The organism is Phyllobacterium zundukense (genome assembly GCF_002764115.1).
GTDB classification, from domain to species: domain Bacteria; phylum Pseudomonadota; class Alphaproteobacteria; order Rhizobiales; family Rhizobiaceae; genus Phyllobacterium; species Phyllobacterium zundukense.
The window spans coordinates 705,009-935,694 of the sequence record NZ_CP017940.1 but is presented as its reverse complement, the minus strand read 5'-3'; the positions used below and the strand labels follow the sequence as shown (position 1 = coordinate 935,694).

The following is a 230,686-nucleotide window of genomic DNA, read 5'->3' as shown; positions in this document are numbered from 1 at the left end:
TGATACCGCCCGGCGCCACCAACCTTGTCGGCGCAGTGATCAAGACCCAGGCACTACCGGATTTGTACCTCTACACGATCCGCGCGGTTGATTCTTCGGCGCTGGATAACATGCGCGTCATGAACGACAACAACATCGAGTATCAATCGCTGGCAAGCAACAGGTCCAACACGCAAATTGCCTATGCTCTGCTTTATATCGAACTGACGCTGCTGCTTTTGCTGACAGCCGTGTGGACAGGTATAGCCGTCGCCAATCGCGTCGTTCAGCCCATTCGCCTGTTGATTGGCGCAGCGGAAGACGTTGCCACCGGCAATTTTGACGTTTCGGTGCCTGTGCGCGGGTCGGATGGCGACATTGGCTCGCTGTCTCTCACGTTCAACAATATGGTCGAGCAGTTGAAAACCCAGCACAGCGACCTGATTTCTGCAAAGGACGAGATCGACGAGCGCAGGCGGTTTACCGAAGCAGTCTTGTCGGGCGTGACGGCAGGTGTGATCAGCGTCAATGCGCAAGGTCACATTGCCGGCCTCAACCGGCCGGCTGAATCCATGTTATCGATCGACAGCCAGCAAGCGATCGGCAAGGGTCTGACCCAGCTCCTGCCGGAAATCGGCGCGGTCTTCGAAGCCGCGCGGGAAAATGGCCGGTCTTCCAGTCGCAAACAGATCAACATCACGCGCGGTGGTGTTGCGCGCTCCTTCAATGTCCAGATCACGCGCGAAGACGCCGACACAAAAAACACATCCTATGTGGTAACCGTCGACGACATTACTGACCTGGTGGCCGCTCACCGCTCATCCGCATGGGCCGACGTCGCCAGACGCATCGCGCATGAGATCAAGAACCCGCTGACGCCGATCCAGCTTTCCGCCGAACGTATCCGCCGCCGTTACGGCAAGGTCATTGTCGAGGATCGCGAGGTCTTCGACCAGTGTACCGAAACCATTATCCGGCAAGTCGGTGACATTGGCCGCATGGTGGATGAATTCTCCGAGTTCGCCCGCATGCCCAAGCCGCAACTGGCAGCAACCGATATTCGCGATGTGCTGCGCGACGCGTCCTTCCTGGTCGAGATCAGCAATAGTCAAATCCAGTTCGAACATGACTTTGCCAACGAACCGCTTATCGGCAACTTCGACAACCGCATGCTTGGCCAGGCCTTTGGCAACATCATCAAGAACGCCTCGGAATCCATTGATGCAGTGCTTCAGACCGGTGTGATCGACAAGGGGTATATCCTTGTTCGCGCGGCGAGTGCCGATTCATCCGTAATTGTCGAAGTTCTCGACAACGGCAAGGGACTACCCGCTGAAAACCGGCATCAACTACTCGAACCCTATGTGACAACGCGCGAAAAGGGCACTGGCCTTGGCCTCGCAATCGTCAAGAAAATCGTCGAGGATCATGGCGGGCATATCGAGATGCTGGACGCTCCGGTGAGCTTTCACGGCGGTCGCGGCGCCACGGTTCGAATGATTTTTCCGAAACTCGTCGATCCGGTTCCGAGCTAGGCTCAAAACCACTTCTTTCCTTTCACTCAATATCAAAATGTGATGAGCGGAACGTTGCAGATAATTGAGGGACTAACCTGAAAGTGCTATAGTCCCCTCAGCTGAAATCGGGATGGCGGGACTAAGCCTTCCGCGCGTTCCGGCGGCAGACCATGATCACCACAATTTGAAAGATCGCTGGCGACTAAGTCAACGACGGGTGTTCGTGATTTTGAGAACGCACCGGTCCCCATCCGGTTACGCTCAGGAGGATACAGGCGATGATGCGGCATACGAAAGAAAACGGCGATATCTCCAATTGGATGACATGCTCAATGATTTTGTTTGGCGCGCTGGCGGTTGCAGCTGTCGTCTTTGCGGTTTGATTGTCGGGCTTGAGCTCGATCTATGAGTAGACCTTAAAGGATCTCGGCGCATTCGGAACAATGCGCAGCGAAATGTTGCGGGCTGGTTTCATTGCGAAATCAGCCCGCACTCATGTTCGCAATGCGGCTAGCTGGTGAAATATGCAATTACCTCGCCCCTTGGGTAGCTCTTTGTCAAAAAAATAGTCTCACTGGCGCCATCGATGGAACCAAGTTTCTCGTAAGCAGTTTAATCACGACGAGAAACCGGAATCTTGTTGTAAACAACTGCTCTTGATTCTAGAATTCAACCCGAAAGAATTGCACCTGAACCAGGAAAAATTGTGGAAATTCCGCAAAGCAACTTCGCCTCTTCACTTGCAGCCTTACATGACATGGATAGTTTGAGCCGTGACTCGATACTAATGTTACTGCCGGCTGCAGTTTATACAACAGATACATCCGGCATCATTACTTTCTATAACAAGGCAGCAGCTGAGCTTTGGGGCAGAGAGCCTCAGATTGGCAAGGATGAATGGTGCGGGTCGTGGAAATTATACTGGCCTGACGGAACGCACATGGAGCATGATGAATGCCCCATGGCTGTTACACTGCGCGAAAAGCAGGAGGTGCGTGGCGCGGAAGCGATTGCCGAAAGGCCCGATGGCAGCCGCGTGACATTCATGCCCTTCCCTGTCTTGCTGCGTGATAGTGCTGGAGAGGTTGTCGGCGCACTGAATATGCTTCTAGATGTGAGCGACCGGAATAAGGAAGAAGAATCGTCGCAACGCCTTGCGGCAATCGTTGAATCATCGGACGACGCGATCATAAGCAAGGATCTTACCGGCACGATCAGAAGCTGGAACAAGGGCGCTGAGCGAATTTTCGGTTACGAGGCGGAAGAAATGATCGGTCGCTCGATCACGGTTCTGATCCCATTCGACAGGGCGAATGAAGAACCGAGCATCGTCGACCGAATCCGCAAGGGCGAACGGATCGACCACTACGAAACCGTACGGCTGCGCAAGGATGGTTCTCGTATTCACGTCTCGCTGACTGTTTCCCCGGTTAAAAATTCCAGCGGCCGCGTCATCGGCGCATCGAAGATCGCCCGTGACATCACTGAAAAGAAGGAAAACGAAGATCGGATATTGATGCTCATGCGCGAGGTAAACCACCGCGTAAAGAATCAGTATGCGGTGATCCTGTCCATGATCCGCGAAACCAGCAATCGCACCGGCGACACGGCTGAATTCGAACAACGGGTTCGCGAAAGGATCATGGCTTTGGCCAGGTCGCATGATCTCCTCGTCCATGCCGAGTGGCGCGGGGCAACAGTTTCCGATCTGATCATGGCACAAGTCAGACCGTTCGGCACCGAAGACAGTATTACGATGTCAGGGCCGTTGATCGTCCTTCAACCCAACGCCGTTCAGTATCTAGGAATAGCGTTCCATGAATTGGCGACGAATTCCGCCAAATATGGGGTTTTTTCCGCGGAACGCGGCAACATTACCGTCGATTGGCATGTTGGCGAAGAGGGACAGAGTTTTTATCTTGCCTGGACCGAATCCGGCGGCCCACCGGTAAAGCTTGGCCGCAAGCAAGGCTTTGGCAAGACAGTCCTGGAGCGCGTCACGCCACTGTCTTTGGGTGGGGAAGGCATTCTTGGAACCAGCTCCAATCGCATCGTCTGGACCGTACGCGCACCGATGGAAAATATCGCGGCGACGATCATCTGACGCTTGCGCTAACAAGGCTCAAAACTCGCTATTTCTGCTTAGGCTCCGTCGCTGGAAAGACTGCGCGCACGCGTGTATTGTTCACGGCATACAAAATCGCTGTTCGGAGGGGAACCGCAATGCCACAGATTTCTCAGCTGTTTTTTAAAACGGCAGTCATATGGCTGATCATTGGCCTGGGGATAGGCCTGCAAATGGGAATGTCGGGAAACCACAACACGATCGCGACCCATGCGCATGTGAATCTGCTGGGATGGGTTACAAGTGCCATATTCGGCGGTTATTATGCCCTCAATCCTGCAAAGGCACAGAAGCGGCTGGCGATGGTTCACTACGCCATCTACACGTTTGGCCTCATTATCATGCTGCCTGCACTTTATTTCATGGAACTCGGTAATCCCCAGTTGGAACCGCTGCTCGGCATCGCATCGCTCATAACCTTTGCCGGTGTTCTGGTCTTCGCGGTGGTGATCTTCTCCAGGGAATCCGTGGGCGTTCATGAAGCCAGGCGAGCGTGAAATCCAGGCTGTAAGTGCCCTTCGACGCGGAACAATCCGCCGCTGCCCGTGTTTATCCAGTACTCTTGAGGAACACGGAGCGAGATCATGCAGGGACGGACGACAATTCTGGTAACGGCAATAATCGCGGTACTGGCCATTGCTGCCGTCTTCATGACGAGTAACCGGACGAATGATGCCGGCAGCCCCGGACAGCCTTCGCCTCACGCGCTGGACCAATCCAACTAATGCAGACACCCATTGTAGCGGTGCTTCTTATACAGAAATGTAATCAGGCGACGTAACGAAACGATTGCGATAGACTGATCGTTCAATCAATAGTTGTGTTTCGTGGGGGCTGCTTGGAACGTCGACTGACCACCATTCTTGTTGCCGATGTTGCGGGTTACAGCAGACTTATGAGCACGGACGAGACCGGCACGCTGGCCGCGCTCAATGGGCACAGGGCCGAGCTGATCGATCTGCGGATCGCGGAAAACCAGGGCCGGATCGTCAAGATGACGGGCGATGGCTTGCTGGTCGAATTCTCCAGCGTCGTCAACGCGGTTGGCTGTGCTGCTGAAATCCAGCGTGGCATGCGCGAGCGCAACGAGAACGTGCCGCCCGACCGTCGCATCGAGTTTCGCATCGGCGTCAATCTGGGCGACGTCATCGTCCAGAATGGCGACATCTTTGGCGACGGCGTCAATGTCGCCGCGCGGCTCGAAGGCATTGCGGCCCCGGGCAGCATTGCGGTTTCAGGTTCGGTACGGGAACATGTCGGCAGCCGGCTCGATCTCGCCTTCGAAGATCTGGGCGAGCACAGGCTCAAGAATATCGAGCGCGTCATCCATGTCTACAACATCGTGCTCAATCCCGCCTCGGCGACCCAGCCACGCCCTCCGGCGGCTGTCGCTGCCAGGGATATGCTGGACCTGTCGATCGCCGTCCTGCCATTCACCAATATGAGCGGCGATCCCGAGCAGGAATATTTTTCCGACGGCATTACCGAGGATCTCATCACGGACCTGTCAAAAGTCTCCGGCCTGTATGTGGTCGCTCGCAACACCGTGTTCACCTACAAGGGCAAGTCAGTCAAGGTGAAGCAGGTAGCGCAGGAACTTGGCGTCCGTTTCGTTCTGGAAGGCAGCATTCGCAAGGCCGGCCAGCGTATCCGCATCACGGGCCAGCTCATCGATGCCAAGAATGGCGGACATCTCTGGGCTGATCGCTACGATCGTAGCATGACCGATATTTTCGCCATCCAGGACGAGATTACGCGCGCTATTGTCGAACAGTTGAAGATCAAGCTGCTGCCAGAAGAAAAAGCAGCTGTAGCGCGGGCGCCCACCGAAAACGTGGAAGCCTACACCTACTACCTTCGGGGCCGGCAATTCTCGCATGAATGGACCAAGGCTTATTTGCTGCTGGCACGCCGCATGTTCAAGAAGGCAGTCGAACTCGACCCGCACTATGCCCGCGCCTATGCCGGCATTGCCAATTGCGACTCGGCTCTGCATGGATGGCACTCCGAAGAAGTCGCGCTCGACGATATCCTGGAGATGAGCGCGAGGGCACTGGCGCTTGACCCGGAACTGGCCGAAGCCCATGCGGCGAGAGGCCTTGCGCTGCATAGCAACGAGCGCCGGGTGGAAGCGATCACCGAATTCGAACGGGCCCTCGAGCTCGAGCCCGATCTCTACGAGGCCAATTATTTCTATGCGCGACTGCTCTATACGCAGGGCGAAATGGAAGCGTCCGCCAGGTATTTTGTCAAGGCCGCTGAAATTCGGCCCGACGACTACGTCTCACCGATCCTTCTCACCTCCGTCTACAGAACACTTGGTCAGACGACTGAGACTGAAAACTGGGCACAGCGCGGCATCGAGCGGGCCGAGCGTGCACTTCTCCTGCATCCGGAAAATTCAAGTCCCGCCCACCGGGGCGCGCTGGCTCTCGCTCATCTTGGCGAGCGGGAAAGGGCCAGGGATTGGGCGGCTCGTGCCCTCGCGATCGCTCCAGATGATATTTATGCCTTTTACAACATCGCCTGTGCCTACTCGATCCTCGGCGATATTGAACCGGCGCTTGATCTTCTTGAACGTGTGGTTACGCGTAACACACGCGAGCAGATGTTGTGGTTCGATAATGATTCCGACCTTGATCCGCTGCGCGATCACCCGCGGTTTCAGCGGATGTACGCGGCAAGGCTGAAAGAGCTGGACCTGGAATCGGAGATGGACCGCTAACGAACCGGAAGCCAGTCGATCAGCATTGTGAACAGACTGGCGAGATCAGCTTAGGCCGACCGGAATCCCGGCCTGGCTATACCGCTGTGATTCTTACGATGTATCGCCCGACCTTCGGGGACATACCGATAATGTGCAGTTCGCCATCTTCGAACTTTATCGCAGTGTTTGTGGGCCTGAATTCCGTATGCACGAATACGGGATTCAATTCACCTTTCTCGGCAAACCGCACGGGTGAAACAGCACCGGCATGAAAATCGATGTAGACATGCGTGCGTTGATCAACATCCCTTTCACTTCGGAAAGAAACATCAGCTTCGAAGCGATATAATTGCTGGTGTTCCCTCCGGCCCCAAAAATACTCGACGTACTTGGTCAAGGCCTCCCAATTTTGAGCGATATCGGGTGTGTCCATATTAAGCCTCCCGCCTGATTTGCGTCGGCGTTCCCTTTATCATAAGCCGCTTTCATTTCAGCTGCTATTTTCATTTTTCGGGACGCAGAAGAATTGTCGGCAGGCCGGAATTCATTAATCGGCGATCATCCCGGCACTCGCGTCGTGGACCGCATAACAACGTTCATGATTGCATAGAACCCAAGAAAAATGCAGCATACCGTACCCTTGGTGCGGCGGCAGGCCAAGGCCGGACTATCTCGCGGGTTTGCCCCCGTTGCCGTTAGGCTTCCGGCACAAAGGGTCCGATACTGCAGTCATGACACGCGCGCAGCAAGTTGGCGTAATTATCGGCCTGGCGATTGTGGCGGTGCTCACGATCCTGCGGGCAAGTGACCCGCAGCTGCTCAAACAGGCCCGCGAAGTGACCTTCGACGAATATCAGCGCGTGGCGCCCCGCCCATTCGAGAATCTGCCCGTCCGGGTCATCGACATCGACGAAGCGTCGCTACGCGAGTTCGGTCAGTGGCCATGGCCGAGAGATCGAATTGCGACCCTTGTGGACAGACTCTCCGAGATGGGAGCATCAGCAATCGCATTCGATATTCTCTTCGCTGAACCCGATCGCCTGTCGCCGCGCACGGTTGTTCGCGACGTTCCCGGAATTGATCCCTCGCTGCTTGGCCAATTGCCGGATAATGACGAGATCTTCGCCCGTTCTATTGCTGGAAAACCGGTCGTCCTCGGTTTTGGTCTGTCCAACGAAGGAAATTATCGCCCGCCTGTGAAAGCCGGCTTTGCCTTCACAGGCGAAAGCCCGCTCGGTGCACCTCCCCGAATCAAGGCCGCGACACCATTGCGGCCGCAACTTGAGGCCAATGCCGCCGGCATAGGGCATATCAGCCTCAATCCCGGCAGCGCTTCGAATGTAGTGCGCGCGGTCCCGCTTTTCCTGAGCGATGGAGAGCAACTTTACCCCAACCTAGCACTCGAAGCGCTGCGTGTGGCGCAGGGCGCCTCCACCTACGTGATTGCGGGTGCTGCCAATGTGCCGGACACAATGACCCTGGTCAAAATCGGTGAATTCGTGGTTCCCGTGACGGCGGCGGGCGAATTGTGGCTCTATATCAGTCGCGACACGGCCGAGAGATATATTTCCGCCAGACAGGTGCTCACAGCTGGCGACATTTCGCCTGATGTAAAGGCGGCAGTTGATGGCAGCATCGTGTTTGTCGGCACATCGGCTGCGGGGCTGCAAGACATTCGAACGACGGCTCTTGGGCAGAACGTGCCTGGCGTCTCGCTGCACGCGCAAACCGTCGAGCAGATACTGTCTGGCCACTTTCTCTCGCGGCCGGATTGGGCAGACGGCCTCGAGATCCTGTCCATTGCCGTCGCCGGCAGCTTTCTTGTGATCGTGACCACCTTCGTCAGTCCAGCCGTCGCCCTCGCCTGCGGTCTCCTGATCACTGTGTTCGCGCTTCTCGCCTCCTGGCTCGCCTTCTTCTACACGGGGCTACTCTTCGATCCACTGGCTCCAATCGTCAGCGGGTCGATCACGCATTTCGGTGCCACGGCGTTCCGCTTTCTGGTGATCGACCGGGAGCGCCGCGAAGTCCGGCGGGCTTTTGGCAAGTATCTCTCGCCGTCGCTGTTATATCGCATCGAGCATACGCCAAATGCATTGCGCCTTGGTGGGGATGACCGCGAGTTGACGGTGATGTTCGTCGATGTGCGAAATTTCACCCAGATCAGCGAGCAGTTGGCGCCCGCCGCCGTCGTCGGTTTTCTGAACACGCTTCTTGACGCGCTTAGCCATCATGTCGTTGCAAACGAAGGGACACTGGACAAGTTCATCGGAGACTCGATCATGGCCTTCTGGAACGCTCCAGTCGATGTCGCCAACCATGGCAGCAAGGCTGTTCACGCCGCGTTGGCCATGCGCGAGACACTTGCGCGTCTCAATGCCGGTGACGCGTTTGGCTTCGGCGGCGAGCAGAAAGTCGGCATCGGGATTGGCATACACACGGGACTTGCCTGCGTTGGAAACATGGGCGCCGAGACGCGTTTCAATTATTCGGCGGTGGGCGATGCCGTCAATATCGCTGCGCGGATCGAGTCTTCCTGCAAAGAAGTCAACTTCGACATTCTCGTGTCGGAGACCACGGCAAAGATGCTGCCGGACTGTGCCTTGCTCGAGGCGGGGGCGCTCGGCCTCAAAGGCAAGAGCACACGAACCAAACTCTTCGCCGTCATTGGCGATCAGCGTCTTGCAGCATCTGCTGAGTTTGCTGAACTGCGGTCGATCCACCAGCAGCTTGTCGAGGCGTTGAGTTCGCGGTCGCCGTCCAGCCGCAAGCTCGTTAGCACCGCAAAACTCAAGAGTGCAGGAATGGCGGAAGGGTTGCCGGAATTCTATCGCCGGATTTCCCGCAGGTCCGAACATTTTCTCCGTGAGGCGGCAGAAAAAGAGGCCGGCGCCGCCGAGTAATGACCCGGAAGCCTTTGCTCGCCATGCTCCAAAGAGAGATTCTTGCTATTAATGGTGTCCGCCTTTGTCGTGGTGCCCCCTGTCATGGCGGTCGGTGTCATGACGACCGTGATCCGTGTCGCGGTGCCCCCGATGGTGCCGGCTATTGTCCTTGTGGGGTTTGTCGGGCTTATCCACCTTGTGCGGTTTTTCCGGCGGAGCAGGTTTTTCCGGCGGAGCAGGCTTCTCCGGTGGCGCAGGCGGATCTGGTGGCGCAGGCGGATCTGGTGGCGCAGGCGGGGCCGGTCGGTCCGGTGGCGCCGGCCGCTCCGGGGCGTTTTGCGGGGTAGCTCGTTGAGGGGTGCGATCCTTTGGGTTTTCGACCGACGCGAGGCCACACCCTCCGACACCTACGCTCCCCATTCCTCCGGATAATTGTTGACTGCCGGAAAGGAATGGCAAGGCTTTCTGGCTGCCAAGCGTATTGAGAACGTCGCGATTGACCCGGCGGGGATCGGTCACGCTGCCATTGCGCTTGGCCACCACGCAATCGCAGCGCCGCGTCAATTGCTTGCAGCCACCTGCGCCACAGAACTCGGCCCGGCCGCTCAACAGGACGACGGCAGTCGTCCCATCGGCGCCAATGGTGAAGTCGAAGGCAGTCCCACGCACCCCAATGGTTCCGGCAGGTGTCAGGATCTCATAGGCTGAGGATTTCGAGTTTCCGCTGATCCAGCGAAAAGTTCCCTTTGCCGCCTTGATGGTGAGCCGCTTTACCGATTTTGTGTCGTCGTAAACGAATTTGTCGATGACCACGGACGAGCCCCATCCCACAGCCAGCTTGGTTCCGTCCTGGAAAATAAACTGACCGAGCCCGGATTGGGAGGTCTTGATCCGTTCATCCCGGTGAACCTGGTCTCTGACCGTCAGTGGACCACTGTTACCTCTCACTTCGGTCTTGATCAGCACGGCTTCGCCGACTGACTCGGCCGCCATTGCCGGCAACGGACTGCAAAGCGTGACACAAAGCGCCGCGATTGCGGCGCCACGCAAATACCACATGGCACCCCTCCTAAACCGCGCACTTTACCATGCAAGGGGTTCTGGGTCCCGTCATCCTTATTGGTTAGGACCAGCGCTACGAAAGTTTAGGGTCAAAACCCTGCCGGCCGCTTAGATAGCTGCAAGTGGGAAGAGCACAAGGTGATGGCTACGCTTCTGCAGTTTGGCAATGACGTCATCGTTGCCGGGATCGAGAAAATCGAGAAATCCCAATCTGCCTGATGATGCGTTGTTGCCCCAAATGTTGCCCCTGAATTTTCTAAAATCAAAAAGGGCTCAGCGATTTCTCGCTAAGCCTTTGAAATTAATGGTGGGCCCGGAGGGACTCGAACCCCCAACCAAGCGGTTATGAGCCGCCGGCTCTAACCAATTGAGCTACAGGCCCCACCTGAAATCCGACGTACCGGCAGCTGCCGGCGCGTCGCCCCGCGATCAATAACGGGAAAAATGGCGAATGCAATCCCCGACTTGGTTTACCCTGCCCCCTTGTTTTGATTTCCCACGGAAAATGCAGCACGAGGGTGATCAGCCCTTCTCCTGTTCGGCCAGCACGAGCAAGCGCCGGGCACTTTCCTCGTCGGTAATGAACACGGTCGGGCGAACCAGCGTCATCGCGCCGTAAAGCGCCCTGATCTTTTCCTTGCCGCCCGAGGTCAGCACCCGCGCCGGCACACGCTGCACCGTGTCGATGCCGACGGACATGACGAGATCATGGATCGGGTGATCGACGAGACGGCCCGCTTTGTCGTAGAAATGGAACAGCAGATCGCCCACGGCCCCGCGTGCCGCCAGGGACGACTGATGACCCTCGTTGAGAAAGCCGATGTGATAAGGCGTGCTCGACGCCGTTTCGATCGCACCGACGCTGAGGAGAACGAGATCGAGGTCCTCGGCCATCTCGAACACGCTTTTCAGGCCACAACGCTCGATCAGCGCCGTCTTGGTCTCGATACTGTCCACCATGGCCGGGGCGGGAATGAGATAGCCATCGCCCTGGAACAGCTGGGCAAACTGCCAGGCGAATTCCGCCGGATTGAACCGGCGCGGCTGGCTGATGCCGCCCAGCAGCGAAATGACGGTGAAATCCTCCAGCGCCTTGGCCTCGATATAGGACAATGTGTTAAGCAGCGTCCTCCCCCAGCCAACACCAACACGCATGCCGTTGCTGACGACGCTCGAAAGATAATCGCCCGTTGCAGCGGCGATCGCCGGGATTGGATCATTGTCCGGATGGGACAGAGGCGCGATGATCACCTTTTCGAGGCCAAATTGCTTTTCGACCTGTCTTTCGAGCGCGACGAGGTCAGAAAGATAGCCCTGAATGCCGATCTTGACCTCGTTGCGTGCCCGCGCTTCGGCCAGCATACGCACGATCGTCACACGCCCGACGCCGAGGATCTCGGCAATCTCGTTCTGCGTCATTTGCTCGATATAGTACATCCAGGCAGCGCGCATGCGCATGCGGCTGATCTTCGTGTCAGGCTGCCCCGCATCCGAAGGAGTCTTTTGGGAGCTGTGCGCCGTACCATTCGTTCGCTTGCGTCGATCGGCCAATCGTCCCCCCTTTGATTGTTTTCGTTTCCCCGGCAGCGGCGACGCTGCATCGAAGCAACGCATTATCCACAGTACACTCCACCAGAATGTTGTTTAGCAAGCCATGAAAAACAGATACAAAGTCTTATCCACTTGCGAGCAAAGGTTTGCCACCATGATCAGGGACATTTCGAACGAGATCGTCGTCAGTCTGAAGGACCGGTTGCGCGACGTTCGCCATCTGATCAGGGCGAGCCGCCAGGGCGCAGAGCCGGTGCCGCAGAATTTGCCGGATATCCTGTTCGGCAAGGCCGCACGCGCGGTGGACAAGGCTCTGACTGCGGCCGAGACCATTTCGATTTCCCTCGTATCGCAAGACCCCGCCGCGCACTCGACGACAATCGAGGCCCGCGGTCTCGCCGCCTATTTCCCGGCGGATGCCGGCACGGGCGAGGCGCTTTTCCGCCGCGATATCTATTATCTGACAAAACGCGTGTTGAGCGTTCTCGGATCGAACAATGCCCTGATTCATGAAGCAACCTTCTCCGCTGTCCACGCCACAATGATTCGCCGTCACGCCGTATTCTTGCGGGCGGCAAAGGAAGATGGCGGGCTGCACGATATCGCGACGGCCTGCGCCACCTTGGCGATCGAACTTCAGTCGCACTACCACTGCGAACCTTTGACACTGCCCGCGCATCAAGACGCTCAGCCGGGCAAGGACGTTGAATATCTGTGCTTCTCGTCGATCGCCCTTGCCATCGGACTTGCAACCTATGCGGACAATGAACCGGGCGACGAGAAACTGGTCGAAAGCGCTCTCCTGGCCCTGCAGGCCCGGCAGGACAAGTTCGATCAAGCCATCGCAGCAGCGGAGCCGGCCGGAGCGTTGTCCGGTCTATTTGCCTTCCTGATCCCCCATTTGCCCTAGGGCAAGAACGCATTTCTTCGCGCGCTGGATCGATGACGGGCTCATGCTGAGCTCTGTCAGGCCCATCCCGACAAATGCCGGGATCAGATCCGGACGGCCAGCCGCCTCACCGCACATACCGACCATGATGCCCGCTTCAACGCCAGCCTTCGCCGTCAGTTCAATGGCGGCCATCACTGCCGGGTGGGTCACATCGTTCAGCTTGGCGACGGTCGGGTTAAGACGGTCGGCGGCCATGATATACTGTGTCAAATCATTGGTGCCGATTGAGAAAAACGCGACTTCCTTGGCAAGTATTGGCGCAATCATCACCGCCGCCGGCGTTTCGACCATGATACCAAGATCGAACATGGCGTAAGCCTTGTGCTCTGCCTTCAGTTCTACCGCGCACTCCTCGATCAGTGCGCGTGTTGCACGGACTTCATCGAGACCTGAAACCATTGGCAGCATCACCTTGATATTGCCATGCACTGCCGCCCGCAGAAGCGCGCGCAGCTGCGGTTTGAACACGTCCGGCCGGTCCAGGCACATGCGGATACCGCGCCAGCCGAGAAAGGGATTTTCCTCGTCGGGGAAATCGATGCCGGAGATCGGCTTGTCACCGCCAATATCCAGCGTGCGGACAATCACCGGATAGGGTGCAAAAGCCTTGGCGAGCGTTGCATAGGTCTCTGCCTGCAGATCTTCCGAAGGCAAATGGATGTGCCGCATGAACAGAAGCTCGGTGCGGAACAATCCAACTCCCATCGCGCCTGCCTCCTGGGCAGCTTCGATCTCTTCCAGCGATCCCAGATTGGCGGCGATCTCAATGATCGTCCCGTCGGCCCGCTTCGGTATCGCGTCCTTGTAAGCCCGCAGCGCCAGCTTTTCGGTTTCCGCCTTGCCGATTTGCTCGCGGAAGCGATCGGCTGTCGCCTGATCGGGATCGGCAAAGACATCGCCATTGTTGCCATCCAGCGCGACAGTCTTGATATGTTGCAGTTCGTGCACGGAGCGGCCAAGCCCGAGGACTGCCGGAATGCCGTGCGCACGCGCGATGATCGCCACATGCGAGGTTGCGCCGCCGTGCCCGCAAATAACGCCGGCAATGCGTTTCAGCGGGGCGCGGGCCAGGTCCCAGGCACCGATATCCTCGGCGATCAGGATGGCACCTGCCGGAATCGCATCGAGATTGGCGTCGTCCTGGCCCAGAAGGGCAAGGCATATCTGCCGCCCGACGGCATTCACATCATCGGCGCGGGCAACGAGGTAAGGATCATCCATCGACGCGAAATCGGCGGCGATCCTCGATGTCGCGCCGATGACCGCCGACACCGCATCGATACCGCCATGGACAAGTGCCGTGGCCGCACCGGTCAGTTCATCGTCGCAGGCAATGTCCTTGAGTGCAGCGATGATACCGCGATCGCTTTCGGCCAGATTCTTCGTCGCCAGCGATTTATCCATCCGCTGTTGTACAGTGGCGAAACCTTGCTTCAGCCGTGCGATTTCATTCGAGATTTCTTCCGCGCTGAGCAGCCGGTTTTCATGTTTGATTTCTGCAGGAAAAAACCCGAATGCGGGTCCGATTGCAACGCCTTCGCTTGCCGCGACCCCGCGCAAATTACCTGCGGCGTTCGTTTCGTCCGAAGAGAGAACCACCTGCGCCTTGGAGGGACCCGGTTCCACCGGTTTTGTCTCGCCTGCGGGAGCACCGTCTTCTGCCGTGCCGGAATGAGGATTTTCGAGATAACCGATCAGCGCCTCGATAGCTTCAATCGCGTCGGCGCCGGTTGCCCGAACAGTGACTTCCTCATTCTCCTTGACGCCGAGCAGCATCAACTTGACCGAGCTTTTGGCACTGACCGATTTGTCCGCCTTGATCAGCTCGATATCCGATTCGAAACTCTTGGCGAGTTTGACAAATCGGGTGGCTGGCCGCGCATGCAATCCGTCATGCACCCGCACAATAGTCGAGCGTTCCATTCAGTTCTCTCTTCGGCAGTTCATTCTGTTACTGGTTCAGATAATCACCCGATGGTAATTGTCGTTCCAACCTTCAACGCTGACACCAATTTTTCGGTATCGATTTCCGAGGCGCAAATCTCGCCCGGCCGTTCAACCTGGTCGGAACCGTTGAACGTGATGACCACGTGGCCAATGTCTTTTACCTTCTGCCAGGCATAATCGCCAATACCGGTGATTTTTGCAGATACATCGCCGATCTGGATTGCCGATCCCACGGGCGGCGTCGTGTCGGAAGGCTTGCCTTCCACGCTATGCAGGATCGAAACTTCCGCAAGTTCAGGCGGCGCGCCATCTGCAAACAGGATGACAACGCCCCCCTCTGCAAGATCCGCCACCTCAGGTCCGACGGCTGTTACCCGTGTTTTCAATAGGACTGACATGATGGCGAACCTCATTTTCTTGTTGGTTGAAGATCAGAATACGATCAGGCTGACAACCCAGGCGATCAACACCGAAATCGGTCCCATGATCTGGCGGCTGATCAACACCGCCGGAACACCGATTTCGATGGTCTTGGGCTTGGCTTCACCAAGTGCCAGGCCGACCGGGACGAAGTCGCAGCCCACCTGCGTATTATAGGCAAACAGCGCGGGCAGAGCCATTGCCGGCGAGATCGTGCCATTGGCAATCTGCGGACCGATGATCGCAACACCGATGACCTGCGCAATGACCGCACCCGGTCCCAATATGGGCGACAGGAAGGGCAGACCGCAAATGGCGGAAATGATCAGCAAGCCGACAATATTGTTGGCAAGCGGTCCCAGGGGCTGGGCCAGAACATCGCCGATCCCCGTATAGAGGATGAAGCCGATGAGCATGGTGACGAACGCCATGAACGGCAGAACGTTACGGACAACCTGGTCGATGGTACGGCGACCGGCATTGAAGAAAATGCCAACCACGCGACCCATGGCACGGCCAATGGTACTGATGAAGCCAATCAGTCCGCCTTCACCTGCGTCGGATCCAGCCTGTGTGCGGCTGGCCATCGAGGCTGCCAGTTCTGCCGGCGTCGGGTCTGACCTTGCTCCGGCAACAGCTGCGGGCTGCGATCCGTCGGCGAGCTCGATATTGCCTTCCTTCACGCCGGAGACATAGATGTCCTCGGTGATGAACTGGGCGAGCGGGCCTGCCTGACCGACCGGTGTCAGGTTGACGGTCGGAATACGCTTGCGCGGATAGACACCGCAGCGCGCCGTGCCGCCGCAATCGACGACCACAACGCCCATTTCACCTTCAACGGGCGGCGCCTTGAAGCCGTCAACGGCTTCGCCGCCGGTGAGTTCGGCAATACGGCGTGCGACCGGATGGATGCCACCACCGGTGACGGACACAACCTTGTTGCGCTGAGGCGTCAACTGGATGACGAGCGGGCCGCCCCAACCATTGGAGCCCCTGGATATTTTGACTGCTGTATAAGTCTTTGACATTTTACTGTTCCCCGCCCCGGATTAAAGCTCGATGCCCTGACGGCGCGCCATGATCGCAGTAATGCGTTCGGTCAGCATGCCTTTGAGCAGGATGACCACCAGACCAACGAGCGCATACCAGATGGCGACGTTGATGTGATAGCCGGTGGGAACAGCGCCCTTCTTCTCCAGTTCGAGAAGCGCGACGAGGATACCGCCCCAGACGAAATATTCGCCGGGATTGATGTGCGGAAACAGGCCGAGTGGCGGATGCACATAGGAAACAGCCGCATCGTAGAAGGCTGGCTTGTGCTTTTCTTCAAGAAACGATCCGAACGTATAGGCCATTGGATTGGTCAGGAAGAACACGGAAAGCACTGGCAGGACCGTGTAGCGCGTCAGGGCGATACGGCCTGCGCCGCGGGCGATGCCATGCACGCGCTCTTCACCGACAAGCTCTGTCAGTGCGTAGAATGCCGTCATCAGCACAACGAGGGTTGGGATGATGCCCGTAACGAAGCCGGCAAAGACCTCGCCGCCCTTCTGGAAAATACCGATGAAGTATTTACCAGCGCTGGTGAGCCAGCCAAGCTGCTCTTCCTGCTGGACGTTCTTCAGCTTGTCCTTGAATTCCTCGACGGTAATGTCGCCAGTCGACTGCGCCAGCACCACAAGGTCATTGCCTGCATGGTCAATGGCCTGTTTGCCGTGAAGCGCAGCATCCGAAACCATCGCTCCCGCCACCGAAATATGGTGCGCGGCGATGTCAGCATGTTGCGCCAACATTGTTAGAATTGACATGTTCCCTCCTCCTAATCGACCGCCCTTCCGAAACGGCCGTCCCTATGCGTTGACTGCCTTAATCCCAATTAGACCCGGCCGCGTCGGTTCTGCCCTTGCCTTGTCTATTTGTTCAATCGCCCGTTCTGCCGCCTTGGCCATAGCGGGCTCCTCCACACCGGCCATGACCGGATCTGTCCGCAGTGCATCGAGCGAGATACCCTCGAACTCCGTGCGCCGCTTGAATTTCGCAAAAACCGACCGGCCGCTCATAACCAAAAAACGCTGGATGGTGAGATCAGGCGTGACGAGAATGAGAACGATCACCCCTTTGCCAAACCGCCCGCGAACATTGCCCGCGCCGACAAATCCATCATTATATTTGGAAGTGATGCCCTTCATCACATCGCTGTAGTGGCGCATCTGGTACCAGACGCCCAGTGACTGCAACGCCCACAAGAAACCAAGGGCCAGCAATCCCCATTGCCACATCGCCATGTCTTCAACCTCCCAATGCCCGACCGCCAACATATGCTATGATCGAACGAAAAAATATAGAACATTTGTTTTTTGCAATGTCAATATGTATGATTTCCTGAGCCGCTGAAAACTTGGCTTGTGCTGCATGAAAGCGTATGACGTGCTACACTGAAATTGAAAGTGAGAAGGCATGGATTTTCTGTTTAGAGACGAATTGGTCCACATGCCGGATTTACGGCATCGCCTGCGCCAACTGCGCTGGTTCCGCATGGCTTTTCGCAAGAATGCCGCGGTCATTGCCGATCATTATGGCTATCACTTTGCCATTGATGAAACCAAGCTGACACGGGCGTTTCTCAACTGGATCGAAACGGTCGAACAGCAGAAATCCTACGCCCGGCTCGACCGGAAGGATTTCATTATTTTCGCCGCCGGTCTCGTTCTCAAGGAGCTCATCACCGAAGCTCCGGCAAAGGTACGCGGCCAGCCCAAGCACGGCGATTCTCAAGCCTCCGAGAAGCAGGATATCATCGCATTCTGGCCTGAAGGCTTCCTTTATACGAACTACTGCGTCGGGGCGATTGCGGCCATATGCGAGCAGGAATTCGGTACGGCGCCGCAGATCGATAAATGCGCCGATGATCTGCGTACTTGGTGGTCCTACCGCGAAAACGTTCAGGAAATGCCGGGCTATGCCATTGCATTTCTTGACAAGTTTCTTGGCGCCGAACCCAATTGGGTCATGCCCAACCTGGCTTCCGCCCGCAGCGCCATTCAGCGGGCGATGGTCCCGTCAAAGTCCGGCAACACTACCCTGCCGACTGGCTGACCTCGCGCAGGATCCGCATGATTTTCTCGCGCTGCTCGAGCTGGGGCATATGGCCCGTCCCGGCAAAGACGTGCACCGCAATCTCGCCTGGCAGGCCGGTCGCATGCACCGCAGGAATGACACGGTCCGCCGCGCCGAAGATGACGCGGACGGGAATTGTCAGCTTGCCGAGGCTTTGCCTTATACCGAAAACCTGAGTCCCGTCGGCAAAGAACCGGTCGGCAACGAGCTGCTGCGCATCGCGCAACGCCACATCTTGTGATTGCGCCAGCGTCGCGTTGATGAATGGCTTGGTCAGCAGGCTTTCATCCGGCACCAGCTGCTTCATCCAGGCGACGAGGCTTGCCTCCGTGCGGGCGCGGACAAATCCTGAAAGGAATGCACCATTGATTTCCGGACCGAGCCCAGCCGGCGCGATCAGCGTCAAAGCACGGATATCGAGATTGCTGCGCGCAGCAATTTCCGTTGCTATCGCGCCGCCAAAGGAGTGTCCGACCAGGATGATCGGGCCCGAATAATGGGCAGCAATGGTTTGCTCGACTTGGGTGGCGATCCCGTCGAGCTCGTCCGGAATAGTGTGCGTCGAACCGCCATGACCCGGCAGATCGATAGCAAGGATGGGATTGTCCAGTGTTCCGCCGCCCAGCATCGGACGCCAGCTGTTGAGATCGGACCCGAAGCCATGGATAAGGACCAGCGGCGCCCGGCCTGAACCATTGCCCTGGCGCAGCCAGACCGCGTGCAGGGGAGCATCGCTGTCTTGAACCACCGGCGATCGTGCGGGCGCTGATGGCCTGGCAACAACAGGCGCCGTTACGGCAAAACCACCCTCGACGTCTTTTTTCTGGATACGGCCTTTCGGGCCGGAGCCCTTGAGGGAGCTTAGATCGATCCCGGCTTCCCTGGCGATCCGCCGTGCCAGAGGCGTGGCCCGGACCCCATTGGTCTCGGGAGCGACTGGAGCAGGTTTCACGGGCGCAGTTTCAGCCGGTTGAACGGCAGACTTTGCTTCTTCGGCCACGACAGGTTTCTCGGCCTGCTCCTTGGCTGGTGCCGCCGCGTTATAGACTTCGCCCTCGCCGTAGATCCACGCCACAGCCTGTCCCACAGGTACGACTGCGCCCTGCGGCTTCACATCGCGCAAGATACCCGAGGACGGCGCATCCACTTCCATGGCCGCCTTGTCGGTTTCGATTTCGAACAGCAGCTGGCCCTTGGATACGCTGTCGCCATCCTTGGCGTACCAGCGCGAGATCTGGCCGCTCTCCATATCCATATCGACCTTGGGCAGGATCACTTCGACGGGCATGGCCTAACGAACCCCTTTAACCAGATCACGGGCGCTCTTCAGAATGCCTGGTACTTGCGGCACGGTCGCCTTTTCCAGCTCAGGATTGTAGGGAATTGGTGTTTCGGCACCGCCAAGGCGCACGATCGGCGCATCGAGATAGTCGAAGGCCTCGCTCTCGGCGATCATCGCGCTGACTTCCGCGCCGACGCCCAGCGTCTTGACGCCTTCATAGACGCACATCAGCTTCGACGTCTTCTTGACGCTGGCGATGATCGTCTCCTTGTCCATCGGCCGCACGGTACGCAGATCGACGACCTCAACGTTGATGCCTTCCTTTGCGAGCTCCTGCGCCGCTTCGAGCGCCTTGTGCACCATGATGGCAGAGGCAACGATGGTCAGGTCCGTGCCTTCACGAACGACCGCGGCCTTGCCGATCGGCACGGTGTAATGGCCCTCGGGCACTGGACCTTTCATCTTGTAGAGAAGCTTGTGTTCGAAGATCATCACAGGATCCGGGTCTTCGATAGCCGCCAGCAGCATACCCTTGGCATCGTAAGGCGTCGAAGGCTGGATCACCTTGAGCCCCGGCACATGGCCGAACCACGCTTCCAGGCTCTGGCTGTGCTGTGCCGCCGCGCCGGTGCCGGAACCCGCTGGAAATCGCATCACCAGCGGCACCGAGACTGCGCCGCCAAGCATGTAGCGGATCTTGGCCGCCTGGTTGACGATCTGCTCCATCGCCAGCGCGGCAAAATCCGAGAACTGGAATTCGAAGATCGGCCGCATGCCAGTTAATGCCGCACCGACGGCGACACCCGCACCGCCAAGTTCTGAGATCGGCGTATCCATTACCCGGTCTTCGCCGAAACGCTGCACCAGATCGCCGGTCACCTGAAAGGCACCGCCATAGACGCCGATATCCTCACCCATCAGGAACACGCGGTCATCGGCCTCCATGGCAATCGCCATGGCTTCCTGGATCGCTTGCGAGTAGCTCAGTTCGCGGATTATCTCATTCATCTAATTTCAGTCCGTGTAAACGTCGCGTGTCAGATTATCGAGGGTTGGCGATGGGCTGTTCTTGGCGAACTCGATCGCTTCGGCGATTTCCTTCTCGGCATCCGCACGGATTGCTTTGATATCGGCGTCGTTGACGAAACCGAATTCCTTCAGCTGATCTTCGAACAGATGGATAGGATCGCGATTTGTGATCCAGTCCTCGATTTCTTCCTTGGTGCGATATCGGTTGCGATCGCTCTTGGAATGGCCGCGGTGGCGATAGGTCTTGCACTCGATCAGCGTCGGCCCCTCGCCCCGGCGTGCTCGCTCGACCGCCCCATGCGAGGCCTCGGCGACATCCGACAGATTGTTGCCGTCGACGATCACGCCCGGCATGTTATAGGCAACGGCGCGGTCGGCGACATTGGCGACGGCGGTGGAACGCTTGGTCGAAGTCGACATGCCATAGCCATTGTTTTCGCAGACGAAAACGACCGGAAGCTTCCAGACCGAAGCCATGTTGAGCGCCTCGTGAAAGGCACCCTCATTGTTGGCGCCATCGCCGAAATAGGAGATGACGACCTTGCCGTTCTTCTGTTTCTTGGCCGAAAGCGCTGCACCGACGGCAATCGGGATGCCGCCGCCGACAATACCGTTGGCGCCGAGATTGCCCTTCGAGACATCGGCAATATGCATCGAGCCGCCGCGGCCCTTGCAATATCCGGTCTCCTTGCCGAAGAACTCTGCGAACATCTTCGACACTTCCGCACCCTTGGCGATGCAATGACCATGACCGCGATGGGTCGAGGTGATCATGTCATCCTCGCTGAGCGGCAGGGAAATGCCGACTGCGCTGGCTTCCTGACCGATGGAAAGATGCATCGTGCCGTGAATGAGGCCACGCGTATAGGATTCCTCCGCACCCTCTTCGAACCGGCGGATAAGATACATCTTGCGCAGGGCTTCCTTCAGCTGTTCCGGGGGATAATGCCGGAACGCGAAGGGAAGATTGCTCCCGTCATCTTGTCGCTTGGCACTTGAACTTCTGGCGGATGCCATGTCGGCACTCCTTGTCTGGTTGCCTTGAACTTTTCTCTGCGTCGATGAGTCTGCGTCGCTCACGCGCCGTAGACGAGCCTGTCCTGCCGTGCCCGCAATTCGACGATCTTGGAGCCGGCGGCCGGGGCGGCATTGACGCTGGTGATCAGCTCGCCCTTGGCGATCGGGGCGGTGACGCTGCCGCCCTGCAACAGGCCGCAGGGGATGGCGCCGGCACTGCGCGCTTCGCCCGCCGTCATGATCCAGGCGCGGTAGCAATATTCGCCGATGGCATCGAGGGTGTCGCCGGGCTTCAGATCCTTCTTCGCCACCGCACAGACCTCTGCGACCGGCTTGGCCAGCGGCACCATGTCGGCCTTGCCGTAGAGCACGACGCGGGCGCAGGTCAGCGGCACCTCGAGCGAGGTCAGATGATACGGCCGGTGGAAGGTGAAATACGGGCCCTTGCCCATCTTCAAATCTTCCATGCGTTCGCAAATGCGCGGATGCGACATGTCGGCGACGACGAAGACGCCGGGCGCCACGCCCTTGCCGATCGAATAGTCGACGACACCGACCTTCGACAGCACGCCCCCATCCTTTTCCGGCACCAGCACCTTCGACAGTTGATCCAGCGTGGCCGCCGGGCCATGCATGCCCGGCCGGTCCGGCACCAGCCCGGTGGCATTGGCGATCGCCGCCATCTCCACCATGGTTTTCGAGCCGTCGACGAACTCGACCAGCATGCGCACATTCATGTGGCGGCGGGCGGCTTCTTCCTCGTAATCGTCGGGAATGGCATCGATGTTGAGCGGGTTGTTCTTGCCCTTGCCGGCGGCAACGATCGGATGGCCCATGGCCGAGACGAACTCGATCAGCTCCATGCAGGACGATGGCTCATCGCCCGCCCCCAGCGAATAGGTGACGCCGAGCCGGTCGGCCTCGCTCTTCAGATAGGCGCCGATGGTCACGTCCGCCTCGACATTCATCATCACCAGATGCTTGCCGTGTTCCATCGCCCGCAGGCCGATCTCCGCCCCGACCGCCGGCACGCCGGTCGCATCGATGACCACGTCGATCAGATCGTTCTCGAGGATGAGATTGGCATCACTGGTGACGGCGATCTTGCCGGCCTCCATCGCCGCGCTCAAGCTGGAGGCAGTGGCGACTTCGCGCGAATGGCCCTGTTCCTGATAGGCGATATCGACCGCCTTCAGGGCGTTCGGCAGGTTCAGTTCGGAAATCGCCCCGATCTCGATGCCGGGCATATGCGCCACCCGGGTAACGATGTCCGTGCCCATCTCGCCCGAACCGATCAGGCCGATGCGGATCGGTCGGCCCGTCTCCGCCCGGGCCTGCATGTCTCGCGCCAATCCCGTCAATGCAACATTCGTAGCCATAATGTCTCCTCCGCGGCCTCTGTTCGGTGTCCGAAGCCGTTCAAATTACAATCATCGAATATTGAACATTTGTATTTTAGTCAAGACCTATGTGCATTATAAGAACGGTAAGGACGGGCGGGTAAAAGCCCGTGAAGCGCGTGATAAAGAGGACGAAAATGCCGCAGAACCGATTTGATCTGGTGATATTTGATTGCGATGGCGTGCTTGTTGACAGCGAGCCCCTGGCAGCTCTTGCCTATCACAATGTCTATGCCAATCAGGGAATGCCGCTCCCGGAAGGCACGATCGCGCAATGCGTTGGCATGAAGCAGTCCGACATCATCAAGCGAATCGCCGAACTGACCGGCCACCAGCTCCCGGATACAGCGGAAACCGGACTGTGGCCGGAAACCAGACGTGTGTTCAGCCAGTCACTACAGCCGACACCCGGCATCAAGGCACTGCTTGAAAAGCTGGAGACACGGCGATGCGTCGCCTCGTCCTCATCACTGGAACGCATTCATTTCAGCCTTGAGACGACAGGCCTTGCTGCCTGTTTTGGCAATGCGATCTACAGTTCATCCATGGTCAAGCGCGGCAAGCCCGCACCGGACCTCTTTTTGCATGCCGCCAGCGAGATGAAGGCCGATCCAAAGGGCTGCGTGGTGATCGAGGACTCACCCTTCGGTGTTGAAGGCGCGGTCGCCGCCGGCATGACCGCCATCGGCTATACCGGCGGTGCGCACACCTACGGGTCACATGCGCAAGCCCTCCTCGACAAGGGCGCGGTGGCGGTGTTCGCCGACTGGAAGGACATCGCCTATTGGATGCGCGCGCCCAATGACTGAGCAATTGCGGGAGGGGCTAGTCGCCGAAGCGGTGCCCTTCCCGCTCCGGGTCGCGGGTAATTTCGTCCTCCTCTTCATCGTCGGGCAAGGCGTCATCGCTGTTCTGATAGGGGTTGTCATCATCGTCTTCTGACAGGTCACCCGCATCCTCCGATGCTATGTGCCGCTCGCCGCGAATTGCCAACTCGTCATCGATCGGCATTTCCTGCGAATTGACGTCACTCCAATCCTGCGGCTTTATCGATACTTCTGCCGGACCTTCGCGCCCCTTGGTCTTTTCAGGGCTGTTCTTGTTTTTTTCGCTTGTCATAATTCTCTTCCTTCTTCCTGAAAGAGAAACGCGCATAAAGGCATTTGGATGCACGAAGCATAACGCCGCCAAAAGTTTTGCCTTTTGCCCTAATCCACCCATAATCACCTGCGACGCAGCAGCGTCACTTCATCTGGGGAGATATCCATGACACCAAAACTTCTGACGCTGGCTTTCGCAGCAACTGCAATGATGGCTGTACCTTTCGCTGCTGTAGCAGACGAAGCACCGCATCCGCGTATTACGGTTACGGGAGAAGGCGAAGCTGCTGCCGCTCCGGACATGGCGGTACTTTCGCTGGTCGTTCTGCAGGAAAAGCCAACGGCACGCGAGGCCCTGACGGCCAATAACGAAGCCATGGCCAAGGTGCTGGATGCAATGAAGAAAGCGGGTATTGCCGATCGCGACCTGCAGACGTCGGGTTTCAGCATCGACCCGCGCTATGTCTATCCGGAAAACAAGGACAATACGCAGCCGCCGCAGGCACCGAAGATCGTTGGTTATGCGGTCTCCAATTCGCTGACGGTGCGCGTGCGCGATCTGAAGAAGGTGGGCGAGATCCTCGATCAGTCAGTAACGCTTGGCGTCAACCAGGGCGGTAATCTTTTCTTCACCAATGACAAGCCCGAAGCGATCCTCGAAGAGGCGCGCAAGAAGGCCGTCACCAATGCCGTGGCCAAGGCAAAGACCTTGACGGAGGCGGCAGGTGTCAGCCTTGGTAAGGTCATCGAGATCAGCGAGCAGTCGTTCAATCCGCGCCCCATGCCGATGAGGGAGTCCAAGATGATGGCCGCGGCACCCGCCGATTCCGTTCCGGTCGCCGCAGGTGAAAACACCTATAATGTGAATGTGAACGTGACGTTCGAATTGAAAAACTAGCCGCACAGATCGGACCAAATTATGGAGGCGCCGGCCGTGAAGGCAGGCTCCAAAAAAAGGGGGAGGAGCACAAAGACGCGGTTGGGGAACCGTACTTTGTTTGCTCCTCCCTAATGGCCAAGCCCGAAGACGGGGCGCTGTGTGTAAGGTGTCTTCGCGGTAAGCCGAGGGGCAGACTACACCCGTGGGGAGTTTGGGTCTGTCCCATAAATGGACTTACCCGCAGCGGGTTAAATCGGACTTTTGGGCTTAAGCTCTTCGGAGCCCTAAAAGTTCAATAAACTTGAGCAATTACTCAGCTGTAGAAATTGTCACGATCCAGTTCATCACAACAAACGAAAGGGTGCCCTGCGGCACCCTTTTTATTGCTGTCGAAGCCCTTAGCGAATGAAAGGGCAGCCCGGCGCACGGGCAAAGACAACCGAGGTGCGCAGGCCGCGCTTCCAGCCGGCAACACGGACGACGTTCCGGTTTACGATCACGCGCGCATTGCGAATGCCCATGCGGTTCGCCTTACTGGCGGCTTGACCCGGCGTGCAGGCAGCAATGGGGCGATATGGCGGGCGATAATAACCGCGGCGATACTCAACCTGCACGAGAGGGGCAGCGGCAGCGCCAAGCTCGACAACTGTCGGGGCAGCAGCAACCGGCGCGGCGTAAGATGTGTTTGCACCAAGAATTGCACCGATGCTGATCGCAGCACCGACTGCCAGCAACTTCAATGAAAGACTAGCCATGGGGTGTTCTCCTGTTGTCCGGGACTGGGGGATATGAAATCCGGACAGGCGCCCTTTCTTTCACAGATGAGCTGAACAAACCCTCAACGCGTCGTTCACGCGCCATTCAGCTCGATCAGGCTCGGGATGGCAATTCAGCCTGCATCATGTGCTCGAAATAGTCTTCATCGCTTGAAAGATCATGGTCATAGGCAGTGACTTTGCCCCGGACCGAAATACCGGCCTCATGTACGGTTTCTGCACTGCCCGATACGAGGGGGTGCCACCAGTAAAGATCCTTGCCCTCATCGATCAGCCTGTAGCCGCAGGTCTCCGGCAGCCAATCGACACTGCGCACGATCTCTGGCGTCAGGAAGACGCAGTCGGGCACCTTCTTCTTGCGGTTGACATAGTCCGAACACTGGCACGTGCCCGCATCCAGCAAGGTGCAAGCCACTGTTGTGAAATAGATTTCTTCCGTGTCCTCGTCTTCCAGCTTGTGCAGGCAGCAACGGCCACAGCCGTCGCACAGGCTCTCCCACTCCGAGCGGTTCATCTCGTCGAGAGTTTTGGTTTTCCAGAATGGTTCCGTAGGCATGCGCTCCAATACATCGCATGTAGTTGCGCGTCCATAACTTAAGAGCGTCGGACGGCAAATAGGACGCGTTCTGCCGGAGGGAATTCGGGACAAGGTCGAGGGGTTTGGCGAGGCCGATGTGTGTGCATCGGACGAAGCCGAAGCCCGATGGATTTGGCCTTCGGGTTTCCGGCTGGCGGCCAACCACTTTGTCAGGCTGCTTCGTCCGATGGAAAGACATCGGCCTCGCCACCTTCCGCGTGGGATTGTCTCGCCATCCGAGAAACAGAACTGCGTCTTATTTACCGCCCGACGCTCTAACATGAACGCAAGATGAACGGCCTCTTCACATGACATACAGGCTGGCATTGCAAAACTGACTGCATTCGGACTCGGCCATTGTCGAGGTCCGACACATTGCCACCGGCAATAAAACTGCAATGAAGATCGCAACGGACAATTCGTTGCCACAAAGCGGAACCAGGTTGCGATCACAAACATTTGACGTGTTTCAACAAGAAGGAACGCGAGACAGGGATGAAAATGAAACGAACAGCGCTCTTTTTTGCCTCAACTGCAATCCTCTTTTCCTCGCCATCGGCGATGGCTGATCAGGCCCCTCTCAACCGGCCTTTCATCTCCTCCAATTCCAATATGCCGCTGATGCTGGCGCAGGCTGAAGAAGCAGCGCCGCAGGCCGACCCAGAGGCTGAGGTGTTGAAAAAGAAGGCTGGACAGCAGGCCGAGGAAGCCCAACAGCGCGCCGCGGAAGAGGCCGATGCTGCAGCAAAGGCGCAGCAACAGGCCGAAAAGCAGGCGAAGCAACAGGCTGACCAGGCTGCCAAAGCCGCCGAAGCGGAAGCTGCCCAGAAGGCTGACGAAGCCCAGCGCGCCGCGCAGGCTGAAGCCGATAAGGCAGCAGAACAGCAGAAGGCCGTCGAAGAAGAAGTAAAACGGAAAGCTGCTGCGGAAGCGAAGGCGGCAAAGGCCGCCGAAAAGGAAGCTGCTCAGGAAGCCGAGAAAGCCAAGCGGGCTACCGAGGCTGAATCCAACAAGGCGGCTGAACAGCAGAAGGCTGTCGAGGAAGAAGCACGCAAGAAGGCAGCATCCGGGGCTGAAGCCGCGAAGGCAGCCGAACAGGAAACTGCAAAGGAAGCAGAAAAAGCCAAGAAGGCCGCGGAACAGGAAGCAGCCAAGGCTGCCGAAGCTCAAAAGGCGACCGAAGAAGAAGCGCGCAAGAAAGCTGACGGCGCCCAGAAGGCAGCTGACAAGCAAACCGAAAAAGCTGCTGAAGACGCAAAGAAAGCGGCGGACAAAGCTGCCCCGAAGGCGCCCGCCCAGGCTGCTACACCTGAAACCCCGGCGACCGCAGAAAAACCTGCTGGCGAACAGCCCGCGACCACTCCGGACCAAACAACAGGCGAAAAGCCGGCAGTACCCGTCGACGAAGCCAAGCCTGCAAAACCTGCAGATCCGGCGACCGGACAACCTGTTCCCGAAGGCAATGCAACTGCTCCCGCGACGGCGCCCGCCGATGCCACCCAGCCTGCACAACAGGAGGCATCGCCCCTGCCGGAGAACGCAGCGCCGGTTCTCGACAGCGACAAGCCAGCAGCTGTTCGTGAAGGCAAGGATCGGGGTAAGGGCAAGGGCGACAAGGGACTGGCCACAGAAGCACCCGCTGCAGCAAAGCCGGTCGCTCAGGAGCCCGCAACGCCACCCACGACCGACGCCGAGGTCCAGCAGCAACTCACTCCCGTCAAGATCGAGCCGGTCCTGACCGAAAAGGGTACGCGTACCAGGGACCGCCGGCCCGACGAGCGTCCAGCTGATGTTCAGGTGATCAAGCAGTTCGACAACCGCACCATCGTCGAAGTCAACAACAACGTCTTCGTTGAGAGTTCTGATCGCCCCCGCATGTCGCGCAATGCGCAGGAGGTCTATTACGAAGACCTGCCGCGCCGCCGTACACGCGAAACCATCGTCCGCGACAATGGCGTACAGATCATCACGATCCGCAACCGCTATGGCGATGTGATCCAGCGTTCCCGCGTCACGCCCGATGGACGTGAGGTGTTGCTCACCTATACGCCTGACTACGACCGCGAGGATCGTCTTGAATGGCGTGATCCGGGCGATGACTTGCCGCCGCTTCGCCTGACTATTCCCGTCCGCGATTACATTATGGATGCCGAAGAAGCGCCTGAAGAGGATGTCTACGAGTTCTTTGCGCAGCCGCCGGTCGAACGGGTGGAACGCATCTATTCGGTGGACGAAGTCAAACGCTCGGCCCGTATCCGCGACAAGGTTCGCCGCGTCGATCTCGACACGATCACCTTCCAGTTCGGTTCAGCCGAAATTGGCGAGGACCAGATTGTTCGCATCGAAAGCGTCGCAAAGGCCATGGCACAAATCCTCAAGAAGAACCCGGCCGAGACGTTCCTGATCGAGGGCCATACGGATGCTGTCGGTTCGGATCAGGCCAACCTTGTCCTTTCGGACAAGCGTGCCGAGTCGGTTGCCCAAGCCCTGACCAACGTGTTCGACATTCCGCCGGAAAACATGGCAACCCAGGGCTATGGCGAGCGTTATCTGAAAATTAAAGCCGACGGTCCGGAACAGCAGAACCGCCGTGTTGCCATCCGTCGCATCACCCCTCTGGTCGCCCCTATGGCCAGCAATAACTGACGGCTGCAACACATCGGCAGGCAAAAACCCGGGCTTCGGTCCGGGTTTTTTGTGATTATCGCTTGAGTTCATGACCTTCATCGCTATGTGATGGCATAAGCCCAGCTTCCCGCAACCGGACCCCACCTTATGAAACGTATCGAAATCTTCATCGAAAACATCATCCTCGCCTCGCGCTGGCTTCTGGTGGTTTTCTACCTTGGCCTTGCCCTCGCGCTCGCCATCTATGCCTTTTCCTTTGCAGGCAAGCTCGTCGACTTCGTCTCCAAGGTTACCATTCTGAACGAGACCGACACGATCCTGAAAATGTTGAGCCTGATCGATGCGGCGCTGGTTGCCAGCCTCGTCGTGATGGTGATCATTTCCGGCTATGAAAACTTCGTCAGCCGCTTCGATGAAGCCGAAGAGGTGCATTGGCTGGGGACCATCGACGCGGGATCACTCAAGATCAAGGTCGCATCGACCATCGTCGCCATTTCCTCGATCCATCTGCTGCAGGTGTTTTTGAACCTGACCCAATTCAGCACCGAGCAATTGACGTGGTTCACGCTGATCCACCTTGCCTTCGTCTTCTCGGCGCTGTTCCTTGCCTATATCGACAAGCTGATGGTCAAGGAAAAGGCCGGAAAGAAATCAAACGAACCATCGCTCTGAGAGCGAGCAATGACAAGCAAAAGCCCGGCCATCACTGCCGGGCTTTTTTGTTGCCAGAACATTTGCGCAATTGTATAGGACCACCGTGAGCTGAAATTCAGTTCCACCGTAAGCGTCTTACGTCAGGCAACGCATCCACTCCGGTCTCGTTCACCGGCATTGGCCGTTCATCCGGCTCAGGATCGTTGCATATGGGACCGCTATCTTACGGAAAAACCATGAACTCCAATCAATCGTTGCCCCCACGCCGGAAGCTTCCAGCGCGGTACATTGCCATCGTGACCCCGCTCATTCTGTCGGTGCTCATGACCTTCATCGTGTCCTTCATCTCGACGGTCAAGAATCTCGGCATTCGTCCCGAGCTTCCGCACAATTGGATGATGGCCTGGGGCCTTTCATGGCTTGTCGCCTTCCCTACCTTGCTGCTCGTTCTGCCGGCGGTGCGGCGGATCGTGGGCTGGCTCTGTGAACCGCCCTCCCGTTGATGCGCAAATGCAAAACGGGATGGGTTCACACCCATCCCGTTTCATATTCATGGCTCTGCAAGCCGCAGGAAATCAGCTGTCGAGGAACGAACGCAGTTTGCGCGACCGGCTCGGATGCTTGAGCTTGCGCAGCGCCTTCGCCTCGATCTGACGAATGCGTTCACGTGTTACCGAGAACTGCTGACCGACTTCTTCCAGCGTGTGGTCGGTGTTCATGCCAATGCCGAAGCGCATGCGCAACACGCGCTCTTCACGCGGTGTCAGCGAAGCCAGCACCCGTGTCGTCGTATCGCGCAAATTGGCCTGGATTGCAGCATCGATCGGCAGGAGCGCGTTCTTGTCCTCGATGAAATCGCCCAGATGCGAATCTTCCTCGTCGCCGACCGGCGTTTCGAGCGAAATAGGCTCCTTGGCAATCTTCAGGACCTTGCGCACCTTTTCCAGCGGCATCGCGAGCTTTTCAGCCAGTTCTTCCGGTGTCGGCTCGCGACCGATCTCGTGCAGCATCTGGCGCGAGGTACGGACGATCTTGTTGATCGTTTCGATCATGTGCACCGGAATACGGATGGTACGTGCCTGATCGGCGATCGAACGGGTGATCGCCTGACGAATCCACCAGGTTGCATAGGTCGAGAACTTGTAACCACGGCGGTATTCGAACTTGTCGACCGCCTTCATCAGGCCGATATTGCCTTCCTGGATGAGATCGAGGAACTGCAGGCCGCGATTGGTGTATTTCTTGGCAATGGAAATAACGAGACGCAGATTGGCCTCGACCATTTCCTTCTTGGCCAGCGCAGCTTCGCGCTCGCCCTTCTGCACCTGATTGACGATGCGGCGGAATTCCGAAATCGAAATGGCGGTTTCCTGCGCCATGTTCTGGATTTCCGTACGCAGGTTCTTGATCGTGTCTTTTTCGTTCTTGGTGAACTCTTTCCAGCCACGCGTCGTCAGGTTCGAAACGGCCTTCAGCCAGTTCGGGTCAAGCTCGTTGCCCTGATATTCCTTCAGGAAATCCTCGCGGCGCACGCCATAGGATTCGGCAAGACGCAACAGGCGGCCTTCGTTCTGAACGAGACGCTTGTTGATGTCATAGAGCTGCGCGACCAGCGCTTCGATACGGTTCTGGTTCAGCGAGAGCGACTTGACCGCCTTGATCAGCTGATCCTTGAGTTCCTTGTAGCGGCGCTCCTGGCTGGGCGACAGCGAACCGGAGGCAGCGAGGCGGTTTTCCACCTGCTGGTCCTGCAACTTGCGCAGCTTCTTGTAGGTATCGGCGATAACGTCGAGCGTTTCCATGACCTGCGGACGCAGTTCGGCTTCCATCGCGGCAAGCGACAGATTGGCCTCATCATCCTCGTCGTCATCTTCCTCGATCGGCGTATCTCCGCCAACATTGGTGATATCGTCATCGTCACGCCGGCTACGCGACCGGTCATTGGCAGCGGCAGGTTTTTCTTCCTCGACGCGCTCGATCACCGGAGCCTGCTTGGCTTCGGGACCCGCATAAGTGGTTTCGAGGTCGATGATTTCGCGCAGGAGGATCTTCGACTCGTTCAGATCCTCACGCCAGATGATGATCGCCTGGAAGGTCAGCGGGCTTTCGCACAGGCCCGAGATCATGGTCTCGCGGCCTGCCTCGATACGCTTGGCAATGGCGATTTCGCCTTCGCGCGACAACAGCTCCACCGTCCCCATCTCACGCAGATACATGCGGACGGGATCGTCGGTGCGGTCGGTCGGTTCTTTCTTGGTGGTTGTGGGCGCTACAGCGGTGCCAGTTGATTCAGCCAACTCGCGTGCGTCGCTCTCCTCGTCGCCGCTATTATCGGCTTCTTCGGCGTCTGCGTCCTGCTCGTCGTCTTCGACAACATTGATGCCCATGTCACTGAGCATGGCCATGGTATCTTCGATCTGCTCGGAAGTGACCTCTTCCGACGGAAGAACTGCATTGAGTTCATCCATCGTGACATAGCCGCGCTTTTTCGCGAGCTTGATCATCTTCTTGACAGCGTCATCGGAAAGGTCGAGAAGCGGACCGTCTGGCGCGCCTTCGCGCTCGACTTCTACTTCTTCGTTTTCCTTTGCCTTTGTTGCCATATTCTATATCTCCAAGCGACGTTCGCTTTGTTCATGCATGGAAACAACGAGTGCGGCGCCGCACCGGTTCCCCTACACCATAAAGGTAATAAATGATCGACTAGCCGAAATCCCGTTAATAGCGGATTAACCTTGTTATCCCGGTGGCGAGCACGCTACTTATCTGCTGAATTTGCCGGCTTTTCTGCTAGACCTGCAAATATCTTCAATTCCGCGCAATCTGATTCCGTCATTATTGACCCACGTCAACCCCGACTCAACTGATTCGTGGTAAAAAAGCGAATCAATTCGGTCAAAAACCCTTACCCGACCGTCCCGAAGGTATTCCGAACCCTTCGATCAGCGCTTCTGTTGCCTGCGCGTTGCGAATATCGTTCTGAATATCGAGCAGCCGGTTGAGGTTTTCGTCGGTGGCTTCCGTGGCCAAGGCGGTTTCAGCGACTTTCAGCTCTTTATGTAGTGTACTTGCGCGCTGATGCAAGTGAACCGCCTGCCTTAACGCCTCCAAAGCGTCCTCTTCCGCTGCTTCCGCTGTCGCTGTCCACATGCGGGCACGCCGTGTCAGCGCTTCGAGCGCTTCGATCAGCGCACCGTGGCTGGTTTCCACCATCGCCTTGCGCATCTCGGCGCCATTCGCGACATGATGTTCCGCCATGGCATTGAGCATGGCCGCATGAAAGCGCTTCAGGTCAGGATGGCTGAATTCAAGCCGGACAACCGTTTCGAAATCTTCCTCGATCAGACGCGGATGATTGAACAAGGTCATCAGGATAGCGGTCTCGCGGAGCGGCGGCGCTGCCGATGTCGTCTTCACCAGAACCGAACGCGCCAGGCTGTCCGAAACGGCAAGGCGGCCGGCTGCTGCGCCCCTACCCCGCTGCCCATAGCCGTTCTGCTCGCCAAAGCCGTTCTGGTTGCTGCCGCGCTGACCATTGTTGCGCCGGTCATTGCCACGCTGGCCGGAGTTGAAGAACTGCTGGATGCGGTCGCGGACATCCTGCGCATAGTGACGGCGCACATTCTCGTCACCGATCAGCGCCGTCATCTGCTTGAGCCGCGCTTCGAGTTCCGCACGCCGCTCGGGCGTATCGAAGACGCCGCCGCTCGTCTCGCGTGCCCAGAGCATGTCGGCCAGGGGTCGCGCGTCGTCGAGCACTGCCTGAAAGGCCTGCGGTCCGGAGGACTTTACCAGATCATCGGGATCCTTGCCCTCCGGCAGCACCGCAAACCGCAGCGAGCGCCCAGGCTTCAATGCCGGCAATGCCAGATCGATCGCACGATGCGCCGCCTTGATGCCGGCATTGTCGCCGTCGAAACACAGCACAGGCTCCGGTGACATGCGCCAGAGCAGATCGAGCTGATCTTCCGTCAGCGCGGTGCCCAGCGGCGCGACTGCTTGCGCGAAGCCAGCCTGTGCCAGGGCAATGACATCCATATAACCTTCGACGGCAATCACTGCCTTTGCCGGCTGCCCGCCCTGCGGCTGGGCCGCTTTCCTGGCGCGCAAAGCATTGAAGAGGATCTTGCCCTTGTGAAAAAGCTCCGTCTCGTTGGAATTCATGTATTTTGCAATGGCATTGGGCGCGAGCGCCCGGCCGCCAAAGGCAATGATTCGGCCGCGCAAGTCCTCGATCGGGAACATGATACGGTCGCGGAAACGGTCAAAGGAAACCGGCTTGTCGTCGCCATAGACCACAAGCCCGCAGGCTTCGATCTGTTCCTTGGTGGCACCTTTCAATGCCAGATGTTCTTTCAGCGCATTGCGGCTCTCGGGAGCATAACCCAGACGGTATGAATGCTGTGTCGCGGCAGTAAGGCCCCGATCACGCAGATAGGCACGCGCCTTCGCACCGCCCGCGGCCTGCAACTGCTCCTCGAAGAACTTGGTCGCCATTTCCATGACGTCGTAGAGGGTGGCGCGTTTTGCTTCGCGTATTTCCATTTCGGCATCGCGCGCCGGCATGGGCACGCCCGCCATATCGGCGACACGCTGCACCGCCTCGGGGAAGCTCAGCCCTTCGAGTTCCGTCAGGAAGCGGAAATGGTCGCCAGTGACACCGCAACCGAAGCAATGATAACGGCCCTTGCGGTCCTCGCAGTGAAAACTAGGCGATTTCTCGCCATGAAACGGGCAGCAGGCCCAGAAGTCTCCCTTGGGCGCGTTTGTCTTTTTCCGGTCGAACGAAACACGCGTCCCGATCACGCTGGAGATCGGTACACGCTCCCTGATCTCATCGAGAAAGGACGGAGGAAATCGCATGCTGCTCTTCGTTCGTTAAATTTGACGGTTCTGAAAGCCGGTTTTTGACAGCTTGGAGCCCTGTCACTCAAGCCGGGAACATACTGCATCAAATAAGATCGGGACGGAAGGGCTGCAACCCCGTCATCCCCTGCTCATCGCGTTGATACTGTCGCATGGGCATGGTGTTTTTTTACAAAGCCGGCAAATGATAAAATTGTCCACAAAAAACTGTCATAGAACTGTTACATTATGCCAAAAGCGACACATTTCTTCTTAGCCGGAACATATTTTTTTCGCTTTCTGAACGATATGTTATCTTAAGAAAGTGCGACTAGAATCGTCTGGTTGCTTTACCGTGTTCTTTAACTCACCAGGATTTGTCATCAAGTGAACGGTTCCGCAATTTTGTTGCATTTGGCAGGCGCAGTAGCGCTTCTGCTGTGGGCAACGCGCATGGTGCGAACCGGCGTTGAGCGCGCCTATGGCGAACGTATGCGCCAGAGTCTGCGCGGCGTTCTGCACAATCCGGTTCTCGCCGTCCTGTGGGGTTTGATGCTTTCCATCGCCCTGCAAAGCTCGACTGCCGTCAGCCTTCTCGTCGGTTCTTTTGTCGGATCGGGCATTGTCAGTGGTATTGCCGGACTCATGGCAGTGCGCGGCGCAGAAGTTGGATCGGCACTTGTCGTCAAGATCCTGAGCTTCGATCTCACATTGCTTGTGCCTCTCTGCCTTGTTGCCGGCACGGTAATTTTCATGTCGACTGAGCGCAGCAACTGGCGCCAGATGGGCCGTATCCTCGTTGGCATCGGCCTTCTGATCCTCTCGCTCGAAATGACCGGTCAGGCAACCGAACCGCTGCGCAACAGCGAATTGCTGCCAGTGATCGTCGGTTATCTCAACACCGACCCGGTCACCGCTTTTCTCATCGCGGCCGTGATGACCTGGCTGTTCCATTCCAGCATCGCCGCGGTGCTGCTTCTGGTCACCTTTGCTTCGCGTGGCCTCATCCAGCCGGAGCTCGGCATCGTGATGATCTTCGGCGTCAATCTCGGCTCCTCCTTCATTGCGCCGCTTCTGACCCGCAATGCCGCCCCGCAAACGCGCATCGTACCGATGGGCAATCTCCTGATGCGTGGTGCAGGCTCAGTGGTGATCCTCATCCTGTACCTGACGTTCAAGCCATCGATAGCCTTCCTCGGTTCCGCGCCCGCCGACCAGGTGATCAATGGACATATCCTGTTCAACATCATCATCCTGCTTGCCGGCGTTCCGCTCTCCGGTCTGGTCCTCAAGGTTACCAAGGCCGTCGTTTCACTCAATGTGCCAATCGAACAGCCGCAATCCCTGGATCGTGAAGAACTCAGCGCTTTGGATGAGAGTGTTCTGGATACTCCAAGCCTGGCGCTTGCCAATGCGACGCGCGAGACCGTGAGTGTCTGCGAAACAGTCGAGATCATGCTAAGGCGGATTATCGATCTCTACGAGAACCCGGAGCAGGATCGTATCGACGAATTGTCGGCTCTGGATGACAAGGTTGACCGCAAGCACGCAGCCATCAAACTTTACCTTGCCAAGCTGACGACCAAATCACTCAACGACTTTGAAGTCGCTCGCGCCAGGGAATTGCTTGGCGCCTGTGTCAAGCTGGAACAGGTCGGCGACATCATCGTGCGCAACATGCTGGCACTCGTCCAAAAGAAGATGGACCGTAAGCTCAAATTCACCGATGAGGGCTGGCTTGAACTCAGCAATTTCCACGCGAAGGTCCTGACCAATGCCCGCATGGCCTTCAATGTGCTTGTTTCACGCGATCGCGAAACAGCGCATCAGCTTGTCCTCGAGAAAGATCATTTGCGGGATATGGAAAAGCAAAGCAGCGAGCGGCATTTCGGCCGCCTGCGGGAAGGCACGACCCGCAGCCTGGAAACAAGTTCGATCCATCTCGACACGATCCGGGATCTGAAGCAGATCAATTCGCTGCTCGCCGCCATGGCTTATCCCGTGCTCGAAGAACAGGGTCTTCTGAACACCACGCGTTTACGTGCATTGCACAGCTGACCGTTTTGGGATTTTCGCGACGCAAGACACAAGCTTAACGGCGCAGCAGGGCACCGCACATCAACTTGTCTGCTTGCATCGGCAGCAGGCAACTATTCAATAATCGCGATGAATGTGGGTATTTGATCCGATAAACGCTCCCATGGCCGAGCCAATCAGCAACCCCAGGAGTATATTTCCCATCATCGCGCTACCGATCCCCGCACCGACGGACAATCCGGCCAGTATTCCAATAATGGTAGACCAACGTTGTTCTTTCATTTTTCGCCTCCATTCTTATCAACAATAAACGAGAAAATGCCCATCAAGTTCCATGCCCCGGTACCATGCCACTTATATTTGCTCTACCGGTGTTCAGCTCGTGCAACCAAAACAGGAATCCAGTCCGATGATCTCGTTCAGACCGATGCGTGCCGACGAATACTCCGCCTATCTGGATTATTTCATCCCTGACTATGCGTCCGAGATTGCAGCCAATTATGGCCTTTCAGACGCCGAAGCCCGCGCGCGGGCGATAAGCGAAACAGACGAGGATCTGCCGCAGGGCGTGGCAACAGCGGGACACGTGCTGCTTTGCATCATCTCAGGCGGTGATACGTTGGTCGGCTACCTCTGGTACCGGCCCGATCTGGCGGCACGCTCTGCACATATCAGTGATTTTCACATCTTTGCCGGGCAACAAGGAAAAGGCTACGGCAAACAGGCCTTGGTGCTCCTGGAGGCCGAGCTTGCCGGCAGCGGTTTCACCCAGATCAGGTTGCGCGTGGCCGGTAACAACAATCGGGCCAAACACGTTTATGATGTTTCGGGATTCCGCGTTACCGGCATTAATATGAGCAAATCAATCGGACAATAGCGACAGGAAACAGGTCCATGCCAAATGTCGAGGAAGTAAAAAAGGGCTTGTGGGATGCCGAACGCAAGCTGCTGCACCATCTGCGGGAAGTTCGTCGGCAGGAACGCCACAAGAAGCCCGCCGATCGCGAACAACTGACGCCGGGGCAGAGAATTGCAGATCGGGTTGCCGCGACAATGGGATCGTGGTCCTTCATCATTATCCAGACGACGATTTTGTTCGTCTGGATCGTGCTGAACGTCACTGCCTATGTGCGGGAATGGGACCCCTACCCCTTCATTCTCCTCAATCTTGCCCTGTCATTCCAGGCCGCCTATGCCGCTCCATTCATCATGATGAGCCAGAACCGCCAGCAAGACATTGATCGCAAGGAGGCTGAGAACGACTACCGCATCAATATCAAGGCGGAGCTGGAGATTGAACTTCTGCATGAGAAGATCGAGCTTCTGCACCATAAGTTCGATCAGCTTCGCGAGAAGGAAGTCGAATCGCTTGCTGAGACTGTCCAGGAACTGGCTGACACGAAACGGCCGCCTGAAAAGCCCGACTGAATCTCCTGAAACGAAAAAGGACCGCTGCGGGAGGAGGTGCAGCGGTCCTGATTGCAAATGTACCGCGGGAGGAGGTGCAGTACATTCCAGGTTGGGGTTTCTGGGAGGAGAAGAACCCAACGACCTCAGAATAGCCCAGCACAAAAATATGGCAACTTGCAAAAATGCATAATAGCTATGCAAATTGTCGCATTGACCGTTGCGATGCTGGTATGGAGCCGATTCCCTCATGGCACGCATCGGAGCAATTTCGCCGGACAAGGCCGATAATAGCCCGTTGTCAGAAGGCTCGACCGGGATGTGTCAGCCGAGCGATCTTTTTCATATGGTTCACCGCCGCGCTGCCGCCGGTCGTCTTGGTGAAAAGGTCGAGTTTCTCATCGCCGTCGGCGCCGACAGGCATCAAGGCCTGATCCATATACTTCCTTGATGCCGGGTTCCGCGCAATCACCAGGGCCGCCGTGGCCAGCCGGGCAATCGAGCCTGCGAGGACGGCGTGCTTGCTGAGGGTTTCCCAGACAAAACGAGGCCAGAAGAAAAAGGGATTTTCTCTTGGCAGCTCGGGGCGCCGTTCCGACGGACGCTTCATGCGCAGGATACCGCTCTGCAATGGATGCACGTGTTCGAGGTGGACCATTGTCGCGAAGGCCACGAGCACCTTGACGAGACTGCCTATCGGAACGCCCGTTGCAATCGCCCGGCACAACAGTGTCTTCATGTGTTTCGGCGTGTAGTAGAGCGACCATGCTTCGCGATAGATGGCCTCCCACTCGCGCTTGCTCATCTTCGGGTGGGCCGTGCAGACATGCTCCACGTCGTAGATATTCAGATCAGCGTCCATCTCGACACCGTTTTTCCAGAGCGTCTGATGGTCCTCGGAACCCGGCAGCGGCGTCAGGCAGAAGAACTCGATAATATCGAGCGGAAGCTCCTCCTGAATGATCGCGATATCGCGCCTGATTGTTTCCGGCGTGTCCGCGGGAAAGCCGAGGATGTAGCCGGCCAGCGTCATGATCCCCTGCCCCTTCCACGCCAGCAGCATCTTGCGGTACTCGGTGATCTTGTTCTGGCCCTTCTTGGCTGCAGCGAGATTATCTGGATTGACGTTCTCCAGCCCGATGAAAACGCGCGTGACACCGGCCCGCTTCGCCTTTTCCACGAAGTTGTCGATCCTGTGGCACAGCGTATCGACCTGGATCATCAGGCCAAGCGGGATTCCATCCCGCTCCTTCAGCGCGATAAGGCGATCGAAGATCGCTTCCCATTCCTTGTTTCGCGCGAAATTGTCGTCGGTTATGAAGAACTTGTGGACGCCATGCGCCCAATTCAGGCGGACCAGTTTTTCCACGTCATCGGCGGAACGAAAACGCGATTTGCGTCCCTGCACATTGATGATGGTGCAAAACGAGCATTGATAGGGGCAGCCGCGTCCGGCATCGAAGCTCGCGCTAAGACCCAGCGTGTGCTCGACATAGCGCTTCGGCAAGAATGGAACGGGCGCGCCTTCAATACTCGGCAGATCATTCATGAAGTTGTACAGCGGCTGCAGCTGGCCCGACGCCGCGTCGCGCAACACGGTCTCCAGCCGGCCTTCGGCCTCACCGGCAAACATCGAAATGCCCATCTCGCGACATGCATCGAGGTCGACGGCATGCCCGTCAAGCATGGCCAAACAGCCCGAGACATGAAAGCCGCCCATGGCGACGGGCAGCCCGGCATCGCGGAACGGCCGGGCGATGTCGAGGGCACGCGGATACTGGTTGGACTGGACACCGACCAGGGCGACCATTCCGAAATTGTTGTGACGCCGCAGTTTGGCAAGAAGCGCGGGAAAGTTCACGTGCGTATTGGTCTCGTCAATCACCGTGATATCGACGGCGGTATTGGGTCCGAGCACTTCGCGATCCGCACAGTCAACGGCAATGCCGTAGAGAGCGGCGAGCGAATTTGAGGGAATCATGGCTCGCCACCAACGGATCACATATCCATCGTCGTCGTAATGCGACGGTTTGATCAGAATCAGCTGGAAGCGTCGATCTTCAGCCTCTGAAAAATGTGACAAATCAATCTTTCGGGTTGGAGGCAATTAACCCCAACGTAGCAGAGTTACACCCCCGCACCAAACCCGGATCGTTCCATACGCTTTTAAGGATGCACCAATGCGTGAGCAGCGTTGTCACCCCTCGCATCTCCCTCTCCGCATACCGCGTCGGCGAACAAAGACTGCATCGTTAATCCGGTAGGAGACCAACTACGCGATAACTAGCGATCAACTTGTCGTATAGGGAAATATCCGAACGGCTCCTTGCCATGAGCTGAGCGCCCGCGATGGCGGCATAGATTGCGCGAGCCCGCGCTTCGCTTTCCTCGGAACTGACAACGCCCGCCGCAGAAAGCACCTTGCTCAGCCACGCGACATTGACGTCGGCAAAATTTTGGACCTCTTTTTTCACTGGCTCCGGTAGGTCGTCATACTCGGCAGCCATGAAGCTGCAGAGGCAAATCCGGTTATCATTCTCCAAAGCCCATCGAAACGTCTCGGGATATTGGCGAAGGCAACGGGCTGGATCGGAAGTTTCCGTCAACAGCGCCTCCAGATAAGCCGCTGAATCCTCCCAATAGCGCTTGGCTACCGCAGCCGCGAGATCCGCCTTGCTTGGGAAGTGATGGTAGATGCTCGCAGCCCTGATGCCAACTTCTTCGGCGAGATCACGAAAATTCAATCCGCTATAGCCATGCGCCTGTGCGATCGTCCTCGCCGCCGCCAGAATCGCCTCCTTCGAATTTGAGCTCATAGCACTGCCTCATCATTTCGCCATTACTAGCCTACCAAGTGATAGATAGGCGTTGACGAGGGAAATGAAAAGTTCTAAATGACTCCCCTACCAAGCGTTAGGTAGGCAAATAAAAGGAAATCAGGATGGAGATCTACGATTGGCATACCGGACCATATCCGGCTCGCGTCCGTATCGCGCTGGCCGAGAAGAACCTGCAATCGCGCGTCCAGTTCGTGTCGGTCGATCTCTGGAAAGGCGAGCATAAGAAGCCGGAATTCCTCGCCAAGAACTATTCCGGCACATTGCCCTTACTGGAACTCGATGACGGGACTTTAATCGCTGAGTGCACGGCCATTACCGAATACCTGGACGCGCTGGATGGCACTCCCCTTCTGACCGGCAGGACACCGCTCGAAAAGGGCGTGATCCACATGATGAGCAGGCGCGCCGAATTGGAACTGCTCGACGCCGTCAGTGTTTATTTCCACCACGCCACGCCGGGGCTTGGGCCAGACGTCGAGATTTATCAGAACCGCGAGTGGGGTTTCCGTCAGCGCGACAAGGCCTTGAGAGGTATGCACTATTTCAATGACGTTCTGAAAAAGCAGCCGTTCATCGCTGGCGAGGCCTTCTCGATGGCCGACATCACAGTCATAGGCGACTTGATCTTCGCGGCGCTGGTTGACCTGGAGGTGCCTGCCGCGTGCGAGGCGCTTCGAGCTTGGCACCCGAGGATGCAGGAGCGTCACAGCGTACGGAACCGGGTGACGATGTCAGACCCGACCCTAAAAGCATAGCGTCACGCCGCGATCCAGTGCCGCGATCATGCTGTGCAAGTCAAGGCCAACGGGCGCTTTTCCGCAAGGATCAAGCGCTCGTTGTGTTTCAAGCCGACCATAATCCGCCAGCCGGAACAGTTGCGTCCCTTCCTGCTATTGCAGGATTGCTTTCACAATGCTGCTCGCCTTGCTGAAATCCATCTGGCCGGCATAACGTTCCTTGAGCACATTCATGCTTTTGCCCATGTCGCGCAGGCCGCTTGCACCGATTTCCTCGATAACCTGCTTGGCCGCGTGGCGTATCTCCGCATCGCTCAGCTGTTTCGGCATGAAGTCGCGAATGATCTCGATTTCCGCCCGCTCCTGCGCGGCGAGCTCAAGGCGATTGCCCTCTTCATAAAGCCTTGCCGACTCCTCGCGCTGCTTGATCATCTTGGCAAGAATGGAGCTGATTTCGTCATTCGTCGCCGGGTCCTTGCCCGTGCCACGGTTGAGGATATCCCGATCCTTGATAGCGGACATGATCAGGCGCAGCGTCGGAACCCGGCGCTTGTCCTGTGCCTTGATTGCTGTGTTCAGTGCCCCGGCGATCGTATCGCGCATGACTGTATTCTCCTGTGTCCCGCGCACACTAACGGTGGCCCCACGCGAAATCAAACACCGTGGAGATCATCGCCAGGCGTGAATTCCACGACGAGTTTTCGTGTTGCAATTGACCGGAGGCGCGGCTTTGTTTATGGACTGGGTCTTAGCCAGACATTTTTTGTTGTTGCTGCGGTGGGGGAGTTTATCGACCACCGCGTTCAGCCATGCCATATGGAATACTGGACGGCATTTTTCAATGCCCAGCACGGACAACAGCCAACGACGCAAGCCCACGCTTAAGGAAACCGCATGACCGCCACGACAACGACAGACGCAGGTGTCCAAGCAGCAGGTCCGAAGACCGCAGGCTGGACCGAATTCAAGCCAACGGCCGTGCTGGTTCTCGCTGATGGAACGGTCATCGAAGGCAAGGGCCTTGGCGCGACGGGCATCTGCGAAGCGGAGGTCTGTTTCAACACCGCCCTCACCGGCTATGAGGAAATCCTCACCGACCCCTCCTATGCTGGCCAGATCGTCACCTTCACCTTCCCGCATATCGGCAATGTCGGCACCAACAAGGAAGACATCGAGGACCTGACCCCGGCCAATCGTGCCGGCGCTGTCGGCGCGATCTTCAAGGCGGATATCACGGCACCTTCGAGCTACCGTGCCGCCGATCATTTGGATGGTTGGCTGAAGGCGCGCGGCGTCATTGCGCTCGCTGGTGTCGATACACGTGCCCTGACGGTTCTCATCCGCGAGAAGGGCATGCCGAATGCGGTGATCGCCCACGATCCTGATGGCAAGTTCGACATTCCGGCGCTTAAAGCTCGCGCCGCTGCCTGGCATGGCCTGCTTGATCTTGATCTCGCCAAGGACGTCACATCCGGGCAAAGCTCCGTCTGGACGGAAAAGCCGTGGATTTGGAACGAAGGCTTCGCCGAGCAATCGGCGCCGGAATTCCACGTCGTCGCCATCGACTACGGCATCAAGCGCAATATCCTGCGGCTCATCGCCGGTCTTGGCGCCAAGGTCACCATTCTCCCTGCCTCCGCAACGGCTGAAGACGTTCTGGCCTACAAGCCGGATGGCATCTTCCTGTCCAATGGTCCCGGCGATCCGGCGGCAACCGGCAAATATGCTGTTCCGGCCATCAAGGAACTGATCAAGACCGATATTCCGGTTTTTGGTATCTGCCTTGGCCACCAGATGCTGGCGCTGGCGCTTGGCAGCGACACCAAGAAGATGCACCAGGGCCACCACGGCGCCAATCATCCGGTTCGTGACGATACCACCGGCAAGGTCGAAATCGTTTCGATGAACCATGGCTTTGCCGTCGACGCCGAATCCTTCCCGGACGGCGTTGAGGAAACCCATGTCTCGCTGTTCGACGGCAGCAATTGCGGCCTTCGCGTTGTCGGACGTCCGGTGTTTTCGGTCCAGCATCACCCGGAAGCGTCACCCGGCCCGCAGGACTCGCACTATCTGTTCCGCCGGTTCTTCAATCTGATCCGCGAAAGGAAGGGGCTGGAGCCCCTGCCCGAACGCGATCACGCTGCCTGATGCTCACGGGACATCCTGGCCGGTACTTGCTTTTAGAATCTCGAACCATTGCTGGCGCTCGAGCTTGATATCGAGCGCTGCTGCCATCGCGGCAAGGCGTTCACGCTTGAGACTGCCGAGTACGGGGATCGGCCGCGCCGGATGCCGCAGCAGCCAGGCAATGGCAATCGCCGAGATGTCGACGCCGCCTGCTTGATCCGCAATCATCGTCAACGTTTCGCGTACGCGCTTCTCCTGCGCGCCATCGCCGGTAAAGAGGCTACCGCCGCCGAGCGGTGACCAGATCATCGGCGCATAACGCAGGCGCTGCGCATGGTCGAGACTGCCATCGAATAGCGAAGCCGTATGGACGACAGACACCTCGATCTGGTTGGTCACCAGCGGGAAAGGCAGTCGCGAAGCCAGCAGGTCGAATTGTGAGGGCGAGAAATTGGAGACGCCTACAGCCCGCACCTTGCCCGCCTTCACGACACTCTCCAGCCCTGCCGCTGTCTCGTCCGCATCCATCAGCGGATCAGGACGATGGATCAGCAGCACGTCGATGTAATCCGTGTGCAAATTCTTGAGCGAGCGGTCCACCGACGCTTTGATGTGGGCGGCGCTGGTGTCGTAGTGCTTGATGCGATTGTCCGGGCGCGCGTCCGATGTCAGCATGATGTCGCATTTGGTGATCAGCTCGATCGCCTCGCGCTGGCCACCCCAGTACTTGAGCCCTGTACCGAAGACTTCTTCAACGCCGTAATCTCCATAAATGTCGGCGTGATCGAAGCTGGTCATTCCCAGATCGACCGCCTCGCTGATCAGCCGCGCCACGCTGGTGGCGTCGGGCCTTTCCGGCCCGCTCAACAACCGCCATGCACCAAGGACCAGGCGGGACAGGGTCAGGCCTTCGGCATTGAGCGCGATACGTTTTTCATAGGACATCTGGATTTCACCTCAGCTGGAACAGCGATCCCGCCTGCTTAAACCAACGGGGCAGCCGAGAAAATAGCGTGCACAGCACGGCAGGTAAAAGATTCATCCGCGTGCCCGTTGACACGTTCGAAATCTTACTTTACCGATTAGTACAGACTTTACTTATAAGTACACTGCAAGGAGATTGAAATGTCAGAACAACGCCCGCCACTGCCACCATTCACACGTGAAACCGCCATCCGGAAGGTCCGCGGTGCAGAAGACGGCTGGAACAGCCGCGATCCGCAACGCGTGTCTCTTGCCTATACGGTTGACAGCTATTGGCGTAATCGCTCGACATTCGTGCAGGGGCGCGAGGCCATTGTCGCTTTCCTGGCTGGCAAGTGGGAACGGGAGCTCGACTATCGCCTGATAAAGGAGCTTTGGGCTTTCACCGACAATCGCATCGCCGTCCGTTTCGCCTATGAATATCATGACGATTCCGGTAACTGGTTCCGTGCCTATGGCAATGAAAACTGGGAATTTGATGAGAACGGACTGATGCAAAAGCGTTTTGCCTGTATCAATGATTTGCCCATCAAGGAATCAGAACGCAAATTCTTCTGGGACCGCTCGGTTCCACGCCCGGCCGATCATCCTGGCCTGTCAGATCTAGGGTTATAGTTGATGGCAAAAACCGTTGCCGAACGTTCGGACGTCATTCCAGTCCTTGCCGAGATCTTCCGCGAACATGGTTTCGAGGGCGCGAGCCTGTCGATCATCGGCGAAAAGACCGGGCTTGGCAAAGGCAGCCTCTATCACTTCTTTCCCGGCGGGAAGGAAGAGATGGCGGCAGCGGTCCTGAACGAGATCGACACATGGTTCGAGGACAACGTGTATCGACCATTGCGCGAGGCCGAAAACCCGCGCGTGGCGATCAGCGAAATGTGCAGCGCGGTTATCGACTATTTTCATTCCGGACGGCGTATCTGCCTTGTCGGCGCCTTCGCCCTCGATAATGTCCGGGATCGCTTTACCGATCAGATCAAGGACTACTTTGCCAATTGGAAAACGGCCCTCGCTGCGGCGTTGCAACGCGCCGGGCACGATGAAGCCAAGGCTTCCGAGCTCGCCGAAGAGGCTGTCATCAGCATTCAGGGCGGGCTCGTCCTTGCTCGCGCGCTTGGCGATCCATCATTGTTCGAGCGTGCCATGACGAGAGCTGAGGAACGACTCTTGACCTGAAAGCCGAGCGCTGAGCTTGCTTTTCATCCTGCCTCGTTTGGAGCCAATGCACCCGGAGCGAGAACCTCATCCTTGGCTAGCACTGGCTTTTCAACGCGCAGGATAAACACAATCAGGCCCATCAGCACGAAAATGCCACCGAGCACGTAGGGTGCTCCACTGAATGCTATCGACGCATCCGGTGCCGTGAAGATCGCGAAAATCTGGGTGAAAATCAGCGGCCCGATAATATTGGTGATGCTGAAGAGGCTGGTCATCGCTCCCTGCAACTCGCCCTGCTCCGAGGCGGGCACCTTGGCGGAGGCAATACTGCGCATGGCTGGATCTGCCACGCCTTCCAGGCAGGTAGCAATAATCACGACATAGACCAGCCATCCCTGCCACGCGCTGGCATAGCCGAAGAAACCGAGCGCGGCGAAAGCGAGGCCAATGACGGCTGTGCGCCATTCGCCAAATCTTGAAACGATACGCGGCAAGATCAGCCCCATCACGATGGCACTGCACAGACCATAGATACCGAGCGACATGCCGATATCGCTTTCGCTCCAGCCATAGCGGTAGCTACCGACATAGGCCCATACGGCCGGATAGGACATATGACCGAGTGTCAGCATGAAGAAGACCAATCCGATCCATAAAATGCCCTTGTGGTTGCGCATCTGTTTCAACGCGCCGAGCGGATTGGAGCGCTTCCACTCGAATGTCCGGCGATCCTTCGCGCCGAGCGTTTCAGGCAGGAGGAAATAGGCTGCGACAAAGTTCAAAAATGAAATCAGTGCAGCCCCGAAAAACGGCACACGTGGGCCAAACTCGCCAAGGAAGCCGCCAATGATCGGTCCAACAATAAAACCAAAGCCGAATGCAATGCCAAGCAGGCCGAAATTCTTCGCCCGGTTTTCGTCTGTGCTGACATCGGCAATGTAGGCGGAGGCTGTCGAGTAGCTGCCGCCGCTGATGCCGGCAAGTATCCGGCCAACCAGCAGGATTGCGAAGTTTGGCGCAAGCGCGCAAATCAGATTGTCGAGAGCAAAGGTCACGACCGACACAAGCAACACCGGGCGGCGGCCAAAACGATCGCTGAGATTGCCGATCAGCGGCGCGAACACGAACTGCATTCCGGCATAGGCAAGAAGCAGCCAGCCACCGTAGATCGCCGCGTGCCCTACATCCGAACCGGTCAATTCTTCAAGATATGCGGGCAAAACCGGAACGATGATTCCGATGCCGATAATATCCAGCAGCAGGATCATGAAGACGAGTGTCAGGCCGCGTTTGGCCAGGATCGGGTCAATCATCGGAAAACTCGCAAAGGGCGTTTACGTCCGCAATTGACGCGGAAAATCGTTATAATTGCTTCGCTCTAGCGAAACAATACGTGAACATGATCAGGAAATCGGCAAATACGCCACTGAAAAGTGACTTTAGGGCAAAATCCTCCTGACAAATCCTGCCAAACCGTACCGAACCTGGAAGCGTAGAAAGACGCGACTTGCAGGCCGGCATCACCTGAATCTATCGCACGTAATGGGTCGGCAACGCCGTCGTTGCCTTCAATGTTTCCATGGAAACGGACGCCGATATATCGAAGAATTCGACCTTTTCGACCAGCGTCTTGTAGATTTCATCATAGGCTTCGACGCGCGGCAGCACCAGTTTCAGAATGTAGTCTATGGTGCCGGTCATGCGATGCACCTCGACGATTTCCGGAATGTCGCTGATCGCCTTGCGAAACTGTTCGAGCCAGTCGGCGGAATGGCGCGCCGTGCGCACGATCACGAACATCGTCGTCGGTAGCCCCATGAGCGGGCGATCAAGGAGAACGACGCGCCGGGCGATATAGCCGTCTTCCTCGAGCCGCTGGATGCGGCGCGAACAGGCGGAGATCGAAAGGCTGACGCGGTCAGCCAGATCGGAGACGGCGAGCGCTGCATTTTCCTGCAGCAGATCCAGAATCTTGCGGTCACGATCGTCGAGCATGTCGCTTCCCTAGCAAATTTCCCGCGCATTCTATAAATCATTCGCTGATTTTTTGCACGATTAAAAGTATTTCTCACAAACTTTGCGAACCTTTCGCGTCCAATCCAACTTATTATTCCGATCGTGAACCAAAAGGGAATTTGTGATGCGCACTATTGGACTGATCGGCGGCATGAGCTGGGAGAGCACTGCGGTCTATTACCGCCAGATCAATGAAATCGTCCGGACGCGTCTCGGCGGCCTGGCCTCAGCCAGGATTGCCATGCAGTCGCTGGATTTTGCCGAAGTCGTGGCCTTGCAAAAAAGCGACCGTTGGGATGATGCAGCTGCCCTCTTGTCCGATGCGGCCAAGCGCCTCGAAGGCGCTGGTGCGGATTGCATCCTGATTTGCACGAACACGATGCATCTCGTCGCTGATGCCGTGGCTGCCTCGGTCAGTGTTCCCCTCATCGATATCCGCCAGGAAACGGGCCGCACCCTCGCCGCGGCAGGAAAGAAACGCCCGCTCCTTCTCGCGACGCGCTACACGATGGAACATGGCTTCTATGCCGACTATATGCGCGCCGAGTTCGGCATCGAGGTCGTTGTTCCCAACGAGATCGATCGCGCCAAGGTTCATTCGGTGATTTTCGATGAACTCTGCTGCGGAATCGTCAAGGAAGAGTCCCGGCAGGCGCTGGAAAAGATCATTCAGCGCGGCAAGGATGCCGGCGCCGATTGCGTCATTCTCGGCTGCACGGAGATCTGCCTCTCCCTGACCGACGACAACGTCGCGCTGCCGGTCTTCGACTCGACAACCATCCATTCACGCGCGGCTGTCGCCCATGCCCTGGGCATGGATTTCACAAGCGAGCAGAGCGCCGTTTAGGTTGGCGGCGGTTGTAATAGTGAAAGACCCCTCCCTGCTGCCTCCCCACAAGGGAGAGGGCAAGGAGGGAAGGTTGCTATCGCTCGCCGGCTACAATTTGCTTCAGAATTTAACGCCCACCCTCCCCCTTGTGGGGAGGGACGGAGCGAAGCGATGGGGAGGGGTTTGATTCCTAAATGTTGCCGCTAAACGTATCACAGCTCTCCAGCTTGCCGCTGTCAAAGCCGCGCTTGAACCACGTAGCGCGCTGCGCCGACGTTCCGTGGTTGAAGCTTTCCGGCACGACATAGCCCTGCATCTTGCGCTGCAGGTTATCGTCGCCGATCTGTTGCGCAGCGTTCAGCGCTTCTTCCAGATCACCCGCTTCCAGAATCCCCTTCTGCTTGGTGAAATGACCCCAGATACCAGCGAAGCAATCGGCCTGGAGCTCGACCCGAACCGACATGGCGTTTGCTTCCGCTTCGCCCATGTTCTGGCGCATCGCGTTGAATTTGGGCAGAACACCAATCAGGTTCTGGATGTGATGGCCGACTTCATGCGCAAGTACATAGGCCTGGGCAAAATCGCCGGAAGCGCCGAACTTCTTGTCGAGTTCGTCATAAAAACTCAGATCGATATAGAGCTTCTTGTCGCCGGGACAGTAGAACGGGCCCGATGCCGCGCTGGCGAAACCGCAGGCTGACCGGACCTGCCCGCTGAACAGGACCATTGTCGGCGCTGGATAGGTCTGGCCCTCGGCCTGGAAAATGCCGCTCCAGACATCTTCCGTCTCGGCCAGGATGGTGCGCACGAATTGCGTCATCTCGTCATTGCTCGTGACCGACGTTTCCCCAGGAGCCGTCTGGCTCTGGCCCGGCACCAGCTGCCCGCCATCACCACCGGAATCGACGAGAATCTGCATTGGGTCGATGTTGGTGCAGAATTTCAGGAACAGGAAGATTGCCGCCAGGATGATAATCCCGGAAAACCCGCCGCCGCGCGCCGTGCGCAGGCCGGAGCCGCCCGGAAGCCGGAACCCGCCGCCGCGGCCGATACCGCCGGGAAACCCGCCGCCGCCTTCGCCGCGTTGATCTTCAACATTGTCACTCTGCCTGCGGCCCTGCCAACGCATTTCCCGTCTCCCGATTACCCCGCCGGCCTTGACCGCCGATACCCTGCACTATCAACAGTATAGTGCGATATTTGTTTCACGCACGGTGCTATTTTTCAACGTGCGGCTGCAACCGATACATAATCAATTTTCGTGACTGATTAATGCAGGACGAAGCCAAACCCGCCGACCAGGTGAAAACTGTTGCGAAAAAGCGTAAAAAGGCGCGTTTTTGGGGTTACGTAGAAGAGAGTCATTGCCTATAAGGCAGCCTTAGCCTCGCATCTGGAATTATGTGTCTGCCCGTACGGTCAAAACCGTGCGGTTTTTTGTGCAGCACGCTGTTGATAGGAACGTACCATGCCAAAACGCACCGACATCAAATCTATTCTGATCATCGGCGCCGGACCGATCATCATCGGTCAGGCATGTGAGTTCGACTATTCCGGCACGCAGGCATGCAAGGCCCTAAAGGAAGAAGGTTACCGCGTCATCCTCGTCAATTCCAATCCGGCAACGATCATGACCGATCCGGAACTGGCGGACGCGACCTATATTGAACCGATCACCCCTGAAGTCGTTGCCAAGATCATCGCCAAGGAGCGGCCTGACGCGTTGCTGCCGACCATGGGCGGGCAGACCGCACTCAACACCGCATTGTCACTGCGCCGCATGGGCGTGCTCGATCGCTACAATGTCGAGATGATCGGCGCCAACGCCGAAGCAATTGACAAGGCCGAGGACCGCGCATTGTTCCGCGAAGCCATGGCCAAGATTGGCCTCGAGACACCCAAATCCATGCTGGCCAACGCCACCGAGGTCAAGGATCTCGACCGCAGGTTGCATCAGGAACAGCGCGAAGCCGTGAAGGCCAAATATTCGGGCGCCGAGCTCGACGCTGCTTTGGACAAACTCGAAACCGAATGGCAGCTCGGCGAAGGCGACCGCAAGCAGCGCTATGTCTCCCATGCGCTCGGCATGGCCGGTAGCGCACTCGACCATGTCGGCCTTCCGGCGATCATTCGCCCTTCCTTCACCATGGGCGGAACCGGCGGAGGTATCGCCTATAACCGCACCGAGTTCTACGAGATCATCGGCAGCGGTCTCGACGCGTCACCGACGACCGAAGTGTTGATCGAAGAGTCAGTCCTCGGCTGGAAGGAATACGAGATGGAAGTCGTCCGCGACAAGGCGGACAATTGCATCATCATCTGCTCCATCGAGAATGTCGATCCGATGGGTGTCCATACCGGCGACTCGATCACCGTTGCACCGGCCTTGACCCTGACGGACAAGGAATACCAGATCATGCGCAACGCCTCGATCGCGGTGCTGCGCGAGATCGGGGTCGAAACCGGCGGCTCCAATGTGCAGTTTGCGGTCAATCCCGAAAATGGCCGTCTGATCGTCATCGAGATGAATCCACGTGTGTCGCGTTCCTCGGCGCTGGCATCGAAGGCAACGGGCTTCCCCATCGCCAAGATCGCGGCGAAACTCGCCGTCGGCTACACGCTGGATGAACTCGACAACGACATTACGGGCGGCGCGACGCCTGCTTCGTTCGAGCCCTCCATCGACTATGTCGTCACCAAGATCCCGCGCTTTGCCTTCGAGAAGTTCCCAGGTGCCGAGCCGACACTCACCACCGCCATGAAGTCGGTCGGCGAAGTCATGGCCATCGGGCGCACATTCAAGGAGTCGCTGCAGAAAGCCCTGCGCGGCCTCGAAACCGGCCTCACTGGCCTCGACGAAATCGCCATTCCGGGCCTTGGCGAAGGCAGCGACAACAATGCCATCCGCGCCGCCATCGGCGTGCCGACCCCGGACCGCCTGCGCATGGTCGGTCAGGCGCTGCGCCTCGGCCTTTCCGTCGAGGAAGTTCACGAAGGTTGCAAGATAGATCCGTGGTTCCTGGAGCAGATGGCCGAGATCATCGCCACGGAAGAGCGTGTGCGCGAACACGGCCTGCCGCAGGATGCGCAAAACCTGCGCATGCTCAAGGGCATGGGGTTCTCCGATGCGCGCCTCGCCAGCCTCGCCAAGGTGGAAGCCAGCGACGTGACAAAGCTGCGCAACAAGCTCGACGTCCATCCCGTCTTCAAACGCATCGATACCTGCGCTGCCGAATTCGCCTCGCCGACGGCCTACATGTATTCGACCTATGAAGTGCCGTTTGCCGGGGCCCTCGCCTCAGAGGCGCAGGTTTCCGACCGCAAGAAGGTCGTCATTCTCGGCGGGGGCCCGAACCGTATCGGTCAGGGCATCGAGTTCGATTATTGCTGCTGCCATGCCGCCTTCGCCCTGCGCGAGGCGGGCTATGAAGCCATCATGATCAACTGCAACCCCGAAACGGTCTCGACCGACTATGACACGTCGGACCGGCTCTATTTCGAGCCGCTGACTGCGGAAGACGTCCTCGAAATCCTGCGCACCGAACAAACCGCCGGAACCTTGCACGGCGTCATCGTCCAGTTCGGCGGTCAGACACCATTGAAGCTCGCCGATGCGCTGGAGAAGGCGGGGATTCCGATCCTCGGCACATCGCCGGATGCGATCGACCTTGCCGAAGACCGCGACAGGTTCCAGAAGCTTCTGGTCAAGCTCGATCTGACGCAGCCGAAAAACGGCATCGCTTACTCGGTCGAACAGGCGCGCACGATCGCCGGTGAACTCGGTTTCCCGCTTGTCGTGCGTCCGTCCTATGTTCTCGGCGGCCGGGCCATGCAGATCATCCACGATGAGCGCGGCCTGCAAAGCTACCTGCTCGACACCGTTCCGGAACTCGTACCGGAAGACATCAAGCAGAAATATCCGAACGACAAGACCGGCCAGATCAATACGCTGCTTGGCAAGAACCCGCTGCTGTTCGACCGTTATCTGACCGAAGCGATCGAGGTCGATGTGGATTGCCTCTGCGACGGCAAGGATACCTGGATCTCCGGTATCATGGAACACATCGAAGAGGCTGGTATCCATTCAGGTGACAGCGCCTGCTCGCTACCGGTCCATTCACTTTCGGCGGAAACGGTTGCGGAGCTCGAAAAGGAAACTGCGGCGCTTGCCAAGTCGCTCAACGTCGTCGGGCTGATGAATGTGCAGTACGCCATCAAGGATGGCACCATCTACGTCCTGGAAGTCAATCCGCGTGCCTCGCGTACCGTTCCGTTCGTCGCCAAGACCATCGGCAAGCCGATCGCCAAGGTTGCGGCACGGATCATGGCCGGCGAAACGCTGGACGGTGCGCTTGCCAATTACGGCGGCAAGCCCTCGACCACAGGGCGCAAGCACATCGCGGTGAAAGAGGCGGTCTTCCCCTTTGCACGCTTCCCAGGCGTTGACACCCTGCTTGGACCGGAAATGCGTTCGACTGGCGAAGTCATGGGCCTCGATTATGATTATGCACTGGCGTTTGCCAAATCGCAGCTCGGCGCCGGTGTCGATCTGCCACGCGACGGAACGCTCTTCGTCTCGGTGCGTGACGAAGACAAGCCGGGAATCCTCCCGTCAGTGAAGCGGCTTGCCGGACAAGGTTTCAAGATTCTTGCGACCGGGGGCACAGCCCGCTTCCTCAAAGAGAATGGCGTCGAGGCTCAGAAGATCAACAAGGTCCAGGAGGGGCGTCCGCACGTCGAGGATGCCATCCGCAACCGGCAAGTGCAGCTGGTCTTCAACACCACCGACAGCGCCAAGGCGATCTCGGATTCGAAATCGCTGCGCCGGGCAACGCTGATGCAGAAGGTGCCATACTACACCACCCTCTCCGGTGCCAACGCGGTGGCGGAAGCCATTGCCGCGCTGAAGGCCGGATCGCTGGAGGTCAGGCCGCTACAGGATTATTTCGTCTGATTCTGAAATCTTGGCTTACGGCAGGGTGACTCCGCTCCTGGAGCCATCCTGTCAATTGCCTGGGCGCGCACGTGCTCGTTTGGTGGGTTACCGGAGATTCGATACTGAGCAGGGAGGCTATGGCTGCGATAAATGTGGAAATCGCCACTAAATCCGTAGGGCTTCCCGGTACATTTCACAAAGACCCGGCAGATCGCATGATAGTTGCCACGGCGCGAGCACTTGCCGCGCCACTCATCACTGCAGACGAGAAAATACGCGACTATATTCACGTCAAAACGATCTGGTGAACCGGCAAGCGAAACCAGTGGCGTTGAAAAGAGGGCTCGCCTCAAACGCCTTCAAGCTGCTCCTCTTCCAGTCCATGCCCCGATGGATCGCTGACAAAGTGCAGTATTTTAGCGAAGACATGGTCATTCTTGTCCTCGCGACCGATATGCACGACTGTTGATTTGGCAAGGTGATCACGCAAGACCGCCGTAACGCGTTGGTAGGCATCGTCCTCCATGCCATCCAGCGCCTCGTCGATCACCACCCAGCTCGGCTTGTGCAGCTTTAGCCGGGCGAAAGCCAGCGATTGTTGTTCGTCGTCACTCAATTCCCTGTCCCACCGCGTGTGGAAATCCAGCATGGTCTCGAGCCTTGTCAAGCCAAGGTCATGCAGGGCAGATATAAGCTCCTCATCGGAAAATCCGTCCTTGCCGACAGGATAGGACATGGCCTCGCGCAAGGTGCCCGGCGGGAAATAGGGCAGACGCGGCATAAAGAGGATGTTTGTGTCTGGAGGCAGACTGACAGTTCCTGCTCCCCATGGCCAAAGGCCCGCGATCGCACGAAAAAGCAAAGTGCGGTCGATCCCCGGTTCGCTGGTGATCAGAACCCGCTCACCTTCTTTCACAACCGCTTTCTTCTCTTTCAATCGGACTGTCGCCCGCGGCGCTGTGATTTTGAGCGAATCGAGGACGATCTCGTTTGAGCCGGATTCCGTGAACTTGATCCGTTGTTCTACACTGTTCCTGACATCGGTGGCTTGCACAGCCTGCCGGAATGAGGTCACGCGTAGGAGTGTTGCGCGCCAGTCGGCGATGGCACCAAAATTATTGACAAACCATTTCAGCGCATCGTGCACCTGATTGAAGGCGCCGATCGCCGCCATCAACCCGCCAAATGACAGGTTCCCGGCAAAGTAAACCGGCGCCGCCACGAGAATAGGCGCGACAATGGTGATCCAGCCATACCCGGAAGTCACCCAGGTTAGTTGCGTGAGCGCTGTGACCAGCAGGCGGATCGCAGCAAGAAGGCTGTCGATATCGAAGCCGATCCTGCGATTCTCGTCAGCTTCTCCGCGATAGAGCGAGATCGCATCGATGTGCTCATTGACCCGCATCAGCGAAAAGCGCAGTTCGGACTCTTTCTGGTAGCGATCCGCATTGAACTTGATCAGCTTGCGCCCGACGAGCCAGCTCAACCAGGATGCGGACGCTGCGTAGATGATAGCTGCCCAGACCATGTATCCGGGGATGGAGAAACTATAACCATAGACGTTGAACACGAAACCGCTGGAGAATGTCCACAGCACGCCGATAAAGCTGATCAACAGGATCGAGGCCTGCAACAGCCCGAACCCAAGATCGGTCGACATTTCCGACAGGTGCCGCGCATCTTCGTGCAGCCGCTGGTCAGGATTGACGCCGATGGGCCCGGAATTGGACAGCTTGAATGCGCGGCGTGGCTGCAGCCATTCACCGACCAGATCCCGGGTAAGGCCTTCGCGCAATTTCAGCCGCGTCATCTGGTTCAGCCAGGTTTGGGCCACATTGAGAACGAGGAGAACCGAAGCAATCCCAAAGAACACCATCAGCTGATCGATGAAGGCGGGAAAATCTCGTCTGGACAGCGAGTCATAAAAAGGCACGTTCCATCGATTCAGCAGTACCTGCCCCGCCGACGTCACGATGATGATACTGAAAACACCGAGGATCATCAGAATCAGCCGGTTGCGGACCGGTGAGATCCAGTAGATATCCCCTATGACGCGCAGCTGGGAGAGGAGCCCGGCTTCCACTTCGCCCGCGACCGAGGTGGCTGTGGATCGGTTCTGTTTCTTCTCCGCCATGAGTTTCCCCCGTGGACGACCGCGATTCGGCCTGTTCACTCTACCATCTACTCTTAAAGTACGTCGGATAGTGCACTGAAATTCAACAGGGAATGTAGAGCCAAAATCCGCTCATACAACCCGCGGCACCTGGCCCTGACGAGAAACGCATTTGAATACGGCTTGTTTTGGCACAAATTCTGTCATATGTATCCGGCATCGATTTTATCGGTCGAGTGACTTTGCGACCTGCGTAACCTGTTGCGCTTCCTGATGAACTCCATTGCATAGGTTCGATTCCCTGGGCCGCATATGTGCATGCTGCCTGTCTTATATATCTGAAAGGAACTTCCCATGGCTTCGGGAACAGTGAAATGGTTCAACAGCACTAAGGGCTACGGCTTCATCCAGCCTGATACTGGCGGTGCAGACGTTTTCGTCCATATCTCCGCTGTTGAACGCGCGGGTTTGCGCGGTCTCAATGACGGCCAGAAGGTCAACTATGAGATCGTACAGGATCGTCGTTCGGGCAAGTCGTCCGCTGACAACCTTAGCGTTGCCGGCTGATAACCGCATACGGGAATCGTCTGATTTCTGAACGCACATGAATTTGAAAAGGCGGGATTTATCCCGCCTTTTTTATTTAAAACCAATAGTTTATCCCATATCTCGGAATCAGTTTCTAACCGGCTTCAACCACAATCTTACCAAAAGGGCCCCGATCGAGATGATCGAGCGCTGCCTCAAACTCATCCATCTTGTAGATTGCATCGATCACAGGCTTTGTCCCTGAAAGATCGAAAGCCCTGACCAGGTCCTCCAGCGCCCGCCGGTGCCCGACCTGTATGCCTTCCACGACAAGGCGCTTGCGCGCGAAGGCGCCAAAGCCGCCGGAAACATCAAGGCCCTCGAGAATGCCGATCAGGGAGATTCGTCCGGCAACCGCCGCTGCATTCAACGATTTCCCGAGATGCGCACCACCAACTGTCTCCAGGATATGATCTGCCCCGTAGTCGCCCGTCAGGCGGTAAACGGCCTCCACCCAATCCTCTCGTTTGCGGTTGATGGCATGATGGGCGCCAAGCTCCCTCGCCCGCGCCAGTTTCTTGTCATCGCCGGAAACGACGATCACTTCCGCCCCGTGCATCAAGCCGATCTGCAAGCCAAAGAGCGATACGCCGCCCGTTCCAAGAACGACCACCTTTTGCCCTGCCCGCAATTTTCCGCGCTCGACGAGCGCCGTCCATGCGGTCAGGCCTGCACAGGGCAAGGTGCTCGCCTCGACATCGCTGAGCGCATCGGGGCCGCGGACCGCCCAATCCTGATTGAGGACGACATATTCAGCCAGTACGCCCTGGAGCGATCCGCCCAGAGTGCGGCCGTTTGGATGGCGCGCCGTCCCGGGCCCGCTACCGTCGATCCAATCCGGCAGGAAGGTGGAAATAACGCGGTCGCCTGTCGCAAAACGTGTCACACCTTCGCCGAGTGCGGCAACAGTCCCCGAGATATCCGAGAGAGGTATTAACGGCTCCATCTGCGGATCCGGCAATCCAAACCCATCATCGACCAGCAATTTGTCACGGTAATTCAGCGAAACCGCCCCAACCTTGATCAATATCTCGCCAGGCCCTGGTGACGGGATCGCCGTCTCGACAAGCTTCAGGTTTGTCCTCCCCGCTGCCGTCAATTGCCAGCGTTTCATTGTCTTCGTCATGCTCTACTGTCCTCGTTTGCGCCCGATTACGGGTTTGAGGACATCAACTTATAGAAGCGAAAGACAATACAGTTGCGCTCATTTCGCGCAATATTGTATCTGATAATTCTACAATAGGAGGTCAGGATGGATCGGCTCGCGGGTATTCAGGAATTTGTTACGGTGGTGGATGCCGGAGGATTTTCTGCCGCCGCCGATAAGCTGCACCTGTCTCGCTCGGCCATCGGAAAGACAGTCGCGCGGCTGGAAGAGCGGCTGGGCGTACGCCTATGCCATCGCACGACCCGCAATTTCAAGCTGACGGGCGATGGTCACGCCTTTTACGAACATTGCGTTCGGGTCCTTGCCGCCGTGGATGCTGCGGAAAATGCAGTGACGCCCGAAAAGGGCGAACCGTCAGGCCGCCTGCGCATCAGCGTGCCGGTGCTCTTCGGCCGTCGCTGCGTGGCGCCTGTGGTGTTCGATCTCGCGCGCCAATATCCGGCGCTGCGGTTTGATATGTCGTTCACCGACCGCCCCGTCGATCTGATCGAAGAAGGTTACGACCTCGTTGTGCGCAATGCCGTCTTGCCCGATAGCGCGGTTCTTACCGCCCGAAGGATCGCCCGGCAACGCATGACGATCTGCGCTTCGCCGTCCTATCTCGCCGCTCGTGGAACGCCAGCCTGCATGGAAGATATCGCCAGCCATGAAGCGATCGTCTATGGCCGCGACGGCACCACACGGCCGTGGCTATTTCCGGACAGCAAGGGTGGCTCCTATGCCGCGCCGACACGGAGCCGTATCGTTCTCGACGATCTCGAAGCGGCAGCCGATGCTGCCGCCGGCGGCCTTGCGCTTGCCTGGCTGCCGTGCTGGCTCATTCGCGACCGGGTTCAGGATGGCAGTCTTGTCAGGGTCCTCCCCGATGTCGAACCGCTGGTTTTCGATACCTTTGCCGTTTGGCCGAAAGCGCCCTTCATGCCTGCGCGCTTGCGCATTCTGATCGATGCGCTGGCCGAGCGCCTGCCGGGCATGACAGGCACCGACAGGGAGATCAAGTCGAGCGGCTGATCAATCAGGAAGCCAGCCAATGGGAACATGGCCCTCATCGCCGGCAACGCGGCTCAGCCATTTCGACACCGATGGATAGGCGGAGAGATCATAGCCGCCGCGATTGGCCTCGTGCGTATAGGCGTAGAGCGCTATGTCGGCGAGGCTGATGGTGCTGCCCGTGAAATAGGGCGTCTTCTGCAACTGGCTTTCCATGACGAGCAGTGCCTTGTTACCACCCTCAAGCGTTGCCGCCAGGCGTTCCGGCGTCGCGTCCTTGGCCCGCTCCGGATAGACCAGCAATGCGCGTCTGACGGCGATATTCGGCTCGTGCGTATACTGCTCGAAGAACAACCATTGATACATCAACGCCCGCTCGTAGCTGTCTTCCGGAATAAACCGGCTGCCCTCGGCCAGATGGAGCAGGATGGCATTCGATTCTGCCAGAAACCGCCCGTCGTCCAGTTCAAGCAGCGGCACCTTGCCGTTCGGATTCTTCGCCAGATATTCCGGTTTGCGTGTTGAACCATCGGTTGAAGAAATGGCAATGTGCTCAAAAGGCACCGCCAGTTTTGCCATCAAAAGCCGTGGCTTGTAGCAATTTCCGGAATCGATTTGCGAATAGAGTTTTGGCATGGCTCTGGTCTCCTGTGGCGGGCGAATATTCCCGCTACTTCCCGGTCTGTCCAATCATTTTGATTGAAGCATCGTGTAAACATCACTGATGTTTTCAGCGTTCCATGTCACACACTGCACAGAAAGTGCGCGATGTGAACCCTTGCACACATGCTTTCGCTTGCGATTCGCCCGCCATTGCGACATAGCAGGCCCGCAAACCGTCTACCGGTCATCAAACCCTCGTTACTGGAGAACGATACCATGGCATTCCTCGCAGACGCCCTTTCCCGTGTGAAGACTTCCGCAACCATTGCGATCACCCAGAAAGCCCGCGATCTGAAAGCCGAGGGCCGGGACGTCATATCGCTCTCCGTCGGCGAGCCCGATTTCGATACGCCGGACAACATCAAGGAAGCCGCCATCGCGGCCATCCGCCGTGGCGAGACCAAGTACACGCCCGTTGCCGGCATCCCGCAGCTGCGCGAAGCCATCGTCCGCAAGTTCAAGCGCGAGAACGAACTTGAGTACAAGGCGAACCAGGTGATCGTCGGCACTGGCGGCAAGCACGTCATCTACAATGCCCTGCTCTCGACATTGAACCCCGGCGATGAAGTCATCTGCGTTGCGCCCTACTGGGTCAGCTATCCGGAGATGGTCGCGCTGTGCGGTGGCACCCCGGTCATCGTTTCGGCCGTGCAGAAGAACGATTTCAAATTGCAGCCGGAAGATCTGGAGCGGGTCATTACGCCGAAGACCAAGTGGATCATCATGAACTCGCCCTCGAATCCGTCGGGCGCCGCCTATACATGGGACGAGATGAAGAAGCTCACCGACGTCCTCATGCGCCATCCGCATGTCTGGGTTCTGACCGACGATATGTACGAGCATCTCACCTATGGCGACTTCAAGTTCGTCACGCCCGCGCAGGTCGAGCCGAACCTCTATAACCGTACGCTGACAATGAATGGCGTGTCGAAAGCCTATGCCATGACCGGCTGGCGCATCGGTTATGCTGCAGGTCCGCTCGAACTGATCAAGGCCATGGACATGGTGCAGGGTCAGCAGACATCCGGCACAAGCTCCATCTCGCAATGGGCGGCAGTGGAAGCCCTCGACGGAACGCAGGCTCACTTGACCGTGTTCAAGAAGGCATTCGAAGCACGCCGCGATCTCATCGTCTCGATGCTCAATCAGACCAAATTGCTTGAATGCCCGAAGCCGGAAGGCGCATTCTACGTCTATCCGTCCTGCGCAGCGGCAATTGGCAAGACCGCACCGTCTGGCAAGGTCATCGCAACGGACGAGGATTTTGTCAGCGAGTTGCTGGCGACCGAAGCTGTCGCCGCTGTGCACGGATCGGCTTTCGGCCTTGGACCGAACTTCCGCATCTCCTACGCCACCTCCGATGCCAATCTCGAAGAGGCCGGCAAGCGCATTCAGCGCTTCTGCGCCAGCCTTCGCTGAGATCGGCATGAAGAGGGGCCTCGCGGGCCACTTTTTTTTCATTCCTCAAATATTGTCCTGAGCGTCACAAGGGTGGTTTTGAGCGTATTGGCAGACACTTGACCCAACTTTTTCACTAGGCGTTGTTTGTCGATCGTCCGAACCTGGTCGAGGAGCACCAGCCCATCCTTGCCTTGAAAGCGCAGAGCTACCCGGAAACCGGCTGGACGACTTCCCGTTGTCATCGGCGCCGCGATAATCGTGCGCAAATGGTCGTGCATCTCCGGTGGTGAAATCACGAGGCAGGGCGAGTTTTCTGCTGCCGATCGTGGGGTCCAGATTCACAAACCAGACGTCACCGCGTTTCACCATTTAAGTTCGCGGTCGTCTTCATTTGAAAATTCCGGCCAGACAAGAGCGTCGTCTCCCTCATCTGCTACCCGTTTCGCATCTTCCGGCCAGCCAGCGCGCAGTTCGCTGTGAACGGGTGTTATGATGATGCGGCCGTCCTCGACAAGCATATCCACCTTGTCGCCAGGCTTCGACCCGATTTCGGCAAAGAACGGCTTGGGGATGATCACCCCCGACGAATTTCCTATTTTTCGTACCGCACTTTTCATCGTCAAGGCTCCATAGTTCCAACATTGTTGTGACATCCATCGTCATGGGTGACAATGCGGTTCAACGAACAAGGGTGATGGCCAAACTTCACGGCATTGTGTGACACCAATGATCGAAAACTGCGTATTTTCGCAGCGAAATCTCTTCGCAAGGAATAATCATGGTCGCTATCCACCGAAAGCCCGCCTGGGCAATCTCCGAAGCCTTGGCAACACCGGAAGATGCATTTCTCAACAGACGGACGATTCTAAAGGCCTGGGGCTTGGGCACACTGGCGGCCACGGCCTATGCAGCCCTGCCTAAATCGGCGCGTGCCGAGGGTGAACGCAAACCCGCAGGCAACCCTGCCCTCTATCCGGCAAAGCGTAACGAAGCTTACAAGCTGGACCGCAGCCTTACCCCGGAAGAGATCAGCTCGAAATACAATAATTTCTATGAGTTTGGTGGCAGCAAGGACATCTGGACTGAAGCGCAGACATTGATCACCAATCCATGGGATATCGAGATTGATGGAATGGTTGAAAAACCATTCACGATTGCCTTTGCAGACCTGGAGGCAAAAATCCCCCTGGAAGAAAGGCTCTACCGGCATCGCTGCGTCGAAGCCTGGTCGATGACCGTGCCATGGACGGGTTTCTCCTTGGCAAAGCTGGTCGAGTTTGCCAAACCCATGGCTTCAGCAAAATATATCCGCTTCGAGACATTCAACGATCCGTCGATGGCGAGCGGGCAGAATGGCTTTCTCTACACCTGGCCCTACGTCGAAGGCGTGACAATGGCGGAAGCTGTCAATGAATTGGCGTTCGTCGTAACAGGCGTCTACGGCAAACCCCTGCTCAATCAATTCGGCGCGCCAATCCGCCTGGCGCTTCCTTGGAAGTATGGCTTCAAATCGGTGAAGTCGATCCGCAAGATCACATTCACTGACGAACGTCCCGTAAGCTTCTGGGAAGGCCTTGCATCGAATGAATATGGCTTCTGGGCCAATGTTAACCCGGAGGTTGCCCATCCGCGCTGGAGCCAGGCGCAGGAACGTGTGTTGCACACGGGAGAAACGGTTCCGACCCTGCTGTTCAATGGCTATGGCGAACAGGTGGCGTCACTCTACGAGGGATTGGAAAGCGAACCGCTTTATCGATGAGATGAACTTGCCCCTGAAAAGAAAAGAGGCCGGACAATTGCCCGGCCTTAAGTTTTGAAGGATGCTGTTTCCAGCAAAACCTCCAGAGGGGAACACTTGCGGGCGCGCAAATGGGAGGAGGAGACGCACCGGCAAGTGATGTGGATATGAGGCCTTTGACCTTTTCCCGCAACATCCAATTGTGCATTGCACCCATGCGCCGAACGCATAGCGGCGAATTCATGCGTGATATTGGAATTTCAGACGCCAATTATGGGCGATTGAACAAAACAATGCTGCGGACTTAGGGCTGACGGGAAAGAAAAACTTTTCGGAAAAAGGCCCAAAAAGGAGTCTAGTACGACCACGTACGCGCTTTGGAGAAAAGGAAATCTCGAAACACGTGCAATTTCGCAGAGTTTTTGATTCCTTCCGGGTAACAGAAGAACGTATCGAAGGACGGCAATTCCATTTCCGGCAAGAGCCGGACCAGCGTCGAGTCCTTCTCCACCATATAATCCGGCAGAACGCCGAGGCCGACGCCCTTCTGGATCGCCCGCTTGATCGACAGGAGATTGTTGATCTGCAGGACGGCGGGCCGCAAATTGCCATCTGACCGGCCGATCACCTCCAGCCAGTTGAGATTGGTGAGATAGGACGGTGCAGGCTCGCCGAAGCTGACGATGCGATGGGTATCGATCTCTTCGATACTTTCAATCTTGCCATATTTGGCAATATAGGCGGGCGATGCGTAGACGTGCATGTGCACGGTAAAGAGCCGCCGCTGGATCAGGTCAGGCTGCTGCGGCTGGCGCAGGCGGATGGCACAATCCGCGTGACGCATCGTCAGATCAAGCTCCTCATTGTCGAGCAGCAATTGCAACTGGACTTCCGGGTAGAGTTCGATGAACTCCTGCACGCGCTCGATCAACCAGCCAGAACCAAGGCCAACTGTGGTCGTTACACGCAGTTTCCCCGATGGCCTGTCCTTGCTCTCGGTCAGGCGCGAGCGAACATTTTCCAGCTTCATCAGGACTTCATGGGCCGTCCGATACAGCACTTCGCCCTGCTCGGTGAGGATAAGTCCGCGGGCATGGCGATGAAACAGCGGAACACCGACATCCTGCTCAAGCGCACTGACCTGACGGGAAATGGCCGATTGCGACAGATGCAGCGTCTCGGCGGCATGGGTGAACGACCCCGCCTCCGCAGCAGCATGAAATATTCGCAGCTTGTCCCAATCAAGCGACATCGCGCAGTCTCTCCCCGTTCCGGCCACGCATTTCGCGGCCAGCTCCATTCTAGCGGCTGCTATTCAGCAGCTTGACGCACTGGTTCCTGAGCGGCCAGCCAACGTTCGGCTTCCAGAGCTGCCATGCACCCCATTCCGGCCGCAGTGACCGCCTGACGATAGATATCATCCGTGACATCCCCGGCGGCAAAGACGCCCGGCACATCTGTTGCGGTTGAATCTGCCGCGGTCCAGAGATAGCCATTCGGCTTGTGCTTGAGTTTCCCCTTGAAAAGCTCGACCGCGGGCGCGTGGCCAATGGCGACAAAAACGCCGTCCGTGGCCAGTTCCGTTGTTTCGCCGGTCTTGACGTTCTTCAGGCGAACGCCGGATACCGATGCCGGAAGCGGTGACTTGGCTACCGTGCCGGTGATCTCGTCAATGGCCTTATCCCAGATAACCTTGATGTTTTCTTTGCGGAACAGACGGTCCTGCAGGATTTTTTCCGCGCGGAACTGATCGCGGCGATGCACGATCGTGACCGATTTTGCCAGATTGGCGAGATAAAGCGCCTCTTCGACCGCCGTATTGCCGCCACCGACGACCACGACATCCTTGTTGCGATAGAAGAAGCCATCGCATGTGGCACAGGCGGAAACGCCGAAGCCCATGAAGGCCTGTTCAGTCGGAATGCCGAGCCATTTCGCCTGTGCGCCGGTCGCGATGATCAGCGCATCGCAGGTATATTGTGTGCCGCCATCGCCGATGAGACGGAACGGCCGGACGGACAGATCGACTTCCGTGATGATGTCGTGAATAATCTCGGCGCCGACATGCTCGGCCTGGATGCGCATCTGCTCCATCATCCACGGACCCTGCACCGTATCGGCATAACCCGGATAATTTTCCACGTCGGTCGTGATCATCAGCTGGCCACCCTGCTGCAGGCCGGCCACGATGAGCGGCTTCAGGTTTGCGCGGGCCGCATAGATCGCCGCCGTATAGCCGGCGGGACCGGAACCGATGATAAGAACGGGCACATGGCGCTGTGACATAACAAGACCTTGAATTGATATCAGCTCGACATACGATAGGTGGCACGAACCGGGGTTTGCTTTCAATCGCTATAAAGTAGTGGTTCAGCCCCCTTTGTTGCAAGGTCTGTGCATAACATAGGCCGGTTAGCCACAGCTTCTATGCTGCATTGCGAGGTTTCCTGCTCGTTGTATCGCTTCCCAGAACCGGTTATGACGCATCAGATGTCAAAATTACGATCCGGGGGCATCCTATTCTTCGTATCAGCCAGCCACGCCACAGTGAATGCCGAACCTGTTTGCAACCTGCGCGGGATACATTACACAGCGCGGGGAATCGCCTATGGTGACCACAATTCTCTTGGGACAGGATAAAATATGCCTTTGAAGGCTGACCTCGATGCAATCGACTGGAAGATCCTGAAACAGCTGCAGGATAATGGCCGTATCACCAATGTGGAACTGGCCGAGCGCGTCGGTATTTCGGCGCCCCCCTGTTTGCGCCGTGTCCGCAAGCTGGAAGAGAGCGGCGTCATTCAGGGTTACAGGGCGATCCTCAACGGTTCGATCCTGGGGCAGGACATCGTGGCGTTCTGCATGATCCGCCTGCACCGGCAATCCGATGCCGATCTGAAAAGCTTCGCCGAGAAAACGCGAGACTGGGTCCTGGTGCGCCGGGCCTGGATGGTGTCGGGCGAGTCCGATTTCCTGCTCCACTGCGTCGCCAGTGACCTCACCACCTTCCAGAATTTCGTCATCGAGGAACTGACATCGACGCCCAATGTCGACTCCGTTCGCACATCGCTGACGATCAGGTCGGTCAAGAACGAACCGCTGATGGTACTCTAGCGGCGAAATCGATTATTGAGATACAGCGTCACCCGGTAATAGGGCCGCAGGATTTCCCGGCCAAGCCGGTCAAGAAACGTCTTGTTCTTGTCCTGAACCACCGTCCCGCCCAGATTGAAATCGATCTCACGAATGGTGATAGGCCGTGCTGACAGGATCCGTACCGGATGCAGCCAACGCATCTGGATTGTCGTATCCACCGGCCGGTCGAACCGCTCCGTCGCCGCCAGAAGCGCAATCGCCGCATCGCGCCCGACAAGTTGCGCCTGCATGCCAAGTCCCGGCAATTCCGGCTCGATAATGCTGCCGGCGCCTTCCCGGGCAATTTCCGGTCCCTTTTCGCCCCTTGGCCAGCGAGGAAAGCGGATATAATCAGCTGGTTGCAGGACAGCGATGGCTTGGCTCAACTGCACCGCAAAGGCAGCATCGTCCACATCGACATCATCCTCGATGACGAGACCAGCATCGAGATTGCGATCAACGATGGTTTGCCAGGCTTTGCGGTGGGATAGAAAGCAGGCGACTTCCGAAACACGCAACTTGAAGGGGTAAAAGGGGCTGTGAAGCGAGCGCGCATAGACAGCGTCGATGTCACCATCGCGCATGTCGAGCGCATCCACCGCGTCGATGATCTCCGCGTTCACCGGCAAGCGCCCGATCAACCGGCGCACATGTTCGCCGCGTTTCGTAGCGCGCTTGAGATGGATGATGAATGCCGCAACCTTCACCGCCGTGATCCATCGTCAAACAGCTGCTCATAGACTTCGAGTATCTTGGCGGCCTCTTTTTGCAGCGGGAACTTTTCCCTGACATGGGCGAGGCCCGACCTGCCAGCCCTTTCGCACATCGCCGTATCCGCGAGATAGGGAGCAATCGCCGCTTCGAGCGCAGGGCCATCCCCGGCAGGAACAACGGTTCCGGTTCCGGGCTCGATCATCTCGGCGTAGGCACCCGCGTCGCTCGCCACGACGGCGGTCTGCGAGGCCATCGCCTCGAGCGGTGTCAGGCCAAAGCCTTCATTGCGTGAAGGAGCCACATAAAGGGTCATCCTGCGATACCAAAGGCGCACATCCGGCACCTCACCCAGGAACACAATCCGATCGCCGAGCCCTGCCCGTGCAATCTTGTCGCGCAGCGCCTGTTCAAAGCCCTTGTGCTCCGCAGTCGTCCGGCCGGACATGACCGCGGTCCACTGCGGATATCGCGGCAGAAGATTGATCATGGCGTCAACGAACAGGTCAGTGCCTTTCGAAGGCCGGATACGCCCGGAACAGCCGACGAGATACTGCCCCGGAAGCCCCGATGCAGAGAATTTGTCCTGGTCATCCTGTGGCGGGTGAAACAGCTCCGTATCGACACCGTGCATGATCACCGTGTGCGGCACTTTCAGAAAACTGCCTGACTTGCCGCTCGTTGCAATCACGGCGTTCATTTGCCGGATCAGCCATTTGGTGAAGGGTTTGTGGTCGCGTTGCGCCGCGGAGGTAAACAGCAGCTTCAGTTTCATGCGCAGGACCGAGCGCATGAAAATGCCGGCGATCATTTCATTGTTGCGGCGCGCATGCCAGATACGGAATGGCCGGGTCCTCGGCTTGAACCAGAGACGGGGGAGCGAAGCCCATCCGATGCTGGGCAGATCGGCCGGCAACCCCGGGCCCATTGTCACGATCTTGAGACCATTCGCCCGCTGTAGCGGGATAAGTTGAATGATCGTCGAGGTGACTCCCGAAAGCTTGCGCTTGAAATTCGGAGCGATCACCTCGACGTTGCTCACGGTATCAAACGACACCGCGTTAAACGAATCTGAAACCGATGATTTCGTAGGACCGGGCACCGCCAGGTGCGATGACTTCAATCGTGTCACCTTCGCTCTTGCCGATCAGCGCACGTGCAATCGGCGAAGAAATGGAAATGCGGCCAGCCTTGGGATCAGCTTCCTGATCGCCAACAATCTGGTAGATCCTTTTCTCCTCAGTGTCCTCGTCGATCAAATGGATCGTGGCGCCAAATTTGATCGTGGCGCCTGACAGCTTCGAAATATCGATGATCTCTGCACGAGCGGTGTAATCCTCGAGCTCGCCGACGCGGCCCTCATTGTGGCTCTGCGCTTCCTTGGCGGCGTGATACTCGGCATTTTCCGAAAGGTCGCCATGGGCGCGCGCCTCCGAAATCGCCGCGATAATGCGAGGACGCTCTTCCTGTTGGCGCCAGCGCAATTCTTCCTTGAGCTTGTCGAATCCAGCCTGAGTCATCGGGACCTTTTCCATGCCCTCTCCTTTCGTAGACAGTGTCGAGCAGCGCTCCAACGAGGCCGCGCGGCACAAAAAGAAAACGGTCGCCGAAGCTCAAGACTTCGGAACCGTTCAGTCATTCGTCCCCTAATATAGCATTGTTTCCGGCAATTTCACGAACAAAGTGGAAAATGTCGCAACACTCAACTTGCAACCGGCGACTGAACCGGAATCAAACAGCCATTCACGTCACTGTGACACGACGGATGCATGGATTATGCGCAAAATGTCATCATGGGATCGAATGAGGGAACGCCTCCAATGAAAAAAAGCTTGAGCATTGCATTCCTGAGCACGTCTGTTGCGCTGCTGGCCTCGTCCATGAACGCGCACGCCAAGGACTACAGAACCGAAACCGCCGTAAGGATTTCAGCGCAGACAGTCGCCGAGGGGCTCGATCATCCCTGGGGGCTGGCTTTCCTTCCTGATGGCGCCCTACTTGTCACTGAGCGCAGCGGAACCATACGTATCGTCAAGGACGGCAGAGTATCGGAGCCGGTTGCCAATGTCCCTGAAGTCGCCGTTGGCGGCGAAGGTGGTCTTCTCGATGTCACGCTTGCACCGGATTTCGCCACAAGCGGCTTGATCTTTTTCAGCTATTGCGAACCGGGAAAGGGCGGGTCCGGTACGGTTCTGACGCGCGCCAAGCTCGTTCGTTCTGCAAACAGCGCTTCACTTGAAGACGTGAAGGTGCTGGTGCCTGCCAGTAAAAAAACGAAAAGCTCGAATCATTTTGGTTCGCGCATTGTGTTTGCGCCGGACGGCAAGCTGTTCGTGACCATGGGTGATGAGGGTGAAAAAATGCGGGCCCAGGATTTCAAGGATCGGGCCGGTGCCGTGCTTCGGATCAACGCGGACGGTACCATTCCAGCGGACAATCCGTTCGCTGATGGCAAAAAAGGCTTGCCGGAGATCTGGTCCAAGGGACACCGCAACCAGCAAGGCGCGGTCTGGGATCCCGTCACCCAATCGCTATGGACTGTCGAGCACGGCGCCAAGGGTGGCGATGAAATCAATCAGCCACAGGCTGGCAAGAACTATGGCTGGCCAATCATAACCTATGGCAGAGATTACTCCGGCGCGAAAATTGGCATAGGAACCGCAGCGGAAGGCTACGAACAGCCCCTGTATTATTGGGATCCCTCGATCGCACCTTCGGGATTGGCGGTTTATGAAGGGCCGATGTTTCCGGAGTGGAAGGGCGATCTCCTCGTCGGGGCACTGAAATCCCAGATGCTCGTACGACTGGACCGCGACGAGAAAGGCGTCATCAAGGGCGAGGAACTTCTTCTCGAAGGCGAGTTTGGGCGTATCCGCGATGTGCGCGTTGCAAGCGATGGCTCGATCTATCTGCTTACCGATGACAGCAACGGGGAAATCATCCGGCTGACGCGCACGCCACAGACCTGACGTTCAAGGCACTCTCTTGGCTGATGCTCTTGCCGACGTAAATTGCAATCTGTAGACATCCCGTCGCGGGATTTCAGGTGACCGCAGAATCTGTGGGATCATCATGACGCATGGCCGTGCCAATATTTTGCTGCTTGCTGCTGGAGCCATCTGGGGCCTGGGTTTCGTGGCGCAGTCGAGTGCCATGGACAGTGTCGAACCTTTCATGTTCATCACCCTGCGCTTTTTGCTCGCAGTGCTTACCGTAACGCCACTTGCGATCCGCGAAGCAAAGGCAGCCCCGAAGAAGCTCTCGCATTCCGACTATTTCGGCTTTGCCGTCATCGGGTTGATGCTTTTTGCAGGGGCAGCGCTCCAGCAGATCGGCATGCAGACAACGTCTGTCACAAATGCCGGCTTCCTGACCGGGCTCTATGTGGTCATGGTGCCGTTCCTCGCTGTCCTGCTTTTCTGGCAATGGCCACATCCTGTCGTGTGGCCTTGCGCGCTGACCGCACTTGCCGGCATTTATCTCCTATCAGGGGGACTCCTGGAAGGACTGACGACTGGCGATTGGCTGATCGTTGCATGCGCTGTCTTCTGGGCATTGCAGATCATCTTCATCAATCGCATTGCCGCAAATAACGGCAGGCCGATCATGCTTTCACTTGTACAGTTTGCTGTATGCGCTGTGCTTGGCTTCATCGTGACCCTTGGAACAGAACGCACCGAACTTTTTTCGATTATCGCCGCTGCACCGGAAATTCTCTTTGCCGGGATCATCTCGTCCGGCATCGCTTTCACACTGCAGGCCGTTGGTCAGCGCTTCACAACTGCGCCGCAGGCGGCCATCATGCTGTCTTCCGAAGCGTTGTTCGCGGCTCTTTTCGGCGCGCTTATGCTGGGAGAGCGCATGTCACTTCAGGGAGCGACCGGCTGCGCGCTCATCTTCATCGCAATGATTACGGTTGAGCTTATTCCGGCTCTTCGAAGTCGTGCCGAAGTCAAGCCTTGAAGATCAGCGTCGCGCCGCCGGCAATCAGAATGAAACCGGCCACATGCTGCCAGGTGAATGATTCCTTCAGGTAAAACACCGAGAACAGGCTGAAAACAACCAGCGTGATCACTTCCTGCATGGTCTTGAGTTCCGCCGTCGAATAGACCGCATGCCCGATGCGATTTGCCGGAACGGCGAACCAATATTCCACCAGCGCGATACCCCAGCTGATGAAGACAACTGGCGTGAGCGCCGCCGCCGGATATTTCAAATGCCCGTACCAGGCGAAAGTCATGAACACGTTGGACGCAATAAGAAATATGATCGGCAGGATGGAAGGCGATAAGAAGGTTGGCATGATGGTTCTTTCGGGAGGAAAGGAGAGGCTTGTTGTGCAGTGCACTAATTGCATCGTTGAATGCAGCAAAATCAAGCCACTTCAATAGAAAATGCCGCCACATTCCCGACGCAGGCGTTAATTGTCGCACTGACCTTTCCTTTACAATTTGTCTCTATTTTTAGCTGCATCCGCCTGCGTATCGGGCAAACGGGATGTGGTGACATGAGTTTTGCGTTGTCGTCCGCTATGAACTTGAAGCGCGTTTCAACCATTCTGGCTCTGTGCAGCTGCATGGCGCTCAGTGCTTGCGGCATGGGCGATGTGAGGCGTCCAATGGCCGATGTGGGTAATGGCACGGATACCCCCGTGGCCGATCAATCGCTGGCGAGCGAGGAGAGCCAGCAAGTAGCGAGTGAGGCAACTGAGCAGTTATCCAACCCGCAATCAGGCGAGTTCGCCGTGCAGGAGCCCGAGGTGCTATCTGTGCCGGACGCCGGACAGCAGCCGGATACACTTGTCGTGCCGGACGCCCCGCAGGTCGCCGAGCCGAAACCCTACTCCCTGCCGGAATCGGAGCCGGCCTCCGATGATGCCGAAAGCTATGGCTATCCCGGGGGTATTCGCGATCCCATTGCCCGCGGTGAAAGTGCCGTGGCCATGTCAGGAAGCGAGGTCGCCTGTCGCACCCAGCTGAAACGGCTTGGCGTCGTCTTCCAGGAACGCGAACCCATCAATGACGGCGGCGTTTGCCGGATCGATCACCCGCTCACGGTTAGCGGATTTTCGAGCGGACGGATCAAACTGAAGCCGAGCGCAACATTAAACTGCCAGATGACGCTTGCCTTCGCGCGCTGGGTCAAGGGCGATCTCTCGCCTTCGACTCGGCTGCGCTACCTCTCGGGGATCAATACGATTCATCAGGCATCGAGTTATTCCTGCCGCACCATGAGCAATCAGCGCGGCAGGGCCATGTCCGAACATTCCAAGGGCAACGCACTCGACATTGCCAAAATTACGCTCAACAATGGCCGTGATATCAAGGTGCAGAAACCCGGCTTCTTTGCCTTTCGTCAACGGGGCCTCTTGAATACCGTTCGCTCTGACGCTTGCGATTATTTCACAACGGTTCTCGGTCCGGGCTATGACCGGTTCCACCGTGATCATTTCCATTTCGACCTGATGCAACGCCGAAGCGGCCACCGCGCCTGCCGCTAGACAGTCAGGTTTTGACCGGATGATCTGCCTCAGCCTGACCGAAATACTCCCAGATCGTGACAATGATCAAAATGCCGCTCGTCGACGCACCAAGCATGAGCGGCGACAGGTTTGCAGCAAAGAAGGTCAGAACTGCACATAGCCCCAGGCCGACCAGGTGAGAGAGCGGCACTCTACCGGCGATATAGCGTTTGAATAGCAGATTCCCGGCGAGATAAAGCGCGGTTCCGCCAATCGAGGTCCAGATCGTGGCAGCATCCGAATGACCTGTCGGGTGTGCGAGAATGAGCTCATCCGAGACGGCGACGACGATAATACCGGCCACAAGCAGAACGTGGACATAAGTATAGGCCACGCGCGCAATCCTGCCGGGATCATCGGTAGCCGCGATCTTGTGGTGGGCTGCCGATTGACCGACGTTGAAATAAACCAGCCACATGGCGACCGAGGCAACGAAGGTCGTCAGGAATGCAGAAAAGGCGATGAAATTCCACTCCTGATCGGCAAAAGTAGCGCCTGAAACAAGAATCGACTCCCCCAACGCGATAATGATGAACAGCGCGGCTCGCTCCGCCATATGGTTGCCATCCACATCCCAATCGCCTGTCGACGACGCGCCCAGACCCGGCAGCCAGAAACCGAACGCAGGCCCCAGCAATTCAATTGCCAAAGCGATGGGCCAAAGGAAGAGCCGGCTTTCCGGCTCGGCAAAACCGCCGGCAACCCAAAACGAACCCGAAATGGCGAGCCAGATCGTGATCCGCAGGAAATTCCGGTAATTGGCGCGATTGTGGTGACGCAACGCCCAGATCATGAAGATCGATCGGCCAAGTTGCATAAAAACGAAGGCACACGCGAATACCAATCCCCGTTCGCCGAATGCGGTCGGAATTGAAGTGGAAAGCACCAGTCCGGCCAGCATCAGCACGAACAGCATGATCCGCACTGGCGGGGTGGCCGGATCGAGCCAATTGGTGCACCACATCGTATAGACCCAGACCCACCAGATCGCTGCGAGCAGCAAGGCACTCTCGGCAAGCCCCTTGAGGCTCAGATCGTGGAGCAGCAAATGCGATATCTGTGTGATGGCGAAGACGAAAACGAGGTCGAAAAACAGCTCGACGAAGTCGACTTTCGCGCTGTCGATCTCACCGCGCCTGCGTGAGTAGTCTTGAATTGCTCCGAAAAATGCCACTTTCTTGCCCCAATTTCTCAAACGCTTTCTGCCTAAAATGGAATGGTTTTGGTCAAATATGAAACGCTTTTCACAGAAGTGGAAATGCTTTTTTCCTGAGATGGAACAGGAGCTTGGTCGATACTCGCTGCATCCAAGGCCCATGTCAAAAGCCGCTCAGGTCTTGATTGCCGTAGCTGCAATTTTCCAACTGAAAGTTCTCATCTGAGAACATATTCCTATTTCAGCCTCCTGACAAACGCTACTTGCCACCGGCTTTTCGATGCTTGTTTAATGCGAGGATTCGTAATCCCGGGAGGACACCATGCGTTTCACTGACCGCTATCCGATCATCGTCACCAATCGAAAGGAGGCCTGTCGCGATTTCTGGATCCGGCATTTGGGCTTTTTCAGCGGCTTCGACAGCACCTGGATCTCCTGGCTGACGACGGAGGATCAATCGGCGTCGATCGCCTTCATGACCCCCGACCATCCATCCGCCCCGCCCGGCCCTGATAATTTCAGCGGAAAGGGCATGTGTTTCGAACTTCAGGTTGAGGACGCCAAGGCAGCATTTGAAACGATCGGCGCCACCGGCCTCAAGATCGAATATCCTTTGATAGACGAGCCTTTCGGCCAACGCCGTTTCGGTTTCCATGATCCTTCTGGCCTGTGGATCGACATTGTCGAACAGACCGAAGCGGAGGCCGGGTTCTGGGACAAATATATGATCGGCAGTCAGAGTTAGTAGGGTCAGGACCTGGTCGCGGGCACCGGCGTCGGCTTGCCGCTCTTGTCGAGCGCGACCATGACGAAATCGGCGTGGGTGACCAGCTCCATCAAATCCGAGAGATACCGCTGCGCCCAGGCCTCGACCTTCAGTGTAATCGACGTACGGCCGACATGGGCGATATGGGTGTAGACGCACAGCGTATCGCCAATCTTGACGGGCTTGGCGAAGGCCATTTCCTTCACCGCTGCCGTCACCACGCGTCCCCTCGCCCGTTCCGCCGCCCGTATGCCGCAGGACAAATCCATCTGCGCCATGACCCAGCCACCGAAAATATCGCCTGCCGCGTTGGCGTCAGCCGGCATTGCGAGCGTACGCAGGGTCAATTCGCCAATCGGCTTCGTCTCTTCGGTCAATTGCAGTCTCCATCAATGATTGCGGTTCGGCCAATGATTGCGGTTCGGCCAATGATGCGGTGCGACAGCGGGATTGAAAAGGGGGCACGTGCGAGAACTGTCGGAAACCCGACATAGCGGGTCGTTGCGCGGTTTCAGGAATACTCCGGCTGTGGCCTAGTCTCTCTCTAGCAGCGAACGTCAGGAGTAAGCCATGAAAGTAACCGATGTCAAAACCTTCGTGGTCGGCAATCCACCGCCTTCCTTTGGCGGCACCTGGTTCCTCTTTGTCAAACTCACGACCGATTCCGGTGTAGTTGGCTATGGCGAAGCCTATAATTCGACCGTAAGTCCGCAAATCATGCGCAAGGTCATTGAAGATGTCGCCGAGCGCTGGCTCATCGGCGAAGACCCGCATCATATCGAGCGATTTTTCCGCCGCTCCTATTCCGGAGGTTTCACCCAGCGTCCGGACGTGACGATCATGGGCGCGGTTTCAGCGCTGGAAATGGCCTGCTGGGATATTATCGGCAAGGAAGCGGACAAGCCGGTCTACGAACTGCTCGGCGGCATGGTGCATCAGCGCTTGCGCAGCTACACCTATCTCTACCCGAAGCCGGAACTTGGAGAGACGTCCGCCATCTACTGGAACGCTGAAGCCTCGGCCGAGCGCGCGGCCGAATATGTCGCGCAGGGCTATACCGCGGTTAAGTTCGATCCGGTTGCTCCCTACACTTCGTTTGATCCCCGGCAGCTTTCGCTTGAGCAGCTCGATCTTGGCGAGAAATTCGTTCGTCTCGTGCGCGAGGCCGTTGGTTCCAAGGCCGATCTGTTGTTTGGCACCCATGGCCAGATGACACCGACCAGCGCCGTGCGGCTGGCAAAGCGGCTCGAGCCCTATGATCCGCTCTGGCTGGAAGAGCCGGTACCGCCGGACATGCCGGAGAATATGGGCTATGTGCAGCAGCATACGTCCATTCCCATCGCTGCCGGCGAGCGCCTGACGACCAAGTATGAGTTTCAGCGGTTGCTGGTGAACAGGGCAGCAAACATCTTGCAGATGAATCTTGGCCGCGTCGGCGGCATTCTTGAGGCCAAGAAGATTGCCGGAATGGCAGAGACCTTTCACGCACAGATCGCGCCGCATCTCTATTGCGGCCCTATCGTCGGTGCAGCCAACATCCAGATATCAACGTGCAGTCCGAACTTCCTTATTCTCGAATGTATTCAGGCCTTCGGCGGCTTCCACGCCGACATCCTGAAGAAGCCGATCCAGTGGGAAAACGGTTACGTCATTCCATCGTCGGAACCCGGTCTTGGCGTGGAATTGAATGAAACGGTTGCAGAAGCCAACGCATACGATGGGCATGAACTCCATCTCAACATGGGAAGCGATCCGCTGATTGTCTGATAGGCTCGGCACGTGGCAAGTGTTGGAAAATTGTCACGAGCCTAGGCTATCGGGTATTTGAGGCGCGGCTGGTGATCGCTTTTGGGTTGCAGCGCCAGGCTGAATGCTGTTTCTAACTCGCGCGACTGCGGATCGGAGTTGAGGTCATGACTGTTTCGCGCTTGTCGGCATTTTTGCTTGTCATGCTCATGCTTGCCGGTTGTGGCGGGCGCGCCGTTCTTGGTCTCGATGCACGCAACGTCATCAAGGCCAATGCTGCAGTGCCAGCACCTGTTGTCAATGACAAGACCGGCCCGAAAGCGGTCGTACCTGTTTTCGTTGCGACCAGCCGTGAGCGCTCGGACGACCTCTCCCAGCCCTACTCGTCGAAACGCTCGTCGACCCTGAATTTCGCCCGCGTCGACATCGGCATTCCGCCCAATCACAAGAACGGCGAAGTGGAAAAATCCAGTAGCAAGCCAAATCCGGCCCGGCATTTTGCAGCAACCACTTTCCAGCCTTACGACAACGGTCAAATCTTCGTCGACAGGATCAATGCAGAACTTGCAAGGCGCCCTGCCGACAAGCGTGAGATTTTCATCTTTGTCCACGGCTATAATAACAACTTTGCCGACGGTGTCTTTCGCCAAGCTCAAATCGCCCATGATTACGGCCTTCCCGCCGTCGCGGTCCATTATTCCTGGCCATCGGCCGGTGCTGTGGGGCTCTATGTCTATGACCGCGACAGTGCGACTTATGGCCGGGAGGGGCTGGCCGAACTATTGCAGCTCATTGCCAGGACAAAAGCCACCAGGACCTTGCTCGTCGGCCATTCGATGGGCTCGTTTGCCGTCATGGAAGCGCTCACCAAACTCGCAGAAACCGGCCACCGCGACGTGCTCCGCCACTTGTCCGGAGTGATGCTCGCGGCACCCGATATCGATGTCGACGTGTTCCAGTCGCAAGTCGCGGATATTGGCGAACTGCCAAGACCGTTTGTCGTCCTCGTATCGCGTGCGGACCGCGCATTGAACGTATCGGGCCGCATTACCGGCGGCCACGCACGTGTCGGCGACGGTTCAAGCATCCCCATGCTGCAGAAGCTCGGCATTCTGGTTCTGGACGCGTCGGAACTCGATGGCGGGTCGCATGGCGTCTTCGCAAGCTCTCCAACACTTATGGCAATGTCCCGCAGCGGGCAGCTATCGGAAAGAATACTTGAGGGCGACGAGACCCCGACCGGGCAAGCGATCCTGGCCGACGGAACATCTGCTATTTCCGGTGCAGCTTCTCTCGTAATTTACCTTCCTGCCCGGCTTCTGGGTGCCATGCGATAGCGCGCAAGAACGCGCAAAAAATAAATTTGTCGCGCAGTAACTTTGTGTCATGATTCCGCTGTATTTTTCAGAAGAATCTGCTCATATATCAATTGCATTCCTCCCCCTTTTGAAAGATCGATCCGTGCCTCTCCATATCGAGCTTATCGGCAGCCTTGCCGCCGTGATTACCACCCTGTGCTGGATCCCGCAGATCATCAGGATTGTCCGGCATCGGGATACAGCAAGTATTTCGCTCGTAACCAATGTCTCGCTCGTTTTGGGTGTTTTCCTCTGGTTGGTCTATGGAATGATGATTAGTTCCTGGCCAGTCATGGCCGCGAACGGGGTAACACTTCTGCTGATCCTCACGATCCTAGGCCTTAAACTGCGCTATGGCTGACAAGGCTCCGCGCCTTGCCATCGCAGATTGAGCAGATCCTGAAAATACAATTCCGAATGCGTTTCGCTTCAATCCGGCCATCGCCATGCTGAAACAACCTTTGTTTCAGCAGCAGGATCTAAGCAGCGTGCCAGCAATCTTTCATATTAAATCGAGAGAATACGATAGTCAGTGCCTCGAACTCCGCTTCCGCTTCAACGATAAATACCAGCACATCGTTCGGGACACGCTAGGCGACTGGATTATCTACTATCAACCCATGCCGCGGGCTGGAAAACGTAAAATTCGTCCGGCCGGGTATTTCGCGGCTGCGCGTGTGATGGCGATTCATGCCGCCGATGACTGGCCGGGTTACCTCAATGCATCCCTTCATCAGTACATTGAGTTTCCCACACCCGTGCCCTTCAGCGTGCGCGATGCTTTTCTGGCCAACCCTTATTTCGAACAGGATATGAAGGAGAGCGATGGTTCTGTGAATGCCTCGCTGGCACAGCAGTCCGTGCGAGCAATATCTGATGGGGTTTTCAGGCGGATCATGGAAGCGGGCCTCCAGACGGTCTTGCCAGATGAAGAGACGCCGCCTTCCCCGATATCATCGTGGGGCTTCTCTGAAGATCCACCCGCCACGTCGGAGCGCACGCGGATATTGACATCGCGTTCTCTGCGCGACCGGGCTTTCCGACAGATGGTCGGCGAGGCCTATGACATGGAATGCGCGATGACCGGGATCTCGATGCAGGCCCCTGATGGTACTTTCGAAGTGGAATGCGCGCACATAATGCCTGTCGAGGCAGGCGGGCCAGATTCGGCAAGCAATGGCATCGCGCTTTCGCGATGTCTTCACTGGATGTTCGACAAGGGACTTATCTCGATTGATACCGATTACCGAATCCTGAAATCGCGTCACTGTTTCCAGCCCCGGATCGATAGTCTGCTGAATGAATCAGGACAAATAAATCTGCCGGAAAACGACAGCCATCGCCCTCATCCCGAGTTTTTGCGTTATCATCGCGAGCAAATATTCCAGCGTTTCGTGCACAGCCATCCAACTGCTTGATAGGGCGCACCTCCTGACAACACTATGTCAGGAGCCTGTCCGGATGATCGACTTTTCAAAACTCAACTCTTTCCATTTTGCCGGACTCCCACCATATTCAACCTATGGTTAAATCTCCTGACAAATATAATACAGACGGTTTTGGCGAAGCACCCCAAGCTGAACTGGAAGGCACACCGCTGTCCGGTTCCATTAGTGATTGGGCAAACCAGATTACCGAAGCAACGGCAAAAACCACCCAACCGAAGGTTGCCAAGGCCAAGAAAACGGCAAGCAAGCAGTCGACTGCATCGCGGACCTCACGTGGCACTTCTATTGGCGGGTCGACCGATCCGAAGACACGGGCCGCTGCGGGTCTTAATCCCGTAGCTGGGCTCGATATCGGATTGGAAGACGCAGGCAGCATCATGCCCGGTGGGGCGACGGCCACGGTTGCAGCCCTCTCGGCGCTGATCGAAAGCGGCAATCCATTATTCAAGAATGGAACCGCCTGGCAGCCGCATCGGCCTGCCCGTCCCGAGAAATCCGAAGGCGGTATCCAGATACGGATGGAAACCGAATTCACACCTTCCGGTGACCAGCCAACTGCAATTCGCGATCTCGTTGAAGGCGTCAAAGAGGATGACAAGACGCAGGTTCTGCTTGGTGTCACCGGTTCCGGCAAGACCTTCACCATGGCCAAGGTGATCGAGGAAACGCAACGCCCGGCCTTGATCCTTGCACCGAACAAGACACTGGCGGCCCAGCTTTACGGCGAGTTTAAATCGTTCTTCCCCAACAATGCCGTGGAATATTTCGTTTCCTATTACGATTATTACCAGCCGGAAGCCTATGTGCCGCGCTCCGACACCTACATCGAGAAGGAATCGTCGGTCAATGAACAGATCGACCGGATGCGCCACTCAGCCACCCGCTCGCTGCTGGAGCGCGACGATGTGATCATCGTCGCCTCGGTATCGTGCATCTACGGTATCGGTTCAGTCGAAACCTATACGGCCATGACCTTCGAAATGAAGATCGGCGACCGTCTGGACCAGCGCGCCCTGCTCGCCGATCTGGTGGCGCAGCAGTACAAGCGCCGCGAAATGGATTTCACCCGCGGTTCGTTCCGGGTGCGCGGCGACACGATCGAGCTCTTTCCCGCCCATCTGGAAGACCGCGCCTGGCGCATTTCCATGTTCGGCGACGAGATCGAAGCAATCACGGAGTTTGATCCGCTCACGGGCCAGAAGACCGGCGACCTGCGCTCGGTGAAGATCTATGCCAACTCGCACTATGTGACGCCGCGACCGACGCTCAACCAGGCCATCAAGTCGATCAAGGAAGAGTTGAAACACCGCCTCGTCGAACTGAACGCTGCCGGACGGTTGCTCGAAGCGCAGCGGCTCGAACAGCGCTGCACCTTCGATCTGGAAATGCTGGAGGCCACGGGTTCCTGTGCCGGCATCGAAAATTATTCACGCTATCTGACAGGCCGCAAGCCCGGCGAGCCACCGCCCACGCTGTTCGAATATATTCCTGACAACGCCCTCGTCTTCATCGATGAGAGCCATGTCACGGTTCCGCAGATCGGCGCCATGTACAAGGGCGACTTCCGTCGTAAGGCAACGTTGGCCGAGTACGGATTTCGCCTGCCCTCCTGCATGGACAATCGTCCATTGCGGTTCGAGGAATGGGACGCCATGCGGCCGCAGACTGTTGCGGTTTCGGCGACCCCCAGCAAATGGGAAATGGAAGAGTCCGACGGCGTCTTCGCCGAACAGGTCATCCGGCCGACTGGTCTCATCGATCCGCCCGTCGAAGTGCGCCCGGCGAAATCGCAGGTCGACGACGTCCTCGGTGAAATCCGCGAAACCTCTGCAAAGGGCTATCGCACGCTTGTCACGGTTCTCACCAAGCGCATGGCCGAAGACTTGACCGAATATCTGCACGAACAGGGTATCCGGGTTCGCTACATGCATTCCGACATCGACACGCTGGAGCGGATCGAGATTCTGCGTGATTTGCGCCTTGGCGCATTCGATGTGCTTGTCGGTATCAACCTGCTGCGTGAGGGTCTCGATATTCCGGAGTGCGGCTTTGTCGCCATTCTCGATGCGGACAAGGAAGGCTTCCTGCGTTCTGAAACCTCATTGATCCAGACTATTGGCCGGGCGGCGCGCAATGTGGACGGCAAGGTCATCCTTTATGCCGATCATGTCACGGGTTCGATGGAGCGGGCGATGGCGGAAACCAATCGCCGCCGCGAGAAACAGGAGGCTTACAACACCGAACACGGCATCACGCCCGCCAGCATCAAGAAGAACATCGGCGATATTCTCAACAGCGTCTACGAACGCGACCACGTTCGCGCCGATATTTCCGATTTTGCCGAATCCGGCGCAATGATGGGCAATAATCTCAAGGCGCATCTTGAACATCTGATGAAGCAGATGCGCGACGCCGCAGATGATCTCGATTTCGAGGTCGCGGCTCGTTTGCGCGATGAGATCAAGCGTCTGCGCGAGATGGAATTGGCTATCTCGGACGATCCGATGGCGCGGGAAGTCGAGATGGAAAGCCCGGTCACGGGTCGTACCAAGGGCAGGCACAATGCTGGCCGCGCCATGCATCGTGTGGTGATCGACGAGAACGACAAGGATTCCGCGCGATTCCGCAAACCGCATCTCGACGAGATGGGCGGCGACACCACCCGTCCGCTTGGACCGGGTGCGTTCCGCAAGAATTCGCTCGATGAGATGACGGTCGGACGCACGGAAAAACCTGTTATCGGCAATGTGCCCGAAAAGCCGGCCTTTACCGGCACGAACCGGAACGATCAAACGATCATCCGCCGTGAACGGACCGGTGCTGGTTCATATGAAGAAGCATCTGATCGAAAGAAGCGCCGGCCCGGCAAGACGGGACGTCCTGGGCGGTAGCTTTCGGATCTATTCGGCGGTTTCGCCAGATCCAAAAGCCGCCTGCCCTGCTTTCAGGATTTCGTCGGCAAATTCGGGATCGTCAACGGCACGCGACAGAACCAGCGTGCCGACGAGACCCGCCATCGTGGCCAATGCTTTCTCACGTCTGGACTCTTCGGATTGTCCCGGAATTGCCTTGGCAAGAATGTCAAGCAAGGTACGTGTACCCTCGCTGAAACGCTTGCGCACAGGCCCGCTCTGTCGTGCAATATCAGGGGCCAGTGCCGCCATCGTGCATCCCGACGCCTTATTGTCGCGATGTGCTTTCAGCAGATAGGAACTGGTAATCGCTGCGAAAGCTTCGTCCGGCGATGTTTCCGCAAGCTTCGACCATTTTTCGGCCGATCGATCCATTGAAGCGGCGCAGGCCTCCGCGATGAGGTCGTCCTTGGATGCGAAATGGCCATAAAAGCCACCATGTGTCAGGCCGGCACTTTTCATTACGTCCGCCACGCCGATCCCATCGAAACCCTTCTCGCGAAATTCCCGGCTAGCAACGTCTATGATCCGCTCCCGGTTCTTGGCTGCCTGTTCCCTGCTGACACGCATGAACCAATCCTTTCAAAAAACATTGTTGACTTTTTATATGATGATCGTCATGTATAGTCAATAATTATGATCATCATTTAAAATCGACTGCGGCAGACAACTGCAAAAGGGAGAGTATCTCATGCGCTACAAGCTATTTGGCAATCATACAGGTCTCCGCGTTTCGGAGTTTGCGCTGGGCACGGGAAATTTCGGCACCGGTTGGGGCTATGGTTCCACGCCTGATATCGCGCGGCCAATCTTCGACGGCTATGCCGAAGCCGGGGGAAATTTCATCGATACGTCGGACAGCTATCAGTTTGGTCAATCGGAAGCGATGATAGGAGAATTCATTGCCCCCGAACGCGACAACTTCGTTCTTGCCACCAAATATTCACATGGCGCCTCGGCAACTCCCAGTCTCTCTGCGTCGGCAACAGTCGCAAATCCATGATCCAGGCGGTCGAAGCCAGCCTGAAACGGCTGAAGACAGACCGCATCGACCTGCTCTGGGTTCACATGTCCGATGAAATGACGCCAATTGAAGAAATCGTTCGCGGTCTCGATGATCTCGTCCGCGCGGGCAAGATCATTTATACCGGGTTCTCCAACTTCGCGGCCTGGCGCATCGCCAGTGGCGCGACCATCGCGTCCCTGCGCGGCTGGACGCCGGTGGCCGGTCTCCAGACGGAATATAGTCTCGTTGAACGCAGCGCCGAGCGTGAATTGCTGCCTATGGCCAAAGGCTTCGGGCTAGGTACCGTTGGTTGGTCGCCGCTTGGAGGAGGTTTGCTTACGGGCAAGTACCGCAGGGGTGAGGAAGGCCGTGCCACGGGCCTCGGCGTCGTTATCCAGCACGAAGACAGTCCGCAGCGAACGGCGATTATCGACGAATTGCTGGCGATTTCCGATGAAATCGGCGCGGCCCCCAGCCATGTCGGCATTGCCTGGGTTGCAGCCAAAGGTGTCATGCCGATCATAGGTCCAAAAACCGTCGAGCAGTTGCGCGACAATCTCGCTGCCGCTTCGCTTGTCCTGACCGCGGAGCATATCGACCGGCTCGACAAGGTGAGCGCCATTCCCCTTGGTGCGCCACACGAATTGCTGACCAATGCCCGTACGAGGCAACGGCTTGCCGGTGGCAAACTTGATCTCCTCGATCTCTCGTCAGCACCATTGATTTGATGCAGCACTAGCCCTCTTCCCTGAAAGACCGGACATGATCGCTCGCCGCTTCGCTCGCCCGTCGCAATGTTCATTACGGTTGGGTGGTCATCGCCGTCACGTTTCTCACTATGCTCGTAACGGCAGCGGCGGTAGGCGCGCCTGGCGTCCTGATCGTGCCATTGGAAAAGGAATTTGGCTGGGAAACTGAGCAAATCGCCACGGCCTTTTCCATCCGGCTGTTGCTGTTCGGTCTCATGGGCCCGTTTGCTGCGGCGTTCATGAACTATTTCGGCGTCCGTCGTGTGGTTTGCGTTGCATTGGCGCTGATCACTGGTGGACTGTTGGCTTCGCTGGCCATGACAGAGGTATGGCAGTTGATTCTGCTGTGGGGTATTGTCGTCGGCTTCGGAACGGGTCTCACCGCAGTGGTGCTGGGCGCTACCGTCGCCGCACGCTGGTTTACCGAACGGCGCGGCCTGGTACTCGGCATGCTGACCGCCAGTTCTGCAACTGGACAGTTGGCGTTCATGCCGCTCATGGCCTCGCTCAGCGATCATTATGGCTGGCGGACGGCGATCATGCTGATCTGTGGATTGCTGATCGTCGCAGTTGTCGCTGTTTTCTTCCTGATGCGCGAGCGGCCATCGGATGTCGGTCTTCCCGCCTATGGTGACAAGGAAATCGCCACTTCGCTGCCGGTAACCGGTGGCTTGCTGTCGCTGGTCACCATGCCTCTTTTCGTATTGAAGGAAGCATCACGCAGCAGCACCTTCTGGGTGCTTTTCGCAACATTCTATGTGTGCGGCGCAAGCACGAACGGCCTGATCGGCACACATTTTGTGGCACTGTGCGGCGACTTTGGCATGGTGCCAGTGGCTGCAGCCAGCGTGCTGGCGATGATGGGCTTTTTCGATTTTTTCGGTACGATTGGATCCGGCTGGCTGTCCGACCGGGTGGACAATCGCTGGCTCCTGTTTTGGTACTACGGACTGCGCGGCCTTTCGCTGCTCTACCTGCCCTATTCCGACTTCTCCTTCTATGGCCTGTCTCTTTTCGCCATGTTCTACGGTCTCGATTGGATCGCTACGGTCCCGCCGACAGTGAAGCTTGCAACGGATCGTTTCGGCCGCGAGAAAGCCGGGCTGGTCTTTGGATGGATATTTGCCGGCACCAGCTTGGAGCGGCTTCGGCGGCCTATGGCGGCGGTTTCGCCCGCACCGAATACGCAACCTACCTGCCAGCCTTCCTCGTCGCTGGAATTCTATGCCTCATCGCGGCACTATTGGTGCTGACACTAAGCAAGAACAGCAAGGGGAGTCCCATACCCCAGCCCGTGCCGGCAAACTGACGGTGGAATTCAGGCGGAAAGCCAATTGACGATCAGCGATTGCAAAACGCGTGCAGCCGCTGCTTCGTCGAGATTCCCACGCACCATTTCTCTGGAAATCGCCTCTGCCGCACCAATGATACCTACGCAGCGCAAACGGAGTTCGGTATCCGGCAGAGCGGTGTACGGCGCCAGGGTTGAGCAATAGAGGTCGACATAGCTGTCGATCAGTTTTGCCTGAAACCTTTCCATTTCCTCATCGCCCTTGAGCGCGGCCGAAATCGCCGACCATTCAGGACCGATCGATCGATAGCACGCCATATAGGCATCGCTCATGACCCGCGCGACATTCTCGAGCTGCTTCGGCGTTTCCTCGATCGCAGCAGCGAGTTCATCGACCTGCCGTTGGTCCAATTGCTCATAGAGCGCAATCAGCAAACCAGCGCGCGTGCCGAAATGCTCGTAGGCAATAGGCTTGCTTACGCCGGCCTGCTCGGCAAGATAACCGAGCGTCAGAGCATCGGTACCTTGCTCGCGAATAATGCAAAGCGCCGTATCCAGAAGCTGATCACGCCTCTGCGCCTTCGGCATTTTCTTCGCTGAACCATTCGCCATCCGGCATCGACCTTTCACGCCCACGGCAGTTTTTTGGCATAACAACTCTTGTAATGTTACTAGTAGTAACTTACTATTAGTAACATGGCAATAAGCGAGAGGAATCGCCCCCTCGCGTTCACCATTGTCCAGTTTCAAGAAGGAGTCGAGGCCATGTCATTACCCATAACAAAACCTGTTCTGATCATTGGCGGTTCAGGTATCGTCGGAGCAAAAACAGCACAAACGCTGCGCCGGCTGCACCCCGACCTGCCCATTGCCATCGGCGGTCGCGACATCGCCAAGGCGCAAGGCATTGCCGAAGCAGTGGGTAACGCCGTCGCTGCCAGAATCGATCTCGACCGGACCGATCTCGGCCAGGACGCAAGCTCCGCTTACAGCGCGATCGCCGTATTCGTGAAGGATGAGACACTCAACAGCATGAAGTATGCCCAGGCTCATGGCTTGCCATATCTCAGCGTCTCCAGCGGAGTATTCGAAGTGGGGCCGGAAATGGCACTCGCGATCCGCAAGCCCGGAAGCGCTCCGATCCTCATGGCGAGCAACTGGTTGGCGGGCGCCGCCACCTTCCCGGCGCTTCAGGCAGCGCTTGATTTTCGAACCATTGATCAGATTTCAATCACTGTCGTCCTTGACGAACAGGATATGGGTGGGCCAGCAGCCTTTGCAGATTTTCAGCGGCTCACCGAATCGGCGCCTAATCCACTGCAGCTCAAAGACGGACGTTGGCGCTGGGTCAAAGGCGAGGAGGCCAAGCGGGGATTCATCGATATTGACGGCACTGAGGTCGAAGCCAGCGCATACTCGCCACTCGATGTGTTGAGCCTTTCGACGGCGACAGACGTGAAGTCCATTCGTTTTGATCTCGTTTATGGCATGTCTGCGAGCAGAAGACGGGGCGACGCATTTTCCACTGAGATTGCCATCGAGATCAGCGGCGAATTGTTAACGGGTGAAAAAGTGCATAAGCGTCTGGATATCGTGCACCCAGAGGGACAGGCTCCGCTGACAGCGCTGCATGTTGCGCTTGGAATCGAGCGTCTCCTCGGTCTTTCTGGGGGTGAACCGGTCGAGCCCGGCATCTATTTGCCCGACATGCTGATGGAACCGGAATACGTTGTCCGTCAAATGAAGGAATTCGGCACAGTGTTTCGACAAAACTGATGCCAAACCAGCTGTGGGTTTCCGCCATGAAGCGCCACATGGCCTTCTCCTGAACCGCAAAGGGATGCTAAGGATTCCGCGCGCCACCTCGCGCGCGGAATCACTTGAGCATCTGGAGAAACGATGAAGGTCGATATCGACATGGGAGCGGCGCCAGCCGGCGCGAAAGCCATGCTCGATCTGGAAGAGCTTCTGGCCACCCGCCTGCTCGTCCAGGGCAACTCTGGCTCGGGCAAATCGCACCTGTTGCGCCGCCTGCTCGAGCAAAGCGCCCAGTGGGTGCAGCAATGCGTCATCGATCCGGAAGGCGATTTCGTCACTCTGGCCGACAAATACGGCCATGTGGTTGTCGATGGCGCTCGTACAGAGAACGAGTTGACCCGCATAGCCGCCCGCATTCGCCAGCACCGGGTTTCCGTGGTGCTTGACCTCGAAGGGCTGGATGTCGAGCAGCAGATGCGCTGCGCTGCGGCATTTCTTGGCGGTCTGTTCGATGCCGAACGGGATTACTGGTATCCGATGCTCGTCGTTGTTGACGAGGCGCAGCTTTTTGCACCAGCCGTCGCCGGAGAAGTCTCCGACGAGGCGCGCAAGCTCTCCCTCGGCGCCATGACCAATCTGATGTGCCGCGGACGCAAGCGTGGCCTAGCCGGTGTCATCGCCACGCAACGCTTGGCCAAGCTTGCGAAGAACGTAGCCGCTGAAGCCTCCAACTTCCTTATGGGGCGTACTTTTCTCGACATCGACATGGCCCGCGCCTCCGATCTTCTCGGGATGGAACGGCGGCAGGCAGAACAGTTTCGCGATCTGGCACGTGGCCATTTCGTCGCCTTGGGACCGGCGTTATCGCGTCGGCCGTTGGCCGTCACCATCGGCCCGGTGGAGACTTCTGCCCGTTCATCGAGCCCCAAGCTGACGCCACTGCCGCAGCCAGGTGAAGATGCCCATGATTTGATCTTTACGCCGGCACCGGAAGAGCGGCGTGCCATTGTTCGTCGCACGCCTCCTCCGCCAGCACCGACCCCCACTGCCGACATTCTGAACCAGCTCACACAAGCCAAAGCCCTGGCACAAGCCGAAGCTCCTGCGCCCACGCTGTTTCCCGAGATTGACCAAGCGGAGCGCAATGGCCTGATCGATGCGATCATGCATGAAATGCTCAATGATCCCGACGCGTCTTTCCGCACCGATGCAGTTCTCTACCAAGATTTTCTCGTCCGATGCCGCATTCGCCGCGTGCCGGGTGAAGCACTGGCCCTACCTGACTTCCGCCGCAGGCTGGCCGTCGCACGCGCCGGCATCGATGGCGAGACGGCACAAAGCGAACCGTGGCAGCAGGCACTTGAACTGTCGAAGACCCTGCCCGACGATGTTCAAGGTGTATTCTTCATTGTGGCGCAAGCTGCCGTCACGAATAGCCCCTGCCCTTCGGACGCAACCTTGGCCCGCGCCTATGGCACCCATTCCGCCAGGCGCGCCCGGCGGCTCCTCACCTATTTCGAAGAACAGGGACTGATCGTCGTCCGCACCGATTTCACCGGCAATCGCGTTGTCGCCTTTCCGGATCTCGGTTGCGAGACCGCGCCCGGCGATCCGAATGGCCCCGATGAAGGTACACCGGAGCAGCACGCGGCTGAATAATCAACTGATCTTCGCGAGAAGCGGCACCAACTCGCCGAGATGCCCGATCTCCCTGAAACGAGGCTCGGCAACCGGCGCATCGACATGTTCAAGCGCCCAGGTCAATTCGTGCGGTACGAATATGCCCCAACTGCCAGCCTCGATCGCGGGAACCACATCGGATTTCAGCGAGTTACCGATCATCATGGCTCGTTCCGCGCCGTCACCGTGACGGCTGAAAACCCGTTGATAGGTCGCTCTGTCCTTATTGCTGACGATTTCCACCGCATCGAAGAAATCACCGAGCCCCGATTGCGCCAGCTTGCGTTCCTGATCGAACAGATCGCCCTTCGTGATCAGCACGAGTCGATATTGATCGGCCAGTTGCTCCAGCGTTTCCTGCACATGCGGTAAAGTTTCAACCGGATGACGCAGCATTTCCCGACCGGCGGCCAGAATCTCGGCGATAACCGAAGATGGAACCTGACCTTCCGTTACTTCGACTGCCGTTTCGATCAATGAAAGTGTGAAACCCTTGATGCCGAAACCGTAGAGATCGAGGTTGCGCTTCTCGATCGCAAGCAATCGGTCGGAAAGATCCGCAATCTCCACATGTGGAGACAAGAGATCGGCAAAGTGCTTTTCCGATGTCCGGAAAAACTGTTCGTTCTGCCAGAGCGTATCGTCCGCGTCGAAACCGATTGTTGTTATGGAAGAAGGCATGGGAAAGCTCGCTCCGTTGATTGTCTGACCTTCAGCCGGGCGGGTCGCCTCGCCTGGCTGAAGCTCAGTATATTAGCACCGTCCTTCGCCAATCACCCGATAACCTGCATTGCCAGCCTCGCAGGCATTGCCGAAAGATTGAACCGAGTTGCCACGGCGGGCACATACGGGCGCATATTGCTGCGTGCACATGCGCGGTTCCTCGGGTCTGTACGGTTGACCGGGGCCACCTGGCCTATCTGGCCTATCTGGCCGACCCGGCTGTCCGCTCCAGCCGCCACCCGGCCTATCCTGATAGCTACATTCTCCAGAGCCAACGATGCGAAAATCCCTGGAGCGCGCCTCGCAGGCATTGCCAAATGTCTGACGCACAGATCCACGAACGCCGCAAACCGGCGCATATTCGCGCGTACAGAATTGCGGCCGCTCGGGCCGATCGGGGCGCGGATAATGGGGGCCACCGTCCTCCACCGCAACTGTGCAGCTCGCGACTATAGCCGTCACTGCCATTACCGCAGCAATTTTCAGGAAATTCCTTATCTGCGCTTGCATGACCTCTCCCTTCATTCAAACGTTACGCAAACCGATCAAAACAATGGAATCATTGCGCATATACCTCTTATCAGAAATAGAGCTGTGCTTTATGCCTGTATCCTTATCTTGAAGGGGAATGACAACAGAGTGAATTGGCTCAGACAGCTCAGCTTTATGGCAGCATTCCTGGTGCTGGCCCCGCTCGATGCGTGGGCAGCGGACAATCCGTTCGTTTCAACGCCCGCAAAACCCCCAACACCGACTGTCGGGCAGATCTGCGCAGCCATCGCGACACATGCGGATGGGAACGGGGTTCCACGTGATTTCTTCGCAAGGCTGATCTGGAAAGAAAGCCGTTTCGATGTCCAGGCGACAAGCCCCGTTGGTGCACAAGGTATCGCCCAGTTCATGCCGGGAACGGCCAAAGAGCGAAATCTCGACGATCCTTTCGACTTCGCCAAGGCTCTGCCAGCGTCCGCAGCGCTTTTGAAGGACCTGCGCAGATCCTTCGGCAACTGGGGTCTGGCAGCTGCTGCCTACAATGCCGGCCCGACGCGGGTGGCGAATTGGCTGTCGAGCGGTGGCTTCCTCCCACTCGAAACAGAAGAATATGTGCTCGACATTACGGGGCGGTCAGCGGACGATTTCGCAGCAGGCACCGAAATAAACGCACGCCCGCTCAATGCCAAGCTCAGCTTCGATGCCGCATGCCGCCAGCTGCCGATTGTCCGCTTTGCAACCATTGCCATGGCCCAGATCAAGCCCAAACCGTGGGGCATCCAGATTGCCGGCAATTTTCGCCGTTCGGCGGCCGTCGGTCAGCTCCAGCGCTTGCGCCGCAGTTTTCCAGCGATCCTCAATAAGCATGAGCCCGTTATCAGCCGCAACCGTACCGCAATGGGACGACGCGGCATCTATGCCGTACGTATCGGGGCGGACAGCCGAAGTGAGGCCAATCAAATCTGCACCCTGCTCCACAGCGCCGGAGGGGCCTGTATCGTGCTCCGCAACCGATAGCCGCCAGGTTTCGGCATGTCGGTACTTATGATGACGTGAGCCACCCCAGTACAGGCACGCCCGACTAGAATTTTCTACCTATAAGTATCTAAGCTGCACAGCTGTCCGGTATAATCGTATAAATTGCAGAAAAACTTTTGCTTGCCAAAAAACACTTATTCTAGCAGTCTCAAAGCGTTCGGGCATTTGCGAACACTGGAAGACTGGAAGAACGGCGCGCCGGAACCGCAAGAATACCGGGTCGGGAGTAATCCCGGCAATGATCGGCTCCTTTCCTGAATTCGAGAACTGCCTGCATGACTTCCGCCGAACGTAGCTTACAGAAGGCGGTATACTACCAATCCCGCAAGCCCGGAGGGGAACGCGGTAAGTAAGGAAAAGGAACGAAGCATGGCACAGACCGGTACGGTCAAATTCTTCAACAGTGAAAAAGGCTTTGGCTTTATCAAGCCGGATGACGGCGCAGCGGACATTTTCGTTCATATCTCCGCAGTTCAAGCGTCCGGTCTCACAGGTCTCGCAGATAATCAGAAGGTCTCCTTCGATACCGAGCCTGATCGTCGTGGTAAGGGCCCAAAGGCCGTTAACATTTCGGTCACTGAATAATTCCTGGCGGCTGAAGCCGCCAAAAATCCCCGGCGATGCCGGGGGTTTTGATTTCTGGAACATATTGCGCGGAAAGGCCCAGTCCTTTCCGCTGCTATTGGGACGCGCACTTTTGCAATGAATGGTGCAGCTACAATCGCGCCACTCTCCCGCCTTGGATTTGCTGATATTCGATGTATTTATTCCGGCCTGGCTGACCGCGGAACGAGATCCTGTGGTTTCCGTTCAGCTTGCATTCATTCGGGAACGGATAAAACAGACATCACGGCTGGCGCCCCCACTTGAAGTCCAGCCCCACACTATCAGGCGAAGCAAAACAACGCTTCACCAAGGATGCTTCAAAGGAGGCACAGATGAACAAAGGCACCAAGATTGCCATTCTCGCAACCGCCGCTCTTGCAACGGTCATGGTACCCCTCACTTCGGCGTCCGCCGACGATTGGCGCGGTGATCGCTACTATCGCCACCGTCACCACAACAACGGCGGCGACGCATTGGCAGCTGGTGCAATCGGCCTTGCAGCTGGTGCCGTACTCGGCAGTGTGCTTGCCCAGCCACGCGAACCGGAAGTGATTTACCGCGACTACGATGATGGCTACCGTCCGGCATATCGCGCTCCTGTCCGCGTCTATCGCGAAGTTCAGGCTCCCCGTTATTACGGCGCGGCACAGCCCTGGTCACGTGAATGGTACCGCTATTGCTCAGATCGCTATCGCTCATTCAACCCGGAGACCGGCACATTCCGCGGGTATGATGGACGCGACTACTTCTGCAATGCCAACTGATTTTGATCAGAAAGCCTCGAAGAACCGCCGGTAAACCGGCGGTTTTTTTATGCCTGTATCAGGAATGGATTGGTGCGGCGCTCTTCACCGAAACGCCCGCCAGGCCCATGGCCGCATATGAAACCGATATCGTCTCCGAGCGGCAAGAGCTTCGTCTTGATAGAGTTGATCAGCGCGGCATGGTCGCCACCCGGCAAATCCGTCCGCCCAACCGATCCATTGAACAAGACATCGCCCACATGGGCGAACTTCGCTACCCGGTTGAAATAAACGACGTGACCGGGCGCATGGCCAGGACAATGCAGCACTTCGAAAACATGCGAGCCGAACGATACCGTATCGCCGTCATTCAACCACCGGTCGGGCGTGCAATTGCGGACCTTGTCCGTAATGCCATATTGCAAGGCCGTTGATTCCAGACTGTCCAAAAGAAAGCGGTCGGCTTCGTGTGGTCCGATGATGTCGACGCCAAGCGCGTCCTTCATGTCCATGGCACCGGCTGCATGATCGATATGGCCGTGCGTGATCCAGATAGCTTCAATCACAATGCCATTTGACTGGATTGCATTTAAGACCTGCTCATTGTCCCCGCCCGGATCAATGAGAACGCCGTGCTTGTCGTCACTGTCAAAGAGGATCGTGCAGTTTTGCTGAAAGGCCGTGACAGGAATAATACCGGCCTGCAATTGTCCCATTTCGTACTAATCCCATGCTATTGTGGCCTTCACGCGAATATCTAAGGCCAAGAACGCTCAAATGAAAAGGGCGGCCATGGACCGCCCTCAAAAAATCGTTTGCATCCCGACTAGATCAGGTCTTCGCCATCGAATTCTTGATTGCCCCTACGATCGCCGTCAGAATTAGGCCACCTACGCCGCCGCCGGCGACCTGGCCGATGATGGAGCCTAGATCAAGCCCCGATGATGTTGCTGCATTAGCCACCATTTCGGCACCACCGGAGCCGAGATACTGTGTCAGATAACCGCCTATAAGTCCGCCAATGCCGCCAGCAACTGAGTTGCCGGTTGTGCCGAGGCTCAGGTTCTTGAGAAGACCGCCGACAATATTACCGCCGACACCACCTGAGATAAGCTGGATAATAATAGGAAGAAGCGCTTCCATGATTGACACCCCGTCAACGTTTCGAGCCAGACTCATGCCTGACAACCATCATGATGACTAAGTTTTAAGCAATGTCAAACAACTTGATACCTCCATGAAGAGGTATCAAACACTATTTTGGATTTAACTTTCGGCTATTCGGCAGCAGCTTTCTTTGGCATTACTTCAGCCGCATAATCATTCATCAGATTGATCGCGATTTCGCCGACAGTGAAACGATGGGGGCCGATCTCCGAAACCGGAGTAACTTCTGCGGCAGTGCCAGTCAGGAAGCATTGCTCGAAACTGTCGAGTTCTTCCGGCATGATTGTTCGCTCGACAACTTCGTAGCCGCGCCGCTTGGCCAGATCGATAACCGTGCGGCGGGTAATACCGTCGAGGAAGCAATCGGGCGTCGGCGTATGAATGACTCCATCCTTGACGAAGAACACATTGGCACCCGTCGCCTCGGCAACCTGCCCACGCCAATCGAGCATCAGGGCATCGGCATAGCCCTTGGCTTCGGCGGCATGCTTCGAGATCGTGCAAATCATGTACAGACCGGCTGCCTTTGATTTGGACGGTGCTGTTTTAGGATCAGGGCGGCGATATTCAGCAAGGTCAAGCCGGATACCCTTCAGCTTCTGCGCAGGATCGAAATAGCTTGGCCACTGCCAGATGGCGATAGCGACATTGATCTTGTTGGCCTGAGCCGAAACGCCCATCGACTCACTGCCGCGCCAAGCGATCGGACGGACATAGGCATCCTGGAAGCCTTGTTTGGCCAGGAGTTTCCGGCTTGCCTCGTTCAATTCTTCAACCGTGAAAGGAATCTTGAACCCCAGTATGCGTGCCGATTCGTGCAAGCGTTCCGTGTGTTCGTTGAGTTTGAAGATTTCGCCGCCATAGGCGCGTTCCCCTTCAAAGACGGAGCTTGCATAATGCAAGCCGTGAGTCAGCACGTGAACCTTGGCATCCGCCCAGCGAACGAATTCGCCGTTCATCCAGATGTAACCTTCAAGCTGATCAAATGGAACGGATGCCATGTTTTCCTCCAGGCGTTTGATTCCTGATAATTTTTACGGGGTTCGGCTCGCACCAACTGGTCCCGATTGCCAATTGGTGTACCATTGCCCACGGCACCAATAGGCGTTTCGATGAGGAAAATGTCCCAGAAACACTTATTGGCTTTTCGTTTAATTCAAAATGTGGCCAACAGCTTGCCAAAAATTATCAGCAGTCTAAAATTAAGTCAACAAGACTGACATAATTTTCAACAAGAGCGGGAATCCTGCATGAAATCTTATACACCAGATCGGCATATTGAGACAGCCCTGACGAAAAATGACGCGAGTGAACTCGATATCATCGAGCTGTTTTTCTTTGCCTATCGCGACTTCACCGCCGATCCGGATCTTATTTTGGAGAAGCTTACTTTTGGTCGCGCGCACCATCGCGTTCTCTACTTTATCAACCGCAAGCCCGGCATGACTGTCGCGGAGCTGCTCGATGTTCTGCAGATCACCAAGCAGAGCCTTGCGCGCGTGCTCAAGCAGTTGATCGACACCGGTCACGTCGTCCAGATCCCTGGGCCTCGCGACCGGCGACAACGCGAGCTTTATCCGACATCGAAAGGCCGTGAACTGGCGCTTGAACTTGCCGCACCGCAATCACGCCGCATTACCAGTGCATTGGAGCAAATTGGCCTTTCCGATCGAACAGTGATTGAACATTTCCTCAAGGCAATGGTGAACCCCGGACAGTGGCAACAGATCGACAGTCTGCCGAAGGCAGGGTAGAAACGCATCGGAACCTGACGAAGGGTTTACAGGAGCGGAAGGCCCAAATGCCAGAGAAGATAAAGGAACAATATTGGTGAGTGACGAACCTACGCTTTCAGACGATGCACCCCACCTGCTCATTGTCGACGACGACACCCGAATTCGAAATCTACTGTCGCAATACCTCACAGGCAGCGGCTTTCGCATTACGGTGGCCGCTAATGCGGACGAGGCGCGGCGCAAGCTGGCCGGGATTGATTACGACCTTCTCATTCTTGATGTGATGATGCCGGGTGAGAGTGGTGTTGCCCTGACACAGTCGCTGCGCCAGGAGAAGAACGTGCCGATCCTCATGCTGACGGCATTGTCGGAAACCGACAGCCGCATCGCGGGTCTGGAAGCCGGCGCCGATGACTATTTGCCAAAACCCTTTGATCCGCGTGAGTTGATTCTGCGCATCAACAATATCCTGCGCCGCGGCGCTCCCGCCTCACAGGCCAAGATCGAGCAAATCGTTTTCGGCCCCTATACATTTGTCATCGCCAAGCGCGAACTCAAGCGCTCGGGCGAAATGATCCGTTTGACCGACCGTGAACAGGACATTATGGCGATCTTTGCCGCCCGCGCTGGCGAAACCGTACCGCGCCATGAACTGACCGGACAGGAGGGCGAAGTCGGCGAGCGCACGATCGATGTGCAGATCAACCGCCTGCGCCGCAAGATCGAGAATGATCCGGCCAATCCCGTTTGGTTGCAGACAGTGCGCGGCGTCGGCTATAAATTAAGCGTGGAGTAGCGAGACGAAATCCACATCGGACAATAGACAAAGTGCGCAAGCGGATACCGAAAAGATGGCGACGACCGACTCCGCAAAACGCACATTGGCAGTCAGAAAGCGCCACTGGCGGCGTAAGCGAAGCACGATTCTTGGCCCTTGGCGGAAGCTGACACGATGGCTCGCACACTGGATGCCAAAACGGCTCTATGCGCGTTCGCTGATCATTATTATCGCACCGATGGTACTCCTTCAGTCCGTGATCGCTTTTGTCTTCATGGAGCGCCATTGGCAGACGGTGACGCAGCGTCTGTCGACAGCGGTGGTGCGTGATATCGCCGGCATCATCGATCTGATGGATACCTATCCACAGGATTCGGGCTATGAAAATCTGATCCGGATTTCGAGAGAGAGACTGGCGCTCAATATCTCGATTCTCCCGGCTGACCCCCTGCCCGCACCGGGTCCCAAGCCATTCTTTTCAATTCTTGATGGCATCTTGAGCGAAGAGATCACCAAACAGATCAACCGCCCCTTCTGGATCGACACGATCGGCGATTCCGACCTGGTTGAGATCCGGATTCAGCTTGAGAACAAGGTTCTGCGCGTCTTCGCCCGCCGAAGTCAGGCATACGCATCCAACACGTTGATTTTCCTCGTCTGGATGGCTGGTTCCGCACTGGTTTTGCTTGCCATCGCCATCCTATTCCTGCGCAATCAGATCAAGCCTATCCAGCAATTGGCAACCGCCGCCGACAGTTTTGGCAAGGGCCGGGCGCCGCCACCGGATTTCAAACCCCGTGGAGCCGAGGAGGTTCGCAGGGCGGGTGCTGCCTTCATCGTGATGCGCGAGCGCATCGAGCGGCAGATTGAACAGCGCACGACCATGTTGAGCGGCGTCAGCCACGATCTGCGCACCATCCTTACGCGGTTCAAGCTCCAGCTCGCTCTTGTCGGCAACAGGGTCGATACGGAGGCGATGGAGCAGGATATAGAGGACATGCAGTCGATGCTGGAAGGCTATCTCGCCTTCGCTCGCAGCGAGGCCGAGGAAGAAACCGGTACCGTCAATCTGGAACGCTTCTTTGCCAAGCTGAAGGAGGAAGGCGCACTGCTGGAACGCGGGTTTGCGTCGAGCATTCGTGGGGAACCGGAAATCCACGTGCGGCCCAACGCCTTTTCCCGCCTCATCTCCAATCTCGTGTCGAATTCATTTCGCTATGCGAAGAACGTCTCCGTAGCTGCAGAGCATCGCGAAGGCTGGTTGACGATCACCATTGACGATGACGGGCCCGGCATTCCAAAAGAAATGCGTGATGAAGTGTTCAAGCCATTCTTTCGACTGGATGAAGCGCGCAATCAGGATGCGGGTGGGACAGGGCTTGGCCTCGCTATCGCGCTCGATATCGCCCGCGGTCATGGTGGCGATATCGCACTCGATGAAAGCCCGGCAGGTGGTTTGCGTGCCGTTGTAAGAATTCCGGCATAACGAACGGGCAAAGCTGGGGCTTAAAAAGCCGTCAAGCGGCCTTTTCGCCAGTCAGCGCGGCACTTCGGCCGGACCGAATTCCGCGAGGCATGCACGCCACGACAATGCGCGTTAGGCCGATGCTGACCATTGTCAGCCTCGCGATCCAGCAGGCGGATTATCTCGCAAGAAGAATTGAGCCAATGGCTAGCTATCTGCGATGAAATTTCTAGAACAGCTTGCCGCCATTCGGCACAGGTTTGCTGATGGCAGCGAGGACAACAGCCCCTTCCTCGTCCGGAAATCCGAGGGTCAGAACTTCCGACATGAACGGCCCGATCTGACGCGGCGGAAAATTCACCACTGCCATGACCTGCCGGCCTTTCAGCTCTTCAAGCGAATAATGCTTGGTGATTTGTGCCGACGATTTCTTGATGCCGATCTTGGGACCGAAATCGATCTTGAGTTTGAAAGCTGGCTTGCGCGCTTCGGGGAATGTTTCCGCTTCGACAATGGTGCCGACGCGGATATCCACCTTTTCAAAATCGTCGAACGTAATCGTCATTGCTCAGGCTCGCCCACAAAAAACTGGTCAGGCAGAGCCTACCGTCTCGAACAGGATACTGTCGAGAGATTCCCGGGCTGTCGAGCCAGACCAGACAACGAACTGGAAGGCCTGGAAATATGTCTCGCACGCATCAAGTGCGCTGGAAAGCAGCACTTCTACCTGCTTGCTCGTTGGCTCGGCTCCGCCTGAGAGCAGCAGTGACTGGCGATACATGACCGCCCCCTCCTGCCGCCAAAGATCGAAATGGCCCATCAGGAGCTGTTCGTTGATGAGGGACAACAAACGCATCACTTCATTGACGCGAGGCTCGCTCACCGCGATGTCGAAGGCGCAAGCCAGATGCAGCGCCTCGAAATCTTCCATCCATGAGAAGGAAATCTGGTAATCGGTCCAGCTCCCCTCGACGGTGATGGCAATTTCATCTTCCCCGGTGCGCTCGAACGCCCATTCGTTGGCGTGGGCTACATGCTCAATCACATCAACCGGATGCAAATCGCGCGCAATTTCTATTTCCAGAAGGCTCATCGCCATTACCTGCTAAATCGAATCTCATATGAACGCTGCGGGAGCACAGCGCACCCACCCGAAGGACACCAAACGCTTGAAAACTCACCGGCAGGCAGAACACACCTATCCGGGTCGCGGTTACGAACCATATTAACCGCTGCATGAGCCCTGAAACGAATCATGCTGTAATTTCAGTGTATTGATGCTGAGTCCGAGCGCCAGTCCCCTTTTGGTCGAATGGCGTGAATGGATGTGGACAGACCTTCTGAAAAAGATTCACGAGCTGCCTTTAACTGACTCTAAGACAACGATTTTCGGCGATTTCCACCTGTTGATAAATCCTTACGATTTATTTTGGGGAAAAGGGAAATTGACTCTGATCGATACCCGAAAACAGCAAGCAGGCAACCGGAGGCGGGTACGAACCGAGTCAAACGGCGTCAGAAACGCAAAAACCCGCCGACGACAAACGGCCAGCGGGTTCGAATCCACTCGACGATTTCTGCGATTAGTCCTTCTTGGCGCGACTCGCTGCAGCACCTGATTTTGCAGGCTTGGCTGCCTCATCCTTCCCGCCGACAAGGGCCTCGAGGGCTTCGATACGAGCCAGAAGCGCCGTGTTTTCCGCCCTGGCCCGAATTGCCATTTCGCGCACAGCTTCAAAATCTTCGCGCTGCACGACATCCATCGTGTTGAGCAGCCGTTCTGCCTGGCCGCGGAATGCCGTTTCGACTTCACGGCGCACGCCTTGCGCCGCACCCGCAGCGTCGGTCACAAGCTTTGCCAGTTCATCAAGAACGCGGTTTGATCCATTGGTCATGGCGGATACCTCTCTGGTTTCACTATCAAATAATCGCCGACAGAGCTTATTGCAAGCAAGTCAGCACCGCGTGCGGCAATACTGGCAATCGAGGTTTCAGGCGTCACCCGCGCGCAAATGTTACCGGGAAGGCAACTTGACGCTGTTCATGCCCTCGCGCATGGTCCCGCCAACAATAAACCCTGACTCTGGAGTGCCTTTGTGAGCGAAATCCTTCTCCCGACATTTGCCGCTATCGCATTTCCGGATATTGATCCCGTAATTTTTTCTATCGGGCCGCTGTCAGTCCATTGGTACGGTCTGGGTTATGTCGTCGGCATTCTCTTCGCGTGGTGGTACGCCAAGAAGCTGATCAGCAAGCCCCGTCTTTGGGCAAACAACACACCCCCCATGAAACCCACCGACCTTGACGATTTCGTTCTGTGGGCCGCGCTTGGCGTCGTCCTCGGCGGGCGCATTGGCTACATCCTGTTCTACGACCTTGCCCGCTATATTGCCCACCCCCTCGATATATTCAAAGTCTGGGAAGGCGGCATGTCGTTTCATGGCGGCCTGCTCGGCACCATTCTGGCCATGGCGCTGTTCGCCCGATCACGAAAGATAAACGTCTATAGCATGTTCGATACCGTCGCCGCCGGCGTGCCCATCGGCCTCGGTCTCGTCCGGGTGGCGAACTTTATCAACAGCGAGCTCTGGGGAAGACAGACTGATGTTCCGTGGGGCATGGTATTTCCCACCGGCGGCCCCTTCGTCCGCCATCCAAGCCAGCTCTATGAGGCCGCGCTTGAAGGCATCGTTCTCTTCACGACGCTGGCCCTGTTGATCTTCTATGGCCGCAAGCTGAAAAGCCCCCGCTTCATCAGTGGCGCGTTTGTTACGCTCTATGGTCTCTCACGTATCTTCGTCGAATTTTTCCGCGAGCCAGACGCCCAGCTCGGTTATCTCTATGGTGGCTGGCTGACAATGGGAATGATTCTTTCAGTTCCCATGGTGCTGATCGGCCTTGGATTCACATTGTCAGCGCGTAACCCGGAGGTTGCCACGGGACGATGAATCTGAAGCGGCGCATCATCCGGCAGATCGAAGCCACCGGCCCTATCAGCGTGGCTGATTACATGGCGATGTGTCTGTTTGACCGCGATGCGGGATACTACACGACGCGCGAACCATTCGGCAAAGATGGCGATTTCATCACGGCGCCCGAGGTCAGCCAGATGTTCGGGGAACTCGTCGGCGTGTGGTGCGTCAACGCATGGCAGGCCCTTGGCACTCCGAGCAAATTCGTCCTTTGCGAGATCGGCCCTGGACGCGGCACGCTGATGAAAGACCTCATCCGCTCCGTCCGCAGGATCGCGCCGGATTTCGTCGCAGCTGTAAAAATCCACATGGTGGAGATCAGCGATCGGTTGACCCAAATCCAGCAAACGACACTTGCCGAATACCAGGGCGCTATCGGCTGGTACAAACAGTTCGCAGACATCGGATCCGGTCCGCTTATTCTCGTCGCCAATGAACTCTTCGACGCCATTCCTTCGCGTCAGTACGTGAAGACAAAAGGCAGGTTCGTTGAGCGCATGATAGCACTCGATGTCGACCAGAACCTTGTCCTTGCCGCCGGTACCGGCACGATTGACCAAACGCTGCTTCCGCCAGCCAAGGATATCGCACCGGAAGGAAGTGTCTTTGAAATCGCCCCTGCCCGCAGCGCCTTGATGCAAGAGGTCGCCGGACGGATACACCGAGAGCGCGGCGCTGCGCTCCTGTTCGACTATGGTCACTTGCAGCAAGGCTTTGGCGACACACTGCAAGCGCTGAGCCGCCATTCAGCCGTCGACGTATTGCACATTCCGGGCGCGGCCGATCTTACAACGCACGTAGATTTCTACAGCCTTGCCCAGGCAGCGCGCGCAGAAGGCTGCAAGACCAGCGCTACGACCCAAGGCGAATTTCTCATAGCAATGGGCTTGCTGGATCGAGCCGGGGCGTTGGGCCAGGGCAAATCGGACGCCTTTCAGGATCAGATTCGTGCTGACGTGGAGCGGCTAGCCGGACCGGATCAGATGGGAACGCTGTTCAAGGTGCTTTGCGTAACCGATCCCGCTACGCACACTTTCCCGTTCGAAGCGAAATGAATACAGGCAATTGACTTCAACCGATTGCTCAACCACCATCCCCAGCCTCGAAAGGACCCCCGGCATGCTCACGTCCGACAAACCTGCCCCATTGCGTTCTTCCCTGTTGGGATCCCCCGAGACGAATCGAATCGCACATGGCTTTTTCACCCGCAAAGGTGGGGTATCAGACGGCATCTACCGCGGATTGAACGTCGGCAGTGGTTCGAATGACAATCAGGACCACGTCAAGGAGAACCGCAGACGCGTTGCCGAATCGCTCGGCGCGCCGCTGTCCCATCTCGTCACCGTGCACCAGGTCCATTCCCCTGATGTCGTCGCCGTAACGACTCCGTTTGCTGGAAGCAGACCGACGGCAGATGCATTGGTGACGGCAACACCCGGTATCGTCATTGGCGCACTTTCGGCCGATTGCGGACCGATCCTTTTTGCCGATACCGAGGCGAAAGTCGTCGGTGCAGCGCACGCCGGTTGGCGCGGCGCCATCAGCGGCGTGCTTGAAAACACCGTCGACGCGATGATCTCCCTTGGCGCACGGCGTGACCGCATTCAAGCGGTTCTTGGCCCGACAATCGGTCCCGACAATTACGAAGTTGGCGCAGAATTTTACGAGCAGTTTGTCGCAACTAACCCCTCTTACAAGGATTTCTTCCGCAACTCGACCAACAATGGCCATAAGATGTTCGACCTGTGGGCCTTCATCACAGAGCGGCTTGAACACGCCGGGGTAAAAGCCTCAGCGCTTGAACAATGCACATACGCCGATGAGGATCAGTTCTTCTCCTACCGCCGGACGACTCATCGCAAGGAACCAGATTACGGCCGCCAGATCTCGGCGATCACCATTACGGAGTAACAGTATGGCCCTTCATTTCGAACCGGAAGAATTTGCCGCGCGCCGCGACCGGCTCATGATGGTGATGGCCGAGCAGAAGCTGGACGCGATCCTGTTGTTTGCACAGGAAAGCATGTATTGGCTCACCGGCTATGACACCTTCGGTTTCTGCTTCTTCCAGTGTCTCGTCGTCAAGGCGGATGGCAGCAATGTGCTGTTGACGCGCTCCGCCGATCTACGGCAGGCGCGCCAGACATCGAATATCGAGAACATCATTGTCTGGGCCGATCGCGACAACGCCAATCCCGCCGCTGACTTGCGTGAGCTGCTGAACGACCTCGATTTGCTCGGCCGTCGCATCGGCATTGAATATCAGACCCACGGCCTGACCGCTGCCAACGGCCGGAAGCTGGATGAACAGCTCACGGCGTTTGGTCAACTTGTCGATATTTCAGGCGTTGTCGATAAGCTGCGCCTCCTTAAAAGCCCGGCGGAGGTCGTCTATAGCCGCAAGGCAGCGGAATTGAGCGACGAAGCACTCGCAGCGGCGTTGAAGCTGATCAAGGCTGGCGCCGATGAAGGCGCCATCCTCGCTGCCATGCAATCGGCAATCTTTTCCGGTGGCGGCGATTACCCGGCCAATGAGTTCATTATCGGCTCGGGCGAGGATGCCCTTCTTTGTCGCTACAAGGCTGGGCGGCGCAGGCTGACCAAGAACGATCAGCTGACACTGGAATGGGCCGGCGTCTATCGGCATTATCACGCTCCCATGATGCGCACCGTACTGACCGGCAAGGCGTCAAAACGCCATCAGGAACTGTACGAAGCTGCCCATGAGGCGTTGCTGGCTGTCGAAGCTGCCATGACACCTGCCTCCACTTTCGGCGATGTCTTCGAAGCTCACTCCAAGGTGATGGAAGCCCATGAATTGACCCGCCATCGCCTCAACGCTTGTGGTTATTCGGTCGGGGCCCGTTTTACACCGTCATGGATGGATATGCCTATGTTTTATTCCGGCAATCCGGAACGGATTCAGCCCGATATGACACTATTTGCCCACATGATCATTATGGACTCCGACACCAACACGGCTATGACACTCGGCCGTACCTATCTCACAACGAATGGCGACGCGGAGCCGCTTTCCCGCCAACCTCTTGACTTGATCGTAAAATAAAACTTTTGTCTGCTTCTATTTCTTAAGCGGACTAACAGGTGGCTCATGACGGGGTTTGAGTGAAGATGAAGTCGCGTAACTCACTGACATGTGTAGTCGCAGTTCTGGCAGGACTTGCCCTGACAGCTTGTAACAGCTCGGAATCCCCGATCGGCGTTACAAAAACTGATCTGCAGTCGGCACAAGGCACTCAGACGGCGCCGGGGACAGCAGCCGGTACGACCGCAGCACCTGGAACACCAGCCACTGCAACGAGCGTGCAGGCAGTTACCACGCCGGGAACCGCCCCGGCACCTCCCAATGCCGCTGCGGGGAGCACGGTTACCGCATCCGGAGCCACCCAGACCGGCACGCCGACCGCGCCTGGCGCAACACGTGCGGCAAAATTGCGATTTGCCCCCATCGTTGGCGCACCGATTGCAGCTGCCACACCACTGTCGCAGCGATTGTCTGCCCTTGCCAAACAAAAGGGTATCACGCTCGGGACGTCAGCCGATACGGACAATACCCATATCATGAAGGGCTATTTCTCCGCACTTCCCGACGGCAACCAGACAACGATCATCTATGTATGGGACGTACTCGACCCGGCAGGGACGCGTCTTCACCGCATTCAGGGCCAGGAAAAGGTACCCGGAGGAGGCGCCGATCCGTGGAGCACAGTCCCGCCCAAGATCATGGAAGGGATCGCGGACAAGGCTATACAAGGCTATCTGGCATGGGTATCAGGCGCCAAGACGTGACATATTTACGCGTTTTACGCGATATTCCCCTTGAATTGTGCATGAATCTTGCTTGCCCGCTTGCAATGTGCGTCAAGCACAGTAAAAGGCCCGCCATATCCTTTACTTGGCTGACGCTCTGAAAAAGACGTGAGGAAAATACGGCATGAAACTCTTCGCGGGCAATTCCAATCGTGTTCTCGCCGAATCTGTCGCCAAATATCTCAACATTCCCCTAGGAAAGGCCAGCGTTCGGCGTTTCGCTGACCAGGAGATTTTTGTCGAGATCCAGGAGAATGTCCGCGGCGAAGACGTCTTCGTCATGCAATCCACATCTTTTCCGGCAAACGATCATCTGATGGAATTGTTGATCATGATCGATGCGTTCCGCAGATCTTCGGCAAAACGCATCACAGCCGTTCTTCCCTATTTCGGTTATGCCCGCCAGGACCGCAAACCTGGTCCTCGCACGCCAATCTCTGCCAAGCTCGTCGCCAATCTGATCACCGAAGCCGGTGCGAACCGCGTCCTGACGCTCGATTTGCACGCTGGCCAGATCCAGGGCTTCTTCGATATCCCGACCGATAATCTCTATGCTGTTCCGGTCATCGCCCGCGATGTCCGCGCCCACTATGGCACATCGAACGTCATGGTCGTTTCGCCCGACGTTGGCGGCGTGGTCCGTGCCCGCTCGCTGGCAAAGCGCATTGATGCGCAGCTCGCCATCGTCGACAAGCGCCGTGATCGCCCAGGCGAGTCGGAAGTCATGAATGTCATCGGCGATGTACGCGGCAAGGACTGCCTGCTGTTCGACGATATCGTCGATTCCGGCGGGACGCTGTGCAACGCAGCCGAAGCCCTTCTGGCGAAAGGAGCCACCAGCGTTACGGCCTATATCACGCATGGCGTCCTGTCCGGCGGCGCCGTCGCCCGTATCGGTGGCTCCAAGCTCAAGGAACTGGTTATCACTGACTCCATCCAGCCAACGCCTGCGATCGAAGCCGCACACAATATCCGCGTGCTGTCGATTTCCGATCTGATCGGCGAAGCAGTCTCGCGCACGGCATCGGAAGAATCCGTCTCCAGCCTGTTCGACTGATCAGCATACCGGACTGCACGTTGGATTTGCTTTTGCAGGCAAAGCAACAAACTTGCACAACAGCCGTCTTTCCGTTATAGAGCCGCCATCCGCGTAGACACCCTTGGAGGCAACGCGGAATGGGGCGGTCATTTCATCCGGTTCCGGATGAGCATTGGGCCGCTTCATGTTTTTTGTACAGCCATCAATCGGCCTCGAAAAACACTCCAGATTTGAACCTCGAAAGGAAATGCCATGAGCGAAGCATACGAGCTCAAGGCCGAGGCGCGCGAACGGGTCGGTAAGGGGTCCGCCCGGGAAATTCGCCGCAACGGTAAAGTGCCAGCAGTCATCTATGGTGACAAGCAGGCACCAATCTCGATTACCCTCGATTACAAGACGCTGTACTACAAGATTCACGGTGGCGGCTTCAAGACGACGATTGCCAACATCCTTCTGGATGGCAAGTCGATTCAGGTCCTTCCGAAGGAATTCCAGCTTGATCCGGTCAGCGACAAGCCAGTCCACGTCGATTTCCTGCGCGTATCGGCCAAGTCGGTTGTGAACGTGCATGTACCGATCCACTTCCTCAACGAAGAAGCTTCGCCAGGCATCAAGCGCGGCGGCGTCCTCAACATCGTTCGCCACGACATCGAATTGCATGTTCCAGCAAACTCCATTCCGGACTCGATCGATATCGATCTGACTGGTCTGCAGATCGGCGACTCGATCCATATTTCCGCTGTTACCCTGCCAAAGGGCGCAACTCCGGTCATTCAGGATCGTGATTTCACCATCGCCACTATTGTTGGTCATGCTACCGCTGATGAAGAGACCACTGAAGCAGCGGCGGAAACCACTGAAACGGCAGAAAAAGAAGGCGAGTAATCGTCGTCTCGATTATTGGGAGCTAGGCGCGTGCTGCTCATCGCAGGTCTTGGCAATCCGGGCTCCCAATATGCTGCAAACCGGCACAATATCGGTTTCATGGCGGCGGATGAAATACACCGCCGCCATAGTTTTTCGCCTTGGACCAGGAAATTTCAGGCACTGATCGCCGACGGCACCATCGAAGGCGAAAAGACCATCCTGATTAAACCCCAGACCTTCATGAACCTGTCCGGCCAAGCCGTTGGCGAAGCCATGCGCTTCTACAAGCTGGCTCTGAGCGACCTTGTCGTCATCTATGACGAGCTCGATCTGCCCTCGGGCAAGATTCGCGTGAAGACGGGCGGCGGCTCAGGTGGTCACAACGGTATCAAGTCCATCGACGCCCATTGCGGCAAGGATTACCGCCGCGTACGCCTTGGCATTGGCCATCCCGGCGTCAAGGAGATGGTCTCAAACCATGTGCTTGGCAACTTTGCCAAAGCAGATAATGACTGGCTTGAGCCGTTGCTCGACGCGATTGCAACCAATGCCGCGCTGCTTGTCAGGAAAGACGATGCTGGTTTCATGAACCGCGTTTCTCTGGCGCTCGGCAATGACGGCAAGACGGCAGGTGAACCGGAAGAAAAGCCGGTTGCAAAACCGGCAGGTCAAAGCCATATCCGGCAGGCGCGAAGCCAAAAGCCTGCCGTCACCATTTCAAAATCCGGCCCCATGGCCGACATGCTGAACAAGCTCTTCGGCAAGAAAGAATAAGGATCGCACATTATGGGTTTCAAATGCGGCATCGTTGGCCTGCCCAATGTCGGTAAATCGACGCTTTTCAACGCCCTGACCAAGACGGCCGCCGCCCAGGCTGCGAACTATCCTTTCTGCACGATCGAGCCGAACACCGGCGAGGTTGCTGTGCCTGATCCGCGTTTGCAAGCCATTGCGAAAATCGGCAAATCGGCAAATATCGTGCCGACTCGCATCAGCTTTGTCGATATTGCAGGCCTGGTCCGCGGCGCGTCAAAGGGCGAAGGCCTCGGCAACCAGTTTCTTGCCAACATTCGCGAAGTGGATGCCGTGGTGCATGTGCTGCGCTGCTTCGAGGATGACGACATTACCCATGTTGAAGGTCGCATCGACCCTGTATCGGATGCCGAGACAGTTGAAACCGAACTGATGTTGTCGGATCTGGAAAGCCTTGAACGCCGTATTGTGCAGTTCCGCAAGCGCGCCAGCAGCAAGGACAAGGAAGCGCTGACTGTCCTGCCGGTCATGGAACAGGCTCTGGCCCTGCTTCAGGAGGGCAAACCGGTTCGCTTCATGTTGAACGGAATAGCGGCTGAAGAGCTGTTGATTTTGCAAGACCTCAACCTTTTGACCTCCAAACCCGTTCTCTATGTTTGCAATGTCGCTGAAAGCGATGCTGCAACCGGCAATGAATATACCGAAGAAGTCGAGGAGATGGCGACCAAGCAGGGCGCTGAAACTGTTACTATATCCGCTGCCATCGAGGCAGAAGTTGCACAGTTGCCGGACGAGGAAGCCAAGGAATATCTGGATGCGATGAACCTGGACGAACCGGGACTCGACCGGTTGATCCGCGCCGGGTACAAGCTGCTCCATCTCATCACCTACTTCACCGTGGGACCGAAGGAAGCCCGCGCGTGGACTGTCGAGCGTGGTTCAAAAGCGCCGCAAGCTGCCGGTGTCATCCACACGGATTTCGAGCGTGGCTTCATTCGCGCCCAGACGATCGCCTATAACGACTACGTCAACCTCGGCGGCGAAGTAGCGGCCAAGGAAGCCGGCAAGGCGCGTGATGAAGGCAAGGAATATGTCGTTCAGGATGGCGACATCATGCTGTTCAGGTTCAACACATAAACTTCAGGCAGAACATGAGCGAACACTCTCCACGATACGCGTACGAAGACTTTACCGTCGGCAGCGAATGGCCTCTGGGGTCAAAAATCGTAACGACGGAGGAGATCATCGATTTCGCCAGCCAGTTCGACCCGCAGCCATTCCATCTGGATGAGGCCGCAGGCAAGGCAAGTGTCCTCGGAGGCCTTGCTGCCTCCGGCTGGCACACGGCTTCCATGTTCATGCGGATGCTTTGCGACTCCTATCTGCTGGATTCGACCTCGCAAGGCGCACCAGGGGTCGACTTCGTCAAATGGAAACAGCCGGTTCTTGCTGGTGACACACTGACGGGAAAGACGACGATCCTCGACCGGCGTACATCCAAGTCGAAGCCTTCGCTGGGATTCGTCAAGCTACACCACACGGTCTTTAATCAGAACGGTGTGATTGTCTGCGAGCTCGAGCACACCGCCATGTTTTCCCTGCGGGAGGCAGTCGCATCATGAGCGGGATCGAACAGTTGATCGGCGTGGAGCGGGACCTTGGTACCCACACTTTCTCGGCCGAAGAGATTATCGCCTTCGCGACGAAATACGATCCCCAGCGCTTTCATGTCGACCCGGAAGCCGCGAGGAAAAGCAATTTCGGCGGGCTCTGCGCCTCGGGCTGGCATACAACGGCCATCTGGATGCGGTTGAATGTGGAAGACATCAAGGCCGAAGTCCGGTCAGCGATTGAGCACGGTGAAAAGCCACCGCAGTTTGGCCCCTCGCCGGGATTCGAAAATCTCAAATGGCTGAAGCCGGTTTATGCCGGCGATACAATCCGCTTTACGCGAACATTGAATGGCATTCGAGCCCTTCAGTCGCGTACTGGCTGGTCGATGATGCAGATGTCCTCAGCCGCCTATAACCAGAAGGGTGACAAGGTTCTCGAGTTCGACAGCGCAGCGCTGATTGCCCTGCCCGAATAAGCGTTCCTAGTGGCCATCGAAAGCGATCAGCGTGCGGACATTGACACCGAGCGCTTCCAGCTTCTTGCGTCCGCCCAGCTCCGGTAGATCGATGATGAAGCAGGCGCCGACAATATCGGCGCCCATCTGCTGCAAGAGCTTCACGGCGCCCTCCGCCGTTCCACCTGTCGCTATCAGGTCATCGACGAGAATAACCTTCTCGCCAGGCACGATCGCATCCCGGTGCATCTCCATCTCGTCAACGCCGTACTCGAGACTATAGGCAATGCTTACCGTGTCGTGCGGTAGCTTCCCCTTCTTGCGAATGGGTACGAAACCCGACGAGAGCTGATGCGCCATCGCGCCTCCAATGATGAAGCCGCGTGCCTCGATGCCCGCCACCTTGTCCACCTTGCCGCCTGTGTATGGATGCACGAGCTCATCGACTGCCCGCCGGAAAGCGCGGGCATTGCCGAGTAACGTCGTGATGTCGCGGAACATCACCCCGGGCTTGGGATAATCGGGGATGTTGCGAATGGCATCGACCAGCGTCTGCTTTAGGGTGGAATCCATCTCATCGCTCCTTCATGCCATTGACGGGAACTCGTAATCTAATGGCTCTGCATCTCAAAAGAAAAGGGCGCCAAGCGCCCCATTCAACTTCAAAATTTTATCCGGGATCAATGCTCGACGTCAGCCCAGATCCGGCGCTTGGCCACGTAGATCAGTCCGGCAAAGAGGACGAGGAACATCATGACACGGAAACCGGTCTTCTTGCGCTCTTCCAGGTGCGGTTCGGCTGCCCACATCAGGAAGGCCGAAATGTCCTTGGAGTACTGAGCCAGCGTCTGCGGTGAACCATCATCATAGGTCACCTGACCATCCTGAAGTGGCTGAGCCATGGCAAGTGACTTGGCGGCAATGAAGTATGGATTGTAGTGCGTTCCCTCGGGAATCTGCATACCTTCCGGCGGCGTTTCGCCGAAGCCAGTCAGCAGAGCATGGATGTAATCCGGACCGCCCTCTTGATATTGCCCCCAGACAATATCAATCAAAAACTGCGGAAAGCCACGTTCGACTGCGCGCGCCTTGGCGATCAGTGAGAAGTCCGGCGGAACCGCGCCGCCATTGGCGGCAGCGGCAGCCTGTGGGTTCGCATAGGGGGACGGGAAATGATCGGCAGGAATGGCCTTGCGGTTGACAAATTCACCATCCGCATTAGGCGCATCCGGCACTTCATATTCTGCCGCGAATGCCTTTACCTGCGCTTCGCTGTAGCCAAGTTCCTCAAGCGAGCGGAACGGCACCAAGTTCATCGAATGGCAAGCCGAGCACACTTCCTTGTAGATCTTCAGGCCACGCTGCAGCTGCTGCTTGTCATAGTGGCCGAACGGCCCGGCGAAGGTCCAGTCCTGCTGTTCGGGATGCTTGATCGGGAAGTGCGTTGGCTCGGCGGCATTGTGGGCTTCTTCAGCAGCGTAAGCGCCACCGAATGCCAACATCGTACCAAGACCGACAGCTGCGAAACCGAGGAGGATTTTTTTCATGGGGAAGTCCTTTGAGCCCTTCACGTTTCTCAGCCTTTGGTTTCCGGAGCAGCGGCGACGCCAGCCAGCTGGCCACCACTCTTGGTTTTCCCAAGCACGGCTTCCGTGATCGAATTCGGCAGTCGGCGCGGGGTTTCGATCAGGCCAAGCAGTGGCATGAGGACAACGAAGAAGCCGAAATAGTAAGCCGTTCCAAGCTGCGAGAAGACCGTATAGAGGCCTTCAGCCGGGCGGGATCCAAGCCAGCCGAGCATGATGGCATTGATGACGAACAGCCAGAAGAACAGTTTGTACCAGGGGCGGTACACGGCCGAACGAATCTTCGATGTGTCGAGCCATGGTACGATGAACAGGATTGCGATCGAGCCGAACATGGTCAGAACGCCGCCGAGCTTCGAATTGATCGGTCCGATGTTGAAGGTGATGGCGCGCAGCATCGCGTAGAATGGCAGGAAGTACCATTCTGGAACAATGTGGGCCGGAGTCTTCAGCGAGTCAGCCTGGATGTAGTTGTCCGGGTGCCCCATGAAGTTCGGCATATAAAACACGAAATAGGCGAAGAGGATAAGGAACAGCACCAGCGCGAACGCGTCCTTGACGGTAGCGTAAGGCGTGAAGGCAACGGTGTCGGTCTTCGATTTCACTTCGATGCCGGTCGGGTTCGTCTGGCCTGTCACATGCAATGCCCAGACGTGGAGGATAACCACACCGGCAATCATGAAGGGCAACAGATAATGCAGAGAGAAGAAGCGGTTGAGCGTCGGATTGTCGACGGCAAAGCCACCAAGCAGCAATTGCTGGATTGGGTCACCGATAACGGGGAAGGCGGTAAAGAAACCGGTGATTACGGTTGCACCCCAGAAGGACATCTGACCCCAGGGCAGAACGTAGCCCATAAAGGCAGTCGCCATCATCAGGAGAAGGATGATCACACCGAGAATCCACAGCAACTCGCGCGGCGCCTTGTAGGAACCGTAGTAGAGACCACGGAAAATATGCACATAGACGGCGAGGAAGAACATTGATGCGCCGTTGGAATGCAGATAGCGCAACAGCCATCCGGAGTTCACATCGCGCATGATTTTTTCAACTGAGTTGAACGCCAGGCCCGTATCCGCAGCATAGTGCATCGCCAGGACCACACCGGTGAGGATCTGCGAAACCAGCATGATCGCCAGAATGCCACCGAAGGCATAGGCATAATTGAGATTGCGCGGAACCGGATATGCGACGAATGAATCGTACATCAGACGCGGCAACGGCAGTCGCGCGTCAACCCATTTTTCGATACCGGTGCTCGGCGTATAGGATGAATGTCCACCGCTCATGTCGTGTCTCCCCGTGGAACCTTAGCCGATCTTGATGACGGTATCGGAAATGAATGAAAGTGGCGGGATCGGCAGGTTTTCTGGCGCGGGTCCCTTGCGGATGCGCCCGGCCGTATCATAGTGCGAACCGTGGCATGGGCAGAACCAGCCACCGAAATCGCCCTGCTGACCAAGCGGGATACAGCCGAGATGGGTGCAGACCCCCACCATCACCAGCCAGTTTTCCTTTTCCTTGGCGGCCGTGCGATCGGCATCAGTCGCCTGGGCATCGCTTGGCAAATTGGCATTGCGTGCAACCGGATCCTTCAGATCACCGAGGGCGACAGCCTTGGCTTCCTCAACTTCCTTGGGCGTGCGATTGCGAATGAAGATCGGCTTACCGCGCCACTTGACCGTCAGGGACATGCCCGGCTGAACAGCCGAAACATCAACTTCGATAGACGAGACTGCCAGCGTGGATGCGTCCGGTCTCATCTGATCGATAAAGGGCCAAGCAAAGGCACCTGCACCGACCACACCGGCCATACCTGTCGCAATATAGAGGAAGTCACGCCGTGTCGGCTCGGTCGTATCGTGTGCGCTCACGGGGCCTGTTCCTTTCCGAATAACAACGCAGCGGGAGAGTCCACCATGTCAGCATAATAGAAGACAGGCCCAAAAAATGAGCCTTGTGGAATCCCCAGCATATTGCGTGGTTTCTAAGCATGTCGCTTGAGCTTGTCCAGCCTGACAGCGCCACAAGGGCAGGATGTCGCAGGGATAAGGCACAGCATTACTCGTGCCCTATGAATCCGCCCGATTGCCGGGCCCAGAGCCCCGCATAGATGCCGTTGGCAGCGATGAGCTCTTCATGAGTCCCGCTTTCGACAATCTGACCTTTGTCCATCACCACAAGCCGGTCCAGCGCCGCAATGGTCGACAGCCGATGCGCGATGGCGATGACGGTCTTGCCATGCATCAAACGGTAGAGACTGTCCTGAATCGCTGCCTCCACTTCGGAATCCAGCGCCGAGGTCGCCTCATCCAGAATAAGGATCGGGGCATCCTTCAGCATCACCCGGGCGATAGCGATACGCTGACGCTGACCACCGGATAGCTTTACGCCGCGTTCGCCAACATGCGCGTCAAAGCCTCGCCGCCCCTTTGGATCACTCAAAACGTCAATGAATGCATCGGCCTGCGCATTGATGACGGCCTGCTGCATCATCTCGTCCGAGGCATCAGGCCGCCCATAGAGTATGTTGTCCCGCACCGAGCGATGCAGCAGCGATGTATCCTGGGTCACCATGCCGATATGGGCGCGCAGCGAATCCTGCGTCACTTTCGAGATATCCTGGCCATCGACGAGGATGCGCCCGCCTTCGAGATCGTAGAACCGGAGCAGAAGGTTGACGAGCGTTGACTTGCCTGCGCCCGAACGGCCGACAAGGCCGATCTTTTCCCCGGGGCGTATATCCAGCGTAAGGTCCTCGATGACGTTCGCGGAACTGTCATAGTGAAAACGCACATTCTCAAACCTGATCGCCCCGTGCGTGACAACCAGTTCCGACGCGTCGGGCCGATCAACCACGGTAACGGGTCTTGCCAGGAGTTCCATGGAATTTTGGATCGTACCGTAATTGCGCAGGAGGCCATTGAGATTGGCCATCATGCGGGTCAGGAGCATGCTCAGGCGCAGGACAAGACCAAGCGTGAAGGCGACTTCACCAGAGGAAATTTCCCCGGTCAGCCAAAGATCGATTAAAAGGGATGCAACCGCACAGATCATGACGCCGCTTGTCGCGGCCAGCGAAATGCGGATTCCGCTTAAACCACGAGTCAGCGCCATGATCGCCGCAAGCCAACGGTCCATGCCCCGGCGCATATAGGCGTCATCCCGCTGGGTCGTTCCGAACAGCTTCAGTGTCTGGATATTGCTGTACCCATCGACAAGACGCCCCATCACGAGCGAACTTGTTTCCGCTGTTTCCCGTGCGGCGCGGCGAACACGCGGCAGGAAGTAGCGTGCGGTAAATCCGAAAACGACGAGCCATAGCCCGACAACCGAAGCGAGGCGCCAATCAAGCCTGCCGATCAGAAATAGGGTTGTCGCACAATACACCAGACTGAACCACACCGCCTGCAGCAGCGTCACCATGAAATCGCCAAGCGCCTGACCAGCCGCCCAAACCTTTGTCACGATGCGGCCGGAGAAATCGTTCTGGAAGAACGACAGGCTCTGGCGATAGACAACGCTGTGGGCCTGCCATCGCACGAGATTGTTGAAGCCCGGAACAATTGCCTGCTCCTCGACCAGCGCTGCAAGAGAAAGCACGATCGTCCGTCCAACGAACACGGCCAGAAGCATAAGGAGAAGGGCAATGCCATGTCTGTCGATGAGACCCTGCCAGCCCTCCGCGCGATCGGTCGACGACAGGATATCTATGACCTTGCCGACGAACCAGAACAGACCAGCCTCGAAAAGGGCAATCAGGCCACCGCAGACAAGCATGGCGAGAAATACACATTTTTCCTGCCTGACGTAAAACCACATGAAAGCCAGCGACTGGTTGGGGACCCGATCCGCCGGCGGATTGGCGTAGGGATCGATCCAGCCTTCGAACAGGCGGAAAAGACGTGTCATTCAACCCACATCAATGTTGGAATCTCCTGTGGTTTTGATGAAGCATGCGCCGCCATCAATCACATCAGCGGCCGACGGAACACCTTTGAGCGAGTCCCGTCGGCCGTCAAATTAAACTTGAGTTAGTTTGACCCTGGCTACTCGGCTGCTTCCTGATCGTCGAGACCAAGGAAACCGCCCGACTGCCTTGCCCACAGCCCAGCATAGATACCATTGGCCGCGATCAGCTCTTCATGAGTCCCGCTTTCGACAATCCTGCCCTTGTCCATAACGACCAACCGGTCGAGCGCCGCAATGGTCGACAGCCGGTGCGCGATCGCGATCACGGTTTTCCCCTGCATCAGCCGGTAGAGATTGTCCTGGATCGCCGCTTCCACTTCCGAGTCGAGCGCCGAGGTGGCCTCGTCCATGATCAGGACCGGCGCATCTTTCAGCATCACCCGGGCAATGGCGATACGCTGGCGCTGGCCACCGGAAAGTTTAACGCCCCGCTCACCGACATGGGCATCAAAACCGCGCCTTCCTTTGGGATCGGTCGCCAATTCGATAAAGCCGTCCGCCTGCGCGTTCTTCACTGCCTGATACATCAATTCGTCCGATGCATCTGGTCGGCCATAAAGCACATTGTCCCGGATCGAACGGTGCAGGAGCGAGGTATCCTGCGTGATCATACCGATATGTTCACGCAGCGAGTCCTGCCTGACCTTCGAAATGTCCTGTCCATCGATCAGGATACGGCCGCTTTCCAGATCGTAAAACCGCAAAAGCAGATTGACCAACGTCGACTTGCCGGCGCCTGATCTGCCGACAAGCCCGATCTTTTCGCCCGGACGAATATCCAGCGACAGGCGATCGATGACACCGGCGCCCTTGCCATAGTGAAAGCCGATCGAATCGAAGGTGATGGCGCCGGCACTTACCTTCAAGTCCGGAGCATTCGGCACATCCTGAACGAGGCGCGGCAACGAGATAGAGGTTATGCCATCTTCCACCGTCCCGATATTTTCGAACAGCGCCGACATTTCCCACATGATCCACTGCGACATGCCGTTGAGGCGAAGAACGAGGCCAATCCCAACCGCGACCGCACCAACAGAAATGGCCGAACCAAGCCACAACCAGATGGCAATGCCGCTAACCGAGAACAGAAGCACGCAATTTATCGCATAGAGGCCAACATGGAACGCTGTCACCATGCGCATCTGGGTATAGGCCGTACTCAAGAAATCCTGCATTCCCTCGCGGGCATAACTTTCCTCCCGCTTGGAATGGGAAAAGAGTTTGACCGTGGCGATATTGGTATAGCTGTCGACAATCCGCCCCGTCATTGTCGATCGCGCATCGGCTTGCTTTTTCGAGACCACCTGCAATTTTGGGATGAAATACCACATCAGGCTGACATAGGCCGCCAGCCATACCAGAAAGGGCATCATCAGCCGCCAATCAGCCGCGGCAGCAATGATCAGGGATCCGCTGAAATAGACGATAACGTAGTTGAGAACGTCGAGCAGCTTCATCACCGTCTCGCGCACCGCGAGCGAGGTCTGCATCAATTTGGTGGAAATGCGGCCCGCAAATTCATCCTGGAAGAAAGTCATCGACTGGCGAACAAGATAACGATGCACCATCCAGCGGATACGCATCGGATAATTACCGAGCAAAGTCTGATGGATGACCAGCGAATCGATCAGAACGACGCCCGGCATCACGACAAGTACGACACCCGCAATCAATGCGAGCTTCCATCCTTCATCGGCAAGAAATGTTTCGCGTGAGTGGTTCGAAAGCCAATCGACAATGCCGCCCAGGAACCCGTACATCGACACTTCAAGAACAGCGATGAGCGATGTGCAAACCGCCATGACAGCAATCCACGGCCAGACGCCCTTGGTATAGTGCAGGCAAAAGGCCACCAATGTCTTGGGTGGCTCGCCAGGCTCAGCAGACGGGAACGGCTCAAGCCTCTCTTCAAACCAGCGAAACATCATCAAACCTCATGTGGGCATGTCTTGGGAGCAGACCGCAAAATCGGTCGCCGGAGCTTCGTCAAGGTGAACATGGAACAGACCTGCAAACGTGAAAACAAACGATTGCGGCTTGTGTCAGTAAATGGGGAAACTTAAGCGAGCAAAATGGACACAGAACCGCCAACGACACCGGAGAGCATCCGGTCTGGAAGAAGTCGGAAAAATTCTGGCATCGACACCTCCAAAGTTAGCGTTGCGGTATGATCCCTATACCGATTATGAACGCAAAAGGCGAGAGCCCAATCTTATACGCAAGCACTTCGATGGCGAAGGTGTTGCTAACGGAGCACTCTACTTTTGACCAACAATCAAGCTGATCTGCGCATCGCGCTCTACCAGCCCGATATTCCCGGCAATACCGGGACGATCCTGCGCATGGCGGCCTGTTTCGGCATCGGTGTTGACGTCATCGAACCCGCAGGCTTTGACATCTCCGACCGCGCATTGAAGCGGGCCGGGATGGATTATCTCGAACAGGCTGCTCTTACGCGCCATGCCGACTGGACGCATTTCCAGCAATGGCGGCTGAGTGAAAACCGCCGATTGCTGCTTTTTTCAACGAAGGCAGCCGAGCCCTACACCCAATTCAGCTTTCAGAGAGGAGACATTCTGCTGCTCGGGCGCGAATCGGCAGGTGTTCCAGCTGAGGTGCATCAGGCCGCAGATGCGAGACTGATCATCCCAATGGTTCCAGGCGCGCGTTCACTGAATATGGCCCTTTCGGCGGCCATCGCTGCGGGAGAAGCGCTCCGGCAGTTCCAGCTCTAAAAACAAATCCGCCGGGCATTTCTGACCGGCGGATTTTTTGGTTTACGACTGCGGTTTTAGTCGATCTGAACCGCCTTGCCGCCTTCCCACTTGTAGAAGACGAAGGCTGGTGTGGTCAGGTCGCCTGTGCTCGAATAGGTCAGGTCGCCGACAACTGTGGACAGTGCCTCACCCGACTTGATCTTTGCCGCAACCTCCGTTGGTTCAGCCGAACCGGCCTTTTCAATCCCACCGGCGATCACCTGCAATGCAGCATAGGCATTGAGCGTGAAGGCTTCGGCCGGAATGTTCTTGGCCTGAAGCGCTTCTACGACCTTCGAAGCTGCAGGGTTCTTGGTAGGGTCTGCACTGTTGGTAAACAATGTGCCTGCAGCGGCTTCGCCGCCGATTGCCCAATATTCCGTATTGGACAGGCCATCGGGGCCGATGAGCTGCGCCTTGATGCCCTGGTCGCTTAACTGACGAGCGATCAGGCCGCCTTCAGCATGATAACCACCGAAATAGATCACGTCGGCCTTTTCGGACTTCAAACGCGTTACAAGCGCGCTGTAGTCTTTTTCGCCGGCATTGATACCTTCGAAGACAACTTCGGTAACGCCGCCCTTGTTGAGCACGGCCTTCAGACCGTTGCCAATGCCCGTGCCATAAGGCGTCTTGTCGTAGACAATGGCGATGCGCTTGTCCTTGAAGTTGTCGAGAATGTATTTGCCGGCAACGTCGGCTTGCTGATCGTCGCGTCCACAGGTGCGGAACACGGTCTCTAGACCGCGTGTCGTCAAGTCCGGGGTGGTCGCTGTCGGAGTAACCATCACGATGCCGTTCTCGGCCAGAACATCCGAAACCGGCATGGCTACGCCCGAAGTAACCGGACCGACGACAAATTTGATACCCTCACCAACCACCTGGTTGGCAACCGATACGCCCTGCTTCGGCTCACCCGCATCATCAAAAATCTTCGTTACGATTTTTTCGCCCTTGATGCCGCCTGCAGCGTTGATGGCTTCCGCAGCGCTTTCGACACCGTTCTTCACCTGCAAGCCATAGGCTGCGACCGGTCCGGTGACAGGCGCGATAATGCCAACGATTATGTCGGCCTTGGCAAACGACGTCATCGCCATGACAGCGGCCAACGCCACGCCGGATATCAACGATAAGCGCATAGTGTCCTCCTTGGATTTTCTTGTGCGTCCGGAAGATTCTCCGGTGCTGGCAAAGTTCTACTGACTTTGCAAAAGGCTGTCAGCAACGATTGCTTGAAATTTGGCTGGAATAGCAGAAAATCTGATAAATTTCTAAAATTGGCAGCCGTTTTTGGCCAGATCGATCAATTTTTTGAAGAAAAACATCAATTTTATTGTTCAATCTTCGTTTTTTCGCATTTCAGTCGGCATTCGGCAATCGGCGCATGGTGAACTCGATGATGTCGCCCGGGCGCTCATACCAGCTCTCTATTTCGGTCCAATAGGCAGCTTTGGGATATTGTTCGAACCACTCGCGTGCCTTTTCGCGCGCTGCGAGGCGGGGAAGCCTGAAACTCTCGCGAATGAATGCACCACGCTGCTGGTGGCCGCTGTCACGGCTCTCCTTCAGTCTCTTGCGCAAGCCATCAAGCGGCGGCTTGGGGAAATGTGACCGGGGTGCTCTGGAGACCATCTCGTATCCTTCACTGAACCCTACAACAATGAGATTAGGGACTGCGCGGACGGAACACGAGTCATTTTTTTATGGATACATCGAATGAATGAGCACCCCTTCCTTTTGGCTTTTGGTTGATGTGATACTGTCCACCGCAAAAAGGATTCTTTGTTATGGACCGTCCAGATATTCCCGCCATCCTGCCCGAAGCACTTGAGGAAAAGAAAACCATGGCTACTGCCTGGTTTATGGAATTGCGCGACAAGATCTGCGCAGCCTTTGAGCAACTGGAAGACGAACTGGATGGCCCACTTTCCGACCGTGCGCCCGGCCGCTTCAAACAGACGCCCTGGCAGCGTGACGAAGGAAAAGGCGGCGGCGGGATCATGTCCATCATGCATGGCCGGGTCTTCGAAAAGGTAGGGGTTCACACCTCGACGGTCCACGGCGAGTTCAGCCAGGAATTTCGCAAGCAGATACCGGGCGCAGACGAGGACCCGCGTTTCTGGGCATCAGGCATTTCGCTGATTGCCCACCCGCAAAACCCGTTTGTGCCGGCCGTCCACATGAACACGCGCATGGTCGTTACAACACGGCAATGGTTTGGCGGTGGTGCGGACTTGACCCCCGTACTCGATCGCAAGCGGTCTCAGGAAGATCCCGACACGCTCGCCTTTCACAAGGCGCTGAAATTCGTTTGTGACAAGCACTCTGCGGTCGCCAATCATGAGAAGTTCAAGACTTGGTGCGACGAATATTTCTATCTGCCTCATCGCAAGGAGCCGCGCGGCACCGGCGGCATATTCTATGACTGGCTGCATTCTTCGGAAGAAAATGGCGGCTGGACTGCCGATTTCAATTTCACACGCGATGTGGGCCGGGCTTTTTCCGTGGTCTACCCCTACCTCGTGCGGCAGCACTTCAACCAGGACTGGACAGATGCGGAGCGTCAGGAGCAGCTGATCCGTCGGGGCCGTTATGTTGAATTCAATCTGCTCTACGATCGCGGCACGATCTTCGGCTTGAAGACCGGGGGCAATGTCGATTCCATCCTTTCATCGATGCCACCAACGGTTAAGTGGCCCTGACGCGAATCTTTAAGGGATCAATCTGCCACTTCATGCGTTATGATCGTTACGAGCGCGGTGAATGGACGCCGCGCCTGATGGTCGAGCGCGCTTGCTTGCGGACAACAGGGAGAGAAGCCATGAAAGAACTTCATTGCATTGTTCCCGGTTGCCAGTGGCATACACGTCACGACACCGAAGCCGAAATCATCCGCCGCGCCACTGAACACTTGCGCGAGACCCATGGCGAGACTGTCATCCGCGAGCACATGCTCGATACAATCAAGGCGAATATTCAACCCGAAAAGGGCAAGGCCGCCTGATTAGAGCGTCGCCTTATTTGTGGTATGACGCTCTAACCTTTCCCTGCGTAATCAGGAATTTTTGCCAATAATTCCTCGCGTTTGAGGGTGAACCCGGACTCGATCCATTCATCCTCGATCGCGCGTTGTACCTTGCCGATCTCCGGGCCCTTATCGAGACCCGCGATTATGAGATCGCCGCCCGAAAGAGGGAATTTCGGCTTATCGTAGCTATCGAGAAATTCCAGCAGCCTCGACAGGTGTCCGGCCCGCATCATGGCATTATTATCATTGACCGCATCGGCCCTTGCGGAAACCAATGCGAGGCGAAGGCGGTCGCGCATACCCTGTTTGTCGCTGCGGTAGAGTTTCTTCGCGAATCCCGTTTCGGAAATTTCCGGTGGCGGTGGGACAGTGCTCGCCCAGGCCTCTAGCCGTTCGCGTTCGCTGTTTGACAGTTTCAACCGTGATGCCAGTTCGTCGACACGCTCGGTGTTCGGCGGGATCATGCTTGCAAGGCGCAACAGTGGATCGACAGCCCAACCCAGGTCCTGCTCTGTCTTAACCAGACCATGGATCGTATCGATGCCCCATTTTTCGCTTTCCGGCAAAACTGCTGTCAGGACGCCGGCCTGCCGCATCCATAACAAGGCACGCGACGGGTCTGGCGCACCCAGCAACTTCTTCAGTTCGGACCAGATGCGTTCTGCCGAAAGCCGGACAAGCCCGTCCTTCAAACGGGCACATGCCTTCAGCCCTTCGCTCTCGGGACGGCCCCTTCCATACCACGCGAAAAACCGGAAAAACCTCAAGATGCGGAGATAATCTTCACGAATGCGTTGCTCGGCATCGCCGATGAAACGCAGTGTCCTGCTCTCGATATCCGCAAGCCCGCCAACGAGATCGACGATCGTCCCGTCAGCCTCGACATAGAGCGCATTGATGGTGAAATCGCGCCGTTCCGCATCTACCCGCCAATCGCGGCCGAAGGCCACCTCCGCATGCCGTCCGTCAGTCGCGACATCGGCCCGCAATGTGGTCACTTCGAAGGGCCGGCCAGCGGCTACAACAGTGATCGTGCCATGATCTATGCCGGTCGGAACGACCTTGAAGCCGGCCTCTTTTGCCCGCCGCAGGGTCTCTTCCGGCAAACAGGTCGTTGCAATATCGAGATCGCTCACCTCCTGCCCGAGAAGAGTATTGCGTACCGCGCCACCGACAACGCGAGCCCCCTCGCCTTCGCCAGACAGCACCGCAAGAAGTTTTTGCAAGGACTTGTCCTTGAGCCACGGGGCTTTGTCGGCAATGGTAATCATGCTCACGAATAGAGCCTTTCATAAAGTGTACGGATGATCCCGGCGGTCACGCCCCAGATGAAGCGATCGCCAAATGGTATCGTGTAGTAAAATCGCTCCTTGTCCTGCCACATTCGGCTTTCGCGACGATGATTGGCTGGATTCATCAGGAACGACAACGGCACCTCGAACACATCGGCGACCTCATCCGGATTCGGCGTCAGGTCGAAGGGCGGATGGACCAGGCCAAGTACGGGTATGATAGAATAACCGGTCGTCGTCAGGTAGCGTGGCAGGCGGCCGAGGAGTTCCACATGCCGGCCCTCAAGCCCGATTTCCTCATGCGCTTCGCGCAGGGCCGCCTTTTCCGGCTCATAATCGTCCTCGGGATCGATCGCGCCACCCGGGAAAGCCACCTGGCCCGAATGCTTGCGCATATGGACCGTACGCAGTGTGAGGATCACACTCGCTTCATCGCCCCGATCGACGATTGGAATCAGCACCGCTGCATCGCGCAGCGGATTTGCCGCGATCACGGCGTCGAGATCGGGATTGAGCCGATGGTCGCCGTGATCCTCGCCCAATGTTTCACTGCCCTTGAGCGCGACACGCCGCGCGAAGGCTCGGGCAGAGAACCCCTCATGCAGTGGTTTGGTTTGGTTCATAGGCTTTGCTTTTCCAGCTCGCCCGCCGGCATGATCGGAAAGACCTTGCCTTTCGATCGGACGGCAAACATGACTTCTCCGTCGATACTTATGTCCTCTCCATGACTGACCAACTCGTACATCACCGGGCGCGCAAGCAGCGCTTCAAGCCGCCCCCGAACGAGAAGATATGGCTTTAGGCCGCCATTGGCCTTGTCGATGACAAAACGCAGTGGATTTTCGGCGCTGGCCTCGACAATATCACCAACATTCGTCCGGAAGGTCATCGTCTGGTCGGCGCCTTTGCCAGACACATTGAGCTCGACGGCCAGAAAATGTGCATCCTCGACACGTATACCCACCTTCTCGACCGGCGTAACCAGATAGGTCTTTTCGTCCGCATCCTTGCGCAAGACGGTCGAAAACAGACGCACAAGTGGCTGTCGCCCGATAGGGGTCCCCATGTAAAACCAGGTTCCGTCGGCCTTGATCTCCATGTCGAGATCGCCGCAAAAATCAGGATTCCACTTGTCAACCGGCGGCAGGCCCTTGCCTTGCGCAGCGGCGCGCGAGATCAGCGCTTCAAGTCCTGCAGCGTCGCGCAATGTGTTTTCTCCCTCAGTCATGGCCTGACCTTTTTCTGTTCACGTCACGAAATAGTCACCGTTAAACCGCTTGTCTGCATGTCATAGTGACTTAGAGTCATTTAAGTTAGACTCATTTAAGATACCAGCGGCGAGGTGAGCCCATGACCATGATTAAAGCTGAGGTACCGACCGACCCCAAGGCAATGATCGCCGAGGCCGAAAAAGCTCTGGCCGACATTGCAAGGATAAGGGAAGGTATCGGCACCGTCATCTTCGGTCAGGAAAGTGTCATTGAACGGACACTCGTGGCGCTTCTGGCAGGGGGGCACGCCCTTCTGGTTGGTGTGCCCGGGCTGGCCAAGACAAAACTGGTCGAAACTCTGGGGACAGTTCTCGGGCTCGATGACCGCCGTATCCAGTTCACGCCCGACCTGATGCCATCCGATATCCTCGGTTCCGAAGTCATGGAGCAGGACGACAACGGCAAGCGCTACTTCCGCTATGTCAAAGGCCCAGTCTTTGCGCAGCTGCTGATGGCTGATGAGATAAACCGTGCGTCGCCGCGCACGCAGTCGGCGCTGCTACAGGCGATGCAGGAATATCATGTGACCATTGCTGGCGAACGCCATGATCTGCCTCAGCCGTTCCATGTGCTGGCAACACAGAACCCGCTGGAACAGGAAGGTACCTACCCGCTGCCGGAGGCGCAGCTTGACCGGTTTCTGATGCAGATCGACATTCTTTATCCCGAACTCGAGGCCGAGCGACGCGTCCTTCTTGAGACCACTGGTATCTCCGAAGCCACGGCGCGAGAGATTATCGATGCGGAACGTCTGCGCGAGATGCAACAGCTCATCCGCCGCATGCCGGTGCCCGAAGGCGTCGTTGACGCCATTCTCAAGCTCGTCCGCTCCGCCCGCCCGGGAGCCGAAAATGAAATTGCGAAGAAATTCATTTCCTGGGGCCCCGGTCCGCGTGCCAGCCAGGCCCTGATGCTCTGCGCTCGCGCCCGCGCACTTTATGATGGGCGCCTCGCGCCATCGGTAGACGATGTGAAGGCCTTGGCCGAACCGGTACTGCAGCACCGAATGGCGCTTACATTTGCGGCGCGCGCCGACGGAATGAACGTACGCGATGTCATTGGCAACCTTACAAAGGTTGCCCTCTGATGGCAGCAATCGGCGCGCAGGTCCAGCGAACCGAGACAGGCGACGCGCTCGCGCGTGCCCGTCAACGTGCCGCCCTGCTGCCCGATCTGCTGGTTGAAGCACGCCGTATCCTCAACACCGTCAATACTGGCTGGCATGGCCGCCGCAAGAGTGGTGTAGGCGAGAGTTTCTGGCAGTTTCGCCCCTATACGGAAGGCGAAGCCGTGTCTCGCATCGACTGGCGCAGATCGGCCCGCGACGATCGTACCTATATCCGCGATCAGGAGTGGGAAGCCGCGCATACGGTCTGGCTGTGGGCGGATCCTTCGCCTTCCATGCTCTACAAGTCAGAACAGGCACACGTATCGAAAGAGTCGCGTGCCCTTGTACTGGTTCTGGCATTGGCGGAGCTGTTGTCACGCAGCGGCGAGCGCATTGGATTTCCCGGCATAACCGACCCATCGTCTGCGCGAAATGGCGCCGAGCGCCTGGCAACATTGCTTTCCCACGCGACCAGCCTGCCCCCCAAGCCTGATCTGACCAAGGTGCGCCGGTTTTCCGATGTGGTCCTCGTCAGCGATTTTCTTGAACCGGTTGAAGAGACGCTTGCCGTTCTGCAGCGGCTTGCACATGACGGCGCCCGAGCCCATCTGATCGAGGTTTACGACCCGGCAGAAGAAGAGTTTCCCTACAAGCGCCGCACCGAATTCATAGATCCCGAAACTGGAGCTTCGCTGACCTTCGGCCGCGCCCAGGACTATGCGGAAGATTACCGTCGTCTGTTCCATGCCCGCCGCGACACTCTGAGCGCTTTTTGCAAGCGGATCGGCTGGAGTTACACAACCAACCGCACTGACCGCCTGGCTTCAGACGCTTTGGTGTCGGTTCACATGAACATGACAGCCAATATCGGTTATCAGGGAGGTGGCCTATGAGTGCCCTTCCCTTGGCCTTCGGCGCCCCGCTGATCCTGTTGGGACTGATCGTTCTTCCGATCATCTGGTGGCTGCTCCGCGTGACCCCGCCGCGCCCGGTCAGGGAAGTGTTTCCTCCGCTGAAAATCCTGGCGCAGCTCCTGAACAGGGAAGAGACGCCAAACAAGAGCCCCTGGTGGCTGACTTTGCTGCGTCTGCTGTTAGCTGCTTTCGTCATTCTGGCGCTGTCAGAGCCTGTCTGGAATCCACGCCCCGAAACCTTGACCGGCAAAGAACCCGTTGCGATCGTACTCGATAATGGCTGGTCGTCGAACGAGGAATGGAATGCCCGCAAGGAAACTGCAGAACGGTTGATTGCCGATGCTGAGCATTCAGGCGCGCTCATCTATATTCTCGGCACGGCAGAAAAAGCCAATGCCGATATCGGACCGTTTGATGCCAACGCCGCCCTGGAACGGCTTCGCGCTTTGACTGTACGGCCTATTCCGGTCGATCGCCGCGCCGCTTTTGCACGGTTGAAAGTTGCACTCGCCAACGTCACCGGAACGCGGATCGCCTATCTCAATGACGGTGTCGACACACCCCAGACAGCCGAAGCGCTGAAATCGCTTGAAGGCACGGGGGTTGCATCCATGATCTGGTATCAGCCTTCGATCACGTCGCTTGTTGCAATCTGCCAGGGCGTGAACAATGCGAATGGCCTGACCGTCCGCGCGGTACGCCCGGCCGATGAGCGTGGCCAAAGCGGTATCACCATCGGAGCCTTCGACGAAAAGGGGCGCCGCATCGCCGAAACCGGTCTCGTATTTACAGCCGGCGAGGCAGCAGCGGAAGCTGTCATCAGCGCTCCCTATGAACTGCGCAACGATTTCCACACCCTGCGCATCGATGGAACTGCGCAGGCTGGCGGCACATATCTCATCGATGACAACAACAAGCGCAGGCGCGTCGCGCTGCTCTCCGGATCGGAAGCCGACCTCTCGCAGCCCCTGCTCTCGCCGCTCTATTACATTTCACGAGCCCTTGAACCCTTTGCCGACATTTTGCGTCCACGCAACGCTGAATTGGTGCGGGCAGTGCCGGAGCTTCTTGAACAGAAGCCTTCCGTCGTCATCATGGCTGATATCGGCAAACTGCCGGCCGAAACCGAGCAGACATTGTCGGACTGGGTTGACAAGGGTGGCACGCTGGTCCGTTTTGCCGGGCCGCGTCTCGCTGGAAATAGCGACCAGGATCCACTCTTGCCCGTTATCTTGCGCAAGGGCGAACGGTCCCTGGGCGGCACGCTGTCGTGGAAAGAATCGCAACCCGTTGCCGCATTCCCGGAGAATGGACCTTTCGGGGGCCTGCCAACCCCGCAGGATGTGACGGTGACGCGGCAGGTGCTGGCCGAACCCTCCGCCGATCTCTATGACAAGAGCTGGGCCAATCTGGCAGACGGTACTCCACTTGTGACCGGAGAGGCACGCCAGCGCGGTCAGCTCGTGCTGTTTCATGTAACGCCTGAAGCCACATGGTCGAACCTGCCGATCAGTGGCAGTTTCGTCGATATGCTGCATCGTATCATCTCACTGTCCAACAGTTCCGGACCAACGATGGACGACAATCGGGCAAACGGTTCCGGTGTCCTGCCGCCCTATCTCATATTGAGCGCTGAGGGCGCGCTGATACCGCCGAATGGAGATACCAAACCACTGCCCATCAGGAATGGCGCAGGTCCACAGGTGAGCTTCGACAATCCGCCCGGCTTCTATGGCGTCGAGGATGCCATGATGGCGTTCAACCTCTTCAACCCTGACGGCGAAATCAAACCGCTGATACGGCCTGATCTGACAATTCCGGTGATGACAGCACGCTATGCTGTCGATGAGTCCGTGCCACTGCGTGGGCCGCTCTTTGCCCTCGCAGCATTGCTCCTGGCATTGGATGCCATTGCTATTTTATGGCTCGGTGGCCATCTGCGCCGGCGCTTTCGCCCGACGGCTACCGTTGCGTCCCTGGCAATCCTCTTGCTGCCGGCCATTCTCGCCTTCGGGCCTTCACCCGTCCATGCCCAGCAAAATGACAGCAAGCCCGGCGACCAGTCCATTCTCGAAGCGGTCAATGCCACGCACCTTGCTTATGTTATTACGGGCGACAGCACTGTCGACGATATCAGCAAAGCAGGCCTCTCCGGCCTTTCCAGAGCACTTACCGACAGCACGGCTCTCGAACCCGGAGAGCCTATCGGCGTCAATCCCGCGACGGATGAGCTCGCCTTCTACCCCCTGATCTATTGGCCCATCGATGCTGCGGCGAGAATGCCGTCACCCGAGGCCGTTGCCAAGATCGATGCCTATATGCAGCAGGGTGGAACCGTCCTCTTCGACACGCGTGACCAGGACGCGGCGGCAATCAGTTTCGATAATTCGACGACACCCGCCAATCAGAGACTGAGGGATATTCTTGCAGGACTGAACATTCCGCCGCTCGAGCCGGTTCCGAGCGACCACGTACTGACCAAATCCTTCTACATCCTGCAGGATTTCCCGGGCCGGTATCGCGGCAGCCCTCTCTGGGTGCAGGCTTCGCTCTCGACGGAAACCCGTGCCGACCGGCCGGTGCGTGCTGGTGATGGCGTAACGCCCATCATGATCACCGGCAATGATTTTGCCGGTGCATGGGCGACGAATGCCGATGGATCGCCTCTCCTGCCAACGATACCGAATGATCCGATGCAGCGCACCTATGCCTACCGCACAGGCATCAACATTGTCATGTACATGCTGACCGGCAACTACAAGTCGGATCAGGTGCATGTGCCCGACCTGCTGGAACGGCTGGGGAATTAGTCCATGTATTTGTCCCTGGATTTTCAACCTCTAGTTTCCACCACGCTTCTTGCGTTACTGCTTGTGCCATTGTTTATCCTGACACTGGTCGGGATCTACTTTCGCCAGCGCGGGAGTTTGATCCGGCTGCTGGCCGTGGCGGCATTCGCCATGGCGCTCTTCAATCCAATCGTCGTCAACGAAGAACGCGAGCCATTGAAGAGTGTCGTGGCTGTCATAGCTGACCGCAGCCAGAGCCAGGATATCGGCAACCGAACAGCGGATACAGATGCAGCCCTCAAGCAAGTGCAAACAGCTCTTGAACGTCTGCCGCAATTCGAGGTTCGAACTGTCGAGACCGGGCGTGCCAGCGAGAATGACGACGCAACATCGACACGTCTGTTTCAGGCATTGAACGGCGCGTTCCGCGATGTACCGCCTGCCCGTATAGGCGGCGCTATCATGATCACCGACGGTCAGATTCACGATATCCCCGCCAATCCATTCGGTCTTGGCTTCAACGCGCCTTTGCACGGTCTTATCACCGGCACGCCGGGTGAAATCGATCGCCGGATACAATTCGTCCGCGCACCACGCTTTGGTCTGACCGGCAAGCCGCAGCAAATGACCTATAAGGTTACGGGTGCGGGCGAGCCGGCAGGAGGCCGCGCGCATGTGCGTGTGCGCGTCAATGGCAATGAGGTCAACAGCGAAGACGCGATTATCGGCGAGGAGATGCCGCTGGAAGTGACGCTGCCGCGCGCGGGCGTCAATATCGTAGAGATCATTGTCGATTCTGTCCCGGGCGAGCTCACCGAGGTGAACAACCGCGCCGTGGCCATGGTCGACGGCATACGCGAGAATCTGCGCGTCCTGCTCGTATCTGGCGAGCCGCATAATGGCGAGCGCACATGGCGCAACCTTCTCAAATCCGACGCGTCGGTGGACCTCGTCCACTTCACCATTCTGCGACCGCCAGAGAAACAGGACTCGACGCCGATCAACGAACTTTCGCTCATCGCTTTTCCGACACGTGAGCTCTTCGTCGACAAGATCGAGCAATTTGACCTCATCATTTTCGATCGCTACCAGCACCGTGACGTGCTGCCGCTGCTCTATTATGATTACATCAACGACTATGTTCAGAAGGGTGGCGCGTTGCTCATTGCCGCCGGGCCCGAATTTGCAGGCAACATGTCGATCGCCAATACGCCGCTCCTGACTGTCCTGCCCGCGACGCCAACCGGCAATATCGACGAGAAAGCCTTCTATCCGCGCCTGAGTGATCAAGGCAAACGCCACCCGGTGACGCGTGGGCTCGAAGGAAGCGCGCAGGAGCCGCCAAACTGGAGCCGCTGGTTCCGCGTCATCGATGTCAATCCGCCGGAAGGTAACGTTGTCATGAATGCCGGCGACCGGCCGCTTCTTGTGCTCAATCGCATCGGCGAAGGACGTGTCGGCATGTTCCTCTCCGATCAGGGCTGGCTCTGGGCACGTGGGTTCGAAGGCGGCGGGCCGCATGCGGCCCTATACCGGCGTATCGCTCACTGGTTGATGAAGGAGCCGGAACTCGAAGAAGAGGCACTGACTGCGACCGGCAGTGGCCGCAATCTCGAAATCCATCGCCAGACCATGAAGAAAACCGCCGACCCCGCGAACATCATCACTCCGTCTGGCAAGACACTCTCCGTTCCTCTCACCGAGACGGAACCCGGCGTGTTCACAGCCTCCCTGCCGACCGACGAAATCGGTCTCTATCAGGTAGCCAATGACGAATTGACAACACTCGCCCACGTTGGACCAGTGGACGCACCGGAATTCGCCGACAATGTTTCCACCACGACAAAGCTCGACCCTCTCGCCCGTGAGACGGGCGGCGGCACCCGGCGCCTGCGTGCAAACGCGGGTCAGGGCTCCGTTGAAGTGCCGAACATTGTCGCCTCACGCGGCATCGCCAGCGCTAGCGGCGATAATTGGATCGGGCTGAGGCCGACCAATGAAACGGTCCTCAAGAGTGTAGACCGCCTGCCCCTGTTCTCCGGGTTCCTCGGCCTTGCCGCTATGATCCTGGTACTCGGCAGCATGTGGTACCGCGAAGGGAAATAACCCTCAGGCTCCTCCAGATGCCGCATGGCGCACCTGCCCCTGAACATTCTCCAGGGAGCGGGGAGCGAGTTCGCAGGCAAGAAAGCGTGCCGGATCGACAGGAGCCGGCATGACGATCTGGTGCCCAGTGATCGGACGGAAACCAAAGGGTGCGTAATACGGCTCATCGCCCACAAGAATGACCAGTCTGTGTCCGGCAAGCCGCGCCGCTTCCATGCTGGTGCGCATGAGCGCAGCGCCAATACCCTGGTTTTTCCAGGCAGGACGAACCGCCAGAGGCCCGAGAAGCATGGCTGGTGTGTCACCGATTAGAATTGGCGCAAGCCGGACCGATGCGACCACGTGTTCGCCATTCGACGCGACAAAGGAAAGACTGCGGTCATGCGGCCCGCCTTCGCGAATCCGATAGGCGGCTCGGGCAAAGCGTCCCGGTCCGAAAGCTTCCTTGTTGATGTCTTCGATGGCGGCATCATGCACCGGCTCTTCCGGCGCGTAGGTCACGACATGGGTCAGCATGCTGGATTTCTTTATGAAGGAGTGGACATTCGCCCTTGGCAAAATGCGGCCGTCGGGCAATACAGGAACTTCCGTCGCTTGAGTGAGCGCCGGTCCGGGTTTCATCGTCGGATGAACAGAATTCCTGCCACAATTGTCTCCTTTTGCGTTCGCCTAACATCAAACGGGCGAGACGTAAACCGAAATTCGAATTTTCTGGACAAAAAGTGACAGTCTGTTCACTCCGCTGATGCTGGAAGCGTGGCAATCAAAGCCTAGGTAAAGACAACGAACGAATACTGATCAGCTGGCTTCGCTTTGAGTCAGCCAAGGAGACAATACGATGGGTCTGTTGATTGACGGCATCTGGCATAACCAATGGTACGATACGAAGGATACAAACGGACGCTTCATCCGCTCCGAGTCGCAGTTTCGCAATTGGGTGACCCCCGATGGTAGCGCAGGACCGACCGGCAAATCCGGATTCAAGGCTGAAGCTGGCCGTTATCACCTTTACGTATCCTATGCCTGCCCCTGGGCTCATCGCACACTGATCTTCCGTGCACTCAAGCAGCTCCATGATGTGATTTCGGTATCGGTCGTCGACCATTACATGGGAGGCGAAGGTTGGACCTTTTACGAGAAGGATGGCGCTACACCCGATCATCTCTTTGGCTACAAGCGCTTGCACGAGGTTTATGCTCGTGCTGAGCCGAACTATTCGGGCCGGATAACCGTGCCGGTTCTCTGGGACAAACAGCAGAACACCATTGTCTCCAATGAATCATCGGAAATTATCCGCATGCTCAATTCGGCGTTCAATGATTTCGGTGACGCGTCGCTTGATTTCTATCCCAAGGACCTCCGCGGCGAGATCGACGAGATCAATGCGCTCGTCTATCCCAACATCAACAACGGCGTTTATCGTGCCGGATTTGCCACCACGCAGGAAGCTTATGAGGAAGCCTTCAATCAGTTGTTCAATGCGCTCGATCACGTGGAAGAGCGGCTGTCGAAACAACGCTATCTCGTGGGCGACCAGATAACGGAAGCAGATTGGCGGCTGTTCACGACCTTGTTGCGCTTCGACCCCGTCTACGTCGGTCATTTCAAATGCAATCGACAACGCATCGCCGATTATCCAAATCTCTCCAACTATACCCGCGAACTATACCAAGTCACGGGTGTGGCGCCGACCGTAAACATGAAGCACATCAAGGCGCATTACTACGGTAGCCACAAGACGATCAACCCCACGGGAGTAATCCCGGCTGGACCGGAGATCGATTACTCCGCGCCGCACGACCGCAATCGCTTCTAGAGTCGCCTCTACCAGGCGAGCGGTACCTCTGCACCGTCCATGATTTCGGCAAGCCTTCGCCGGGTGGACGGTGTGGTGCCCTCCGGCAGGGCATCAAGTTTGAAGAACCCTGCTTCCGCAATTTCGCGATTGGACAGAAACGGAGCCGTCTGCCGGAATGAGCGGCAGACATAAAGTGCCACATGATCCCGTTTCGATGCGTGAGCATTGTGATAGATGGCAAAGAGCTGTGGCCGTCCCGTCAATTCGATATTGCCTTCTTCCATCAATTCCTTGGCCAGTGTCTGCTCCACTGTGTGGCCGGACTCCACGCCTCCACCTGGAAATTGCCAACCGGGAACGTAGGTATGGCGAATGAGGAACACGGACTGCGTTGCTTCATCGATTACGACGCCACGCGCGCCAAGTGTCATCGGCCGACGAAACAGAAAATAGGTATGGAATAGGCGGTGACGCAATCTTGATCGTATATCAGTCATTCAATCCAACCTTGAGCGGAACCACAGCATCATGCGATGGTTCTATCACTGGATTTAGAATCCATACTCTCATAAAGCTGAAATAATGTTCCGTCTGGCCCACATCTCCGACATTCATCTGTCACCGCTCCCCGCGCTGACTTTGCGCGAGCTCATCTCCAAACGCATCACCGGGTACATCAACTGGCGCTCGAACCGCAAAGGCTCGATGACAGGCGGCACCTTGGACACGCTGATTGCCGATTTGGAGGCGCAGAAGCCCGATCACATTGCAGTTACGGGAGATCTGGTCAATCTGGCGCTCGATGAGGAGTTGGAGACGGCCCAGCGTTGGCTGAAGACACTTGGTGATCCGGCGAATGTTTCGGTTGTTCCCGGCAACCATGATGCCTACGTGCCCGGTGCGCTGAAAAAAACGCGCCGCTACTGGGCTCCATGGATGCGCGGCGATCGCGAGGCCGCGGCGGACAGGCCGGTCGAGTTTCCCTATTTACGAATCCGGGGCGATGTAGCGCTTGTCGGTGTTTCCTCGGCGCGGGCAACCGCGCCGTTCATGGCCACAGGTGATATCCGTGAGCGGCAGGCAGGCAAACTTGGCGAAATCCTCGATGAAACTGGCAAACTTGGCCTCTTCAGAGTGATCATGATCCACCATCCGCCTGTACGAGGCGCCGCGCCCTCGCACAAACGCCTGCTCGGCATCGGTCTCTTTCAGCGAACCGTTCGCAAGCATGGCGCAGAACTGGTGCTGCACGGTCATACCCATCTGGCGACCCGCCATGAGATCGACGGTCCGGACTGGAGAATTCCGGTCGTGTGCGTCCCTTCGGCCAGCCAGAGTTTTGGTGGAAATCATAGACCGCCCGCGGCCTTCAATCTGTTTTCGATTGCAAAGACGAATACAGGCTGGTCATGCCACATGGTCGAGCGAGGAATAGTCGACGAACAGATGACGATCAGGACCATTCGCGAGCACGATTTGACCGTAGGGGCAGTTCTCAATCCGGTTTTATGAACGGCGCAAGGTGTTCCCAAAAAAGCAAGAGCAGCGCTCCAGCACCGGCCGACGCACCAATGAGAAACCAGAAGGTCGCGGTGATGAACGCACTTAGGCGGGATCGTTGTGGAGCGGCATGGACCAGACTTTTCGCCGGAAAATCCGCTTCTTTCAAGGGTTCCACTGGAAGCAAACTGACTCGTTGCCCTTCCATCAATCGTTGACGCTCGACAATGCGCTCCGCGATATAGTTCGTAACTGCGTCGGCAATCGGCCGTATTTCGGGCGATTCTGCGACCACAATTCGTCCAAGTCTCGTATCGCGAACGAAACGGTAGGTACGCCGGTCGCGTGCCATCATCACATGCGATGTGGCGTCTATCCACAATCGGGGCTGCCCCCCTTTGGAGATAGCAAAATCCCATTGAAGATCATCAATTGGCACATCCTCAAAGACAGGACGAAGATCGTCGGCAAGGATTTCTATCCGCGCGAGATCGGCCTCCTTTGCGTCCATGGCGACATCGCCCCGATCCGCCGCACCAGCCTGCGCGCCGCGAATTGCGTCGGCAAGTTTGAGCCTGTCGTCGTGAGTCTTCTCCCGCATGAAATGTTCCAGCGTACCGTCCACAAGGGCTTGGTCAGGTCGATCCTGCTTTTGAGTTTGCGCCCTAGACATCATTAACAATCCGGCCCTGCCATTGCACCTGAAACTTGTCTGAATTCGGCCTATCCTTTGGCTTAAGCAAGGATGTATCTCCGAATTTACTACTCATCGAAATGACGAAAGAAAGGCCCCGAAGGGCCTTTCATCAACTGCCAATAATCCGGTTTGCCGCCGAGACAATGCCTTCAAGCGAAGCAGTCACGATGTTCTTGTTGATACCTGCACCAAAAAGTTTGCCAGTCGGGTGCTCGATTTCCATATAGCTGATGGCTGCTGCATCGGAGCCATGCTGGAGCGAGTGTTCCGAATAATTCACGACCGACAGCCTGATACCGAGATAGTGCGAAAGTGCATCGATGAAACCATCGACCGGCCCGGTCCCCCTGCCTTCGATCCGCTTGGTCTCACCGCGATCCGTGATTTCTGCAGAAAGGATGCGCATACCCTTGTGTTCCGTATCCGGATAGGTGTGGTGATCCACAAATTTCAAGCGGGCACCGGGCTGTTCGACATAGATTTCCTGGAAGCGGTCATAGATGCGCTTGGAGGGCATCTCCTTGCCTTCCACGTCCGTAATCTGCTGGATATCCTCACGGAACTCCACTTGCATGCCACGCGGCAGGTTCAAACCATAATCGGCCTGCAGGATATAGGCGATGCCGCCCTTGCCCGACTGGGAGTTGATGCGGATGATCGCTTCGTAGCTGCGGCCGACATCCTGGGGATCAATCGGCAGATAAGGCACTTCCCACAAAGTCTTGTTCGCCTGCTTGATCGCCTTCATGCCCTTGTTGATCGCATCCTGGTGCGAACCGGAGAAGGCTGTATAAACCAGTTCGCCGACATAGGGGTGGCGCTCCGGGATTATCAGCTGGTTGGAATATTCGTAGACATCTTTCATCCGGTTGATGTCGGAGCAGTCAATTTCCGGATCGACGCCCTGTGTAAACATGTTGAGCGCCAGCGTGACGATGTCGACATTACCGGTTCGCTCGCCATTGCCGAACAAGGTGCCTTCGACACGGTCGGCGCCCGCCATCAGGCCGAGTTCGGTTGCGGCAATGCCCGTTCCCCGATCATTATGCGGATGCAGCGAGATGATCAGATTTTCGCGGTTATCAAGCTGGCGGCACATCCATTCGATGCGGTCCGCATAGATGTTCGGCGTCGACATTTCGACGGTCGAAGGCAAGTTGATGATCAGCTTGTTGTCAGGAGTCGGTTTGACGATCTCCGTCACCGCATTGCAGATCTCCAGTGCCACGTCGAGCTCGGTGCCGGTAAAGCTTTCCGGCGAATATTCGAACCGGTAGCCGCCGCCTGCCTTTGCCGCCATGTCGGTGATCATCTTGGCGGCATCGGTCGCGATGGTTTTGATGCCATGTACGTCCTTGTTGAACACGACACGGCGCTGCAATTCACTGGTGGAATTGTAGAAATGCACGATTGGCTTGTGTGCGCCTTCGAGAGACTCGAACGTGCGGGTGATCAATTCCGGCCGGCACTGCACCAGCACCTGCAGGGAAACGTCCGGGGAGGAATTACCCTCTTCCACACACCAGCGGGCGAAATCGAAATCCGTCTGCGATGCGGACGGAAAACCGATCTCTATTTCCTTGAATCCCATGTCGAGCAACAGTGCAAACATACGCACCTTGCGATCATGGCCCATTGGATCGACCAGTGCCTGATTACCATCGCGCAAGTCGACGGAACACCAGATCGGGGCCTTTTCGATACGCCTGGTTGGCCACTGCCGGTCTTTCAGATCGACAAAGGGATAGGGTTCATATTTCTTGGCTGCGCTGGGCATACCCGCATTTTGTCGAGGGGCGATCATATCGGTCATTTGCTTCTCGCTTCCGGCCTGATGCGCAGCTCTGGCGCTATCGGGGCACTTGTCTAAACGTTACAGTCGTCTTGTAAAGGGATAAGGAGCGATAGCCTGGCGGCGATTTCGACCGCCGGACGCTCCTCTTAACGAGCCCGGCGGTCGCCGATAAGGTCGAGAAGAAGCGGAAGGAGAAGTGCGCGATTCGTCAGGCCCGCAAAAGCGGACTGAGCGAAGGACTGATGTGTCGGGCGCGTTTTCATGGGCCAGACAAATAAACGACTGTCTGGCCGGATGCAAGGGGAATGGTTTCGAAAGGTCCCTTAGTTCTTCTTGAGCTGAGCCGTCGCTCCCGACAGCCATTCGCTGACGACCTTCACATCGTCCTTGCCAAGACCGTGGTCCGATTTGATCGAGCGGGCTTCCACCCGCGCACCATGCGATCTCAACATATCCTCCAGGGCCGGCGCATAGGGCGCATAAAGCTGGTCCGATGCCCCAGAAACAGTCAATACGCGCGCGTTGGCAAGGTTGGCATCGGATACTTCGCTCAAGACCGGCATCGAGCGCAAGAGGACCGCCTGTTTCACCAGATCCGGATAGAGCAGCATCACTGCGTTGACCAGATTGGCACCGTTGGAATAGCCAAGGAACGTCGTGCGGTTCGGATCAATCTTGTATTCCTGGGTAACCTGCTTGAGGAATTCGGCAAATGCCTTTGCTTCGGAACGGATGTCCTTCTGGTCAAAGCTGACTGGTGTGAGCCTGCGGTACCAGCGATTCGAACCATCCTGCACGACACGTCCGCGCACGGCGAACAGCACGGCATTCGGGGCGATCTTTGAGCCAAAGGAAACCAGGCTGGTCTCATCCTGGCCTGAGCCATGCAGCAGAACCATCGTATCGCCATTTGGTGTTTCCGGACGATAGATACGGTATTTGAATGCAAGATCTTCGTGCAGCGATCCTTCGCTCTGCGGAAGAATTTCGCCTTTGATCGCTTTCTTCAAAATACTGGCACTGCCTGTTGCGACGATGTTGATGGGTACGACTTTTGCGGGCACTTGCGAATCCACCTTGCTCTTCTGGGTGCAAGCGTCGGCGCTGTCATTTTTATCAACATCAGGCAGCGGATCAACCGCATCCGACAAAACCTGAGTTTTTGCCGATTGCGGCTTGTCGCAGTCCGCCGTGCTGCGCGCGCTTGCAAGCTGCGCCGCGGTGACGAGAGAAAGGCCTGCAATCAGTGCATAAAAGTACGGTTTACCCATAAGTTAATCCTGGCAGTTAAAGGTTAACTAAGCTTGTAAACAGCCGCGGTCATCCGCTCGGCGCTGCCATGCGTATTGGCGCTCGATCCTCAATATTGGGACTTGATGCGTATCGCCTAATTTATGTCCCCTGACGTACGCCCCCGGCGCCGCATCAATAATGGAGAATTGCATTGCTGGACGATATCTCGCCCCGCGACGCATCTATGTCAACATAATTGTAACGAAATCATGACGCACTGAAACAATCCGTTACAAATTGTTGCAGGACTGCATCGAATCTGGAGGCGCCGCTGTCAGGAAATCAAGCCCTTGAGTTTTATGTGCTGCAACAGCATGACCGTTTTTGCATCGACAATTTGGTGCTGTGCAACCATTGCCAGGGCGTCGTCCAGCGTCATTTCCAGCACTTCGATGTCTTCGCCCTCGCCTTCGTGACCGCCTCCATCGGAAATTCGATCCGATGCATTGTAAACGGCGATGAAAAACACAAGTCGTTCTGTGACACTGCCCGGGCTCATGAAAACGTCGAAGACGCGCTCGATATCGCGCAAACGATAACCGAGTTCCTCTTCGGTCTCCTTGCGTGCAGTCGTTTCCGCATCGTTGTCATCCAGCAGGCCCGCACAGGCTTCGATCAGCATTGGATCATGCCCAGCGACATAGGCCGGGAGGCGGAATTGCCGCGTAAGCAGAACCGTCCCGCGCGTCGGATCGTACGGCAAGACCACCGCCCCGTTGCCACGATCATAGACCTCCCGCGTGTGGGATTCTGTCCGTCCGTCACGGCGGACGAAATCATAACTGTACTTCTTCAGCGTCCCCCAATTATCGGAGAGGAGCTGGACAGATTTCATGCGAACGGGACTATCGCTCATGCGGGAACCTCCGGCAAAGAATGAACTGCTCAGGCAAAAGGAACTGCAACCGTGCCAAGCGGCAATTTTGCTTCGTCCTCGGGTTCAACATGGATGACCACGCTGGCGTCGGGGATCTGTTGCATCAAGGCGTTTTCGATGCGGTCGCAGATGATGTGCGCATCGCCAACGCTCATATTCGCCTCAACCACCAGATGAAACTCAATGAAGGTCATACGGCCGGCAATGCGAGTCTTAAGGTCATGCACTTCCAGCGCTCCGCCGGCATTGGCAGAAATGACGTCACGAATGCGCATAGTTTCCTCGGTGTCAACGCCGACATCCATCAGACCCTGCACCGAGTTGCCGATAACATTCCAGCCTTGCCATAGAATGTTCAGTGCTACCATGACGGCAAGGAGCGGATCCAGGAAGGTCCAGCCGGTTACTACGGCGCCGACCAGGCCAGCGAACACGCCGACGGACGTCACGACATCGGTCATAATGTGCTTGCCGTCGGCTTGCATGGCCGGAGACCGGTGCTTTCGCCCGCGATTGATGAGCAGCGATGCCCAGAACGCATTGATGACTGTTGCTCCGCCATTGATTGCAAGACCGAGCCAGGGCTGGTCCAGTGTCTTCGGCGTCTCCCAGGCAAGCCAGACTTCGCGCAGGATCAACAGTGCGGCCACGACAATCAGCACACCTTCGAGCACCGCCGAGAAATACTCGGCCTTGTGGTGCCCGTAAGGATGATTCCGGTCGGCGGGCTTGTAACTGACACGGATCGCCCACCAGGCTGCAAGAGCCGCCACGACATTGACGATCGACTCGAGCGCGTCCGAATAAAGCGCGACGGAACCGGTGACGTAGTAGGCACCATATTTCAGGGCAAGCACGGTCATTCCGATGAAAATCGACCAGAACGCCAGCCGCTGAACAGTGGTGTCTTCACTCATGCTAGGCTGCTCGTTCCTTGGCGCGTCGTGGCAGATGGGCCACGACGTTTTCGATCATGCGCATACCAGCATTGTGACCGAGTGTCATGATCGATTCCGGATGGAACTGAACTGCGGCGATTGGCTCGCTCTTGTGTTCGAAGGCCATGATGACACCATCCTCGGTCTCTGCAGTCACGATGAACTCGTCCGGCAACCTAACCGGATCGGCAAAGATCGAATGATAACGGCCGACTGTCACTTCCTTCGGCAGGCCGGAAAAGATCTTGCCCTGCTTGGTGATCCGGATACGCGAAGGCTTGCCATGCATTGGCACATGCAACTGGCGCAACGTTCCGCCATAGGCTTCCGCCAGTGCCTGCAAACCGAGACAAACGCCGAAGATCGGCAGCTCGCGCTTGCGTGCTTTCTTGATCGTTGCCTTGCAGTCGAAATCCTCCGGCGTGCCGGGTCCGGGTGAAAGCACGACGAGATCCGGCTTGATACGGTCGAAGACTTCCTCAGCGACCGGCGTACGGACGGTAGTGACCGTCGCGCCGGTCTGGCGGAAATAATTTGCCAGCGTGTGGACAAAGGAATCTTCATGATCGACAAGAAGGATCGATAGCCCCTCCCCGACACGCGCCACGGCGCGTTCTTCAGGAAGGATATTGCTCTTGTGTGCCTCCCGGACGGCAGCGATCATCGCCGAAGCCTTAAGTTCGGTCTCTGCTTCTTCCTCTTCAGGCACTGAATCAAACAGCAGAGTCGCACCGGCACGGACCTGCGCGATGCCATCCTTGATGCGGATGGTGCGCAGCGTCAGACCCGTATTCATGTCGCCGTTGAAGTTGACCATGCCGATCGCACCGCCATACCAGGCGCGCGGGCTCCGCTCATTCTCTTCGATGAAGCGCATGGCCCAAAGCTTCGGTGCACCGGTCACCGTCACAGCCCAAGCATGCGACAGGAAGCCATCGAAGGCATCCATGTCTTCGCGCAACCGTCCTTCAATATGGTCGACGGTATGGATCAGGCGCGAATACATCTCAATCTGGCGGCGACCGATCACCCGGACGGAACCCGGCTCGCAGACGCGGCTTTTATCGTTGCGGTCGACGTCCGAGCACATGGTGAGCTCGGATTCGTCCTTTTTCGAGTTCAGAAGCTTGATGATCTGCTCGCTATCGGCAATCGCATCCTCGCCACGCTTGATCGTTCCCGAAATCGGACAGGTCTCGATGCGACGCCCGACCACGCGCACGAACATTTCCGGCGAGGCGCCGACCAGATATTCATTGTCGCCGAGGTTGATGTAGAACGAATAGGGCGACGGATTGATGGCCTTCAACCGGCGCGAAATCACCGACGGTTTGGTTTCACAGCGCTCATAAAAGGTCTGCCCCGGCACGACTTCGAAAAGGTCGCCGCGCTTGAAGCTGTCTTTTGCCTTCTTCACGAGCTCCGCATAGTCACCAGGATTGTGATCGCCGCGGCCCGGTATGATATCTGTCGATTTGAACGGCTTCGTCGCCGTATCGCGCGGCAGGCTTTCGGTCGAAGCACCTTCGAAGGCATATTCGTAGCGGTCGAGCCATGCCTTGGCAGCGTGGTGGTCGACGACAAGGATTTCATCGGGCAGATAGAGGACGATATCGCGCTGATCGTCCGGTCGCTTCAGCTTGTATTGAATCGGATCGAACTGGAATGCCAGGTCATAGCCGAATGCGCCGTAAAGACCGAGATTGGCATCATCTTCCGTGAAGAACAGAGCAACGATAGCGCGCAGGACCGTAAAGACAGATGGAACGCGCGAGCGCTCTTCTTCCGTAAAAGGGCGGCTCGGCAGCGCAATCTCGAGTTCGAGCTTGGTTGCGCTCGCCGTGGCGATGAAGACTTCCTCAAGCGCTATCATGGCTTGCCTGATCGGCGTAAGCAGGATTTCGCCGCGCTGGTTCAGCGCTTCGATGGTCATGTGGCGGCCATTGGAGGTGATAACGACTGGCGGGTCGACGATTGCCGTATCCCATCGCGTATAGCGGCCCGGATACTCGTAATTGGACGAGAAAACCGCGCCGCGCCGCTCGTCGAGCGCATCCACGTAACTGTCGATCGCACTGGCATAAGCTGTAGCAATACGTGACCGGGAAATCGTGACACCGCCTGCGGTGTCGAATATCTCCACGTCGCCCTCAATTCTATGCATCGTCATCTCCACTCTTTGCATCTGGCCTTGGGGGCTTCTGGCGGTCAAACAAAAAGGCCGCCCGGAAAACCCGTCGCGGCCCTGTTCCCTTTACGTGCATGCAAAAGGCTGCGTGGCCGCTATCAGCGAGCCCACCACCAGCCATTTGAAAGAATGCGCGTGTTCATGGCGGTGATTGTTAGCGGCATGCGACGCCGCTTGCAACAGCAAAAATCATGCTTCGCTCCAACGCTCAAAACAATCCCTCGATCACCCCATCGCCATTCAAATGAATTCGCTCGGCCGAAGGTGACTTTGGCAAGCCAGGCATGGTCATGATCTCACCGCAGATCGCAACGATGAACCCGGCGCCCGCAGACAAGCGCACTTCGCGGACATGGACGACGTGGTTGACGGGAGCGCCGCGCAGATTGGGGTTCGTCGAGAATGAATACTGGGTCTTTGCCATGCACACTGGAAGGTTGCCATATCCCGCCTCTTCCCACTGCCGCAACTGTTCACGCACGCTCGCATCGGCATCGGCTTCGGCGCCGCGATAGATGCGCTTGACGATAGTCTCAATCTTGTCGAACAGCGAAAGTTCATCCTCATAGAGCGGCGAAAACTGCGCGGAACCACTTTCGGCCAAGGCGACAACCTTATGCGCCAGCTCTTCAATTCCAGCAGAGCCCTGCGCCCAGTGTTTGCAAAGTATGGCCTCAGTGCCGTGGGCCGCGACGAAAGCCTTCACCGTTGCGATCTCCGCTTCCGTATCGGCAGTGAAGTGGTTGATCGCGACGACGACTGGCACGCCAAACTGCCTGACATTCTCCATATGGCGTCCGAGATTGGCACAGCCGGCCTTGATGGCGGCGATGTTTTCCCGGCCCAGATCTTCCTTTGCCACGCCGCCATGCATCTTCATGGCGCGCACCGTCGCGACGATCACGGCAGCCGCCGGTTTCAGCCCCGCCTTGCGGCATTTGATGTCGAAGAATTTCTCCGCGCCGAGATCGGCGCCGAAACCGGCCTCCGTCACCACATAATCGGCAAGTTTCAGCGCGGTCGTCGTGGCCACCACGGAGTTGCAGCCATGCGCAATATTGGCAAAGGGGCCACCGTGGACGAAGGCCGGGTTGTTTTCCAGCGTCTGTACCAGATTGGGCTGCATCGCATCCTTGAGCAGCACTGCCATTGCCTTGTCCGCCTTCAGGTCGCGGGCATAAACGGGCGTCTTGTTGAAGCGATAGCCGATGATGATTTCGCCCAGCCGCTGCTCCAGATCGCTGAGATCCGTGGCCAGGCAGAGGATCGCCATCACTTCGGAGGCAACCGTGATGTCGAAGCCCGATTCCCGTGGGAACCCGTTGGCGACACCGCCAAGCGACGAGGCGATATCGCGCAAGGCACGGTCGTTCATGTCCATGACCCGCCGCCAGGTGATCCGGCGCGTGTCGAGATTAAGCTCATTGCCCCAATAGACATGGTTGTCGATCATCGCCGCGAGCAGATTATGCGCAGCGGTGACCGCATGAAAATCGCCGGTGAAATGCAGGTTGATGTCTTCCATCGGGATCACTTGAGCATAACCGCCACCAGCGGCGCCACCCTTCGTGCCGAAACAGGGACCGAGCGACGCTTCTCGAATACACACGATTGCCTTCTTGCCGATGCGGTTGAGCCCGTCGCCAAGTCCGACAGTCGTGGTGGTCTTGCCCTCGCCGGCCGGTGTCGGACTGACGGCCGTCACCAGGATGAGCTTGCCATCCTTGCCGCCCTGTTTCGAGCGAATGAATTCCGCCGAAATCTTGGCCTTATCATATCCATAGGGAGCCAGGTGCTCAGGTGGTATGCCGATCTTTGCACCGATCTCGAGCACCGGCTTTTTCGCCGCAGAGCGCGCAATCTCAATATCGGATTTGACGATAGCCATCGACAGTCCCCCCATATCGGAAATACGTCAAATAGCATTCTACAAGCGAAATGGGGATAGCCCGAACTGACTATCCCCATTTGCAGCGCAATCCAGCGACGTTTATTCGCCCATTGCAATAAGGCTCGCGTTTCCACCGGCCGCAGCTGTGTTGACGGAAACCACCTGTTCCAGCGCAAAGCGTGCCAGGTAAGCCGGACCGCCAGCCTTTGGCCCGGTACCTGAAAGACCGGAACCGCCGAAGGGCTGTGTACCGACGACTGCGCCGATTGTATTGCGGTTGACATAGACATTGCCGATATCGAGACGGTCGATGACCTTTGTTACCGTTGACTCGATGCGCGTATGCAGGCCGAAGGTCAGGCCGTATCCCGTCGAGGCAATCTGGTCGAGCACCTTGTCGAGGTCCTTTGCCTTCCAGCGCACGACATGCAACACGGGACCGAATACCTCGCGTTCCAGTGCATCCGGCCGGTTAAGCTCCACAATATGCGGTGCGAAGAACATGCCTTCCTTGGGTGCATCGCCCGCATAGCGCACCTTCTGGCTCTTGCGCATCGCCGCGATGTGGTTCGAGAGCATGTCGCGCTGTGCCTCATCGATGATCGGTCCGACATCGGTCGATGGCAGTGACGGATCACCAAGGGTGAGTTCCTTTGCTGCTCCCTCGATCATTTCGAGCATGTTGTCGGCGATATCTTCCTGCAGATAGAGAATGCGCAGTGCCGAACAGCGTTGTCCTGCCGAACGGAATGCTGACATGACCACGTCATCTGCGACCTGCTCGGACAACGCCGTTGCATCGACGATCATCGCATTCAAACCGCCGGTCTCGGCGATCAGCGGAACGATCGGTCCTTTCTTCGCAGCCAATGCCCGGTTGATAGCCCAGGCCGTGTCGGTCGAGCCCGTAAAGGCAACGCCGGCAATCTCCGCATGAGAGGTCAATGCTGCGCCAACAGAGCCATCGCCGGGTACATAGAGCACGGCGTCCTTCGGCACACCGGCTTCATGCAGGATGCGAATGGCCTCGTAAGCAATGAGCGGCGTCTGTTCCGCGGGCTTGGCAACGACCGTGTTACCCGCAGCCAGTGCTGCCGTAACCTGCCCCAGGAAAATCGCCAGAGGGAAATTCCACGGGCTGATGCACACGAAGGCACCCCGGCCGCGATGCCGAAGCTTGTTGTCTTCACCCGTCGGTCCCGGCATGATCTTGTCGGTTCCAAACTGCCGACGTGCCTCGGCAGCATAATAGCGGCAGAAATCAACGGCTTCGCGAATTTCGGCGATACCGTCATCGATCGTCTTGCCCGCCTCGCGCGACAGGAGATCCAGAAGCTGATTGCGATTGTCTTCCAGCAGATCAGCCGCCTTCTCCAGCGCCTTCGCCCGTGTTTCCACCGGCACGCGGGACCACGAGGCGAAACCTTTGCGGGCAATGCCGACAGCCTTCGCAGCTTCATCGGCAGTGGCAAAGACAACAGTACCAACGGTCGAGCCGTTTACTGGCGAAATGACATTCTGGGCTTTGCCGTGAGCCTTCACGCCGTCGATCAATGGGACTGCATTGACGCTGCGCGATGCCTTGGCGATACCGCCGAGAAGTGCCGCCAGTTCCTTGCGGTCGCCAAGCTCGATACCGGAGGAATTGGTGCGCTTGCCATAGAGCTTGGAGGGCAGCGGAATATGCGGATGCCGATAACCCTTGCCGTCATTCAGCTTCTCGGCCGGACGGATCAGCAGATCGGCAATCGGTATTCCATTGTCGCCTACAACGGAGACGAACGAGGAATTCGCGCCGTTTTCGAGAAGGCGCCGTACCAGATAGGCCAGAAGATCACGATACCCACCGACCGGCGCGTAAATCCGGCAAGCGATCTTGTCGTTCTTCTCGGTGATCTGCTTGTACAGGCTTTCCCCCATGCCGTGTAGCCGCTGGAACTCGAAGCCGGTCTTGTCGGCGCCTGCCATTTCCAGGATCATCGCGACTGTCAGCGCATTATGCGTTGCAAACTGCGGGAAAATACGCGGACGGGCATCGAGCATGCGCTTGGCGCAGGCAAGATAGGATGCATCCGTCGCCGGCTTGCGCGTGAAAACCGGATAATCGGGAAGTCCACGCTCCTGCGCCCGCTTCACTTCAGTATCCCAATAGGCACCCTTGACCAGACGAACCATCATCTTGCGGTTGTGGCGCGCGGCCAGCCGGTCGATATGATCAATCACATCGAGAGCGCGCTTCTGGTAGGCCTGAATGGCAAGGCCGAACCCATCCCAGCCGTCGAGCGAGGGATCACCGAAGACGCGATCGATCACGTCCAGCGACAGTTCCAGCCTGTCAGCCTCTTCGGCATCGACGGTGAAGTTGAGATCGTAGGATTTGGCCTTTTGCGCCAGTGCCAGGAGATCGGGCACCAGTTCGGCCATGACCTGATCGTGATGCGTGGCGAGATAGCGCGGATGCAGGGCCGAGAGCTTCACCGAAATGCCCATGCGATCCGGCAGCTTCTTGTTGCCGGTGGCACGGCCGATGGCGTCGATAGCGTCCGCATAGGACTTGAAGTAACCGCGTGCGTCCTTGCGGGTGCGGGCGCCCTCGCCCAGCATGTCGAAAGAATGGCGGTATCCCTTGGCCTCATTGGCGCTGGCGCGCTTGAGCGCATCCTTGATCGTTTCACCGAGTACAAAGTGATGACCAAGATAGCGCATCGCCTGCTTGGTGGCGGTGCGCACGGTCGGAAGGCCGATACGCTTCACCAGCGAGGAAATCACGCCTTCCGGCGTTTCACCCGGCTTGATGACTTTCGCCGATAGACCAAGCGCCCAGGCGGAGGCCGACACGAACCAGGTATCGCCGCTCGGCTCGTGCTCGGACCAGTGGCCTTGCTTCAGCTTGTCCTCGATCAGCTTGTCCTGCGTTGCGGCATCCGGCACGCGCAGCAGCGCTTCTGCCAGAACCATCAGTGCCAGGCCCTCGCGGGTCGACAGCCCATATTCGCGCAGGAAATCCTCGACGCCGCCAATGCCGCTCGCTTCCTTGCGTATGGTCGCAATATACTTGCCGGCGCGCGCATCGATGCGGCGGTTCACATCCTCCGGAAGGGCGATCGTCTTCAGCAGCGATGCGACCAATTGCTGGTCATCCACAGCATAGGGTGCGGAAAAATCATTGGTTGTCGGCAATTGAACGGTCATCAGGCTTCCCCTTATTGATTTTTCCCATATAATCTATTCCACTTGGTTCTTCTCACCAATGAATGTGGGAGAATTGGCGCAAAAAACTAAAAATGGGGATCAATTTAGTGATGAAGAATCTGGACAGTCTCGATCGCAGGATTTTGCGCGAGCTGCAGAAGGACGGACGCCTATCCAACACCGAGTTGTCCGAGCGTATCAACCTGTCGCAAACAGCGACGACCGAACGGGTCAAGCGCCTGACCCGTGACGGCTATATCCTTGGATACACGGCAAAATTGTCGCCCAAAAAGCTTGATCGCGCAATGCTTGTATTCGTCGAGATCAAGCTTGACCGGACGACGCCCGATGTCTTTGCGACCTTCGCGGCCGCAACGCGCCGAAATCCCGACGTGATGGAGTGCCATATGGTCGCTGGCGGCTTCGATTATCTCATCAAGGCCCGCGTCGCCGATATGGAGCACTACCGGCGTTTCCTCTCGGACGCTCTGCTCTCCCTGCCGGGTGTCCGTGAAACCCACACCTATGCGGTGATGGAAGAGGTCAAGGAATCCTCCGCCTTACCGGTTTGATTTGAACCAACTCACAACTGATTGCACCATTTGATACAACTGCAGATTCGTTGTCGAGCCTGACAATTCCCGCCATGAATGAGCTGTCTGAAAGCTGAAGCAGCAATACCGGGCCAGCGGTATATCGGGAAGATTGGCTATCCCGACTGGGGCAACAGCCTTGCCCTTTTGGATTTGGAGGTAAAACTCGTGTCGAAACGACCAATGAGTATTACCCTGGTTGTGAAAAGGATCCGGAATCGCTGGCAAGTGATTCTCCGGATCCAATTCAACTAATCAGGAAAAGGGGCGCGCGAAAGCTCGCCCCTGCTCCAAGCTTGAATATAGCACTCTCCGCACCCAAGTCCACTACTGCTGCAGCACCTGCTTGATGTCGATCAGGTTCGATCGCACCCGCAGAATATAGAATCCCATGGTGGTCAAATGGTTCGGCAACAGCCAACCGCTTTCCTTGCCATTGGCGATGATCCACGGCTTGATATTCAGTGCGGCGCGAAGCTGGCCGTCCATGCCGTCCCAAAGCGGCGTCAGATGCTTTTCCTGCAAGACCTGGTTGAAATCGACCTGCGCCGCATTCATGAGACCGTAATAGGCATAGAGCTGACCATAGGCGAACCAGAACCGGTCATCGGCGCGGGTATCGAACCAGCCATAATTATTGTTCTCGGAGCGATCCTTCAAAATGGCCGAAGTCGCGCCGATATCATTGGCAATACGGTCGATGAATTGGATGAGATTGTCGGCACGCGCATCGAAGATGGCGTTGCAGGTTTCCAGCTTGGAATTGAACGTCCGCAAATCCCTGACAGCCGAGCGGTAATAGCTCGGCGTCGGCGTCTTCGGGCCGAACGGGTTGAGACCGAAATACCAGGCGTCCTCGGTGAACTGCAGATTGCCGCGTGCCTTCTGCAGGTCGCCATCGATTTGCGACGTGCCGCGAACGCGCCCGAGCGTATCGACGAGCTCAACCGCCGTGCGCCGTACCGCGGAATTGATGCCGCGCTGGAACGACGCCTTGTTGTCGAGGAAGGGCGTGTTATCCCAATCGACTCCGAAGAAGCCGAGCTTGTAGAGCAGCATGGAGGAAATCCAGCCATTCTGGTTAACATTGAAATCGGTCAGATCCGCCGTGACCTCGACAATGGCCGACCGGGCACAGCTTTTCGCCGGCGTCCCGGCCGCCGCTGCGGCGACAGGCTCGCCCGCGGGGACATTGCGGTTTTTGAAATCATAAACTGAAATATAATCAGGATTGAAGTTGGTCCACGCCTGAGTGTTGTAGAAGAAATAGCCATAAAGGCCGAGCCAGACGATCGCCACGAGGCCGAGAACGGCCTTGAGGATGATGCCACGCTGTCCATACCAGCTTCCGAGCCAAAGGAACGGCCAGAGAATGATGCCGACCAGAAAGCCGATACCGCGTCCAATGAAATAGAAAATCCGGCTGAAGAAATTGATCACGGGCTCGAGCATACTGTATCCTTCACTGTTCAAGTCCATAGAGCCGCTTTCGCAGCCCTTCCTTGTCTTTCAGATAGGTTGTTTTGAGAATATCGACAACGTGCCGCTGATAGGAAGGGCTCCAACCCTGATAGTCCGCATAGAATCCAGCCTTGTTGAAGACGTAGCGAGACAAGAAATCCCACGGCACGAAATCGCTGATCAGATGGTTGACCAGCCAGGCATCCGGATGGCGGGGTAGCGCGCGGACAACCAGGAACCGGCGCTTCGGATCGATCTCGGTCATGTTGAGCTGGCCGGTCTGGCCGATTTCGCGTTTCACCGCATTGAGGAATGGCCAGGTGCCATCATGATTGATCAGGCTGGCATTGGCGTGAATCCATGTCTGCAGCCAGATGCGGTCGATATTGGTCAGGTCCCGATCCGGCTCCAGCGTCTGGATCAGGTGCCGGATGATCATCTCGCCGCGATTCTCCAGATAGCCGGATTGCTCGATCCATGAGGCGCGCGGCAATTCGATGCGCGAGGTTGTGCTCAGAAACTGGAAGACCTGTTCGGCGTCCAGAATAGAAATGTAATTGACCTGCCAGGGGCGCGAGCGGCGGAATCCCGGCGCTGACGGGTCACCAATGACCGTGGTCGTGTTATCATCAACGAAGATGTACGTGCCGCCAAAATGGCTGGTCCAAAACGCGCGGTGCCGGAACAGCACCTTGTCCGGCACCAGCGAATTCTCGCGGATATCGCCGGTGACCTTGGCGAGTTCGACCATGCGGTTCAAGAGTTCATTGTTGCGCCACGCATCCGGCTCATCCTGTAGCCGGTCGACCAGCAGTCGCAGTTCAGCGGCCTGCCCCATGACGTTCTCAGCCGACAGGACCCGGAATTCCACCTGGTTGATCGACAGCAAATCCTCGATATCGTTGACGACCGAGACGGAATCCTCGATCTCGCCGTAAAGTACATCCTTGATCGTCAGCGCATTGATCGCACGGGAGTTGCTGGTAAAAAACTCATACATCAACTGCGATGTGTTGGAGAACTGCGTGTGAACGACCGGCAGGTCCGCCTGCGCCGGGGTCAGGATGATGAACCGCCGGTTGACGCCATTTGGATCGAGATAGGACGGGTCTTTCAGCTCCTTGGCGATTTCCGGCGAAAAGCCGGTCCGGTCAATGTCGAATTTCTTGAGCTTGGTCGCAGGAAACCCGAAGGATTTCAGCGCGCGGTTGTAGCGCTCGATCAGATGCGGCTGGTCGACCGTCAGCAAGCGCCCGTAGATGAGCTCGTTTTCGTAGAGAAGGTCCATCAGGCGTCCCACTGTCCCTTGGCTTTCAGCGCCTCTACTTCCCGTACCGCCCGTTCGCGCAGTCTCGCATCGCGGACCATCTTGTCCACGGCGGCATCATCGGATTTGTCGGCGTAGCGGAATTCCGAATCCGCATAGCGATTGGTCTCCTGCAGCACCATTTCCATTGTGAACGGCTTGCGCAATTCCTCGATCATCGCCTTCTTGTCATCATAGCTCCTGTGCATGAAGCTTTCGGGCTTTTCGAACCATTCGTCCGGCAATTCGACATCCATCGCCCGCATCTTGATCGCGTCGGTGACATTCTTGATGGCCCGGCCAGTGAAGCGCGGCTCGCGTTCCTTGATCATGTGGAGATAGGTACCGACATCGGACAATGTTTCCGGCTCGCCATTTTCCTTAATGAAACGGTCATAGACCGCTCTTAGCCCATCTTCCTGCGGCTTCGACAATTCGTCATAGGCGGTCTCCACTGCCCGCTCAATCTGCTGGGCTTCGAAGAGCTTGTGATCGCCGAGCGGGATCTCGTGGTTCTTTCCCGCCAGCAGCGCGAAGATGTCGATATAGTCGTCGCGCGTCTGCGGGCCATTCACCAGCCAGCGCGCGCCAGCGCGCTGGCGCAATGCGTCATCGACATTTTCCGGATAGTTGGAAAACATCCCGAACGAGCAATTGCCGCGCACGACAGTCGATGCGCCGGAAAAGGCTTCCATCAGTACGCCAGTGATTTCATGCTGGCCTGACGAAGCACGGTCATCTGAGCGCTTGGCCGCCACCTGGTCTATATCGTCGATCGTGCCAAAGCCGATCACACGCGGGTTCAGTACATTGGTCACGAACTGTTTGCAGTTCTGTCCGGATTTGCCCTGGTAGGACGAAATCTGGTCGACGCCGAAATTCTCGTAGTGGAAAGTATAGCCCGCCACCTGGCAATAATCGTTGACGAGACCGGCAATCATCTGGATCAGCGTGGTTTTGCCGGTGCCGGGCGCACCATCGCCGATAAAGGTGAAGAGGAAGCCGCCGAGTTCGACAAACGGATTGAGCTGCCGGTCGAAATCATAAGCCATCAGCATCTTGGAAAGCTTCAGCGCCTGAAACTTGGCGATGTGATTGCCGACAACCTCATTGGGCTTCTTGAAGGTCATCACCAGTGGCGTGCGCTTCTTCGATGGCGCCACGTCGAATCCGTCAAGCGTGAAATCATCGCTGTCGAGGCGCAGATGCATATCCTCGAAACTGCCAAGCCCGTCGAAACGGCCCTTGCGCTGGAGCAGCCCATCGATAGCCAACGCAGAAAAGGCTTTGGCGCGTGACAGCATAACCTGTTCGTCACTCGCACCGGAAATCGCACGGTCCAGACCGCCAATCACCGATTTCAGCGCATCCTGCGCCGTGTCGAAGGCGAACTCCGGTGCCAGAATGTCATTGGCTGGCTCGGAATCCGACTCGATCAGTTGCGCGAGATGGGCCGAAAGAGCGAAGGCGGCGACATATGAAGCCGCGGAAAGAAGCCGCTTGAAATGGCTGGCGTCCTCGCCTTGCAGCGGGGCGGAAGCATTGCGGGCCATCAGGCTTTCGAGATCGCTCTGCCGCCCGAAGACATCGGCGACCGCCAGTGCAATCGCCACCCCGCGCCGCGCCCGATACAGCAATGTGTGCTGCGCAATGGACAGCATCTGATCGTCGAGCCGCACGGATTGGATTGTCTTCGCAAGCTCGACCTCGCGTGTCTTGCGCAACCCGCCGGTGGAGACAGTTGGAACAAAACGCCTGCCTGTCCCTGCAATTTCTGTCCCGGGCTTGGCATCGCCGCTATCCAGGGAAACGAAGCGCGTGACCATTGCTTGTGCCACGGCAAGGTGCTTGGCGATGTCTTTTTCTTCAATTGTTGTAAGGCCGACATCCATGGTCATCTCTCCCTCAAATGCCGCTGATCACCTGGCCATTGGACAGGATATGCGTCGCAAAGCCCTTGAAAATACCCGCTGCCTCACCGGAGGCATAGAGCGCCTGGTAAGCCTCATGCGGCACGAGCGCGTGCTGCTCATAGTGACTGACGCCTTGCCGTGCCGCTTCGAGATCGTCGGTATTGATATGAAATTCTTCGCGTGACGGTTCCGACGACCAGAGACCGCGCTTGCCCGGCTTCTCCGCCTTCGAGAAAACCTCCTGCAAGGTCCAGGTCAGAAGCCAGGCATCCTCCGGCTTGCGCACCCGTTCCAGCACATCGGCAACCTTCTGATTATGTTCAGTAATTCCTGCCGTATAGAATGGTCCCAACACGACGCGCCGTAGCTGCTTCGGATGAAGTTCCGGAAAATCCTGATCGAGACTCGTCGCGATGGTCACCGGCGACAGAGAATAGGCAGAGTTCTTCGCGGCGAAATCATCGAAGCGGCGGGCAAGCTCCGGATTGAGCAAACCGCCGACGGGAAGCGGGATTTTCACCTTGGGATTGAGTTTGCCATCCTTGCCGACCAGTGCTTCCACCAGATCTTCGGATGAATCCTCAATAACAGCCATATAGATCAATGGCAGATTCGATGCTCCGTCGAACGCGCCCCAATGCACCACGTAGAGAGGCCGCATGGTCTTTGGATTGACCGAGACGCGAATGGTCACAGGCAGAAGGAAGGGTGAGAAAACCTCGCCCTGATTGACGGTCTCCAGGTAAGTCCGCTCCGCCATCGACTTTTGCAGGTCGCGCGGAAAATCGCGGTTGCGCAGAATGAAATCCGCCATTTCACTGCGCAGCGCCTCCGCCGGCGGGATCGCCGCAAGGCGATCCTTTGCATCCTTCTTGTCGTTCTCAAGCTCAAGGACGTTCTGGAAGACTGGAAATCCGCTCTCTGCTTTCGATATGCGGAAGCGTTCGGTGAAGCCAAGCCGGTTGCGCCAGCATTCGAATGAAGCGTCCAGCCGCTGCAGATATTCCGAGAGGGTCTGGGCAACCAGGTCATGCTTGTAGAGCGGCGAGTCCTGATTGTTCAGAAAGATTTCCAGCCCATCCAGCGCGGCGCGGATAGCGCCAAAATAGCGCTCCGCTGCCGCGAGGTCTGCATTCTCATTCATCGACTAACTCTGAACGTAATCGGCGGAATTGTGCTTCTTCAGGACTTCGGAGAACCGGCGTGAGAAGGCATCGTCCGCCAGCTTCTTGCGGCGCTGGATGTCCTGCGAGCTGACCATGTTCTTCTCATGCATTTCGAGAAGATCGCCGATGTGCTTCTGTGCCGCTGCTCCAACGCCGGCCATGGTCTCTTCCGCTGCCGTATCGACCTTGCTGCCAAGCGTGTTGATCTTGTGCGCGACATCCTGCTGCGCTGCCGTTTTCAACGAATCTTCCAGCGCCTTGTATAGCACAATGCGCTGCTCGGTATCGATGGCGAGCTTGTTGATAAGAGTGCTTTGCGCAGCGATCTGGTTGTTGAGTGAATCGACGAATGTCTGGAACATGGAGGTGTAGCGTTCCAGCGTCTGACTTTCCGCCAGAAGCTCCTGTTCCTTGGCCTGGCGCTCATTATATTCAGTCGCGAGCTTCGACCGCTGTCCTTCGAGCTCCGTGCGCGTGCCCTGATCGGTGGAAGCAGCGATGCGGTTCTCGATATCGAGCAGGAGAGGATTGAGTTCTTCAATGCGCTTCTGCGTGGCGTCAAGGTTGGCGATGGTCGTCTTGCGGCGCTCAATGACAGTCGCAAGGCTGGTCTCGGATGTCTTGTAGCGCTCGTCGAGAACAGCTTTCTGTTCCTTCAGAATGCCGACGATACGATCGGATTTGGAAAGCAGTTCCTGGAGATTGCCGGCAAGCGACATGTTGCGCACACGGTCAGAGCGCAGGCGCTGCGCCTTTTGCTTTGAAAAGACCCCAACGAATTTTTCCCAGCCTGAGAATCCCTTCATGCTTTCGAATTCCGAGCCGAAAACATTCGTAGCGTCCTCGAGCCCGATGATCAGTTCGGCAATATTGCCCTCCATCACCTTTTGCTGACGCAGCACATCGTCGATGCGAGCATTTTCGATGTCGAAATCCGAAGCGCCGATCTTCTCGTCGGCCTTGGCGAATTTATCGAGAACAACACTGGATTGATCTATTTTCGTCCGCATCTCGTTGACCATGGTCCTGGTCTTCTCGATCTCGGAATCAAAATTATGCAAACTCGCCATTTATCTCTTCCCCTAATTGCCCGAAAATATTCCTGCCGCACCGTGCGAATATAGACACGCCACATTGCGAAAAAAAAGCCTACGGGAAAATGACAGGTCCGGAGACGAACTTGCAAGCGGAGAATTCGTTTCCAGTTGTTTAAGAGTCGGTTGGCTTGACGCGCCCCGTCTCCTCTTCCCAGTGCTTGCGGCAGAGGGAAACATAGACCGACTTTTCGATCGCCACCTGGTCACCTTCGATCAATGCCTTGCCCTGCGGATCATGCCGGACAACCATGGTTGCCTTGGCACCGCAATGGCAGATGGTGCGGATTTCACGCAATGTATCGGCAATGGCCAGGAGCTCCGAAGAACCGGGGAAAAGCTTGCCCTGAAAATCGGTACGCAGCCCGAAACAGATGACCGGAACATTGAGACGGTCCGCGACGCGCGCGAGCTGCCAGACCTGGTCTTTGGTCAGGAACTGCGCTTCGTCGACAAACACGCAACTGAGCGGGCTTTGCGTGTGAGCAGCAGCGATTCGCTCGAACAGCATGTCGCTTTCGCGATAAAGTTCGGCCTCGGCGCTGACACCAAGTCGCGAGGTGATTCTTCCGATCCCGTTTTCGGCATAATGCGCGGCTGTAAACAGCATCGTCCGCATGCCGCGCTCCTGATAATTGTAGGAAGCCTGCAGGAGCAGCGTGGATTTTCCGGCATTCATTGCCGAGTAGCTGAAACAGAGTTTTGCCATGTCTCGCTTTAACCTGAATTGGCCAACGGCATGAACCCTCTCATACTCCTTGCCAGCAACTTTTGTCGGAATATCAACAACTGTCGCGATTTGACTGGATTTATGCGCGCCTATGCTTGAACGCTTGGCCGTTTGGTGCTTGGTTCTTGCTACCTAGCAACAACCGGGAGAAACCCGGAGAGGGAGAACTATCGATGAATGTACTTTCCAAACTCACCATTTCTTTGGCGCTGGTGCTGTCTGCTGGCACTGCTTTCGCCGCCGAGCCTGAGTCTTGCAAGGCCGTTCGGTTCGCCGATGTGGGCTGGACCGATATTACGGCAACCACCGCGGCGACAAGCGAGGTGCTGAAGGCGCTGGGTTATACGACTGACACAAAGGTTCTTTCCGTGCCGGTGACCTACGCCTCGCTGGGCAAGAAGGACATTGATGTATTCCTCGGCAACTGGATGCCGACCATGACCGCGGACGTCACGCCATATCTTGAAAACAAGACCGTGGAGGATCTTGGTCCCAATCTGACCGGTGCGAAATACACCCTCGCTGTGCCGCAGTATCTCTATGACAAGGGCCTGAAGGACTTCAAGGATATCGCCAAGTTCAAGGATGATCTCGGCGGCAAGATCTACGGTATCGAGCCCGGCAATGACGGCAACCGCCTGATCCTCGACATGATCTCCAAGGACCAGTTCGGCCTCAAGGGTTTTGAGCTCGCCGAATCGTCCGAACAGGGCATGCTGGCGCAGGTCGCCAAGCAGACTAAGAGCGAAAAGCCGATCGTATTCCTCGGCTGGGAACCGCACCCGATGAATGCAAACTTCAAGCTGGCCTATTTGTCCGGCGGTGATGACGTATTCGGCAAGGACTTTGGCGGTGCCATCATCCACACCAACGTTCGCGCTGGCTACACCACGGAATGCCCGAATGTCGGCAAGCTCCTGACCAATCTCAAATTCAATCTGCAGATGGAAAATGAGATCATGGGCAAGATCCTTGACGAGGGACAAGACGGCGCCAAGGCAGCTTCGGAATGGCTGAAAGCCAATCCAGCAATTCTTGACACCTGGCTTGCCGGTGTAACGACGTTCGACGGCAAGGAAGGCCTCCCGGCGGTCAAGTCGTCGCTCGGACTTTAATGCCCGGTCCCCTAGGGGATCGCTAAAGAGATCAAAAGGTCTCTGGGATAAAAAGAACATGGGCCGCCCGGTATACCGGCCGGACGGCTTTTTCCGCTTATTCGTTATACTACAGAGGGGTAGTTCCGCTTGGATTGGTTAACGCAAGACAAGATTCCGGTTGGCAGCACGGCGAAGGCCATCGTCGATTGGCTTACGAACAATTTCGCATGGTTCTTCGATGGATTGGCGACCATCATGCAGGGTTTCATCGATGGACTGATGTTCATCCTGAAATATCCGCATCCACTGGTCATGATCGCAATCTTTGCCGCCATCGCCTACGCACTGCGGCGCTCTGTCGGTGTAACCATCCTGACAATCCTTGGCTTCCTGTTCATCCTCAACCAGGGATACTGGCAGGAGACGATGGAAACGCTGACGCTGGTACTCTCCTCCTGCATTCTGTGCATGGGGATCGGCGTTCCGATCGGCATCATTGCGGCACACCGGCCAAAGTTCTACGCGGCCATCCGTCCTGTTCTCGATCTGATGCAGACCTTGCCGACCTTCGTCTACCTGATCCCTGCTATCGTGTTCTTCGGCATCGGCATGGTTCCAGGCCTGCTGGCGACAGCCATTTTCGTGCTCCCTGCCCCCATTCGCCTCACCCATCTTGGCGTCTCGTCAACGCCGCTGCATCTGGTCGAGGCCGGTGAAGCCTTTGGTGCATCGTCGCGCCAGCTCCTGTGGAAAATCGAGCTTCCCTACGCCATGCCGCAAATTCTGGCAGGCCTTACCCAGACCATCATGCTGTCGCTCTCCATGGTGGTCATTGCGGCGCTTGTGGGGGCGGACGGGCTAGGCGTTCCCGTCGTCCGCGCGCTCAACTCTGTCAATACCGCCTTGGGTTTCGAGGCAGGGCTTGTCATCGTGGTCGTTGCCATCGTGCTTGACCGTATCTTCCGTCCCGGCAAGGAGCCAGGTGAATGACCGCGATCACACTGGAAAATGTCTGCATCATTTTCGGCAAAAAAACCGACGATTCTCTCTCGCTTGCCGATCAGGGCAAAAGCCGCTCCGACATTCAGGCCGAAACTGGCCATGTACTGGGCGTGCATAATTGCTCGATCACCATAGCCGAAGGCGAAATAGTGGTCCTGATGGGCCTTTCAGGCTCGGGAAAATCCACGCTTCTTCGCGCCATAAATCGCCTCAATCCGATCTCACGCGGCTCTGTCGTGGTTCACAATGGCGGGCGTTCGATCGACGTCGGCAAGGCCGACAAGGCCACGTTGCGAGACTTGCGCAAACATCTCGTGTCGATGGTGTTCCAGCAATTTGGCCTGTTACCCTGGCGCACGGTGGAAGAGAATGTCGGTTTCGGCCTTGAGCTCTCGGGCGTTCCAAAGGAGGAACGCGCCAAGGCGGTGCAACAGCAGCTGGAACTGGTCAATCTGAAGGATTGGGCCAAGCGCAAGGTTGGCGAACTTTCCGGCGGCATGCAGCAGCGTGTCGGCCTTGCCCGCGCCTTCGCGACGGGCGCACCGATCCTTCTCATGGACGAGCCGTTCTCGGCGCTCGATCCGCTGATCCGCACCCGCCTGCAGGATGAACTTCTCAGCCTGCAGGAACGGCTGAAGAAGACCATTGTCTTCGTCAGCCACGATCTCGATGAGGCGATGAAGATCGGCAATCGCATTGCGATCATGGAGGGCGGCCGCATCATCCAATGCGGCACCGCGCAGGATATCCTGCTCAATCCCGCCAATGACTATGTCGCGGATTTCGTCGCCAACATGAACCCGCTCGGGGTTCTGACCGCAGCAGATATCATGGTCCCGCTTGACCGTTCGCGCCCTGCCGACCGGCCGTTTGCGGCGACCGCACGACCGGAAACGCCGGTTCGCGAGATCATGCAGGCGGTGGCGAAGAACAATGGTGATGTTGGCGTTGTCGACAAAGGCGCCATCCTCGGTATGATTTCAGCCGACGACATTGTGCGTGGCTTGCTAAAGCATCAGAGACATTAGCGCGAAATTACGCCTATTCGTCTTCGCTCTCGTCATCGCCCTGTTTCGCGGCTGGTTGCCAGGAATGGGGCGATACTTTCTTTTGCGTGTTCGAATCCGTGAATATCCACCAGCCGGCGTCGGTTTCGTCCCACTGGCCACCAGTGGCTTTCAGGCGGTCCAGAGAACGATATTGCCCGATGGATTCGTTCTCCTGGCCGTCCTCGTCGGTCCAGAAAACCTGAACCTTGCTGCCATCCTTGGGCGCTGTCGAAATCGGCTGCTTTTTACTCACGAGTATCTCCTCAGGCAGCTACTTTCTTCTTGGCAAGCCGCGCCCTGATGCTCGCAACGTCGGATTTCGGTGTCGCAGCAAACAGCGTCTTTGTATAGCTGTGCTGCGGATTGGAAAACACCTCGTCGCGTGTACCGTATTCGACGACTTCGCCGTAATACATCACCATCACCTCATCGGCGATATAGCGCACCACCGACAGATCATGGCTGATGAACACATATGTCAGGTTGAACTCGTCCTGAAGGTCGGCCAGCAAGTTGAGCACCTGCGCCTGAACTGACAGGTCAAGCGCCGAAACGGGCTCGTCCAGCACGAGCAGACTCGGGCTCAGCATCAGTGCGCGCGCTATTGCGATACGCTGGCGCTGCCCGCCGGAGAACATGTGCGGATAGCGGTTATAATGCTCGGGGCCGAGACCGACCTTCACCAGCATCTGCATGGCAAGATCGCGGCGCTCAGCAGCAGTCTTCTTGGTATTGAGCAACAGCGGTTCGCCCAGCACCTCGCCGATCTTCTGTCGCGGGTTGAGTGAACCGTAGGGATTCTGGAAAATGATCTGCACCTTGCGGCGCATCTCATGTGTCACGCGGTCCTTGGCGATGTTGATGGGCTTGCCGTCGATCAGCAATTCGCCGGACGTCTGCGGATCGATCAGCGTCAGGATTCGCCCGAGCGTTGACTTGCCGCAACCGCTCTCGCCGACAATGGCGAGCGTCTTGCCCTTTTCGAGCGTGAAGCTGACGCCCTTGACGGCGCGAACAGTCTTCGCTTTGCCGAACAGGCCGCCGCCGACATGGTAGTCCCGAACGATATTGCGCCCTTCAAGCACGATCTCTGTCATGATGGTGCTCCTGAAACTGCCGCTTCGTTCTTCATGAAGTCCGCAACCGTCGACAGGCGATCGCCTGTCGCATTTTCCGGCAGAGCGGAGAGAAGCGCACGTGTATAGGGGCTCTTGGGCGATTCGAAGAGGGAGAGCACATCGGCCTCCTCCATCTTGCGGCCCTTGTACTGGACGATGACGCGATCGGCGGTTTCCGCCACCACGCCCATGTCATGGGTTATCATGATCAGGCCCATGCCGTACTTGGCTTGCAGGCTGACCAGGAGATCGAGGATCTGCTTCTGGATGGTCACATCCAGCGCCGTTGTCGGCTCGTCGGCGATCAGCAATTTTGGATTGCAGGCAATCGCAATGGCGATCATGACGCGCTGGCACTGGCCGCCCGACATCTGGTGCGGAAACGAGTTCAAGCGCTCTTCCGGCGTTGGAATGCCCACCTGCTGCAGCAATTCGATTGCCCGCTTGCGCCGTGTCTTTGCATCCATCTTCATGTGGAAGCGCAACACCTCTTCCAGCTGAAATCCGACGGTGAAGCAAGGATTGAGGCTAGCCATCGGTTCCTGGAAGATCATGGCAACATCGCGGCCGACGATTTCCCGCCGCTGTTTCGTTGTCATGGTCAGCATGTCGTGGCCGTTAAAGATCATTCTGTCCGCGGTCACCGTTGCCGTCTTGGGCAACAGGCCCATCACCGCAAGCATGGCCACGGATTTGCCGGAGCCGGATTCACCGACAATCGCCAGTACTTCGCGGGCATCGACCGAAAGGTCGATCCCCTGCACGGCCATGAACTGGCCCGTACTGGTATCAAAACCAACCGAGAGGTTCGTGATTTCAAGCAGCGCCATGATCTCAGCTCCTCTTCAGTTTCGGATCGAGGGCATCGCGCAGACCGTCGCCAACGAGATTGATCGCAAGCACCGTAATAAGAATTGCAAGACCGGGGAAAGTGACGACCCACCAGGCACGCAGGATGAATTCGCGTGCTTCGGCGAGCATCGTGCCCCATTCCGGCGTTGGTGGCTGGGCACCCATGCCGAGAAAGCCGAGCGCAGCCGCTTCAAGGATAGCGTTGGAGAACGACAGCGTTCCCTGCACGATAAGCGGTGCCAGGCAATTCGGCAGGATGGTCTTGAACATCAGGCGCAGATGCCCGGCACCTGCCAGCTTTGCCGCAATAACATATTCGCGGTTCTTCTCGCTCATCACCGCCGCGCGCGTCAAACGGGCAAAGTGCGGCTGCAGAACCAGCGCAATGGCGATCATCGCATTGAAGAGACCGGGGCCCAGGATCGCTACCAGCACCAGCGCCAGAAGCAATGGCGGGAAAGCAAGGATGATGTCCATGATACGCATGATCAGCGTATCGACCCAACCACGGAAGTAACCTGCTAGGACCCCAAGAATGACGCCCGTGATCATTGCAAAAGTCACGACGATCAGACCGATGAACAGCGAATAGCGCGCTCCGTAGATCAGGCGCGAGAGAAGATCGCGGCCCACAGCGTCAGTACCGAGGAAAAATTGTTCCCGGCCGCCTATTTGCCAGGACGGCGGTATGAGCAAAGCATCACGATATTGCTGGTCGGGCGCATAGGGCGCAATGACAGGGCCAAGAATGGCGATCAGCACCAGGACCACCAGAACAGCAAGGCCGATGACAGCGCCCTTGTTGACGCTGAAATAGAACCAGAATTCCGAAAACCGTGCCATGCGTCCCGAGGTTTGGGCGGAGGCAAGCGGTACGGGTGGGGAAACTTGATTAGTCACGGTTCCTCACTTTACGCGAATGCGCGGGTTGATGACCGCATAGAGCAGGTCAACAATCAGGTTAACGACCATCACGATGAGCGCGACCAGCATGAGGCCGCCCTGCACGACGACATAATCGCGCTTGGCGATGGCGTCGATCATCCATTTGCCGATACCCGGCCAGGAGAAAATCGTCTCGGTCAAAATGGCACCAGCCATGAGCAGACCCATCTGCAAACCGATCGTGGTGATGACAGGGATCATGGCATTGCGCAATGCATGGATGCCGATGACACGCTTGGGAGCGAGGCCCTTGGCGCGCGCCGTGCGCACATAGTCCTCACCCAGCACTTCCAGCATCGCCGAGCGGGTTTGACGCGCAATCACAGCGAGCGGAATGGTCCCAAGCACGATGGTGGGCAGGATAAGATGCGAGAAGGCGGATTTGAATGCGCCCTTCTGCCCGGAAATCAGGCTGTCGATCAGCATGAAGCCAGTGGTCGGCTTGAAGAAATAGATCAGGTCCATCCGGCCCGAAACCGGCGTCCAATGAAGTATGCCCGCAAACAGGATGATCAGCAGGATGCCCCACCAGAAGATCGGCATGGAATAGCCAACCAGGGCGATACCCATGCTCAGCTGGTCGAAAATCGACCCGCGCTTGACGGCCGCGAAAATGCCGGCCGGAATGCCGATGATGACCGCAAACAGCATGGCACAGATGCTGAGCTCAAGCGTAGCCGGAAAAAGCGTCAGGAAATCCGCAAGCACCGCACGTTTACTGGCAATCGACGTACCGAAATCGCCATGGAATATGTTCCATACAAACGACAAGTACTGCTCCCAGACCGGCCTGTTGAAACCGAACTGCTCCATCAGCAACTGATGACGTTCCGGGGTCATGCCCCGTTCACCGGCAAGTGCGATGACGGGATCGCCGGGCAGCAGACGAATGAAAATGAAGGCTACGAAACTGATGCCAATGAATGTTGGTATCAGCAGCAGCACACGGGAAGCGACGTAACGAAACATGGTAACCTGAAAAAAAGCGGTACCGGCCGGGACCGGTACCGCGAGGAGTTTATTACTCGGCGATGTCGACGTTGGCGAAATTATGAACGCCGAGCGGGCTAGCCACGTAGCCGGTCACATTCTTCGTCATCGCTGTTGTCACGAGCGAGTGAGCCAGAGTGGCCCAGGGTGCTTCGCGCTTGAACACGACCTGCGACTCTTCATAGAGCTTGGTACGTTCAGCCGGATCGGAAACCACGGCAGCCTTGTCGATCAGGCCAGTGAATTCCTTGTTGCACCATGCAGCGCGGTTGGAGCTGCCAACGGCCTGGCAGGACAGCAGCGTTGCCAGGAAGTTGTCCGGATCACCATTGTCACCGGTCCAGCCGATGATGACAGCGCCATCATGCTTCGGATCGGAAGCGCGCTTCAGGTATTCCTGCCAGTCATAGCTGACGATCTCAACCTTGACGCCGACCTTGGCAAAGTCGGACTGCAGCAATTCTGCGGTACGACGGCCATTTGGCATGTAGGGGCGTGCTACCGGCATCGCCCAGATCTTCATTGACAGATCCTTCACGCCAGCCTTTTCAAGAGCTGCCTTTGCCGCTTCAGGATTGTATTCGTCATCCTTGACCGACTTGTTGTAGGACCACATCGTTGGCGGGATCGGGTTGATCGCAGGTGTACCCTGACCGAGGTAGACGGCCTCGACGATCGCCTTCTTGTCGATGGCCTGGTTGAGTGCCTTGCGAACCTCTGGCTTGTCGAACGGCGCCTGAGTCGTGTTGTAGGCCAGCGTCGAAACGTTGAGGCCTTCTTCCTGGATAACGGTCAGGTTGGTGTCTGCCTTCAGGCCTTCCACGTCAGCCGGGTCCGGATAGATGGTCAGCTGGCATTCGCCGGCCTTGAGCTTCTGAACGCGAACTGCAGCATCCGGGGTAACAGCGAAGATCAGGGTGTCGAGCTTGACCTTGCCCTTGTAGTAATTCGGATTGGCTTCGTAGCGGATAGCAGTATTGAGCTGGTAATCGACGAACTGGAAAGGTCCAGTGCCGACCGGCTGCTCGTTGAGCTTGCCGGGCGTGCCGTCAGCCATCAGCTTGTCGGCATATTCCTTCGAGACGATGGACGAGAAGTCCATGGCCAGGTTGGCGATCATTGGCGCATTCGGCTTGGTCAGCGCGATCTTGACCGTAAGGTCGTCGACCTTCGTCACTTCCTTGACCAGCTTGGGGAAGTCCATGCCTTCGAAATATTCGTAGGAAGCGCCATCAACATACTTGGCCCACTTGCTGCCTTCCTTCTGCCGTTCGAAGGTGAAGACAACGTCGTCGGCGTTGAGATCGCGTGTCGGGGTGAAATAGCTTGTGGTCTGGAATTTCACGCCTGGACGCAGCTTGAACGTATATTCAAGGCCATCGTCGGAAATCGTCCAGCTTTCGGCCAGGCCTGGCTCAACTTCTGACGTGCCTGGCTTGAATTCAACCAGCTTGTTGAAAACGGCCTGTCCCGTCGCATCGAGTGTTTCACCACCCGTGTAAAGCGCAGGATCAAAGCCGCCGGGAGCAGCTTCGGAGCAGAAAACGAGTGATTTGGCCGAGGCTCCACCTGCCATCAGCCCACCCGTCAACATTGCGAGCGCCGTCGCCGCAAGGAGTTTCTTGTAGGTATTCATGTTTTCCACCTTCAGAGGTTTTTTTGTGTTGCAGGCCCCCATGCCTGCAACGAAGGTTGCATGGAAGCCTTTGCAATGTCGCAATGCAAGCAGATTTATTCGCAGTCAACCCGTCTCAGGCCGCATAATTGACGATTCTGGGGAAAGTCTCCTTTGAAAAGGAAAAAACAGTGAAATTCACCAAAGATTCGTCCACTGACTTTTGGTATGCGGCGTAGGGCCAATCTTCAAATTGCCGCGAATAAGACGAATTTCAATCGCTAAAAGCGGTTCTCTGTCTGGATAAGCACTGAAACTCGTGCAAGAAGACATGAAAGAGCACAGGGAGAGGCATTTTGAACATCCAGGGCCAAACGGCGATCGTAACAGGTGGTGGATCAGGTTTGGGCGCCGCTACTGCACGGGCATTGGTTGAAAAGGGTGCAAAAGTCGCACTTTTCGACATTAATCTCGAAGCCGCGCAAAAGCTTGCTGATGAGATCGGCGGCCTCGCCCTCGCCTGCAACGTGTCGAGCGCGGATGACGCACAAAAGGCGGTTGCACGGGTCGCGGATGAACTTGGAGCGCCGCGTATACTCGTCAATTGCGCCGGCATTGCCAATGCCGGTCGCATTGTCGGCCGTGACGGCCCGCACGATCTTGAGCTCTACCGGCGTGTGATCGAGGTCAATCTCATCGGCTCGTTCAATATGCTGCGTCTTGTCAGCGATGCAGCCTCAAAGCTAGAGCCACTGGAAACCGGCGAACGCGGCGTCATCATCTCGACCGCGTCGGTGGCGGCTTTCGACGGTCAGATCGGTCAAGCCGCCTATGCATCATCCAAGGCGGGAATCGCCGGTCTCACCTTGCCCGCCGCCCGCGAACTCGCCCGTTTTGGTATTCGCGTCATGGCCATTGCACCCGGTATTTTTGGCACGCCGATGCTCCTCGCGATGCCGCAGGAGGTCCAGGATTCGCTCGCAGCCTCCATTCCTTTCCCCTCCCGCCTTGGCAAGCCCGAGGAATACGCCGCACTCGCGCTCCACATCATTGAAAACCCCATGCTGAATGGCGAGACCATTCGGCTGGATGGCGCAATCCGGATGGCCCCGAAATAGAGAAGTGATTTGCAACGCTTTTGTGTTGACGACGTTCTATTACCGTCGGCCATCCAAGATTATTATGCTGAATCAAAGCGCAGATCACTGACACGATAAATCCGGATGCTGGAAAGGTCGCAGATGCCCGTTGTCGATCGCCTGGTGGTTTTGTTGCCAGGCTTTGAACACATGCCCATAGAGGCCCATTACCGACGCTTCGTACGCGAGGCTGAAAAGACCGCGCCTGTCTATGATATGCAACTGACTGAGGCCGCTCCGCTCAAGGTCTCCTTGCCTGACGCCGCAGCCCCGACAGGTGAGTTCAGTCTGCGTTCTACCGGGAGGGACTGGTCGGCGCGGACAGATTTTGTACTCTACGGTCTCGGCGACATCACCATGTTCTATGCATCGAGACATCCGGTCGTACGGCTGCTGAGCGGAATTATCGCACTCCTCGACTTCACCGTCACCGGGACTTTCTTCCGCTTTGTTGTAACCAGCTGGCGCTACTCCCTGTTTTTTCTCTACCCGCTCGTGCTTGTCGGGATCGTCGTTGCGGCCTCCTTCGGCGTTGGCAGCCTCGCTGCAACCTTTGGGTTGGGCGGGCCGATCGCCCCGCTGGCCCTCGCCCTCGTTTCGGCAGCAATATTGCTCTTGTTCGCGATTCGAAAAATGCACCTGCTGCTGATCATGGATGACTGGACATTTGCCCGGGATACGGCGCGGGGAAAACGGCCGGACGTGATGCGCAAGCTGGATAACGTCATTGCCGATGCCGTAGCCCGAATCGGCGAAGCACCGGCAAAAACCGAAATCGTCGTGGCCGCCCATAGCCTGGGTGCAATATGTGCACTCCAGCTTCTGGATGCAGCGTTGCTTCGCAACAGTTCCCGGCGGTATGGCCTTCTCACCGTCGGATCAAGCCTGCTGAAAGTGGCACTGCATCCCGCAGCCCGCCGATTGCGCAAGAGTGTCGAGAGGGTTGCGAACAGCAACACGACATGGATCGATGTGCAGTCGCTCACCGACCCGATAAATTTCTACAAATCGGATCCTGTGCGAAATTTGAAAATTGCCGGAGGAAAGTCACCGGTGCTCGTCAGGGTACGTTTCCGCAGCCAGCTCTGCGACGACGCATACAAAGCGATTCGCCGGAATTTTTTCCGTGTCCATCGCCAGTTTGTCTTTGGTGTAGAAAAGCGCACCCCTTATTCCTGGCATGTGATCCTTTGCGGGCCGGAGCCATTCGCGGATATCGCCGCGCGCGGTGGTCTCGCCTGCGATCATCCGGTGTCTGCCTCTTCGGCCACCCTCAAAGTTTCTGGACCTGCGATAACATGATTTCTCTCGTTACGGCCGGGAAGGCTCTTTGGGTCTTGCTCGTCGCCAGCTGGTATCTACTGCGCCGTCCCTTTGACCGGCGTGCACGCCGCGCGAAGCTTACAGTCGACCGGCGAAGGGGTGCCGATATGATCCGTCTCGCTATCTCCCTCACGGGGCTCGGGATTATCCCGGTGATCTACATCGTAACCGGCCAGCCACGCTTTGCATCCTATCAAGCCAATCCGTTGCTTTTCACACTCGGCATTCTCACGGGAATCGCTGCACTTGTTCTCTTCCGGCTGACCCATAAGGCGCTTGGCCAGATGTGGTCCGTCTCGCTGCAGCTGAAACAGGATCACAAACTCATCACGACTGGCATCTACAAGCGTGTTCGACACCCGATGTACACGGCCTTTTGGTTGATGGCGTTAACCCAGGCCTTGCTGCTGCCAAATTATGTGGCCGGGCTGGCCGGCCTTGTCGGTTTTGGCTTTCTTTTCTTCTCTCGCATCCGACCGGAAGAAGCGATGATGGAAGAGGCCTTCGGAGATGAATATCACCGTTACCGCGCGCGCACCTGGCGTGTCCTGCCCTTTGTCTACTGAGCTCACCTTGCTTGGTGGATTTTCGTAGGTCCAGGGCAGCTTTCATAATTTGGTCCCAATCCGATACGTATCTATGCGGCGCGCTGGCCAGGCGATTTCACAAGCGCGTCAAGCCAATAGCAACGTCCTATGCAACCTTTGCAATTTGAAAGCCAAATCCAATGAGAACAATTAGCGCCATGCTGTTGCTGTCGGTCGCATTGGCGAGTCCGGCACGGGCGATGGATTCAGGCGCTGCTCAGGAATTGGAACGGCTTGACCCGCAAACCCGGCTCGAACAGCGCTGCGATCTGGAGGCGATGGAACGCATCCACAAGGACCCTGCCAAACTCGTGCCGGATGAACTCGTCGCCTATGCTTTTGAAGAACCAAAGATCAAAGGCGACAAGATCCGCTCATCAGGCGCGGCATTCCGCAGCAAGGGCGAATGGTATCACCTGTCCTATACCTGCTCGACGTCTCCCGATCACATGACCATCCTGACGTTCCAATATGCCATCGGACAGTTGGTACCCCATAGCGAATGGGCGCACCATTATCTGGTGCCCTGAGCAGCCCGGGCTCTGCGCCCGAATCCCATCATACTTGATTGCTTAAAGAGAGTTCGGCCGATCCTGCGCCAGGAGCATCTGACCAATCGCATCGACGGCCTTGCTGTTCGGCGCCTCATAGGCGAGCAGGCTCGGCTCTACTGCCTGCGTCGATTGCACCGGCTGAACGATCTGCACTGTTGGGGATGTCGATGACCTGCGGTCTATTGCCTGGGGCGGCGGGTCCATCGGCACCGCTACTTTGGTGCTGTCAAACGCCATGGGAGCAATGTCCGCCTGAGCGACGACAACCGGCTGGTTGGTTACACGTCCCGACGTCGGTGTGGACGTAGTCGCCACAACGGGCTGAGCAGCGCTTGCAACCATAATCGTATTGGCGGGTTTCGCACTAGCCATTCGCGTGCTGGCGATATAGGCATTGGCGATGGCTATGCTAGCGTCCTTGGAAGCGATCTCAGCGGTGTGGTACCGGTCACGCTTTTCATAAAAGGCGTTACCACCAGCCACAACCGTATAGTGCATATTCTTGTAGGGGAAACGAAGGCCAGCGGTGTGGAAGAACATCGCGTTCTTCACCTTGGGATTGCGCTCGCCCTTGAGGACCGCGTCGGCGGCCGCCTGCACATCCGGCAGCGCGGCTGACTGCATCGGCCGTGAGAGGACGCCGGGAGCAAATTGGCCCTTCTGGCCAACCACGCCGCAAATCGAATTGCCCCACTTTCCGGAATCGAGCCGGTTCATCACCACAGTACCAACTGCCAGCAAGCCATCCTTGCTCGACCGGTTGGATTCAAAGAACATCGCCCGTTCAAGGCATTCCTTGTCCTTTGGCGTGTACGCATAAGTCGTGCTTGTACGCGACGACGTCAGATTGGCCGTAAGCTTGGAGTGCGGGCCGGTCTGCGTGCAACCGCTGACAAGCCCGGCGGTTGCGATAATGCCCGCAATAGAATGGATTTTCCACTTGGCGAAGCCGATCACGAAGCGTTTCTCATCGCTGTTGTTCCTGCTGGTGAAGGTGCTCACAGAATGATGCCATTTAGGGCCAAACGATGGCAAACATGACTATTGCGTAACGCGACTCTATCATCCAATTGAAATTATGCGGTTATTTTATCCAATTCAAGAGCAAAAAAATTTCAATAATGGCAAAATTAAGAATTTGTTTACCGTATTTGCCTTAAACTTGATGCAACTGATCAAGCTCAAAAGGCTATGCCATGCGCACGCATCATGCCCGGTACGATACCCGCGAATCGCTGATGGAAGCGCTCAGGGAACTCGTGGCGCTTCAGGTTCCCGCAGAAGATGTCGCACCGGTCCTATGCACCATCGGCCCCGTCGATCTCGATTTGCTTGCCGATTGCATGAATGACATCGGCCTCAACGACAACCGGTCGATTGCCGCCTGAATATTCAGCCCGCCCTTCAAATGGCTTGTCCGCCCTTCCCTGACGAACTATCAATCTGATACGCCGACAGAACGAAGGATTTGCCGTGACCGAGGAGATGGACGTCTTGCGTGAGATTGATGAGGGTGCCATTCGCCTTGCACGTACATTGCTGCGCACGGCCCGCCATGCCGTCATCGCCACGCTTGATCCGACGTCCGGCGATCCGATCGCCACGCGCGTCGGCCTCTCGACCGACCATGACGGCACGCCCATCATCCTTGTCTCCGCCCTCGCCGCGCACACGCCCGCCCTTCTCGCCGATCCGCGCTGTTCGCTCCTCGTCGGCGAGCCGGGCAAGGGCGACCCCCTCGCCCATCCACGCATGACGATCTCTGCCAGAGCACGCGAGATCGGGCGCGGTACACCTGAACACGCACGCATCGAATGGCGGTACCTGTCCCACCTGCCCAAATCCAGACTCTATGTCAGCCTCGGCGATTTCCGTTTCTTTCGCCTGGAACCCAGTCACGCGAAACTGAATGGCGGATTTGGCAGAGCCTATCAACTGGCGGCGAATGAATGGCTGAGCCTCAGCCCGGTCAACGATGAACTCGCAGCCGCCGAACAGGGCGCGGTCGAACACATGAACAAGGACCATGCAGACGCCAATGCCCTCTACGCCCGCTTTTTCGCCAATGCACCCGACGGCAACTGGCGCCTGACAGGCATCGATGCCGATGGCTTCGATCTTGCCGATGGCGACGAGGTGTTGCGTATCTTTTTCAAGCAGCCACTGACTTCAGCCAAGGATATGCACATGACGCTGGTCCATATGGCTGGTGAAGCGCGAACCGGGTTGGGCTCTTCGCAGCCCCCCGCATGACATCTTCGTTGCCTCAAGATCACGACTGGCTCGAGCGGCGGGTAGTGCGCATCAGTGACGCGGGCGATGGACGCCTTGCGTCCTACCGCAATGTGCGTGAGCGTGATCTGGTAGGCCGCGAAGGCCGCTTCATCGCCGAGGGCAAGGTCGTTCTCAATGTCCTCCTGTCCAATCCGGCATTTACCGTTGAGTCCCTTCTCATCCTGGAAAACCGGCTTGCGGGACTGGCGGAACAGGTGAGGCTTTGCCCCGATGATGTTCCTGTCTATTGTGTTTCACGCGAGACGATGGACGCCATTGCCGGCTTCCCCATGCATCGCGGTATTCTCGCCGTTGGCCAGCGCAGCGCGCCCCGCTCGCTCGACATGCTTCTGGAAACAATGCCGGAAAGAGCCCTGGCCGTCGTTCTTTGCGGCATCTCCAATCACGATAATCTGGGCTCGATCTTTCGCAATGCCGCCGCCTTCGAGGCAGATTGCGTCCTGATGGATGCAACCAGTTGTGACCCGCTCTACCGCAAGGCGATCCGCGTTTCCGTCGGGGCGGCCCTCAAGGTGCCGTTTGCCCGGGAAGGATCAATCGAAGAGATTGTCGGCAAGCTGCAAAATACCCGTTTCGAGCTGTTCGCCCTCAGCCCGTCGGGCACGACAAGCATCTACGACGTTGCGCCCTCACCACGCACAGCGTTGCTGCTTGGCACCGAAGGCGAAGGTCTGCCGAAGACGCTTTTGCAAAAACTGCACGCAGTGCAAATTCCGATGTCCAGCAGCTTCGACAGCCTCAACGTCGCGACTGCTTCGGGCATTGCCCTATCACGGTTCAGCCGTTTTTCCGGTCTCTGAAGTCCCGCGCTGCAGCGCCCGGATACGATCCGCAAGGCTCACAATCAAGTCACCATTTTCATCGTAGACTGGCGGTGTTTCTGCCTTCGTCAACAATTCATTGATGGGCGAAGCAGGACCCTCCAGCCGGGCAACCATTGCCACCACTTGCGATGCAAGCGTGTTCATCTCTTCGCGCAGCCGCTCTGTTTCCTGGGTCTGAACCAGTGCCTCTTTCCCTCGCGGTGCCTCCAGAACTGACGAGCCCTGTCTGCGCCCATCGGCAAGCACCTTGCGCAGGCGCTCATTGATCCGCTCGATTTCCTTCTCGCGGCGTGAAAGCTTTGCCTCACTGTCGGACAGTTGCCTCAACAGCGCGTTCGAACGCTTTTCCAGTTCGGCGCTGCGTTTGGCTTCCTGCTCCAGAGCATGTTGAACCGCTTTGAGATCGGTTTCGGCCTTGCGCTTGCGTTCATCGCTGTCACGCTTGTCCTGCCGGGATTCCCTCAATTCGTCTGCCAGATTCTCGATACGAGTCGACTGTGCCGCGACTTCGATCTGCAGACTGTCTGCATTCATCGCAACGCTGGACAGCCTGCGGTGCAGCAGTTCAAGTTCCGCCGAGCGCTGATCAATGCTGCGTTCATGGCCAACAATGATCGTGGCTGCCTTTTCCAGTTCCTGCTCACGATTGGCGAGCGCAGAGCGAAGATCTGAAACGGTGATGTCACGCGTTGCAAGATCGCTGGCGAGGTTGTGTGCCAGCCGGCCCTTTTCGCTGAGTTCCGCCAATTGCCGCGCGCCTTTTTCCCTCACACTTTCCAGTGCCAGTTCGAGCTTGCGTTCGGCGAGCGCATGTTCGGCGCGCAGGCCATCTCTCTGCGCCTGTATCTCGTTCAGGGTCAGCGGCGTTTCGGCTTCGACGCGCTTGCGCGTAAGCAGCGTCGCCCTGCGCCAGATCGGCGGCGCAAGCAGCAGAGCCAGCAGGACAGCGCTCAGGAATCCGAAAGCAAAGTAAAGCGCAGACTGGATCACGATAAAGGTCCTGTTGGATTTCTAGTTTGGCACAGCGTGTATTAGCAGACCAGTCAGACAACACAAAGACGCGGGCCGAAGAGCCCGCGTTCCGGTTAACAGATAGAGCTCAATGGATCAGAACGGATTCCATGTTGGTGTTTGCGTCAATTTCAGATAGCCGACATTGACACCAAGGCGTGCGCCCACACCGGTCCTGATTGGTACGAGCAAGACCTGGTCGCGCTTCATGACATTGAAACCGACACCCGCAAAGAGATAGGCCGAGCCGGCAACGCCAACAAAACGGCCATACAGATTCTGCACGTCGTCAAGATTGTAGACGAGCATCATGACGCGCGAGCCCTGGCCGCCGAAATCCCAGCCGATGGACGGCCCTTGCCAGAACGTTTTGTGATCGCCGGCATTCTTGGTATAGAGCGATCCCTCTCCATAGGTCAGACCGCCGATCAGCGCGCCGGACCCCTCCTCGCCGAGGACATAGCCGTTTGGCAAACCATAGCTTTGGAAGACCTTCTCGACAGCTGTGGCAAGACCGCCCGATGTTGATCCAAAAAACCGCTGACCGGAGTTGACGATCTCTTCCATCGTATAGGTTTCCTGCGCCCGCGCCGTCTGCGCTTGCGCGACAACGAGCGACACGATGGTCAGGAAGAGGAGAAAGCCACGGTTCAAAGACAAGAGTAGAGACGCCATCATAATTCCTTTTGGCTGTTCGCTTCTTTGCCTGACGCCTGATACGAGATGTGTGCAGATCTTGTGTCTGCTTTACCGATTGAACTCTATTTAAGGCGCTAAACCTTGTATAAAAGTTTATGAATCGATCTGGGCATTTCAATGACTCGCAAAGATCGGCAAAAACATAAAGATTTCAGCATTTTCAAGCTTTCAGCATGACGTTCTTGCCGATCAGGATCAGGCTATGTATCCAAATGGACCAGAAATCAGAGTGATTCGCGTAACGAACTGATTCGCGGCAAGCTCAGTACCAACCCAGCCAATCTTCAGGAGATTCTCTTATGACATTGCCCGTAATTCTCTCGGCAACGGACCTCGGAGCGCTCCTCTCAAGTCGCATCTGCCACGACATCATCTCCCCGGTGGGCGCAATTAATAACGGGCTGGAGTTGCTGGAAGAAGGCGGGGCCGACGAAGATGCGATGAACCTCATCAAATCCAGCGCCCGCAGTGCCTCTGCCCGCCTGCAGTTCGCACGCATCGCCTTCGGCGCTGCCGGTTCTGCCGGCGTCCAGATCGACACCGGCGATGCGCAGAATGTCGCCAACGAATACATGAAGGGCGAGAAGGCGGAGTTCAGCTGGGCGGGAAACCGCGTCCTCCTGCCGAAGAACAAGGTCAAACTGCTCCTCAATCTCGTTCTGATTGCCAATGCTGCCCTGCCGCGCGGCGGCACATTGTCGGTTGTCCTCGAGACTCCTGAAACGCAACCGCGTTTCGTCCTGACGTCGCGCGGACCGATGTTGCGTGTGCCGCCGAAATTCCTTGAACTGCATAGCGGCAAGGTTCCAGAAGAGCCTATCGACGCACATGCCGTGCAACCTTATTATACGCTGCTACTGGCCCAGGAAGCAGACATGACGATCTCGATCCACGCCACGCCGGAAGAGATCGTTTTCACTGCCGCATAACATATCGGAAAAGTTGCGCTAAAATTTACCATCAACCTTGGGTATTTGTTCACCCAAGGACGTTAGTGTTTTGCCCGGAACAGCACAAACCGTCGTAGGGCGCGCAGGGGAGTTTCCATTGCTACGTTGCATGATCGTTGATGGATCGCCAGTGGTCAGGAAGGTTGCGCGCCGGATTATCGCCAGCGACACCACCTTCGTAACCACGGCTGACACCGGCTTTCAGACGATCGCCGCCTGCAGCGTCGAGATGCCCGATGTGATCATTCTCGATAGCGCCCTGTCTGATATGCCGGCCCCGGACATCATTACCCAGGTTCGCGCATTGCCGGGCGGCGAGAACAGCAAGATCTATCTGTGCTTGCCCGAGATCGATGTCACCAAGATCATGCGCGCCAAGCGTGCCGGTGCTGCCGGATATCTCCTGAAGCCTTTCAACCGGGCTTCGATTGCCGAGATCTTACCGCAGGTGCCAATGGCGGGTTGAGCGGTCACCGTTTCAGAATCTTGACACATCAGTCTGTGTGACAGTAGCGTAAGTCTGCTGCTGTAGGGCGCATCGGCTTTCGGCCGGAGGGGCAACGCCCGCCTACGACAACCTCGAACGTAGTGCGCGCCCATGCGGAATTTGGAGAACCTGAAGAAGCAAGCAAAGCTCTATCTGCGATGGCATCGCGATGGGTATTACCCGGTCGCAACGGAGATCAGGATGTTTCTGACCCGATTTCAAAGCCTGAGCGATGATCAGATTCTGGAACAGACCTTCCGGCTGAGTGATGCCCAGGAGCTTGTTGCCAGGAAAGCCGGTTTCGAAAATTGGGACGCGCTGAACAAAGGAATCCAGACCATGCCCGATTTAGCCGTTCCAGACGCATCGTACCCGTTTCTAGCCATCGCCGAGCCACAGCTTTTTGTCTCCGATATCAAGGCATCCTGTGACTTCTATCGTGTCGTGCTCGGCTTCGAGACCCGCTTCATCTATGGTGAACCGCCCTATTATTGCCAACTGGCTCGCGACGCCGTCCGGCTTAATCTCCGGCACGTGGACGGTCCTGTTTTTGATGCCGGCTTGAGGTCCAGACAACATTTGCTCTCTGCCACAATCGTGCTCGACGACGTCAAGGCTCTATACTTGGAATATCAGGAAAGAGGCGCGTTGTTTCACCAGACGTTGAAATCCGAGCCTTGGGGGGCGCGCACTTTCATTATCAAAGACCCCGACGGGAACCTCATTGCGTTTGCAGGCTGAACGAGAATGCCGGAAATCAAATCTGACCTTCCGATCATGTTGTTCTCGTCCGCTGCGCAGTTCGACGCGTGGCTGGCCGAACAGCCATTAACGTCCGAGGGCATTTGGCTCAAACTCGCGAAAAAAGGTTCCGGCATAGCCAGCGTCTCGCAGCCTGAAGCTGTCGAATGCGCCCTGTGCCACGGCTGGATCGACGGACAGCTCGACAAGTTCGACGAACATCACTGGCTCATCCGCTTTACGCCGCGAAAGCCGAAGAGCAAATGGTCTGAGAAAAATCGCACCAAGGCGCTGGAACTGATCAAACAAGAGCGAATGAGCAAGACTGGTCTTGCGGAGGTGGAACGGGCAAAGGCGGACGGCAGATGGGATGCCGCCTATGCACCGCAGAGCACCGCGACCGTTCCTGATGATCTCCAGCAAGCATTGAATGCCAATTTCGCAGCACGGGAGCTGTTCAACAGGCTGGATAGCACCAATCGCTATGCGATACTTCACCGCGTCCACACTGCGGCGCAGGCGACAACACGGGCCAGCCGCATCGAAAAGTTCGTGGCGATGCTGGCGAAGGGCGAGACGATCTATCCGCTGAAGCTCAAATCCTGAGCCCAAACGCCCACCAGTTCCGCTTGATACCACGCCCCTGATTTGCACGATCGTACAAGACCAGGCCGCAGGACGGGATTAAAATTCCGCGTGTTCAATCATCCGGAGGCATCATGCAGACGAACAAGGCCGCAAAAACCTACAGCGCGATCAATTTTTCCGACAAGTTCGGACTGTTCTCGGAACAATGGCTGCCGAAAGTCGTGGCTGAACTCAATGATTACCAATTCAAGATTGCACGGCTTGAAGGCGACTTTATCTGGCATGACCATCCGGATACCGACGAGGCGTTCATCGTCATCGACGGCGAGCTGCGCATTGATTTCAGGGACGGGTTCGTCCGCCTGAAGGCCGGTGAGATGTTCGTCGTCCCCAAAGGGGTCGAGCACAAGCCGTCCGCCGAAAGGGAAGTCAAGCTGATGCTGATCGAGCCGCGCGGCGTTCTCAATACAGGTCGTGAAGGCGGTGAGCGCACAGCACAGAACGACGTATGGATTTAACGGAAGAGCGCAACATGCACAAAAAGAAGGGCTCCGTCTAACGGAGCCCTTCTTTGTCGGCACTAGCAGGTGATCAGGCGATTTCGCGCATTTCCGTCGCATCCGGCTCGCGCAGCACGTAGCCGCGGCCCCAGACGGTTTCGATGTAGTTGATACCGTCCGATGCCGAATCGAGCTTCTTGCGCAACTTGCAGATGAAGACGTCGATGATTTTGAGTTCAGGCTCGTCCATGCCGCCATAGAGGTGGTTCAGGAACATTTCCTTGGTGAGCGTCGTGCCCTTGCGGAGCGAGAGGAGCTCCAGCATCTGGTATTCCTTGCCCGTCAGGTGAACGCGCTGACCGGCAACTTCCACCGTCTTGGCGTCGAGATTGACGATCAGGTCGCCAGTGGTGATGACCGACTGCGCATGGCCCTTCGAACGGCGCACGATCGCGTGGATACGGGCAACCAGTTCGTCCTTATGGAAAGGCTTGGTCATGTAGTCGTCGGCGCCGAAGCCGAGGCCACGAACCTTGTCCTCGATGCCAGCCATGCCGGAGAGGATGAGGATCGGGGTCTTCACCTTCGACAGGCGCAAGGTCCTCAGGACTTCATAACCGGACATGTCTGGCAGGTTGAGGTCGAGGAGGATGATATCGTAGTCGTAGAGTTTGCCGAGATCGACACCCTCTTCGCCCAGATCCGTCGTATAAACATTGAAGCTTTCCGACTTGAGCATCAACTCGATGCTCTGGGCCGTCGCACTGTCGTCTTCGATTAAAAGAACCCGCATATCATTCCCCTTTTCCCGCCGCTGAAATGGGTTGCCGTGCAATCCCGAAGTCAGGTCGCGAAACAAGCCGTTTCCATAACGTTAAGATTGCCACCGAATGGTTAACAAAATCTAATTCCGCTTTGCAAGTGCCTTTGACTCTTAAATTAAAGATTGCGGGCACTGCATTGATTCATAAGGTCAAGTCGCCGGCTTAAAACCATCAGACAAAGCTTCAGGTTAAGGGCCTAAGCGATTCATTCGACTCGATAAATTCTCTGCCTAAAAACTTCAGGTTTCGGTTTACCGAGCTTTAAGTCTTAAGGCGTATGATTAATGCTGAACGTAAAGGAATGGTTACCAGACGGGGCTGCCTTTAAGTTTTTGTTTCATTTTCTCGAAGTGATTCGGGTGAAATGATAGCCGGATGACCGCCCGCCAGGGTTTTGGCCCAGGGTTTGGAAACGTCAGTGTACCGGCTTTATGTAATGGCGTTGAGGGGGTAGTACCTATGAAGTCGCATGAAGGTTTGGTTCGGCTGAAGCTCTTTCAGGTCAAGGAAAAGCGCCGTCAACTCGGCCAACTCGATCTGATGATGGGTGAGTTCGAACGCATGGCCGCTGAATTGGACGCCCAGATCCAGTCCGAGGAAAAAAAGGCCAGCATCACCGACACTTCGCATTTCGCCTATCCGACATTCGCCAAGGCCGCGCGCCAACGCCGCGACAATCTGTTCGTTTCAATTCGCGACCTGAAGGCCCAGAAAGATGACGCCGAGGCGGCACTCACCGAATCGGAAGCGGAACTCGCCAAGGCCGAGGCGCTCGAACAGCGCGATGGCAAGCCGCGGGAGGAAGAAATCCCTGTCGCTGACAGGCGCGCGATGATCGGCTAGCCTGAGGCCTTTTGAGAATTCAGTCTGCTGGGTGAAGTTTCCGAACGATCTCAGCGTTGCTGGATCACATCGGCCCACTCCGCATGTCGAAGCGATTGGGCGCGCATGAAGGGGCACAGCGGGATGATCTTCCATCCCCCTGCCCGCGCATCTTCCACCGCATGCAGCGCCAGAGCCTGCCCGACACCCTGACCGCGTAAAGCATCGGGCACAGCGGTATGATCGATAATGATCAGATGCGGGCTCGCGCGCGAAAACGTCATTTCGGCTTCGTGCCCAGACACCACCGCCGTATAACGCCCGCCCTTTTCCGTCTCCTGCTTATCAATATTGATCTGACCTGCCATCGTTGTACCGTTTGTTTTTTGTAGTGCCAGGCTCACCCCCTGGCGCTGACTACCGTTGGATCAATTGTTCTTTGCCGACTGGACTTTCAGGAGGTCGGATTCGTCATTGAGGATATGCATCGTCTCCTCCAGAAGGACGTCTTTTGCGTCCTTCTGCGCCTTCTCGCTCGCGATATCTGCGCTCAAGCTCCGCTCGTTGGCCTGCAGTCCATCTTCCTGAAATACAAGATCTGCCGGTGACACGGAACCTTTGCCCTCAGCTGCCTCGCGCGCCTTCAGCCGCTTTACCTGACGATCTCTTTCAGTGCGCCTTTCGGTCTCGTTGAGAGAGATAACGCGCTTCTTGCGTAAGTCATTCAGCTCATTCACATCTTCCACGAGACCGCTAAAATCCTTGTCCTTATCGACGCGGGCCTGGTGGCGGCTTTGAAGTTCCGGCACCAACTGCTTGATATCACCAAGAGGCGAATAATCCGCCGGTTTAACCTGCAGCCACGGTAACGCATTGTCGTAGCTCGACTCCCCCAGCTTTTCGTCGTCCGCGAAGCCAGGCAAGCTGATATCGGGCGTCACCCCGCGAAGCTGCGTGGTGCCACCATTTATGCGGAAGAACTGCGCAACGGTCATCTTCAACTCACCGAATTCCGGCTTCGCATTGCGTGCTTCCTCATCGAGATCCACCACTGTTTGGACCGTGCCCTTGCCGAAACTCGGTTCGCCAACGATGACGCCCCGGCCGTAATCCTGTATGGCCGCGGCAAAAATCTCGGACGCAGAGGCCGATCCGCGATTGATGAGTACGGCAAGCGGACCTGTCCAGCGAGCCGTGGCGCGGGTATTGCCGTTTACCTTGATCTCGCCGTCGCCATTGCGCTGCTGCAGAACCGGTCCCTTGCCCACGAACAAGCCGGTCAGTTCGATGGCCTGCGGCAATGAACCACCGCCATTGTTGCGCAGATCGATGACGACGCCATCGACCTTATCTTTTTCCAGTTCATCCAACAGCTTGGCGACATCACGGCTTGCGCTTCGATAGTTCTTGTCACCGCGCCGTCGCGCTTCGAAATCTTCATAGAATGTAGGTAATGAAATCACGCCGATTTTGCGCGAGCTATCGCCATCCGTCACAATCTGCACGCTTTTCCTGGCGGCCTGCTTTTCCAGGTTGATCTTGTCCCGCACCAGCGTGACCGCCCGATGCTTGCCGTCGAGCCCGGCGTCCGTTGGCAATACATCCAGCCGGACCACCGTATCTTTCTCGCCGCGTATCAATTTCACAACTTCGTTCACACGTGTCCCGACGACATCCACGAATGCGCCGTCCTTGCCTTGCGCCACGCCAACAATCCTGTCGCCGACCGCAAGCTGGCCCGATAGCTGCGCCGGACCGCCCGGCACCAACTCCCGAATTGTCGTGTATTCGTCGCGCTCCTGGAGCACGGCGCCGATACCTACCAGTGAAAGCTTCATCGAAATGTCGAAGTCCGACGCTGCCGCGACACCAAAATAGTCCGTATGGGGTTCGATCGAGGTCGTGTAGGCATTCATGAATATCTGAAAGACATCGTTGCTCTTATACTTGTATGCCCGCTCCTGCGAGTTCGCATACCGCTTGCCAAGCGTCTCGCGTATGGTTGCATCCGCCGTGCCAGCCAATTTCAGGCGCAGCCAGTCGTTCTTCACGCGCTTGCGCCATAACTCCCGGCTTTCCGCTTCGGATTTCGGCCAAGGCTCCTTGTCGCGCATGACGACATATTCTTCGTTCTGACTGAAATCGAAGCCGTTCTTGAGCAATTCGCGGGCGTAACTCAGGCGCTCTACGACACGCTGCTCATACACATTGAAAATTGCAAACGGGATGCTGAGATCTTCGCTGTAAATGGCATCATCGATCTTGTCCTTGCTGGCCGTGAACTGATCGATATCGGACTGAAGGAAGAAGAAGCGTTCCGAGTCCAGTGCTTCGATGTACCGATCGATGATTTTGGCAGACAAGGCGTCGTCGAGCGGCACCTTCTTGTAGTGGTAATGCGTCAGCAACTGCGCACTCAGATGCGCGGCCTTCGCCTGCTCCTCCATCGGCGCCAGCACTGGCGGCGAGCCGGCCTCCAGCGCCTGAGCCGGGGAAACAAGGGCCAGGAAAACAAACAGCAAGCCGAATTTGGTGCGCATAAAGGGTTCAATCCAATGTTCTGTGTCGATCAAATCATCAAGAATTCAATATCCTCAATAACTGGCGGCAATAGGGCGGTGCTTTGTACTATGGAGATCATCCATAGTAAGCGTCAATCGGGTACAAGCGAATGTGATCGGTGTTCCTCACTATCGTTCGTCCTTGACGGGTACCAATCGTTTCCTTCATGCATACTCCAGATCAGCTTTGGTTCGGAATCAGCATGCCGGTAAGATTTTTCATTCCCATCTTTCTGTTCATTGCGACTTTCACCCTGGCGCTCGGGTTGACCATGCCCTTGATGAACATCAGCAAGCTGTATTTTTTCGACGAAAACCCCTCGCTCCTGGGTATCATTGGATCGCTCTGGGCCGGCGGTGACTGGCTTTTGACCGTGATCGTCACGCTGTTTTCCGTGATCCTGCCGATCACCAAACTGGCAGTTGCGCACCTGGCTGCAGCGCAGGTACCCGCTGCAGCACAGGTTCTTCACCGCTGGATCGGCATCCTGTCGAAATGGTCGATGCTGGACGTGCTGCTCGTCGCCCTGGTCATTTTTGGAGCCAAGACCAGCGGGCTCGCAACTGCGATCGCCCAGCCCGGCCTGTGGTTTTTCACCGCCTCGGCAATCTTGTCAGCAGTAGCAACACACTTCATCGTGCGTGAGGAAAAGTCTGCGACTTAAGTATTACTTCGCAACCCGCCGCCAATTTTCATAGAATTATTTTCTATCCTGCTGAATAACTAAATAATTACTTCGCGCGATCAGTCGCATTTTCGCTGTTAGTCTCCTCCTTAATTCAGAAAGACGGGAAAACCTGATCGAACAGGCTTTCTCTCATACTTTAAGCATTGCCGTTCAAGAATATTGCGGCAAAAAGAGGGAGTATTGCGTGCAGAAAGCATGATCGTCCACCAGCGAGACGACCAGCATCCCAATAATGCGGGCCGGCAATGACTGTTCGAAAGCGGCTCATCGGCGCAACCACCCTTGTGGTAATGCTGGCTTCAGTCCTGGCACTGCCGGTTGCTTCGAGAAGCGACGGCGCTGGCGAGGCAGAAAATCTGGCCCTTGGCTCGCAAACGCTCTGCGAGAATTACTCCGGACTGCCAGCAGGGTGGCCGGACAAGTTCAATGCCGGAATGGTTCACATTGCTGCAGGCGCCTTCGTCTTCGGCTCGACGCGTGGCTATCTGGATGAACGCCCGGCAAGCCACGAGAAAACGCAAATTCACAGCTTCTGGATCGACCAGACTGAAGTGACCAACGCTCAGTTCGCGGCTTTCGTACGCGCGACCGGCTACACCAGTGATGCAGAGCGCCAAGGCGGCGGTGCTGTCTTTCACACGCCGAGCGACAACGAAATGGTGCAGCGTGATCTTGCTTGGTGGACCTATGTCAAAGGCGCATCGTGGCGTCACCCTCTGGGGCCGGGTAGCACGATCGCGGGCAAAGTTAATCAACCAGTGACGCTGGTAACCCGGGCCGACGCGCTCGCGTTTGCGCATTGGCTAGGCCGCGATCTGCCCACTGAAGCTGAGTGGGAATATGCGGCGAAGGCTGGGCATGAGGGTGCTGATCTGGACGTCGCTCCGTACGACGATAAAGGCAAACCAGCAGCCAATTACTGGCAAGGACCTTTCCCCACATTCAACACCGCCGAGGACGGCCATGACGATCTCGCCCCCGTTGGTTGCTACGGCGCCAATGATTTCAAACTCTTCGACACGATCGGCAATGCCTGGGAATGGACAAAGGACATCTATACCGGTCCGCACCAGCCGCACACCAATGGCGACACGGCGGAAATCATGCCTGCCTCCCGCAAGCCGAACATCCGCGGCGAAATCGATACGCCCAATCTGGACGCGCTGGCAGCGCAAGGCCGCGTCCTGACCAATTTCCACACCGGCGCCAAGTGTCAGGTGACACGGTCACAACTGCTCACCGGCACTGAGCATCATCTTATCGGCCAAGGCACAATGGGGTCGAACCCCAATGATCCCCGTTTTGGCAAACCCGGCTATGAGAATTATCTCAATGACAGTGCGCTCACCTTTGTGCAGTTGCTCAATGATGCCGGCTACCACACTTACATGTCCGGTAAGTGGCAATTGGGAGGAACCTCCAGCAAGGGCGATGAAGGTGAGAGCCCGGGCGGCCGTAGACCACAAGGCTGGGGATTTGAACGTACGTTGATCCCGAGCGGCGGCTCACATGTGCATTATATCGACCCGAGCAACCAGACACCAGGTGCTGAGATTGAAGTCTTTTCGAAAGACGGCAAATATACAGCTGCCGACTATAGCGGCAAATCTCAATATTCCGCTGATCTGTTTACCCGCGAACTCATCCGCCAGATCGATCTCGATCACGGCGACAAGAAGCCTTTCTTCGCCTATCTCGCTTTCAACACGCCGCATGTGCCGATGGAAGCCCCGGATGCCGATCTGGAGAAATATAAGGGACGCTACAAGGAGGGTTTCAATGTCGTGCGGGAGAATCGCATCGACAAACAAAAGAAACTGGGAATTATTCCGCAAGATTTTACGCCTACATCGCTCGCCTCGAAATGGAAGGACCTATCACCAGTCCAGAAACAGGTTTTCGAGCGTCGTATGCAGGTCTATGCGGCGATGGTCGATAATCTCGATCAAAATGTCGGGCTTATCGTCCAGCATCTCAAGGAGATAGGCGAATATGACAATACGTTCATTGTATTTCAGTCCGACAATGGTGCGCCAGATAGCAATGACAAATTCGCCAACATTACTACGGAAGGGGACGATCTGACCCTCGTTATCACCAAGTTGGGTCGTCTGGGTATTGGTAAACTACCCGAATTTCGGCGCAGTCCCGAATGGGCTAGTGTCAGCAATACGCCATTCCGCGGCTTCAAGACTGAATTGTATGAAGGAGGCGTCAGCACGCCGGCGATTTTTGTGCTTCCAGGACAAAAGGAGAAATTGCCGGCGCTGCACGAATTCGCGCATGTGACCGATTTCGCCCCAACTGTACTGGAGCTTGCGGGCGTCACGCCACCAAGCGAGCAGGCACAACCGGACGTGGTTCACGTCGACGCCGGACAGGAGGGCAAGCTTAGCAAGGTGCTTTACCAGGGTAAGGCTGTCTATCCCGTTACGGGAACATCGCTGCTTGGCTGGCTGAAGGGAGAAAAAAACGGCGCAATCCATTCCGATCCCCAAGTCGACGAGTTTGACAGTCAGATCTATGTGAACAAGGGCGAATGGAAAGCACTTTGGCAACCTTTGATCATCAAGAAGGAGAAATCTACGGTAGAAGGATGGAAACTCTTCAATGTTGCCAGTGATCGAGGTGAAACCACCGCTCTGAATGCAAACCATCCTGAAACGCTTAAGGAGCTTATCGAAGCCTGGCAGGGCTATGCGACCCGCGTCGGGGTGGTTTCTTATGGTGATGTATGGCCGCCAAAAGCAGCGGACCTCAAATAACCGTATCGCGGCCAAACGCAAAACGAAAAAGGCCGGTCTCACGACCAGCCTTTTCCTCGCTCATTGCACCATCATCTAATGACGATATTGCTGTATCCGGGTCGTTCGAAGGCCAGCCAGCCCGTGATCGGAGATCGAGGACTGCCAGGACAGGAACTCTTCCACCGTCAAAGTATAGCGTTGGCAAGCCTCCTCAAGACTAAGAAGACCACCGCGCACAGCGGCAACCACCTCAGCCTTGCGGCGAATAACCCAACGCCGCGTATTCGCGGGTGGAAGATCGGCGATGGTCAGTGGGCTGCCATCCGGGCCGATTACATATTTTACTCTCGGTCGAACAAGATCGGTCATTGTACTCTCTACACTAAACTTCAAGACCTATCGGAGCTGACATTACATACAGGGCTTTAATAATTGCCTAAACCGTCGGTCATTCTCTGGTAACTTCGGTTAATAGATCGGCGGTATTTTCGTTAAACTTTGGTCTAACTCCCGGAAATTCGGCATTTCCGCACTGAAGGCCGCCGTTCCCGCCCATCAAGAAAAATGCGCTGCCTGTGACTTCCTGTTGGCAAGATCGGGTCAATAACCTATATAGGGCCGACAACAGCAGTGCGCCTTTATGCCGCTGCAAGAACCGGATCCGCTTATGACACTGAATAATCTCGATCTGCCGGGAAAGCCGGAAGACACCCGTATCGTCGTTGCCATGTCTGGCGGCGTGGATTCTTCTGTCGTGGCCGGCATCCTCAAACGCCAGGGCTATGATGTCGTCGGCGTGACCCTGCAGCTCTACGATCATGGCGCATCGACCCATCGCGCCGGGTCCTGCTGCGCCGGTCAGGACATCGAGGACGCGCGCCGCGTTTCCGAGCGTCTTGGCATTCCGCACTATGTCCTCGACTATGAAGCACGTTTCCGCGAAGCCGTGATCGATCCGTTCGCTGCGAGCTATGTCAGCGGCGAGACGCCGATTCCCTGCGTCTCATGCAATCAGACCGTCAAGTTCGCCGACCTCCTGCAGACCGCCCGCGATCTTGGCGCCGATGCACTGGCGACAGGCCATTATATTCGCAGCCATGCCAATGGTGCGCATCGCGCCCTCTTCCGCCCCGTCGATACCGACAAGGACCAGAGCTATTTCCTCTTTGCCACGACGCAGGAGCAGATCGACTACCTGCGCTTCCCGCTCGGCGGACTAACCAAGCCGGAAACCCGCGCCATTGCCGAAGAACTTGGTCTCACCGTTGCCAACAAGCAGGACAGCCAGGACATCTGCTTCGTGCCGCAGGGCAAATATTCGGACATTATCTCCAAACTGAAGCCGGAGGCTGCCAATCCCGGCGATATCGTCCACATCGACGGGCGGGTGCTCGGCCGCCATGAAGGCATCGTCCATTATACAATCGGCCAGCGCCGCGGCATTGGCGTCGCCACTGGCGACCCGCTCTATGTCATCCATCTCGATGCGAAGAATGCACGTGTCATTGTCGGCCCGCGCGAAGCGCTCGAAACCCGTAAGGTGTACCTGCGCAACGTCAACTGGCTGGGCGATGATGCTTTGGAAAGTATCCCGCAGGGCGGCGTCGAAGTTTACGCCAAGGTCCGCTCGACCCGCCCGCCTCGTCCGGCTGTCCTGCATCATGAGGGTGGGGAAACGTGGGTGGAACTGGTCGACGGCGAAAGCGGCATCGCACCGGGGCAGGCCTGCGTTCTCTATTCGGACGACAGCAATACCGCCCGCGTCTTCGGCGGCGGCTTCATTGGCCGTTCGGAACGCGCCCCACAGGCGGAAGCCATGCTCAAGCGCCTGGCACAGCAGGGTCAGCACGCCTAGCGTGCGCCTTATCTCTCCCCGCTGTGGGAGAGAAAGGATTTTCTAAGGATTTAGCCTCTTTGCTAAATCCTTAGAAAATCCAAGAGAGGGGAACGTACTGATTGCAAATCCCCTCTCTGGCGATTTCTAGCACTTGGCAAGGGCTAAGATGCAGAAATCGCGTCCTCCCCCACAAGGGGGAGATAGTCGGCATCAACGCCGCTTATTCTCCATGAAAATCCCGGATCGTGCCGATGATCCGATCCTGATCGGCTTCGCTCAAGTATGGATGCATTGGCAGGCAAAGAATGTTCTTCGGCAAGGTCTCCGAAACCGGCAGACCGCCCGGCGCACGCATGTAACGCTCATACGCCACCTGCAGATGCAGCGGCTTCACATAATAGATCACCGACGGAATACCGTTGGCATGCAGATGCGCCTTGAGTGCATCGCGGTTCTTTGTCTCGATCGCATACTGCGCCCAGGCCGAACGCGAGCCTTCCGGCATATAGGCCACCTTGACCACATCCTTCAGCCCGTTGGCATAACGCTTCGCCACAACCTGCCGCGCCTCCATCTCATCTTCGAGAATGGCGAGCTTTTCGATCAGGATTGCCGCCTGGATCGTGTCGAGGCGTGAATTCAGCCCAATGCGCACATTGTCATACTGCGTCTCGCCCTTGCCGTGGAACAGCACGGAACGCAGCACCTCCGCCAGCGCACCATCATTGGTGAACATCGCACCGCCATCGCCGTAGCAGCCGAGCGGCTTGGCCGGATAGAAGCTGGTCGCTGCCACGTCGCCAAAGGCGCCGCACATGGCATTGTCGCGCTTGCCGCCGATCGACTGCGCCGCATCCTCGATCACGAACAGGCCTTCCCGCGCTGCAATGGCGGAAAGGGAAGTGTAGTTGGCAGCGAGGCCAAACAGATCAACGGGGATGATCGCCTTTGGCTGCAACCGGCCCTCGGCGCGCACGGCGGCAATCGCTGCCTCAAGCTGCTCCACATTGATATTGTAGGTATCGGGATCGACATCGATGAAAACCGGCTCGGCACCGGCAAGCGCCACCACTTCGGCCGTCGCGGCAAAGGTGAAGCTCGGGCAGAACACCGCATCCCCCGGGCCAATCCCCTTCGCCATCAAGGGCATCAGCAGCGCATCGGTACCGTTGGCGCAGGCAATCACATGCTCGACGCCGACATAATCGGCCAGGCGTTTTTCGAATTCGGCAACTTCCGGTCCGAGAATATATTTGCCTTCACGCACAACTTTAGCGATCGCCGCATCGAGTTTGCCGTTAATCCGTTCACGCTGTGCGCCGAGATCGATGAACTGCATCATTGCTCCAATATCAAATGTCTCCCGCGAACCATCGCGGGCAAGGGTCATGGCAACTCTTTAAAAGGGCAGATCGAGGTCTGCCAGAGGTTGCCGTTCAAAGTTTGCCTCTTCCTGTAACAAGCCGTGGCCTTGTAACAACGCTCGGGATGAAGGGCAATCCATGGGGTATACGTTTGATATTATGCGACGGCGGCGCTCCCTTATCTCTCCCCTTGTGGAGAGAAAGCGATTTCAGCACCTTAGCCCTTGCTAAGTGCTAGAAATCGCAAGAGAGGGGATCCAGCCCTGAGAAACACCCTCTCTCTTGGATTTTCTAAGGATTTAGCAAAGAGGCTAAATCCAAAAAATCCGTTCTCCCCACAAGGGGGGAGATAAGCGGCAGCGTTACCCTTTATTATGCGCCACAGTTCCTGCCGTCAAAATCCGCAAGACCCGGATCGCCTCTTCGCCATCGGTGCGCGGCTGGTTGCGCGTCTCGATGCTCTCGATAAAATTCTGGCATTCGCGGGTCAGCGGCATGCCCTGCGCGATCTTGATATAGGTCGGCTCTTCCGTGGTCGAAGCCCACTGGCCATTGTCCTGCCAGATCGAATGCTTGTAGACGGCGAGCTTCTTCTCCCATGGCTCCATGTCGTCGAATACGGCCATGGCCTTGGTACCGACCACGGTCAGGCGGCGCTCGCGATAGGGGTTGAGCCGCGACGCAAAGAGGTGGCCGCGCACATTGCCCGGAAAGCGCAGATGCAGATGCGCGAAATCGCTCAAATGATCGAGCACAGCCGCGCCCTCGCCGCGCACTTCCAGCGGCTCCGTCCCGGTAATGGCGAGGATCATCGACAGGTCATGCGGGGCAAGATCCCACAGCGCATCGTTTTCCGTATGGAATTTGCCGAGGCCGAGGCGGTGCGAGTGGATATAGCGCACCTTGCCGAGATGCCCGGCCTTGATCAGTTCCAGCAGTTTCTCGAAGGCCGTATGGAAACGCAGCACATGGCCCACCATGAAGATGCGGCCATTGTCGTGCGCAGCCTTCACGGCGGCTTCCGCATCGGGCACCGTCAGGGCGATCGGCTTTTCGACCAGCACGTCCTTGCCATTGGTCACGGCCTTGATCGCTGCTTCCGCATGGAATTGCGGCGGCAGCGCCATGACGATGGCATCGACGTCGGGATGGGTGAAAAGATCGTCCACTTCGATATGCAGAACCCCCTGCTCGGCGGCAAAGCCTGCAGCACGATCACTGTTCTGATCGGAGACGGCATAAAGAGCACCGAGGCTCTTCAACGTACGGATATGATTACTGCCCCAGTAGCCGCAACCCAGCACTGCAATCCGTGGAGCCATCTTGATCGCCTTGTTCATGTCGGCATCCAATATCTGGAGCACGAAACGAACACAAGTCTTGGATGTGAGCAATTGCGCAGCAGGCTGGCAAAATCATTATGCGTGGTTCGACAAGCTCACCATGAGGGGAATTGGTGGGCTGCAGCGACAATCAGAAACATTGCAGAATTTGACTCCCTGGAAACAACCATGTCCCTCATGGTGAACTTCATCATGGTGAGCCTGCCGAGCTACGAACCACGCACAACCAGACTGCGGCCCAATATGACCGTTTGGTCGTTCATCTGCGATTGCTCCACAAGATTGCTTGACAGGCTTGTGCTCCCCACATATATCCCGCCCCGTCCCTGTCAATTGACAGCGCGTCCCTCCGGTCTCCTTTGCAGGCAAACCATTTACGGGTCGCGATGACATATGGGGCGAAGTAGCTCAGTAGGTTAGAGCAGAGGAATCATAATCCTTGTGTCGGGGGTTCGAATCCCTCCTTCGCTACCATTTTCTTTTCCCCCATTCTTACGAGCAGCAAATGTTTCAGGTGCTCACGGAATCGTAAAAATGCTGATCTGGTCCGTAATGCCGCGAAGCATGACGTTGTGCGACATGGGCTTCACGCCGCGCTCGGCCAGGAGGCCGCTGGCGCGGGGATCGTCAAGCACGGAACCGGTGGCGAAGATCTCGTGCGACGTGGCAAGGTTCTGCACGCGCGAGGCAATGTTCACGGTCTGCCCGAAATAATCCTGCCTTTCGTTCAGGCTCACGGCGATGCACGGCCCCTCGTGGATGCCAATTTTCAGCAGGAGGTCCTCATTGCCGCGTTCATTGTTCAGCTTCTGCATGGCATCACGCATCCGCATCGCCGCCACGACGGCCCGGTCGGGGGTTGGAAAGGTGGCCATCACGGCGTCGCCGATCGTCTTGACGACAGCACCCGCCTCTGCACCCACGATCTCATTGAGGATGCCGAAATGCGTCTTCACCAGATCGAATGCCGCAAGGTCACCGACCCGCTCATACAGCGCGGTCGAGCCGCGCAGATCGGTAAAAAGGAACGTAAGACTCGTGATCTTCAGCCGCTGGTCCACATCGATCGTGTCGGCGCGATAGATGTCGCGAAATGTCTGGTTGGAGAGCAGGCGTTTGGCGGTGAGGAAGGGACGGCGGCGGCCGAGCAGCGAGTGAAGCGCATCATTGGCTATGCACACCGACGGCAATACGCGGACTTCCGTGTGATTCTCCACCGAGATACGGAATGGACCAGGCCGCAATTCGAGGGTCTCGTGGTGCCGGTGCGCGCGGTCGAACACGAGCGAGAGGCTCTGTCGCTCCCTGGTTGGCTCGCCGTTCAGGTCCAGGAATTGCGCGGCGTGGGTTACCGGTTCAAAGATGATGACGAACGCTGGCGGCAACTGCAGCGAGATCACGGCCTTCTCTCCAGGCGGCAGCTCAAGTGACTCCAGCACGAACTCGTCGACCTTCGCCTCATAATCCTCCTCGGGCAGGTCCACGCCCGAACCCCAATAGACCTGACGGAAATACTCCAGGGGGGGCAGCATGTGCGGATTGTGGGCCTCGATACGGCGCACGCGCGGGCTCACCGTAAAGGTTACCTCGACCATCTCGTCGAGCGTCGGCTCGTAGCCGGCGGCGCAGAGCGCGCAGGTATATTCTTCGCTCTGCACGGTCTTCAGCGAGGTATTGGCATCAAGCACCCCGCCACAACCAGGGCAAAGCACGTTCCACGACATGTCAAACAGGCCAAGATGCGATGCCTGCAAAAAGCCGTTGATCGTCTGTTCTTCATCGAGGCCTTCCGCGGCGGCGAATGCCAGTACATTGACGCGGCTGAGCTTGCGGTCCGGTGCGTCGCGAACGAGCCGCTCGATGGCATTGACGATGTCCGGCGGCGCCGACTGGCGCAGCATCCCGAATAAAGGCTGTGCTTCACTCATACTCACCCTTTTATACCGAATTTGGTGAGCTTGCCATGTGTCACGCAACGAATACTATGATCCGCGCAGGCTGCCGCAGCTTTGGGACGCGTCAAGCAAACGGCACACATTGCCCAACGCGACCTTCAGTTCACTCGTATGAACCGATTGGAAATACTTTATGGATATACATGAGGCAGGCAAACTGAGTTCGCATTTTGTGAGAACGCTATGAGATTCTACATTGCCACCATGATCGCCACTGGTTCGCTGATCGGCACGGCGCAGGCTGACCAGAACCTGGACAAGTACCGCAAGTGCTGGGCGGAGGCTTCGTCCACGGTGATCCACGCCAACGGCGTTTCGGGGCGAACCCTCTCATACGCCGCCTTTATCGCCGACTCCCAGTGCCGCCCGGAAAAGGCGCAGGCCATGGCGACAAACAGCCTGCCTGACGTCAATTGGGTCACCGAACAGTTGGTAGTGAAGCTCCACAACGCCAATCAGGCGGAGGAAACGGCAGTGCAGGACATCGCCGCGACGGAGCCTGAACAGAATTGATCCTGTTGATAGCTTAATGATGGATGCTGGCGACGCGTATGCTTTTCCTGCTATTCACGTCGCCAGACTGAAGCCTTGCAGATAAGGCCTCCCAGCACGCAGCCTGATAGTTCAACGCTTTGATCGGAAAATTTTGCCTTGCCTGAATAGGTTTTGCCACTTTCGGTATCATAGAGCGTACCGGCGTAGTTTCCTTCGCCAGTTGGCTTCAGAGTGACTGCCTGAAGGCCAACCACAGAACGGTCGCGTTTGGAAACATCGGGATTGTTGACGTCGTTGACCGGTTGCTTCATCCATACAACCGTTCCGCAAAGCCCGGCGTCACACTCGCTCAACCGCACCTTTGTGCGGCCGGATTCATTGACATAAGTTCCGGAAATGTCCTGTGTCTGCGCAAGGGCTGTGGTCGTCAGCGTTGCCGCCAGAAGAAGAGAGAAAATAACTTTTTGAGTACTGAACAATTAATGACTCCGGTTCATCAGGGATTGTGCAATCCGCACGCCAACGCGCGCGTTTGATTGCAATTTGAAAGAATTGATACAGTCAGAATTGGTCGAGATTGGGTGCAAAATGCGGAAATAATCGTTAATCCACTAAATTTTGCCGCTGGAAACGAAATCCTGGCGCAAACTACTCCGGATTGCCCATACCATGGTAATTGAGTCAGCAGATTTGATTGGCTGTACCATGATAGACTGATGCAGCAATCAACCGTAATTCCCCATTCGCGAGGTGACGCCATGAGCGTTGGCAATCCGGCAAAGAAAGTACGCTTCGGCATAATCCTGCTGCCGCAGTTTACGCTGTCCGCGCTGAGCCTGTTTCTCGATTGTCTACGACTTGCGGCGGATGAAAAGGATCAGAGCAGACAGATCAGGTGCAAGTGGGAGATAACCACGCTTTCGGGCACAAGCGTACAATCGAGCACCGGAATGTTCGTCGAACCGACGGCGGATCTGAGTTCCGTTCTGGAGTGTGATTACGTCGTGGTCGTCGGAGGCCTGATCAGTCCTCAGAAGAAAGCGCCGGAAACGCTCCTTGCGGTGCTTCGAAAAATCAACAGGACGCCAATACGCCTGATCGGGCTGTGCACAGGCAGTTTTGCTCTCGCAGAAGCCAACGTCCTGCCAGAGCATCAGTGTTGTGTCAGCGGGCTTCATACGGAAGAGTTTGGCGAAGAGTTCAGCGAGTTCTCCGCAGATTCGGTCAGTCTTTATCGCGCCAATGGCAGGCACTACACCTGTGCGGGAGGCATGGGTTCAGCCTATCTTGCCCTTGAGATCATTGCTGCAGAGTTTGGCGATGAACTTGCCCGAAAATGCGCATCGATCCTGATGATCCCTTTCGAACGCCGAACCAATGAGCAGCCGGCGCTCATCTACTCAGGGGTCTCAAACAGGGTAATCAAGCAGGCGCTCCGGCTGTTTGAAAAAACCATGGAAGATCCAATCAGCATGAGTGAGGTATCCCGGCTGATCGGAACAACGCGCAGGCAGATGGAAAGAATTTTCCGCGAGGAGCTTGGAAAATCACCATTGCGGGTGCGCGACCAGTTCAGGGTTCTCAAGGCAAAACAGTTGCTCCTGGAAACGGATTTGAACTTCACCCAAATTGCCGTCGCCTGCGGACTTCTAGGGACCAAAACTCTTAACCGGGCATTTATTCGCGAAGGCGAACCATTGCCAAGGATACTTCGGGCTAGCCGTTCCCAGCTCGGCGACCCAGCGTTTCGTGATCAACGCCACGCACAGTAACAGGCGTGACTAACTCCTGCTCCTGCTCTTGCCGGGACAAACCTCTCCGGCTGGGTGCCGGAGAGGTTTGTATATCGAGGTGCTACCAAGCCTGCTGTGTCGGCAGAACGAAAAGCTCGGCGACGTTCACGTGCTTGGGGGCATTGAGGGCGAAAAGAATCGTATCGGCTATGTCGGCTGCCTTCAGGAATTCCATCTGGCCCTTGAGCTCTTCCATTTGGTCCGCATAGTCCCTGTCGGAGATATGTTCGAAGAGTTCCGACTCGACGGCGCCCGGCTGAATACAGGTCACACGGATATTGTGCTTGGGCGCCAGCTCCATGCGCAAACCATCGCTGAATGCGGCCACTGCGTGCTTGGTGGCGCAGTAGACCGATAGGCCCTTGAACACCTTGCGGCCGGCAATGGACGATGTGTTGATGATGTGGCCGGAGGCCTGCCTTGTCATGTAGGGCAGGACAGCTGCCGTCGTATTCAGCAACCCCTTGATGTTCACGTCGACCATACGATGCCATTCACTGGTCTTCAGGCTTTCAACATCGGAGATTGGCATCAGGCCTGCATTGTTGAATACGATGTCGATGGTGCCGAATTCCGTTGCCAGTTTTTCAACGCCTGCTGCGACGGATGCTTCATCGACCACATCCATTTCAATGGCGATGGCTTCGCCGCCCATGGCACGGATCTGATTTTGCAGGTCCGTCAGGCGATCGATACGCCGCGCGGCCAAACCGACCTTGACGCCGTTTTCCGCCAGCTTGAGCGCAGTTGCTGCGCCGATACCGCTGGATGCCCCGGTTACAAGCGCGACTTTTCCTTTGATAGTCATGATGGTTTCCTTCGTGGTTGTGCCACGCCCGGCGTTTGCCGTGGGATGTGGCTTGCTATTGACGAGCCCACATTAGGAAGATCAGCATGTGCCATCGCTCGGGGCCTTGCTCGAACTGTCGGACTTTTGCTCAAATATGCATTGAGAAAACCGGTGCCTGCTAACCGCGGTACTCCGTCGGTGTCACCCCCACTGCGCGACGGAACACCTGCGCGAAATGGCTCGGACTGGAATATCCGACATCGAGTCCGATATCGATCACGCTGCGGTCCGTTTCACGCAGCAGACGTTGGGCCTCCTGGACGCGAAGCTGGATGAAATATTGTGAAGGCGAAAAACTTGTCGCCTTCTTGAACAGACGGCTGAAGTGGGAAACGCTCATATCGGCCTCTTGCGCCAGCTGGCTGAGACTGAATTCCTGGTCCAATTGAGTCGTCATACGTTCGGTGACCCGGCGCAGTTTGAAGGCGGGAAGCGCGTTGCGACGGCTGGTACGCGTCTTGTCCAACACCGCATAATTGCGGACAAGATGCACCGCCAGGCTTTGAGCGATGCCTTGAACGAACAGTGGACTTGGATCGTACCCGGATGTCAGTTCTACGCGAAATTGTTCCAGCAGGAGCGAAAGAATGCGGTCTTGCTCTCCGGAAATATCGCGAATGCGGACCATAGCAGTCGAAACACCAAAGGTCTCGGCAGCGGCCTGTTCAAAAATCGGCAAACCCAGATAAAGGTGCATCACCTCGAACCGCTCTGGTCCCGTAACCTGCCAGCGCATCTCATAGGGTGTGTCCGAATTGGTCAGGAAGAAATCGCCGACCTTTACTTGGTTGGAGATCCAGGTGCCGCCGAGTTCGCGTTCCTCGATGATGGCGGATCCGGACAAAATCCAGACAATCAGCGGCTCAGCCACAGCCGGCACGATCAGGCTCGCTTCCACGTGTTGGTGGGAGAGAATATGGACGAGAACATCTCGCCAGGCGTGGCCACTGCTGCCGGTAAGCAATCTGCCGTGGATATGCCGCCTCAGATTTTCTGCAGACGTCCGTTCCGGGATCAGGATATTGCCTCCAGGCATTAACTGATCTTGAAGATCACTTGAAGATTTTTAGTTTGTCGCCATTGGCCTTTGGCTGTCAACGAGCAATGAACTGTGGAGCCGGTCTGAAATCCTATGGAGCGGCCTACGAAGCCAGCACATCTTCGTAGGCCCGTTTGGGCTGGCTCAGTTGCTCGCGGTAGGGCGAACGACGATTTCACTGGTATCGACGTCTTCTGGCTGTTCGATCACATGAAGGATGGCACGCGCAATCGCATCCGGTTTGAGAGCGATTTTGCGGTAGTCGACCATGAAATCGGCGGCCGACTTGTCTGTGATCGTGTTTGCCAGTTCCGACTCGACCACCCCGGGATAGACGCACGTCACGCGAAGTTTGTTGTTCTCCTGTCTTAATCCGTCCGAGATCGCACGAACCGCATATTTGGTCGCACAATAGACGGCTGCCGTCGGAGCCACGCCCAATCCTCCAATGGACGAGACATTGATGATTTGCCCGTACCCCTGGCGGTTCATGATTGGCAGTACGGCGGCGATGCCATAGAGAACGCCGCGGATGTTGACGTCTATCATGCGATCCCACTCATCGACCTTGAGTGCGTTCATTGGAGAAAGCGGCATGACACCCGCATTGTTGACGATGACGTCCAATCGGCCGAATTCCGCCACGGCGTAGCTCACAAAATCCTTCGCATCCAACTGGCTTGTCACATCCAGTTGCTTGATACGAATGGACTGACCAGCCCCGGAAATTTCGTTTGCGAATTGCTCCAGGCGATCGATACGACGGGCCCCGATCACGACATGAGCACCTGCCGCTGCCAGCAGCCTGGCGGTCGCCTCGCCAATGCCGCTGCTTGCCCCGGTTATGGCGACAACTTTACCTTCAATGTTCGACATTCTTTACTCCATTGGGTTCTCGGCCCTGGAAGGCCTGGTTCAGATATTTATTGGGTCAGATGGGAATTCGCTGCTCAGCGAGGGGCGAAGCGTCATTTGCGGCGGAGGATCATGCCTGCATGGTGAAGGGTATTGGCATCGACGAAGTCACCATCAGCGGTAAACCCCGTGTCATCCCAATACTCGATGTGATTGCCGGACACTTCGTAACGGCCCCGATAGGCACTCTCCCGGCTGCCGCGAGCCTCATCATAACGGCCATTGGGAAGGAGCTCGTGGCGAATGTGGCCATCATCGGTGACCCACATGCCGACATAAGGATGCTGTGACATTGTTTTCTCGCTTGCGTGCTGATTGGCCGATATGGCTCGGTTCAAGGTTTCTCCTGATGCAGAAGCGGCTGCCGCCCCAACTGCCGTGAACGCGATCACGAGACGGAGTGCTGCATTGAAGAGCTGTGTTGGCATTGTCTGCTCCTGCGGTTTGATGAACGATCTCGACTCCCACGCCGCCAATCGACCACGACGCGAAGATAGACGTTCCATTTGTCGGCATCGAGTTGCCAATCTCAGACAGCTTGTTTAGATTATCTAACCAATGGTGGACGATCTCGAAGGCATATCGGTATTTTTGACAGTGGCCGAAGCGCGGAATTTCCGCGTCGCAGGCGAGCGGCTCGGCGTCACGCGCTCTGCGGTGAGCCAGGGGCTGCAGCGTCTCGAAGATCGGATCGGGGTGGCCCTGGTCCAGCGTACGACCCGCAGTGTTCGTTTAACCGAGGCGGGCGAAACGTTCTACGAAGCGATTCGCCCTTCGGTTACGCAGGTCAAGGGCGCCCTGCAGGCTGTGCGGGAGACGCAGACGCGTCCGAGCGGATTGCTTCGCATCACTGTGTCCTCAATCGCTGAAAGCTTCCTGTCCGGCACGCTCCTCGCGGGCTTTCTCGAAACCTATCCAGATGTGAAACTCGATATCACGATCACCGACGATGAATTCGATATCGTGGAAGCAGGCTTCGATGCCGGCGTTCGGCTTGGAGAGGTGATCGAGCAGGATATGATCGCCGTGCCCGTTTCATCGGACCAGCGGCAATACGCCGTGGCGTCTCCCGATTATCTGGCGCGTCGTGGCAGTCCCGGGCATCCGCGCGATCTGCCGACCCATGTTTGCATAGGCTGGCGGCCACGTCCCGACACGGCGCCGTATCGCTGGGAGTTTACCGAGAATGGTCGCGATTTCGATGTCGCTGTCGATCCGGCGGTGACAACAAACGATATGGGAATGATGATCCGCATGGCTTGCGCCGGCGCCGGGATCACTTTCGGCATGGCGGATACATTCCGGCCCTACATCGCTCGTCGCGAACTGGTGCCGCTGCTTGAAGCTTTCTGTCCGCCGTTTCCAGGATTCTATCTCTACTATCCTAAACGGCAACGCCAGCCGCTAAAACTCCGTGCGCTCGTCGAATTTGTTCGAAAGTCCGGCAAGCTTTCCGCATGATCCTGTCAGCCTTGTCCGAGAGTCTCCCCCGGTTGCAGGAACCGCCCGCGAACCTGTCTCCCCTCGACCTCAACCGTAACGAAATCCCCTGGGGAAGCCGGTGCCGGCGCGGCCTTCGCCGCAGCACAGATTGCGTTGGTGGTTCTTTGAAATCCGTCCCGGCCCTCTGAAATGGCGGGGATCAGGCTAACGAGTGTGGAAGACTCAGGAGCCCACGCGCAGTGGTCATAGACCGAGTTTCTGAGGGAAGTAACCGCGAGATTGGTGTCAACAGAAGAAGTCGTCGTCGTCGTTGTTGTGCATGAAGATGAAAAGACGAGAGCGGCGGCAATTAAGACGTAGCAGGCTGGTTTCATTTCAGCATTCCCCGATCGAGCTCCGTTGACTGTCTCCGCTAATATCATCTTTGCAGACGAGTTGCGACTGGGCCGATATCCTCGTCCAATGAGAAATGTCATCAAGTTGCAAAGCCGCGACAGATCAAGCCACTCCTTGAATATGCAGCCAATGCGTTGTCTATAGTCAGCACAAGCCCATCAGGCATCGCGACAGGAGCAAGAGAATGCCATCAACCGAGTTGCTTATCGCCTTTCTCGCCACCACGGCGATCTTCGCCTATATCCCGGGTCCGGCCATGCTTTATGCGGCGGCTCAAACGATAGCACGCGGCCGCTGGTCCGGCCTGATGGCGGCATTGGGGTATTCATCTTGGCGGTTATATGCATGTGATTGCCGCTGCCGCCGGACTGTCGGTGCTTTTTCATGCCGTGCCCATGCTTTACATGGCGGTCAAATTTGCCGGTGCGGCCTATCTGATATGGCTGGGCATCTCGCTGTTCCGCGCCAAGGCGCAAGGGGATGTCGCCCTGCCCGGCATCGAACCGAAATCTGGCCGCCGCGCCTTTTTCGAGAGCATCAGTGTCGAAGTCCTCAATCCGAAGACGGCGATTTTCTTCATGGCATTCCTTCCGCAGTTCATCGATGCATCGGCCGCGTTTCCCGTCTGGGTCCAGTTCATCATTCTTGGAACCATCGTCAATTTGATGTTTTCCTCCGCGGATATCATGTGTGTGGTGCTGGCAGGTGCGGTGATCACCAAGCTGCGGCGCTCAAGTCACGCGCAGCGCCTCATGCAAAAGGCGGGCGGCGCAATGCTCGTGGGCCTCGGCGCCCACCTGGCGTTCCAAAAGAGCTGATCCTGCCAACGGACCACAGCTGCAGCGTACGCGTAATTATCAGGATTCATCCGATGATTGCGCGAAGATGGCTGCATAATGATAGGGAGGCAGTTCCACGGGCCGAGCGGTTCGAAATCCCTCAGGCTCAACGACAGTCCTGACAGCATCCGGAGACATGCGCATGTCAGTACCCGGCCCACGTGGCTTTCCAAGCACGGGCGTTTCTTCCCTTGCGGCGGCGTGCCAGTTCACGATGCAGAACACCCCTTGCGGGCGAAGCAGCGTGCGCACCGCGCGTGCAAGGCAGGGCTGATCCGGCACGCCATGGAATGTATTGGCCATGAGGACGTAGTCGACCGGTTCTGGAAGCAACCTCGCGACCTCGCGCGCGTCGGCGCAAATCCATTTCAGCACCGAGGCTCCCTGACGGGCGACTTCGGCCTTGGCCTGGTCAATCATCAGAGGGTCGATATCAAGGGCGTAGACCCGCCCGCCGACAAGCCTGGCCAGCGGTGCGGTGAAATAGCCGTCGCCGCAGCAAAGATCGAGGACCGTCATCTCCGGCTGCACGCCGATCCGCCGCAGCATACCCTCCGGATCTGGCCAGAGGACGGCCCACCAATCCCGATCGGGCATGGAAGTAGCGGGAAAATTGTCGCTCGTGGACATATGCGGTTCCTGCTGGCAGTTCTGACCGTATCATATGCTCTAATGGAACATAAACATCCAAAAGCGGTCCTACAGTGCCATCCACTCCCTCAGCCTCGGCACCGCGAAATCGAGAAATGCCCGCAGCTTCAGCGGCACAAGGCCCTGGGCGATATAGATCGCGCTGACCGGCCATGGCGCCGGCTCAAACGACTCCAGCACGATCTGCAGCTCGCCCGCCGCCACCGCCCTGGCCGCCTGATAGGAGAGCAGGCGCGTCACCCCGAGCTCCGCCACAGCCGCGTCAATCGCGGCTTCCGCCGTCGTCACGCTCAGCCGGGAGTGAACCGGCACAATAACCTCGCGATTGCCGTGCATGAAAGTCCAGACCCTGGGTGATGTGAACCCCTCGAAGGTAATGCAATCATGCCCGGCAAGGTCCTCGGGCCGCTGCGGTGTGCCGCGCCGTGCGAGATAGGCCGGGCTCGCATAGGTGGCACGCCGGATCGAACCCACCTTCGTCGCGACAAGGTTGCTGTCCGGCAGGTTGCCGATGCGGATCGCAAGATCGATATGGTCCTCCACGAGATTGACCTGACGGTCGCTGAGGCTGAGCCGGAGGTTGATTTCGGGATAGGCTTTCAGAAATTCGATCACAACCGGCAGGACGTGCAGGCGCCCGAACACGATCGGCGCAGTGACCGTCAGGTCGCCTCGCGGCGTGATGTACTCGCCCGCAGCGGCTCGCTCGGCCTCGTCGACTTGTTCCAGAATGGCCTTGCTGGCCTCGGCATAGGCGCGGCCAGCATCGGTCAGCGTGACACGGCGGCTCGAACGGATGAGCAGACGTGTGTTCAGATGCGCCTCGAGATCGGCAACCTTGCGGCTCACCGTGGCGAGTGGCATGCCGAGACGGCGTGATGCGGCCGACAGGCTGCCCGTCTCGACGGCAGCGAGAAGGACGGTCATTGCATCCAGGCGATCCATGTATCCTTCCATTTTTCGGTAGGGAAGCTTCCGATATCCCCTTCTACAGCGATAAAGTGAAAGAAGCTATATTCGTGACGTACCCTATTTGCCGGAACTCAAGGAATTGGCCATGTCAACCGCACAGGTATTTTCCAGCGATGTCGCCTTCACGCCGACGGTCAAGTCGATCCAGGGCCGCAAGGGATCGCGTGACGGCTATGCCAGCATGGAGCAGCGCGGCTCATGGCGGACGGGCGTCACGCCGGACCTCGCGCAATTCATCGAGAGCCAGATCAGTGTATTCTTTGCCACTGCCAACAGCGAGGGGCAGCCCTATATCCAGCACCGCGGAGGCCCGGCGGGCTTCCTGCACGTGCTCGATGAGCGGACCATTGCTTTCGCGGATTTCGCCGGCAATCGCCAATACATCACGCAAGGCAATCTCGCAGATAATGCGAAGGCCTATCTGTTTCTTATCGATTACCGCACGCGCCAGCGGGTGAAACTCTGGGGCGAAGCGCGCGTCGTCGAAGGTGACGCCGATCTGATGGCGAAGTTGATGCCGGAAAACTATCGCGCCCGGCCCGAGCAGGTGATTCTCTTCACGGTGTCCGCCTGGGACATGAACTGCCCGCAGCACATTCCCTTGCGGTTCGATGCAGCCGAAGTCGAGGCGATCGTCGCTGAGCGCGATGAGCGTATCGAGGTTCTCGAAGCAGAACTCGCCCGCCTGCGTTCCGGTCAGTCGAGTAAGGGTCGCAGCTAAGGTCGCAAGCGATCTTTACTTCTTGCGCTTGCGCTTTTGCTCGGCTGGCTTGCCGTCGAAAAGATCGCTGCCGGAGCGATCGGCACCCGAATCATCTGTGCCATCCGGTGCGCTGGAAGCGAGGGGCTGGGCGCTCTTTGCTTCGGCTTTCGCCCGGTTTTCCTCAACCGCAACAGACTTCGGGTCTTTCAATGCGAATTTGATCGCCATTGCAAACTGCCTTCTCAAAATGGATCTGAATTATCGCTCGTAATAAATCATCCTGCCCGAATGCCTAGCATGAAACTGCGAATATCCCGCACGAATTCGGCACTAAAGCCTCGCAGTTCGGCTCTCCCTGTCAATCGTCTGCGGCAATCTTGAATATGGCCTCTGTCCTGTTCGTCGCGTTGAGCTTTCTCATTATGTTGTGCATGTGTACCTTGACGGTATTGGCCGCCAGATGAAGCTCGTAGGCGATTGATTTATTGGCCTTTCCCTCGCGCAGCAGCTGAATGATATCTCGTTCACGCGGCGTGAATTTCCCGGCACTCCGCGCTTCGAAGTCCTTCTTCGCAAGAATGCCCTGGAGATCATTCGTATTCTCTGCGGCAATGAAAATGCCACCGGCGATCGCAAGCGATATCGCTTCGATGCAAACGTCAACACCCACCTTGGTCGAAAGATAGCCTCTGATTCCATGGTGCAATGCCATGCTGACCTGTTCCAGACCGCTAATTTCGGACTGGATAATCACGGGTACATTGTGAAAGAGCAAGACCAGTTTTCTTATGCTTCGTCCGACCGGACCGCGCTCGATATCGGCGTCGCCGACATAGACCAGGATGGCTGAAAACCGGGATGAATCACAACGATACATCGCATCGATCGAATCGAAGGTAGCGATGTCGAAGCCAGCGCCACTCATCTGAAGCGTTCGCGACAGACATTCGCGCGCCAGGATCCTTTCATCGACAATAGCAAGGACTGGAATAGTGGGCAGCGCGAACTGCTCGCGGCCACGCTCGCCGATACTGGCGAGCGTGGCGCGGTCCCCCTCTGCAAAGGTCGCAATGCCTAGACTGTGATGGTCCACCGTTGTTGGTGACAGCATCATTCCCCCCTCATCGACGATCATCGAACCGCTTGCAGAAGAATGCTCGATGATCGCTTTATCAGACTGTCGCCGATCGGCTTTGAACAGACGGGTATGCTTCAACTTCGCCGGTTGGCGTTAAATACTCTTGCCTATTTTTGTTCACTCCGCTTCACCCCTGAGGGTTAACCAAGAGGGACAAAACAACCCCACGCTGATAGCTTCTAGTTGGAAGATAAAAACGTTACGAGCCGCAAGAGCTCGACGTGGCTCCGTACATTTGCCTTTGCATACAGGCTCTTCACCTGCGATCTGATCGTTTCCCGGGAGAGACCGGCGTCCGCGGCTATCCCGTCAACGGATTTGCCTGAAAAGAGGCCGCGCAGTGCCCTGGTTTCAGCCGCCGTCAGCATGTACCGGTCGGAAAAATCGTGCAGGTCCGCCGGCGAGTACCGGTTATTGCGCGGCTCCAGCAGGAGAACAGCCGTTGGTCCGTTGAAGAAAGACGACAGTTGGTCTTGCTGAACGTTGATGATCGTCATTCTTATGTGGTCGAGCAAGAATGCCTGAAATTTTGGCTCCTGATCACGGCCGCTGAGCATGCTGTGCAGCACGCGACTTGCGGCTGAAGAATTGATCTGAAGTTTTCCGCAGAACGACAGGCGAATATCGCCGCCTTCGTCGAGCATGGATTGGGCCCGGGCGGATACGGTTTTGACGATGCCGCCATCACCGACGACGATAATTCCCAAATCAAACAGGTCGAGCAGCCTGGTTCCGGCCTGAGCCACCGATTTGTTGATCGAGGCTGTTTGATAATGTTCAAAGACGCGCGCCAGATGCGGCGCCAGCCGGGTCAGTATTTGTGCCGCCGGGAGGTTCTGATTGTGTTCCTTCCGGCATGTAAGCACGCTGAGAAAAAACGACCGATCCTGGTCGCGCAAGATCGTCACCCCTACCGCTGACCTCGCTCCGGCAGGCAACAGGTAATCATTGTAAAATTCCGTCTTCTCAAGTTCGTCATGCGCCAGCATCTGGCTTGCCGTGACACCCAGGCCGATTTTCCTTTTCAATGCTTTCGGCATCCAGGGGTTAATTCGCGAATAATGGTTGTTGTAATCATTGACTTGCTGATCGGTCAGTCCGGAATGAAGCGAAAACGCCCCGGCACCGGACGCGGCATCATGATAAAACAGCGTCGACCGGCCCTCGGGCATGGTCATGGCCAGCCGATCGAGGAACTGTTGCCAACTCGTTTCCTCTAAAAACGATGCATAAATAAGATCGACCAACTCGTTGTCGACGGCTTTCAAGTCGTGTCTCATCCCCGACCGCCTGAAATCTGCATTGCCGTGCAATCGCCGCGTTCAGCGGAAAATCAAAAAAGGGCACGGCAGTTAGAAGGCGTGAGGATACGCACCACACGCCAAATTGACAATGATTTTTGCAACCAGCACGAGCAACGGTGGTGTATCGATCCGGGATTTGCGTGCGTCGCCTCCCCACTTCAGGAATAGGAAGCGCCCCCGTTCAGGCGGAGGCGCCCCATGCCGGTCAATCACCGATCGGATTGACGTCATCCACGAAGCGAAGGAGATCGGCCATGGTGAAATTACCGGCCTGCTTCGACGGTAGCGTCGGCTTCCAGTTCGCGCGCTGCCAGATGTAGGAGTTCTGATCCCCATGAACGAGCCCGACGAACACTTCCGATATGATCGTTGAGCCGACCGGTCCGAGACGTTCTCCGTTCTGTCTTACCTTGGCTTCCTTCAGGATGTAGTACCAAAGCGGGGTCGAGGTATGCAGGCCCTTGGCCTTTGCAACAATCCCATCGGGCCCGGAAGCAATCTCATCCGGGGTCAGCGGGTTCTTTATCTTCATGTGGGTTGCAACGGATTGACCCGACGGCAGGCCCAGATTGACGCCGCGTTTGAGATTGCGGAACGCCAGATTGCCGCCGCCACCTGGAAGGTTATGCAACGAAGCGGCGATGAATGGATCAAGCCTCCTGGAAGAATTGACCGCCACAGGCGCGCCGCCCATGTCCCCGAGTTCATGGAAACGCCGCCAGTCGATGATCCAGTTGCTGGGCAGGGTCGGAAACGCCGTATTGGGCGGAGTGGTCGGCGGGGTGGGAGCGAGATCGCCGACAAGCCCGCCCGACAAACCGGTGAATTCGAAGAACAGGAAAAAATCCGCCCCGGTAAAAACCCGATTATGCGCATATCTCTGACGCACCATGCTGTGACCCAGCCGGTACGCCGCCGCCGAGAACTCGACGGGCATGAATGGCACCCGCTTGAAGCGATAGAATTTCCGGCCGTCATGCAATATCTTCGCGACGATGCCGGGTTCCGTTAGCCTTTCGACCCAGTCATGCAGCACCATCCACTGATAATGCCAGGTCACCAGTTGGCGGGCTTGGGCAAAAACGTCGGCCGGTGGATTGGCTGCCGCGCTGATCGTGTCGCAGACTTTGTTGTGAAACTTGAGCATCGCCAGATGGGTCTGTGCGACAAGCAGATTCTCATCGTTTCGATGATCCGCGATAAGTGCAAAGCCTTCCGGACTGCGGGGCAGGTCATTGCGGAAATTGCCCTCGCCCGAGTTGAAATTCTTTCCGATGAGGAATTTCGGGCCATGCTTCCTGCCGGATCCCACGCCCGGGTTGCGGGCATAGAGATGCGGGCTTCCATCCGGCCCAAGACCGTAGATGGCATCAAGATCCAGGCTTGGCGTCCTGAAGTTCTCGATCCCCAGGGGATCCTTCTCCTTTTCACCAAGAGACGTCAGGTCAAGTGTTATGTCGTGATCGACAAACTGGCCGAGATACGTGAAGCCCGCAGGGATGTTTGGGTTGTTCCCTGCCGCGATATTCGGATCGTTGTCGATCATGGCATCGGCCAGTGCCTGGAGTTTGTCGTCACTCACCGACAATGGCGGCAATTTTGGAAACATCCGCCCGAACATGCCGGGATCCCTGTTGCCCGACAGGGCGTCGAGCAATTGCCGCGTCGCATGTCTGCCCGCGACGCCATGACCGGGTGTGGTCTTGACCGCCTGGGCTTTCGTTTCAAGTGTCGCCAGCAGTTCTACCGGCAGGCCCAAAGGACCGGATTTCTTCGCAGCCGTCGTCTTGGTTTTCAAAGACATTGCGTTTCTCCTCTTTGCTATCGTTAGGAACCGATGCTCGAAGTGCCCCCTTGATCGACGAGGAATGGATTTGCACACATGATATTTCGATGGAATGCTATTATTTTAATCAATATTTTTATGTATATCCATTCGACGTATCGCAAAAGTACAGGTCAAAATTTGATTAAACCATTAGTCTAAAAGTATTAGCCCATACTCATTAAGGCCGTTTTCGTCTAAATATTGCTATTGTCCCTGAACGACGTGACAGAGGGGGTAAGGATGAGCACGACGGATCCCGACGTGAGCGACAAGGGCATAGCCTTTGATCAGGTACTCGGTGACGAACTGAAAGCCATCGCCACGCGCCGGGACGAACTGGGCATCTCTGTTGTGTCCCCGGCAGGTTCATCTCAATCTGGTCCTCAGGAAATTTTCGGACTGGCGCTTTCCGGTGGAGGGGTGCGCTCCGCCTGCTTCTGCCTCGGTGCGCTGCAGGCGCTCGACCGGTACAAGCTGATCCCCAGGATCGATTACCTTTCAACTGTTTCCGGCGGCGGCTACATCGGCGCAAGCATGGTTTCGGCAATGAGCCGCAGCGATGGCGAATTCCCGTTTGGGGTGGCCGAACAGGAAAATGGCGACGTTCGCGACAACGAACCGGTCAGCCACATCCGCGACCATAGCCGTTACCTTGCCCCCAAGGGCTTTTCGGACCTGCTCCTGACGGTGGCGATCGTTCTGAGGGGTCTGGCGGTAAATCTGCTGCTCGTGCTTTCGGTGCTTTTTCCACTCGCGACATTCACGATCCTGACCAACCCGACTGTCAACCATCTGAGGCACAATGTCCTTTACGATCTGGTCCTGTATTTCGAACCTCCGACGGGCTGGAAGGGACAGGACTTCACGTCGGCCTACAGCTATCTGCTCGATCCCTTCCTGCTGACTAAGATGACAGGCATCCTGCTGCTGTTCCTGCTCGTCGTCTGGGGATTGCGCCGGTCCTACCTGGAAAGGCACAACACCCAAAGGGCAATGCGCATATCCGAACCAAGGAGCCGGTGGACACGTGCCGCGGCCTTGCTCATAGTCCTGTTCGTTCTTGCCGTCGTCATCGAGCTTCAGTCGAAGATTCTCGCTTATATCATCGACTGGTTCACGGCAGGTGGACCAACCAGGTCGAGCATTGTTTCATTTGGCGGCGTGTTGATGACAATCATAACGACCACGGCGCTCTTCCAGGAAAGGCTGGTCAGCTGGATTCAGAAGGCATTCAACAACCCGACGATCGGTGCGCGGATTCAGGCATGGTGTGCCAGGCTGGCACTTTATGCTGCGGCGCTGGCGCTGCCGGCACTCATCTATTTGTTGTATCTTATCTTAAGTGTCTGGGGCATTGAATCTGCGCAGGGCACCTATCTTGCTCTGGGCTATCTTGGCGATAGCAGCATCGGTCTCGCCCGCTACCTCGGCTTTGCCCTGCTTGTCTGCGTGGTATTCTGGCTGGTCCTCCTGTTGACGCGCCAGACGGGGCGTGAAATTTTTGCGAGCATGAAGGCTACGTTGCTCGAGCACCGCTGGCGCAGCTTGTTCGCAATGGTCCTCATACTCATGTTCGTCACAGCGCTCATTGCGATAGCCATTGCAACCAGGGAACCCGGCACCTCGTCGTGGTTCATGCTTTACAACTATCTCGTCATTTCCGCTTTCATCGGCTTTATTGCCATGAATTTCGCCGAGAATGCCAACGCGCTGCATCGCCTCTACCGCGATCGTCTGAACGTTGCCTTCAGACTGGGAAAAGGCAGGGCGGGTTTCGCACCCCTGCCCCTTACGGAATTGGGCACGAAATCACCCTACCTGCTTGTCAATGGCACCCTCAATGTCCGCCGCTCGACGCCGAGAAAGCGCCCAGGGGCCACCAGCCAGGACCCAGCCACCGAGAGTGAGGGCGCAACCAAAGCCAGCACATTGCCCAGCACCGATCCGGCCAAGCGCGGGCGCAATGCAGAGTTTTTCCTGTTCTCCAAAGGTTTTGTCGGCAGCGACGCCACCGGTTATGCGTCGACCGAAGCAATGACTGCGAACGAGCCGCAGCTTGATCTGGCAACGGCAGCAGCCATCTCGGGTGCGGCCGTATCGTCCAGTATGGGACGTGTCGGTATTGGATTTCTCAGTCCCACGCTTGCCCTGCTGAACCTGCGGCTTGGCTATTGGCTGCGCAATCCGCGCTATGTCGAAGATGTCCAGAATTCGGCGCCGCAGGATACGTCGCGGGCGGCGGCGCGCGTAAAGGCAAGCTGGTACGACTTCTTCCGCTTCTATCTGGCGGCTGAAGCCTTTGGCATCCTGCGGGCGGACAGTTCGCGCATATTTGTCAGCGATGGCGGACACATAGACAATAGCGGGCTTTACCAGTTGCTCAAACGCAAGTGCCAGATGATCATGGTCATCGACGCCGAAGCCGACCCCGCAATGAATTTCGGCGCACTGGTCGATGTGCAGCGTTTCGCGCGGATCGACCTGGGCATCCGGATCGCCATCGACTGGCAAGCCATGCGTGCTGCCACGCTGCGCCGGTCGGCCGACAGGTCGAAACCCGTTCCACCCGATGACGACGCTCACAGGCAGCATTTCGCAGTCGGAAAAATCATCTATGACCAGGCTGGCACCGAGGGCATCCTTGTTTACGTCAAGGCGTCGGTGACGGGCGATGAACCTGACTATGTCCTCGACTACGAGCGCCGCTATCCGCTCTTCCCGCATGAATCCACCGGAGATCAATTCTTCTCCGAAGAACAGATGGAGGCCTATCGCGCGCTTGGTTTTCACGCCACGAATTGTGCGCTCAAGGAGCCAAAATCAAAGGCGATTGGGCCCGTACCGCCAGCAACGCTGATCTCCGAATTGAAGCGGCGCCTGGGAATTGCCGGGCAGACGATCAGTTAATTCCAACGTCAGAGATCGAAGAACGCGGTATAGACCAATCTCTCCTCCACGACACGCCGACGCAGTGTTTGCCCACCATGCCGCTCTGGAACGGTGCGGTCAGTGTAATACCGCTCATATTCGCGAATTGCGATCCGTGCCGGCTTTCCTATTGTTCCAGGTTCGGGGAGCGTAACTTGAGTGTCCCAGATTGCCGGATCGATCAGATCGAGCGGAAGGAGGTCGCCAGGGCCTCGAATTTCAGTAAGATTGATTGCCTCAAGTGCAATTTTTCGCCCGAGACGGCTCGTGACCGTCACAGACGTCTCGACACGCCTGGCAGTCAAGTCAAAGAGACTGGCATCGGCAAAAAACGGCGGCGTTCCAACGGGCGCGACAAGTGTCGACGCCAACACCTTCACATCCGACCATGCCAAATCCGAATCGATTTCCGGGTCGCGGGTTTGCAGCACAAGTTCGACCTTGTTGCGTCCGGTTTCGGTTGGCTGACCGGGGAATGGTATGAAGGAAATGCCCAGATACTCCGAATCGATCGGGAACTTCATCGGACCATGGCTGGGCACTGAGCCGCGCAGCTTTACGGAAACCACGGCTCCATTTCGCTCGAATGAAGCGCGGCGGCGCGGGAGAACCTGCGAGAAATCCGCCAGGACCACTTTGGAGATCTTTGCCGACGCAAGTGCATTTGGCTGGTAGCGCACCAGCGCCAGACGCACGAATGGCATGTAGCTGCGCCCCGGGTCGAGCTCGATATCGCAATACCAGAGGGAGCGTTCCGCATCCCAGTGGACGCGGTGACCGATGACATGGACCTTGGTATTGACGTTGGGATTGAATGGATCCTCGAACTCGCGCAGTGACACCACTTCATCCGCCACGCGGGCAGGAAAATCCGTAACCCGGGTGGTGCTCTTGGGCAAAACCGTATCCCAAAGCGGATCGAGGCCCCATTGTGTTACCAGGGGCACAAGATGTGTGGGAATATCGGTAAACTTGGCATTGTTCTGAAGGATGACCACGCCCAGCAATTCACCGTTTCCGGATGAAAACCAGGGCCGCTCCAGCCACACTCTCAGGCCGTTGCCGAGGCGGGTAGTGTCGAGGGATTGCTTGCCGGGTGTGTCTTGCCAGCGAAAGGTTGGCACGACATAGACAATCCGGGGTTCATCCGGATGAGCACTCGACGGGACGACCGTATTCAACGCTGTCCCTGACGTCACGAGGAACGGCGCGCCGGGATCGTCATCGGCACCGATCGCCATTTTCTGGCCCTCGGCGACCGGCCCGACACGGGTCACTTCGTCTCTCTGTGCATAGAGTGACGGCGGCAGATACTCGCGAAACCGCGTGGTCGCCCGCAGGGTATACTCGATCAAGCGGAATTTGGTATCGCCAAACTCGTGGCGGTCGCCGCGTGCGCGCGGCCGGTTGGGATCGTGTTCTTGCGCGTTGATCGCACTGCCGAGATCGAAGACATTGGTGTGATTTTCCGCCAGGAGAACCTCCCCGAGCGCGCCCTGCGACTCGATGAGCTCCGGTGCGGGTTTTTCCAGATCGTCAACCCACTCCTTCCAGTGAGCCTCCACTTCGAACTTTCCGCTGCTCGGTCCATGCAGGCGAACCGTTGCACGCAGGTTCGCATGCTGGTCGCCCAGCGAGCGGCTGATGCCGACTTTGATCAGCTCGGGCAAGCATACGGGCTGCTGCGTTGCGTGAACGAGCGTCAATTCCCGGTATGGCGTTATCATCCAGGCACAGCCGAGCTGCGCCATATCGCGCAGGAACGCACGCTCGCCGTCCGTGTCGATCCATGTCGGCAGTCCAAGCGTATCGATGAGAGCCTTGTGGACGAAGCTCGAATAGCGCAACCGCGCAATGCGTCCCTTGGCGACAAACAGTGTCAGGACGCGTTCGTCTTCATCCCATTTGGGCGTTCCGTCATCGCTGAAGTTTTCATTGCAGGGCGGGTCGCTCAGTGCCGCGGTGCGCTCCTGCAGCACGATTCTGAATCCGGTCGAATCCGGCCAGTCCTTTGCAAAGGCAACGACAAGCACCAGCTCCTGGTCAGGTGCACGAACGATTGCGGCGCTGGGCCCGAGAACAACGGGAACAGTTGCGCCGGGAATATTGTGCCCGGGCATCGCCCGCAAAGCAAAGCCCCCGGAAGTACCGTCAGGAAGGTATGGGGTGGAGACCAGCGGTTCGCGATGAATCACATACTGTCCGGCGGCAAGCCGGTCGCCTGTCGGATTATCCGGCGATGGCAGGCGTAAGGGCAAGGCCGTCGTCGTGGCAATACCGGCAACGGATGCCGGTGTTATCAACTCGGCAACAGTCGTCGCGCTGACGTCGTAAAGGGTGCCGGCCTCACGCGCGGCATTGGCATAGGCCTGCTTGATTGCATTTGGATCGCCAAAGAAGGGATCGAACAGCCCGTGATGCTCGCATTGCAATTGCGATGATTTCGGCGGCACGACATGCCGTTCATTGATCGCCTCATACTCGAAATCATCGGAAGCCGGCAGTTGCACGGCGGCTGCAAAGGCTGGCGTCGCGAGATAGGCCTGTGGATCCACATTCCAGTTGCTGCGCAGCACCATACGCTCGAGCGATTCTCCTTCGCTGGTGCGGGCGCGATGCACGAGCACCGGCGGATCGACCGGCTCGAAGCGCCAGTAACCAACAGGCTCGCTCACCTGCAGGTCCGTATCGAGCGACTTGTCTGCGATGGCCAGGCTGTTTCCGGCGAGATCGACGATGCGCGCGCGAAAGCGATACGAAGTGCCGAAGCGCAGGCGCGGCAGGCTGTTCTTTGCCGCGACGAACTTTACCGAAAGGCCATTGCCGCCGCTGGTCGCTTCATCGCTGATATCTTCGGGAGTCTCCCCCTGCACGCCGCTGGTAGGGTCGTCGCGTGACCGCAACGTCTTGCCAGGCCTCTGTGTGACAAGGCTCCACCCTGCCCAGCGGAACATGGATTCGTGCAGATAGTGATCGTCCGGATCCGCGTCCTGGCTGGCTGAGCTCGTGGTCGATGCCCCCTTCACATAGCCTTCGTCGTCGGGAAGATCGATTTCCTCGTTGCTCTGGATGAGCCGGTAATTGCCGTGGCGGCGGCAGAGCGAATGCCACGCCTGCTCCACACCGCCCGGTATCGGCCGCACATCCACACGGTAGCCCCGCATGACATCCTCGGTGAACAACACCACCTTCTTCGATGCCGCGGCGCCGGATTTGACCGATGCATCCTTCAATGCGGCGGATGCGGCACTTTGCGCGACGGACAGGGCGCGGCCGTGGCGCGAGACCCCGAGGCCGCCAGAACGGAGTGCCGCGACCGGCTGCTTGTCCCCTGTCGTATAGGTAACTTCGCCGTCGGCACCGAGCGCCAGGCTCTTGCCCACCAGATTTTGGGCGGAAATCACGAAATCGACCGTTTTCAGCGCGGCCCCATCGGCATCGACCTGATAGATGTCGAAGAGGCTGCGTTTGTCCGCATTCCAGTCGTCGTCCGCGTGTTGCAAGCGCAAGACGCCGCGCTCGTGATCGGCAGTCCGCGGCCGTGTCGTGAAGCGCTGCTTGTTGGCTTGCCACGCTGTTCGCGGGCAGGAATCGTCTGCAGAATCGTGAGCGTTGGCCCAGTGAAGCGCCAGCGAGATCAAGCCCTGTACCGGCGTTCCGGCACTGAGTGCCTGATCGATGGGCGAGTTGGCTGGCAGTATGCAGTCGATAACCAGCCCGAGACGCCGCAACAAATGGGGATAGTCGCTGTAGGAGGCCACGATCTGATGGAAATCGAAATCCGGCGCCTTGGGCGGAGCCGGTACATCCACCAGCTTTGGCCGGCGCAACTGCTTCTGGTCCTGCAGTTTTTCCAGTTTCTTCTGTGTCAGCGGCTCCCGCCGGTAGAAGCGATCAGCCTGATAGAAGGCGTATTCCGCCGCCGTGGCAAACTGCGACATGACACCGGCATCGGGGCCACCGCCTGCGGGATCACGCCAGTCCGGCGGAAGAACCCGCACCGGGAACTGGCCGCCATGCTGTGGATTGCCCTGTCCGTCCACATCCGCGGCGACTGCCTGTGCCCGGTAGGTGCTCTTCGTCCCAAAGACCGTATTGCGCAAACGGCTTTCCACACCCTCGCGATTGTCATCGTCGAAGAAGCGGTTGAAGCCAGGAAGCATGAACTCGATTTGCCGGTCTCCCAGATTGAATATCTGGGTACGTGTTCCCAGATCGCCCAACATGTCCTTCAGGCCCGGATGCGCGCCCTTCCACGGCAACAGGGTCGGAGGGTTACCGGTCGATTGCACGGCAAGATCGCGGTAGTGCTTGCGTAAGATGCCGAGAACGTTTCGCACCGGGAACGAGCGAAGATTGACATTGCTCATGTCCTTGAAGACAAACCCGCTGACCGGAGTTTCCTTGGAGAAAAGCTTGGCCCATAGGTCCGCATCGCTCTCGCTGACCGGCTGCAGCGGCACTTCCTGTGCCCCGATCAGCAGGCCAAATTTCACGTTGGCCAGCGTCTTCGGCCAATTGACCCATTCCGGGAATGACTTCAGCTTCTGCTCGGCGGCTGTTTGCGGCGTCAGGCGGGGCGATGCGACGATGGATACGCGCAACCGGCCGGCAAACGGTCCCTCTTCCATGCGCCCATGCGGCAATACGGTCCAGAGAATGGTTTGTTTTGCCATGGATCCCTCCCCTACGCGAACGCTTCGACGTATTCGCGCCACGCATAATCAGTGTCGATGCCGATCAGGGCCAGCTCATCGTCAACGGGCAGCGCGGCATCGACACCCATCAGGTCGCGGAAGGTTGGATCGCCATTCGAACCGGCAAACTTGCGCTCGCAGGTCACCGTGACGCTCGTCGAGAACATGAAGATTTCGATTTCTATCGTAAGCTGTGCCTTACCAACGCATTTGCCGGTCTCGAACTCGTAGCGAAGTTCCAGATAAAGCTCGAGCGACGCGGATATCAGGCCGAGCACGCTGACATAGCCGCCGAGGCGGAAATATCCGGTCAGCGAACAGGCATCGTTTTCCATGCGGAAATAGATGCCCGCCATGACATGCACGCCGCCCGAGGCGACACCGAGATCGATCGAGATACTGGCGCCGAACTCGAACGATGCCTCAAGGATCTGGATGCCGTGCGGATCCAGGGTAATACCGAAGAACCCGCCGCCACCAAACAGCGAAACGGTCAGGTTGAACGGCTGCTCGCGCGTACAGAAATTGAACCGGACCGAAAGCGGCTGGCCGATGAACGGTACGGTGAACCCGGCCCCAAGGCTCAGATTGCTCAAATTGAACAGGCCGATGGCGATGCTGGGCAATGTAAGCGAGAAGCCGGCATCGATACCCTGCGGGGTAATGTCGAGGAAGGGCGGATCAGAAAACCCATCCAGGGGGATGAGGTCGCGCAGGGTCTCGACAAAACTGAGCGGGCCGACAAACTTGATGTCGTTGAGCAGGACGTCGACATCCATCTTCGCGCCGCTGTCCACCCGGAACTCGATTTTCTCGAAATTCAGTTCGATGAAGCTTGCCGGCGCAATCAGCACGAGGTCGAAATGCTTCAGGCTGCAGACGACACTGATCTTGGGTGCGCTGCTGCCATTCTTCTTGACCTTGGCTTCGACGGCAACAAGGAACCCGCGCTTGTCATTGGCCCTGAACAGGGGATCCTTTGCGCGATCCACCCCGGGCAGCGCCCAGTTGTCGATGGGCGGGTTCCAGTCAAAGCGTATCGTCAGCTCGTCGCCGGTGAGCATTTCCAGCAACTTCAGCAGATCCGCGGCTGCATCGAGGACCTGCAGCACAATGTCCATTGCCCCGATGATAGCCTGCTTTGGCGCCCCATCCAGCAGCCGCGAGCCTGATACCGTAGAGCGCAAGGGCGCAATTGCATTCTTGACGGCCGTCAGCCGCGTGCCGAGTTCGCCTGGATCCCCAAGCAGGTCGGCAAGCTGGTCGGGCTGTCCAACAATGGCGTCCAGTGCCTGGAAGAGCGCCTTGCCTTGCGTGATCAGCGTGGTGATCGTCGCGATATCGCTGAGCGCTGTTTCGATCTGACCTGCAATCTGCAACAGCGACTGGCGGAACCCCGAAGGCAGCGAGACACCCCCCACCTGGGCATTGGCGGCAGTGCGCAGCTGGTTGGCCGCAGTCTGGGCGTTGGTCAAAGCACCGGCGAGACCGCCCAGCGCCGGCGCCGTGTCGATGCTGGTCACCGTCAGCAGCGGTGCGATCTCGGTCTTGACCGCAAGCAGAGCCGTTTTCAGATTGTTGACCCGCGCCTTGGCGTCGGCAACGAGCGTCGCCTGATAGGCCGCGGCCTGATCCAGCAGGTCGTCCAGGGTGTTCTTCGCAACCTCGATCGCCGCATCGGCAATAGCGCCGGGTTGTTCGGCAAGACGGCTGACGAACTCGAACAAACGCGCCAGACCGCTGATGAAGCTTTCGACCTGCGTGCTGGCCTCGCTGGCAAATTTCGGAACCTGTTCCGGCTTGCCGGAAAGGCCACTCACTGCCTGGATGACATCACCGAGCGGGATGCAACCGAACAGCAGCGGCAGGGGCAGATCGGAAAGTGTTGCCGGAAATGCATCGGCGCCGTTCATGTTTCCGGCAATGAAATTGGCCACATTGCCAGTGACGGGCCCGGTCAGGCGCGACAGCGCGCTTGGTGTCAGATTGGGCTGGACAAAACCGCCGGAACGATCGCCCTGCGTGGAGAAATCAAGCTGGGCCATGCCCAGTTCGGAAATGACGTTGACGAAAACCTGGCCCTGGTTGTTTGCAGCAAAACCGTGCTGGAGATAGTGGGCGTTCCACTCGACCTTGTTGGATTTTCCGCTGCCGGTCAGTTGGGAAAGCGCGGCAATACGGATATCGGCGCGCTCGACCTTTGGATAGAAAATCGGTCTGGAGAGATTGTTGCTGTAACTGCGCACCTTGAAGTTCTTCTTCTCGGAGAACCCGTCGAAACTGACCGACACGGCCTCGACCGAGGTGTCGCCTGCCTTGACGCTTGGCGCGAGCGCGATGCGCTGCTGCTTGAGTTCCGCGACACGCCGGCCGGCGCGTGACGGGTCAGTCCAGGCTTCGTGTGCGGTCTGCGCATTGGTTTCGGCCAGATCGAAGTCCGCAACGAGCTTGTCGCCTTGCAAATTTCTGGGACTGGCCAGAGTGTTGTCCATAAAGATCATGGGAAGTTCGAACTGCACGGAACGCCCGTCTATGTCCGTGGCGGCCACCTCGAATTTGAACGGCGAGCCCCCGACGCAGGGCCAGAACAGGGTTTGACCAAAACCATCGATCGCGCTCTGCGGGCTGGTTGGTTGATCGAGGCTCGGCGTAACTGCCGTGAGGATGCGGACGCTTGAGAACGGCATCTGGCGGTGCAGCGCGACTGTTCCTGCATTGTTGGTCAGTTCGGGGTCGACAAACCGGCGCTCACGCTCCCGCACAACGATGAACAGCCGTTGCCGCAGATAGGCCGTATTGCCCGGCACTGCTTCGGCCGTGCCCTTTCCGTTGTGAAACTTGCGCTCGCTCACTTTCACCAGGGCCACACGGTGGCCAAAGGGATAGAGGAAGCCCTTGTAGACAATACGGACATAGTGGTCGCGGCCCATCGTGCCGCGGTGGACCCATTCCTCGACCGATAGCCCCGGCGGATCCCAGTTGCCCCGCGAGTCAAGCCAACCGCCGAGCGCGGACAGCATGAGCAGATTGGTGCCCACCGGTTCGGGCTTGTAGTTCGAAACGGAAAAATTCGACGATAGATGGGTAATCTGGAACCGGTCGAAATCGTCCATGGGCATGCGGAAGGGTGTGGTGTTCGGCAGCGGCAAATTGCCCGCAACCGGAAACTGCGAAATCATCGGTTTCGACGAGCCCTCGCCGGTCAACGCCCAGACGGCCCTGACCGTGCGACGCGTATCGGGATTTGGCGGCTGAATCACATCGCCATTGGCTTGCGGAGCGACAAGGCGCGAGTGCCACAATTCCGTGCGGCCGGTGCTCTCAGAATCGACTGGCGCCTTCGCATGCCGCCAGCGTTCGTCGATATGCGGGCTGATGATCAGTCGCCATGGCAGTTCGATAGCCGTTTGCCGCGCGCCGGGCGCAGCGGGCCTGGGACCGCGAAGTGTCGGGAAAGCCCCTGGATCAAGGACCGTACCGATTTCGACCAGGTCCGCGTCGCTCAGCTTGCGTGGCTTCAGCGCCTTGAGGCCGGGGCCGCCAGTCGCTTGGCGCAATTCGATTGTGCTCCTGTCACCCTGCAGCGCGGCAATGCGCAGGCTGCGCGCTGCGAAACTCGTCAGGGATGCACGTTGCCGGGCGCTCAGCTTCCCGACGGTTGATGCGAAAAGATCGGTGAAGCCGAACGGCGTGGCGAGCTCGATGGGAGGACGTGCATTGGCCGGCACTGAAAGTTCCAGCGTTTCACAGGCCTCGAGCACGCTCTCCAGCGTGTAAGGTATATCGAAACCGTCCGGCACCTTGAACGCCAGCCTCGATTCACCGGCAATCCGGGCACGAACCGGTGGCCCGGTCAGCGCCTCGGAGCCACCGGGCTCGGGTTTGTCCGGCGTGCCGGGGCGCGGCGGGGGCGGATTGCTTGTCCCGGCGGGGCGTGTTTCGAAGAAAGTCTGCTCCGTGATGGTTTGCGGCGGGAAGTGAACGATGAGGTGTGCTGCCCCGGAGCCCGCCTTCTGGAGACGGGGTGGCTTGCCTGGTGACACTGTCAAATTACTGAGTTCAAAGCGCAGTACCAGCAAGTCTCGCGGCCGGACGACAGCCCGTCCCTTGCGGTTCCGGTTGAAGAAATTCTCGTTAGGGTTGGGGTCGGCGACGGCGTCCGGAATGTCGAAGTCGGGACCGGTGACAATGTCGGCAGCAGCCATTGCCTCGCTAGCAGACTTCACCGGGGATTTGGTCGCTTTGCGTTTGCGTGACGAAACGGGACCAGCTTTCGGCTTCTTCGGAGGCATGACGACCCTTCCTTTCACGAAAAGACGAATGCCGCTTTTGACGAAGATGTTCAGGACGGACACCACGCCGCGGCGGACTTCCATATGCAGGTCTCACACCAGCCGAACGGGCGCGGTGAATGAAACCAGAGCACTTGCCTTGTCTTCTTTGAATTCGTCTCACTCCGCAGATCGCAGTCTTTTTGATATTATTCGCGATCCACCGTATGCTTGTATTGATTGTTATCTATTGCAGAACCGAGTTTTATTTCATCTACATGACATCTATATCAAGCTTAATAACAAATATCTGGCACCGCGTTATTTTCTACGGCGCCAGATAGATTTCGATAATGGATTGGTGATCAGAAATGGACTTTGTTGAAAGCGATCGATTATAATTTTAATAAATAATTCGATGTGCTTATTCGGATTTCGTGGATATTACATCGTTATATGGAACGTGCAACTAACCCATAAGTATTAGGGTCAGGACCTATTGCCGAATATTTCTCAGCAGGGCCAGAACGGTGCCGTCCGTTTGAACTTGCACCACCTGTCGTGCAGCCGGCCCGCTCCCGCAAGCTCCAGATGGCCCTGCCAGCCGGTCACCGCGCCGATGGCGCGGTGCACATCGGGACTGTCCGCACTTTGCCGGATCGTGGACAGCAAGGTTCGCGCGGTAATGATGTCATTGGCTTCGCCCAATCCATCCTGCAGCCGGGACAGTTGCTTGAGATATTTCCTGGTCGGCGCCCGCCCGGCATACAGCGGCAGGAAAAACTCCGCAGAGTAGCGCAGCTTTTTCAGGAGGATCCGCAGCTTGTGGCGCGCCTCTGGACGCAGATGGCGGAAGTGCCGGCCGCGCTTGAATGCCTTGCGCTCGAGACGGGTAAGGACGCGCGCCGCAAACTTTGTCAATGGCTCGGCCAATATGCCAAGGTCCTCGCTGGCGATATCGTTGCGCCAGCTTCTCTGCTCGATGGCGAGCCCCAGTGATAATAGAAAGCGGTTGGTTTGCGGGTCGGCAATACTGTCGCGCACCGCATGATGGCCCTGTTCCCGCAAGGGAGCGCCCGCGCCGCGCAACACAAAGAAATCAATGTCCGGCAGATTGGCCTTCTCGATATCGGCAAGTGTCGAGTCGAGAAACACATCCCAATTGCGGGCCGGTCCCAAGGCGCGTGCAAAGCCCTGTGCCTCGGCGTCCAGCGCCTGCAGCGAAGGTGCCGCCAGTTCGCGCCGCAGGAAATACAGGGCCGTGCGCAGTCGCCGCAAGGCCACACGCAATTGGTGGATCCCTTCGGGTTCACGGCCAATTGCCGGTGTCAGATTGGCGAGGACCTGCTGCTGACAGCCCGATAACAGCTTGGCGATCCCCTCGTCGACGGTGTCGTCCCGGCCAAGGCTCGACGAACCAGCCTTCACAGCCGCCGGGTTGATCTTCAGCGCCAGCGCATAGCCGCGGGCAGATTTGCTCTGCGTTTCCAGGCACAGCGGCGCGACATCCAGCAAACCGAGCCCGAACTGGTAAAGCGCCGCGGCCTTGCCTTGTTTCAGTTCGAGTTCGATCTCGGACAACGGTTCCTGCTCTGCCCCGGCCTCGATCACACCAACGTCGAACGCAACCTCGATCTGCCCATCCGGCACATCGAGGGTGATCAAATGCCGGCGTACCCTGGTGACAAAGATCGGCGTCAGTTGATTGACGGCGATCTTGTTGAAAATACCGTCAATTTCGCCGGTTGGCAGCGCGCCAAGGTCAGGCGCAAGCGCCGCGACAGGCGCTTCCCATTCCTCCCGCGTCAGCGGACCGTTGACCGCCAACCGCTTGATCGTTTGCGTAAAATGCTTGCCGCTGCGCCGCACCCGCAACGACAAGCCGGCGTCATACAGCTGACGATCGGCTGTATCGTAATAGGTCGCTTCCAGCCGGCGGATTGTCCCCTTGTTGCGGGCCGACTGCAGAAAGGCGGGTGAGGCTCGAACCTGATCGAGCGCACCGGGCGGGGCAAGGAGTTTGAGTTCGGTTTCAACGGGAGCAGGCCGAGCAACGGCATCGGTATTGCCTGCCTGTTTTTCGGCGCTGCGAACCGAACCCGCCATACTGAACCTCCCGCCACCCGACACTCTGTTAAGACAATGACACACTGCAGGCACATACTACTGCAGGCTGAACCGCTAAGGTACCGCCCAGGGCCCGGCTGTTTCAATATTGAATGTGGCACTAAATGTCGCCAAAATAGCGACCGCAAGCATTGTTGGGGGGAATGACGATGCGTGATGACCGTCAGCGGCTGGAAGGACTCGTACGCGACGTCAGGACGGCGCCCTATGCCAAGGACCGCGCACTCGTCGACAAGATTGACAACGATATTGAGGAAGCGCTGAAGCGGCCAGATCCCGGTCCGCCGAAAAGCCCGAAGGCGGACGCGCCGGTGAGCGAGACGGCGTTCGCGCCGCAGCCGGCCATACCGGCCGCGCGCTTTCGCCCCGACAATTCCATTCGGGAAGAATCCATCGCGCTGCGCCGTGGCCGCCCGGTCCTTGGTATCACCGAGGGCGCCGCTGTCCTGAAATTCACCGATCCCGAGAGCGAGGTGTGGGGCGACCGTTTGCTGAAATCGGCCAAGGCGCTGAAAAAGGTCATTCCGTCGGTCGGCCGCATCGAACTCGACAACTTCATCGCGATGCCGGCCCTGGCGACCGGCTGGATGATCCAGCCGGGCATTGTCGTAACGAACAGCCATGTGGCGGCCTATTTCGCCGAGCGCGGCCCGCAGGGCTTTCGCTTCATGACGGGCGACGATCCGCGCAAGCCGATCGGCGTCGCCATCGATTTTCTCGAGGAAGTCGGCTCGACTGCGGAATCGGAATTCACGATCAGCGATATCCTGTTTGTCGGAGGACCGCGCGAGCTTGACGTGGCGCTTCTGCGTGTCACCCCTGCCCGCGGTTCCGCGCTTCCCCCGCCACTCGCCATCGATCTCGCAGATCCCCTGGGCAAAACTGTCGCCGTCATCGGCTATCCGCTCCGAGATACCCGCATTCCGGACCAAGCGTTGATGGATTCGATCTTCGGCGACGTCTATGGACGCAAGCGGATCGCACCGGGGTTCGTGAAGTCCCTGATCGGAGCCGAACTCTCCCACGACTGCACCACGCTCGGCGGAAACTCCGGCTCCCCGGTTATCGACATCGAGACCGGACTGGTGGTCGGCCTGCACAAGAGCGGTGTCTTTCTCAAGAGCAATGGCGCCGTCGCAGGCGGCAGTCTGAATGATCTGCTGGTGCAAGCCCTCAAGCCGCCGCTTGTGGCCCTTTCCACTGTCAATCGCGAGACAACACCGCCAATCGTGCAAGTGTCAAAGGGAGGCGAGCAGCCAATGGCAGGGAACGAAATATCTGTCACCATCCCGATCACCGTGACGGTGCGCATCGGCGACGTCACTGCCGCGACCGTTTCCACAACGTCCGGAACACGTGCAAGTCGCGGCAAACCCGCTACGCCGGCTGAAGTGGAACGCGTTATCCCCGCTGCCCAGCAGCTTCTCAGCAGCCGTGCCGATGTTGTGGCGGTCTATCCTGGGCTGCGGGTGACAGGCGGCATCATGACCGATGAGCCGGTCATCGTAGTCGCGGTAACGCAGCGCCTTACGCCGGAGGAACTCGCGTTAAAGGGCATGACCCTGATCCCGGCCGAAATAGACGGAATCCCGACAGACGTTACCTTCGCCTCGATCTCCGATCAGTTGGGCCTTGTTGAGGACTGGGTGACGAACGAAGCAGGCTGGACATCGCGGTACAAGCCGCGCCCGAAACTTCCGCTGAATCCGGTGCGGGACGTCGCCGCCGTCACCCTCAGTGTCAGCCCGGATTGCGGCTGGCCAGTGCTGAAGGAATTCCTGAAAGGGGTGGAAACGCAGCTCACCGTGGGTATGTACGACTTCACCGCTCCGCACATCCTGAAAGCCGTCATCGATACGACGAAGAAGTCCCCGCGCGAACTCAATCTCGTGTTGCAGGCTGGCGAAGACACCGGGAGCGGATCGAAAAAGAACGACGGAACGGACGTGCAAACAAGGGACAGCCTGGCTGCCGAATTGAAGAAGCGTTTCGACTTCTCCTGGGCGTCAATCGCACGGCCGTTCGGCCGTATTGGCAATCCGAACGGGATCTTCGATTCCGCCTACCACATCAAGGTTGCGGTCAAGGATCATGCTTCCTTCTGGCTCTCATCCGGCAACTGGCAAAGCTCCAACCAGCCGGCACTGGGCGAAGACGGGTCGGATTTCGGCACGCCGACAAAACTTGTCGGCGGCTTTAACAGGGAGTGGCACGCCGTTGTCGAGAACGGGCCTCTGGCAAGGCTTTACGAGGATCACATCCTGCTCGACCTCGAGGAAGCCAGGGAAACCGAGAACGTGGAGGCTGCGGGCGGCGAACCCTATGTATGGGTGCCTGTGGAATATTTTACCGATCCCTTTGACGCGCTCGAAGCGCCATATGTGTTGCGCAATTCCAAGCGGATCGAGGGACCGCTTGAAATTCATCCGCTACTGACGCCTGACAATTACGCCGATGTCGTCGCCGAGCTTATCGAGGGGGCGCAGAGCCGCGTGCTCTTCCAGAACCAGTCGCTGAAACTGGCGGACAGGGACGGTGACGCACCCCACTTTCGCCGCCTCGTCGATGGCCTTCTTGCAAAGCAGAAGGCGGATCTTGACGTTCGCATCATCTTCCGGCGCATCGGTGACGACCTGCGCAAGACCCTGACCAAGCTCAAGAAGAAGGGCTTTGACTTCGACAAGCTGAAGCTCTCGTCCCGGTGCCACACCAAGGGCATCATCATTGACCGGAAGGCCGTGGTCCTGGGCAGCCATAACTGGACGAACGCGGGAACCCAGTTCAACCGGGACGCCAGCCTGGTGATCTATCATTCCGATGCGGTCAAATATTTCGAGGACCTGTTCGAGGAGGATTGGCGGCGCGCGAGTGAACCGTCCATCGATGAGTCGCTGCCCTCGCCGCGTCTGGTCAGTCCCACCGACACCGAAGCACCACCGCGCATGATTCGCGTCCCGCTCCGGGACTGGGTGGCGCTCTGACAGGCCAGACCGCTACAGGCAGGCTTCGCAGATCGCCGCGATGTGGCGGTGATCAGTGCCACAGCATCCGCCCAGAACCCGCATCGTGGAGAACGATTGGGTCAGTGCCTTGTAGCGCCGTCCGAGATCGAGCGGATCGCCGGCGTCGAGCGTTTCCGATTCATCGAGTTCCGCGTGGCTCTTGGTCGACGCATTCGCCTTCGCCCCGCGCACGCGGTCGAGCCAAGATTCTCCCTTTTCCAGGGCCTGCATGAAGTGCGTCGGATGTGCGCAGTTGATCAGGTAGTAGGCAGGCGCCCCGCCTGTCGCATCGTCGACCCGGTCGATCGCCTCGCCCAGAGCCAGGCCCGTCACCAGTCGTCCGTCGGTTTCCACTGTGAAGGAGATCGCGCAGGGCATGCCATGCGTCTGTGCCGCCCGCGCAATCCCGATCGCTTCCTTGTAATTGGTCAGCGTATAGGCCGAGACCATATCCGCCTCGGTTTGCGCAAAACTCTCGATCTGCGCGCCGTGATAGGTTTCGGCTTCCCCGGCATCCATGTCCCCGGCCTTGTAGCCATCGCCGCGCGGTCCAATGGCGCCGCTGATCACGCAGGGTGTTACGCCTGACTCGAATTCGTTGCGAAGCTCGAGCAGCAGCCGGACCGAATCCCTGTTGATGGTGCGCAAGCCTTCCGGGCCGTAACCAAGCAAAGCGCCCCAGTCGGGGTTTGCCCGCCAGGTTGGCGTATCGAGAATGAAGCCGGTGCGGTGCTGGTGCGCGACCTCCAGATACGGGATGTAGTAATCTTTCAATTGCTGGCGGCCCTCGGGGCTCGCCATCAGGACGAAGGAGGCAAAATGCGGAAGTTCGACACCTTCTTGGAAGATAAGGGTCGTCTCCATGCCCCCGTCACTGAGAAATGTTTCCCCGGAAAGCTGGGACAGGTTTTGGCGATATCGGGCCATGATTGTCTCTCCTCTCGTGTGACCTGTTGGCCAGTTTCCCCTTACTCGCTCTGCAGATATGGCGGTTCAATCAAAGCGCGAACCGCATGTGACATGGATGAACGTACCGGTGAGCGCACTTGAGCGGTCTGACGCCATCATAGCAGCGACATCGGCCACTTCGGAGAGGAACGGCAGGCGCCGCAGCAACAATCCGCTGCTGATTTCCGCAATGAATTCCTCGGCGGGCTTGCCGGTCGCTTCGGTGTGCTGACGCAGCATCTCCTGGAAATCCGGAGAATCGGGTGAGCCGGACGATCGCAGGCAGATGACGCGAATGCCTTTGGGCGCAAGTTCTGCCGCATAGCCGCGCCAAAGTCCTTCGATCATCTGGCAAGCCGGGCCGAAGCCGCCAATATTACCTGTTGCTTCCGGCGGCCCGGCGGTCACGGTCATCATCACGCCGCGGCCCCTTTCCGCCATATGCCGGGCAACGGCACGGGACGTGATAAACTGGCTCTTCGCTGCCTTGTGGATCGGTCTGAAGAAGTCGTCGAATGGCATCTCGGTCAGGAGCGGTCCCTGGATATCCTCCATGCCGATGGCATTGAACAGGATATCGATACCGGGTGTTTCGGCGGCAACCTCGCGCACGTGCCTTTCGACAGCGTCCTCGTCGAGCGCGTCAACCTGCGCCGCGTTCGCCTTGCCACCGGCCTTGCGGATACTGGCTGCAACTTTCTCGACGTTGGCAAGGGTGCGTCCAGCCAGATAGACCGCAGCACCTTCCCGGGCAAAGGCGCGCGAGACGGCACCGCCGATCGCTCCTCCAGCACCGTTGACGATGGCAATCTTGTTCGTGAGCAGCATTTCGTTCTCCTCCAGAATGGATTCAACGCGACCATGCTTGGCTATCGCCTGCCTCTAATCCCATCCTCGGGCAGCTCTGGGGTCAGGAGCCATGCAACAACCTTGGCGTCATGCATCGACTTCTTTTACCAAAGATGGCCGTCCTTCGCGATCAATATGAATGTCTAGCCCTTCGTAATTGCGAATGGTCGTATGCGCGGTTTCTATGGCATGCGTATGCGTCGCCGTGATCACCAGGACATCGGCTCCCGCCGCATCACCAGCCAGAATGCCCGGAACGGCATCTTCGAAGACGAGACAATCGGCGGCGCTAACTCCAAGTTTTTGCGCCGCCAGCAGGTAGCAGTCGGGGCTGGGCTTGCCAACCTTTACATCTTCAGCGGTAACGAGGTTCGCAGGCACGGGGATTCCAGCTGCAGCCAGGCGGCGTTTTGCCAGTTCGAGCGGCGATGATGTGACGATCGCCCATTTTGCCGAAGGCAGTCCGTTGAGGAATTCGACTGCGCCAGGAAGCGGCACGATCCCGTCCACATCGATTATTTCGGCCTCGGTTATCTTTACGGCTTCCTCCTCCGGGTCGACGCCCGGCAGTCCCAGTCTGCGAACGGTATCGACTGCGCGGGCACCGTGCATGGTGGGCAAGAAGGTTTTGACGTCAAGTCCGTGCTGTTCCGCCCATCTTGCCCATACCCGCTCTGCCGCCAATGTGGAATTGAGCAGGGTGCCATCCATGTCGAACAGGAATGCTGCGTAATTTTTGTCAAACACCGATGTTATTGGCACGATACTCTTCTTTCGCTGATCTTCTTTTGCACGGGGCAGACTAGGCGAATGCCTCATCCAATTGCTAGAGCAAGTTTGGTCTGGTGCCAAAGAACGTCCGGCGCTTTCGATCTGCGCAACAAACCAATGGGGACTACGAACGAAAGCAGCGGCCCGGAGGCCGCTGTTTGAAGATCTCTTCAAGATTACTGGCGTGCGTCGAGCAATGCGTTGACGCGATCGACCTGCGCATCAGTCAGCGTACGGCCAAAATCTTCCTCGAGTTGAGCGACCGCATCATCGAGTTCCTGTTCCCGAAGCACGGGATCGGTCAGCGCCAATGCATCCTCCCGCGCGCGCTCATAGGTAGCAATCTTGCCGACGGATGAGTTTGGTGAGGCCCGTTCTCTTGCACGTGCCGACGCGTGGGCAGCGTTGAGCGGACCCAGCGTATTTTCGTCATCTGTGTTCAAAGACGCTTTCTGGACTTTGGTTTTGTCGTGCTTGACGTTGGATTTGTCGTGAGCGCTGGCCGACTTGCCATGGTCGGACGACTTTCCACCACTATTGCCGTTTCCATTGCCGCCGCCGTTTCCATTGCCACCGCCATTCTTGGCAAGGGCTGACCCAATTGGACTGAAACTATCTGTGGTTGACAAAGCTGCGCCGCTTACAAACAAGCCAAGACAAGCTGCCAGGACGATACCACGTTCAAATTGAGCCATATTCACCTCTCCCATGAGTATTCATTTCAAATAATAGCCGAAATCAATCGTCCGTTTAAGGCTCCAATGTGGCAACCGGCGACACGGCCGGTCACATACCATTTCAACCCGATACGATAATCCGGCATTCTAGGGCAAGTTTTGTCTATTTAGAGTTTCGCCTTTGGCGAGCCCCAGCGCAGGCCATCCATCAGCAGCGAAACGAGGCGGCGGGAGCGGTCGCGCCAGTCGGGAGTATCGGGCGCTGAATAGATCCCCGACAGAGCCTGCGATATGTCGGATATATCGATATCGCTGCGGATGGACCCATCGGCAATCGCGGCGTCGACAAGACGCTGCAGGGCCAGCGCAACCATGCCGGACGTATTGGCAAACACTTCGGAATTCGCGTCGAAGAGGATACGCAAACTGTTCGCCATGCCGCGCTTTGCGGCAATGTAATCGACGAAACGCTGCATCCATTCCGCCAGCGCAACATCCGGCACCTCACGTTGCGCCAGTTCCTCGGCAGCCGCGCAAAGCGCCTCGACCTCGCGCCGGTAGAGGACTTCGACCAGATGTTCGCGCGTTGGAAAATGCCGGTAGAGAGTACCGATGCCGACGCCCGCCTGCCGCGCTATCTCCTCCAGTGAAGCGTTACCGCCTCGTTCGGCAAAGGCAATCGCGGCAATCTCGACGAGCTTTTCCCGATTGCGGCTGGCATCGGCACGCAGGCGCCTGGCAGGCGGAGATGGCTTGATCTCCTTCGGCTCTGGCGGCTCCTTGCTGCGCAATATTCCAACTCCAAATGCGATTAGGGCTTGAACCCGCAGGGGCAAGCCGCTATGTTTCAAAAACGGAGGCACCTCCGATTAGTCCGTGACTTTCGGACTATTACCCCATTTAGGGCCAGCATGTCATGTTTTTTGCGCCTTGAACGCAACCGAACGATACGGGCCCCGTTTAATTTCCAATGAGCGTACTGGAGCAGGACGCCTATGACGAACCAAGCCACCCTACATCTCGATATCAACGGTCAGACGCAGACACTCACGGTCGAGCCGCGAGTGACCTTGCTGGACGCGCTGCGCGATCATCTCGAACTCACCGGAACCAAGAAAGGCTGCGATCAGGGCCAATGCGGCGCCTGTACCGTGCATGTCGATGGAGAGCGGGTCCTTTCCTGCCTGACGCTGGCAGCGCAGGTGGAAGGCCGGAAGATCACAACGATTGAGGGGCTTTCCGATGTCGGAGGCGACCTTCATCCGGTCCAGGAAGCCTTCCTCGAGCATGATGCCTTTCAGTGCGGCTATTGCACGCCAGGACAGATCATGTCCGCGGTCGCTTGCATCCGCGAGGGCCATGCCGGTTCCGACGATGAAATTCGCGAATACATGTCGGGCAATCTCTGCCGTTGCGGGGCCTATCCGCACATTGTCGAGGCGGTCCGCGAAGCTGCAAAGGTGATGTCATGAGGGATTTCTCCTATCTTCGTGCCGGCTCGGTCGATGAAGCGCTGCGCGCCGCCGCCATGCCGGCAACAATGCTGCTTGCGGGCGGAACAACCCTCCTCGATCTTGCCAAATGCGGTGTGACGCAGCCCGAACGCGTCGTCGATATCACTCACATCAAGGGCCTCGATGCGATCCGCGTCGATGCGGAAGGCGCGTTCATCGGTGCGCTGGCAAAGATGAGCCACGTCGCCACCGATGCTGCTATTCAAGCGGAGTTTCCGGCAATATCCGAAGCCTTGTGGCAGGCGGCTTCGGCCCAGCTCCGCAATATGGCGACGATCGGCGGCAATCTTTTGCAGCGGACGCGCTGTGCTTATTTCCGCGATCCGGCGACATTTCCCGCCTGCAACAAACGCAATCCCGGCAGTGGCTGCTCTGCACTCGAAGGCGTCAATCGCGGCCATGCGATCCTCGGCACCAGCGATGCCTGCATCGCCACCTATCCCGGCGACCTCGCCGTGGCGCTCGTTGCCTTCGATGCCGTCGTGCATATGGGCGAGCGCAATGTCGCGATCGATGACTTCTTCCTTCTCCCCGGCAGCACGCCGTACAAGGAACATGCCATGCAGCCCGGCGAAATGATCACCGCGATCTCCATCCCCGCTTCAGTCGCCGCACGGCATTCCACCTATCTCAAGGTGCGCGACCGCCAATCCTATGAGTTCGCCGCCGCAAGCGCTGCGGTCGGCATCGAGTTCGAATCGGACGGCGAAACCATCCGCGATATTCGTATCGGTCTCGGCGGTGTAGCCACCAAACCATGGCGCGCCCGCGCAGTCGAAGATGCGCTTCGTGGCAAGGTGCTGGAGCCGGACACCATCAAGAGCGCCAGCCGTCTTGCTGTCGAGGGCGCCATCGCCCATGGCGGCAACCACTACAAGATCGAGCTCGCCCCGCGCGTCGTCGAACGCGCCATTCTCAATACGGGAGCCATGGCATGACTATTGTCGATACAAAAATAAAACATGGCGATGCATCGGATGGTATCCTCGGCGGCCGTCTATCGCGCATTGACGGACCTGCCAAGATCACCGGATCTGCCGACTATGCGATGGAGCATTTTCCGGAAGGCATGGTCCATGCCGTCATCATTGACAGCACGATCGCGTCCGGCCGGGTCCTTGCCATCGACAGTGCGGCGGCGGAGGCATATCCCGGCGTCCTGCTTGTCCTGACCCCTGACAATGCCCTACCGATCAAGACGGCTACGGACTGGACCGGAGCGCCCCCGCCCGCCGTTCCCTATGACCCTTTGGCGCGCGAGATCACCTTTAGCGGCCAGCACATTGCGGCCGTCATTGCCGAGACTTTCGAGCAGGCGACCGCTGCCGCAGCGCTCGTCAAGGTCACCTATGAGGAAACCGTCCCGATTTCGAGCTTCGACGATCCAAGGTCCGGCGAAGGCTACCCGATCGATATGATGACCAAGGAATGGGGTGATGCCGAGGCTGCGCTTGCCACGGCTCCCGTTCGTATCGAGCAGGAATACAGGACACCGCGCGAATACAATGTGCCGATCGAACCACACGGGCTGATCGCCCACTGGGAGGGCGATATGCTGACCCTCTGGGAGCCGAGCCAGTGGATCGACGGCATGTCCCGCACCTATGCCGAATGGTTCGATATACCGTTCGAGAACGTGCGCATGTTGTCGCCGTATATCGGCGGCGGCTTCGGTTCCAAGGCGTTGCCAACCCGCTACGGTGCGGTTGCGGCAATCGCCGCGAAGATGCTCGACCGCCCAGTCAAGCTTGCGATCACCCGGCCACAGACCTTTACCGCTTTTGGCGGCCGGCCTGCGACCCGGCAGACCATCGCGCTCGGCGCCACCCCTGAGGGCAAATTGCTGTCGATCCTGCATCGCGGCGCCAACGAGACGTCGATGAATGACGTCGCGGTCGAACCGCTCGGCTCCGTCATATCGATCATGTATGCGACGCCGAATTTCTCCTCGCGCCAGAACATCGTGCCCGTCAATACGGTAAAGCCCGGTGCGCTGCGTGCACCCGGTGAAAACCCCAGCGCCTTCGGCATCGAATGCGCGATCGACGAACTTGCCTACGAGGTCGGCATCGATCCGCTCGATATCCGCCTGCTCAATTATGCCGAGCAGGACCCGAGCGAGAACAAACCCTGGTCGACGCGCCGGCTGCGCGAAGCCTATGCAGCAGGCGCGGAAGCTTTCGGTTGGGCGAAGCGCAACCCGCGCATCAGGTCCATGCGCGAGGGCAAGCAGCTTATCGGCTACGGCGTTGCCGCGGGCACCTACCCGGTTCGCCGCACGCCGGGTGAAGCGATGGTCCGCATCTTGAGCGATGGCACTATCGAAGTCGCCAGCAGCGGTATCGATATGGGTCAAGGCACCTATACGATCCTCGCCCAGACGGCGGCCGAGGCGATCGGCGTGCCGGTCGAGACCGTCGTGGTCAAGCTCGGCGATTCCTCGCTTCCGCGTGCACCTGTTGCCGGTGGTTCGCAACTTGCGAATCTCATGACGGGCGCCGTGCACAAGGCAGCGCATGCTGCCCGCGACGAACTGATCGGCCTCGCCATCAACGATCCGAACTCACCGTTCCGCGACCTGCAGGCGAATACGCTGACCATCGAGGCCGGGCAGATCTCGTCGCCGCGCGATGCGGGTTCCAGTGTCGCCATTGCCGAAGTCATGCGTCGCACCGGGCGTGAGCGTATCGAGGCGCTGCGCAATACGCTGCCGGAAGAACACCAGAACGACAAGGATCATTTCCGCAACTTCACGACGATCTCGACAATGAAGTCCCCGACCGAAGGCGATTATTCGCTTCACAGCTGGTGCGTGCATTTCGTCGAAGTGCGTGTCGATGTGGATTTCGGAACGGTTCGCGTCTCGCGCATGGTGTCCGCGCTGGATTCGGGCCGGCTCTACAATCCGAAGCTCGCCGAGAGCCAGTGGAAGGGTGGTATCATCATGGGCATCGGCCAGGCGCTGCTCGAAGAGGGTATTGTCGATCCCCGCCATGGCCGCGTGATGAACAACAATCTGGGCGACTACCTCGTCCCGACCAATGCGGATATCCCCGCTCTCGACGTCATCTCGGTCGGCATTCCCGATACCCATGCTTCAGTGCTGGGCGGCAAGGCGGTAGGTGAACTGGCCATTGTCGGCGTCGCGCCAGCAATCGCCAACGCTGTCTACCATGCCACGGGAGTGCGGGTACGTGACCTGCCGATTACTCTTGAGAAGCTGATCTGAAACAATCGGCGCGGCGCTGATCTCCCCCTTGTGGGGCCGAAGGCGGGCGAGACCCGTGGCTCGCCCCGGTAGGATTTTCTTGGATTTAGCCTCTTTGCTAAATCCTTGGAAAATCCAAGAGAGGGGAACTGTCACACAATCCACTATCCCCTCTCTGGTGATTTCTAGCACTTAGCATAAGCTAAGATGCTGAAATCACTTTCTCTCCCACAAGGGGAGAGATAATCGGCATCAGCTGTTGCAGTGAATTAGGCGTCCTGAATCGCCGCCAGCTTCCAATCGGAATCGGGCTTGCGCACGAACGTCCAGACCTCAGTCGTCTGCGACGGTTCTCCCTCATCGCCGTTGACGACGCGGCCCGTATTACGGTCCAGCATCGCATCGACGCTCGAATAGCGCATGGCTGCGGTTGCATATTGCGCATCGCCTTCGGCCCACGCCTCGGCAATATCGCTCTGCAGGAGCTTGACGTCAGACACGCTGTTTCGCAGGCCATCCGTGGCATTCTGGCCGAGCTCTTCCGCCAGGTACGACATGGCCTCAGGTGTGGTCAGGTTGCGCAGGGCGGCATAGTCTTCCTTGCCATAGGCAGTTTGCACTTCGGTCAGGAGCTGCTCGAACCTGTCGAGATCATCCTGCTTCAGGCCGATTTCGTCCGATGGAACCGCCTGGCCCTTTGCCGCGTAACCCTGGCCATATCCCGCTGTACCCTGCCCCGCAGTACCCTGACTTGCGGTGCTCTGGCCGGCACCCGAGCCTATCGTCGGAACACGAAACGACGGTGCCGCTGCCGATGGCTGTTCACTATAGGCATTGCGGCCAAAGGAGGGGCTGGCACCGGCTGTCGCCGCGGAAGGCTGACGCGACCGGAAGAACCGCATGGCAAGCATGATTGCGCCGATGACCAGGGCGATCTGCAGCAGCATGCCGAGCATACCGGCAGCGCCGCCAAAACCGTAACCGAGGAACGCGCCAAGCAGACCACCGAGTAGCAGACCGCCGATCAGCGAACGTCCCATGCCGCCGAACAAACCGGGACGCTGCTGGCCAGCCTGTGGCTGTGCCGCCGTTGGCTGATTCTGTGGCCGCGGTGTCATCGAGCGTTCGATCGGAGCAGCCGGCGCAGGCGCAGTCCGCGTTGGCGCGGGCGCCTGGAATGTACGCGTACCGCGGCTGCCGAAACCACCGCCACCTGCACGCCGGGCATCAGCCTCGTAGACAGCGCTGAACGACACCGCCAATCCGATGACGAATATCGCGGCAATCCGGCTGAGGCGGGAAAGAATAAATGGCATGCAGACAGTCTCCTCTACGTAAGGCACATAACCTTGTCCCGCGCATATGGGGAAAGTCACAGGCAATTTTAAGGATAGTCGATCGATTTTTGCGAGCCGTCATCGTCCGGCCCGGCGAACCGCAGCAAAATCCGGCAAAAATATTCCTTGCTTTCGCCATCTTTCCTGCCGGCTTTTGCTGATCCTGTCTGATACAGCACGCAACTGCCGGGCGCCGAATCGCAGCGCGATCGGGCACGACGCAATGCAATTGATGTTTCGAAAGTTTGTAAGGGTAAAATTGCATGCGTGTCATGTTTACGGGAATTGGCGGTAGCGGCGCGTGGGTCATGCGTGGCGAACAGCTTGCAGCGACGAGGACCAATTGGCGTGCGGTGGCCAATGCCACAAAACGCGACCTGAGCGCCATCGACGCGGTTGTGGTGGTCAAGCACATTTCCGATCGGGGACTTGCGGCGCTGCGTAAATGGGGCGGCCCGATCATTTACGATCCGCTTGATTTCTGGGACCAGCGCGCGAGCCGTTTCTGCCATGCCAACCCGGCCCTGCAGATAGCAAATGCCTAGGAGGCACGAGAACTGTTCAGTCCGGCCTTCGAACGGATTTCACCCGACCTTATCCTTTGTCCGACGCAGGCGATGAATGATGATCTCGCGCCACTCGGTTATCGCACAGCCACCCTGCACCATCACTTCGACCCCCGTCTGAGCGGCCCGGCTATGGACGATCACGCGCGATCCCGTGTACTGTTCCATGGCAAGCGCGGCTACATGAAGGCCTGGGCCTACGCGGCCCGCATGTCCTGCCGCCTGCTTGGCGCCGATTTTGTCATGTCGAATGATCCTTTGCCGCCACCCGCAGACGTTATGGTCGCCGTGCGCGGAGGCCGTCATGGCAACTGGCTGTCACGCCGCTGGAAGTCCAATGTCAAGGCCGCTACGGCACAGCGGCTGGGCTTGCCTTTCGTCGCATGGCCGGAGGACGCCTATCGCGAGACCTATCCTGGTGCGCACTGGTTCACCTCGCCACTACAACTCCATCGCGCGATTGCAAGGGCGCTCGCGGCGCCGAAACCCAAGCCGCAAACACGCCTTTATTCCGCCGAATGGGCCGCCAACAGACTTGAAACGGTTCTGGCTACGGTTCAAGGTCGCTAAGGCAAAGGAAATCACCCCAATGGCAGGATATGCCAAGGCTCTCATCCAATAGGTTTAGGAGCTTTTCCGAGCGTTCCAAGGGAGGCTCGTGTATAGTATTGTCCTTGGAGCTACAGCGGAGGTAGAGGTCCGTGGGTCAACCCCAAGTCGAGCGCAGGCTGGCGGCTATTCTGGCTGCCGACGTCGTGGGCTATAGCCGGCTGATGGCAGCCGATGAAGCCGGAACGGCGCGCGCCCTGCGGGGCCACCGCGAGGCCATTTCGCCGATCATTACGAAACAGGGCGGCCGGATCGTAAAGACCATCGGCGATGGCGTATTGCTGGAGTTTCCGTCCGTCGTTGCTGCCGTTGCGTGTGGCGCAGCCATCCAGAGGCTGATGTCGGAGCGAAATGCGGCGGCACCCGCCGACCAGCGGATGCTGTTCCGGATCGGTATCAATCTCGGCGACGTCCTGATCGAAGGCGATGACATCCTGGGTGACGGTGTCAACGTCGCGGCCCGGCTCGAGGAGATTTCCGAGGCCGGTGGAATCTGCATCTCCGAAGACGTGTACCGGCAGATCGACGGCAAGGTCGATGTCAACTTTGCCGATATGGGCATGCACCACCTCAAGAATATCGCGCGCCCCCTTCGGACTTACCGGGCGCACCTCGAGCAGATCATGCCTTTGCGGGCGCCCAGACCCGCACTCCCGGACCGGCCGTCGATCGCCGTACTGCCATTTGGAAACATGAGCGATGCGGCAGAGGATTATTTCGGCGACGGTATCGTGGAAGAGATAACCATCGGGCTCTCGCGCATTCGCTGGTTGTTTGTCATCGCGCGAAATTCGAGCTTTACCTACAAGGGGCGCCCTGTCGACGTGAAGCAGGTCGGGCGCGAATTGGGTGTGCGCTACGTGCTGGAAGGCAGCGTGCGCAGGGCGGCGAACCGGGTGCGCATTTCGGCCGAACTTGTTGAAGCCGCCACGGGCGTACATATTTGGGCGGATCGCTTTGAAGGGGGGCTGGAAGACATTTTCGAGCTTCAGGACCAGATAACCGCGAATGTCGTCGGCGCCATCGGATCGAAGCTCGAGCAGGCCGAGATCGAGCGGGCCAAGCGCAAGCCTACCGAGAACCTCGATGCCTACGATTATTTCCTGCGCGGCTCGGCGGCGTTGCATCGCTGGAACAGGGAAGCCAACAACGAGGCGCTCCGGCTATTTTACCGCGCTATCGAACTCGATCCGGAATATGCTGCCGCTTATGGCATGGCGGCGCGTTGTTATTCCCAGCGGAAGGCAAGTGGATGGATGGTCGATCGCGTGGAGGAGACGGCCGAAACCGAGCGACTGGCCCGGCACGCCGCAGCCTTGGGCAAGGACGATGCGGTGGCGCTCTGCACGGCTGGAAT

The 230,686-nt window shown here is 57.4% G+C and carries 210 protein-coding genes, 2 tRNA genes and 2 pseudogenes (2 of these 214 only partly in view); 102 read left to right on the top strand and 112 right to left on the bottom strand.

Features of this window, described 5'->3' with window-relative positions; genetic code table 11:
• From BLM14_RS04540 to BLM14_RS04520, 5 genes are all read left to right on the top strand, one after another.
• On the top strand, positions 1-1,514 hold the 3' portion of the coding sequence (locus BLM14_RS04540; RefSeq protein ID WP_099998292.1) for a sensor histidine kinase. The gene continues 676 nt to the left of window position 1, outside the view; the window shows 1,514 of its 2,190 coding nt (coding positions 677-2,190); the start codon falls outside the window, past its left edge; the stop codon is at positions 1,512-1,514.
• 739 nt (positions 1,515-2,253) lie between these two features.
• Positions 2,254-3,600, top strand: a complete 1,347-nt coding sequence (locus BLM14_RS04535) for a PAS domain S-box protein (RefSeq protein ID WP_100001031.1) — start codon at positions 2,254-2,256, stop codon at positions 3,598-3,600.
• Positions 3,601-3,719: 119 nt separating this feature from the next.
• Positions 3,720-4,118 carry a hypothetical protein gene (locus BLM14_RS04530; protein WP_099998291.1) on the top strand — a complete coding sequence of 133 codons (399 nt, stop codon included), beginning with the start codon at positions 3,720-3,722 and terminating at the stop codon, positions 4,116-4,118.
• Between the two features lie 87 nt (positions 4,119-4,205).
• The gene (locus BLM14_RS04525) at positions 4,206-4,346 is read left to right on the top strand and encodes a hypothetical protein (protein WP_099998290.1); all 141 of its coding nucleotides are present in this window, start codon (positions 4,206-4,208) and stop codon (positions 4,344-4,346) included.
• 113 nt (positions 4,347-4,459) lie between these two features.
• A complete protein-coding gene (locus tag BLM14_RS04520) occupies positions 4,460-6,346 on the top strand; it encodes an adenylate/guanylate cyclase domain-containing protein (RefSeq protein WP_099998289.1) in 1,887 nt (628 codons plus the stop codon).
• Positions 6,347-6,422: 76 nt separating this feature from the next.
• On the opposite strand, the gene BLM14_RS04515 is transcribed toward BLM14_RS04520, so the two are convergent.
• Entirely contained in the window at positions 6,423-6,761 is a 339-nt protein-coding gene (locus tag BLM14_RS04515; RefSeq protein WP_099998288.1) for a hypothetical protein, read from the bottom strand.
• A 298-nt stretch (positions 6,762-7,059) separates the two neighbouring features.
• On the opposite strand from BLM14_RS04515, the gene BLM14_RS04510 reads away from it, so the two are divergent.
• The gene (locus BLM14_RS04510) at positions 7,060-9,231 is read left to right on the top strand and encodes a CHASE2 domain-containing protein (RefSeq protein WP_099998287.1); all 2,172 of its coding nucleotides are present in this window, start codon (positions 7,060-7,062) and stop codon (positions 9,229-9,231) included.
• A gap of 48 nt (positions 9,232-9,279) precedes the next feature.
• Here BLM14_RS04510 and BLM14_RS04505 read toward each other — a convergent pair whose 3' ends face one another.
• The 3 genes from BLM14_RS04505 to BLM14_RS04495 form a co-directional block, all read right to left on the bottom strand.
• Positions 9,280-10,272 carry a FecR family protein gene (locus tag BLM14_RS04505; protein WP_099998286.1) on the bottom strand — a complete coding sequence of 331 codons (993 nt, stop codon included), beginning with the start codon at positions 10,270-10,272 and terminating at the stop codon, positions 9,280-9,282.
• Positions 10,273-10,580: 308 nt separating this feature from the next.
• Positions 10,581-10,657 (bottom strand) — tRNA-Ile (locus BLM14_RS04500).
• A gap of 140 nt (positions 10,658-10,797) precedes the next feature.
• Positions 10,798-11,826 carry a sugar-binding transcriptional regulator gene (locus tag BLM14_RS04495; protein WP_237143458.1) on the bottom strand — a complete coding sequence of 343 codons (1,029 nt, stop codon included), beginning with the start codon at positions 11,824-11,826 and terminating at the stop codon, positions 10,798-10,800.
• 154 nt (positions 11,827-11,980) lie between these two features.
• Here BLM14_RS04495 and BLM14_RS04490 point away from each other — a divergent pair, with 154 nt between their 5' ends.
• Positions 11,981-12,736: a hypothetical protein gene (locus BLM14_RS04490; protein WP_099998284.1), complete on the top strand. Its 756-nt coding sequence runs from the start codon at positions 11,981-11,983 to the stop codon at positions 12,734-12,736.
• Here the strand turns inward: BLM14_RS04490 and ptsP are convergent.
• The 5 genes from ptsP to BLM14_RS04465 are packed head-to-tail and all read right to left on the bottom strand — an operon-like array spanning position 12,704 to position 17,430.
• Positions 12,704-14,701 (bottom strand): phosphoenolpyruvate--protein phosphotransferase, encoded by a 1,998-nt coding sequence (ptsP, locus tag BLM14_RS04485; protein WP_099998283.1) that lies wholly within the window; start codon positions 14,699-14,701, stop codon positions 12,704-12,706. The genes BLM14_RS04490 and ptsP overlap by 33 nt on opposite strands.
• 44 nt (positions 14,702-14,745) lie before the next feature.
• Positions 14,746-15,123, bottom strand: coding sequence for a PTS glucitol/sorbitol transporter subunit IIA (locus tag BLM14_RS04480; protein WP_099998282.1), 378 nt, complete (start codon positions 15,121-15,123; stop codon positions 14,746-14,748).
• Between the two features lie 33 nt (positions 15,124-15,156).
• Positions 15,157-16,173, bottom strand: a complete 1,017-nt coding sequence (srlE, locus tag BLM14_RS04475) for a PTS glucitol/sorbitol transporter subunit IIB (RefSeq protein WP_099998281.1) — start codon at positions 16,171-16,173, stop codon at positions 15,157-15,159.
• Positions 16,174-16,194: 21 nt separating this feature from the next.
• A complete protein-coding gene (gene srlA, locus BLM14_RS04470) occupies positions 16,195-16,953 on the bottom strand; it encodes a PTS glucitol/sorbitol transporter subunit IIC (RefSeq protein WP_099998280.1) in 759 nt (252 codons plus the stop codon).
• 42 nt (positions 16,954-16,995) lie between these two features.
• Positions 16,996-17,430: a transcriptional regulator GutM gene (locus tag BLM14_RS04465; RefSeq protein WP_099998279.1), complete on the bottom strand. Its 435-nt coding sequence runs from the start codon at positions 17,428-17,430 to the stop codon at positions 16,996-16,998.
• A 172-nt stretch (positions 17,431-17,602) separates the two neighbouring features.
• On the opposite strand from BLM14_RS04465, the gene BLM14_RS04460 reads away from it, so the two are divergent.
• Positions 17,603-18,241, top strand: coding sequence for a hypothetical protein (locus tag BLM14_RS04460; protein ID WP_099998278.1), 639 nt, complete (start codon positions 17,603-17,605; stop codon positions 18,239-18,241).
• On the opposite strand, the gene BLM14_RS04455 is transcribed toward BLM14_RS04460, so the two are convergent.
• The 4 genes from BLM14_RS04455 to BLM14_RS04440 are packed head-to-tail and all read right to left on the bottom strand — an operon-like array spanning position 18,222 to position 22,969.
• Entirely contained in the window at positions 18,222-19,550 is a 1,329-nt protein-coding gene (locus tag BLM14_RS04455) for an acetoin dehydrogenase dihydrolipoyllysine-residue acetyltransferase subunit (protein WP_099998277.1), read from the bottom strand. The genes BLM14_RS04460 and BLM14_RS04455 overlap by 20 nt on opposite strands.
• Before the next feature lie 3 nt (positions 19,551-19,553).
• The gene (locus BLM14_RS04450) at positions 19,554-20,552 is read right to left on the bottom strand and encodes an alpha-ketoacid dehydrogenase subunit beta (protein WP_099998276.1); all 999 of its coding nucleotides are present in this window, start codon (positions 20,550-20,552) and stop codon (positions 19,554-19,556) included.
• A gap of 6 nt (positions 20,553-20,558) precedes the next feature.
• Positions 20,559-21,590 (bottom strand): thiamine pyrophosphate-dependent dehydrogenase E1 component subunit alpha, encoded by a 1,032-nt coding sequence (locus tag BLM14_RS04445; RefSeq protein ID WP_099998275.1) that lies wholly within the window; start codon positions 21,588-21,590, stop codon positions 20,559-20,561.
• Between the two features lie 59 nt (positions 21,591-21,649).
• Positions 21,650-22,969, bottom strand: a complete 1,320-nt coding sequence (locus tag BLM14_RS04440) for an NAD(P)H-dependent oxidoreductase (RefSeq protein ID WP_099998274.1) — start codon at positions 22,967-22,969, stop codon at positions 21,650-21,652.
• A 158-nt stretch (positions 22,970-23,127) separates the two neighbouring features.
• Here BLM14_RS04440 and BLM14_RS04435 point away from each other — a divergent pair, with 158 nt between their 5' ends.
• Positions 23,128-23,799: an HAD family hydrolase gene (locus BLM14_RS04435; RefSeq protein ID WP_099998273.1), complete on the top strand. Its 672-nt coding sequence runs from the start codon at positions 23,128-23,130 to the stop codon at positions 23,797-23,799.
• Between the two features lie 16 nt (positions 23,800-23,815).
• Here the strand turns inward: BLM14_RS04435 and BLM14_RS30870 are convergent, their stop codons facing one another.
• Positions 23,816-24,109, bottom strand: a complete 294-nt coding sequence (locus BLM14_RS30870; protein ID WP_108724305.1) for a hypothetical protein — start codon at positions 24,107-24,109, stop codon at positions 23,816-23,818.
• Between the two features lie 189 nt (positions 24,110-24,298).
• Between BLM14_RS30870 and BLM14_RS04425 the strand changes: the two genes are divergently transcribed.
• A complete protein-coding gene (locus BLM14_RS04425; RefSeq protein WP_237143515.1) occupies positions 24,299-24,988 on the top strand; it encodes an SIMPL domain-containing protein in 690 nt (229 codons plus the stop codon).
• A 380-nt stretch (positions 24,989-25,368) separates the two neighbouring features.
• On the opposite strand, the gene BLM14_RS04420 is transcribed toward BLM14_RS04425, so the two are convergent.
• A complete protein-coding gene (locus BLM14_RS04420; protein WP_099998271.1) occupies positions 25,369-25,725 on the bottom strand; it encodes an antifreeze protein in 357 nt (118 codons plus the stop codon).
• Between the two features lie 115 nt (positions 25,726-25,840).
• Positions 25,841-26,302, bottom strand: coding sequence for a YcgN family cysteine cluster protein (locus tag BLM14_RS04415; RefSeq protein ID WP_099998270.1), 462 nt, complete (start codon positions 26,300-26,302; stop codon positions 25,841-25,843).
• A 516-nt stretch (positions 26,303-26,818) separates the two neighbouring features.
• Between BLM14_RS04415 and BLM14_RS04410 the strand changes: the two genes are divergently transcribed.
• The 3 genes from BLM14_RS04410 (at position 26,819) to BLM14_RS04400 (ending at position 30,108) form a co-directional block, all read left to right on the top strand.
• A complete protein-coding gene (locus BLM14_RS04410) occupies positions 26,819-28,969 on the top strand; it encodes an OmpA family protein (RefSeq protein WP_099998269.1) in 2,151 nt (716 codons plus the stop codon).
• 129 nt (positions 28,970-29,098) lie between these two features.
• A complete protein-coding gene (locus BLM14_RS04405; RefSeq protein ID WP_099998268.1) occupies positions 29,099-29,623 on the top strand; it encodes a TIGR00645 family protein in 525 nt (174 codons plus the stop codon).
• Positions 29,624-29,841: 218 nt separating this feature from the next.
• A complete protein-coding gene (locus BLM14_RS04400; RefSeq protein WP_099998267.1) occupies positions 29,842-30,108 on the top strand; it encodes a DUF2798 domain-containing protein in 267 nt (88 codons plus the stop codon).
• 72 nt (positions 30,109-30,180) lie between these two features.
• Here the strand turns inward: BLM14_RS04400 and rpoD are convergent, their stop codons facing one another.
• The gene (gene rpoD, locus BLM14_RS04395; protein ID WP_099998266.1) at positions 30,181-32,208 is read right to left on the bottom strand and encodes an RNA polymerase sigma factor RpoD; all 2,028 of its coding nucleotides are present in this window, start codon (positions 32,206-32,208) and stop codon (positions 30,181-30,183) included.
• 292 nt (positions 32,209-32,500) lie between these two features.
• Positions 32,501-34,468 carry a DNA primase gene (gene dnaG, locus BLM14_RS04390; RefSeq protein ID WP_099998265.1) on the bottom strand — a complete coding sequence of 656 codons (1,968 nt, stop codon included), beginning with the start codon at positions 34,466-34,468 and terminating at the stop codon, positions 32,501-32,503.
• 369 nt (positions 34,469-34,837) lie between these two features.
• Between dnaG and BLM14_RS04385 the strand changes: the two genes are divergently transcribed.
• Positions 34,838-36,508, top strand: coding sequence for a Na/Pi cotransporter family protein (locus BLM14_RS04385; protein ID WP_099998264.1), 1,671 nt, complete (start codon positions 34,838-34,840; stop codon positions 36,506-36,508).
• Between the two features lie 96 nt (positions 36,509-36,604).
• Here the strand turns inward: BLM14_RS04385 and BLM14_RS30865 are convergent, their stop codons facing one another.
• Positions 36,605-36,769 carry a hypothetical protein gene (locus BLM14_RS30865; RefSeq protein WP_157929473.1) on the bottom strand — a complete coding sequence of 55 codons (165 nt, stop codon included), beginning with the start codon at positions 36,767-36,769 and terminating at the stop codon, positions 36,605-36,607.
• Positions 36,770-36,896: 127 nt separating this feature from the next.
• Between BLM14_RS30865 and BLM14_RS04380 the strand changes: the two genes are divergently transcribed.
• Positions 36,897-37,364: a GNAT family N-acetyltransferase gene (locus tag BLM14_RS04380; RefSeq protein ID WP_099998263.1), complete on the top strand. Its 468-nt coding sequence runs from the start codon at positions 36,897-36,899 to the stop codon at positions 37,362-37,364.
• 17 nt (positions 37,365-37,381) lie between these two features.
• Positions 37,382-37,915 (top strand): DUF1003 domain-containing protein, encoded by a 534-nt coding sequence (locus BLM14_RS04375; RefSeq protein WP_099998262.1) that lies wholly within the window; start codon positions 37,382-37,384, stop codon positions 37,913-37,915.
• Positions 37,916-38,195: 280 nt separating this feature from the next.
• Here the strand turns inward: BLM14_RS04375 and BLM14_RS04370 are convergent, their stop codons facing one another.
• Both BLM14_RS04370 and BLM14_RS04365 read right to left on the bottom strand, forming a co-directional pair.
• Positions 38,196-39,977 (bottom strand): B12-binding domain-containing radical SAM protein, encoded by a 1,782-nt coding sequence (locus BLM14_RS04370; RefSeq protein ID WP_099998261.1) that lies wholly within the window; start codon positions 39,975-39,977, stop codon positions 38,196-38,198.
• Positions 39,978-40,146: 169 nt separating this feature from the next.
• The gene (locus BLM14_RS04365; protein WP_099998260.1) at positions 40,147-40,710 is read right to left on the bottom strand and encodes a TetR/AcrR family transcriptional regulator; all 564 of its coding nucleotides are present in this window, start codon (positions 40,708-40,710) and stop codon (positions 40,147-40,149) included.
• A gap of 125 nt (positions 40,711-40,835) precedes the next feature.
• On the opposite strand from BLM14_RS04365, the gene BLM14_RS04360 reads away from it, so the two are divergent.
• A complete protein-coding gene (locus BLM14_RS04360) occupies positions 40,836-41,489 on the top strand; it encodes a glutathione S-transferase (RefSeq protein ID WP_099998259.1) in 654 nt (217 codons plus the stop codon).
• Positions 41,490-41,624: 135 nt separating this feature from the next.
• On the opposite strand, the gene BLM14_RS04355 is transcribed toward BLM14_RS04360, so the two are convergent.
• Positions 41,625-42,074, bottom strand: a complete 450-nt coding sequence (locus BLM14_RS04355) for a GatB/YqeY domain-containing protein (protein WP_099998258.1) — start codon at positions 42,072-42,074, stop codon at positions 41,625-41,627.
• Positions 42,075-42,365: 291 nt separating this feature from the next.
• Here BLM14_RS04355 and carA point away from each other — a divergent pair, with 291 nt between their 5' ends.
• A complete protein-coding gene (carA, locus tag BLM14_RS04350; RefSeq protein ID WP_099998257.1) occupies positions 42,366-43,619 on the top strand; it encodes a glutamine-hydrolyzing carbamoyl-phosphate synthase small subunit in 1,254 nt (417 codons plus the stop codon).
• A 3-nt stretch (positions 43,620-43,622) separates the two neighbouring features.
• Here the strand turns inward: carA and BLM14_RS04345 are convergent, their stop codons facing one another.
• On the bottom strand, positions 43,623-44,543 hold the full coding sequence (locus BLM14_RS04345; RefSeq protein WP_099998256.1) for an aldo/keto reductase: 921 nt from the start codon (positions 44,541-44,543) through the stop codon (positions 43,623-43,625).
• Between the two features lie 180 nt (positions 44,544-44,723).
• On the opposite strand from BLM14_RS04345, the gene BLM14_RS04340 reads away from it, so the two are divergent.
• Positions 44,724-45,197, top strand: coding sequence for a nuclear transport factor 2 family protein (locus BLM14_RS04340; protein ID WP_099998255.1), 474 nt, complete (start codon positions 44,724-44,726; stop codon positions 45,195-45,197).
• Between the two features lie 3 nt (positions 45,198-45,200).
• Complete coding sequence (locus tag BLM14_RS04335) at positions 45,201-45,758, top strand: TetR/AcrR family transcriptional regulator (RefSeq protein WP_099998254.1); 558 nt, start codon at positions 45,201-45,203, stop codon at positions 45,756-45,758.
• Between the two features lie 23 nt (positions 45,759-45,781).
• Here BLM14_RS04335 and BLM14_RS04330 read toward each other — a convergent pair whose 3' ends face one another.
• Both BLM14_RS04330 and BLM14_RS04325 read right to left on the bottom strand, forming a co-directional pair.
• Positions 45,782-47,053, bottom strand: coding sequence for a TCR/Tet family MFS transporter (locus tag BLM14_RS04330; protein ID WP_099998253.1), 1,272 nt, complete (start codon positions 47,051-47,053; stop codon positions 45,782-45,784).
• A 217-nt stretch (positions 47,054-47,270) separates the two neighbouring features.
• Positions 47,271-47,735, bottom strand: a complete 465-nt coding sequence (locus tag BLM14_RS04325) for an Lrp/AsnC family transcriptional regulator (RefSeq protein WP_099998252.1) — start codon at positions 47,733-47,735, stop codon at positions 47,271-47,273.
• A 145-nt stretch (positions 47,736-47,880) separates the two neighbouring features.
• Here BLM14_RS04325 and BLM14_RS04320 point away from each other — a divergent pair, with 145 nt between their 5' ends.
• On the top strand, positions 47,881-48,603 hold the full coding sequence (locus BLM14_RS04320) for an aspartate/glutamate racemase family protein (protein ID WP_099998251.1): 723 nt from the start codon (positions 47,881-47,883) through the stop codon (positions 48,601-48,603).
• Between the two features lie 172 nt (positions 48,604-48,775).
• On the opposite strand, the gene ypfJ is transcribed toward BLM14_RS04320, so the two are convergent.
• Complete coding sequence (gene ypfJ / locus BLM14_RS04315; RefSeq protein WP_099998250.1) at positions 48,776-49,714, bottom strand: KPN_02809 family neutral zinc metallopeptidase; 939 nt, start codon at positions 49,712-49,714, stop codon at positions 48,776-48,778.
• Positions 49,715-50,053: 339 nt separating this feature from the next.
• Between ypfJ and carB the strand changes: the two genes are divergently transcribed.
• Both carB and BLM14_RS04305 read left to right on the top strand, forming a co-directional pair.
• Positions 50,054-53,539 carry a carbamoyl-phosphate synthase large subunit gene (gene carB / locus BLM14_RS04310; protein WP_099998249.1) on the top strand — a complete coding sequence of 1,162 codons (3,486 nt, stop codon included), beginning with the start codon at positions 50,054-50,056 and terminating at the stop codon, positions 53,537-53,539.
• A gap of 119 nt (positions 53,540-53,658) precedes the next feature.
• Positions 53,659-53,829, top strand: a complete 171-nt coding sequence (locus tag BLM14_RS04305) for a PIN domain-containing protein (protein WP_237143457.1) — start codon at positions 53,659-53,661, stop codon at positions 53,827-53,829.
• Positions 53,830-53,870: 41 nt separating this feature from the next.
• On the opposite strand, the gene BLM14_RS04300 is transcribed toward BLM14_RS04305, so the two are convergent.
• Positions 53,871-55,655 carry an ABC transporter ATP-binding protein/permease gene (locus BLM14_RS04300; RefSeq protein WP_099998247.1) on the bottom strand — a complete coding sequence of 595 codons (1,785 nt, stop codon included), beginning with the start codon at positions 55,653-55,655 and terminating at the stop codon, positions 53,871-53,873.
• A 333-nt stretch (positions 55,656-55,988) separates the two neighbouring features.
• Between BLM14_RS04300 and BLM14_RS04295 the strand changes: the two genes are divergently transcribed.
• On the top strand, positions 55,989-56,201 hold the full coding sequence (locus BLM14_RS04295; protein ID WP_099998246.1) for a cold-shock protein: 213 nt from the start codon (positions 55,989-55,991) through the stop codon (positions 56,199-56,201).
• A gap of 115 nt (positions 56,202-56,316) precedes the next feature.
• On the opposite strand, the gene BLM14_RS04290 is transcribed toward BLM14_RS04295, so the two are convergent.
• A complete protein-coding gene (locus tag BLM14_RS04290) occupies positions 56,317-57,348 on the bottom strand; it encodes a zinc-dependent alcohol dehydrogenase family protein (protein WP_099998245.1) in 1,032 nt (343 codons plus the stop codon).
• 126 nt (positions 57,349-57,474) lie between these two features.
• On the opposite strand from BLM14_RS04290, the gene BLM14_RS04285 reads away from it, so the two are divergent.
• Positions 57,475-58,401 (top strand): LysR family transcriptional regulator, encoded by a 927-nt coding sequence (locus tag BLM14_RS04285; protein WP_099998244.1) that lies wholly within the window; start codon positions 57,475-57,477, stop codon positions 58,399-58,401.
• Here the strand turns inward: BLM14_RS04285 and BLM14_RS04280 are convergent, their stop codons facing one another.
• A complete protein-coding gene (locus BLM14_RS04280) occupies positions 58,402-59,016 on the bottom strand; it encodes a glutathione S-transferase family protein (protein WP_099998243.1) in 615 nt (204 codons plus the stop codon). It lies immediately after the preceding gene.
• Between the two features lie 243 nt (positions 59,017-59,259).
• On the opposite strand from BLM14_RS04280, the gene BLM14_RS04275 reads away from it, so the two are divergent.
• Entirely contained in the window at positions 59,260-60,462 is a 1,203-nt protein-coding gene (locus BLM14_RS04275) for a pyridoxal phosphate-dependent aminotransferase (protein ID WP_099998242.1), read from the top strand.
• 38 nt (positions 60,463-60,500) lie between these two features.
• Here BLM14_RS04275 and BLM14_RS04270 read toward each other — a convergent pair whose 3' ends face one another.
• Entirely contained in the window at positions 60,501-60,710 is a 210-nt protein-coding gene (locus BLM14_RS04270; RefSeq protein WP_237143456.1) for a type II toxin-antitoxin system PemK/MazF family toxin, read from the bottom strand.
• Between the two features lie 96 nt (positions 60,711-60,806).
• The gene (locus BLM14_RS04265; protein WP_099998241.1) at positions 60,807-61,061 is read right to left on the bottom strand and encodes an AbrB/MazE/SpoVT family DNA-binding domain-containing protein; all 255 of its coding nucleotides are present in this window, start codon (positions 61,059-61,061) and stop codon (positions 60,807-60,809) included.
• 161 nt (positions 61,062-61,222) lie between these two features.
• Between BLM14_RS04265 and msrP the strand changes: the two genes are divergently transcribed.
• Positions 61,223-62,203, top strand: a complete 981-nt coding sequence (gene msrP, locus BLM14_RS04260; protein ID WP_099998240.1) for a protein-methionine-sulfoxide reductase catalytic subunit MsrP — start codon at positions 61,223-61,225, stop codon at positions 62,201-62,203.
• Positions 62,204-62,537: 334 nt separating this feature from the next.
• Here the strand turns inward: msrP and BLM14_RS04255 are convergent, their stop codons facing one another.
• Both BLM14_RS04255 and trxB read right to left on the bottom strand, forming a co-directional pair.
• Entirely contained in the window at positions 62,538-63,434 is an 897-nt protein-coding gene (locus BLM14_RS04255) for a LysR family transcriptional regulator (protein WP_099998239.1), read from the bottom strand.
• Between the two features lie 59 nt (positions 63,435-63,493).
• The gene (gene trxB / locus BLM14_RS04250) at positions 63,494-64,468 is read right to left on the bottom strand and encodes a thioredoxin-disulfide reductase (RefSeq protein ID WP_099998238.1); all 975 of its coding nucleotides are present in this window, start codon (positions 64,466-64,468) and stop codon (positions 63,494-63,496) included.
• 357 nt (positions 64,469-64,825) lie between these two features.
• Here trxB and BLM14_RS04245 point away from each other — a divergent pair, with 357 nt between their 5' ends.
• Positions 64,826-65,296 (top strand): Lrp/AsnC family transcriptional regulator, encoded by a 471-nt coding sequence (locus tag BLM14_RS04245; protein ID WP_099998237.1) that lies wholly within the window; start codon positions 64,826-64,828, stop codon positions 65,294-65,296.
• Here the strand turns inward: BLM14_RS04245 and BLM14_RS04240 are convergent.
• From BLM14_RS04240 to greA, 3 genes are read right to left on the bottom strand one after another with little or no spacing between them, the layout of a single operon-like run.
• The gene (locus BLM14_RS04240) at positions 65,293-66,024 is read right to left on the bottom strand and encodes a glycosyltransferase family 25 protein (RefSeq protein WP_099998236.1); all 732 of its coding nucleotides are present in this window, start codon (positions 66,022-66,024) and stop codon (positions 65,293-65,295) included. The genes BLM14_RS04245 and BLM14_RS04240 overlap by 4 nt on opposite strands.
• A complete protein-coding gene (locus BLM14_RS04235; protein ID WP_204251989.1) occupies positions 66,021-67,070 on the bottom strand; it encodes a glycosyltransferase family 4 protein in 1,050 nt (349 codons plus the stop codon). Before BLM14_RS04235 ends, BLM14_RS04240 begins: the two co-directional genes overlap by 4 nt.
• Positions 67,071-67,089: 19 nt before the next feature.
• Complete coding sequence (gene greA, locus BLM14_RS04230; RefSeq protein ID WP_099998234.1) at positions 67,090-67,563, bottom strand: transcription elongation factor GreA; 474 nt, start codon at positions 67,561-67,563, stop codon at positions 67,090-67,092.
• A gap of 285 nt (positions 67,564-67,848) precedes the next feature.
• Between greA and BLM14_RS04225 the strand changes: the two genes are divergently transcribed.
• Positions 67,849-68,997, top strand: coding sequence for a PQQ-dependent sugar dehydrogenase (locus BLM14_RS04225; RefSeq protein WP_100001030.1), 1,149 nt, complete (start codon positions 67,849-67,851; stop codon positions 68,995-68,997).
• 103 nt (positions 68,998-69,100) lie between these two features.
• Complete coding sequence (locus BLM14_RS04220; protein WP_099998233.1) at positions 69,101-69,991, top strand: DMT family transporter; 891 nt, start codon at positions 69,101-69,103, stop codon at positions 69,989-69,991.
• Here BLM14_RS04220 and BLM14_RS04215 read toward each other — a convergent pair.
• Positions 69,981-70,331 carry a DMT family protein gene (locus BLM14_RS04215; protein WP_099998232.1) on the bottom strand — a complete coding sequence of 117 codons (351 nt, stop codon included), beginning with the start codon at positions 70,329-70,331 and terminating at the stop codon, positions 69,981-69,983. The genes BLM14_RS04220 and BLM14_RS04215 overlap by 11 nt on opposite strands.
• Positions 70,332-70,535: 204 nt before the next feature.
• On the opposite strand from BLM14_RS04215, the gene BLM14_RS32520 reads away from it, so the two are divergent.
• On the top strand, positions 70,536-71,528 hold the full coding sequence (locus tag BLM14_RS32520; RefSeq protein WP_099998231.1) for an extensin-like domain-containing protein: 993 nt from the start codon (positions 70,536-70,538) through the stop codon (positions 71,526-71,528).
• 4 nt (positions 71,529-71,532) lie between these two features.
• Here BLM14_RS32520 and BLM14_RS04205 read toward each other — a convergent pair whose 3' ends face one another.
• A complete protein-coding gene (locus tag BLM14_RS04205) occupies positions 71,533-72,723 on the bottom strand; it encodes a low temperature requirement protein A (RefSeq protein WP_100001029.1) in 1,191 nt (396 codons plus the stop codon).
• 304 nt (positions 72,724-73,027) lie between these two features.
• Here BLM14_RS04205 and BLM14_RS04200 point away from each other — a divergent pair, with 304 nt between their 5' ends.
• On the top strand, positions 73,028-73,450 hold the full coding sequence (locus tag BLM14_RS04200; protein WP_099998230.1) for a VOC family protein: 423 nt from the start codon (positions 73,028-73,030) through the stop codon (positions 73,448-73,450).
• A gap of 5 nt (positions 73,451-73,455) precedes the next feature.
• Here BLM14_RS04200 and BLM14_RS04195 read toward each other — a convergent pair whose 3' ends face one another.
• Positions 73,456-73,797, bottom strand: a complete 342-nt coding sequence (locus BLM14_RS04195; RefSeq protein WP_162293186.1) for an acyl-CoA thioesterase — start codon at positions 73,795-73,797, stop codon at positions 73,456-73,458.
• A gap of 244 nt (positions 73,798-74,041) precedes the next feature.
• Here BLM14_RS04195 and BLM14_RS04190 point away from each other — a divergent pair, with 244 nt between their 5' ends.
• The 5 genes from BLM14_RS04190 to uvrB all read left to right on the top strand — a co-directional run bounded on the left by BLM14_RS04190 (position 74,042) and on the right by uvrB (position 80,914).
• Entirely contained in the window at positions 74,042-75,238 is a 1,197-nt protein-coding gene (locus BLM14_RS04190) for a mandelate racemase/muconate lactonizing enzyme family protein (protein WP_099998228.1), read from the top strand.
• 146 nt (positions 75,239-75,384) lie between these two features.
• On the top strand, positions 75,385-76,554 hold the full coding sequence (locus BLM14_RS04185) for an alpha/beta hydrolase (protein WP_099998227.1): 1,170 nt from the start codon (positions 75,385-75,387) through the stop codon (positions 76,552-76,554).
• Between the two features lie 124 nt (positions 76,555-76,678).
• A complete protein-coding gene (locus BLM14_RS04180; RefSeq protein WP_237143455.1) occupies positions 76,679-76,936 on the top strand; it encodes a SemiSWEET family sugar transporter in 258 nt (85 codons plus the stop codon).
• 85 nt (positions 76,937-77,021) lie between these two features.
• Positions 77,022-77,993 carry an HNH endonuclease gene (locus BLM14_RS04175; RefSeq protein ID WP_099998225.1) on the top strand — a complete coding sequence of 324 codons (972 nt, stop codon included), beginning with the start codon at positions 77,022-77,024 and terminating at the stop codon, positions 77,991-77,993.
• A gap of 104 nt (positions 77,994-78,097) precedes the next feature.
• Complete coding sequence (gene uvrB / locus BLM14_RS04170) at positions 78,098-80,914, top strand: excinuclease ABC subunit UvrB (protein WP_099998224.1); 2,817 nt, start codon at positions 78,098-78,100, stop codon at positions 80,912-80,914.
• 9 nt (positions 80,915-80,923) lie between these two features.
• Here uvrB and BLM14_RS04165 read toward each other — a convergent pair whose 3' ends face one another.
• Entirely contained in the window at positions 80,924-81,505 is a 582-nt protein-coding gene (locus BLM14_RS04165; RefSeq protein ID WP_099998223.1) for a TetR/AcrR family transcriptional regulator, read from the bottom strand.
• A 121-nt stretch (positions 81,506-81,626) separates the two neighbouring features.
• Here BLM14_RS04165 and BLM14_RS31680 point away from each other — a divergent pair, with 121 nt between their 5' ends.
• From BLM14_RS31680 to BLM14_RS04155, 3 genes and pseudogenes are all read left to right on the top strand, one after another.
• On the top strand, positions 81,627-81,938 hold the full coding sequence (locus BLM14_RS31680) for an aldo/keto reductase (protein ID WP_237143454.1): 312 nt from the start codon (positions 81,627-81,629) through the stop codon (positions 81,936-81,938).
• Complete coding sequence (locus BLM14_RS04160; protein ID WP_237143453.1) at positions 81,935-82,669, top strand: aldo/keto reductase; 735 nt, start codon at positions 81,935-81,937, stop codon at positions 82,667-82,669. Before BLM14_RS31680 ends, BLM14_RS04160 begins: the two co-directional genes overlap by 4 nt.
• Before the next feature lie 83 nt (positions 82,670-82,752).
• A pseudogene (locus BLM14_RS04155) lies at positions 82,753-83,999 on the top strand (MFS transporter).
• A 9-nt stretch (positions 84,000-84,008) separates the two neighbouring features.
• Here BLM14_RS04155 and BLM14_RS04150 read toward each other — a convergent pair.
• Positions 84,009-84,731 (bottom strand): TetR/AcrR family transcriptional regulator, encoded by a 723-nt coding sequence (locus tag BLM14_RS04150; RefSeq protein WP_237143452.1) that lies wholly within the window; start codon positions 84,729-84,731, stop codon positions 84,009-84,011.
• Positions 84,732-84,746: 15 nt separating this feature from the next.
• On the opposite strand from BLM14_RS04150, the gene BLM14_RS04145 reads away from it, so the two are divergent.
• A complete protein-coding gene (locus BLM14_RS04145) occupies positions 84,747-85,757 on the top strand; it encodes a saccharopine dehydrogenase (protein ID WP_099998221.1) in 1,011 nt (336 codons plus the stop codon).
• 123 nt (positions 85,758-85,880) lie between these two features.
• On the top strand, positions 85,881-87,398 hold the full coding sequence (locus BLM14_RS04140; protein ID WP_099998220.1) for a helicase HerA domain-containing protein: 1,518 nt from the start codon (positions 85,881-85,883) through the stop codon (positions 87,396-87,398).
• Here the strand turns inward: BLM14_RS04140 and BLM14_RS04135 are convergent, their stop codons facing one another.
• Together BLM14_RS04135 and BLM14_RS04130 are read right to left on the bottom strand one after the other, a co-directional pair.
• A complete protein-coding gene (locus tag BLM14_RS04135; protein WP_099998219.1) occupies positions 87,399-88,100 on the bottom strand; it encodes an HAD family hydrolase in 702 nt (233 codons plus the stop codon).
• A gap of 72 nt (positions 88,101-88,172) precedes the next feature.
• On the bottom strand, positions 88,173-88,610 hold the full coding sequence (locus BLM14_RS04130; RefSeq protein ID WP_237143514.1) for a Kazal-type serine protease inhibitor domain-containing protein: 438 nt from the start codon (positions 88,608-88,610) through the stop codon (positions 88,173-88,175).
• Positions 88,611-88,808: 198 nt separating this feature from the next.
• On the opposite strand from BLM14_RS04130, the gene BLM14_RS04125 reads away from it, so the two are divergent.
• The 3 genes from BLM14_RS04125 to BLM14_RS04115 all read left to right on the top strand — a co-directional run bounded on the left by BLM14_RS04125 (position 88,809) and on the right by BLM14_RS04115 (position 91,042).
• A complete protein-coding gene (locus BLM14_RS04125; RefSeq protein ID WP_099998217.1) occupies positions 88,809-89,651 on the top strand; it encodes a lytic transglycosylase domain-containing protein in 843 nt (280 codons plus the stop codon).
• Positions 89,652-90,041: 390 nt separating this feature from the next.
• Entirely contained in the window at positions 90,042-90,257 is a 216-nt protein-coding gene (locus BLM14_RS04120; protein ID WP_099998216.1) for a cold-shock protein, read from the top strand.
• Between the two features lie 353 nt (positions 90,258-90,610).
• Complete coding sequence (locus BLM14_RS04115) at positions 90,611-91,042, top strand: BA14K family protein (RefSeq protein ID WP_099998215.1); 432 nt, start codon at positions 90,611-90,613, stop codon at positions 91,040-91,042.
• 47 nt (positions 91,043-91,089) lie between these two features.
• On the opposite strand, the gene BLM14_RS04110 is transcribed toward BLM14_RS04115, so the two are convergent.
• The 3 genes from BLM14_RS04110 to BLM14_RS04100 all read right to left on the bottom strand — a co-directional run bounded on the left by BLM14_RS04110 (position 91,090) and on the right by BLM14_RS04100 (position 93,189).
• Complete coding sequence (locus tag BLM14_RS04110) at positions 91,090-91,737, bottom strand: MBL fold metallo-hydrolase (RefSeq protein ID WP_099998214.1); 648 nt, start codon at positions 91,735-91,737, stop codon at positions 91,090-91,092.
• 115 nt (positions 91,738-91,852) lie between these two features.
• Positions 91,853-92,164, bottom strand: coding sequence for a hypothetical protein (locus tag BLM14_RS04105; RefSeq protein ID WP_099998213.1), 312 nt, complete (start codon positions 92,162-92,164; stop codon positions 91,853-91,855).
• 134 nt (positions 92,165-92,298) lie between these two features.
• Positions 92,299-93,189, bottom strand: coding sequence for a branched-chain amino acid aminotransferase (locus BLM14_RS04100; protein WP_099998212.1), 891 nt, complete (start codon positions 93,187-93,189; stop codon positions 92,299-92,301).
• A gap of 249 nt (positions 93,190-93,438) precedes the next feature.
• Between BLM14_RS04100 and BLM14_RS04095 the strand changes: the two genes are divergently transcribed.
• From BLM14_RS04095 to BLM14_RS04085, 3 genes are all read left to right on the top strand, one after another.
• Entirely contained in the window at positions 93,439-93,942 is a 504-nt protein-coding gene (locus BLM14_RS04095) for a MarR family winged helix-turn-helix transcriptional regulator (protein ID WP_099998211.1), read from the top strand.
• Between the two features lie 76 nt (positions 93,943-94,018).
• Positions 94,019-94,720, top strand: coding sequence for a response regulator (locus tag BLM14_RS04090; RefSeq protein WP_418314203.1), 702 nt, complete (start codon positions 94,019-94,021; stop codon positions 94,718-94,720).
• A gap of 172 nt (positions 94,721-94,892) precedes the next feature.
• Positions 94,893-96,188: an ATP-binding protein gene (locus BLM14_RS04085; RefSeq protein WP_099998209.1), complete on the top strand. Its 1,296-nt coding sequence runs from the start codon at positions 94,893-94,895 to the stop codon at positions 96,186-96,188.
• Positions 96,189-96,396: 208 nt separating this feature from the next.
• On the opposite strand, the gene BLM14_RS04080 is transcribed toward BLM14_RS04085, so the two are convergent.
• The 3 genes from BLM14_RS04080 to BLM14_RS04070 all read right to left on the bottom strand — a co-directional run bounded on the left by BLM14_RS04080 (position 96,397) and on the right by BLM14_RS04070 (position 98,062).
• On the bottom strand, positions 96,397-96,732 hold the full coding sequence (locus tag BLM14_RS04080; protein WP_099998208.1) for a tRNA-binding protein: 336 nt from the start codon (positions 96,730-96,732) through the stop codon (positions 96,397-96,399).
• A 27-nt stretch (positions 96,733-96,759) separates the two neighbouring features.
• Positions 96,760-97,260: a type III secretion system chaperone family protein gene (locus BLM14_RS04075; protein WP_100001028.1), complete on the bottom strand. Its 501-nt coding sequence runs from the start codon at positions 97,258-97,260 to the stop codon at positions 96,760-96,762.
• 490 nt (positions 97,261-97,750) lie between these two features.
• Positions 97,751-98,062, bottom strand: a complete 312-nt coding sequence (locus BLM14_RS04070) for an accessory factor UbiK family protein (RefSeq protein ID WP_099998207.1) — start codon at positions 98,060-98,062, stop codon at positions 97,751-97,753.
• Between the two features lie 201 nt (positions 98,063-98,263).
• On the opposite strand from BLM14_RS04070, the gene lgt reads away from it, so the two are divergent.
• The 11 genes from lgt (at position 98,264) to BLM14_RS04015 (ending at position 107,718) form a co-directional block, all read left to right on the top strand.
• Complete coding sequence (lgt, locus tag BLM14_RS04065) at positions 98,264-99,115, top strand: prolipoprotein diacylglyceryl transferase (RefSeq protein ID WP_099998206.1); 852 nt, start codon at positions 98,264-98,266, stop codon at positions 99,113-99,115.
• Positions 99,112-100,194, top strand: a complete 1,083-nt coding sequence (locus BLM14_RS04060; RefSeq protein WP_099998205.1) for a class I SAM-dependent methyltransferase — start codon at positions 99,112-99,114, stop codon at positions 100,192-100,194. The genes lgt and BLM14_RS04060 overlap by 4 nt, the downstream gene beginning before the upstream one ends.
• A gap of 64 nt (positions 100,195-100,258) precedes the next feature.
• The gene (gene pgeF, locus BLM14_RS04055) at positions 100,259-101,050 is read left to right on the top strand and encodes a peptidoglycan editing factor PgeF (RefSeq protein ID WP_099998204.1); all 792 of its coding nucleotides are present in this window, start codon (positions 100,259-100,261) and stop codon (positions 101,048-101,050) included.
• A 4-nt stretch (positions 101,051-101,054) separates the two neighbouring features.
• Positions 101,055-102,206 (top strand): M24 family metallopeptidase, encoded by a 1,152-nt coding sequence (locus tag BLM14_RS04050; protein WP_099998203.1) that lies wholly within the window; start codon positions 101,055-101,057, stop codon positions 102,204-102,206.
• Between the two features lie 65 nt (positions 102,207-102,271).
• Entirely contained in the window at positions 102,272-102,949 is a 678-nt protein-coding gene (locus BLM14_RS04045; protein ID WP_099998202.1) for a hypothetical protein, read from the top strand.
• A gap of 145 nt (positions 102,950-103,094) precedes the next feature.
• Complete coding sequence (locus BLM14_RS04040) at positions 103,095-104,027, top strand: ribose-phosphate pyrophosphokinase (protein ID WP_099998201.1); 933 nt, start codon at positions 103,095-103,097, stop codon at positions 104,025-104,027.
• A gap of 234 nt (positions 104,028-104,261) precedes the next feature.
• On the top strand, positions 104,262-104,894 hold the full coding sequence (locus tag BLM14_RS04035; protein ID WP_099998200.1) for a 50S ribosomal protein L25/general stress protein Ctc: 633 nt from the start codon (positions 104,262-104,264) through the stop codon (positions 104,892-104,894).
• 30 nt (positions 104,895-104,924) lie between these two features.
• Positions 104,925-105,650: an aminoacyl-tRNA hydrolase gene (gene pth / locus BLM14_RS04030; RefSeq protein ID WP_099998199.1), complete on the top strand. Its 726-nt coding sequence runs from the start codon at positions 104,925-104,927 to the stop codon at positions 105,648-105,650.
• A 12-nt stretch (positions 105,651-105,662) separates the two neighbouring features.
• Positions 105,663-106,766 (top strand): redox-regulated ATPase YchF, encoded by a 1,104-nt coding sequence (gene ychF, locus BLM14_RS04025; protein WP_099998198.1) that lies wholly within the window; start codon positions 105,663-105,665, stop codon positions 106,764-106,766.
• Positions 106,767-106,780: 14 nt separating this feature from the next.
• Positions 106,781-107,251, top strand: a complete 471-nt coding sequence (locus BLM14_RS04020) for a MaoC family dehydratase (RefSeq protein WP_099998197.1) — start codon at positions 106,781-106,783, stop codon at positions 107,249-107,251.
• Positions 107,248-107,718 (top strand): MaoC family dehydratase, encoded by a 471-nt coding sequence (locus BLM14_RS04015; RefSeq protein WP_099998196.1) that lies wholly within the window; start codon positions 107,248-107,250, stop codon positions 107,716-107,718. Before BLM14_RS04020 ends, BLM14_RS04015 begins: the two co-directional genes overlap by 4 nt.
• Positions 107,719-107,724: 6 nt before the next feature.
• On the opposite strand, the gene BLM14_RS04010 is transcribed toward BLM14_RS04015, so the two are convergent.
• The 6 genes from BLM14_RS04010 to BLM14_RS03985 form a co-directional block, all read right to left on the bottom strand.
• Positions 107,725-108,270, bottom strand: a complete 546-nt coding sequence (locus BLM14_RS04010; protein WP_099998195.1) for an adenine phosphoribosyltransferase — start codon at positions 108,268-108,270, stop codon at positions 107,725-107,727.
• Between the two features lie 107 nt (positions 108,271-108,377).
• Entirely contained in the window at positions 108,378-109,244 is an 867-nt protein-coding gene (locus BLM14_RS04005; protein WP_099998194.1) for a cytochrome c1, read from the bottom strand.
• A 29-nt stretch (positions 109,245-109,273) separates the two neighbouring features.
• Positions 109,274-110,572 (bottom strand): cytochrome b, encoded by a 1,299-nt coding sequence (locus tag BLM14_RS04000; protein WP_099998193.1) that lies wholly within the window; start codon positions 110,570-110,572, stop codon positions 109,274-109,276.
• Between the two features lie 21 nt (positions 110,573-110,593).
• A complete protein-coding gene (petA, locus tag BLM14_RS03995; RefSeq protein WP_099998192.1) occupies positions 110,594-111,157 on the bottom strand; it encodes a ubiquinol-cytochrome c reductase iron-sulfur subunit in 564 nt (187 codons plus the stop codon).
• Between the two features lie 187 nt (positions 111,158-111,344).
• A complete protein-coding gene (locus BLM14_RS03990) occupies positions 111,345-113,195 on the bottom strand; it encodes an ABC transporter ATP-binding protein (RefSeq protein ID WP_099998191.1) in 1,851 nt (616 codons plus the stop codon).
• Between the two features lie 137 nt (positions 113,196-113,332).
• A complete protein-coding gene (locus tag BLM14_RS03985) occupies positions 113,333-115,180 on the bottom strand; it encodes an ABC transporter ATP-binding protein (protein ID WP_100001027.1) in 1,848 nt (615 codons plus the stop codon).
• Positions 115,181-115,519: 339 nt separating this feature from the next.
• Here BLM14_RS03985 and BLM14_RS03980 point away from each other — a divergent pair, with 339 nt between their 5' ends.
• Positions 115,520-115,990, top strand: a complete 471-nt coding sequence (locus tag BLM14_RS03980) for a tRNA (cytidine(34)-2'-O)-methyltransferase (protein ID WP_099998190.1) — start codon at positions 115,520-115,522, stop codon at positions 115,988-115,990.
• Between the two features lie 56 nt (positions 115,991-116,046).
• Here BLM14_RS03980 and BLM14_RS03975 read toward each other — a convergent pair whose 3' ends face one another.
• Together BLM14_RS03975 and BLM14_RS03970 are read right to left on the bottom strand one after the other, a co-directional pair.
• Positions 116,047-117,150 (bottom strand): ABC transporter substrate-binding protein, encoded by a 1,104-nt coding sequence (locus BLM14_RS03975; RefSeq protein WP_099998189.1) that lies wholly within the window; start codon positions 117,148-117,150, stop codon positions 116,047-116,049.
• A gap of 220 nt (positions 117,151-117,370) precedes the next feature.
• Positions 117,371-117,643 (bottom strand): hypothetical protein, encoded by a 273-nt coding sequence (locus BLM14_RS03970; protein WP_099998188.1) that lies wholly within the window; start codon positions 117,641-117,643, stop codon positions 117,371-117,373.
• A gap of 155 nt (positions 117,644-117,798) precedes the next feature.
• On the opposite strand from BLM14_RS03970, the gene hemF reads away from it, so the two are divergent.
• Both hemF and BLM14_RS03960 read left to right on the top strand, forming a co-directional pair.
• Positions 117,799-118,713 (top strand): oxygen-dependent coproporphyrinogen oxidase, encoded by a 915-nt coding sequence (hemF, locus tag BLM14_RS03965; RefSeq protein ID WP_099998187.1) that lies wholly within the window; start codon positions 117,799-117,801, stop codon positions 118,711-118,713.
• A 119-nt stretch (positions 118,714-118,832) separates the two neighbouring features.
• A complete protein-coding gene (locus tag BLM14_RS03960) occupies positions 118,833-119,015 on the top strand; it encodes a DUF1059 domain-containing protein (RefSeq protein ID WP_099998186.1) in 183 nt (60 codons plus the stop codon).
• Between the two features lie 32 nt (positions 119,016-119,047).
• Here the strand turns inward: BLM14_RS03960 and BLM14_RS03955 are convergent, their stop codons facing one another.
• From BLM14_RS03955 to BLM14_RS03945, 3 genes are read right to left on the bottom strand one after another with little or no spacing between them, the layout of a single operon-like run.
• Positions 119,048-120,310, bottom strand: coding sequence for a CCA tRNA nucleotidyltransferase (locus BLM14_RS03955; protein WP_099998185.1), 1,263 nt, complete (start codon positions 120,308-120,310; stop codon positions 119,048-119,050).
• A gap of 2 nt (positions 120,311-120,312) precedes the next feature.
• The gene (locus BLM14_RS03950) at positions 120,313-120,954 is read right to left on the bottom strand and encodes a CoA pyrophosphatase (protein WP_099998184.1); all 642 of its coding nucleotides are present in this window, start codon (positions 120,952-120,954) and stop codon (positions 120,313-120,315) included.
• Positions 120,951-121,559: a DUF1285 domain-containing protein gene (locus tag BLM14_RS03945; RefSeq protein ID WP_099998183.1), complete on the bottom strand. Its 609-nt coding sequence runs from the start codon at positions 121,557-121,559 to the stop codon at positions 120,951-120,953. Before BLM14_RS03945 ends, BLM14_RS03950 begins: the two co-directional genes overlap by 4 nt.
• A gap of 122 nt (positions 121,560-121,681) precedes the next feature.
• Between BLM14_RS03945 and BLM14_RS03940 the strand changes: the two genes are divergently transcribed.
• Genes BLM14_RS03940 through BLM14_RS03925 form a run of 4 tightly spaced genes read left to right on the top strand, consistent with a single transcriptional unit; the run spans position 121,682 to position 128,519 of the window.
• Entirely contained in the window at positions 121,682-122,689 is a 1,008-nt protein-coding gene (locus tag BLM14_RS03940) for an AAA family ATPase (RefSeq protein WP_099998182.1), read from the top strand.
• Positions 122,689-123,603: a DUF58 domain-containing protein gene (locus tag BLM14_RS03935; RefSeq protein WP_099998181.1), complete on the top strand. Its 915-nt coding sequence runs from the start codon at positions 122,689-122,691 to the stop codon at positions 123,601-123,603. Before BLM14_RS03940 ends, BLM14_RS03935 begins: the two co-directional genes overlap by 1 nt.
• Positions 123,600-126,434, top strand: a complete 2,835-nt coding sequence (locus tag BLM14_RS03930) for a DUF4159 domain-containing protein (RefSeq protein ID WP_099998180.1) — start codon at positions 123,600-123,602, stop codon at positions 126,432-126,434. The genes BLM14_RS03935 and BLM14_RS03930 overlap by 4 nt, the downstream gene beginning before the upstream one ends.
• Positions 126,435-126,443: 9 nt before the next feature.
• A complete protein-coding gene (locus BLM14_RS03925; RefSeq protein WP_204252010.1) occupies positions 126,444-128,519 on the top strand; it encodes a hypothetical protein in 2,076 nt (691 codons plus the stop codon).
• 3 nt (positions 128,520-128,522) lie between these two features.
• On the opposite strand, the gene BLM14_RS03920 is transcribed toward BLM14_RS03925, so the two are convergent.
• On the bottom strand, positions 128,523-129,035 hold the full coding sequence (locus tag BLM14_RS03920; protein ID WP_100001026.1) for a GNAT family N-acetyltransferase: 513 nt from the start codon (positions 129,033-129,035) through the stop codon (positions 128,523-128,525).
• Positions 129,036-129,357: 322 nt separating this feature from the next.
• On the opposite strand from BLM14_RS03920, the gene BLM14_RS03915 reads away from it, so the two are divergent.
• Positions 129,358-130,335 carry a glutathione S-transferase family protein gene (locus BLM14_RS03915; protein ID WP_099998178.1) on the top strand — a complete coding sequence of 326 codons (978 nt, stop codon included), beginning with the start codon at positions 129,358-129,360 and terminating at the stop codon, positions 130,333-130,335.
• Between the two features lie 8 nt (positions 130,336-130,343).
• Here BLM14_RS03915 and BLM14_RS03910 read toward each other — a convergent pair whose 3' ends face one another.
• The gene (locus BLM14_RS03910) at positions 130,344-130,814 is read right to left on the bottom strand and encodes an NUDIX domain-containing protein (RefSeq protein WP_099998177.1); all 471 of its coding nucleotides are present in this window, start codon (positions 130,812-130,814) and stop codon (positions 130,344-130,346) included.
• An 85-nt stretch (positions 130,815-130,899) separates the two neighbouring features.
• Between BLM14_RS03910 and BLM14_RS03905 the strand changes: the two genes are divergently transcribed.
• Positions 130,900-131,829: a metallophosphoesterase family protein gene (locus BLM14_RS03905; RefSeq protein WP_099998176.1), complete on the top strand. Its 930-nt coding sequence runs from the start codon at positions 130,900-130,902 to the stop codon at positions 131,827-131,829.
• Here the strand turns inward: BLM14_RS03905 and BLM14_RS03900 are convergent.
• The 8 genes from BLM14_RS03900 to putA all read right to left on the bottom strand — a co-directional run bounded on the left by BLM14_RS03900 (position 131,813) and on the right by putA (position 144,688).
• Positions 131,813-132,418 (bottom strand): hypothetical protein, encoded by a 606-nt coding sequence (locus BLM14_RS03900; RefSeq protein ID WP_099998175.1) that lies wholly within the window; start codon positions 132,416-132,418, stop codon positions 131,813-131,815. The two genes, BLM14_RS03905 and BLM14_RS03900, sit on opposite strands and share 17 nt — an antisense overlap.
• Positions 132,419-132,623: 205 nt before the next feature.
• Complete coding sequence (leuA, locus tag BLM14_RS03895) at positions 132,624-134,327, bottom strand: 2-isopropylmalate synthase (protein ID WP_165788396.1); 1,704 nt, start codon at positions 134,325-134,327, stop codon at positions 132,624-132,626.
• Between the two features lie 305 nt (positions 134,328-134,632).
• Positions 134,633-135,580 carry an alpha/beta hydrolase gene (locus BLM14_RS03890; protein ID WP_099998174.1) on the bottom strand — a complete coding sequence of 316 codons (948 nt, stop codon included), beginning with the start codon at positions 135,578-135,580 and terminating at the stop codon, positions 134,633-134,635.
• Between the two features lie 296 nt (positions 135,581-135,876).
• Positions 135,877-136,458 (bottom strand): NUDIX domain-containing protein, encoded by a 582-nt coding sequence (locus BLM14_RS03885; protein ID WP_099998173.1) that lies wholly within the window; start codon positions 136,456-136,458, stop codon positions 135,877-135,879.
• Positions 136,459-136,487: 29 nt separating this feature from the next.
• Positions 136,488-137,396 (bottom strand): cation diffusion facilitator family transporter, encoded by a 909-nt coding sequence (locus BLM14_RS03880; protein WP_099998172.1) that lies wholly within the window; start codon positions 137,394-137,396, stop codon positions 136,488-136,490.
• Between the two features lies 1 nt (position 137,397).
• Positions 137,398-139,581: an anthranilate synthase gene (locus BLM14_RS03875; RefSeq protein WP_418314202.1), complete on the bottom strand. Its 2,184-nt coding sequence runs from the start codon at positions 139,579-139,581 to the stop codon at positions 137,398-137,400.
• 232 nt (positions 139,582-139,813) lie between these two features.
• The gene (locus BLM14_RS03865) at positions 139,814-141,493 is read right to left on the bottom strand and encodes a formate--tetrahydrofolate ligase (RefSeq protein WP_099998170.1); all 1,680 of its coding nucleotides are present in this window, start codon (positions 141,491-141,493) and stop codon (positions 139,814-139,816) included.
• A gap of 102 nt (positions 141,494-141,595) precedes the next feature.
• Positions 141,596-144,688 (bottom strand): bifunctional proline dehydrogenase/L-glutamate gamma-semialdehyde dehydrogenase PutA, encoded by a 3,093-nt coding sequence (putA, locus tag BLM14_RS03860; protein WP_099998169.1) that lies wholly within the window; start codon positions 144,686-144,688, stop codon positions 141,596-141,598.
• A gap of 110 nt (positions 144,689-144,798) precedes the next feature.
• On the opposite strand from putA, the gene BLM14_RS03855 reads away from it, so the two are divergent.
• Entirely contained in the window at positions 144,799-145,260 is a 462-nt protein-coding gene (locus BLM14_RS03855) for an Lrp/AsnC ligand binding domain-containing protein (RefSeq protein WP_100001023.1), read from the top strand.
• Positions 145,261-145,608: 348 nt separating this feature from the next.
• Here the strand turns inward: BLM14_RS03855 and BLM14_RS03845 are convergent, their stop codons facing one another.
• The 6 genes from BLM14_RS03845 to BLM14_RS03820 all read right to left on the bottom strand — a co-directional run bounded on the left by BLM14_RS03845 (position 145,609) and on the right by BLM14_RS03820 (position 152,930).
• Complete coding sequence (locus tag BLM14_RS03845) at positions 145,609-146,733, bottom strand: DUF2333 family protein (protein WP_099998167.1); 1,125 nt, start codon at positions 146,731-146,733, stop codon at positions 145,609-145,611.
• A gap of 10 nt (positions 146,734-146,743) precedes the next feature.
• Positions 146,744-148,030, bottom strand: coding sequence for a DUF6638 family protein (locus BLM14_RS03840; RefSeq protein WP_099998166.1), 1,287 nt, complete (start codon positions 148,028-148,030; stop codon positions 146,744-146,746).
• Positions 148,030-149,940 carry an AAA family ATPase gene (locus BLM14_RS03835; protein ID WP_099998165.1) on the bottom strand — a complete coding sequence of 637 codons (1,911 nt, stop codon included), beginning with the start codon at positions 149,938-149,940 and terminating at the stop codon, positions 148,030-148,032. The genes BLM14_RS03840 and BLM14_RS03835 overlap by 1 nt, the downstream gene beginning before the upstream one ends.
• 13 nt (positions 149,941-149,953) lie before the next feature.
• On the bottom strand, positions 149,954-151,105 hold the full coding sequence (locus BLM14_RS03830) for a hypothetical protein (RefSeq protein WP_099998164.1): 1,152 nt from the start codon (positions 151,103-151,105) through the stop codon (positions 149,954-149,956).
• Positions 151,106-151,108: 3 nt separating this feature from the next.
• Positions 151,109-152,197, bottom strand: coding sequence for a coiled-coil domain-containing protein (locus BLM14_RS03825; RefSeq protein WP_099998163.1), 1,089 nt, complete (start codon positions 152,195-152,197; stop codon positions 151,109-151,111).
• Between the two features lie 139 nt (positions 152,198-152,336).
• Complete coding sequence (locus BLM14_RS03820; RefSeq protein ID WP_099998162.1) at positions 152,337-152,930, bottom strand: thymidine kinase; 594 nt, start codon at positions 152,928-152,930, stop codon at positions 152,337-152,339.
• Positions 152,931-153,124: 194 nt separating this feature from the next.
• Here BLM14_RS03820 and BLM14_RS03815 point away from each other — a divergent pair, with 194 nt between their 5' ends.
• From BLM14_RS03815 to choV, 3 genes are all read left to right on the top strand, one after another.
• Positions 153,125-154,066 carry a choline ABC transporter substrate-binding protein gene (locus BLM14_RS03815; protein WP_099998161.1) on the top strand — a complete coding sequence of 314 codons (942 nt, stop codon included), beginning with the start codon at positions 153,125-153,127 and terminating at the stop codon, positions 154,064-154,066.
• A 129-nt stretch (positions 154,067-154,195) separates the two neighbouring features.
• Positions 154,196-155,038 (top strand): choline ABC transporter permease subunit, encoded by an 843-nt coding sequence (gene choW, locus BLM14_RS03810; protein ID WP_099998160.1) that lies wholly within the window; start codon positions 154,196-154,198, stop codon positions 155,036-155,038.
• Positions 155,035-156,078, top strand: a complete 1,044-nt coding sequence (gene choV / locus BLM14_RS03805; RefSeq protein WP_099998159.1) for a choline ABC transporter ATP-binding protein — start codon at positions 155,035-155,037, stop codon at positions 156,076-156,078. The genes choW and choV overlap by 4 nt, the downstream gene beginning before the upstream one ends.
• A gap of 13 nt (positions 156,079-156,091) precedes the next feature.
• Here the strand turns inward: choV and BLM14_RS03800 are convergent, their stop codons facing one another.
• The 6 genes from BLM14_RS03800 to BLM14_RS03775 form a co-directional block, all read right to left on the bottom strand.
• A complete protein-coding gene (locus BLM14_RS03800) occupies positions 156,092-156,352 on the bottom strand; it encodes a hypothetical protein (protein WP_099998158.1) in 261 nt (86 codons plus the stop codon).
• Between the two features lie 10 nt (positions 156,353-156,362).
• A complete protein-coding gene (locus tag BLM14_RS03795; RefSeq protein ID WP_099998157.1) occupies positions 156,363-157,196 on the bottom strand; it encodes an ABC transporter ATP-binding protein in 834 nt (277 codons plus the stop codon).
• Complete coding sequence (locus tag BLM14_RS03790; protein WP_099998156.1) at positions 157,193-158,047, bottom strand: ABC transporter ATP-binding protein; 855 nt, start codon at positions 158,045-158,047, stop codon at positions 157,193-157,195. Before BLM14_RS03790 ends, BLM14_RS03795 begins: the two co-directional genes overlap by 4 nt.
• Before the next feature lie 4 nt (positions 158,048-158,051).
• On the bottom strand, positions 158,052-158,912 hold the full coding sequence (locus tag BLM14_RS03785) for an ABC transporter permease subunit (RefSeq protein WP_099998155.1): 861 nt from the start codon (positions 158,910-158,912) through the stop codon (positions 158,052-158,054).
• A 63-nt stretch (positions 158,913-158,975) separates the two neighbouring features.
• Positions 158,976-159,983 (bottom strand): ABC transporter permease subunit, encoded by a 1,008-nt coding sequence (locus BLM14_RS03780; RefSeq protein WP_099998154.1) that lies wholly within the window; start codon positions 159,981-159,983, stop codon positions 158,976-158,978.
• Between the two features lie 52 nt (positions 159,984-160,035).
• The gene (locus tag BLM14_RS03775) at positions 160,036-161,640 is read right to left on the bottom strand and encodes an ABC transporter substrate-binding protein (protein ID WP_100001022.1); all 1,605 of its coding nucleotides are present in this window, start codon (positions 161,638-161,640) and stop codon (positions 160,036-160,038) included.
• 335 nt (positions 161,641-161,975) lie between these two features.
• Between BLM14_RS03775 and BLM14_RS03770 the strand changes: the two genes are divergently transcribed.
• The 4 genes from BLM14_RS03770 (at position 161,976) to BLM14_RS03755 (ending at position 165,198) form a co-directional block, all read left to right on the top strand.
• Positions 161,976-162,737 carry a 3-hydroxyacyl-CoA dehydrogenase gene (locus BLM14_RS03770; protein WP_099998153.1) on the top strand — a complete coding sequence of 254 codons (762 nt, stop codon included), beginning with the start codon at positions 161,976-161,978 and terminating at the stop codon, positions 162,735-162,737.
• Positions 162,738-162,860: 123 nt separating this feature from the next.
• Positions 162,861-164,060 carry a hypothetical protein gene (locus tag BLM14_RS03765; protein WP_099998152.1) on the top strand — a complete coding sequence of 400 codons (1,200 nt, stop codon included), beginning with the start codon at positions 162,861-162,863 and terminating at the stop codon, positions 164,058-164,060.
• On the top strand, positions 164,057-164,647 hold the full coding sequence (locus tag BLM14_RS03760) for a protein-S-isoprenylcysteine O-methyltransferase (protein ID WP_099998151.1): 591 nt from the start codon (positions 164,057-164,059) through the stop codon (positions 164,645-164,647). Before BLM14_RS03765 ends, BLM14_RS03760 begins: the two co-directional genes overlap by 4 nt.
• Before the next feature lie 161 nt (positions 164,648-164,808).
• Positions 164,809-165,198: a DUF930 domain-containing protein gene (locus tag BLM14_RS03755; protein ID WP_099998150.1), complete on the top strand. Its 390-nt coding sequence runs from the start codon at positions 164,809-164,811 to the stop codon at positions 165,196-165,198.
• 42 nt (positions 165,199-165,240) lie between these two features.
• Here the strand turns inward: BLM14_RS03755 and BLM14_RS03750 are convergent, their stop codons facing one another.
• Entirely contained in the window at positions 165,241-166,224 is a 984-nt protein-coding gene (locus BLM14_RS03750; RefSeq protein ID WP_418314201.1) for a cell wall hydrolase, read from the bottom strand.
• A 194-nt stretch (positions 166,225-166,418) separates the two neighbouring features.
• Here BLM14_RS03750 and BLM14_RS03745 point away from each other — a divergent pair, with 194 nt between their 5' ends.
• From BLM14_RS03745 to BLM14_RS03735, 3 genes are all read left to right on the top strand, one after another.
• The gene (locus BLM14_RS03745; RefSeq protein WP_099998149.1) at positions 166,419-166,610 is read left to right on the top strand and encodes a hypothetical protein; all 192 of its coding nucleotides are present in this window, start codon (positions 166,419-166,421) and stop codon (positions 166,608-166,610) included.
• Positions 166,611-166,695: 85 nt separating this feature from the next.
• On the top strand, positions 166,696-167,475 hold the full coding sequence (locus BLM14_RS03740) for a HugZ family pyridoxamine 5'-phosphate oxidase (RefSeq protein ID WP_099998148.1): 780 nt from the start codon (positions 166,696-166,698) through the stop codon (positions 167,473-167,475).
• A complete protein-coding gene (locus BLM14_RS03735) occupies positions 167,472-168,317 on the top strand; it encodes a TrmH family RNA methyltransferase (RefSeq protein ID WP_099998147.1) in 846 nt (281 codons plus the stop codon). Before BLM14_RS03740 ends, BLM14_RS03735 begins: the two co-directional genes overlap by 4 nt.
• Here BLM14_RS03735 and BLM14_RS03730 read toward each other — a convergent pair.
• On the bottom strand, positions 168,288-169,331 hold the full coding sequence (locus tag BLM14_RS03730) for a coiled-coil domain-containing protein (RefSeq protein ID WP_099998146.1): 1,044 nt from the start codon (positions 169,329-169,331) through the stop codon (positions 168,288-168,290). The two genes, BLM14_RS03735 and BLM14_RS03730, sit on opposite strands and share 30 nt — an antisense overlap.
• A 117-nt stretch (positions 169,332-169,448) precedes the next feature.
• The gene (locus BLM14_RS03725; RefSeq protein ID WP_099998145.1) at positions 169,449-170,027 is read right to left on the bottom strand and encodes a DUF1134 domain-containing protein; all 579 of its coding nucleotides are present in this window, start codon (positions 170,025-170,027) and stop codon (positions 169,449-169,451) included.
• 323 nt (positions 170,028-170,350) lie between these two features.
• On the opposite strand from BLM14_RS03725, the gene chpT reads away from it, so the two are divergent.
• The 5 genes from chpT (at position 170,351) to BLM14_RS03700 (ending at position 173,335) form a co-directional block, all read left to right on the top strand.
• A complete protein-coding gene (gene chpT / locus BLM14_RS03720; protein WP_099998144.1) occupies positions 170,351-170,980 on the top strand; it encodes a histidine phosphotransferase ChpT in 630 nt (209 codons plus the stop codon).
• 118 nt (positions 170,981-171,098) lie between these two features.
• Positions 171,099-171,467 carry a response regulator gene (locus BLM14_RS03715; RefSeq protein WP_204251987.1) on the top strand — a complete coding sequence of 123 codons (369 nt, stop codon included), beginning with the start codon at positions 171,099-171,101 and terminating at the stop codon, positions 171,465-171,467.
• A 132-nt stretch (positions 171,468-171,599) separates the two neighbouring features.
• Entirely contained in the window at positions 171,600-172,229 is a 630-nt protein-coding gene (locus BLM14_RS03710; protein ID WP_099998142.1) for a bleomycin resistance protein, read from the top strand.
• Between the two features lie 6 nt (positions 172,230-172,235).
• A complete protein-coding gene (locus BLM14_RS03705) occupies positions 172,236-172,835 on the top strand; it encodes a YdeI/OmpD-associated family protein (protein ID WP_099998141.1) in 600 nt (199 codons plus the stop codon).
• 113 nt (positions 172,836-172,948) lie between these two features.
• Positions 172,949-173,335, top strand: coding sequence for a cupin domain-containing protein (locus tag BLM14_RS03700; protein ID WP_099998140.1), 387 nt, complete (start codon positions 172,949-172,951; stop codon positions 173,333-173,335).
• Positions 173,336-173,408: 73 nt separating this feature from the next.
• Here BLM14_RS03700 and ctrA read toward each other — a convergent pair whose 3' ends face one another.
• Complete coding sequence (gene ctrA / locus BLM14_RS03695; RefSeq protein WP_099998139.1) at positions 173,409-174,110, bottom strand: response regulator transcription factor CtrA; 702 nt, start codon at positions 174,108-174,110, stop codon at positions 173,409-173,411.
• 490 nt (positions 174,111-174,600) lie between these two features.
• On the opposite strand from ctrA, the gene BLM14_RS03690 reads away from it, so the two are divergent.
• Entirely contained in the window at positions 174,601-174,984 is a 384-nt protein-coding gene (locus BLM14_RS03690) for a flagellar export protein FliJ (protein WP_099998138.1), read from the top strand.
• 50 nt (positions 174,985-175,034) lie between these two features.
• Here the strand turns inward: BLM14_RS03690 and BLM14_RS03685 are convergent, their stop codons facing one another.
• Positions 175,035-175,331: a GNAT family N-acetyltransferase gene (locus tag BLM14_RS03685; protein ID WP_099998137.1), complete on the bottom strand. Its 297-nt coding sequence runs from the start codon at positions 175,329-175,331 to the stop codon at positions 175,035-175,037.
• Positions 175,332-175,391: 60 nt separating this feature from the next.
• Positions 175,392-177,503, bottom strand: a complete 2,112-nt coding sequence (locus BLM14_RS03680) for a carboxy terminal-processing peptidase (RefSeq protein ID WP_100001020.1) — start codon at positions 177,501-177,503, stop codon at positions 175,392-175,394.
• A gap of 224 nt (positions 177,504-177,727) precedes the next feature.
• Here BLM14_RS03680 and BLM14_RS03675 point away from each other — a divergent pair, with 224 nt between their 5' ends.
• A complete protein-coding gene (locus BLM14_RS03675; protein ID WP_204251986.1) occupies positions 177,728-178,189 on the top strand; it encodes a paraquat-inducible protein A in 462 nt (153 codons plus the stop codon).
• Positions 178,190-178,458: 269 nt separating this feature from the next.
• Positions 178,459-180,978 carry an SUMF1/EgtB/PvdO family nonheme iron enzyme gene (locus tag BLM14_RS03670; RefSeq protein WP_099998135.1) on the top strand — a complete coding sequence of 840 codons (2,520 nt, stop codon included), beginning with the start codon at positions 178,459-178,461 and terminating at the stop codon, positions 180,976-180,978.
• A gap of 75 nt (positions 180,979-181,053) precedes the next feature.
• On the opposite strand, the gene sciP is transcribed toward BLM14_RS03670, so the two are convergent.
• Entirely contained in the window at positions 181,054-181,329 is a 276-nt protein-coding gene (gene sciP, locus BLM14_RS03665; RefSeq protein WP_081816000.1) for a CtrA inhibitor SciP, read from the bottom strand.
• 298 nt (positions 181,330-181,627) lie between these two features.
• Here sciP and mnmA point away from each other — a divergent pair, with 298 nt between their 5' ends.
• Positions 181,628-182,815 (top strand): tRNA 2-thiouridine(34) synthase MnmA, encoded by a 1,188-nt coding sequence (gene mnmA, locus BLM14_RS03660; RefSeq protein ID WP_204251985.1) that lies wholly within the window; start codon positions 181,628-181,630, stop codon positions 182,813-182,815.
• A 202-nt stretch (positions 182,816-183,017) separates the two neighbouring features.
• Here the strand turns inward: mnmA and BLM14_RS03655 are convergent, their stop codons facing one another.
• Both BLM14_RS03655 and BLM14_RS03650 read right to left on the bottom strand, forming a co-directional pair.
• The gene (locus BLM14_RS03655; protein WP_100001018.1) at positions 183,018-184,136 is read right to left on the bottom strand and encodes a DegT/DnrJ/EryC1/StrS family aminotransferase; all 1,119 of its coding nucleotides are present in this window, start codon (positions 184,134-184,136) and stop codon (positions 183,018-183,020) included.
• Between the two features lie 387 nt (positions 184,137-184,523).
• Positions 184,524-185,483, bottom strand: a complete 960-nt coding sequence (locus tag BLM14_RS03650) for a Gfo/Idh/MocA family protein (protein ID WP_100001017.1) — start codon at positions 185,481-185,483, stop codon at positions 184,524-184,526.
• A 418-nt stretch (positions 185,484-185,901) separates the two neighbouring features.
• Between BLM14_RS03650 and BLM14_RS03645 the strand changes: the two genes are divergently transcribed.
• Positions 185,902-185,978 (top strand) — tRNA-Met (locus tag BLM14_RS03645).
• Positions 185,979-186,022: 44 nt separating this feature from the next.
• Here the strand turns inward: BLM14_RS03645 and BLM14_RS03640 are convergent.
• Positions 186,023-187,432, bottom strand: a complete 1,410-nt coding sequence (locus BLM14_RS03640) for an adenylate/guanylate cyclase domain-containing protein (protein ID WP_099998134.1) — start codon at positions 187,430-187,432, stop codon at positions 186,023-186,025.
• 210 nt (positions 187,433-187,642) lie between these two features.
• On the opposite strand from BLM14_RS03640, the gene BLM14_RS03635 reads away from it, so the two are divergent.
• Positions 187,643-187,972: a hypothetical protein gene (locus BLM14_RS03635; protein WP_099998133.1), complete on the top strand. Its 330-nt coding sequence runs from the start codon at positions 187,643-187,645 to the stop codon at positions 187,970-187,972.
• A 50-nt stretch (positions 187,973-188,022) separates the two neighbouring features.
• Here BLM14_RS03635 and BLM14_RS03630 read toward each other — a convergent pair whose 3' ends face one another.
• Positions 188,023-188,433 carry a DUF2147 domain-containing protein gene (locus tag BLM14_RS03630; protein WP_099998132.1) on the bottom strand — a complete coding sequence of 137 codons (411 nt, stop codon included), beginning with the start codon at positions 188,431-188,433 and terminating at the stop codon, positions 188,023-188,025.
• A gap of 279 nt (positions 188,434-188,712) precedes the next feature.
• On the opposite strand from BLM14_RS03630, the gene BLM14_RS03625 reads away from it, so the two are divergent.
• Entirely contained in the window at positions 188,713-189,726 is a 1,014-nt protein-coding gene (locus BLM14_RS03625) for a GlxA family transcriptional regulator (RefSeq protein ID WP_237143450.1), read from the top strand.
• 82 nt (positions 189,727-189,808) lie between these two features.
• Here BLM14_RS03625 and BLM14_RS03620 read toward each other — a convergent pair whose 3' ends face one another.
• The 4 genes from BLM14_RS03620 to BLM14_RS03605 all read right to left on the bottom strand — a co-directional run bounded on the left by BLM14_RS03620 (position 189,809) and on the right by BLM14_RS03605 (position 192,979).
• Positions 189,809-190,555, bottom strand: a complete 747-nt coding sequence (locus BLM14_RS03620) for an SDR family oxidoreductase (protein WP_099998130.1) — start codon at positions 190,553-190,555, stop codon at positions 189,809-189,811.
• Between the two features lie 160 nt (positions 190,556-190,715).
• Positions 190,716-191,633, bottom strand: a complete 918-nt coding sequence (locus BLM14_RS03615) for an AraC family transcriptional regulator (RefSeq protein WP_099998129.1) — start codon at positions 191,631-191,633, stop codon at positions 190,716-190,718.
• A gap of 147 nt (positions 191,634-191,780) precedes the next feature.
• The gene (locus BLM14_RS03610) at positions 191,781-192,512 is read right to left on the bottom strand and encodes an SDR family oxidoreductase (RefSeq protein WP_099998128.1); all 732 of its coding nucleotides are present in this window, start codon (positions 192,510-192,512) and stop codon (positions 191,781-191,783) included.
• A gap of 92 nt (positions 192,513-192,604) precedes the next feature.
• Positions 192,605-192,979: an Atu4866 domain-containing protein gene (locus BLM14_RS03605; protein ID WP_099998127.1), complete on the bottom strand. Its 375-nt coding sequence runs from the start codon at positions 192,977-192,979 to the stop codon at positions 192,605-192,607.
• Between the two features lie 130 nt (positions 192,980-193,109).
• Here BLM14_RS03605 and BLM14_RS03600 point away from each other — a divergent pair, with 130 nt between their 5' ends.
• Together BLM14_RS03600 and BLM14_RS03595 are read left to right on the top strand one after the other, a co-directional pair.
• Positions 193,110-194,012, top strand: coding sequence for a LysR family transcriptional regulator (locus BLM14_RS03600; RefSeq protein WP_099998126.1), 903 nt, complete (start codon positions 193,110-193,112; stop codon positions 194,010-194,012).
• Between the two features lie 562 nt (positions 194,013-194,574).
• A pseudogene (locus tag BLM14_RS03595) lies at positions 194,575-195,208 on the top strand (LysE family translocator).
• A 39-nt stretch (positions 195,209-195,247) separates the two neighbouring features.
• On the opposite strand, the gene BLM14_RS03590 reads toward BLM14_RS03595, so the two are convergent.
• Positions 195,248-195,859, bottom strand: a complete 612-nt coding sequence (locus BLM14_RS03590) for a class I SAM-dependent methyltransferase (protein WP_237143449.1) — start codon at positions 195,857-195,859, stop codon at positions 195,248-195,250.
• Positions 195,860-195,928: 69 nt separating this feature from the next.
• Entirely contained in the window at positions 195,929-196,825 is an 897-nt protein-coding gene (locus BLM14_RS03585) for a LysR family transcriptional regulator (RefSeq protein WP_099998125.1), read from the bottom strand.
• A 112-nt stretch (positions 196,826-196,937) separates the two neighbouring features.
• On the opposite strand from BLM14_RS03585, the gene BLM14_RS03580 reads away from it, so the two are divergent.
• Positions 196,938-197,573 (top strand): pyridoxamine 5'-phosphate oxidase family protein, encoded by a 636-nt coding sequence (locus BLM14_RS03580; RefSeq protein WP_100001015.1) that lies wholly within the window; start codon positions 196,938-196,940, stop codon positions 197,571-197,573.
• 15 nt (positions 197,574-197,588) lie between these two features.
• On the opposite strand, the gene BLM14_RS03575 is transcribed toward BLM14_RS03580, so the two are convergent.
• From BLM14_RS03575 to BLM14_RS03560, 4 genes are all read right to left on the bottom strand, one after another.
• Positions 197,589-197,783, bottom strand: coding sequence for a hypothetical protein (locus BLM14_RS03575; protein ID WP_099998124.1), 195 nt, complete (start codon positions 197,781-197,783; stop codon positions 197,589-197,591).
• A gap of 130 nt (positions 197,784-197,913) precedes the next feature.
• Positions 197,914-198,669: a LuxR family transcriptional regulator gene (locus tag BLM14_RS03570; RefSeq protein ID WP_157929472.1), complete on the bottom strand. Its 756-nt coding sequence runs from the start codon at positions 198,667-198,669 to the stop codon at positions 197,914-197,916.
• A 203-nt stretch (positions 198,670-198,872) separates the two neighbouring features.
• Complete coding sequence (locus BLM14_RS03565; protein ID WP_099998122.1) at positions 198,873-199,973, bottom strand: helix-turn-helix transcriptional regulator; 1,101 nt, start codon at positions 199,971-199,973, stop codon at positions 198,873-198,875.
• 229 nt (positions 199,974-200,202) lie between these two features.
• The gene (locus BLM14_RS03560; RefSeq protein WP_099998121.1) at positions 200,203-201,801 is read right to left on the bottom strand and encodes a peroxidase family protein; all 1,599 of its coding nucleotides are present in this window, start codon (positions 201,799-201,801) and stop codon (positions 200,203-200,205) included.
• A 264-nt stretch (positions 201,802-202,065) separates the two neighbouring features.
• On the opposite strand from BLM14_RS03560, the gene BLM14_RS03555 reads away from it, so the two are divergent.
• The gene (locus BLM14_RS03555; RefSeq protein ID WP_099998120.1) at positions 202,066-204,732 is read left to right on the top strand and encodes a patatin-like phospholipase family protein; all 2,667 of its coding nucleotides are present in this window, start codon (positions 202,066-202,068) and stop codon (positions 204,730-204,732) included.
• A gap of 8 nt (positions 204,733-204,740) precedes the next feature.
• Here BLM14_RS03555 and BLM14_RS03550 read toward each other — a convergent pair whose 3' ends face one another.
• The 3 genes from BLM14_RS03550 to BLM14_RS03540 form a co-directional block, all read right to left on the bottom strand.
• Positions 204,741-209,429 (bottom strand): hypothetical protein, encoded by a 4,689-nt coding sequence (locus BLM14_RS03550; RefSeq protein WP_099998119.1) that lies wholly within the window; start codon positions 209,427-209,429, stop codon positions 204,741-204,743.
• Positions 209,430-209,440: 11 nt separating this feature from the next.
• Positions 209,441-213,826 carry a hypothetical protein gene (locus BLM14_RS03545; protein WP_204251984.1) on the bottom strand — a complete coding sequence of 1,462 codons (4,386 nt, stop codon included), beginning with the start codon at positions 213,824-213,826 and terminating at the stop codon, positions 209,441-209,443.
• Between the two features lie 408 nt (positions 213,827-214,234).
• The gene (locus BLM14_RS03540) at positions 214,235-215,827 is read right to left on the bottom strand and encodes a CYTH and CHAD domain-containing protein (RefSeq protein WP_099998118.1); all 1,593 of its coding nucleotides are present in this window, start codon (positions 215,825-215,827) and stop codon (positions 214,235-214,237) included.
• A 170-nt stretch (positions 215,828-215,997) separates the two neighbouring features.
• Here BLM14_RS03540 and BLM14_RS03535 point away from each other — a divergent pair, with 170 nt between their 5' ends.
• Positions 215,998-218,829: a phospholipase D-like domain-containing protein gene (locus tag BLM14_RS03535; RefSeq protein ID WP_162293135.1), complete on the top strand. Its 2,832-nt coding sequence runs from the start codon at positions 215,998-216,000 to the stop codon at positions 218,827-218,829.
• Between the two features lie 12 nt (positions 218,830-218,841).
• Here BLM14_RS03535 and BLM14_RS03530 read toward each other — a convergent pair whose 3' ends face one another.
• From BLM14_RS03530 to BLM14_RS03510, 5 genes are all read right to left on the bottom strand, one after another.
• On the bottom strand, positions 218,842-219,777 hold the full coding sequence (locus tag BLM14_RS03530; protein ID WP_099998116.1) for a homocysteine S-methyltransferase family protein: 936 nt from the start codon (positions 219,775-219,777) through the stop codon (positions 218,842-218,844).
• A 66-nt stretch (positions 219,778-219,843) separates the two neighbouring features.
• On the bottom strand, positions 219,844-220,626 hold the full coding sequence (locus BLM14_RS03525; RefSeq protein WP_099998115.1) for an SDR family NAD(P)-dependent oxidoreductase: 783 nt from the start codon (positions 220,624-220,626) through the stop codon (positions 219,844-219,846).
• A 108-nt stretch (positions 220,627-220,734) separates the two neighbouring features.
• Complete coding sequence (locus BLM14_RS03520; protein ID WP_237143512.1) at positions 220,735-221,358, bottom strand: HAD-IA family hydrolase; 624 nt, start codon at positions 221,356-221,358, stop codon at positions 220,735-220,737.
• Positions 221,359-221,594: 236 nt separating this feature from the next.
• Positions 221,595-222,113 (bottom strand): Holotricin-3 precursor, encoded by a 519-nt coding sequence (locus tag BLM14_RS30860; RefSeq protein ID WP_108724313.1) that lies wholly within the window; start codon positions 222,111-222,113, stop codon positions 221,595-221,597.
• A gap of 149 nt (positions 222,114-222,262) precedes the next feature.
• On the bottom strand, positions 222,263-222,886 hold the full coding sequence (locus BLM14_RS03510; protein WP_099998113.1) for a TetR/AcrR family transcriptional regulator: 624 nt from the start codon (positions 222,884-222,886) through the stop codon (positions 222,263-222,265).
• Positions 222,887-223,090: 204 nt separating this feature from the next.
• Here BLM14_RS03510 and BLM14_RS03505 point away from each other — a divergent pair, with 204 nt between their 5' ends.
• Genes BLM14_RS03505 through BLM14_RS03495 form a run of 3 tightly spaced genes read left to right on the top strand, consistent with a single transcriptional unit; the run spans position 223,091 to position 226,838 of the window.
• Positions 223,091-223,567, top strand: a complete 477-nt coding sequence (locus BLM14_RS03505; protein ID WP_099998112.1) for a (2Fe-2S)-binding protein — start codon at positions 223,091-223,093, stop codon at positions 223,565-223,567.
• Positions 223,564-224,547, top strand: a complete 984-nt coding sequence (locus tag BLM14_RS03500; protein WP_099998111.1) for an FAD binding domain-containing protein — start codon at positions 223,564-223,566, stop codon at positions 224,545-224,547. Before BLM14_RS03505 ends, BLM14_RS03500 begins: the two co-directional genes overlap by 4 nt.
• Positions 224,544-226,838 carry a xanthine dehydrogenase family protein molybdopterin-binding subunit gene (locus BLM14_RS03495; RefSeq protein ID WP_099998110.1) on the top strand — a complete coding sequence of 765 codons (2,295 nt, stop codon included), beginning with the start codon at positions 224,544-224,546 and terminating at the stop codon, positions 226,836-226,838. The genes BLM14_RS03500 and BLM14_RS03495 overlap by 4 nt, the downstream gene beginning before the upstream one ends.
• A gap of 248 nt (positions 226,839-227,086) precedes the next feature.
• Here BLM14_RS03495 and BLM14_RS03490 read toward each other — a convergent pair whose 3' ends face one another.
• A complete protein-coding gene (locus BLM14_RS03490; RefSeq protein WP_099998109.1) occupies positions 227,087-228,133 on the bottom strand; it encodes a Tim44 domain-containing protein in 1,047 nt (348 codons plus the stop codon).
• Between the two features lie 284 nt (positions 228,134-228,417).
• On the opposite strand from BLM14_RS03490, the gene BLM14_RS03485 reads away from it, so the two are divergent.
• The 3 genes from BLM14_RS03485 to BLM14_RS03475 form a co-directional block, all read left to right on the top strand.
• Entirely contained in the window at positions 228,418-228,699 is a 282-nt protein-coding gene (locus BLM14_RS03485; RefSeq protein WP_099998108.1) for a hypothetical protein, read from the top strand.
• Positions 228,700-228,771: 72 nt separating this feature from the next.
• Positions 228,772-229,290, top strand: a complete 519-nt coding sequence (locus tag BLM14_RS03480) for a hypothetical protein (RefSeq protein ID WP_099998107.1) — start codon at positions 228,772-228,774, stop codon at positions 229,288-229,290.
• A gap of 131 nt (positions 229,291-229,421) precedes the next feature.
• Positions 229,422-230,686: the 5' portion of an adenylate/guanylate cyclase domain-containing protein gene (locus tag BLM14_RS03475; protein WP_237143448.1), read on the top strand. It continues 490 nt past the right edge of the window; the window shows 1,265 of its 1,755 coding nt (coding positions 1-1,265); it begins with the start codon at positions 229,422-229,424; its stop codon lies off the right edge, out of view.

Bases quoted from the DNA above. Each gene is read 5' to 3' on its own strand.
- BLM14_RS04535 (WP_100001031.1), top strand. From the start codon at position 2,254: ATGGATAGTTTGAGCCGTGACTCGATACTAATGTTACTGCCGGCTGCA.
- BLM14_RS04530 (WP_099998291.1), top strand. From the start codon at position 3,720: ATGCCACAGATTTCTCAGCTGTTTTTTAAAACGGCAGTCATATGGCTG.
- BLM14_RS04525 (WP_099998290.1), top strand. From the start codon at position 4,206: ATGCAGGGACGGACGACAATTCTGGTAACGGCAATAATCGCGGTACTG.
- BLM14_RS04515 (WP_099998288.1), bottom strand. From the start codon at position 6,761: ATGGACACACCCGATATCGCTCAAAATTGGGAGGCCTTGACCAAGTAC.
- BLM14_RS04510 (WP_099998287.1), top strand. From the start codon at position 7,060: ATGACACGCGCGCAGCAAGTTGGCGTAATTATCGGCCTGGCGATTGTG.
- BLM14_RS04505 (WP_099998286.1), bottom strand. From the start codon at position 10,272: ATGTGGTATTTGCGTGGCGCCGCAATCGCGGCGCTTTGTGTCACGCTT.
- BLM14_RS04490 (WP_099998284.1), top strand. From the start codon at position 11,981: ATGATCAGGGACATTTCGAACGAGATCGTCGTCAGTCTGAAGGACCGG.
- ptsP (WP_099998283.1), bottom strand. From the start codon at position 14,701: ATGGAACGCTCGACTATTGTGCGGGTGCATGACGGATTGCATGCGCGG.
- BLM14_RS04480 (WP_099998282.1), bottom strand. From the start codon at position 15,123: ATGTCAGTCCTATTGAAAACACGGGTAACAGCCGTCGGACCTGAGGTG.
- srlE (WP_099998281.1), bottom strand. From the start codon at position 16,173: ATGTCAAAGACTTATACAGCAGTCAAAATATCCAGGGGCTCCAATGGT.
- srlA (WP_099998280.1), bottom strand. From the start codon at position 16,953: ATGTCAATTCTAACAATGTTGGCGCAACATGCTGACATCGCCGCGCAC.
- BLM14_RS04465 (WP_099998279.1), bottom strand. From the start codon at position 17,430: ATGGCGATGTGGCAATGGGGATTGCTGGCCCTTGGTTTCTTGTGGGCG.
- BLM14_RS04460 (WP_099998278.1), top strand. From the start codon at position 17,603: ATGGATTTTCTGTTTAGAGACGAATTGGTCCACATGCCGGATTTACGG.
- BLM14_RS04455 (WP_099998277.1), bottom strand. From the start codon at position 19,550: ATGCCCGTCGAAGTGATCCTGCCCAAGGTCGATATGGATATGGAGAGC.
- BLM14_RS04450 (WP_099998276.1), bottom strand. From the start codon at position 20,552: ATGAATGAGATAATCCGCGAACTGAGCTACTCGCAAGCGATCCAGGAA.
- BLM14_RS04445 (WP_099998275.1), bottom strand. From the start codon at position 21,590: ATGGCATCCGCCAGAAGTTCAAGTGCCAAGCGACAAGATGACGGGAGC.
- BLM14_RS04440 (WP_099998274.1), bottom strand. From the start codon at position 22,969: ATGGCTACGAATGTTGCATTGACGGGATTGGCGCGAGACATGCAGGCC.
- BLM14_RS04435 (WP_099998273.1), top strand. From the start codon at position 23,128: ATGCCGCAGAACCGATTTGATCTGGTGATATTTGATTGCGATGGCGTG.
- BLM14_RS30870 (WP_108724305.1), bottom strand. From the start codon at position 24,109: ATGACAAGCGAAAAAAACAAGAACAGCCCTGAAAAGACCAAGGGGCGC.
- BLM14_RS04425 (WP_237143515.1), top strand. From the start codon at position 24,299: ATGATGGCTGTACCTTTCGCTGCTGTAGCAGACGAAGCACCGCATCCG.
- BLM14_RS04420 (WP_099998271.1), bottom strand. From the start codon at position 25,725: ATGGCTAGTCTTTCATTGAAGTTGCTGGCAGTCGGTGCTGCGATCAGC.
- BLM14_RS04415 (WP_099998270.1), bottom strand. From the start codon at position 26,302: ATGCCTACGGAACCATTCTGGAAAACCAAAACTCTCGACGAGATGAAC.
- BLM14_RS04410 (WP_099998269.1), top strand. From the start codon at position 26,819: ATGAAAATGAAACGAACAGCGCTCTTTTTTGCCTCAACTGCAATCCTC.
- BLM14_RS04405 (WP_099998268.1), top strand. From the start codon at position 29,099: ATGAAACGTATCGAAATCTTCATCGAAAACATCATCCTCGCCTCGCGC.
- BLM14_RS04400 (WP_099998267.1), top strand. From the start codon at position 29,842: ATGAACTCCAATCAATCGTTGCCCCCACGCCGGAAGCTTCCAGCGCGG.
- rpoD (WP_099998266.1), bottom strand. From the start codon at position 32,208: ATGGCAACAAAGGCAAAGGAAAACGAAGAAGTAGAAGTCGAGCGCGAA.
- dnaG (WP_099998265.1), bottom strand. From the start codon at position 34,468: ATGCGATTTCCTCCGTCCTTTCTCGATGAGATCAGGGAGCGTGTACCG.
- BLM14_RS30865 (WP_157929473.1), bottom strand. From the start codon at position 36,769: ATGAAAGAACAACGTTGGTCTACCATTATTGGAATACTGGCCGGATTG.
- BLM14_RS04380 (WP_099998263.1), top strand. From the start codon at position 36,897: ATGATCTCGTTCAGACCGATGCGTGCCGACGAATACTCCGCCTATCTG.
- BLM14_RS04375 (WP_099998262.1), top strand. From the start codon at position 37,382: ATGCCAAATGTCGAGGAAGTAAAAAAGGGCTTGTGGGATGCCGAACGC.
- BLM14_RS04365 (WP_099998260.1), bottom strand. From the start codon at position 40,710: ATGAGCTCAAATTCGAAGGAGGCGATTCTGGCGGCGGCGAGGACGATC.
- BLM14_RS04360 (WP_099998259.1), top strand. From the start codon at position 40,836: ATGGAGATCTACGATTGGCATACCGGACCATATCCGGCTCGCGTCCGT.
- BLM14_RS04355 (WP_099998258.1), bottom strand. From the start codon at position 42,074: ATGCGCGATACGATCGCCGGGGCACTGAACACAGCAATCAAGGCACAG.
- carA (WP_099998257.1), top strand. From the start codon at position 42,366: ATGACCGCCACGACAACGACAGACGCAGGTGTCCAAGCAGCAGGTCCG.
- BLM14_RS04345 (WP_099998256.1), bottom strand. From the start codon at position 44,543: ATGTCCTATGAAAAACGTATCGCGCTCAATGCCGAAGGCCTGACCCTG.
- BLM14_RS04340 (WP_099998255.1), top strand. From the start codon at position 44,724: ATGTCAGAACAACGCCCGCCACTGCCACCATTCACACGTGAAACCGCC.
- BLM14_RS04335 (WP_099998254.1), top strand. From the start codon at position 45,201: ATGGCAAAAACCGTTGCCGAACGTTCGGACGTCATTCCAGTCCTTGCC.
- BLM14_RS04330 (WP_099998253.1), bottom strand. From the start codon at position 47,053: ATGATTGACCCGATCCTGGCCAAACGCGGCCTGACACTCGTCTTCATG.
- BLM14_RS04325 (WP_099998252.1), bottom strand. From the start codon at position 47,735: ATGCTCGACGATCGTGACCGCAAGATTCTGGATCTGCTGCAGGAAAAT.
- BLM14_RS04320 (WP_099998251.1), top strand. From the start codon at position 47,881: ATGCGCACTATTGGACTGATCGGCGGCATGAGCTGGGAGAGCACTGCG.
- ypfJ (WP_099998250.1), bottom strand. From the start codon at position 49,714: ATGCGTTGGCAGGGCCGCAGGCAGAGTGACAATGTTGAAGATCAACGC.
- carB (WP_099998249.1), top strand. From the start codon at position 50,054: ATGCCAAAACGCACCGACATCAAATCTATTCTGATCATCGGCGCCGGA.
- BLM14_RS04305 (WP_237143457.1), top strand. From the start codon at position 53,659: ATGGCTGCGATAAATGTGGAAATCGCCACTAAATCCGTAGGGCTTCCC.
- BLM14_RS04300 (WP_099998247.1), bottom strand. From the start codon at position 55,655: ATGGCGGAGAAGAAACAGAACCGATCCACAGCCACCTCGGTCGCGGGC.
- BLM14_RS04295 (WP_099998246.1), top strand. From the start codon at position 55,989: ATGGCTTCGGGAACAGTGAAATGGTTCAACAGCACTAAGGGCTACGGC.
- BLM14_RS04290 (WP_099998245.1), bottom strand. From the start codon at position 57,348: ATGACGAAGACAATGAAACGCTGGCAATTGACGGCAGCGGGGAGGACA.
- BLM14_RS04285 (WP_099998244.1), top strand. From the start codon at position 57,475: ATGGATCGGCTCGCGGGTATTCAGGAATTTGTTACGGTGGTGGATGCC.
- BLM14_RS04280 (WP_099998243.1), bottom strand. From the start codon at position 59,016: ATGCCAAAACTCTATTCGCAAATCGATTCCGGAAATTGCTACAAGCCA.
- BLM14_RS04275 (WP_099998242.1), top strand. From the start codon at position 59,260: ATGGCATTCCTCGCAGACGCCCTTTCCCGTGTGAAGACTTCCGCAACC.
- BLM14_RS04265 (WP_099998241.1), bottom strand. From the start codon at position 61,061: ATGAAAAGTGCGGTACGAAAAATAGGAAATTCGTCGGGGGTGATCATC.
- msrP (WP_099998240.1), top strand. From the start codon at position 61,223: ATGGTCGCTATCCACCGAAAGCCCGCCTGGGCAATCTCCGAAGCCTTG.
- BLM14_RS04255 (WP_099998239.1), bottom strand. From the start codon at position 63,434: ATGTCGCTTGATTGGGACAAGCTGCGAATATTTCATGCTGCTGCGGAG.
- trxB (WP_099998238.1), bottom strand. From the start codon at position 64,468: ATGTCACAGCGCCATGTGCCCGTTCTTATCATCGGTTCCGGTCCCGCC.
- BLM14_RS04245 (WP_099998237.1), top strand. From the start codon at position 64,826: ATGCCTTTGAAGGCTGACCTCGATGCAATCGACTGGAAGATCCTGAAA.
- greA (WP_099998234.1), bottom strand. From the start codon at position 67,563: ATGGAAAAGGTCCCGATGACTCAGGCTGGATTCGACAAGCTCAAGGAA.
- BLM14_RS04225 (WP_100001030.1), top strand. From the start codon at position 67,849: ATGAAAAAAAGCTTGAGCATTGCATTCCTGAGCACGTCTGTTGCGCTG.
- BLM14_RS04220 (WP_099998233.1), top strand. From the start codon at position 69,101: ATGACGCATGGCCGTGCCAATATTTTGCTGCTTGCTGCTGGAGCCATC.
- BLM14_RS04215 (WP_099998232.1), bottom strand. From the start codon at position 70,331: ATGCCAACCTTCTTATCGCCTTCCATCCTGCCGATCATATTTCTTATT.
- BLM14_RS32520 (WP_099998231.1), top strand. From the start codon at position 70,536: ATGAGTTTTGCGTTGTCGTCCGCTATGAACTTGAAGCGCGTTTCAACC.
- BLM14_RS04200 (WP_099998230.1), top strand. From the start codon at position 73,028: ATGCGTTTCACTGACCGCTATCCGATCATCGTCACCAATCGAAAGGAG.
- BLM14_RS04195 (WP_162293186.1), bottom strand. From the start codon at position 73,797: ATGCCGGCTGACGCCAACGCGGCAGGCGATATTTTCGGTGGCTGGGTC.
- BLM14_RS04190 (WP_099998228.1), top strand. From the start codon at position 74,042: ATGAAAGTAACCGATGTCAAAACCTTCGTGGTCGGCAATCCACCGCCT.
- BLM14_RS04185 (WP_099998227.1), top strand. From the start codon at position 75,385: ATGACTGTTTCGCGCTTGTCGGCATTTTTGCTTGTCATGCTCATGCTT.
- BLM14_RS04175 (WP_099998225.1), top strand. From the start codon at position 77,022: ATGCTGAAACAACCTTTGTTTCAGCAGCAGGATCTAAGCAGCGTGCCA.
- uvrB (WP_099998224.1), top strand. From the start codon at position 78,098: ATGGTTAAATCTCCTGACAAATATAATACAGACGGTTTTGGCGAAGCA.
- BLM14_RS04165 (WP_099998223.1), bottom strand. From the start codon at position 81,505: ATGCGTGTCAGCAGGGAACAGGCAGCCAAGAACCGGGAGCGGATCATA.
- BLM14_RS31680 (WP_237143454.1), top strand. From the start codon at position 81,627: ATGCGCTACAAGCTATTTGGCAATCATACAGGTCTCCGCGTTTCGGAG.
- BLM14_RS04160 (WP_237143453.1), top strand. From the start codon at position 81,935: ATGATCCAGGCGGTCGAAGCCAGCCTGAAACGGCTGAAGACAGACCGC.
- BLM14_RS04145 (WP_099998221.1), top strand. From the start codon at position 84,747: ATGTCATTACCCATAACAAAACCTGTTCTGATCATTGGCGGTTCAGGT.
- BLM14_RS04140 (WP_099998220.1), top strand. From the start codon at position 85,881: ATGAAGGTCGATATCGACATGGGAGCGGCGCCAGCCGGCGCGAAAGCC.
- BLM14_RS04135 (WP_099998219.1), bottom strand. From the start codon at position 88,100: ATGCCTTCTTCCATAACAACAATCGGTTTCGACGCGGACGATACGCTC.
- BLM14_RS04130 (WP_237143514.1), bottom strand. From the start codon at position 88,610: ATGGCAGTGACGGCTATAGTCGCGAGCTGCACAGTTGCGGTGGAGGAC.
- BLM14_RS04125 (WP_099998217.1), top strand. From the start codon at position 88,809: ATGGCAGCATTCCTGGTGCTGGCCCCGCTCGATGCGTGGGCAGCGGAC.
- BLM14_RS04120 (WP_099998216.1), top strand. From the start codon at position 90,042: ATGGCACAGACCGGTACGGTCAAATTCTTCAACAGTGAAAAAGGCTTT.
- BLM14_RS04115 (WP_099998215.1), top strand. From the start codon at position 90,611: ATGAACAAAGGCACCAAGATTGCCATTCTCGCAACCGCCGCTCTTGCA.
- BLM14_RS04110 (WP_099998214.1), bottom strand. From the start codon at position 91,737: ATGGGACAATTGCAGGCCGGTATTATTCCTGTCACGGCCTTTCAGCAA.
- BLM14_RS04105 (WP_099998213.1), bottom strand. From the start codon at position 92,164: ATGGAAGCGCTTCTTCCTATTATTATCCAGCTTATCTCAGGTGGTGTC.
- BLM14_RS04100 (WP_099998212.1), bottom strand. From the start codon at position 93,189: ATGGCATCCGTTCCATTTGATCAGCTTGAAGGTTACATCTGGATGAAC.
- BLM14_RS04095 (WP_099998211.1), top strand. From the start codon at position 93,439: ATGAAATCTTATACACCAGATCGGCATATTGAGACAGCCCTGACGAAA.
- BLM14_RS04085 (WP_099998209.1), top strand. From the start codon at position 94,893: ATGCCAAAACGGCTCTATGCGCGTTCGCTGATCATTATTATCGCACCG.
- BLM14_RS04080 (WP_099998208.1), bottom strand. From the start codon at position 96,732: ATGACGATTACGTTCGACGATTTTGAAAAGGTGGATATCCGCGTCGGC.
- BLM14_RS04075 (WP_100001028.1), bottom strand. From the start codon at position 97,260: ATGAGCCTTCTGGAAATAGAAATTGCGCGCGATTTGCATCCGGTTGAT.
- BLM14_RS04070 (WP_099998207.1), bottom strand. From the start codon at position 98,062: ATGACCAATGGATCAAACCGCGTTCTTGATGAACTGGCAAAGCTTGTG.
- BLM14_RS04060 (WP_099998205.1), top strand. From the start codon at position 99,112: ATGAATCTGAAGCGGCGCATCATCCGGCAGATCGAAGCCACCGGCCCT.
- pgeF (WP_099998204.1), top strand. From the start codon at position 100,259: ATGCTCACGTCCGACAAACCTGCCCCATTGCGTTCTTCCCTGTTGGGA.
- BLM14_RS04050 (WP_099998203.1), top strand. From the start codon at position 101,055: ATGGCCCTTCATTTCGAACCGGAAGAATTTGCCGCGCGCCGCGACCGG.
- BLM14_RS04045 (WP_099998202.1), top strand. From the start codon at position 102,272: ATGAAGTCGCGTAACTCACTGACATGTGTAGTCGCAGTTCTGGCAGGA.
- BLM14_RS04040 (WP_099998201.1), top strand. From the start codon at position 103,095: ATGAAACTCTTCGCGGGCAATTCCAATCGTGTTCTCGCCGAATCTGTC.
- BLM14_RS04035 (WP_099998200.1), top strand. From the start codon at position 104,262: ATGAGCGAAGCATACGAGCTCAAGGCCGAGGCGCGCGAACGGGTCGGT.
- ychF (WP_099998198.1), top strand. From the start codon at position 105,663: ATGGGTTTCAAATGCGGCATCGTTGGCCTGCCCAATGTCGGTAAATCG.
- BLM14_RS04020 (WP_099998197.1), top strand. From the start codon at position 106,781: ATGAGCGAACACTCTCCACGATACGCGTACGAAGACTTTACCGTCGGC.
- BLM14_RS04015 (WP_099998196.1), top strand. From the start codon at position 107,248: ATGAGCGGGATCGAACAGTTGATCGGCGTGGAGCGGGACCTTGGTACC.
- BLM14_RS04010 (WP_099998195.1), bottom strand. From the start codon at position 108,270: ATGGATTCCACCCTAAAGCAGACGCTGGTCGATGCCATTCGCAACATC.
- BLM14_RS04005 (WP_099998194.1), bottom strand. From the start codon at position 109,244: ATGAAAAAAATCCTCCTCGGTTTCGCAGCTGTCGGTCTTGGTACGATG.
- BLM14_RS04000 (WP_099998193.1), bottom strand. From the start codon at position 110,572: ATGAGCGGTGGACATTCATCCTATACGCCGAGCACCGGTATCGAAAAA.
- BLM14_RS03990 (WP_099998191.1), bottom strand. From the start codon at position 113,195: ATGACACGTCTTTTCCGCCTGTTCGAAGGCTGGATCGATCCCTACGCC.
- BLM14_RS03985 (WP_100001027.1), bottom strand. From the start codon at position 115,180: ATGTTTCGCTGGTTTGAAGAGAGGCTTGAGCCGTTCCCGTCTGCTGAG.
- BLM14_RS03975 (WP_099998189.1), bottom strand. From the start codon at position 117,150: ATGCGCTTATCGTTGATATCCGGCGTGGCGTTGGCCGCTGTCATGGCG.
- BLM14_RS03970 (WP_099998188.1), bottom strand. From the start codon at position 117,643: ATGGTCTCCAGAGCACCCCGGTCACATTTCCCCAAGCCGCCGCTTGAT.
- hemF (WP_099998187.1), top strand. From the start codon at position 117,799: ATGGACCGTCCAGATATTCCCGCCATCCTGCCCGAAGCACTTGAGGAA.
- BLM14_RS03960 (WP_099998186.1), top strand. From the start codon at position 118,833: ATGAAAGAACTTCATTGCATTGTTCCCGGTTGCCAGTGGCATACACGT.
- BLM14_RS03955 (WP_099998185.1), bottom strand. From the start codon at position 120,310: ATGATTACCATTGCCGACAAAGCCCCGTGGCTCAAGGACAAGTCCTTG.
- BLM14_RS03950 (WP_099998184.1), bottom strand. From the start codon at position 120,954: ATGAACCAAACCAAACCACTGCATGAGGGGTTCTCTGCCCGAGCCTTC.
- BLM14_RS03945 (WP_099998183.1), bottom strand. From the start codon at position 121,559: ATGACTGAGGGAGAAAACACATTGCGCGACGCTGCAGGACTTGAAGCG.
- BLM14_RS03940 (WP_099998182.1), top strand. From the start codon at position 121,682: ATGACCATGATTAAAGCTGAGGTACCGACCGACCCCAAGGCAATGATC.
- BLM14_RS03935 (WP_099998181.1), top strand. From the start codon at position 122,689: ATGGCAGCAATCGGCGCGCAGGTCCAGCGAACCGAGACAGGCGACGCG.
- BLM14_RS03930 (WP_099998180.1), top strand. From the start codon at position 123,600: ATGAGTGCCCTTCCCTTGGCCTTCGGCGCCCCGCTGATCCTGTTGGGA.
- BLM14_RS03920 (WP_100001026.1), bottom strand. From the start codon at position 129,035: ATGCTGACCCATGTCGTGACCTACGCGCCGGAAGAGCCGGTGCATGAT.
- BLM14_RS03915 (WP_099998178.1), top strand. From the start codon at position 129,358: ATGGGTCTGTTGATTGACGGCATCTGGCATAACCAATGGTACGATACG.
- BLM14_RS03910 (WP_099998177.1), bottom strand. From the start codon at position 130,814: ATGACTGATATACGATCAAGATTGCGTCACCGCCTATTCCATACCTAT.
- BLM14_RS03905 (WP_099998176.1), top strand. From the start codon at position 130,900: ATGTTCCGTCTGGCCCACATCTCCGACATTCATCTGTCACCGCTCCCC.
- BLM14_RS03900 (WP_099998175.1), bottom strand. From the start codon at position 132,418: ATGCGGGAGAAGACTCACGACGACAGGCTCAAACTTGCCGACGCAATT.
- leuA (WP_165788396.1), bottom strand. From the start codon at position 134,327: ATGACCGATATGATCGCCCCTCGACAAAATGCGGGTATGCCCAGCGCA.
- BLM14_RS03890 (WP_099998174.1), bottom strand. From the start codon at position 135,580: ATGGGTAAACCGTACTTTTATGCACTGATTGCAGGCCTTTCTCTCGTC.
- BLM14_RS03885 (WP_099998173.1), bottom strand. From the start codon at position 136,458: ATGAGCGATAGTCCCGTTCGCATGAAATCTGTCCAGCTCCTCTCCGAT.
- BLM14_RS03880 (WP_099998172.1), bottom strand. From the start codon at position 137,396: ATGAGTGAAGACACCACTGTTCAGCGGCTGGCGTTCTGGTCGATTTTC.
- BLM14_RS03875 (WP_418314202.1), bottom strand. From the start codon at position 139,581: ATGCATAGAATTGAGGGCGACGTGGAGATATTCGACACCGCAGGCGGT.
- BLM14_RS03865 (WP_099998170.1), bottom strand. From the start codon at position 141,493: ATGGCTATCGTCAAATCCGATATTGAGATTGCGCGCTCTGCGGCGAAA.
- putA (WP_099998169.1), bottom strand. From the start codon at position 144,688: ATGACCGTTCAATTGCCGACAACCAATGATTTTTCCGCACCCTATGCT.
- BLM14_RS03855 (WP_100001023.1), top strand. From the start codon at position 144,799: ATGAAGAATCTGGACAGTCTCGATCGCAGGATTTTGCGCGAGCTGCAG.
- BLM14_RS03845 (WP_099998167.1), bottom strand. From the start codon at position 146,733: ATGCTCGAGCCCGTGATCAATTTCTTCAGCCGGATTTTCTATTTCATT.
- BLM14_RS03840 (WP_099998166.1), bottom strand. From the start codon at position 148,030: ATGGACCTTCTCTACGAAAACGAGCTCATCTACGGGCGCTTGCTGACG.
- BLM14_RS03835 (WP_099998165.1), bottom strand. From the start codon at position 149,940: ATGGATGTCGGCCTTACAACAATTGAAGAAAAAGACATCGCCAAGCAC.
- BLM14_RS03830 (WP_099998164.1), bottom strand. From the start codon at position 151,105: ATGAATGAGAATGCAGACCTCGCGGCAGCGGAGCGCTATTTTGGCGCT.
- BLM14_RS03825 (WP_099998163.1), bottom strand. From the start codon at position 152,197: ATGGCGAGTTTGCATAATTTTGATTCCGAGATCGAGAAGACCAGGACC.
- BLM14_RS03820 (WP_099998162.1), bottom strand. From the start codon at position 152,930: ATGGCAAAACTCTGTTTCAGCTACTCGGCAATGAATGCCGGAAAATCC.
- BLM14_RS03815 (WP_099998161.1), top strand. From the start codon at position 153,125: ATGAATGTACTTTCCAAACTCACCATTTCTTTGGCGCTGGTGCTGTCT.
- choV (WP_099998159.1), top strand. From the start codon at position 155,035: ATGACCGCGATCACACTGGAAAATGTCTGCATCATTTTCGGCAAAAAA.
- BLM14_RS03795 (WP_099998157.1), bottom strand. From the start codon at position 157,196: ATGACAGAGATCGTGCTTGAAGGGCGCAATATCGTTCGGGACTACCAT.
- BLM14_RS03790 (WP_099998156.1), bottom strand. From the start codon at position 158,047: ATGGCGCTGCTTGAAATCACGAACCTCTCGGTTGGTTTTGATACCAGT.
- BLM14_RS03785 (WP_099998155.1), bottom strand. From the start codon at position 158,912: ATGGCACGGTTTTCGGAATTCTGGTTCTATTTCAGCGTCAACAAGGGC.
- BLM14_RS03780 (WP_099998154.1), bottom strand. From the start codon at position 159,983: ATGTTTCGTTACGTCGCTTCCCGTGTGCTGCTGCTGATACCAACATTC.
- BLM14_RS03775 (WP_100001022.1), bottom strand. From the start codon at position 161,640: ATGAATACCTACAAGAAACTCCTTGCGGCGACGGCGCTCGCAATGTTG.
- BLM14_RS03765 (WP_099998152.1), top strand. From the start codon at position 162,861: ATGCCCGTTGTCGATCGCCTGGTGGTTTTGTTGCCAGGCTTTGAACAC.
- BLM14_RS03760 (WP_099998151.1), top strand. From the start codon at position 164,057: ATGATTTCTCTCGTTACGGCCGGGAAGGCTCTTTGGGTCTTGCTCGTC.
- BLM14_RS03755 (WP_099998150.1), top strand. From the start codon at position 164,809: ATGAGAACAATTAGCGCCATGCTGTTGCTGTCGGTCGCATTGGCGAGT.
- BLM14_RS03745 (WP_099998149.1), top strand. From the start codon at position 166,419: ATGCGCACGCATCATGCCCGGTACGATACCCGCGAATCGCTGATGGAA.
- BLM14_RS03735 (WP_099998147.1), top strand. From the start codon at position 167,472: ATGACATCTTCGTTGCCTCAAGATCACGACTGGCTCGAGCGGCGGGTA.
- BLM14_RS03725 (WP_099998145.1), bottom strand. From the start codon at position 170,027: ATGGCGTCTCTACTCTTGTCTTTGAACCGTGGCTTTCTCCTCTTCCTG.
- chpT (WP_099998144.1), top strand. From the start codon at position 170,351: ATGACATTGCCCGTAATTCTCTCGGCAACGGACCTCGGAGCGCTCCTC.
- BLM14_RS03710 (WP_099998142.1), top strand. From the start codon at position 171,600: ATGCGGAATTTGGAGAACCTGAAGAAGCAAGCAAAGCTCTATCTGCGA.
- BLM14_RS03705 (WP_099998141.1), top strand. From the start codon at position 172,236: ATGCCGGAAATCAAATCTGACCTTCCGATCATGTTGTTCTCGTCCGCT.
- BLM14_RS03700 (WP_099998140.1), top strand. From the start codon at position 172,949: ATGCAGACGAACAAGGCCGCAAAAACCTACAGCGCGATCAATTTTTCC.
- ctrA (WP_099998139.1), bottom strand. From the start codon at position 174,110: ATGCGGGTTCTTTTAATCGAAGACGACAGTGCGACGGCCCAGAGCATC.
- BLM14_RS03690 (WP_099998138.1), top strand. From the start codon at position 174,601: ATGAAGTCGCATGAAGGTTTGGTTCGGCTGAAGCTCTTTCAGGTCAAG.
- BLM14_RS03685 (WP_099998137.1), bottom strand. From the start codon at position 175,331: ATGGCAGGTCAGATCAATATTGATAAGCAGGAGACGGAAAAGGGCGGG.
- BLM14_RS03680 (WP_100001020.1), bottom strand. From the start codon at position 177,503: ATGCGCACCAAATTCGGCTTGCTGTTTGTTTTCCTGGCCCTTGTTTCC.
- BLM14_RS03675 (WP_204251986.1), top strand. From the start codon at position 177,728: ATGCCGGTAAGATTTTTCATTCCCATCTTTCTGTTCATTGCGACTTTC.
- BLM14_RS03670 (WP_099998135.1), top strand. From the start codon at position 178,459: ATGACTGTTCGAAAGCGGCTCATCGGCGCAACCACCCTTGTGGTAATG.
- sciP (WP_081816000.1), bottom strand. From the start codon at position 181,329: ATGACCGATCTTGTTCGACCGAGAGTAAAATATGTAATCGGCCCGGAT.
- mnmA (WP_204251985.1), top strand. From the start codon at position 181,628: ATGACACTGAATAATCTCGATCTGCCGGGAAAGCCGGAAGACACCCGT.
- BLM14_RS03655 (WP_100001018.1), bottom strand. From the start codon at position 184,136: ATGCAGTTCATCGATCTCGGCGCACAGCGTGAACGGATTAACGGCAAA.
- BLM14_RS03650 (WP_100001017.1), bottom strand. From the start codon at position 185,483: ATGGCTCCACGGATTGCAGTGCTGGGTTGCGGCTACTGGGGCAGTAAT.
- BLM14_RS03640 (WP_099998134.1), bottom strand. From the start codon at position 187,432: ATGAGTGAAGCACAGCCTTTATTCGGGATGCTGCGCCAGTCGGCGCCG.
- BLM14_RS03635 (WP_099998133.1), top strand. From the start codon at position 187,643: ATGAGATTCTACATTGCCACCATGATCGCCACTGGTTCGCTGATCGGC.
- BLM14_RS03625 (WP_237143450.1), top strand. From the start codon at position 188,713: ATGAGCGTTGGCAATCCGGCAAAGAAAGTACGCTTCGGCATAATCCTG.
- BLM14_RS03620 (WP_099998130.1), bottom strand. From the start codon at position 190,555: ATGACTATCAAAGGAAAAGTCGCGCTTGTAACCGGGGCATCCAGCGGT.
- BLM14_RS03615 (WP_099998129.1), bottom strand. From the start codon at position 191,633: ATGCCTGGAGGCAATATCCTGATCCCGGAACGGACGTCTGCAGAAAAT.
- BLM14_RS03610 (WP_099998128.1), bottom strand. From the start codon at position 192,512: ATGTCGAACATTGAAGGTAAAGTTGTCGCCATAACCGGGGCAAGCAGC.
- BLM14_RS03605 (WP_099998127.1), bottom strand. From the start codon at position 192,979: ATGCCAACACAGCTCTTCAATGCAGCACTCCGTCTCGTGATCGCGTTC.
- BLM14_RS03600 (WP_099998126.1), top strand. From the start codon at position 193,110: ATGGTGGACGATCTCGAAGGCATATCGGTATTTTTGACAGTGGCCGAA.
- BLM14_RS03590 (WP_237143449.1), bottom strand. From the start codon at position 195,859: ATGTCCACGAGCGACAATTTTCCCGCTACTTCCATGCCCGATCGGGAT.
- BLM14_RS03585 (WP_099998125.1), bottom strand. From the start codon at position 196,825: ATGGATCGCCTGGATGCAATGACCGTCCTTCTCGCTGCCGTCGAGACG.
- BLM14_RS03580 (WP_100001015.1), top strand. From the start codon at position 196,938: ATGTCAACCGCACAGGTATTTTCCAGCGATGTCGCCTTCACGCCGACG.
- BLM14_RS03575 (WP_099998124.1), bottom strand. From the start codon at position 197,783: ATGGCGATCAAATTCGCATTGAAAGACCCGAAGTCTGTTGCGGTTGAG.
- BLM14_RS03570 (WP_157929472.1), bottom strand. From the start codon at position 198,669: ATGATGCTGTCACCAACAACGGTGGACCATCACAGTCTAGGCATTGCG.
- BLM14_RS03565 (WP_099998122.1), bottom strand. From the start codon at position 199,973: ATGAGACACGACTTGAAAGCCGTCGACAACGAGTTGGTCGATCTTATT.
- BLM14_RS03560 (WP_099998121.1), bottom strand. From the start codon at position 201,801: ATGTCTTTGAAAACCAAGACGACGGCTGCGAAGAAATCCGGTCCTTTG.
- BLM14_RS03555 (WP_099998120.1), top strand. From the start codon at position 202,066: ATGAGCACGACGGATCCCGACGTGAGCGACAAGGGCATAGCCTTTGAT.
- BLM14_RS03550 (WP_099998119.1), bottom strand. From the start codon at position 209,429: ATGGCAAAACAAACCATTCTCTGGACCGTATTGCCGCATGGGCGCATG.
- BLM14_RS03545 (WP_204251984.1), bottom strand. From the start codon at position 213,826: ATGGAAGTCCGCCGCGGCGTGGTGTCCGTCCTGAACATCTTCGTCAAA.
- BLM14_RS03540 (WP_099998118.1), bottom strand. From the start codon at position 215,827: ATGGCGGGTTCGGTTCGCAGCGCCGAAAAACAGGCAGGCAATACCGAT.
- BLM14_RS03535 (WP_162293135.1), top strand. From the start codon at position 215,998: ATGCGTGATGACCGTCAGCGGCTGGAAGGACTCGTACGCGACGTCAGG.
- BLM14_RS03530 (WP_099998116.1), bottom strand. From the start codon at position 219,777: ATGGCCCGATATCGCCAAAACCTGTCCCAGCTTTCCGGGGAAACATTT.
- BLM14_RS03525 (WP_099998115.1), bottom strand. From the start codon at position 220,626: ATGCTGCTCACGAACAAGATTGCCATCGTCAACGGTGCTGGAGGAGCG.
- BLM14_RS03520 (WP_237143512.1), bottom strand. From the start codon at position 221,358: ATGGATGGCACCCTGCTCAATTCCACATTGGCGGCAGAGCGGGTATGG.
- BLM14_RS30860 (WP_108724313.1), bottom strand. From the start codon at position 222,113: ATGGCTCAATTTGAACGTGGTATCGTCCTGGCAGCTTGTCTTGGCTTG.
- BLM14_RS03505 (WP_099998112.1), top strand. From the start codon at position 223,091: ATGACGAACCAAGCCACCCTACATCTCGATATCAACGGTCAGACGCAG.
- BLM14_RS03500 (WP_099998111.1), top strand. From the start codon at position 223,564: ATGAGGGATTTCTCCTATCTTCGTGCCGGCTCGGTCGATGAAGCGCTG.
- BLM14_RS03495 (WP_099998110.1), top strand. From the start codon at position 224,544: ATGACTATTGTCGATACAAAAATAAAACATGGCGATGCATCGGATGGT.
- BLM14_RS03490 (WP_099998109.1), bottom strand. From the start codon at position 228,133: ATGCCATTTATTCTTTCCCGCCTCAGCCGGATTGCCGCGATATTCGTC.
- BLM14_RS03485 (WP_099998108.1), top strand. From the start codon at position 228,418: ATGCGTGTCATGTTTACGGGAATTGGCGGTAGCGGCGCGTGGGTCATG.
- BLM14_RS03480 (WP_099998107.1), top strand. From the start codon at position 228,772: ATGAATGATGATCTCGCGCCACTCGGTTATCGCACAGCCACCCTGCAC.